The sequence below is a fragment of the Paucibacter sp. B51 genome (assembly GCF_027863535.1).
GTDB lineage: Bacteria > Pseudomonadota > Gammaproteobacteria > Burkholderiales > Burkholderiaceae_C > Paucibacter_A > Paucibacter_A aquatilis.
Map to the genome: position 1 here is coordinate 571215 of NZ_JAPIVN010000001.1, position 227031 is coordinate 798245.

The following is a 227031-nucleotide window of genomic DNA, read 5'->3' on the forward strand; positions in this document are numbered from 1 at the left end:
AGGCTTGCGTGGCACGGTAGGCAGCATGGTGCAAACGCATCAGCAGCTCGCTCTGCGCCCGCCCGGCGGATTCGGCCAGCACGGCCGCCAGGGCCTGGGCGGCGCCTGCCGCATCGCCACGCGCCAGTTGCAGCTCGGCCAGAGAGCAGCGCGCCCGCCATCCCAGGCCCAGATAGCCATGGGCATCGATGTCGGCCAAGGCCTCGTGCAGCACGGTCTCGGCTTCGTCCAATCGGCCGAGATGGAGCAGGATCTCGCCGCGGTTGCTGTCGCTGATGGCCAGCACAAAACACTCCCCCACCGCCAGGCCATGGGGCCGCGCCGCCAAGGTGTGCTGCAAGGCGCGCGAGAGCGCATCCTGGCCTTCGCGGCGCTGCTCGGGCGACTGGCTGTGGCGCAGCAGCTTGTAGTGGCTCAGGCCCACGGTGGCCAGATTGTTATGGGCGATCAGGCGCTCGGTCGGACCGGCCTGCTCGGCCACCAGAGCGGCTGCCTCGTTCATCAGGCGCTCGGCCTGCCAGGGGTCGCCCATGCGCTCCAGCACGGCACCCACGGCATTGAGCGCCAGCGCCACCAGCTTGGGCTCGGCCAACTCGCGGGCGCGCGCCAGGGTTTCGTTGACATGGGCCAGGGCCGATTCGAAGTCGCCCATCTCGGCGGCGGCAAACGCCATCCAGCGCAGCAGCTCGCACAGGGAGGCGCTGCTGCCCTGCTCGCGAAAGGCGGGCATCAGCTGCTGGGCCGCCGCCAGCATGCCGGCCATCTCGCCCCGGCGGTACATGTAGAAGCAGCGCCAGCGCCCGGCTTCCAGGTATTCGCTGAACTGGCCCTGGCTGCTGGCCACTTCCCAGGCTCGCGTGGCGGCGGCAAAACCAAGGCCCAGATCGGCCTGGGCCTGTGCGCGCGCCACCGCCAGCCAATCCGCCAGGGTCTCGCCGCCGACCGCCGCCGCGGCCGCATCCTCGTCGCTGTGCAGTACTGCTTGCATGGGCGTCTCAAATCAATGGAGGCGCAAGCGTAGCCGATCTGGGCGCGCCTGCGCCCCCTCAGGCGAGCGGTGGGGTGGCTTGGCCTTGCAGCACGCGGGCGATGAAATCGCTCTTGGCCGCACGGTAGGCCGCCTCGCCCGAGCTGGCATGGGCCCGCTTGATGGCGTTGTATTGATGCACCAGCTCGGGATCTGCCAGCAAGGCGTCGCGGAACTGCAGGAAGTCCTCGAACTCCGAGCCCGCGGCCACCACCTGCACCGCATGCTCGGGCAAGGCGGCGGGTGCAATCAGCATGCACAGCTCAGGCGTGCGCAAGGTGTCCTGCTGCTCGACATAGCCCTGGGCCTGCAAGCAGGCCACGGTGTCGGCATGGGCGGCGGCCGGCACGATCAGGCAGAGGTCGAGATCGCCCTTGGACACGGCGCCGGGCACTGCCGAGGAGCCGATGTGCTCCAGCCGCCCCTCGGGCACCCAGGCGCGCAGCGGGGCGGCTACGGCATCGAAACGCGCCGCCAGGGCGGCCTGGTAGGCATCAGCCGGAAAGAGTTCCATGGTGTGAGAAGAGGGCAAAGGTCCTCCATCTTCGCCCAGCTCGGGCCGCGCCCGGCATGGCCAGGGGCTCCGCCGATCAACGGCTGGTCGGCATCACGAACTCGGCGCCCTTGGCCACGCTGGCCGGCCAGCGCTGCATCACGCTCTTCTGCTTGGTGTAGAAGCGCACGCCCTCTTCGCCATAGGCATGCATATCGCCGAACAGGCTCTTCTTCCAGCCACCAAAGCCCTGCCAGGCCATGGGCACGGGGATGGGCACATTGATGCCCACCATGCCCACCTGAATGCGGCGCACGAACTCGCGGGCGATGTGGCCATCGCTGGTGTAGCAGGCCACGCCGTTGCCGAACTCATGGGTGTTGACCAGATCGACCGCCGCGGCGAAATCGGGCACGCGCACGCAGGCCAGCACCGGGCCGAAGATCTCCTCGCGGTAGATGCGCATCTCGGGCCGCACATGGTCGAACAGGGTGCCGCCGGTGAAGAAGCCGCCTTCCAGGCCCGGCACTGTGAGGCCGCGCCCGTCCACCACCAGCTGTGCGCCCTCTTCCACCCCGAGGGCGATGCAGCGCTCGATGCGGTCGCGCGCTTCGCGGCTGACGATGGGGCCCATTTCTGCATCGAGCTCCATGCCGTTCTTGATCTTGAGGCGGCGGGCCCGCTCGGCCACGGCCGGGATGATGCGATCGGCCACATCGCCGACCAGCACTGCCACCGAGATCGCCATGCAGCGCTCGCCGGCCGAGCCGTAGGCGGCGCCGATCAAGGCATCGACCGCCTGCTCGACATCGGCATCGGGCATCACCACCATATGGTTCTTGGCCCCGCCCAGGGCCTGCACGCGCTTGCCCTGGGCCGCGCCGTTTTGGTAGATGTACTGGGCGATGGGGGTGGAGCCGACGAAGCTGAGCGCCTTCACATCGGGGTGGTGCAGCAAGCCGTCCACGGCCAGCTTGTCCCCCTGCAGCACATTGAAGACGCCATCCGGCAGGCCGGCGCGTTGCAAGAGCTCGGCCACGAACAGGCTGGGCGAGGGGTCGCGCTCGCTGGGCTTGAGGATGAAGGTGTTGCCGGTCACCAGGGCCAGCGGCGCCATCCACATGGGCACCATGAAGGGGAAGTTGAAGGGCGTGATGCCGGCCACCACACCGAGCGGCTGGCGCAGGGTCCAGTTGTCCATGCCGGACGAGACCTGGTCGCTGAAATCGCCCTTGAGCAGCTGCGGTGCCCCGCAGGCGAACTCGACGATGTCGATGCCGCGCGCCACCTCGCCCTGGGCGTCGGTGAAGACCTTGCCATGCTCGGCCGTGATCATGGCGGCCAGCTCGTCCTTGTGCGCATGCAGCAGCTCCAGGAACTTGAACATCACCCGGGCGCGGCGCAGCGGCGGCGCATCGGCCCAGGCCGGGAAGGCGGCTTGTGCGGCGGCCACGGCGGCCTCGACATCGGCCGCGCAGGCCAGCTGCACCTGACGCGCCACCTGGCCGGTGGCCGGGTTGTAGACCGGCTGGCTGCGCGCGGCGCTGGTGACGTGCACGCGGCCGTTGATGAAGTGGCCGACATCGTCGCGGCGCTCGAAGGGCGGAACAGGGTTGTGGCTCATGGCGGGGCTCTCCAGGGGATGGCCCAGTCTAGGCAGAGCGGACCCGGCTGCCAATCCAGATTCGGCAACTTGATTGTTCGGTAAAGTGAACAATCATGAGCACCACACCGCCACCCACCGAGGCCCGCCCCGATCAGCTCTGGGGCCAGCTCCACGCCCTCAGCGTGATCGCCCAGCTGGGCAGCTTCACCAAGGCAGCGCAGCGCCTGGGCCTGTCCAAGGCCGCGGTCAGCCAGCGCATCGCCGATCTGGAGCGCCAGCTGGGCCAGAGCCTGGTGGCACGCACCACACGCTCGGTGCGCCTGAGCGAGGCCGGCCAGCGCCTGGTGGCCGAAACCGCCGCGCCGCTGGCCCAGATCACGGCCGCCCTGGGCGCCAGCCGCGACGCCGTCGGCCAGCCGCGCGGCCGCCTGCGCCTGAGCGCACCGGTGGCCCTGGGGCGGCAGCATCTGGCGCCGCTCTTGAACCGTTTTTGCCAGGCCTACCCCGAAATCCAGATCGAGCTCGATCTGTCCGACCGCCTGGTCTCTCTGGCCCAGGAAGGCTTCGACCTGGCCGTGCGCCACTGCAGCGCGCCGCCCGACAGCCACGTCGCCGTCAAGCTCTGCGACAGCCGCGCCCTGCTGCTCGCCAGCCCGGCCTATCTGCGCCAACATCCGGCGCCGCAAAGCCCCGAGGATCTGGCGGAACACGCCTGCCTGGCTTACTTGCGCCCCGGGCCGGCGCAGTGGCTGTTCGAGCGGCAGGACGACGGCGCCGAGGTGGAACGCGTGAAGGTGCAGGTGCAAGGCCCGCTGCGCGCCGGCAACAGCGAGATCCTGCGCGAGGCGGCGCTGAGCGGCCTGGGCCTGGCCCTGCTGCCTGATTTCAGCGCTGCCGAGGCCCTGGCCCGTGGTGAGCTGGTCGAGCTGCTGCCGGATTGGCGGCCGGTCGGCTTCTTCGGTGACGCCATCTACGCCCTGCGACCCTGGAGCAGCGCCACGTCGCGGCCGGTGCAGTTGCTGGTGGCGGCTTTGCGCGAGGCGCTGGCGGGTGGCTTTGCCGCTGCGCCCAAGGGAGGCGGGCAAAAAAAACGCCCACCAAGCAAGCCGGGTGAGCGTTGAAAGTCCTCGAAAGGACGTCGTTGGGACGGTTGCAAAAGGCCGTGAGCCACTCGCTTGACGCGTACTCTAGAGGGCCGACGCCCGACGCGGTATCCCCAATGGGTAGGAGTCGCTCAGGCTTGACTTGCACGGCACGCCACGGCTACCGGTTCGGCCGGACAATAGCGGCATGAGTTCAAACAAGCCGTCCCGCCCGCGTTCGTCCGCCGCCCCTGCGCGCCCGGGCTCCAGCCACCGCTCCGGTCCGGGCCCCCGGCCGGGCCCCGGCGCATCAAGCCCAGGCGCCGCCAGCCGCCCCGGCCCGCGCGGCAGCCACGCAGCCCCGGCCGCCAAGCCGCCCATGGCGAAGCCGCAAATCCAGCCGCTCAGCGAGGCCGAGCTGGATCAGTTGCAGGCGCTGCTCGACCAGGTGCCGGCGCCGCTGGAACCGCTCGATGTCAGCATGCTGGACGGTTATCTGGTCGGCGTGCTGTTGCAGCCCAAGGCCGTGCCGGCCTTTCAGTGGACCCGCCATGTGCTGGACAGCGAGGAAGGCCGCAACCCGCCCGAGCGCTTCGACAGCCGGCCCCTGCTGGCCCTGGTCAAGCGCCGCTACCAGCAACTGAACCAGGCCATCGTCGACCGCCAGTGGTTCGACCCCTGGGTGTTCGAGATGCAGGGCGAGGATGAAGACGAAGAGGCCGAGCCCTCCGAGGTGGTCTTCCCCTGGGTGGCCGGCTTCGCCCTGGCCACCGAATTGTTCCCCGAGCTGATGCGCGAGGACGCGGCCGATCTGCTGGAACCCCTGGCCGCCCTCTTCATGCACCTGGACCCGGACGACCTCGAGGACGCCGACGACTTGCTCGAGGAGATCGAGTCGCTGGAGCCGCCCAAGGATCTGGAAGAGGCGGTCGAGGGCCTGGTCAGCGCCTGCCTGATGCTGGCCGATGTCAGCCGGCCGCAAGCGAAACCTGCCGCCCCGCAGCGACCGCCGGCTCGGCGCGGCCCGCCGCCGCGCGGCCGCTACTGAAAAAGCCGACTCAGGGCTTGGGGGCCCGCGGATCGCGGGTCTGGCGCTTCATCCAGTCGCTCATCTCGCGCAGCACATGGCCTTGCGACTCGCGTGCCGCATAGCCATGAGACTCCAGCGGCAGGGTCACATAACGAACATTGCCGCCGGTGCCAGCCAGGGCCTGGTACAAGCGCTGGGTTTGCATCGGGTAAGTGCCCGGGTTGTCGTCGTTCTCGCCGTGGATCAGCAGGATGGGTTCCTTGAGCTTGTTGGCGTAATTGAACGGTGAAAGGCGCAGGTAGACGTCTTGCGCCTCCCAGTAGGTGCGGCGCTCGCTCTGGAAACCGAAGGGCGTGAGCGTGCGGTTGTAAGCGCCGCTGCGCGCAATGCCGGACTTGAACAGATCGGTGTGGGCCAGCAGATTGGCCGTCATGAAGGCGCCGTAGCTGTGGCCGCCCACCACCATCTGTGAGCGCTCGCTGACCCCCAGCTCCACCGCCTTGTCGATGATGGCCTGGGCATTGGCGGTGATCTGCTCGACAAAGCTGTCGTTGACCGTCTTCGGATCGCCGACCACGGGCATGGTGGCGTCCATCAACACCACATAGCCGTCGAGCAGCAACATCAGCGGGCTGGTGCCGCCGAAGGTGTTGAAGCGCGTGGCCGAGCCGCTGACCTGACCGGCGGTGGAGGCGTCGGTGAACTCCAGCGGGTAGGCCCAGACGAAAGTCGGGCGCGGCTCACCCTTCTTGAAATCGGGCGGCAGGTAGAGCCAGAAGCTCAGCTCCACGCCATCGGCGCGCTTGAACTTGACCAGCTCGCGCTGGATGTCGCGCAGCTGCGGCGTCGGGTCGCGGTGCTGGGTCAGGGCCTGCATCTGGCCGAAATCGGCACCGCTGCGCAGCACCAGATTGGGCGGCTCGTTAAAAGTCTCGCGGCTGCTCAGTAGGCGGCCATCGGCCAGCAAGGTGATGGGCCGCTCGTAGTGCGTGCTGCCGGACTGGAACAGGCGCTCTGTCTGGCCGGTCTTGAGGCTGAGGCGGTCGATGAAAGGCCGGTCACCGGCCGGGCTGGCGCCTTGGCCGACCAGCAGCAGGCGGTCTTCGGCATCCAGGCGCGCGACGCTGTGGCCGTTGGGCAGCACGCGGGTCAGCGGCTGGCCGGGGTCTTTGTAGCGGTCACGCTGCGAGCGATCCTGCAGGCGCTGCGGCGGCGCGCTGCCGTCCAGCGCCAGCAGGTCGACGCTGAGCCAGCGGCGGTCCCGGTCGTACTCGGCCACCAAGGCACGGGGCTTGGCCTCGACAAAGCTCAGGTTGACCAGGCGGCCGGCGGTGCGATGCACTTCGCGCGCCTCGCCATGGTAGGGCGCATCCAGGCGCATCAGGCGGTCGCGGTGGCTGACCTTGGTGTTCGGGTCGCCGCCGTCCAGGGCTTCCACCCAGTAGACGGCGCCATCGGCCAGAGGCGAGGCCCAGTAGTCACGCGGGCCGGTGATCACACCCTCGACCGGCACGCCCTGGCGAATCTTGACGGCGCCGAGGCTGCGCAGCAGCTTGCCCTGAGCGTCGCGCAACTCGACTTCGCGGCCGAAGTCATTGGCGCCGACCTGGTAGCTGAAGGGCGGCACCAGGCGCTCGACCAACAGCGTGCCCTGCGTGCCCACGGTCTGCACCTGGGCGATCAGGCCCGGCGCACCGATCTCGCGCGAGGCGCCGCTGCGCAGGTCCACCCGGCGCAGCACGGCGCTGGCCTGGTGCTGGAACAGGGCCTCGTCCTGGCGGTTCTTGAGCAAGTCCTGGCGCGTGAACTCGGGCGAGGTCTGGCCCATGGACTCCTGGATGGACGGGCCGCTGGGCACGCTGAACTGCGGTGCCGGGCCGCGCTGGTCGGGCACGGCCACGGCCACCAGCTCGTCGGCATTGAGCCAGGCCACATTGCGCTCGAACATGGGGTTCAGGCGCAGGCCGCGCAGCGGCTTGAGCGCGCCGCTGGCGACATCACCAACCCAGAGCTCGATGGCCTTGTCGGTGCGGCGGTTGAGCAGGAAGCGGCGGCCGTCCGGCGACCAGCGCAGCTGGTGGAAAGCACCACCAGCCGGCAAGCGCACCTCGCGCGCCGGCGCTTCGGGCCGGGCCAGGTCGCGCAGCTGCAGCGATTCGATCGCGGTGATCATCTGCGGGCCGCCGGCCGCAGCGTCGTAGCGGCCACCGGCCAGGCGGTGGATGGGGCGGGCCAGATCGGCAATCGTGCGGTGGCGCTGCAGCTGGGCCACGGCCAGGGTTTTCTGATCGGGCGAGAGCTGGTGGGCCGGCAGGCCCGGCGCATCGAGAACGGCGCGCATGGCCGCAGAGGGCTGCTGATAGCCCTCAGCACTCGCCGGACCGGCGGCCGCGGCTTGCGGTGCCTGTGCGAACGAGGCGGTGTTCAAGCTGCCCAGGGCCAGGGCGATGGCCAGGGGCAAAAGACGAGGAACGGGGCTGAAGCGCATGGTGAGGTGTCGCCGTTTTGAAACGAAGCAACGACTCTAGCAGCGCCCGCCCCGGCGCCGCGCCCGGCCGGCTTATTGGCTGAACAGGCGTGCGGCGTGCAGACCCAGGCCGGTGGCGACCGAGGCAAATCGGTCGCCGCGCACATGCTGGGCTTGCGGGTAGTCGGCAGCGATCTTCTCGGCCAGGAAGCGCAAGCCGGTGGAGCCGCCGGTGAAGTAGAGCGCATTGATCTGATCGGGCCGCAAGCCGGCCTGGGCCACGGCCTCGCGCCCGGCCTGGACGATGCGGCCGATGTCAGCCTCCAGGGCCTGCACCGCCACCGTTTCGCTCAGGGCGACCTCGAGCCCGCTTTCGACCAGGCCCAGGTCGATGACGGTGTCGCCCCCGCCGGAGACGGCAATCTTGGCGCCCTCGGCACGGCCGGCCAGCTCATGGCCCAGATGCTCTTCCACCACCGTCATCAGGCGCTGGTGGTGTTTGATATTGCCGTAGAAGCTGCGCATCTGGCGCAGCTCGGCCACGCGCTGCGGGCTGTAGACGGTGTTGATCAAGTGCCAGGTGGCCAGGTCAAAGTAGACGCCGCTGGGCACTTCGCGCGGCGGCGAGCCAGCGCGCTCAGGGCCGAAGCTGCGGTAGCCAAACTCACGCAGGATGCTGGCCAGCTCGATGTGGCGGTCGAAATCGGTGCCGGCGATGTGCACGCCGTGGTTGGCCAGGATGTCGTCGCGGCGGTCCAGGCGGTTCATGCGTTCGGGGCCGACGCGCACGACGGAGAAGTCGGAGGTACCGCCGCCGATGTCGGCGACCAGCACGATCTGTTCGCGGTCGATCTGGTGCTCAAAGTCGAAGGCCGCGGCGATCGGCTCGAACTGGAAATGCACCTCGTCGAAGCCGACCTTGTGGGCGGCCGCCTCCAGCGAGGCCTGTGCCGCGGCGTCACGCGCCGGTTCGCCATCGACGAAGAAGACCGGCCGGCCCAGCACCAGCTTGTTCAGCGGGCCCGGCGCGCCCGAGGCCAGGGCGGTGTTGCGCAAGCGCTTGAGGTAGCCGGCCAGGATGTCCGAGTACTTGACGCCACGGCCGCCGCCGACATCGGTGGTCTGCTCGATCAGGCCCGAGCCCAAAATGCTCTTCATCGAGCGCATCAGCCGGCCGTCCGCCCCCTCGACGTAGGCCGCCACGGCGGCGCGACCGAAGGCGCGCGGCGGGCCGTCGGCGTCATGCCGGCCTTCCACGAAGTAGAAGACCGCCGTCGGCATGGTGGTGTGCTCGCCCTCCAGCGCCACCAGGCGCATGCCACCGCCCTCCGCCGGCACGGCGATGGCCGAGTTGGAGGTGCCAAAGTCAATGGCGCAGAAAGACGGGGCGGAGGCGTGGCTCATGGAGAAGCGGCTGTGATGAGCCGAACGGCAGGGGGGCGCGGATTGTACCGGGCCGCCCTGAATCGCCCGAAGCGCGGGCGCAGGGTCAAGCCACCGCGCCGTAGAAATTGAACGCCATGGGCGGGCGGCGGCCGGCCATCAACTCGGCCAGGGCGTGACCGGAGCCGGCGCCATGGGTCCAGCCCAGGGTGCCGTGGCCGGCATTGAGCCAGAGGTTGGACGCCTTCTTGCTGCGGCCGATGTAGGGGATGTTGGTCGGTGTGCTCGGGCGCAGGCCGGTCCAGTAGTTGGTTTCGCTGAGGTCGGCCACGCCGGGGAAGAGTTCTTCGTAGCGCTTGACCAGGGCTTCGCAGCGGGTGCGCGAGGTCGGGCGATTGAGGTCGCTGTCGAAACCGCAGAGCTCGGCCGTGCCGGCGATGCGGATGCTGTCACCCAGGCGCGAAATGGCGATCTTGCGGGTGTCGTCGAGCAGGCTGACGACGCTGGCCTGCTCCGGCTTCTTGAGCTTGAGCGTGGCCGAATAGCCCTTGGCCGGGTAGATGTTGAGGAACTCGCCGAGCGGCTTGATCAACATCGGCGTGTAGGAACCCATGGCCGCGACGAAGGCGTCGGCGCGCAGTTCGCGCTTCTTGCCGCTACGCACATCAGCGATCTGCACCGCGTCGATCTGCTGGCCGCTGCGCGAAAGCTGCAGGATGTCGTGCTCGTACAGGAAGGTGGCGCCGCGCTGCTGGCAGAGCTGGGCCAGCTTTTGCGTGAAGACCTTGGCATCGCCCGACTCATCGCTGGGCGTGAAGGTGCCGCCGTGGATGTTGCGGCCGAAGGCGGCCAGGGCCGGTTCGATCTTCAGCACCTCGTCACGGCCCAGGACGCGGCGGTCCACGCCGTGGCGACGCATGATCTCGGCCCCGGCGGCGCCGGCCTCGAAGTCGGCTTGCGAAGAGAAGAAGTGCAGGATGCCTCGCTCCAGGCGCTCGTACTCGATGCCGGTCTGGCTGACCAGGGCCTTCAACGATTCGTGGCTGTAGCGGCCCAGCTGCACCAGCTGCTCGACATTGCGCTCAAACGCAGCGTTCGTGCATTGGGTCAGAAAGCTCAGGCCCCATATCCACTGCTTGGGGTCCAGGCTGGGGCGGAACAGCAGCGGCGAGTCGTCGCGCAGCAACCACTTGGCCACCTTGAAAGGTGCGCCGGCATTGGCCCAGGGTTCGCAGAAGCTGACCGAGATCTGCGCACCGTTGGCGAAGCTGGTTTCCAGCGCCGCATCGGGCTGGCGATCCACCACGGTCACCTCATGGCCCTGCTCCAGCAGGTACCAGGCGGTGCTGATGCCGATGATGCCGGCTCCCAGGACGACGACTTTCATTGCGTGTACTCCACAAGTTCAAATTCAAACGCCAAGGGGACCCAGCAGCAGTTGTAATCCCAAGGCAAACATCAGCAAAGCGATCAGTGCGTCGATGCCGCGCCAAACCAACGGCCGGCTCAAAGGCCCGGCCGCCGCGGCCGCACCGAACCCCAAAACCGTGAACCACATCACGGAAGCCAGTGAGGCCCCTGTGGCAAAGGCCCAACGCAAATCAAGCGGCTGCTGGTTGCCCAAGAGGCCCAGCAGCACGACGGTGTCCAGATAGACATGAGGGTTCAGATAGGTCATGGCCAGCGCGCTGAGCAAGGTGGCCCACAAACCCGCCGAACCGGAAGCGGCCTCCAGCGCACCCGAGCCACGCCAGGCACGCCGGGCGGCCTGTACGCCGTACCAGATGAGAAACAGGGCGCCGCCGTAGCGAAACGCATTCATCAGGCCCGCACTGGAGGCAATGGCCGCGCCGAGGCCAAAAACACCGAGGCAGATCAGCAAGAGATCCGACACAGCGCACAGGGCCACCACCGGTCCGACATGGCTTCTGAGCAAACCTTGACGCAGCACCAAGGCGTTTTGCGCGCCAATGGCCATGATCAGGCTGGCTCCGCTGAGCCAGCCTTGTGTCAGGGCGCCGAAGGCGCTGGGGCTGCTGTCCATCATGGGTGGCGGATTGTCGGCAGAGTCCGTGCAAACCAGAAGCGCAATTCATATTTGTCGGCGTACATTAGCCGTACTTATGAAAGACCTGGATTCCGCCGGACTGGACTGCCTGGCCGCCCTGGCCGATGAACGCAGCTTCGAGCGTGCCGCTCAGCGCCTGTCCATCACCCAAAGCGCCATCTCGCAGCGCTTGCGCAGTCTTGAGGCGCAGGTCGGCCAGCTGCTGGTGGTGCGCTCGCGGCCGCTGCGCCTGACCGAGCCGGGCAAGGTTTTGCTTCGCTTTGCACGCCAGCTGCAAGCGCTGCGCACCGACGTGGCGCGTGAGCTGGGCGCCCAGGTGGCGCCAAACGAGCGCATCGCCATCGCCATCAATGCCGACAGCCTGGCCACCTGGGTGCTGCCGGCGCTGGACCCGGTGGTGCAGGTCGGCCTGCGCGAAGGCTACGGCCTCGAGCTGGTGGTGGACGATCAGGATTTCACCCATGACTGGCTGCGCCAGGGCGAGGTGCTGGGCTGCGTCAGCACGGTCAGCCAGGCACTGCGCGGCTGTCTGGTGCAACCGCTGGGCGTGATGCGCTATGTGGCGGTGGCCAGCCCTGAGTTTCTGCAGCGGCAGTTGCCCGAGGGCCTGAACGAAGCCAATTTCGCCAGCACGCCCTTCCTGGTTTTCAACCGCAAGGACGACAGCCAGGTGCAGTGGGTGGCCAAGGCCTTCCAGGTGCAGTCACCGCGGCTGCAGGAACGCTATGTGCCATCCAGCGAGGCCTATGTGCGGGCGGTCTGCATGGGCTGGGGGGTGGGCGTGGCGCCGGAGTTACAGGTGCGGCCGCTCTTGCAAAGTGGCGCCCTGGTGGCGCTGCGGCCGGAGTTGAGCGTGGATGTCACGCTGTATTGGCACCAGTGGAAGCTGGTTTCAGATCTGGCACCGGCCCCCGCGCGGGTGGCGCTGCTGGACCAGATCGGTCAGGCCCTGGCGCGAGGTGCGCGCGCGGCCTTGAAATAGGTCAGAAAAGTCAGTCGCGGCCGGCGGCCGATGCGGCCAGGGCCACCGAGGCCACCATGGACTTGGATTCCAGCAAGGCCATGCGCTGCTGGCCCGGCTTCTTGCGATCCTGGATGGAATGCGCAAGGCCAAGGGCGCACACCATGACCAGCGCAACCATGCCCAGGGCCAAATACTTCATCAAAAGTGCGTTCATAGCTGTTCTTGTGGCAGTGGCGTGTGACGCAGTTGGCATCACAGCAGGACCGGCAGAATAGCCATAAACCCGCCGCGCGAACACCCATCTAAGGGGGGATGATCGGGTTTTCACCCTTTATCCCTCGATATGAAGTATGCGAAGGGAAATTTCACCTCCGCGGGAGCGTGTGGTTTTCCCAACTAGACCGCGAAGAGCACCCAGTTCGGGGATTCGTCACCGTCGCGGATCAAGCACACTGGAATCGCCCCTGCAGCATGACTGCTTCCCCTGGATGTGCGAGGTTCGATATGCGATTCACCCCAGCTTTGCGCTTCTTCCGTCGCCATTCGACGCTCCCGCAGGAGCAGGACCCCGCCGACCTGGGTACCGCCTTTGGCATGGAGGCCAGCCTGGAGGACGGCGACGCTTACCGCGCCAGCGTCAGCGAGATCGAGCTGGAGTCGCAGCGCTCCCGCGCCGCACTCGAATCCCCCCTGGCCTGGCTGTCCTCCAAGCGCAACTGAGCGTTGCGCTGGCTTCAGCGCACCAACAGCACCGGCGTCGAGCAGTGCGCCATCACCTTGGTGGCCACAGACCCCAGCACCAGATTGCCGATCGCACTGTGGCCATGTGAACCCAGGATCAGCAGATCAAAATTGCCCTTCTCGGCTGTGCTGGCGATCACGTCGGCCGCAGGGCCCACCTTGTTGAGGAACTCAGCCGGTAGCTTCTGCTTGGCAAAAAAGGTGCGCAAGGTCTTGAGCACTTTTTCACCTTCATCGGCGTAGTAGCCCTTCAACAACTCCTTGTCGAGCACCGCAGCTGCGCGCGGCGGCACGGCCGGCACGGCATGCAGCACGGTGTACTGATGGGCGCCACCCAACCACTCATCATGCGCGGCCAGATAGGCCAGCATGCGCTTGGTGTAACTGCTTCCGTCAACGGCAACGAGGATTTTCATCAGGGCTCCTTCCGGGTTCATAGGCGCGGGATTGCATCGCGTGCTCGCAGTCTGACACAGACCGTGAGAAAGATGCTGAGCCACGTCAAGCTCAGGCCGAGAACACCTCGATAAGCAGCTGGGGGTCGAACCGAGCCGGCTCGCCCTTGCGGGCATGGCCGCGGGCGTTGCAAATGACGCGTGTGGCGCCGTTCGCATGCTCAAAAAGGTAGTCGTTCTGGCAGTGCAAATGCCCGTGCAGCCACAAGCGCGCACCTGGCAACAAGGCTTCATCGTCGTTGCAGAAGCTGGCTGTGCCCGGCTGCTTGCCGTATCGCGGATCGGCGCTGCGCAAGCTGGGGGCGAAATGGGTGACCACAACCGTGGCATCCCAGGCCGCCGCCTCACTGGTGTCAGCTTCACCCAGGCTGAGCTGCTGGGCCAGCCATTCGCGGCAGCGCAAACCCTGCTCGCGAACGGCGACCGCATCGAAACTGGCACCGTTGCGGCTGGCGCCCATGACCCGCTGAAAATAACTGGCAGCCCGCATGGCGCGCTCGCGCTGCGCCGGGCCGAAGGTGTCGAAATCACTCCAGCGCGTGCTGCCAAGAAAGCGCACGCGGCGACCGGCAGCGTCAGGGCGAATGCAGGCGCTGTCGTCGAGCAGGGTGAAACCCAGCTCGGCCGACAGGGCCTGCAAGCCCAAGCGGGCTTGATCGACATCGCGGCCGTCGTACTCATGATTGCCGGGCACAAAAATCACCGGCACCGGCCAATCGCGGAAGCGACGCAGGCCGTCCCAGCGGCTGTCCACATCCCCTGCCAGGATCAGCAGATCAGCGCCGGGAGCGGGCTCAGGATCGAAGGCCTCCGTCTCCAGATGGAGATCGGACAGCAGTTGCAGGCGCATGGCGGCTGCGCCTTTTCAGCAATACGACGCCACGCTCAGTTGGCGCCGTGGCACTGCTTGTACTTGCGACCGGAACCGCAGTGGCAGGGGTCGTTGCGGCCGAGTTTGGGGCCTTCGCGGCGCAGGGTTTCGACGCGGTAGCGCTGCTCTTCGGTCAGGTCGCGCAAATCGGCCACGGTGACCACCAGCTCTTCAATCGCCTCGTCCAGGTCCTTGAGCGGGTGCTCGCGGTCCAGGGTGGCGACCACTTCCTTCTCTTCCGGCGTTTCGGCCGGCAGGTGGCGGTACAGGCGGGCCAGGGCCGTCATCACGGCATCGTCAGGCATGTCGGCCAGATCGGGGAAACACAGGGTGGCATGCTGGAAGCCAGCGACCCAGGGCATCAGGGTGCGAGAGATCAGGCTCATGCCGGCATAGGTGACGCGGGCCTGCGCGTCCTCGGCGCTTTCGCCCTCAGGCGCGGCTTCCGCCGCGGCCTCAACGCCTTCGCCTTCAGCCGGTTCTTCCAGGTCCAGCACGACCGGGTCGAACCAGCCGTCTTCCACCATGCTCTTGTTCAGCGCGGTATAGCGGCGCTCCACCAGCTCGCGGATGCGGGCCAGCCAGCTGGCATCGACCTCCTCGGGCAGCACGCCACCGTCGTAATCAAAGATATTGGGCAGCCACTCCTCGATGTCAATCATGCGGGGCTGCACCAGCACGCCGCAGAGATAGCCGTCCAGCATGGAGGCGTCGAGAGCCTGCAGCGGGGCGGGTGTGGTGGCGAGAAGTTCGTCGAGTTCGGCGAACTCGGTGTCGGTCAGATCGATGCTCATGGCCTGATTGTCGCCGCAGTGGCCTCGGGCGCAAGCACGCCCACCGCCTGCGCGCGCCGCGCCGCCTCGATCAAGCGCTCGCGCAGCCAGTTCTCGGCGCTGCGCCCTTCGCTGCGCAGATGCCAGAGCATGTCCACATGCACCCGCGACAAAGGCACGGGCAAGGGGCGCTCGATCAGCTGGCTGCGGTAGCCGGTGGCCTCGACAAAGCTGGCTGGCAGCACGGTCAGCAAGTCCGACTGCGCGACCACCCGGCCGGCAGTGAAGAACTGGTTGACCGTCAGCACGATGCGCCGGCTTCGGTTCATCGCGCTCAAGGCCTCGTCCACAAAGCCATGCGGCCGGCCGGAGAAGCTGACCAGCAGGTGGTGGGCCGCACAGTAGGCATCCAGATCCAACACCTGTTCCGCCAGCGGATGGCCGCGCCGCATCACGCAGACGTACTCGCTGTCGTACAGCCGGTGCTGGCGGATCACCGACTGGCTGCCCTGGGCACGAAGCGCCGCCAGCGCACCCGGGAAGTAGCCCACCGCCACATCGGCCTCGCCTTGATCGAGCAGCGCGCGCGGATCGCGGGTCGTCAGCGGCAGCACATGGACATTGGCCAGGGCGCGCGCCTGTTCCAGTTGCGCCACCAGGGGCGGCAGGAGCAAGGCCGCCGTAGCATCGGCCATGGCGATGCGAAAGGTGTAGTCCTCCCGCTCGGGCTCGAATTCGCCGGGCGCCAGCAAGGCCTGCAAGCGCTGCAGGATAAGGCGCACTTCGGGCCACAGGCCTTCGGCCCGCGAGGTCGGCTTCATGCCGAAGGCCTGGCGAACGAACAGGTCTTCACCCATGGCCTCGCGCAGGCGCTTGAGCGCATGGCTGACCGCCGGCTGGGTCATGGACAGGCGCTGCGCCGCCCGGGTCAGGCTTTGTTCGGCCATCACGGCATCGAAGACCCGGAGCAGATTCAGATCGAGATGGCGGAAGTTCATGGCGGCGCCCGGGGCTCCAAGATATATGACTTGTTTATATCTTCAATTCCAACAATTCATTGGCAATCGCACTAGGGTTTACCCGAAAATCACGCATCGGTTCAAAAAACCACCCAACAGGAATTGCCATGAGCATCGCGACCCAAACTTTCGGCCTCCCCGCACGTCAGAACCTGCGTCAAAACGTGCGTCATGGCGGCACCTTCACCGCCATCGGCGCCCGCGTCTGGCTGCGTCTGATCGAATCCGTCAAGGCCCGCATGGCCGCTGCCGCCGAAGCCCGTGCCCAGCGCGAGCTGCTGGCCCTGGCCGACTTCTACCAGGACAGCATGCCCACCTTCGCCGCCGAACTGCGCGCAGCCAACTGCCGCCGCTGAGCTTGAGTGGGCAGCCTCGCGCTGCCTACAGCCGTAAAAAAGCCCGCTTCTGCGGGCTTTTTGCTTTCCGAACCGGCCTTTGCTGCGCTTGCGACAAAGGCCAGGCTCCGAGAGGCATCACTCGGCGGCCAAGCGCGCTTCGATCTTGGCCTTGGTGGCGGGCAGTTCGGCCGGCAGGTGATACGCCAGCTGGGCGAACAGCTCTTCATGCAGGCCCATCTCGACCGCCCAGGCGGCCTTGTCGATGTGGGTGGTGATGTTGAACTGCTCCTGGCTGAAGTCCAGCCCTTGCCAGTTGATGTCCTGGTAGCGCGGGGTGACGCCGAACGCATGTTCCTCGCCTTGGCCCTTGCCCTCGACGCGGTCCAGCATCCACTTCAGCACGCGCATGTTTTCGCCATAGCCGGGCCAGACGAACTTGCCGTCGGCGCCCTTGCGGAACCAATTCACGCAGTAGATGGCCGGCAACTTAGCACCTGAGGCTTGCAACTTCTTGCCCATGTCCAGCCAATGCTGGAAATAGTCGCTCATGTTGTAGCCCATGAAGGGCAGCATGGCGAAGGGGTCGCGGCGCACCACGCCTTGCTGGCCGGCAGCGGCGGCGGTGGTTTCCGAGCCCATGGTGGCGGCCATGTAGACGCCCTCCACCCAATCGCGGGCTTCGGTCACCAGAGGCACGGTGGTCGAGCGGCGGCCGCCGAAGATGAAGGCATCGATGGGCACGCCGGCGGGGTTGTCCCAATCGGCATCGAGCGCCGGGTTGTTGATGGCCGACACGGTGAAACGGGCGTTGGGATGCGCGGCCTTGGCACCGGTTTCCTTGGCGATGGCCGGGGTCCAGTCCTTGCCTTGCCAATCGATCAGGTGGGCCGGCGGGGTGTCGGTCATGCCTTCCCACCAGACATCGCCCTCGTCGGTCAGGCCGACGTTGGTGAAGATCACGTTCTTGTTCAGGCTGGCCATGCAGTTGAAGTTGGTCAGCGTGTTGGTGCCCGGGGCGACACCGAAGTAACCGGCTTCAGGATTGATGGCGTACAGGCGACCGTCGGCACCGGGCTTGATCCAGGCGATGTCATCACCGATGGTGGTGACCTTCCAGCCTTCAAACGCAGCCGGCGGAATCAGCATGGAGAAGTTGGTCTTGCCACAGGCGCTGGGGAAGGCGGCGGCGAAGTGGTACTTCTTGCCTTCCGGCGAGGTCACGCCCAGGATCAGCATGTGCTCGGCCAGCCAGCCTTGATCGCGGCCCATGGTCGAAGCGATGCGCAGGGCAAAGCACTTCTTGCCCAGCAAGGCATTGCCGCCATAGCCCGAGCCGTAGGACCAGATTTCACGGGTTTCCGGGAAATGGACGATGTACTTGGTCTGGTTGCACGGCCACTTCACATCGGCTTGGCCCGGCTGCAGCGACGCGCCAACGGTGTGCACGCAGGGCACGAAAGTGCCGTCCTGGCCCAGCACGTCCAGCACGGCACGGCCCATGCGGGTCATGGTGCGCATGTTCACGGCGACGTAGGGGCTGTCGGACAGCTCAATGCCGATGTGGGCAATGGGCGAACCGATCGGGCCCATGCTGAAGGGCACGACGTAGAGCGTGCGGCCGGCCATGGCGCCCTTGAACAGAGCCTTGTCGCCGGTCTGCAGCAGGCTGCGCATCTCGGCCGGGTCCATCCAGTTGTTGGTCGGGCCGGCGTCTTCCTTCTTGGCCGAGCAGATGTAGGTGCGGTCTTCCACGCGCGCCACATCGCTGGGGTCGCTGCAGGCGAGGTAGCTGTTCGGGCGCAGGGCCGGATTGAGTTTCTTGAAGGTACCGGCGGCGACCAACTGGGCGCAGAGGCGGTCGTACTCCTCTTCAGAGCCGTCGCACCAGTACACATCCTTGGCGTGGGTCAGTGCAGCGACCTCGGCCACCCAGGCGATCAAGCGCTGGTGTTTCACAAAAGCCGGCACGTTCAGGCGCAGCCCTTCCATCACGGGTTGGTTCATAGCGTTCCCAATCAATATAAAAGCAGAATTGGGTCAAGCTCGTAAGCATGCACTCACATTTTCAGGAGCGGATGCAAGCCGGGCCTGACCCAATGCCGCTGATGACCAGCACCGGCGTGTCCGGCATTGGCTCTCTCAGGCAACGCCGGTCCTCGTGGGAAAGCGGCGGTTTGGCGTCCAAAACTCCGCCGTTTTCGGCGGGTTGGCAATTGTCACCCCAATGTAACGACACCGTAACTCTCGGAGAACCCGAGGTCATGCATTTCCTGAATAGATTCATGCCTGGGGCGAAATCCAACGGATGCCGCCGGGTCTGGCGCCAGATTTGTCACACTCCGGGGCATGAGCACCCTGACCCGCATCAACATCGCCAAGGCGCAAGCCTTGCGCACCCTCGACGGCCGAGAAACCCTGAGCGGCATCCAGAAGCGCTCGGTCGACGGGCCGGTTGCCCTCACGGCCCTGGGGCTGGCCGGCGATGAGCAAGCAGACCTCAGCGTCCACGGTGGGCTGAGCAAGGCCGTCTACGCCTACCCGCAAGAGCATTACACCTTCTGGCAAACCGTTCGCGCGCAGGCTGGCGTGGCTGAATGGGGTGCGCCGCTGCCGCCGGGCAGCCTGGGCGAAAACCTGACCCTGTCCGGCCTGTTGGAAAGCCAGGTCTGGATCGGCGATGTGTTGCGCTTCGAGCAGGTCGAACTGATCGTCACCGAGCCGCGTTTCCCTTGCTTCAAGTTCAATCCTTTGATGGGCTTCAACAAGGCCGCCAAGCTGATGAGTGAAAGCGGCTGGTGCGGCTTCTACCTGGCGGTCAAGGTAGCTGGCGAGTTATGTGCGGGTGAGACGTTTGAGTTGATTGCGGGGCCACGTGAGGTCGGGGTGACGGAGCTGTTCCGAGCGAAAAACAAGCGCTGAGAAAAGACGAGCCATAACACTCCCTCCTTGGAGGGCCGGGCAAATACCCATCGCCCCAAGGCCCACTACCCCCAAAAATGCGCCCCATTTCCACAAGGACGGGCGACAGGCCCAGGGGGGAGCAGGGAATATGGATAACAAGAATCGTCGCTGGATCTTGAAAGGCATGGCGGGCAGTTGTATTGCTCAACCTGCACTGACGGCTTGGGCTGATACCGAAGCAGTCCCTAAACAGCACCCCATCGAGGCCTTTGCCCGGCGCCCATTGATGGAGCGGATCGCGCTTTCGCCCAATGGTGAACGCCTGGCCGCCATCATCAACAACGGCAGTACCAGCACCTTGATCACGCGCGCATTTACGGGCGGGCCCGTCCAGTCCGTGCTGTCCACTGAAAACTTGGAGTTCAACTTCAAGTGGATTCGCTGGGTCAACAACGATCGCCTGGTGTTGAGCTTGCGGTTCCCGTCACAACGCATGATCAACGTGGTGCAAAGCATCCCGACGATGGAGACACGTCTGATGGCTGTCAACGCGGATGGCAGCAACCTGATCAACCTCGTCAAGGCCAAGATTGGCAGCAACGCCTTGCGTTGGGCCGCCAACCAAGACCGCGTCATCGACTGGCTGCCTGAGGACGGTAAGCACATCCTGATGCACCTTCCCAACAGCGAGCGCAGCTATACCCGGGTCATCTTCAAGATCAACGTGGACACCGGCGAACGCGTGTTCTATTCGGGCGGACGCCCAGAGGCGGTGGGCTGGATCACGGATCGACAACACCGGGCGCGTGTGGCCATGTGCATGGATGAACTGGGCGAGTATTCGATCTGGGTCTGCAACACGGATGGAAGCAACTGGCGTGTGCTCCGACAGTACGCGCCGGGGGCCAACCATGATTTGTCGGTCCTTGGCTTTGGCCTGGATCCCGAGCAACTCTATGTGCTGGCCACGCACAAAGGCCTGTCGGCCGTCCATACATTGGACCTGCGCGATCCCAAGTACCCCTTGACCCTGAAACTCGGCGACGAAGGCTATGACCTGGACGGAAGCCTGATTTATGACGCCAGAGGCGAAGCCGTCGGCATCAACACGACGCGAGAAGGAGACTCCAGCATCTACTTCTGGGACGCCAAGTACAAGGAATGGCAGAAGGCGCTGGATGAAGCCTTGCCGAATCGGTTCAACCAGATCGGCAGCGTCAGCGGCAATGGCTTGCGCTACGTGCTTCGCTCCAGCAAAACAGGACTACCGGCCACCTGGTATCTCGGTGAGGAAGGTGACAACCCCAGCATCAAGCAGCTCGCGCAGATGTACCCAGAGCTGAATCCAAGCAAGCTGGCTGTCAAACAGCCCATCAGTTACAAGGCGCGAGACGGACTGCTCATCAAGGGCTATTTGACCCCCCCCCTCGGCGCCCAAAAGGGCAAACCCCTGCCTTTGGTTCTGTTTCCACATGGCGGACCGATCTCTGATGACGGCCCGGAGTTCGACGAATGGGTCTCCTTCATGGCCGACCGTGGCTATGCCGTCTTACAGGTGAACTTCCGGGGCTCGACCGGCCAAGGGCGCGCCTTTATGGAAGCCGGCCTGCGGCGCTGGGGACTGGAGATGCAGGATGACTTGACGGATGCCGTCGCCGAATTCGTCAAAAGAGGCATCGCCGACCCCGACCGAGTGGCCATCGTCGGCGCAAGCTACGGCGGTTACGCGGCCTTGATGGGTGCGATCAAGACACCCAAACTGTTCAAAGGCGCGTTCGCATTTGCTCCAGTCACCGATCTGCTGGAATTGACCGAAGAAGAAGGTCAGGACTCCAGCAAGGAAACCATGCGGCGACAGCTGGGGCATTACAGAGACGACGCCGAACGTCTGCGCGCCACCTCACCACGTTTCCATGCCGACAAGATCCAGGTGCCGATCTACTTGATCCATGGCACCCACGATCGCCAAGCCATGTTCCGCCACAGCGTCTGGATGGCCGAAGCCCTCAAGGCCGCCGGCAAGCCCCACGAGTTTGTGACCCTGGAGAACGGCGACCACCAGCTGAGCCACTATCCCTATCGCCTGCGGCTGTTTGGCGACCTGGAGAAGTTCCTCGCCAAGACCATCGGTCCCGGCCGTAGCACCAGCTGAGCCTCAGCCCCCCAACGCCGGATAGTCCGTATACCCCTGCGCCCCGCCGCCGTACATCGTCGCGCGGTCCGGGGTTTGCAGCTCGGCGTTGAGGCGCAGGCGGCGCACCAGGTCCGGGTTGGCGATGAAGGGGCGGCCGAAGGCGACCAAGTCGGCGCGCTTGTCGGCCACGGCTTGCAGCGCCATCTCACGGGTGTAGCCGTTGTTGACCATCCAGGGGCCGGCAAAGCGTTCGCGCATGGCGGCGTAGTCAAACGGCGCGTAGTCGCGCGCGCCACCGGTCTGGCCTTCCACCACATGCAAAAAAGCCAGCTTGAGCGGGGCCAGCTGCTCGGCCACATGGTTGAACAACGCCTGGGCCTGGCTGTCGGGGCCGGCGTCATTGCTCGGTGTGACCGGGCTCAGGCGCAGGCCGGCGCGGCCGCTGCCGATGGCCTGGCTGACCGCCGTCATCACCTCGATGGTGAAGCGTGCACGGTTGGCGATGGAACCGCCGTAGTCGTCTGTGCGGTCGTTGATGCTGTCGCGCATGAACTGGTCAAGCAGATAGCCGTTGGCGCCGTGCACCTCCACCGCATCGAAGCCCGCCTCCATGGCGCAGCGGGCCGCATGCGCGAACTGGGCCACCACGCCGGCGATCTCCTCGGTGCGCAGCGCACGCGGCGCAGAGTTGGGCACAAACCCCTCTTTCGTGAAGCTCTGGCCCGCAGCCTGGCGCGCGGTCGAGGACACCGGCGCCCGGCCTTCGGGCTGGAAGCTGGTGTGGGAGATGCGCCCCACATGCCAGAGCTGGGCGGCGATCTTGCCGCCAGCGGCATGCACCGCGTCGGTCACGCGCTTCCAGCCCGCCACTTGCTCGGGCGTGTGGATGCCGGGCGTGTCGATATAACCCTGGCCTTCAGCGCAGATCTGCGTGCCCTCGCTGATGATCAACCCGGCCGTGGCGCGCTGGCGGTAGTACTCGACCACCAGCTCCCCGGGCACCAAGCCGGGTGAGCGGCTGCGCGTCAGCGGCGCCATGACGATACGGTTGGCCAGCGAAAGATCGCCGATCTGGATGGGGTCGAAAAGACTGGGCATGAGCTGCAGCAAACGAGCAAGAAAGACGCGCAGATTAACGCCCCCGCAGCACGGCCTTTGGGCTGCAAGTTCTTGCGCGCTGTGGCAAGGCTCCCTCGGCGCCGGGATGCCGGAGCTGGATAGACTCTGCCGCCATGCCTGCGTATCCCCTTGCCTATCCCCTTGCTTGTGCCCAAACCCAGCTCACGCGGCGCCGCTGGCTGGCCGCCGCCCTGGCCGGCAGCAGTGTGGCGGCCTGGGCGCAGGCGCGGCAAGTGCTGCAAGTCGGCCCGCGCCGCGCGCTGCGCAGCCTCGCCGCCGCCGCACAAGCCGCGGGCGACCACTGCCTGATCGAGGTGGACGCCGGCGAGTACCGGGCCGACGTGGCCTACTGGCCGCAGAACGGTCTGCTGCTGCGCGCCGTGGGCGGCCGGGTGCAGCTCAAGGCCGAGGGCGCCCACATCATGGGCAAAGGCATCTTCGTCACGGCCGGCCAGGATCAGCGCATCGAAGGCTTTGACTTCAGCGGCGCCCGCGTGCCCGATGGCAATGGCGCCGGCATCCGCATGGACCGCGGCTCCTTGCAGCTTCGCGACTGCCGCTTCCACGACAACCAGACAGGCCTGCTCACCAACAACGAGGCCGACGCGCGCCTGAGCCTCGAAGACTGCGAATTCGGCCCCATCCTGCCGGGCCAGCGCCACAACCACAACCTCTACGTCGGCCGCATCGCCGAGCTGCGCGTGATCGGCTGCCATCTCCACCACGGCCACTTCGGCCACCTGCTGAAAAGCCGCGCCGCATTCACCCAGCTGCTCTACAGCCGCCTCAGCGACGAGCCCAACGGCCGCGCCAGCTACGAGCTGGAGTTCCCCAACGGCGGCCGCGCCTGGGTGATGGGCAATCTCATCGTGCAAGGCGCGCAGACCGACAACCCGGCCCTGCTGACCTACGGCGCCGAGGGCCAGGTCTGGCCCGAGAACGAGCTGATCCTGGTACACAACACGTTGATCGACCGGCGAACCTCGGGTGGCAGCTATCTGCAGCTGAAAACGCAGAGCGGCCCGGCGCCGGTGCGCGTGCGCCTGCTCAACAACCTTTTCGCCGGCCCCAGCCGCATGGTGCCGGCGCGCGACTGGGAAGCCTCGGGCAATGGACACGCCGCTTGGGACGATTTCGTCAACGCGTCTGAGGGCGACTACAGCCTGAGCCCCGGCTCGCGCTGGCAGGGCCGGGCCGTGGAGGCCGGCCTGGCCCAGGCACCCAGCGGCCCGCGTCTGATCCTGCGCCCCGAGCGCCAGTTCCAGGCCCCGCACCACAGCGTGGCCCTGGCCGACGCCGCCGGCCGGAGCCTGAGCCCGGGCGCCTTTCCGCTCGATTGAGCACGCTTTCCCGGCCCCGCTGGGGCGGGCGAAAACCCCTCGCGCGGGCCGCGCACGCTACAGTTCGCCCATGCTCGCCTACCGTCACGCCTTCCATGCCGGCAACCATGCCGATGTTCTCAAGCACCTGGTTCTGACCCAGGTGCTCCGCTATATGGCGGAAAAAGAGAAGCCCTACACCCTCGTCGACACCCATGCGGGTGCCGGCGGTTACTCGATCGAAGGCAAGTACGCGCAGAAGAAGGGCGAATACGTCCACGGCGTCTCCAAGCTCTGGGATGCCAAAGACCTGCCCGAACCCCTGGCCCGCTATATGGAGCCGGTGCGCCTGTTCAACCCAGACGGCCAGCTGCGCCAATACCCAGGCTCGCCGGCCATCGCCAACCTGCTGATGCGCGACACCGACCGCCTGCGCGTCTACGAGCTGCACCCGACCGACTACCGCATCCTCGACACCTACCTCTCCACCCGGCCCAACACCCAGGTCAGCGACAAAGACGGCTTCAGCGCCATGCGCGCCGAGCTGCCGCCGCCCTCGCGCCGCGCCGTGGTGCTGATGGACCCGTCCTACGAGCTCAAGACCGATTACGGCAAGGTCGTCACCGCCCTGCGCGAAGGCCTGGAGCGCTTTGCCGAGGGCGTGTTCCTGATCTGGTACCCGCAGCTGCAGCTGCTGGAAGCGGCGCAACTGGTGCAGCGGCTCAAGGCCGCCGCCGATGCCGGCGCCAAAAAGGGCTGGCTCCATGTGCGCCTGACTGTTGAGCAGCAGGAAGACGTGCGCGGCTTCGGCATGCTGGGCAGCGGCATGTTTGTGGTCAACCCGCCCTTCACCCTGCACGACGATCTGCAGGCCTCCATGCCTTATCTCGTCGACAAGCTGGGCCAGTACGACGGCGCCAACTTCCTGCTGGAGCAGCGCACGTCCTGAACCTTTTTGCGATTCAGTAGGCCACGGTGAAGCGCTGACGGTGATGCCGCGGCGCCTCCAGCTCATCCACCAAGGCCACGGCCAAGTCGGCCACGCTGATGCGTGACTGGCCCTGCGCATCGCTGAGCAGTTCGTCGCCGCCCAGGCGGTACTGGCCGCTGCGCTCGCCCGGCTCCAGCTGCATCGGCGGCGAGACAAACGCCCAGTCCAGTTCCTGCTCGCCGCGCAGGCGGTTCAGCGCCTCGCGGGCCGCCAGGGCGCCGGCCTTCCACTCGGCCGGGAACTGCGGCGTGTCCACCAGCTGCACGCCGGGCGCCACGTAGAGGCTGCCCGCGCCGCCCACCACCAGCAGCCGCGCCACGCCGGCCAGCTTGACGCCGGCCGTGATGGCGGCCGAGCCGCGCAGGAACTCCTCGAACAGCGCCGGGTGGCCCCAGCCGGGGTTGTAGGCACTCAGCACCGCGTCCAAGCCCTGCACCGCCGCAGCCACGGCCTCGGCCTCGGTGGCATCGGCCTGATGCACCTCCAAGCCCGGCTGCGCGGCCAGCTTGGCCGGGTCGCGCAGCAGCGCTCGCACGCTGTGGCCGCGCGCCAGCAGTTCTTTCAGCAGCGCCGAGCCCACGAAACCGGTGGCGCCAATCAATGCGATCTTCATCTTCAGTCCTTCCGTCCAGATGCCCGCCACAGCGGCCGGCGTGTTGTGATGGGCTCAACTTTATGGACTTCACAATCCAACCATAAGTCCTCAGAATCGCCTTGCACTCTTTAGAAAAACTTCATGCTGGACCAACTCAAGCGCATGGCCGTGCTGGCCACGGTGGTGGAGCAAGGCAGCTTTGTCGCCGCCGCGCGCCAGCTGCAAACCACCACCTCGGCCGTCAGCCAACAGGTGCGGGCGCTGGAGCGCGACATGGGCATCACGCTCTTGCACCGCAGCACCCGCAAACTCAGCCTGACCCCGGCCGGCGAGCGCTTTCACGCCGGCTGCGCCGCCATGCTCAGCGCGGCCCGCGGCGCGCAGCAGCAGCTGATCCAGCTGCGCGACGCACCCGAAGGCGAGCTGCGCATCGCCGCCCCCGTGGGCTTTGCCCGCCAGCTGGGCCCGGCCCTGGCGCCGCTGCTGCAGGCCCATCCGGGCCTGAGCCTGCATCTGGAGGTGGAGGACGGCTTCACCGACCTGGTCGACCGGCGCATCGATCTGGCCATCCGCTTCGGCCGTCTGCCCGACAGCAGCTGGGTGGCGCAGCGCATCGGCGAAAAAAGCATCGCCCTCTACGCCGCACCGGCCTACTTGGCGCAGCGCGGCGTGCCGGCCCAGCTGTCGGACCTGGCCGACACGGGCCACGACTGGCTGGCCCTGCGCAGCGGCACCGACCAGCCCTTCGCCCTGAGCCTGCGGCGCGGCGACGAAGCCCTGCAGCTGAGCGTGCGGCCGCGCGCCAGCAGCAACAACCAGCTCAGCCTGCAGCAGCTCTGCGAAGCCGGCCTGGGCCTGGCCATGCTGGGCGGCGACGATGTCAGCGAATCGGTCCAGGCCGGCCATCTGCTGCCCCTGCTGCCGGGCCTGCAGCTGCCGCCCCTGCCCATCCATGCGCTGACGCCGCAGCGCGATGCCCAGCCAGCCAAGGTGCGCCATGCCATCGCCGCCTTGCGGGCCTTTTTGAGTGCCGCCCCACCGGGCTGACCCCGGGAAGGCCTGTCATGGTTTCGCGGTACGCTGCGCGTCTTTGATCGATTGCGTTTCATCCGCCCGCACCGCCCACCGACCATGAAGACCGCCCCACCCTTCGGCCTGAGTTCCGCCGCCCTGGCGCGCAGCATTCCTTTTGTCCTCTTCATGGGCTTGCTGGCCTTGCGGGGCGCGCTGCCAGCGGGCGGAGCGCTGGACCCGCGCTGGGTCTACGGCCTGAGCGTGGCCATCGTCGGCGGCGCCCTGTTCTGGTTCTGGAAGGACTACGGCGAGCTGGCCCGCCAGAACCGCCCCAACGCCCGCCAGACGCTCTGGAGCGTGGGCATCGGCGTGGCGGTGTTTGGCCTCTGGATCCATCTCGACGCGCCCTGGATGCAGCTGGGCGAAGCCACCGCCAGCTTTGTGCCGGTGAACGACCAGGGCCAGCTCGACTGGCCGCTGATTGTGCTGCGCTGGATCGGCGCGGCCCTGCTGGTGCCGGTGATGGAAGAGCTGTTCTGGCGCGGCTTTTTGATGCGCTGGATCGAAAGCCCGCAGTTCGAAACCGTGGACCCGCAGCGCGTCGGCCTCAAAGCCATTGCCCTGTCCACCTTTGTCTTCATGCTGGCCCACACCTTGTGGCTGGCCGCCATTGTCGCCGGCCTGGCCTATGCCTGGCTGTATGTGCGCACCGGCCGGCTCTGGTGCGCCGTGATCGCCCATGCCGTGACGAATGGCTTGCTGGGCATCTGGGTGGTCCATTCGGGGCAATGGCAGTTCTGGTGAGCATCAGCGCTGCGCCCCTCGCTCACCGCAAGACCTGACCCCACACGCCGGAACCGCCCCCCATGTCTCAAGCCGATTCGACGCACAGCAGCCAGTTCGCGCTGCTGCGCCAACGCCGCTTCGCGCCCTATTTCTGGGTGCAGTTCCTCAATGCCGGCAATGACAACCTCTTCAAGTTCCCGCTGATCATCCTGATCACCTACCAGCTGCAGCTGGCCTGGCTGCCGGCCTCGCAGGCCGGGCTGGTGGTCAATGCCCTGTTCATCCTGCCCTATGTGCTGTTCTCAGCCACCAGCGGGCAGCTGGCCGACAAGCTGGACAAGGCGCGGCTGATGCGCTGGGTCAAATCGGTGGAGATCGCCATCATGGCCCTGGCCGCCTGGGGCTATCTGGCCAGCCATGTGCCGGTGCTGCTGGCCTGCGTGCTCTTGATGGGCTTGCACTCCACCCTGTTCGGCCCGGTCAAATACGCCTACCTGCCGCAGCAGCTCAGCGAGCGCGAGCTGCTGGGCGGCAACGGCATGGTCGAGATGGGCACCTTTGTCGCCATCCTGCTGGGCCAGGTGCTGGGCGGCCTCTTGATCGCCCTGCCCGGCGTGGGCGCGCAGTACGTGGCCATCGCCTGCCTGCTGACCGCCGTGCTCGGCCGCTGGCTGGCGCACTACATCCCCGCCTCGCCGCCCACCGACCCCGGCCTCACCATCAACTGGAACCCCTTCACCGAGACCTGGCGCAACCTCAAGCTCGCGCATGAAGAGCCGGTGGTGTTCCGCTCCCTACTAGGCATTTCCTGGATGTGGTTCTTCGGCGCCGTCTATCTGAGCAACTTCCCGGCCTTTGCCAAGGAGGTGCTGCATGGCGACGCGCAAGTGGCCACCGCCTTGCTTGTGATGTTCTCGGTCGGCATCGGCATCGGCTCCTTGCTGTGCGAGCTGCTCTCGCGCCGCGCGGTCGAGATTGGCCTGGTGCCGGTCGGCGCCATCGGCATGACGGTGTTTTCGGTGGACCTGTACTTCGCCTCGCGCGGCCTGCCGGCCAAGGCGGCACTCGAGGGCCTGTCGGTCTTCTTCGCCCAGCCCGCGCACTGGCGGGTGATGGCCGATCTGGGCCTGCTGGCCTTGTTCACCGGCCTCTACAGCGTGCCCATGTACGCGCTGATCCAGCTGCGCTCGCAGCCGGCCTACCGCGCCCGCATCATCGCTGCCAACAACATCCTCAACGCCCTGTTCATGATCGCCAGCTCCCTGGGCGCCGGCCTGCTGCTCAGCGCCGCCGGCTTCAGCATCCCCGAGCTCTTCCTGACCGTAGGCCTGGCCAATCTGGCCGTCAGCCTCTACGTCTTCATCCGCGTGCCGGAGTATCTGCAGCGCTTCGTGGGATTGTTCCAGCGCGCCCCGGGCGCCCTGTGAACATCGCCGGCGACACGCCCGCTCTGCGCATCGGTGCCCTGGCCCGGCTCAGCGGAGCCACACCGCGCGCGCTGCGCCTGTACGAAGCAATGGGCCTGCTGCCCGCACCGGCACGCGAGGGCAAGTACCGGGTCTACAGCGCCGTGCATCTGAACGTGGTGCGGCTGATCCGCGAAGCCCAGGCCTTGGGCTTCAAGCTGCATGAACTCCAGGCCTTGGCGGCCGAAGTGCCGCTGACGCAGGCCCTGAACCCCGACACTGCGCTGCCGGCGCTGCGCGACAAACGCCGGCAGCTGGACCAGCAGATCCATGAGCTGCAAGCACGGGCCGGCACGCTGGACCGCTGCATTGCCGCCTTGAGTGACCCACGGCTGCCCACGGCGCTTTGCACGGAGGGGAGCACGGAGCAGCCCCAACCTTCAGCCCAGGACGCGCGATCCGGCAGCGCTTGACTCTGCCCCTAGGGGCAGACAGGACACTGGCGGCCTCGCGTTCGCGCCCAGCTGCAGTCCCTTGTCGACACCCATCCGCCGATGTCCTCCATCCACCCGCCCCGCCGCATCCTCGTCCTCAACGCCAACCCCAAACCCGCCAGCCTCAGCCAGGCCCTGGCCGAGCGCTATGCCGAGGCCGCCAGCACGGCTGGTCATGCCGTTCAGCTGGTGCATCTGCATGCGCTGCGCTTCGAGCCCGATCTGCGCGGCGGCTACGCGAACCCGCAAGGGCTGGAGCCCGATCTGCAGCAGCTGCAGCGGCAGATCCTGGAGGCCGAACACCTGGTGTTGGCCTACCCGGTCTGGTGGGGCTCGGTGCCGGCCTTGTTCAAGGGCCTGCTGGACCGACTGCTGCTGCCCGGCTTCGCCTTCCGCTACGACGGCAGCCAGAGCCTGCCCGAACAACTGTTGAAAGGCCGCAGCGCCCGCCTGCTGGTCTGCATGGACACGCCCGCCTGGTACTTCCGATGGTTCCAGGGGGCCCCGGCCCACCGCATGATGAAAAACGCCGTGCTGGGTTTTTGCGGTATCGCGCCGATTCGCATCAGCAGCTTTGCGCCCGTGATCAAGAGCACACCGGAGCAGCGGGCCCAATGGCTGGAACAGGCTGCGGACCTGGGCCGACAAGGCCGGTGAGGGCGACGCTGCAGCGTTCAATCGGATTGAAGCCTGACTTCAAGCCAGCGCGCCGATGGCGGCCTCGAAGCGCCCTACAGTTCAGCGCATACCACCACTGCACTGGAGCCCGCGCATGAGCCACATCGACAGCCAGGTCCTGGACCAAGCCTTCCGCCAAGCCCGCACCTTCAACACCTTCCGCCCGGAGCCGGTTAGCGATGCCCTGCTGCAGCAGGTGGTCGAGCTGGCCCAGTGGGGCCCCACAGCCATGAATGGCCAGCCGGTGCGCTATGTCTTCGTGCGCAGCCCCGAGGCCAAGCAGCGCCTGGCGCCGGCCCTGGCCGCCGGCAATCTGGCCAAGACCCTGGCCGCGCCCGTGACGGTGATCGTGGCCGCTGACAGCCAGTTCTTCGAACACCTGCCGACCCAGTTCCCGGCCGTGCCCGGTGCGCGCGACATGTTTGCCGGCAATGCCGCCATGGCCGCCGGCACCGCCAGCCGCGACTCGCACCTGCAAGGCGCCTACTTCATCATCGCCGCGCGCCTGCTGGGCCTGGACTGCGGCCCCATGGCCGGCTTTGACACCGCCAAGGTCAACGCCGAGTTCTTCCCCGACGGCCGTTTTCAATCGCAGTTCCTGATCAACCTGGGCTACGGCGACCCGGCCGGCAACTACCCGCGCGGCCCGCGCCTGGGCTTCGAGCAGGTGGCGCAGGTGCTCTGAAAAACGAAGAGCAGATCCGCAGCCAGGCGCCGGCTCAGTTCGCGCCGTGGCAGAGCGGGTAGGGGCGGCCGCTGCCGCAAGGGCAGAGCGCCGCACCACTGGCGGCCCGGTCTGCCATCCCGGCCATTGCTGCGGCCTCGGCCGCATCGCGCTGCGCCTGCCAGTAGCGCTGGATCTGCCGCGCCTGCTGGGCCAGGCCGGCGGCCGCCGCATCGTGCGCGGCCTCGCTGGGCGGCTGCTGCTCCAGACGCCGCCAGCCGGCCTCGCTGCCGTAGAGCAGCAAGGTGCTGAACCAGTCCGGGTGGGCCTGCAGCAGCGGCTGCCAGGCGGGCGCGGCGAGCGCAATGCCGCAGAGGTAGCCGCGGCACCAGTCATCCAGGATCACCAGAGGCCGGCCGTCCTCGCCCTCGGTGCAGCCGAACAGCGGCTGGTAGGCCGGGCGGTCGGGCTCACGCAGCGCCGCGGCCGTGGCTTGCCATTGCTTGAGCAGCAGGGCCTGCAGTCGGGCGCGCAGATCCGAATCGGCAAAGCTGGGCTGCTGCACGCCCTGCTCGGCATCCAGGACCCAGGCCATGGCCTGCTCGGGGGTGATCGGCACGGGGCCGCTGACCAGGGCGCAGATGAAGCCATCGATCATGGGCGCCTGCATGGGCTGGTCGAGGCCGGCGTCTTCGGCAAACAAGGCCTCTTCAAGCAGGGCGATGTCGTCCAGCGACCAGCCCAGCTCGACATTGAGCGCCTTGCCGACGAACACCGTGCTAAACCCCTCGAGCGCGGTCGGCCGCGAACTTGGCCTGGAAAGCGGCGAAGCCGCCCTCGCCGGGCAGGTCCAGCGCGTCGCGCGCTTCCTGCATCAGGTTCAGGTAGTAGTGCAGGTTGTGAATGCTGGTCAGCATGGGGCCCAGCATCTCGCCACAGCGGTCCAGGTGGTGCAGGTAGGCGCGGCTGAAGGTCTTGCAGGTGTAGCAGGTGCAGGTTTCGTCCACCGGCCGCTCGTCGGTCTTGTAGCGGGCGTTGCGCAGGCGCAGGTCACCGAAGCGGGTGAACAAATGGCCGTTGCGCGCATTGCGGGTGGGCATGACGCAATCGAACATGTCGATGCCGCGGCTGACGCCTTCGATCAGGTCTTCCGGCGTGCCCACACCCATCAGATAACGCGGCTTTTGCGCGGGCAGCTGGTGGCCGATATGGGCCAGCACGCGCTGCATATCGGCCTTGGGCTCGCCCACCGACAGGCCGCCGATGGCATAGCCCGGCAGATCCAGCTCGGCCAGGCCGGCCAGGGAATGGTCACGCAGGTTCTCGAACATGCCGCCCTGGACGATGCCGAAGAGCGCGTTGGGGTTCTCCAGGCGGGCGAACTCGTCCTGGCAGCGCTTGGCCCAGCGCAAGCTCATCTCCATGCTCTTGCGGGCTTCCAGCTCGGTGGTGATGTGGCCCTTGGTCTCGTAGGGCGTGCACTCGTCGAACTGCATGACGATGTCGGAATTGAGCACCGTCTGGATCTGCATCGAGATCTCGGGCGTCAGGAAGAGCTTGTCGCCGTTGACCGGCGAGGCGAACTTGACGCCCTCTTCGCTGATCTTGCGCATCTCGCCCAGGCTCCAGACCTGGAAGCCGCCGCTGTCGGTCAGGATGGGTTTGTTCCAGCTCTCGAACTGATGCAGCCCGCCGAACTGTTTCATGATGTCCAGACCCGGCCGCATCCACAGGTGGAAGGTGTTGCCGAGGATGATCTGGGCGCCCATCTCCTCGAGCGAGCGCGGCATCACGCCCTTGACGGTGCCATAGGTGCCCACCGGCATGAAGATCGGCGTTTGCACGACCCCGTGGTTGAGCGTCATCTGGCCACGGCGGGCGTGGCCTTCGGTCTTGAGGAGTTCGAACTTCAGCATGAGCGCGATTGTCGCAGCAGGCGTGGCCGCCGGGGTGGGGGCAGCGCCTCAGACACCGCCATCCCAGCGGCCCAGGGCCTGCTGGGTCGAGCCCCAGGCCAGCCAGACCGCCAGCGCCAGCGGCGGCAGCCAGCGCTCCAGGCCCTTCAGACTCAGCGCCTCGGGCGAGGCCCAGGCGTGCATGCCCTCGGGCAACAGCCAGAGCAAGGCCGCCGCGGCCAGGCCCAGGGCCAGAGGCATCAGCCAGGCCAGCAGGCGGGCCGCGGCTGAAGGCTGGAGCACCGCGCTCGCCGCAGCACGCGGCGCCGGCAAGGCAGCCGGCAAGGCGGCCAGCACCGCGGCGCTGAAACCGGCGTCTTCGCTCAGCGCCGCGGCCTCCTGGGCCAGATCGGCCGCGGCCTCGCGCAGCAGGCCGTCCAGCCAGGCCTCGTCGGCAGCGTCCAGCCGCTCGCTGGTTTGCATCGATGGCGGGGTTGGGGTCATGGCAACACCTCTTCTTCAGTCGCGTGTGGCGCCCAGGCCTGCAGATATTCCTTGAGCTTGATCTTGCCACGCAGCACATGGGTCTTGAGCGTACCCAGCGGCCAGCCCAGCAGGGCAGCCGCCTCGCTGTGCGAGAGCTCGGCCAGATAGCAATGCACGATGGCCTCCTGCTCCGGCGCGCTCAGCCGCGCCAGCGCCCGGCCCAGGTCCAGGCGCAGTGCCACCTGCTGCGGCAGCTCGGCCTGTGCATCAGCCGCAGTCTCGCCCTCCCAAGCCCCATCGTCCTCCGCCAGGCTCTCGCTGCGTTGCGCCAGCTCGCTCGCGACCAGGCGCTGCTGTTGCAAAAAGCAGTTGCAGGCGATGCGGTAGAGCCAGCTGCGAAAGCGCGCCTCGCCGCGAAAACCGGGCAGCGCGCGGTAAGCCTGCAGAAAGGCCTCCTGCGCCAGCTCATCGGCACGCGCCGCATCGCCCCGCGTCAGGCGGCGCAGCAGGGCGCGCACCATGCCCTGGTGGCGCCGCAGCAGGCAGGCAAAGGCCGCACGATCGTCATGCAGCTGCACCTGGCGCACCCAGAGGCGGTCCTGGGCGTCTTGTGCATCCTCGCGACTGAAGGCCTCGTCATCCATGCGCGGAGCCTGATCTCAAACCTTTGCCTGAGCATCCTTCTGGCCGCGCGTCTCCACCCGCCACACGATCAGCAAAGCGATGCCGATGAAGCCCGGCAGGCAGCCGATGGCCCAGAGCCAACTGCCTGGGTTCATCAGGTAGAACATCACCGCCAAGCCGAGACCGGCGGCCACATTGATCGCGCCCGCTTGCAGGCCGCCGTTTGTACGTCGCCGCTGGGCATCAAGACTCGCCTGGCCATCCCCGGAGAGCTGATTCAAGAGTTCCGGCGGCAGAGGCTGGCCCTTGTCGGCCAGCTGGCGCAGGGTCTCGTGCAGCAGCTGCTCGCGCCGCATCTTGGCCTGGATGCCCATGATGATGGCCACGATGGGAATCATCAGCGCCATGATGGGCACCAGGAAGGGAAGGACGTGACGCATATTGAGGAAGTCCATTGGCGCTGCTCCTGCAGAGGTTGGGGGAATGCTCGGGCGATCAAGAAGAGAAAACTGATCGGGACGCAGGCTTGGATGCGCGGGTGGCGGTGTTTGGATTCATCCAGCGCCAAATAGTTTGGGCATGCCAGCTCGACCGCCCCGCATTCGAGGCCTAGGTGCAATGGGCGCAGTCTGCCCCGAAGCCGCTGCGCTACTTCTCGCCACCCGACGCGACGGCCTTCAAGGCATCGGCCAGTGCCGTCAAGGCGGCGACCGTGCCCTGCAGCTGCGCGGGCAAGGCGGCCAACCAGGTGGCGTCTGGCGCCTCGCCCTGTTCCAGCCGCGCTTCACCCTCGGCCAGCATTTGAGCCAGGCGCTCAGCGCCCAAGATGGCCGCCATGCCTTTGTTGGCGTGAACCTGCAACTGGGCCGCGGGCCAATCGCGGGCTTGCAGCGCCGCCTCGATCTGCGCCGGCAACTCGGCGGCGGACCGGGAAAAGCTCGCCACGCTCTTCTGATACCTCGGCAATTTGCCCATGAAACGGTCCATGGCCAGCTGGATCTCAATGCCATCGGCCAGGGCTTGCTCCAGCAAAGGCCCGGGTACCAGCAAGGTGGGAAAGGCAAACTTTGCTGTTTCTGCAACGCCCTCTGCTGCGCTTTCAATCGAACCGTCCGAGCTGCGCCCGGTGGGCCGGCCCATCTTCTGGATCAGACGCACCAGCCGGTCCAGGTCAAAGGGCTTGCCCACATGCTCATCCATGCCCGCGGCCAGGCATTCTTCGCGGTCCGAAGCCATGGCATTGGCCGTCATGGCCACGATGGGCAGACGCAGGCCCAGCTCCTCGCGCAAGATGCGGGTGGCCGTGTAGCCATCCATGACAGGCATCTGCACATCCATCAGCAAGAGGTCCACCGCCCCCGCCTCGGCCCGCATGAAGTCCACCGCCTCCTGCCCATTCGAGGCCAGGCGGACCGTGGCGCCGGCATCCTCGAGCAGTTCACGCGCGACCTGCTGGTTGTTGAGGTTGTCCTCCACCACGAGCAGGCGGATGCCTGCCAGCGGCGCCGCACCGGCGTTTGCAGCGGCGCCCTCCCTGTCGTGCTGGCCGTCTGAGGGCGAGGCCGTGGCTGGACAGAGCGCCTCACGCAAGGCGACCGCCATCAAGGGTTTGACCAGGAAGGCCTTCAGCAACGCCTGCTCGCCCGGTGTCAGCGCCTCCAGCTGCAGCGGCGTGCCACTCATCACCAGGGGCAGCTCGGCCCAGCCGGGCCGGGCACGCAGTTGCGCCAGGCAGGCCCAAACGTCCTCACCCGGCAGCCGTGCATCCGCCAGCACCAGGTTCAGCGCCAAACCTTCGGGCGCCGCCGCCATCCAGGCCTGCGCCTCGGCCACGCTGGCTGTCGCCACCACCTGCCAGCCTTCGGCCATCAACATGCGGCTCAGCAGCTCGCGGGCACGGGCGTTGTCGTCGATCAACAAGACCAGCCCCTGGCTCGCCGGTGCCGGAGCTTGGGCGCCATCAGCCTCGCCCTGCACCACCGGCAAGTCGAGTTGAAAGCTGAAACGACTGCCTTGCCCCAGGGCGCTTTCCAGCGTGATCTGGCCGCCCATCAGCTCCAGCAGGCGCAGGCTGATGGCAAGCCCCAGGCCCGTGCCACCGAACTTGCGCGTGGTGGATGCTTCCGCCTGGCTGAAGCCCGAAAAAATCTTGGCGTGGTGCTCTGGCGCGATGCCGATGCCGGTGTCCGTCACCGTGAACTCCAGCCGCACCGCATCCTCCAGGCGCTGCATGAGCTGAACGCCGACCACCACCTCACCGCTTGAGGTGAACTTGAGCGCATTGCCGGCCAGATTGATCAGCACCTGCAACAGGCGCAAGCCATCCACGTGCAGCAAGGGCGGCAACTGCGGGTCCAGATCGAACAACAGATCCACCGGCTTGGCGCCCACATTGGCAGCCAGGATCACCGACAAGTCGCGGAAGATCTGCGTCAGGGCATGCGGCTGCGGATCCAGCGTCAGCTTGCCGGCTTCGACCTTGGAGAAATCGAGAATGTCGTTGAGCAGCCCCAAGAGCGAACGAGCCGCGCCCTCGGTCTTGCTGGCGTAGTCGCGCTGGCGCGTGCTGAGTTCGGTGCGCTGAAGCAGCTTGAGCAGGCCCAGGATCGCATTCATGGGCGTGCGGATCTCGTGGCTCATATTGGCCAGAAAGCGGCTCTTGGAGCGCGAGGCTTCCTCGGCCTCCTGGCGGGCGTGCACAAAATCGCTGATGTCATGGAAGCTGTAGACCAGGCCGATCACCTCGCCACGATCCATCTGCGGGCGGACGCGACGCTCGAACAAGCGGCCGTTCTTGAGCTTGGTGATTTCACAACCCGCTTGCGAATCCAGGCCGACCTGTTGGCTGAAGGCCGTGAAGTCGTCTTGCAGCTGCCACGGCGTACTCAGCTGCTCCATCAGGAAGGCGATGATGGCTTCGCTGTCTTGCAGCAGCACCGCCTCGGGGATCTCCCACATGGCGCTGAAGCGGCGGTTCATATTGACGATATGGCCGGCCGAATCGAGCACCAAAACGCCTTCCCAGATCGACTCCAAGGTGGCCTGCAACTGACCCGACAGCGCCGCCAACTGGGCCTCGCCGCGCTTCAGGCTGGCACCGTCCCGCACGCGCAGCACCAAGACGTCTTCAACATCACCACGCAGGCGGCGGATCGACTTGATCACCGGCAGCGCCACCCCATCGCCGCAGATGTACATGGACTCGGCGTTGTCGATATCACTGCCCCCGCCCACGCGCACATCTTCCCAGTAGAAGATATCGGCCAGGCTGCTCTCCACCTCGGTGATGGCGCGGCCGACCAGCGGGGTGGCCTCGTAGCCCAGGGTGACTTCAGCCTGCCGATTGGCCGCGATGATCTGGAGCGACTTGGGGTCCACCACCAAGAGCATCTCGGAGCTCTGGTCGCACATGACGCGATCCAGGGTGGCAGGGTCCCAGCTCATGTGGGCTTGCCCCCGTCAAAGTAGTAATTGACGCGTTTGCGCGGTGCCAGGTACTCGTACACCGCTGCCGGCAGCTGGCTGGGGCGGTAGGCCTTGCTGATGTGGACATCGCCCTCTTCGTTGAGGTCCAGCATCATGGCCTCGCTTTTCGGAACGCCCGCGTCGTAGGTGATGACGGTGGGTTTGAGCGGCCGCGCGGCGTTGACGCGAATCACCAGGCCGATCACATCATTGGACAGGCCCACGATGGTGCCCGGCGGGTACACGCCCATGAACTTGATGAAGGCCTGCAAAAAGCGCGGGTCAAAACGGCTGCGCTGCTGGGCAAACATCTGGGACAAGGCCTCATGCGGCGTCAGCGAGTGGGCGATATGGGGCGCGTTGCAGAGGTTGTCGTAGGTGTTGATCACCGCCACCAGGCGCGCCAAGGGATCGATCGCCTCAGCCACCAGCTTCTTCGGGTAGCCGCTGCCGTCATACGCCTCGTGGTGCTGATGGATGATGTTGCACAGCACATTGGACAGGCCGATCTTCTTCGCCAGGTCCAGGCCGTACTGACAGTGCAGCTCGCGCGCCTCGCGCTCGAATTTGCTCAAGGGCCCGGCCTTGCGCATGATGTTCTCGGGAATGTCATTGAGCCCGATGTCGTGGAACACCGCGGCCATGCCCACCATCTTGACCAGCTCGGCCGGCATGCTCATCTCCTTGCCCAACACCATGGCCAGCACGGCCACATTGAGCGAGTGCAGATAGACATCCTCATTGCCGGGCTTGTCGCCCATCACCTGAATGGCCAGGTCCGGCGCCGCCAGCATCTCGTCAACGATGCCGCCGATCAGCTCGGTGGTGTCACTGAGCGCCTGCTGGGGCTGGGAGTAAATGGTTTTGTTGATGCCCTTGATGACCCCGGCGGCATTGGCAAAGGCACGCTCCACCCGCTCGATCTTCTCGCGGTGTTCGGCCATCTGCCGAATGCGCTGCTGCTTGGCCGCCATCAAGGCGGCCAGCTCGGCCTGGCGGGCCAACTCCTCCGCAGTGGGGGCGGCCGGGGGCTGCTCACTCTTGGGCAAAGGCTTCACATCGCTCAGGGATGGTGCCCAGCGCACGCTGGCCAGGCCCAGGCTGCGAATGGTCTGCAGCTGATCTTCGGTCTTGATCTTGAAGTTGTTGAAGTTGAAGGGATGCTCCATCCAACCCACATCCAGGTAGACGTAAACGCCCACACGCAACTGATCAACGGAGATGCGATGTTCGTTTTCTGATGCAGACATGGCAAAGATGATTTAAGCATGTTCCCAAGGGCTTGGGGCCGCCGAAGCCTCCTTCAAGCGCTGCCCCCAGGATCACCCCCAAGTCCGGCCAGGATCGATCACGGGACAATGGCTTCATGTTCCCACGCCTCGTTTTGCGCGGGTGCCAGCTCTGGCCCAGCCTGTTGATCCTCTTCGTCCTGTTTGGGCAAATCTCCCACGCGCAGGGCCAGGAGCGCCTGAACCTGCGCCAAGCCCAGTTTTCGCATGAGCTGGCGCCGCTTGAGCAAGAGATCAGCCTGCCCGACACCTGGCGCCAACGCGGTCTGCCCGCCCGAGGGCAGGGGCGCTACCGCTTGCACTTCACGCTGGACCATGCGCCCCCGCATGGCCAGGCCTGGGCGCTGCGCGCCGAGCGCCTGAGCCGGCTGCATCGCGTGCTGCTCAACGGCGCCGTGGTGCACGAGCAAGCCGATTCGGAGGCCATGCGCCTGCATGCCTCCCCGGCCCAAACCTGGCTGGAGCTGCCCAGCGCCCTGCTGCGACCGGGGCCCAACGAACTCGTGCTGGAGCTGTACTACCAGCGTCGTGCCGGCCTCTCCGACCTTTGGATCGGCCCCGCTGCCGAGCTGGAGCCCGGCTACCAGTGGATGCGCTGGCGCGAAGCCCAGCTGCCGCAGTGGATCAATATGCTGGCTGCCGGCTTCTCGCTGCTGCTTTTGCTGGTGTGGATGGAGCGTCGCCACGAACGCAGCCTGGGCCTGTTCGCCTGGCTGTGCCTGCTCACCTCGCTGCGCAACAGCGTGTACGGCCTGAGCCTGCCGCTCGCCTGGGTGCAAGCCCTGGACCTGTTTTTCTACCTGGCCCAGGTGGCGAGCATCCAGCTTCTCGGTCGCTTTGCCCTCGCCTGGTCCGAACGCGCCCTGCCCTGGTACCGCCACAGCCTGCGCTGGACCGCCTGGCCCTTGCTGTTGGGAGGGGTGCTGGCCTCGTGGCTGGGCGCCCTGGAAACCTGGCGCAGCTGGGCCTACCCCGTGGTGCTGCTGCTGGGCCTGCCGGCCCTGGGCCTGGTGGGGCTGCGCGCCTTCCGCGTCGGCGGCTGGCGCCGACTTGCCCTGGCGGGGGCGATGTTGCTGATGATGGGGGCAGCCGTGTTCGACTATCTGGTCGGTCAGGGTCGGCTCAGCGTCATGCATGCCTACGCCATGCCCTGGATCCAGCCTCTGGCCATGATCGCCTTCGCCACTTTGCTGGCGGAGCGATTGGTGGTGGCTTTGCGCCAGAGTGAGCGCCAGCAGGCCGAACTGGAGCGCCAGGTGGCCGAGCGCACCGCCCAGCTGCAAGCCGCCCATCTGGCCAAGAGCCGGCTGCTGGACGCCGCCAGCCACGACCTGCGCCAGCCTGTCACCGCCCTGGGCCTGCTGGTGGGCATGGCGCGACTCCAGACCCAGGAACCGCGGCTGCGCCAGCTGCTCGACCAAGCCGGCGAAGGCGTGCGCGGGCTTGAGCGCCTGCTCAAAGGCCTGCTCGATCATTCGCGCCTCGATCAACAGGACCGGCCCGTGCAAACCACGCCGCTGCGATTGCAGCCCCTGCTGGATGCGGTTTTGGTGCACGCCGGCCCGCTGGCGCGCGAGCGCGGCCTGCGCCTGCGCGTGCGGCCCTGCGCCTTGTGGGTGCGTTCTGAACCGCTGCTGCTGGAGCAGGTGCTGCGCAATCTGGTCAGCAATGCCATCACGCACACAAGCCAGGGCTCGGTGATGGTGGTCGCGCGCCGGCGGGGCGCCCAGCTCTGCCTGCAGGTGCGCGACAGCGGGCCCGGCATCCCGCCCGAGGCGCAGCAGCGCATCTTTGAACCCTTTGTGCAGCTGGGCAACCCCGCGCGCAGCCGACAGCATGGCAGCGGTCTCGGCCTGGCCATCGTCGACCAGGCGCTGCGCCGCCTGGGCCATTCGCTGCAGCTGCGTTCAGCGCCGGGCCGCGGCAGCTGCTTCAGCGTGCTGCTGCCGCACTGCGAAGCGCCCAGCGAAGCCTCCGCGGCGCCAGCGCCCAGCGGCCCCAGCGAGGCCGACAAGAGCCCGGCCGTGGCGCCGCAAACCATCTGGCTGGTGGAGGACGATGTGGAGCTTCAGCAGGCCTTGTCCCAACAGCTGGAAGCCTGGGGGCACTGCGTCTGCAGCTTCGACACCGCCGAGGCCTTGTGGGCGCAATGGCCGGCGCCGCCCGACCCGGCCCCCGACTGGGTGCTGGCCGACCATCGCCTGCCCGGCATGAAGGGTGAAACGCTGCTGCAACGCATCGCCAGCCTCGGCGGGCCCAGCCGCCTGGCCCTGATGACCGCCGACCTGGACCCTGCCTCGGGCGCCATCCTGCGCAGCGCCGCATGGCCGACGTTGCAAAAGCCCTTCAGCCCGCAGGTGTTGCAAGCCTTGCTGTCGCAGACGACAACAGCGCCGGTTCTGCCGACCAAGCCGGCAACCTGAAGCCCAGCCGGGCCGCCACCACCATGGCCTCGGCGCGACGGCTCACATTGAGCTTGCGAAAGATCACGGCCAGATGGGTCTTGACGGTGGATTCCGACATCTCCAGCCGCCGCGCAATCGACTTGTTGCTGAGGCCGCGCAAGAGCAGGCCCAGCACCTCCTGCTGGCGATCCGAAAAATGCGGGGTTTCGCCCAGCTCCTCACTCTGCAGCCGAAAACTGGCCGGCAGGGCAATGCGCCCCTCCAGCGCCGCCGAGAGCTGCGACCAGAGCAGCTCGAAATGCGCCGTCTTGGGGATGAAGCCGGCCGCGCCGCCCTCCAGGCAGGCCAGCACCGTGGCCGGGCGCTCGTCCGCCGACACCACGATCACCGGCACCCATTCCAGCGCTTCGCGCAAGCGCTGCAGCGCATCGAGGCCTTGTGCATCGGGCAGCCCCAGATCGAGCAGCACCAGATCGGGCGCCCCCTGAGACTCGAGCCCGGTCAGCAAGGCGCCCAGGCTGGCGTACTGCAGGCATTGCATCTGCGGGTGCGCCTGTGACAACAGGGCCACCAGCCCCTCCCTCAGCAGGGTATGGTCATCAACCAAGGCGATGTTCATGAGCGGAAATTATGTCAGCGGCCCATGACAGGCCAGCTCGGCGCGCGCCCCGAGGCAGCTCGCCAGATGTTTCGGCAAAAACCCACACCTCGGCCAAATGGACGATGGTGTGCCCGCTGAGACGGTTCTAGCATCCGCTCCGCTGCAGGCCGCCTCGCCTCGGCGCGGGCGCATGAGCGGCCCGCACCGCCGGCGGCCCTGTCATTCCGTCTCGTTTGCAGCTGCAACCAAAGGCCCGACCCATGAAAGCTCCGCATCCCACCCTGGCCGCATTGCTGGCCGCCAGCCTGCTCTCCGCCTGCGGCGGCGGCGGTGGTTCTGATCCAGCCCCTGCACCTGCGCCCGCACCGGCGCCAGCCCCCGCACCGGCACCTGCGCCCACTCCGGTGGAAGTCAGCGGCGTGGCCTCCAAGGGCTTGCTGGCCAAGGCCATCGTGCGCGCCCACCCGGTCAAGGACGACGGCCAGGCCGACCTCGCCACCGTGCTCAAGGAAACCGAGACCGATCAAGACGGCAAGTACACGCTCAGCGTGCCCACCACGCCCGGCAAGCTCTACGTGATCCGCATCAGCGCCAAGGCCGATGGCAGCACCACGCAGAAGGATGAAATCACCGGCCAGGCCCAGGCCCTGCCCGCCAGCTTCGCCTTGCGCGCCGTGGTGGCCGCCAGCGCCAGCGTCACCAAGACCGACCTCAACATCACCCCCTTCACCGAAATGGCCACCGCCGCCGCCGAGAAGGCCAGTGGCGGCCTGACAGTGGCCAACAAGGACCAGGCGCAGTCAAATGTGGTGCAGATGCTGGGCTTCGATCCGGCCAAGGTGAAGCCCACCGACATCGCCAACGCCAGCACCGACGAAGAGAAGAAGCTGGCCGTCATGCTGACCTCGGTGGCCCAGCTGGCCAAGGACGGCGCCCTCGGCTGCGCCGACCAGACCCAGGCCGGCGAGCGCGTGCGCTGCGTGGTGCAGAAGCTGGCCGAATCCGCCAAGATCGATTCGACCAAGCCGGGCACCGTGGGCGGCGTCAATGTCGCCGACAAGCTGGTCGAAGCGGTGAACAAGGTCGTCACCACGCCCGAGCTGAACCAGGGCAAGGTCGACGACAAGATCGTCAACGTGGCCCTGGGCAACCTCAAGGGCGACGGCAAGCCGGCCCCGATCAGCAACAGTGGTGACGTGGCCGCCGCGCGCAAGCTCTTCGACGAGCTGCGCAGCTCGGCCCAGGCCCTGGTCAAGCCCGATGCGGGCGCCACCACCGGCGCACTTCAGAAGGAGGCCGAACGCTTCGGCGCCGCGCTGGACAGCGTGGAGGCCCCGGTCATGCTGGCCACCCACACCAGCTCGGCCCTGCTGGGCGGTATCCAGGGTCTGATCGACTACAAGGAAGGTCTGGGCCCCAACAACGGCGGCGGTCTGTACGGTGAGGTGCCCGGCGGTCCGGCCCAGCTCAATGCCGTGGGCTGCACCATCTACCAGGACGAGGCCCGCACGGTGGCCGCCACATCGGCCGACAACGCCCGCTTCCTGGGCTGCTCGGTGCGCTATGGCGTGACCGCCTTCAACGATGTCAACCAGGGCGGAAAGTACGTGCTGGCCCATGTGCGCCATCGCCTCTTCATCACACCCGGCAGCAATGCCGGCGAGTACAGCTACAGCGCACGCGCCCAGGCCATCGTCTGCAAGGACACCAACTTCTGCTCCACCGGCCAGGCCTTCAAGGTCTACGACCTGCAATCCCAACCGGCCGTGGATTTCAGCGGCACGGTCAAGGTGACGGTCGAAGCCCTGCGCATCAAGAGCTTTGAGATCCAGGGCGAGCTGCCGGCCAAGTTCAAGGACGAGGTGTCGGCACCCAAGAGCTCGGCCGACATCCTCTACAACCCCAACGGCAAGGCCAGCTTCAGCCTCAAGGGCAGCCGCAATGTGATCGTGCCGGCCACCGCCAAGAAGGGGGATGTGGAGACCGTCAACGTCGAGGGCAAGCTGGCCATCTACAAAGACGGCGCCGGCAGCCTGGACAGCGAGCTCTCCATCCTGACCGGCAGCCAGCTGCAGAGCGTGGTCGTCGCCGACGGCTCGCAAGCGCGCGAAATGGGCGGCTTCAATCTGCAGCTGCTGGCAGGCACGCCCAAGGCCGAGATCGAAGGTCAATTCAAAGTCTCCCAGCTGGTCAACGACAAGAGCGGCAAGACCCTCACGCCCAGCGAGGCCCTGCTCAGCGGCGCCGTGCGCAACAAGGGCGATGATGGCAAGGCCCAGGCCAGCTTCTTCGCCGGCAAGATCAGCGCCAGCCTCACCGGCTATGCCCAGTACGACGACACCCTGCCCAAATCCGCCACCAACAACTACAAGGTCAGCCTGGCCCTGGACGGCAGCCTCACGGCCGACCAGCGCCCGCAGCTCAAGCTCAATCTGGGCCTGAGCAGCTCGGCCTGGAGTGGCGCCAACGACGCCAAGCTGGACGGTCAGTACAAGGTGCTGAACAAGGACAAGGTCGAGACCCTGGTCATCAACCTGAGCGCCAGCCAGGCGGCCAGCGACGGCAAGGCCAGCTTCAAGCTCAGCGAAGCCACCTCGGGCCTGAACTTCGCCACCGACGGCAAGCAAAGCGTGCTCGACCTGAAGAAGGGCGATGTCAAGATCGGTGTGATCGACCTCGACAGCAGCCGCATCACCTTCACCAACGGCGAGTTCTGGTCGCTCAACTGAGCCTGAACCACCACCTTGGGGCCAGCCCTGGCTGCGCCCCGCCACAACGGGGGCATCATGCCCCCGTGTTCTTTTGTGCGCCCAGGAAGCAGCCACATGCCCGCTCCACTCCCCTTCATCGCTCGCTCAGCACCTCTCACCCTGAACCGCGCCTGGCGGGCCGCCTGGCTCTTGCTGGCCAGCAGTGCCGCACTTGCCCAGGGCTCGAGCGCCGGCCTGAGCCTCAGCCTCAGCAGCGAGCGCTTCAACGATGCCACCCGCCTCAGCCAGATGGGCCGCGAAGGCGCGCCCGCGCTGCAACCCCGCGCGGGTGACAACCTCGCGTACGAGGAGAACGAGATCCGCCTGGCCTGGGACCAAGGCCCCTGGCGCTTGAGCGCCCTGGGGCGCCAGAGCGCCAGCATCGTGGCCGGCGCCTCGGGCCTGCAGCTGGCCCAGGGCCTGATCGAACGCCGCAAGCCCGGCCAGGATCAGGACTACCGCGTCGACCTCAGCTACCGCGGCTTCTCGGGCCTCGGGCTGGCCCTGGCGCGGCGTTGGGGCGAAGCCAGCCTGGGCAGCCAGGGCTGGCAGGGCCAGCTGGAGCTGCAAGCCCTGCAGCTGCGCCGCCTGCGCGAGACCGAGATCCACGGCACGGCCCGTTACCAGACGTCTTCACAAAGCTATGCCTTCGATCTGCAAGGCCTGCGCGTGCAGGACACGCTGCGCTTTCCCTTCCAGCAGGATCACCCGCGCCAGGGCTGGGGCCTGCTGGCCCAGGCGGAGCTGGGCTGGTGCCAGGCCGGTGTCCAGCCCTGGTGCCTGTCCCTGCGAGGCGAGAACCTGGGCCAGCTGCGCTGGCGCCAAATGCCGCAGGAGTGGCTGCAGCTCTCCACGCAAACCCAAAGTTATGACGAAGACGGCTACCTGATCTACAAACCCATGCTCAGCGGCCGCTACAGCCAGACCGCCTACCGCCAGCAGGCGCGCCAGCGCTGGACCCTGCGGGCCCAGGGCGAGACCGGCTGGGGCCGCGCCCAGCTGCGCCTGATCCGGCTGCAGGGCTACGGCCCGCTGCTGCCCGAGCTGGGCATGGACTGGGCCGCGGCCAACGAAGGCTGGAGCCAGAGCCTGGGCTTGCAACGCTGGGGCCTGCACTGGGCCGCGCACGAGCGCCGCCTCAGCCTGCGCCTTCAGGGCACGCACTGGCAGATGGCCCTGGGTGGTGACCGGCCCGGCGCCGGTGCCCGGGCGCGCGAAGTGAGCCTGGCCTGGCATCAGCCTTTCTGAGCCGCGCGCCCGGACTGGCTGTGGGTGCTCGGGGACAATCGCGCCCATGTCCTCTCCTGCTTCGAGCTTCTCCATCGCCCAGGCCGTCCACAGCGAGCTGATCATCAAGAAGAGCCGCTTCATCGGCTGCGTCGAGCCCTGCAGCGGGCGCGAGGCGGCGCTGGCGCGGGTGCAAGAGCTTCGGGAACAGCACCCCACCGCTGTGCATGTGTGCTGGGCCCTGCTGGCCGGCGGCCAATCGGCGGCGGTGGACGATGGTGAGCCCAGCGGCACGGCCGGGCGGCCCATGCTGGAGGTGATGCGCCACCAGGATCTGGAAGGCGTGCTGGCCACCGTGGTGCGCTACTGGGGCGGCACCAAGCTCGGCGCCGGCGGCCTGGTGCGCGCCTACACCGACAGCGTGGCCCAGGCCCTGCTGCAGGCCGAGAAAGTGCCACGCGTCGCCCTGCACACCCTGCGCTGCACCGTGCCCTATGCGTTTGAGGGCCTGCTGCGCCGCGAGATCGAAGGCGCCGGCGCCGAGCTGCTGGGTGTGCAGCATGGCAGCCAGGTCGAGTTCCGTTTTGCTTTGCCTGTGCCTGCCGTGGCGCCCCTGCTGGCGCGGCTGCAGGAGTCGGGCCAGGGGCGCATCGGCTGGCTCAAGGATGAGGGGGCGGACGAGGCTTGAGCCTTGTCCTGCTCAGAACAGGCTGCCCTGCGGCGGCCCTTGGCGCAAGCGCGCCAGTAGCGCGTCGGTCTGTTCGGCCGGGCCCAGATCAAACGCCTCCGGCGCCGGCAGGCGCTCGGCCGCCAGCAAGGCCTGCGCCTCGCTGACCGAGCCGCGCAACCAAGCCTGCCAGTCCTCGGGCCGTATCGTCATCACGGCGCGCTTGTCCTGCGCGTCCGGCGGCAGGGCCGGGTCGGGCTTGTGCAGGCGATTGAGCAGCGGGTGTGCGTCGCAATTGAGCGTCAGCATCGAATAGTTGGGGATGAGTTCGCCCGTCTCGGGGTGCTGCCACTCCGACCAGATGCCGGCCAGCGCCCAGGGCAGGCCATCGGCGCGGCGCAGCGGCCACCAGATGTTGCGGCCGGTTTCCCAGTTAGGTTCCTGGTAGCTCTGCGCCGGGATCAAACAACGCCGGCCGCTGAGCCAGGCATCGCGGTACGTGGGCCGCTCGGCCACCGATTCGATCCGCGCGTTGTTCGTCAGAATCGCCCGCCCCGCCGGCCGCGGCTGCCTGGAACGCAGCGGCACCATGCCCCATTGGCCGATCACGGCCTCGCGGCCGGGTTCATCGCTCGCAGCGGTGCTGCCAGCCCGGATGAACAAGCCGCGCCCGAAGGGCCCCACAGCCGCCTGCGGGTAGGCCTCTTCGCCCGCCCCGCCGGCTTTCACGACCACACGGAAATGCCGCTCGACCTCTTCCTTGGGGCTGACGTTGTAGAGATTGCACATGATGGGGCGACTGTAGCGAAAGGGGCCAGCCACGGCGGGCCGCTGGTCGCGGGTCACAGCTCGCCGGCCCCCGCCGCGAATCAATCAAAGCGGAAGCGGAACTCCTGCATGGCTTCGACCAACTTCTTGTTCTTGCCCGTGCTGCATTGGTAAGCCTCGATGGCGCGGCGCACGGCCGGCTGCAGGCGCTCGTCGCCTTGCAGGCTCAGCACCTTCACCTGGTTCGAAGCGTCGATGCTGAAGCGCGCCGTCAGGATGAACTCGCCGCGGATGTTCAGCTCGGGGACTTCCGGGCGCGCCATCTTGTGGCAGTAGGTCTTGGCGCTCTCCGGCTTGGCCGCAGTGTCCGGCGGGGCCTCGGTCTGGCCGCCTGTCGACAGCGCCGCCGACACGCCCAGGCTGGCCACGGCCAGGCTCAAAGCCAGGGCCAGACCGCCGTGACGACGCAGGTGGGAGGCGGGTGAGGATGTGGATGAGGCAAGGCTCAGACGGTTCATCTTCTTCAACATGGCGATTCTTTCAATCAAGGGATGGGTGGATTGCCAAGCCGTGGCAAGAGGCGGTACTGCCGAAGACAGGCCCTGGGCCTTGAGCAAGGCCTGGGCATACACCGGCCAGGCCTCGGGGCGCCTGGCCAAGACCTGCGCATCGCAGGCCAGTTCCTGGTCCTGGCGCAGGCGGGGCAAGGCCAGCCAGACCAGGGGGTTGAACCATTGCAGCGCCGCCAGGGCCCAGGCCAGCGCACGCAACGCGTTGTCGTGGCGGGCGGCGTGGCCCTGCTCATGGGCCAGCACCAGCTCTCGCTCCTCGGCGCTGAAACGCTGCACAAAATCCTGCGGCAGCACCAGGCGCGGCCGCCAGCAGCCGAGCAAGGCCGGGCTGCTGCCCGCCGGCGCCCACCACAGGCCCGGGCCGGGCCGCAGCCGGCGCCGGTAGACCCGGTGCTGCACGCCAGCCCACAGGCCCAGGCCCAGCACGCCCACGGCCCAAGCCAGCAGCAAGGCAGGGGCGGCGACCGGATGGCTGGCCGCCAGCCAGGCATGCGCGATCGCCTGCCACAGGCCCCGCGCAGGCTCGCTCCAGGCCTGCAGCACCATCACCACCGCGGGCAGCTGCAGCGCCTCGGCCCCGCTGGCCTGAGCCGCCAGGCCGGGCGCAGCCGCCAGCGCCAGCGCCATCAGCGGCGGCAAGGCCCAGAGGCTGTACTGGCCCTGCGCGCCCAGCCACGCGCGCAGCGGCCGGCGCAAGAGCAGCACCCCAAGCAAGCCCAGACCGAAGCCCAGGCTCACCCGGCCCAGCAAGGCCAAGGCCGACCCGGCATCGACATCGCCCAGCACAGAGATAACGAGGCTGTTCATCGCACACCCCCTCGCCGTTTGGCCGCTGTCCGAGCGTTCGCTGGCTTGGCCTTGGCGCCGGGTGTGGGTGCGACCGTTGGCGGCTGCTGGTCCAGCAGTTCGCGCAAGGCCTGCACGTCCTCGGGGCTCAGCTGCCGCTGGGCCGAAAAATGCGCCACCAGCGGCGAAAGCCGGCCGCGGAACAGCCGGTCCAGCAAACCCAGCGACTCCTGCCCCTCCCAGGCCTGCTGCTCCAGCACGGGGCGGTAAAGGTAGCGCCGCCCGTCCCGCTCGGCACTGATCGCCCCCTTGTTGAGCAAGCGGTTCAGCAGGGTCTTCACCGTGCCCAGCTGCCACTCGCTGGCCTCACCCGGCGCTTCGGCCGCCTGGGCCGCCAGCGCAGCGGCAATGTCCTCGGCCGCCAAAGGCTGCAGATCGGGCTGCGCCCAAAGAACTTGCAAGATGCGGCTTTCCGCGTCGGAGATCGATCCCATCGTCTGGCCCCTTACCTTTTCTGTACTTCGCGGCCTCTCGACCGCAATCGACAACAAGCGTTAACGGTCGCAATGTTTACGTTTGTTGTCGTTCAAGGCAAGGGGGTGGAAACCCGGAGCCCGCGAGGCAGGCGCCTCTGATCGATCGTTTCGATTCAGCTCAAGCCAGCACTGCCTCACGGCAGGCGCGCAGGGATCTCCCGCGCTGCGGGAATGCGCTCAGGGCTTGCTCACGCGGTGCAGCAACCAGGTGGGCGTAGCTTCATTCTGGGTGCGAACTTCCGCCAGCAGGAGCAGGCTGCCGTCTGAACGATGCATGAGGTGGCGGCCCCATTGCTGCAGGCGGTCGCGGTTGCGCACATACGGGGCCAGGCCCTTCAGGCTGCGCCGCTCCAGCGTGGTCGCGTCGTAGACAGCCAAGCGGGTGTAGCACTTGCTCAAATGTCCGGTCAAAGGGCGGCAGTTTTGCCAGTGCTCTTCCAGCAAGGCGATGCTGGCGTTGTCCGGAGCAACATTCAAGGCCGCGGCCCTGTAGTCGCTATTGCCCCATGTGTCCGTGGCAGACAGCTTCATGCTTCCCGCATACACCAGATCGTCGGTCCAGTTCGGCGAGCTGCTCAAGACGGTCCCGCACGCCGTGTAGATGCGAAGCCCGTTGGGCGCGACGGCCAGGCGCCCACAGAAGCGGTGCTCGCCGTGATAGCGCGAATTGCGTGCCTTGCCGGTCCCCGCATCGCCAGACAGATCCATGCGCCAGACATCATCGGGTGACACGCCAAGATCGGCCATATACAGCCGATCCCCGCTGGGATGCAGCGCAGAGGCGGCGGTGCCATAGATCCCAAATCCACCGAGCGCTGCGTCGAAGCGGCTCGCAAGCCCGGTCTTGGTGTCCAGCCAATAGATGGGGTTGGAGTTGTTGCTGACCGAACCCATGGCCACCACCCGATCTCCGGCCAGGACCAGCGAGCCCACCGCAAGAGGCACATCAAAGCGACGCGCAGGCTCCGGGCTCTCGGCCCGCAGATCGAGAAGCGTCACAGCGGCATCATGGCCAACGGCAGCGCGAAGGCCGTCCGCGCTCAGCGACAAAGAAGTCGGCGGAACCGCCAAAGGCACCGTGCGCACCTGGCCGCTGCGCAGATCGTGCAGCCGCAGAGTCGCGGTCGGGCGGGCCGAGACGGTGACCACCGCATCCAGCGCAGCGCTGTAGGCCGCGCCGAGCACATCGTGAGTCAGTACCGTGGTCTGCGCCGGCTGCAAGGGCTCGACATCAGCTTCCGCGACCGCGAAATAACCGACATCCAGGCGCATCGGCAGATTGAAAGGCCCGCCGGGCACCTCGCGATTGCAGTTCGCGTCGTAGCAAAGAAGGACCGACAAGGTATCGGAATAGCTACCGACTGCTGGGGCCGGGAACAAAGGAAACCCAACACTGAAATCCAGGCCCTCATCGGCCGTCCGATGAGAATGACTGACGTCAGCAAAGGCCTTGTCGTAGCTGTACTTGTACCAGTAGCTTCCCCCGGTATTTCGCAGCGACAGGGCGACCTTGCTCGGCAAGCTCGATTCCGTGGCAAAGACATCGCGCTCCACGTTCAGGGCACTCGCAGACCAGGCAACGGCACTGATCTTCGCCGTCGCTTCCACCGTGCCGCTCGAACTTCCACCGCCGCCAGAACCTCCGCCCCCGCCACAGCCGAGCACAGCGCCCGAGATACACAGTGCCGCACCCGTGCTCCGCCAGCGCTGAATGCCACCCAACTTTTTCATGTCGAAGTCACCTCTTGCCTTGTCTCCTGCACGCCGATCACAGCGACGAGCTCAGCGCCAAAACCGCTGGACTGCAATCTCCCTGGCGCCAGGCTTTCAGCTGGCCCCGATGCATCCATGCGTCTCACCGTTATCACAAGGGACGCTGCAGGACTTCCATCGCGCCCGCCGCCGCGGAGTGGACCACACAGATCAGCAACTTGCCCTGCGCAGAATCCCTTGGCCCTGGGGAATCTCCCGAGTCGGCCAGTCCGGCGGCGGCTTCAGACTGGCCGGCTTTTTGCCGCCAACCCGCGAACCCCTTTTTCCATGCGATCCAGCCGCGTCCAAAAGACAACCGCCCTGCTTCTCTCCCTGACCCTGCTGTCCGGATGCATGACACGCAAGCTCTGGCGTGAGGACCAGGCGCAGCACTACAACGAATCGGTGTCTTCGGTGCTGATTGCCAAGGACCAGCAGCATGTCGTGTTCATCGGCAAGCAGTACCACTATGTGTTCCAGGAAATGCCGGGCCTGGCGGAGCTGATCCGCAGCCCGCTGGCGGCCCGCATGCTGTGGTCCCAGCACGGCAGCTGCAACTATGAACCCGACCAGACGGTGCGCTGCAGCATTGGGCTCTCCGTCGTCTTGCGCAACGCCGAGGACAAGAAGGAAGGCGAACGCATCGGCTTGAAGCCTGATGGCCAGATCAAACTGTCCTTCGTGGGCAAGCGCTATGCGCCCGTACCCGTGCCCGCCAATCAGCTGACCGCCCTGCACAACACCTACAACATCTCGGTGTGGGGCAAGCAAGTGGATGACCGCAGCGCCGAGAAGCTGCTGAAATCGCCGGTCACGGTAGCCGCCGACGGCGTCTTGCTGCTGGTGGGCGTGCCCCTGCTGGTGATCGGCAAACTCCTGGGTGGAGGCGGCTCCTGGCGTTGAGCAAGGTCTGACCCACTCAGGAGGGGCGCCGAGAAGACATTGAGGTGCATCGCGAAGATCGGTCGAGCCCTTCGATTCAAATGGCAGGTCGGGAGCCAGCAGCTTCTCGCCATTCACGCGCCAGAAGCCCGTACTGCAACAGATCGTGATGGCGCCCGCCCCAGAACGCGACTTCACGCAGGCGGCCTTCTCGGGCAAAGCCCAGGCGCTGCAGCAGGGCGACCGAGGCCACGTTGTCTTCGTGGACCTGGGCCTCCACCCGGTGAAGTTGCATGCCCTCGCCGAAACCCCAGTCGAGTGCCGCCGTCAGCGCTTCGCGCATCAGGCCCCGGCCCGCCAGCTCGGGCGCCACCTCGTAGCCCAAGCTGCATTTCTTCCAGCCACGGTTCCAAGCGAACAAGCCGCAGCTGCCGATCAGGCCGGGCTGGTCCTTCAATTGCAGACCCCAACGCACACCGGGGTTGGGCAACTGCCGCCAGCTGGCGAAGGTGGCAATCAGGCGCTTGGCCTCGTTCAAGTCCGTCAACGGGTCGGTTCCAAACCAGGCCATGTGGCGCGCATCGCTGTGGATGCGGAACAGGTCTTCGACGTCGGCCTCGGTGATTTCGCGGAGGAGGAGGCGTGGGGTTTGGAGGAGGGGGAAGTCGGGCATGTTGTATTCAACTGCGTGTGTCAGAGCCGGGGCGGCTTGCGAAACGACCGACCAACCGAGCTGCCAGGAATGCGTTTGGCGCTGTCGTCCGATTCGAGGCGCAAGCCAATGGCCGACTGGCAGCTCGGGAACGGAAAAAATGGCCTGAGTCTTCAGACTAAGCCGCGGCAAGGCCAGGCTGCGAATCGGGTGCATTTGCAGCCGCAAATATTTTGGCAACCTGGGCAATTCTCCTCCCCAAGTAATTTGCCGTAATCAAATCAATCTCGTGCAGCTCGCCATCTCTTGAGTGAGCAATCAAGCCTGATTGCGCACCAAGCCTGTTCCGACCTTCAGCATCACAATTGCCTGGAATATCCAAACTTGCCCATAACATGCCATGCTGAGATGCAAATATTTGCATGTACTGAATGGTGTTCAATTGATCGCCACTCATATTCGAGCCAATCGTGAACCCTCCAGCCACTTTATTGGACCATGCTTTATCAGCCCACAGATCGCCTGTTGCATCGGCAAAAGCCTTGAATTGCGCTGACACACAGCCCATGAATGTGGGGCTGCCGAAAATCATCGCATCCACATCCTTCAATCGCTCGATCAAGCTTGAATTTCTAAAGCGCCCCTCGACAATATCGGCGCCCACGATCTCAGCGTTGACAATATCGACCTCGGCTATGGACAAAGCTCCATCTGCAACGGCTGCGGCCAGCTGTTTCGTTGTGCCAGTTGCCGAGTGAAAAACAATCGCGACCTTTGTCATCTAATCACCTTTAAAGAACTCAAAGTATGCTTTCTGAGGGCACCAGTTTTGGTGGCCTTACTCTAAGGATGGGAGAGCATCTGCCAATGCCGCGATCATGCTCGGCCGAGTGGTTTGCACCTTGCTAATCAAAATCAGCTCGCGCTGATACCGATCATCCTCAATTGGCGTGAGGCAACAGGATTGAGCCAGTCTCTCTAGATTGGACCAATGTGGAACCAGACTCACCCCAACATCATCGGCAACCAGCATGGCTATGGTTTCGAGTGCATCCAAGTCGCACATGGGCGTGCTCGCAAGGCCATGGTCTTGGAGGAAGGCGGCTGCATGACGCCCGCCCCAGGTTTCTGGCAGATATCGCAGATATGGGCGCCGACACAAGATCTCGGCCAGCCCAGCATCGGGTCTATTTTTCGACAAAAATACCAAGGCCTCTTTCCTGAGTGAGCTTGCCTTTATGAGTTTAGGCAAGGCGAAAGGCGGGGCAGCAATAATCGCCGCATCGAGTTCGTCGCTCATCACCGCCTCGTACAGGAACTTTGACGCACCAGGAATTATTTCCAGCTTGATGCCCGGCGCGTCTTTCGCAAGTAATCGCATCGCACTTGGAAGCAGGCCTGTTAACGCGGTCGATATTGCGCCAAGCTTCAATGTTCCACTCAAGCCGGTCGGATCATTATCACCCGCCAGCAAATCAAACTCTTTGACGATACGCCTGGCCCTGGGCAGGATGCTTAAACAGGCTTGTGTCGGTTTTGCCGAATGACCGATGCGAGATAACAGATCGAATCCAAACTCCCGCTCAAGCGCATTAATTCTTTGACTAATTGCCGCTGCCGTCAGTTGCTCGACACGCGCCGCCTCGGCGATGGAGCCACGATCGATAACCACAATCAAACTTCTCAAATAGCGACTATCCATAAGTAGTTCTTTCGAAGAGCATAAGAAATATATGCTATCCCTGCAAGGTGGAAACAGCTACGCTTTGTGCCCGCTAAAGCAATCAAAAGGAGCTCGCATGTCACCACTGTTTCACCTGGCTTTTCAAGTCCACGATCTTAATGCAGCGCGCCGGTTTTACGGTCAAATACTTGGTTGCACCGAAGGCCGCAGCACAGATAGGTGGGTAGATTTCAATTTCTTCGGCCACCAATTATCGTTGCACCTCGGCGCAGCCGCAGATCAAACCAGCACATCACTCGTTGACGAGCACAATGTTCCCATACCTCATTTTGGCGTCATATTGGAAATGCCGGAATGGGAAAAATTGATGGCACAACTTGAGCAGCAAGGTGTGGTATTCGAAGTTTCACCAAGTTTGCGCTTTGCCGGCCAGGCAGGACAACAAGCAAGCGCATTTGTCCGAGACCCATCGGGCAATGCCTTGGAATTCAAGGGCTTTACAGATTTATCCGGTGTCTACGAAAAATAACACCATGCGCACCATTCCATTTTTGGCTGCGCCTGCTAGCACTTCTACCGAGGCTTGGGTGGCGGCTCTACAGGCGGCCATGCCAGAAGAAAAAATCATTGCATTCAATGAATTGAGCGAAGCCGCCAAAGCATCCTGCAAAGTCGCCATCGTCGCCAATCCAGATCCTGAGCAACTACAACAACTGCCCCAGTTGGAATGGGTGCAGAGTGTTTGGGCCGGCGTCGATCGACTCGCAGCCGATGTCGCAAAGACTGAACTCAAGGTCGTGAGGCTCGTCGACCCGCAATTGGCGCGCACGATGGCCGAAGCCGTATTAACCTGGACGCTGTATCTACACCGGGAAATCCCAAGCTATGCAAAGCAGCAAAAAGAGAAAATATGGCTTGGACGCCCGTATGTAAAAGCACAGCACAGGACTGTAAGCATATTGGGCCTGGGTGCTTTGGGCGAGGCAGCGGCCATCAGCTTATTGCAAGCTGGCTTCAATGTGTGTGCATGGAGCCGCAGCGCAAAGTCGGTTTCGGGCATTGAATGCTTTAGTGGCGAAGGCAGCTTGCCGGCCATGCTGGCCAAGACCGACATCCTTGTTTGCCTGCTGCCCTTGACGCCTCAGACCCAAGGCCTGATTAATGCAAGCTTTCTGGCACAGCTGCCGAAAGGCGCGTCTCTCATCAATTTCGCTCGCGGGGCCATCGTGAATGATGAGGATTTGCTGGGTGCGCTCAATCAAGCCCATCTATCCCATGCGATTTTGGATGTTTTCACGCTTGAACCCCTACCGAAATCGGCATGGCAATGGCAACACCCCCAGGTGACCGTTCTGCCCCATTGCAGCGCCCCCACAGACAAGGGTACTGCGTCACTCATCGTCGCTGGCAATATCGAACGCTATCGCAGAACAGGCGAATTGCCGCAAACGGTTGACATGCGCCGAGGATATTAAGTAAGAAGAGCACGTTCAGGCGGGGGCATACCCGGCTCAGATAGTGCCTTGATCAATCAGGTTTGGTCTGCAAAAGGCCCCAGGGCCAATCAGCTACGCGGCTGCATGCGCAGCTCAGACGATTCGGGTCTTGAGGCCAGACGAATCTTGGACAGCGTCCATCGAGCAAGCGCATGCGGCAACGCATGTTCCGGGAAGAGATGGATCGCATGGCGCCGGGGCCTCCTGGTCGGACTCGCCCTGGCGCGTTCGCAGCGGGGCCCGTCGGTCGTGATGCATCTCGCATCTCCTGCGCGTCTTCCCTGAGCCTCCAGGCAAAAGCCCAAAGGGTAGAGACAAGCGCCGGTCAATTCGGGGTGTCGTTCAGCGGCCGGTGGCTGGGCCAGTGGCTCCATGACGCCGATCGGAGGCTGGCTCCAATGCGCCGGTCGGTGCGATTCCGCAGTTGCCGATCAGGCCGGGCAGGCTTTCTCTTTCAACTGCAGACCCCAACGCACACCGGGGTTCGGCAACTGCCGCCAACTGGCGAAGGTGGCAATCAGCCGCTTGGACTCGCTCAAGTCCGTCAGCGGTTCGCTGCCAAACCAGGCCATGTGGCGTGGGTCGCTGTGGATGCGGAACAGGTCCTCGGCGTCGGCCTCGGTGATTTCGCGGAGGAGGAGGCGTGGGGTTCGGAGGAGGGGGGAGTCGGGCATGGTGTCTTCAGCAGATGGGGTCAGTCAAAGCCAGTCGGCGTGCGAAGCGGCAAGCTGGGCAGCTAGAGGCCGAGTGGCACCCCGGGCAAAACGGCCTGGGACTTCAAATTTACGGTCTGACCCTCGCGGCCTCGCTGGGGCGGCCAAAGCCGCCAAGGGCGCGCGTGTCTACCAACACGAGCTGCCTTGATTCTGATGGGTGACTGGTGCGCTGCGGCGCAACCATGCATTGAGAACCAAGTGCGCGGTGAGTTCGACGAGCAGGGAACTCAGTCTTGAGTGAGGAGGAGAACAAGTGCGCTCTTGCGGTGCAGGGGCGCGTGTTTGCTACTTGACGGGGGCGGCTAATGGGTGATCCTCGCAGCCTCGGAGCTTGACTGGGATTGATTGCTAGTCGGGACTAAAAAACTGAAGACTCACGCTTCACGCGATCTTCCTGCGCGCGGACTTTTTCACCAGACCGATACTCTACATGCCCAGTGTGGCCAATCTGTAGTGTCTCGCCGTATTGAGATTTCCATCTGGATGTAAGTACTTCTTCAATTTCCGCAAGAGTGTCTTGACTTTTCACGGGCAGTTTAGGTAGCGGCGGGCCATATTTGCTGCGCAAAGCAGACGTAGTTCCCGCTAGATCAGCAACATTCACTGAAACTTGATCGAGCTTGTTGTCTTTGAATGTCGCCCAGCCGTTGCGTATCGAGGGCCCATTGAAGTTGCACATGCACTCAGATGCCAGCTTGCACTTAATTCTCTCTATTAATGCGCAACCTGAGAAACCTGCTGTCCTGAGCTTGGTATTAACTTGATCAACATTCTCACCCCATTGAAGGCCGGAAAAACTAAAAGTAGTCTGCGCAACGGCCGAAGCAGACATACCTATTGCGAGCCAGACGGCAAATGCGAAGTTTGAAGATTTCAATTCTGGCAACCCTTTTGCAAGATTTCTATTGATCGCAAGTCACTACCACCTTCATCATCATATTTTTATAGAATGATGCGATGGCAAATCTCTCGACTCCCCTAAGAGCTAGGCTTGCGAGATAAATTTCGCAGTCAAATCCTAAACACTAACTTTAGACCCGCCGCTCCGCTCCCGCGCTTTACCTTTTAACTTAGCTCCGAGTTTCCATCGCATAATTACTTGTATTCTTTTTAGCTAAAATCCATAAAGAGGTAATTTTTACTTTGAATTCAAGATTTGACAGAAACTACATGAAACTGGATTTAAGCCTCCCGAACTTATAGCTTCTTCGAAAGCGCACATGCATTTATGACGCCAGCTTCTCAAGCATGGGTACTCGTAGCGCCTCTGATTCGGCTTCTAATTTGAGCGCCTTATATCCGGCCCTATGTAATTTACTCTTCAGTAGGCCTAATACCTTCTTGCCATAGCGATAGCGACTGGGGTGCGCATTGTAGGCGCTCTTGATCCTCTCGATCTCCGCAGAATACCCACCCTCGGCAGGGCGTTGTTTTTGCAGTACGTGATCAATAAACCTAGATATTGAATCAGCCTTCGCTTCTTCTGTCGCTTCTTTGATGGCTGCTTCCACTACGGCAACGTCAGCGGCTGGGCATAATTTTAGAACGTGGTCAAGCCTAACAAAGTGGCTTTCGATATCTGTGCCTGTTGTGTAAAAGAAAGTCAGGCCCGCGCCGTTAATTTTCTTTTTAAGGTCGAGTATTTCTTCTTCACTTAAATAATCCCGATCCCGATGGATTATTACTTTGATGTCAGAATTTTTCGCCCTTAAATACTTTCCGAGAATTATTGCGCCTTTTATCTGCCCCTTGCCATCGTATGAAAAAATCTCCATCTCATCGAGATTGAAACCATTTGCCGACAAGAGTATTTTTAAGTTCGCATTCTTAGCGTCTTCGGTTATTACGCAATATTTCTTGGTGGAAGGTATTTTTGAGATTTCGAGCTCTAATTTTTGTATAGTCTTTTGGGCCTCATTAACCTCTTTGAGATACGGAGTGATTATTGGGAGAAGCCCCATCTGCTCATGCAACTCTCCGTCGCCTTGCGCATCAATTGGTTTTATTGTGGTGCAGTGATCGGCATCTTTTTTAATATAGTACTTATTTGCCTCTGTGCCTGCGATAGATTTGAGCGCATAAAAGGCAGGAGAGTGCGTTGTGACAAGAATCTGTATGTCGGATGCATATATTCTGATTGTCTCCGCCAGCTCAAATGCATACTTGAGTTCAAGATTATTTTCCGGCTCCTCGAAGCCCCAAATTGTGTCGGGCTTCACGTAACCTGGAATGGAGATGTTTTTCTCCTGCTCAGCCATGTATTTTAAAATAACAGGAATATGTCTTACCTTTATTCCATCACCACGTTGCTTTAGGTGGTATGTATTTTTTCCAACTGTGGCTCCAAAGTCCAGATTTGAAAACAGCTGCTTAAAATCTGAAGGGACTTGGATAGTGCTTGGTATACCTATTTGACTGAACAGCTCGCTTGTTATGCTACTGGTCACCTTTTGGATTCCTGATATGAATCCTTGGCCTTGCGTAGCCATTAGGGCACCATGCGCTTCATTGAGAACGTCGTGAAGCTCGCCCATCAATGCATTAAAATACTCTCTTCCTTTGATGGCCGGAACGTATCGATATTTTAATTTATCGAGCCATTTTGATATATTATCACTCGAAGTGAGGCTCTTATTGGAGTGGGTGTAAATCCGATCTTCAATTATTGATCCGTCGATTTTCCACCGCTTAGTCCACTTCACAGTGTTGGCGTGCTTAAATCTTGCCGTCGGTGGATCTATGGTCAGTGATATTTTGATTTCACGCCTACTTCCCGTTCCTGAGTTGGCGTGGTAACAATAGTCTTCACTGAACCGAAAGGCTTGGCCTATGTCCGTTTGATTGTTAAAGAATAAGTTCAGGGCGCGAAGTATATTGGATTTTCCATTGTCATTTTGACCAACAAGGATGTTCAGATCCGATAGCTCTATTGAGCCGCCAGTATTTTTAATGGATCTAAAATTTTTTATATCAATAGATTTAATAATTCGCATAGCTTTATTCAACTTTAAAATATTGAATTTATGTTGCGCTTCGCATCTATTAGTTGCATTGCACATCGCAGTCGCGACTGCAATGCAGAGCACCTGAAAATTCTGCCTAAGTTTTATTGATTAGGTTTTTAGGATTATTCGCACAGTTTCAATTGCATCAGATCTATCGGTTCGACCAAATGTGCTGCATACACTGGAACTTCGCGTCTAAGCTGAAGAAATACAGGTTTGGGCGGTATGTTGCCAGTATTTTTGGCGTTAGGTCTGGCAGGTGCTCAAAATTCTGAGGTGGCTTACCTTGTCGGATGGACATCATTGACCGCCAGGATGCCTGGGACGGATGGGGCCGCTGGATTTGCACCGAGCAAGCGATCGGTGCTTCGGTCTTTAGCGGTCTTGCGCCGCGGTTCACCCCACCCACCGCCTTTAGTACTCCTTCCGCGGTCACCGGCACCCACAACTTTTGGTCAAAGCCCTCAAGGACTGCTGCAGCGACCGCCTACCTGATCGTCAACAGCACCGAGAAGGGAAGTAACAAATAGAGGCGCTTCGCCCACGGCCTTGGTGCTGTGGATGGCGTCTACTGCGTTGGCTTGGGCGTATAGCGTGAGGGGTCGAAGATCACGAGGGCCGAGTGTCAGGTCTTGATTTTCAAAGCCTCGGACCATCCAGAGTTTTCGATTGACCGCGAACCAGCGCTGTCAGTTCAAGCAAAGCGCTCCCCCACCCGCTTCGGCAACAATGCCCCCCTGACGCACCCGCCCGCCCCAGCCGACGCCATTGCCCTCCCATGACGCCCCCCCGCCCCCCTCATCTCCGTTTCTCCCTGAGCCTCCCCACCGCCGCCCTCGCCCTGCTCCTCAGCGCCTGCGCGACGACCACCCCGAGCACCCCCACGGAACCCGCCGGCCCCAAGATCGACCGGACGTATACCTCCGTGGCGCAGGACAGCCGGGCGCTGTTCATCGTTTTGCACTACACGGCGCTGGATTGGGAAAAATCGCTGAAGGTGCTGGCCACAGGCGGGCAGGTGAGCGCGCATTACCTGGTGCGGGACGAGCCGGCGGCGATTTACCAGCTGGTGGATGAGAACCGGCGGGCCTGGCACGCGGGGGCCAGCTTCTGGGCGGGGCACAGCAATCTGAATTCGGCGTCCATCGGCATCGAGATCGTCAACCCCGGCTACAAGGACACGGAGCTGGGCCGCGTCTACCCGCCCTACCCGCAGGCGCAGGTGGACGAGATCATTGCCCTGGTGCGCGACATCGCCAAGCGCCACAACATCCGGCCCGAGCGCATCATCGGCCACTCGGACATCGCACCGGGCCGCAAGCAGGACCCGGGCCCGAGCTTCCCCTGGAAGCAGCTGGCCGATGCCGGCCTGATCCCCTGGCCCGATGCGGTGCAGGTGGCGGCCAAGATTCCGCTCTACGCCGCCCTGCCGCCGGACGCGGCCTGGTTTCAGGACAAGCTGACCCGTGTTGGCTACAGCACCTCGCGCAGCGGCATCGAGGACGATCTGACCAAGGCGACGATTGCCACCTTCCAGAGCAAGTACCGCCCGCGCGACTGGAGCGGCGCCATGGACGCCGAAACCGCGGCCCTGCTCGATGTGGCCACCAGCCCGGGCGGTATGCTGCTGGCCAAGTCCATGGCAGCGCCGGCGAACGAGCCGGCCAAGCCGCTGAGCTCGCGCTTCTGAGTGCCACCGGAGACACAGCCAAGCTGAATACGAACGCAGAGCCAACAGCCGAGCAAGGCAGAGAGCGCAGAGGCCTTCGTCAAGGGGCCAAGCCTTGATGAGCCCTGCTGTACTCTGCGTCCGCTGCGGCCTCTGCGCTACTCTGCGGCCTCCGCGACCTGCTTTTTTCTTGGCCGAGCCCCTGGCCTCGGTCGCTTGCTTCATCCTGTTGATTCGCCCTGCCCCCTCGTGCTGACCTTTCTGCTCAAGCGACTCGCCACCCTGCTGCCCACGCTGCTGGGCATCACCCTGGTGGCCTTTGGCCTGATCCGGCTGGTGCCGGGCGACCCCATCGAGATCATGATGGGCGAGCGCCGCTTGGACGCTGCCACCCATGCGGAGCTGATGGCGCGCATGGGCCTGGACCAGCCCCTGCATGTGCAGTACGGCCAGTACCTGGCGCAGCTGGCGCGCGGTGACCTGGGCCAGAGCCTGGTCAGCCGCGAGCCGGTGGCCCAGGAGTTTGCGGCCCTGTTCCCGGCCACGGTGGAGCTGGCCCTGGCGGCCCTGCTGCTGGCCGTGAGCCTGGGCCTGCTGCTGGGCGTGACGGCGGGGCTCAAGCGCGGCTCGCTGCTGGACCAGGGCGTGATGGGCGTGGCCACGGTGGGCTACTCCATGCCGGTGTTCTGGTGGGGGCTGATCCTGATCATGTTCTTCTCGGTGCAGCTGGGCTGGACGCCGGTGTCGGGCCGCATCGGCATCGAGTACGACGTGCCGGTGCGCAGCGGTTTTCTGCTGATCGACAGCTGGCTCTCGGGCGAAGAGGGCGCCTTCCGCTCGGCCTGCCTGCACCTGCTGCTGCCGGCCACCGTGCTGGGCACCAGCACCATGGCGGTGGTGGCGCGCATGACGCGCTCCAGCATGCTGGAGGTGCTGCGCGAGGACTACATCCGCGCCGCCCGCGCCAAGGGCCTGAGCCCGGCGCGCGTGGTGCTGCGCCACGGTCTGCGCAATGCGCTGATCCCGGTGCTGACGGTGATCGGCATGCAGACCGGCAGCCTGCTGGCCGGGGCGGTGCTGACCGAAACCATCTTCTCCTGGCCCGGCATCGGCAAATGGCTGATCGACTCCATCGCCCGGCGCGACTACCCGGTGGTGCAGGCCGGCATCCTGATCTCGGCCCTGACCTTCATCGGCGTGAACCTGCTGGTGGATGTCTTGTACGGCGTGGTCAACCCGCGCATCCGCAATGAACGGTGACGAGATGACGCCCCCTTCGACACCGACACCGCTGCCCCCCAGCGCCCAGGAAGCAGAGCAGCTGCTTTCGCAACAGCCGCCCGGCCCGCTGCGCGAGTTCTGGCAAGGCTTTGCCGCCAATCGCGGTGCCCTGGCGGCGCTGGCTGTGTTCGCGCTGATCGCCCTGGCCGCGCTGTTCGCGCCCTGGGTGGCGCCGCACAGCCCGATCGAGCAGTACCGCGAGCACATGCTGCAGCCGCCGGTCTGGGCCGAGGGCGGCAGCGCGCGCTTCCTGCTCGGCACCGACGAGCTGGGCCGCGATATGCTCTCGCGCCTGCTGCACGGCGGGCGGGTCTCGCTGGGCATCGGCCTGGCCTCGGTGCTGCTGTCCTTGCTGCCGGGTGTGCTGCTGGGCCTCCTGGCGGCGTTTCATCAGCAATGGCTGTCGCCGGCCATCATGCGGGTGATGGACATCATGCTGGCCCTGCCGGGCCTGCTGCTGGCCATCTGCGTGATCACGGTGCTGGGCCCGGGCCTGGTGAACACGGTGATCGCCATCGCCATCGGCGCCCTGCCCGGCTACACGCGGCTGACGCGCGCCGCCGCCCTGGCCGAGATCCACAAAGACTACGTCACCGCCAGCCGCGTGGCCGGCGCCGGCCCCTTGCGCCTGATGTTCAGCGCCGTGCTGCCCAACTGCATGGCGCCGCTGATCGTCAACGCGACGCTGAGTTTTTCCTCCGCCATCCTGGAAACCGCGGGCCTGGGCTTTCTGGGCCTGGGCGTGCAGGCGCCCACGCCCGAGTGGGGCACCATGCTCAGCGCCGCGCGCGACTATATGCAGCGGGCGCCCTGGGTGGTGACGCTGCCGGGCCTGACGATTCTGTTCAGCGTGCTGAGCATCAACCTGATCGGCGACGGCCTGCGCGACGCGCTCGATCCCAAACTGAAACGGACGCGCTGAGCCATGGCCGAGGACGCATTGCTGTCGCCACCGTCATCACCCTTGCTGCGCATCGAAAACCTGCGGGTCGAGTTCGGCCGCTTCCCCGCCGTGGACGGGCTGGATTTGAGCCTGGCGCCGGGCGAGCTGCTGGGCATCGTCGGTGAATCGGGCTCGGGCAAATCGGTGGCCATGCTGGCCCTGATGGGCCTGGTGGATGCGCCCGGCCGCGTCAGCGCCGACCGGCTGGAGTTCCAGGGTCAGGACTTGCTGCGCTTGAACGCACGGGAACGCCGCCGCCTGATCGGCCGCGACATCGCCATGGTGTTCCAGGACGCGCTGTCCAGCCTGGACCCGAGCTACACCGTGGGTGCGCAGATCGCCGAGGTGCTGCAAACCCACCTAGGACTGCGCGGCGCGGCCGCAAGGCAGCGGGTGGTGGAGCTGCTGGAGCTGGTGGAGATTCCCGATGCGGCGCGCCGCGCCGAGGCCTACCCGCACCAGCTCTCGGGCGGCATGAACCAGCGCGTGATGATCGCCATGGCCATTGCCTGCGGCCCCAAGCTGCTGATCGCCGACGAGCCCACCACCGCCCTGGACGTGACCATCCAGGCCCAGATCATGGAGCTGCTGCTGCGCCTGCAGCGCGAACAGGGCATGGGCTTGCTGATGATCACCCACGACCTGGCCGTGGTGGCCGAAATGGCCCAGCGCGTGGCCGTGATGTACGCCGGCCAGGTGGTCGAGACCGGCCCGCTGCCGGCCCTGTTCGACGCGCCGCGCCACCCCTACACCGCCGCCCTGCTGGCCGCCATCCCCGAGCACAACCGCGGCGCCCGCCGCTTGGCCGCCCTGCCCGGCATCGTGCCCGGCGCGCTGGACCGCCCGGCCGGCTGCCTGCTGAGCCCGCGCTGCGCGCAGGTGCAGGGGCGCTGCCGCAGCGAACGCCCTGTTCTCACCAGCGACGGTGTCCGCTGCTTCTTCCCGCTGCCGCCTGCGGCCCGATTGGAGGCGCAGCATGAGCAATGAACAGACAAGCCCGCCGGTGCTGCTGCAAGCCGAGAACCTGAGCCGCCACTACCGCGTCAGCCAGGGCCTGTTCCAGCCCAAGGCCACGGTGCGTGCGCTCGATGGCGTCAGCTTCAGCCTTCGCCCGCGCCAAACCTTGGCTGTGGTGGGCGAATCGGGCTGCGGCAAATCGACCCTGGCGCGCCAGCTGACCCTGATCGAGCCACCCAGCGCCGGCCGCCTGCTGCTGGGCGGCGAGGCCACGGCCGGCGCCGACGGTGCGCGCCTGAAGGCGCTGCGCCAGCAGGTGCAGATGGTGTTCCAGAACCCCTTCAGCTCGCTCAACCCGCGCAAGAGCATTGCCGCCACGCTGGACGAGCCGCTCCTGATCAACACCGCGCTCAGCACAGCGGACCGGCGCGAGCGCATCGAAGCGCTGATCACCCAGGTGGGCCTGCGCCCCGAGCATCTGGCGCGTTACCCGCATATGTTCAGCGGCGGCCAGCGCCAGCGCATTGCCATCGCCCGGGCCATGATTCTGCAGCCGCGCATCGTCGTGGCGGACGAGCCGGTGTCGGCCCTGGATGTGTCCATCCAGGCGCAGATCCTCAACCTCTTCATGGACCTGCAGGAGCAATCTGGCACCAGCTACGTCTTCATCTCCCACAACCTCAGCGTGGTCGAGCATGTGGCCGACGAGGTGATGGTGATGTACCTGGGCCGCGCCGTGGAGCTGGGCGAGAAGCGCCGCATCTTTGCCCAGCCCCTGCATCCCTACACCCGCGCACTGATGAGCGCCACGCCGGCCCTGCATGCGGCCGAGCGGCGCGAGCGCGTGCTGCTCAAGGGCGAGCTTCCCAGCCCGCTGAACCCACCCAGCGGCTGCGCCTTCCACAAGCGCTGCCCGATGGCGGTGGCGCGGTGCGCGCAGGAAGCGCCGCTCTTGCGCGAGGTGGACGGGCGGCAGGTGGCGTGCCACCAGGTCTGAAGCGCGGTAAGCCCGGCCGAGAACCCAGTCTCGGCTTTCACCGACAATTTGCCTTTGTTGCGCAGCTTGCTGTTTGCGCATTCCACACCCAAGCCTCATTCACGCCATGCTGACCGACCTGATCGCCGCCTCCGCCGAAGACGCGACCGTGATTCCCCTCACCCCGGGCCACGCCAACATCTGGCCCACGCTGGAGGTCTCGGGCGTCGAGCCCACGCAATGGGCCAGCCTGCGCCTGATCCTCAAGCAGCAAGCCCTGCCCGGCGCCATGGACGCCGCCCCGGTGGCCCTGAGCCACGCCATGCAAGATTTCGAGCGCGTGGGCCCGGCCGGCGAGCAAGGCGACCCCTGGCTGGTGGCCCTGCCCGAGGAGCTGGGCACCCTGCTGGCCCAGCTCTCGGAAGACCAGTTCCCCGCCCTGGCCCGCGCCTGGCTGACGGCCGAAGCCGAGCGCCGCCCGCATTGGGAAGCCGAGGCGCTGGAGTTTCTCGTCGCGGACCTGGCTGCTTTCGCGGCAACCGCCGTGGCGCAAGGTCACCGCCTGTTCTTGTGGATCTGCCCCTGATCACTCCCTGATCGCGGCGGTGCCGGGCTTTGTTGAATGGAGCGATGACGATGAGCCACTTTGCTTTTCTCAGCCAAAACGCCTTCATGGGCTTGTCGCCCTCCCAACAAGGCAGCAGCGACACGCCCTTCGGCCTCGCCGGCATCGCCTGGGACGGCTGCGTCACCAACCGGCCCGGCGCGCGCTTCGGGCCTTCGGCCATCCGCCAGGCCAGCCAGATGCTGTGCGACGGCATCCACCCGCTGTTCGACACCACGCCCGAGGGCCAGCTCCACGACCACGGCGATCTGGCCCTGCCCAACACCAGCCTGGAGGCCATGCGCGCGGCCATGATGCCGCTGATCGCCCCGCTGATTGCGCGCCAGCACATGGTCTGGCTGGGCGGCGACCACAGCATCACCCTGCCTCTGCTGCGCGCCTACCGGGCGCAGCAGGGCCAGCCGCTGGCGGTGATCCATTTCGATGCCCACTGCGACACCTGGGTCGACCATTTCGGCGAGCCCAGCGGCCACGGCACCTGGGTCTATGAAGCAATTCAAGAGGGCCTGGTGCGGCCCGAGTGCTTCGTGCAGTTCGGCATCCGCTCGGCCGGCCAGCGCGAGGCGCGCGAGTACGTGGCCGACCAGGGCGGCCTGATCTTCAACGCCCGCGCCCTGCGCGGCCTGGACAGCCCTGCTCAGTTGGCGCCGCTGCTGCAACAGGTGCGCGAGCGCATGGCCGCCCACGGCCACCCGCCCGTTTACCTGAGCCTGGACATCGACTGCCTGGACCCCGCCTTCGCCCCCGGCACCGGCACACCCGAGCCCGGCGGCATGAGCAGCAACCAGGTCTTCAGCATCCTCGAAGAGCTGGTGCCCCAACTCAACTTCGTCGGCATGGATTGCGTGGAAGTAGCGCCGCCGTACGACCACGCCGAGCTGACCAGTTATGCGGCTGCGCAGTTTGTCTGGACGTATCTGTGCGCGCGGCTGGCACGCCGCCAGCCTTGACTCGCGGACGCGATGCTGCTGAACAAGGATTTCACCCCGGCAGAGCGCGTGCGGCTGGACGGCCTCCTTCTTGAAAAGCTGTCGCCCCAGCATGCCGACGCCGACTTCGCCGCCGTGCGCAGCAGCGCCGATCACATCCGCCATGTCTTCGGCCCCGACAACGGCTGGCCCGCCGCCTCGCTGAGCTTCGAGGAGAACCTGGCCGATCTGCAGCGCCACGCCGCCGAGTTCGAGGAAGGCCGCGCTTTCAACTACGCCCTGCTCTCAGCCGAGGGGAAAGACTACCTCGGCTGCCTCTACATCAAGCCCATCAAATCGCGCCTGGCGGTGGACGCGCGGCGCGAGCGCTTCCAGGCCCAAGCGTTTTTCTGGCTGCGCAATCCCCTGCCGGCCAACTCCCCAGCCCTCGATGCCGACACCGTGCTGCACCAACTGCAAGCCTGGCTGGCCCGCGACTGGCACTTCCGCCCCGGGGCCGTAGCCTTTCCCGGCCGGGTTCAGGGCTGGGCAGAGTGGGCGGCGATGGCCCAGCCGGGCGGCGAAGCCCGCCACGCCTGAGTTCGTGCAAGCGAGCGGCGCCGGTAGGACCCACGGGCACGCCAGCCGCTACCATGCGCGCCATCATGTACCGACTCACCATTGCTGAAAGCTTCCAGGTCCAGATCGAGGGCCAGCCGCCGCGAACCTGGTATGCGCTGGAGGGCGCCTTCGATGGCGAGCACCAACTGCCGGCCATCGGCAGCCTGCTGCTGGTGCAAACGCCCGATGGGCGCAGCGTGGCGGCGCAGCTGGCCGCCCGCTCGATCTGGGAGCGCGAGGCCTCGCTGCGCTTTCATGATCATGAGCTGGAGGAGCAGGGCTTTGCGCCGGGCTCGGTGGTGCTGTGGCGGCAGGGCTGAGCCGCTGCGGCAGCGTCGACGGACGCGTGCGCGGCATTTTTCCCTTCCGCCCAGCATGGCAGCCCGGAGCGGGGCAGATCGGTCAGAATCGCGGCCCACACCCTCAGCCACAGCCACGCCGGAGATCGACGCATGCCCGCCACCTTCCCACGCTTCACGCCCCGCACCGCCCGCCCGCTGGCATGGACGAGCCTGGCCGCGGCGGCCCTGCTGAGCGGCTGCGGCAGCTACGAGCCGCCCCAGCCTGGCGTCTACCGCGAGGTGGGTGAGAACAAGGCCGAGTACGCCTGCGGCTTGGAAACCCCGACCGCCACGCTGATGGCCGTGACCCGCTGCCGCAACATCGCCGACGCCAAGGCGCGCGGCGACCAGGCCCGCGAAGCGGCCGACTCAATCCGCACGCCGCCGCCGGACGTTCGCGGCCGCTGAGGCCGACGCAAGGGGGCAGGCGGTCTATAGTTCTCGCCAGCCTCGATTGCACAGACCGATGAACGCGCCCCTCACCTCCCCCCGTCCCCCCTCCCTTTCTTCGTGCCAGCCCAGCACCCGGGTTTCGCCAGCGCTTGCTCGGCTGAGCCTGGCCCTGGCTGCGGCCCTGCTGGCGGTGCCGGCCCTGGCGGCCAAGCCGCTGATCTTCTGCGCCGACGCCAGCCCCGAGGGCTTTGACCCCGGCCTCTGGGACAGCTCCACCACCAACAACGCCAACCGGCAGATGTTCCAGGGCCTGCTGGCCTTCAAGCGCGGCAGCACCGAGCTGGTGCCCAAGCTGGCCACGGCCTGGCAGATGTCGCCCGACGCCAAGACCCTGACGCTGACCCTGCGCCGCGGGGTGCAGTTCCAAAAGGCCCCGGGCTTCACGCCCAGCCGGGCAATGAACGCCGACGACGTGCTGTTCACCTTCGGCCGTTTTCTGAACCCCGAGCACCCGTTCAACAAGGCCTTCCCGGCCACCTTCGTCTACCCGCAGAACATGGGCCTGGCGCAGATGGTCGAGGGCCTGGACCGGGTGGACGACCACACCGTGCGCTTCCGCCTGAAGCAAGCCAATGCCAGCTTCGCCAGCAATCTGGCCATGGTCTGGGCCTCGATTCACTCGGCGGAATACGGCGCCCAGCTGCTCAAGCAAGGCCGCGCCAACCAGATCAACAACCAGCCGGTCGGCACCGGGCCCTATCGCTTCAAGTCCTACGCCAAGGACGATGTGCTGCGCATGGAGCCCCACCCCGAGTACTGGGGCAACAAGCAGGCCGGCGCGCTGGTCTTCAGCATCAGCCGCGAGGCCAATGTGCGGGTGCAAAAGCTGCTGGCCGGCGAGTGCCAGGTGGCCGCGGCCCTGCGCGATGTGGACCTGGCCGCGCTCGACGGCAAGCCCGACATCACGGTCATGAAGACCCAGGCGCTGAACATCTCCTACCTGTCCTTCAACCTGAAGAAGGCGCCCACCGACCAGCGCGAGGTGCGCGAAGCCCTGGACATCGCCATCGACCGCAATGCCATCTTCAAGGCCTTGTTCCCGCGCGGCGATGCGCTGCAGGCGGTGAGTGCGTTCCCGCCCTCCATCCCCGGCTACAACAGCAAGCTCAAGAACGAATACAACCCGGCCCGCGCCCGCGAGCTGCTGGCCAAGGCCGGCCATGCCAAGGGCCTGGAGCTGGACCTCTGGGCCCTGCCCGTGGCCCGGCCCACCAACCCCAACGGCCAGCTGATGGCCCAGCTGATCCAGCAGGACTGGGCCAAGATCGGTGTCAAAGCCAACATCAAGACCTACGAGTGGGGCGAGTACCTCAAGCGCGCCAACCAGGGCGAGCACAGCGTCTACATGAGCGGCTGGAGCGGCGAAACCGGTGACGCCGATGAATTCCTGACGCCCAATCTCAGCTGCGCCGCCAACCAGAGCGGCATCAAGTTCTGCAACAAGGAATTCGACGCCCTGATCGACGCCGCCCGCGCCACCCCCGACGCCAAAAAGCGCCAGGCCGCCTACGAGAAAGCGCAAGAGATCTTCAAGCGCGAGCGCCCCTGGATCACCATGGCCCACTCGGCCATTTACATGCCCGTGCGCCGCGACGTGAGCGGCTTCATCATGGCCCCGAACGGCAGCGTCGATTTCGAGAACGTGCAGCGCAAGTAAGCGGACAGCGGCGACGAATCAGCACAGAGTGTCCGGGTTCGTCACAGAACAGCCGACGGTTTTGCTCGTGAGGCCCAGCAGCCCGTGCCGCCACCGGGCTCATGGTTCCGGGGTCGGCCCGGGCGGGCCGACTTCCCTGCGCTGCTCGCACCTCCGGGCTGGCGCATAACTCACTCCGCTCCCTGCGTTCGCTTCGTTCAGACAGAAGCGCCAAGTCAGAACTTGAAGCGCACGAGTACGTGCGCGCCCCGAGGCGCTGTGCTGCTCGGCCCCTCACAAATCGCCCGGCATCGGCACGGGCCACAGGGCGCTTGCATCGCGATCGATCTGCCTCATCAACCGTGGAACACGCCACCTCCGAAGGTGGCTCGGCCCGCTGTTGGGCGATTTGTGCGCGGCCGAGCGCGCAGCGGAGCGGCTCAGGCGCGCGCCGAAGTTTGCTTCAAGCGCGCTTCAAGCTCTGACTCGGCGCCACTGTTTGACCACAGTGAGCGCAGCGAACGGAGGGAGATTGGCGCCGCTGAGCCGCGCAGTGAGCAGCGAGGGCAGTCGGCTCAAAGAGCCGACCCGCGAACCATGAGCCCGGCGGCGGGACGAGACACCGCAGCGAGAACGATCAAAACAGCGGAGGTCCGCAATGTGCCGATGGCTGAATGATGCGACGCTCACTTGGCGCAGGGCGAGGCCGGCAAGGCGTAGGGCCGGATCAGCTCGGCCGTGCGGCCGCGGCGGCAGAGCTCGTCCAGGGCCTTGTTGAAGCGGCGGAACTCGCGTTCGCTGATGCGTTGGCGGCTGAGGCCGAAGCTGTAGCTGAACTGCTTGGCCACGCCGGCGGCTTGCAGGCCGTTGAGGCCGTTCTCGCGCAGCAGCCACAGGGCCACGCTTTCGTTCATGAAGGCCAGGCCGTCCTCGCCGTAGCGGCCGCTGACCAGCTTGCGCAGCACAGTCAGGTTGTCGGGCTCCAGCACCAGCTGGGCGGCGTCGGCGCTGGGCAGGGTGTCGATCAGGGCGCGCAGGCTGATGGAGCTGCCCGAGGGGCCGTAGACGCCGACCTGCCGACCAGTCAGCGAGGCCGCGCCGGTGTAAGAAAAGGCCTGGCCAGCCCGTGCAAACAAGGTGTAACGCCCATCAAGCACCGGCGAAGACGCGCGAAACAGCTCGCGTCGCTCCGGCGTATCGAGCAGGGTGAACAAGCCATCGGCCTGGCCGCGTTCCGCCATGGCCAGGGCGCGTCGCCAGGGCAAGACCTCGATGCGGCAGCTCCAGCCCAGCTGGATGCAGACCTCCTGCAGCACATCGACCATGGGCCCGGCGGCCTGGCCTGCCTGCATGAAGGTGTAGGGCGGAAAGGCCTCGGTGACAAAGAAGCGAGGCGTCATGGCCCCGCTGTCCTTGCCCGCGGCCCGGGCGCCCGTGGCGGCCAGCCCGGCCAACAGCAGCGCCAGGCAGGCACGGCCTGACATGGTCATCAGCATTTGCATCGACAAGTCCTGCGTTGGGCGGGCGGGTACATGGGGGAAGCACAACTCCTGATCCTGGGCGGCGCCAGCATAGCGCGCCCAGCCCTGCGGCCCGCTGACAGCCGGGCGGACTCCCGCCTGTCAGCGCACAGCCATGGTCACGAAACGAAACAGGCCAGGCCTGGCCTCAGGCCGCCGACGGTTCACGGCGATTGCCGCGCCACCCAATCCGCCACGGCGTCCAGCACCGGCCGGCCGCGGCGGCCGGCCTGCTCGTGGTTGACAAAGGCCACCAGCACCCAGGGGCGGCCCTGGCGGTCGGGCACATAGCCGGCCAGGGCCACGGCTTCATTCAAGCTGCCGGTCTTGAGGCGGGCGCGGCCCGCGGCCGGGCTGGCCTTGAGGCGGCGGCGCAGGGTGCCGTCCACCCCGGCCAGGGGCAGGCCGCTCTGCAGCTCGGGCGCCAGCGGCAGACGGGCGGCGCGGGCCAGCACGGCAGCCAGCAGCTCGGGCCGGATGCGCTCGCGCCGCGACAGGCCGGAGCCGTTCTCCAGCACCAGGCCCTGTGCGTCCAAGCCTTGCTCGGCCAGCCACTCGCGCACCGCACGGTCCGCTGCAGCCAAGGTCTCCTCGCCGGGGCGGGCGACGGAGGCACCGAGGCGCAGATAGACCAGGCGGGTCAGCGGGTTGTCCGAGCTTTTCAGCGCGCCGCGCAGCAGCTCGCCCAGCGGACGGTCCTGATGCTGGGCCAGCAGCTGCGCGCCCGCGGGCGTGGCGGCCTCTTGCACGGCCGGACCCAGGCTGCCGCCCAGCTCTTCCCAGAGCGAGCGCAGCACCAGGGGCACGAGGGCCTGGCGGTCGACCAGGCTCATGTCCTGGCGCTGCTGACACTGGCGCGGAAAACTGCCCTCCAGGCGCAACCGCCAGCCCTGGCCCTCGGGTGCAGGCAGCAGCTGCGGGCGGCCGAAATCCAGCTCCCAGTCGGCGCAGGGGCGTTCGCTCCAGGCCAGGGCGCTGAGGTCCAGTTGCAGGCCGCGCCAGGCGGGGCTGAGGCGTCCGCGCAGGGTCTGGCTGTCGGACTCCAGGCTCAGGCCGATCAGATTGCCGTTGAGCAGCAAAGCATCGGGCACCACGTTGTAGGCCGACTCGGGGTATTCGTCGAAGGGCGGCAGCGTGGGCTCGGGCCGCGCGGGGCGGAACAGGCTGCGGTCCAGCACCAGGCCGGCCGGCACCTCGCGCACGCCCTGCTCGCGCGCCTGGCGCAGCATCAGCCAGAGGGCGCCCCAGTCCAGCTGGGCATCGGCGCCGCCGCGCAGGTAGAGCGGGCCGGCCAGGCGGCCCTCGGCATCGGGCGGGCCCTCGGTCAAAAGCTCGGTGCGGCCGCGTGTGCCGGCGCCCAGGCGGTCGAGGGCGACCACGGCAGTCAGTATCTTGATGGATGAGCTGGGCGCCATCGCCTGCTCGGCCTGCCAGCGCAGGGCGGCTGTGCGGCGGTGCATCATCTTGCCGCCGGTTCGCGCGCCTTCATCGGGCAAAGGGTAGGCCACCACGCCCAGCGCCGTGGCGGGCAGGCCGGCCTGCTCGAGCGCAGCCTGCACCGGGGCGGGCACATCAGTGGTGGCCTGGGCAGCCGGGGCGGCCTGGGCCGACGCCGCCCACAGCGCCAGCAGTGCGCTCAGCAGCCAGCCGGCCCGATGGTGGAGCTGGGCGCAGCCGCTCACGTCACTTCAGCGTGCGGACAAACTCCAGCACCTGGGCCACCATAGGCGCATTGGACTGGGGCGACTCGATGTCACCGGCCAGCACATGCTGGTTGGGGCTCTGGCTGTAGTCCACCTCGACCAGGCGCTTGCCCGGGTGGCTGAAGCGCTCAAAAGCCTGGCGCGCGGCCTGCACGTCAATGACCTGGTCGCGCGGCGAGAGCATCATCAGCAAGGGCGCCTTGACGTTCTCGAGCGCGCTGTCGCGCACCCGGGCCACCAGGGCCATCATGGGGAACAGGGCCGAGGTCGGGTACTCGTGCGTCCAGTAGCGGGCCTTGGCCGGGCTGTTGGGCGTCCAGCGGCTGGTTTCGCCGTGGATCCAGCGGGCCAGCACCCGGCCCCAGGGCCAGTTGATGACCGAGGCCCAGGCGTTCTTGGGCCCGAAATTGGGCGAGACCATGACCCAGCCGGCCACATCCTTGGCCTCGGGCCGCAAGGCCAGCCAGGCCGACAAGGTGGCGCCGGTCGAGGTGCCCATGACCAGCACACGCTCGCCGAGCTGATGGCCGATGGCCAGGGCCTCCAGCGCGTCGGCCTTCCACTCGCTGACCGTCATCTGGCCCATGGCGGCGCCGGGCCGGCCGTGGCCGGACAGGCGGGCGTAGTAGACATGGCCACCCAGCTCCTTGGCGATCAGCTCGGGCACCGGGGCCAGCTCTTGCCGCGTGGCGCTGAAGCCATGCAGATAGACCACCACCCAGGGCGCGCGCTGGCGGCCGGCCAGGCCCCAGACGATGTGCTTCTCGGCGCCCGGCGTGACGTCGCCCAGGCGCGCCTCGGCAGCGGCCAGGTGGGCGTCGAGCTGGTCCAGCTGCGAAGGCAGCGGCGCCACCGTGTCCGGCGGCAACCAGGCTTGGTCGGCGTTGCGCGGCCCCATCAGCAGCACAGCGCCCAGCAGGGCAGCGACAAAGAGGACCGGGCCTTTGGACTTCAAGCCAGCACAGCGGCCATGGCGCTGGCCGTGGCCTCAACGTTCTTGTTGTTCAGGCCAGCCACGCACATGCGGCCCGAGCGCACCAGGTAGACGCCGAACTCGTCTTTCAGGCGGTCCACCTGGGCGGCGGTCAGGCCGGTGTAGCTGAACATGCCGCGCTGGGTCAGGAAGTAGTCGAAGTTGCGGCCCGGCAGCTTGGCCGTCAGCACCTCGTACAAGGCGTTGCGCATGGCGTGGATGCGCTCACGCATCTCGGTCACTTCGCCTTCCCAGAGGCTGCGCAGCTGCGGGTCGCTGAGCACGCGGGCGACGATCTGGCCGCCGTGCAGCGGCGGGTTGGAGTAGTTGCGGCGGATCATGAACTTCATCTGACCCAGCACCAGGGCGGCCTGGGCCGCATCGGGGCAGACCACGCTGAGTGCGCCGCAGCGCTCGCCGTACAGGCTCATGCTCTTGGAGAAGCTGTTGGCGACGAAGAAGGACAGGCCGGCGTCCAGCATGGCGCGGATGGCAAAGGCGTCTTCGTCGATGCCGTCGCCATAGCCCTGGTAGGCCAGGTCCAGGAAGGGCAGCAGCTCGCGCTCTTTCAGCACCGGAATCAGCTCGTCCCACTGCATGGGGCTCAGGTCCACGCCGGTCGGGTTGTGGCAGCAGGCGTGCAGCAGCACCACGCTCTTGGCCGGCAGGGCGCGGATGGCTTCCAGCATGTCCGCAAAGCGCACACCACCGGTGGCGGCGTCGTAGTACGGGTAGGTCTTGACCTCGATGCCCGAGCCTTCGAACACCGCGCGGTGGTTGTCCCAGGTCGGGTCGGACACATAGATGGCGCTGGCCGGGAAGTAGCGCTTGATGAAATCAGCGCCGACTTTGAGGCCACCGCTGGAGCCCACGCTCTGGATGGTGACGATGCGGCCTTCGGCGCGGGCCGGGTGGCTTTCACCGAAGAGCAGGCCTTGCACGGCGTTGCGGAAATTGGCCGCGCCTTCCATCGGCAGGTAGGGGCGGGCGCCGGCGTCGGCCACCACGGCCAGCTCAGCCTTGCGGACCGAATCCAGCATGGGGATGCGGCCTTCGTCGTCGAAGTAGATGCCGATGGACAGATTGATCTTGCCCGGGCGGCTGTCCTTCTGGAACGCCTCGTTGAGGCTCAGGATGGGGTCGCCGGCGTAGGCGTCAACGTGCTTGAACATGGTGGGAGGCTCCGAGCTGAGAAGAATCTGACTCCCCGCATTATCGACCGGCTTGGCCTCAAAACCGGCACCGGGCGAGCGTCCGCAGGTGATTGTCTGCGCGGTCCACAGCCGCGCCCCCAGGGGTGCTCAGCGATAGGCCGCAACCAGACGCTGCCAGCTGCCATCGTCCCGCATGGCCTGAAATGCGTGCTCCAACTGCGCCTGGCGGGCCAGCCAAGGCGAACGGCGCGACAGCACGAGGTAGGCGGTTTCGCCCTCCAGCCGCAGGGCCAGCTTGCGCAGGTCCAGCTGCCGCTGACGCAGCAGGAGGTCGCCCTGGCGTTCGGGTACCACGGCCAGGTCCACGCGGCCCAGGGCCACCATGTCGAGCGCGACGCGGTAGTCGTTGACCTCTTGCAAGCGCAGCCCCGGCAGCGCGTCGAATGCTGCGCCATAGCGCTTGCCGCGGTGGACTGCGATCATTCGCCCTTCCAGATCCGCCAGTCGGCGCAGGGGCGGTGCATCCGGCCGGCCATAAAACACCTTGTCCTCGGCAGGCAAAAGAACCTGGGTGTAGCTCAGAAACCGCTGGCGCTCGGGGGTCAGCAAGGGCCCCAGCATGAGGTCGGCCTCGCCGTTTTCCATCATCTTGAAGGCCCGCGCCGAAGGCACCTCGATGAAACTCACGGGCCAGGCCAGACGCCTCGCCGCCTCGCGCATGAGATCAAAGTAGAGGCCTGAAGGGCCGTCGGCACCGAACACCCGATACGGCGGATCGGCACTGCCGACCACCCGCAAGGCGGACTCCTGCGCCCGCAAACCGCGCCCGCCGGCGCCGCCGAATCCCAGGCCGGCCAGGGCCAGCAGCTGGAGCAGCACGCGTCGACATGCTCGCGGTGAACCGCAAGCGCTGGCATCGCCCCATGAGCGGTCCCGCATCGACAGCCTCCTTGCTGCTCGCAGCACGCTGAAGCTGGATCTTAGACGCCGGCCCGCCACCCGCGGGCCGAACACCATTCAATTCATTCCGTCATTCACTCAGTCGCCGGCGCGCTGCAGCAGCATGGCATCGCCGTAGCTGAAGAAGCGGTAGCGCTGCGCAATCGCGTGGCGGTAGAGCGCCATCACCCGCCCATGTCCGGCCAGGGCGCTGACCAACATCATCAAGGTGCTCTTGGGCAGGTGGAAATTGGTGACCAGGCTGTCGACCACGCAGAAGTTGAAGCCCGGCGTGATGAAGATCTCGGTCTCGCGCGCCCCGGCCACCAGCGTGCCGCCTTGCGCGGCCGATTCCAGCGCGCGCAGCGTGGTCGTGCCCACGGCCACCACCCGGCCGCCGCGTGCCCGGCAGGCGGCCACGGCGGCCACCGTCTCAGCCGGCACCTCGAACCATTCGCTGTGCATCTTGTGCTCGCTCAACTGCTCGACGCGCACCGGCTGGAAGGTGCCGGCGCCCACGTGCAAGGTGACATGGGCCGAGGCGATGCCGCGCTCGCTCATGCGGGCCAGCAGGGCTTCGTCGAAATGCAGGGCGGCGGTCGGCGCGGCCACCGCGCCGGGCTCACGGGCGAACACGGTCTGGTAGCGGCGCACATCGTCGGCCTCGTCGGCATGCTCGATGTAAGGCGGCAGCGGCACATGGCCATGCTGTTCCAGCAGGGCAAAGGGGTCGCTGGGAAAGCGCAGATGGAACATGCCGCCGTCGGGGCCGCAGCGGCCCAGCACCTCGGCATCAAAGGCCTCGTTGAAGCGGATCCAGCTGCCCGGCTTGGGCGATTTGCTGGCCCGCACATGGGCCCAGACCTCCTGCGTGCCGGGCAGCACCCGTTCGATCAGCGCCTCGACCGAGCCACCGGTCGCCTTGGCGCCGTACATGCGGGCCTTGATCACCTTGGTGTTGTTGAAGACCAGCAGGTCGCCGGGGTTGAGCAGATCGGGCAGCTCGCGAAACACGCGGTCCACCGGCACATCGCTGCGGCCATCAAGCAGGCGCGAACCGCTGCGCTCGGCCGCCGGATGCTGGGCGATCAGCTCGGGCGGCAGTTCGAAATCGAAATCGCTGACGGTGTACTGGGGCGTGACGGAAGAGGAGGACGAAGAAGAAAAAGACATGGGGTTTGAGGGCCGGACAGACCCGTGCCAAAGACTGCGGAAGTCGCAGATTTTCCCATGCCCGTGGCGGCGAGCCGCAGGCGGCCTCCAGAAACAAGAAAGGCCGAGGCGCCTTGCAGCGCCTCGGCCTTCAGCTCCGTGGAGCCGGCTCAACCATCCAAGCTCAGTTGCCGCCCGATCCGGTGGCCAGCAAGGTGCCTTCGGCGCCGACGATCCAGCCGGTTCGGATGTCCACGATCTGCACCGAGAACAGCGACTTGCGCGTGCCCGAGGCCTGCGGGGTCCAGGTCTTGCCACCGTCGCGGGTCACCAGGATCGTGCCTTGCTCACCGACGATCCAGCCGTTCTTGGCATCCAGGAACTGGATGTCGAGCAGGCCGGCTTGCGAAGGCACAGGCACCAGCTGCTTGGTCCAGCTCACGCCGGCGTCGTCGGAGCGCAGCACGGTGCCAGCGGCGCCGATGGCCCAGTAGGTCTTGCCATCGGGCGAATAGACGCGGTTCAGCGTTTCGCGCAAGCCGGTGTAGCGCAAGGCCCAGGTCTTGCCGTCGTCGCTGCTCTGGGCAATGGCGCCACCGCTGCCCACCGCGGTCAAGGCCGTTCCGGCTTCGACGCGGATATCCATCAGCGTAAAACTCGGCTGGGGCAACTCGGTCCAGTTGCTGCTGCCATCACGGGTCAGCCAGAACTTGCCACCGTCGCTACGGGCCCAGCCCTTGCTCTCATCGGTGAAGCCCATGCCGGTCCACAAGGTGCTGCCCAGACCCGAAGCCCAGCTTTCGCCACCATCGGACGTCTTGTAGAGGCGACGGTCCAAGCTCAGCAAATAACCGGTCTTGGCATTCAGGAACTGCAGCCGACCGCCGTTGTAAGGGTAGTAGCTGTTGCTATTGAGATCCGAGCGCTTGAGCGTCCAGGTCTTGCCGCCATCGGTACTCTGGTACAGCTCTCCACGGGTGTTGACCATGGCACCGTTCTTGGCATCGCGGAAGGCCACCGAATGCGGCGAACCTTGGGAGCTGGAGCTGCCCTCGCGCACAAGCACCCAGGTCGCCCCTTTGTCCAGGCTGACATAGCTACCACGCTCGCTGTCGACCAGCATCAAGGCGGCGCCGGCTTCGCGGAAGGCCAGGGAGTTGAAATAGCTGTTGGACTTGAACGCAGCGGGCAAGCTCATGTCCTTCCAACTGCGGCCCAGGTCATCGCTGTATCGCAGGACCGTATCCCATTGGGCGTAGAGGCGGGCGCCTTGAGCAAAGACCGTGCGCAGTCCGTAGGTGCCGACCGGCGAGGCTTGCACCCAGCTGGCTCCGCCATCTTCGGAGCGGTACAGCACGCCACCCATCTGGCCGACCAAGGTCTTGGCGGCCCCATCCAAAGAACGCAGCTGCAAGGTGTCGGAATCATTGCCGAGGCCCGTGATGGCCAGGCGCGACCAGGTCAGACCCGCGTCATCGCTGCGCCACAGGGCTTGTCGATAAACATACTGGTACGTGACAGGATCCCAATTGCCATAATTGCGGGCCCGCACGATCACCGTCTTGTCGCCAACCGGATTGATTGACGTGCTGTAACCATAGAAGGAGCTTCCGTCGGTGTCCTTGAGTTGCAGTACATCGACCGCTGTGGCCTTGATGCTGCTGTAACGCTGCAACTTATCGCCCGCCAAGCTCAAGTAGGCGCCACCTGCCGTGCCGACCAAGGCATTGCCCGTGCTCATGCTCCAAGTTTTTCCAGCATCGGGGCTGAGGTAGATCGTCCCGTACGCGCTGTACTGCAGGCTGCCATCGGCCAGGATGGACAGCTTGCCGCTGTCATTGTCAAACTGCCAGGGAGCTGCCACCGCCGTCCAGGTGCTGCCACCGTCGCGGGTGCTGAGCAGCGTGCTGTTCGCACCACGGACCCAGCCGATCTTGTCATCGACAAAGACCACTTCTTGCAGGTCCGCGTTCACACCGCTTCGTTGACGCACCCAAGTTTGACCGCCATCGACCGTCTTGAAGATTTCACCGTAAGCGCCCACGCGCCAGCCCGTGGTGGCAGTGGCAAAGGTGATCGAGCTCAGGGCGTGGCCGGTCGGCCGCGGCGCCTGCCAGCACCAGCCGGTTTCCTGGGCGCCCGTGCACTCCAGGCCGCGCACGGCCGCCTGGTTGTTGACCGAGATGGTGGTCTTGACTTCCTTGAACTGGCCGGCCTCGTTGCTGACGCGCAGCTTCACTTCATAGTCGCCCGGCTTGGCAAACTGGTGCTTGGGCGCGGCCTCGGTGCTGACGGCCGTGCCGTCGCCGAAGTCCCAGCTGTAGGAAAGCTTGCTGACTGTGGCGGCGCTGTTGCCGAAGGCGGTGGGCTCGGCGATGTCCCCGACCGTGGGGGCGGTGATGCTCAAGGTCTCGGGCACCGGCGTGGGTGGCACCGGCGGGGGCGCCGGGGGTTCCGAACTGCCACCGCCACCGCAGGCGGTCAGCACCAGCGCCAGGCCCGGCGCCAAAGCCCAGCGCGTCACGCGCTCGGCCATGCGAGATGGTTTCATCATGGATTGTTTCCCTCGTTGAGTCGTTGTTCTTGACAAGGCTCCGCAGCGGATGGCCCGCGCGCGCACCTCGGCTCGTTACTACTTTTTACAAACGGGCGCGATGGTACGAGATGCCATGCGCACAGCGACTCCCTCTTTTGGGGGAGTCTGGCCGCCCCGGGGGTCGAAGCCAGGCGCCTGCACATGGCTTGAGCCAGGTCAACACCGCCGGCCTCCAGGCTGCCAAGATGGCATCAAGGAGATCGCCATGACGCCACGCCTCAACGCCACCCAGATTCAACAGCTGCGCGAGGAATTGCTGCGCCGGCAGCGCGAGCTGGAACGTGAACTCGACGGACAGCTGGGCACGCTGAGCCGGGTCGAACATGCGCGCGAAGCCTTGCTGCAGGACGGCGATGGCAACAGCCAGCGTGAGCCGGCGCTGGATGCCAGCCGCGAAGTCGATCTGGCGCGCAGCGACCAGACCCTGCAATCGCTGCGCGAGCTGATCGCCGCCCTGGGGGCCCTGGATCACGAGGACTTCGGTCTTTGCCAGGACTGCGGCGAGGCGATTGCGTTCGCCCGCCTCCAGGCCAGCCCCAGCAGCCGGCGCTGCCTGCAGTGCCAGGCCCAGCATGAAGGCGCGCAACCCCATCTGCACTGAAGCAGCGGATGCCCGGCTGCGCCAGGGCCACCAGCCTCGACCAGCCCCCCCCAGTGCGCGAGCAGACAGACAGGTCGCCGGAATGCCACCAAGGTCTGGAAGCACCGCTGTACCGCTCGACGTTTTGTTCGCCCCCTTCTTTTCTTTTCTCGAAACCCCGTTCATTCACAAGGACCGCAAGCATGAGCTCCACCCCCACCTCGCACACCACCACCTTCCACGCCGTTGTCTGGCTCGACCATCAGCAAGCCAAGGTTCTGCAGTTCGACGCCGAGCATGTGCAGGCCGAGAAGATCAAGGCCCACAGCCACCACACCAAGCAACACGGCAGCGCGGTGCGCAGCGAGCATGAGTTCTTTGGTGAAGTCTGCGAGGCGCTGAAGGGCATCGAGGAAGTGCTGGTGGTCGGATCGAGCACCGCACAAAGCGACTTCAAGCACTACGCCGACAAGCACCGCCCGCAGATCGCCAAGCACATCGTGGCCTACGAAACCGTGGACCACCCGACCGAAGCGCAGCTGGTGGCTAAAGCGCGCCAGTTCTTCGTCAAATATGACCGCATGGCCGGCACGCCGTCGCCGATGTAAGTTTCTCGGCGGTCTGACGACCGTAGACTGCGGCCCTTGCAGTTCTTCTTGAGCCTGGGACGTGGGTCGACAGTTGCTGCGCCCCTCGGGGCGCTTGTTCGCTTTGCCGCTGGATCGCTATGCGCCGTCGTGAATGCACGCTGGCCGGCCTGAGCGTCTATCTAGGCCTGGGCATTGCTGCCGCGCAGACGCGGCCCATGGCCGCCCTGCCCTCAGCCCCTCTGCAAGCATTCACCGAGCACCTGCCGCCCCTGAACTTCCAGGACGAAGCGGGCCAGACCGCCGGCTTCAGCAGCGAACTCCTGCGCATGATGGCCGCTCAGGCACGCCTGGAGCTGGACATCCAGGTCCAGCCCTGGCCGCGTGCCGTGCAAGCGGCCGCGGCACAAAGCAACAGCATTCTTTACTCGCTGACCCGCCTGCCCGAACGCGAGGGCAAGTACCGCTGGGTCGGCCCGATCAGCGAGCGCCGCATCATGCTCTACAGCCTGAGCAAGCGCCGCGACATTCCGGCCCTGAAGGACTTGAAAGACCTGCGCGAACTGCCCCAGCTGCGCGGGCTCAAGGTCGGCGTGGTGCGCGAATCGGCGGCCGCGCGCCAGCTACAAAGCGAGGGCCTGCGCGCCGGCGAGGAGCTGGAGCTGGCGCTCGATGACGGCAGCAATCTGCGCAAGCTGCTGGCCAGCCGCATGGACCTGATCGTGCTGCTCGACTGGGCCGCCGCATGGCACCTCAAGCAGCTGCGCCTGGACTACAGCACCCTGCGCCCTGTGTTGGAGCTGGACACCCGCCACAGCTACTGGTACGGCCTGCATCCGGACAGCGACGATCGCGTGGTGCTCGGCCTGCAGGCGGCACTCGATCAGCTGCGCCGCGACGGCCGCTACGCCCGGCTGCGCCAGCGCTACTTCAGCTGACGTCCGATTCAGACGGGCTCAGCTCGGCCAATCAAGTCGTGGTCCAGCGCAGCCAGCCGCGCAAGGCCCAGGCGACCGGCCCTGCCGCGACGGGCAGCTGCAGCAGCGCCGCCAAGGCCGGGTCCATGCTGACCCGCATCAGCTGCCGGAACAATGACCGGCTGCCGTGCGGCAAAGACAGCGTCACCACCTCCTGCAAGCAAGCGGACGCCAGGCGCTGGCCCTCGGGCGTGAAGCGCCAGTGCCGCGCCTCATAGCGCTGCTGAAAGTCCAGCCACTGCGCCGGGCTCAGGCGGACCTCGGGAATGCCCATGGCCTCGCCCACCTGGGCCCAGAAATCCAGCAGCAGGGTCTGCTCGGCCTCGCTCAGCGGCGTGCCGCCGTGGGCGGCGTTCCAGCGCAGGGGCTCCAGCATGAAGAGCGCCAGCACATAGCGGAAATCGTCGGCTTCGGCCCGCACCGGCGCATGGGCGGCGCGCAAGCGCTGCAGCGCCGCCTGGCCTTGCGGCGAGCCCAGGCCATGGCAGATCAGCTCGCGCAAGGTGTTGCGCGTACGGGCCAGGCGCGCCTGGGTGCGCGGCACCAGCTCGCTGTGGCTGTAGAACACCTGCACCAGCTCGCCCACCGCCATGGCCCGGATCAGGGCCAGATAGGTGCCGATGCGGAACATGCGGCGCCGCCGGGCGCCGTAGTACAGCGCCTGGACGGTGGCCGCCTCGGGATGGCGATCCGCGCGCAAGTCAGCGGGCCGCCGGAGCGCGGTAAATGCTGCGGCCGGCCTTGATGGTCTCGCGCACCTGGATGCTGCGCAGCTGGGCCGGCGGCACGGTCAGCGGGTTCTTGGACAGCACCACCAGATCGGCCAGCTTGCCCACCTCCAGCGAGCCCTTGCTCGCCTCCTCGAAATGCTGCCAGGCGGCCCACAAGGTGATGGACTTGAGCGCCACCTCGACCGGCAGGCGCTGGTCCGGGCCCAGGATGTCGCCGCTGCGGGTGCGGCGGTTGACCACCGCGTCGAGGATGGCGATGGCGTCGGGGAAGGCCACCGGCGCATCGTGGTGCTGGGTGAAGATCATCTGGCGGCGCAGCGCCGATTGCGCCGGCGAGATGCGGTCGCCGCGCACCGGGCCCAGGGTCTCGTCGCGGTGCCAATCGCCCCAGTAATAAGCATGCATGCCGAAGAAACTCGGCGTCACGGCCAGGCGCTTCATGGCGTCCAGCTGGTCCTCGCGCACGGTCTGGGCATGGATCATCACCGTGCGCCGGTCGGCCGCGCCGTACTTGGCCGTGGCTGCGTCGACGGCGCGCAGCATCTGGTCGGACGCCGCATCGCCATTGGTGTGCACCAGCAGCTGCCAGCCCTTGGCATAGGCTTGATCCACCGCCTGCTGGGTGGCCTCATCGCTGAGCGCGGGGTAGCCGCGGTAGTCGTCGGCCTTACCGGCCGGCGGGTGGTGATAGGGGTGGGTCAGGAAGGCCGTCTTGCCCTGGGGCGAGCCATCGAGGCTCAGCTTGACGCCGCCGATGCGGAAACCGCCTTTGTACTCGCGGCCCCAAAAGCCGCCCGGCTGGTCCATCAGGCCCGCAGTGAAGGGCAAGGTGATGTCGGGGTAGGAGACCAGGTCGATCAGCATCTTGCCGCCTTGCGACAGCGCCACCCAGGTCTTGTTGCTGGCCTCGTCCGAGCGGCCGTCCTGGCCGGTGGTGAAGCCGAACTTGGCGTACAGCTTCTGGCCCTCCAGCAGCATGGCGGCATAGTCCTGCGGCGAGGGCTGGACCAGGCCCATGCCGGCACTGAACCAAGCGGTTTCTTCCAGCACGCCGTTGGGCGTCTTGCCATCGGCCTCGCGCTGGATGTGGCCACCTTCGGGGTCCTTGCTGTCGGCGTTCAGGCCGGCCAGCTTCAATGCCTTGCTGTTGAGCACGCCCAGATGGCCGCTCTGGTGAATGATGATCACCGGAAGGTCTTGGGACACCGCGTCCAGCTCCTGGCGGGTGGGCGCCCGGCGCTCTTTCAACTGCGCCTCGTCATAGCCGAAGCCAAGGATGATCTTGTGGCTGCGCGCCACCGGGCCCTTGGCGTAGTCGCGCAGCAGGCCCTGGATGGCGGCCACGCTGCTGCCCTTGCCGTCCGGCGGCGGCAGCAGATTGGCCGAGACGGCCTGCAGGCCCGTCAGCGAGACATGGCCATGGGCATCGACAAAGCCCGGCAGCAAGGCCTGACCCTTGAGGTCCACCACCCGGGTCTTGGCGCCTTGCAGGGCGCGCACCTCGGCCTCGCTGCCCACCGCCTGGATGCGGCCGGCACGCACGGCCAGGGCCTGGGCGCTGGGCTGGCCATCATTCATGGTAACCACATCACCGTGCAGGTAGATGGTGTCGGCCGGCAGCGGCGCTGCGGCCTGCAGATTCAGGCTGAAGGCCAAAGCGCTCAAGACCAGAGCACGCGGAAGATCGACAGGACGCATGGGCAAGGCTCCCGGGGCAGCATGCCCCAACCGAGGAAGCGCCAAGAATACTTGAAGGCCGTGACCCCAGCCCGGCCCGCAGCCCGTCAAAGCACGGCGTAACGACCCGGCTTGTGGTTGACGGCGATGAAGAGGTTCATCACCACCGCCGCCAGCACCGAATAGGCCACGCGGGTCGGGTCCACCACGGTCAGCGCGCACAGCACGATCACGCAGTCGATGCCCATCTGCACCTTGCCGGCCCGCCAGCCTTTCGCATGCTGGAGGTAGAGCGACACGATGGTGGCGCCGCCCAGGCTGGCACGATGCCGGGCCAGAAACAGGCAGCCCGAGCCGAGCAGCAAGCCGCCCAGCACGGCGGCATAAGCCGGGTGCAGGCGCTCGATGGCGAAGAGCTTGGGCGACCACTCGGTCAGCGCCGACAGCCAGGCGATGGCGATGAAGGTCTTGAGTGTGAACTCGCGCCCCATGCGCTGCCAGGCAAACCAGTAAAAGGGGATGTTGATGATGAAGAACAGCTTGCCCAGGCTGATGCTGGTGGCGTAATGCAGCACAAACGCGGCGCCGGCCGTGCCGCCGGTCAGCAGGCCGACCTGGGCAAACAGGATCAGGGCCAGGGACACGAAAAGCACGCCGGTGAAGATGGCCTGGGCATCTTCAAACGCGGTGTGGGCATGGATGCTGGGATCGAAATACGGCGCGCTGGCGCGGGACGGGCCGGCGGCGGGAGCCGGCGCGGCAGGAGCGGGAACAACAACTTCTTCTTCGGAACGCATGCGCGCAGTGTGCATGAAGCGCCACAGTGAGGAAAGAGCGCCACGCCCTCCACTGGGGGGCGAGCACATTCCCTCTGCACCTTGGCGAGCTCCGGCGCTAGCATGGCCCGGACCACCCCGAGGAGTGCATCCATGCGCTGGCTGAGAGCCCTGCTTCCCGCCACCCCCACCCAGGCCGCCGAGCTGGACGAGGTCCACGCCGCCCTGATCGAGAACATTTGGCAAGGCGGGCTGTGGATCACCTTGATCGGCGTGCCGGCCTCGCTCACCCGCGCCTTCAGCACCGGCTGGCTGCCTCTCTACAGCCTGTTCCTGGCCATCGGTCTGGGCTACCTGGCGCTGCACTCGCAGCGCCATCGGCTGAGCTGGCGCCTCAAGGGCCTGATCCTCAACAGCATCTTCTGGTGCGTGGGCATGGCGGCCCTGGTGTCACTGGGCTTGCTGGGCACCGGCCTGCTCTGGCTGCTGGTCAGCTGCATGCTGATGGCCCTGATCTACCCGCCCCGGGTCGCCCTGCTCGGCGTGCTGGCCGCGGTGCTGCTGATGAGCGGGGTCGGGGCCGGCTTTTCCAGCGGCATGCTGCGCCTGTCTTTCGACCCGCAGCACTATATGGTCACGCCCAGCGCCTGGCTGGCCACCCTGCTCACCACCATGGCCGTGGTAGCCCTGGTGCTGACGGCCCTGGTCTCCTTCCGCCAGGCCCTGCTGGGCATGCTGGCCGAGCTGCAGCGGCAGCGCGATCTGATCGCCCAGCAAGCCATCCACGACCCCCTGACCGGCCTGCCCAACCTCAGCCTGGCCACCGATCGGCTGAATATGGCGCTGCACGCCGCGGCCCGCAGCCAGGCCCGCGTCGGCCTGCTCTTCATCGACCTGGACGGATTCAAAGACGCCAACGATCGCCACGGCCACGCCGCCGGCGATGCGGTGCTGAAAGAGGTGGCGCGGCGGCTGCAGCAAGCCCTGCGCGCGCGCGACACCGCGGCCCGCATCGGCGGCGATGAGTTTCTGGTGGTGCTGAGTGAGCTGAGCGACGCGCAGGCCGCCACCGCCGTGGCCGAGAAGTTGGTCCAGTCACTGGCCGCCCCCATCGACACGGCCGAGGCCCAGCTGCACATCGGCTGCAGCATCGGCATCAGCCTGTACCCCGACCATGGCGACAACAGCGGCCTGCTGCGCCGACGCGCCGACCTGGCCATGTACACCGTCAAGCGCAACGGAAAAGGCGGCTGCGCCCTGTTCGACGCAGCCTACATGGAGACCAACGCCGCGCCCCGACCCTCAGACCCGGCTCAGACCTGAGGCTTGCGCGCCCGCATGACCCACAAACACTCGGCGCCAAACAGCGCGCTGCCCGGGGCCTGGGCACGCATGGGCCGCAGGCATTCGATGTCAAACGTGGCGCCCCAGAAGCCGCGCAGCTGATCCTCGTCGTAGCCCAGCCCGCCTCCCAGGGTGCCGCGCTCGTAAACCTCGTCATCGCTGAGGCCGCTGCCGCCCTCGGGCCGGAAGCAGCACAGCGCCAGCACGCCGCCCGGGCGCAGCCAGGCCAGCAGCTGGTCCCGGTACAGCGCGCGCCGATGGGGTGGCAGGTGGTGAAAACAACCGGAATCACAGACCAGGGCGTAGTGGCCCAAGGGCCGCTGCAAATCAAAGACTGAACAGGCCGTCAAGGGCAGGCTGGGCAGGCCGGCCTCCCGGGCGCGCTGGCCCGCCCAGGCGATGGCCTCGTTGGCGTAGTCCACACCCTCGGCAGCAAAACCGGCCAGGGCCAGGTAGACCGTGTTGCGGCCGTTGCCGCAGCCCAGATCGAGGGCCGGGCCGGGCTGGATGTCTCCGGCCTCCACCCAGGCCGCCAGGCTCTCATCGGGCGCGCGCCCAAAGAAGGGCACCTGCCGGCCTTCGCGCCGGGCATAGAACGCATCCCACCATGCGCTCTGGCGCTCGCTGAGCACCTGGTCCAGACGCTCGATCTCGGCTGCAGCCGGGGGCTCAGGAAACAGAAGGTCTTTCATACCCCTAGGCTAAGCCGGCTCTGCGCCTGCAGCAGCCCGGTCAAACTCTTTCAAACTCCGTGTGAATTCAATGCTAGGCCGACGCAGGACCACGGCGCCACACCAGCAGCGGCAGGCCCAGGGCCAGGACCAGCAGGCCCACCAGGGCGCCGACCTTGACGTAGAGCACGCTGGCACCGAACAAATAGAGGCTGCTGGCCGCAAACACCAGGGGCAGCCAGGGATAGAGCGGCACGCGAAAGGGCCGCGGCGCCCGCGGCTCGCGCCGGCGCAGCACGATCAGCGCCAGGGCGCTCAAGCTCATGAACGCCCAGTAGACGGGCGAGAGGTAGTCCACCAGGGTCGAAAAGCCGTCGCGCGTCAGCGCGCCCATGCCCACCAGGGCCAGGGCCACGGCGCCGGTGGCCAACACGGCGGCGGTGGGTGTGCCGCGCTGCGGGTCCCAGCGGGCCAGCTGCAGCTCGGCCGCCAGATCGCGGGCGGCGGCGTAGGTGGTGCGCGGGCTGGCGATGAAGATGGCGTTCATCACCGACAGCGCCGTCAGACTGACCAGGGCCACCATCAGGAACTCGCCCGGCGCACCGAAGGCCGCTCGCATCAGATCGGCCGCCGGCGCCTCGCTGCGCGCCAGGCCCTCCAGGCCCAGCACCTGCAGATAGGCCCAGTTGGCCAGAAGGTAGAGGCCGGTGACCAGACCCAGACCCCAAAGCAGGGCGCGCACGATGCCGCGCTGCGGGTCGCGCATCTCGGCCGAGAGCGTGGCCGCATCACTCCAGCCGCCGTAGGCCAGGAACACAAAGACCAGGGCCATGCCCCAATCGTGGCGGATCGCCTGGCCCGGCAAGGCGGGCGCCTGCGCGGCCTGCCCCGCCAGGATCTGGCTGCCGGCACCGAGGGCCAGCGCCAGCAGGGCCACGATCACCACGGCCAGCAGCCCCAGCTGCGTGCCCAGGCCCACTCGCACGCCGCGCAGGTTCAGCACCGTCAGCAGCACGATCAGCCCGGCCGCCAGCGCCGCACTGGCGTGGTGGCCCAACCAAGGGCTGAGATCCAGCACCTGGGCCAGATAGTCGCCAAAGACAAAAGCCAGCAAGGCCATGGAGCCGGTGTGAATGACGGCAAAGCGCGACCAGGCGAACAGAAAGCCCAGGCGGTGCCCATAGGCCCGGCGCAGGAAGTGGTAATCGCCACCGGGGTCGGGGAAAGCCGCCGCCAGCTCGGCAAAACACAGGGCGCCGATGAAGGACAGCAGGCCGCCCAAGCCCCAGGCGGCCAGCAAGGCCGCGTCCCCCGACAAGGCCTGGGCCACCATGGGCGAGGTCTTGAAGATGCCCGCCCCCACCACCATGCCCACACACAAGGCCACGGCGTGGCGGACATCGAGCTGGCGCATCGGCAACGGTGCGCGCGGCTCGGGCGTGTCGACAGAGTTGGCTTGGGGGCGCGGAGTCATGAGAGGAAGGGCGGCGTCCAGGTCAAGGTTTTGCAAAGCGTGAAGGCGCGACAAGGCGGCAGGGGCCAGGCCCTGCGTATCATCGCCGCGCTGAGCCCGGCTGCCCGTCGGGTGCGACCCACCCTCCCGCGATCGAATGCGCATGATGATGAAGCCCATGAAGAACCCGTCTCGCCGGGCCCTCGTCCCGGCCCGGCTGCGCAGCCTGCTGCTGACGGCCTGTTTACTCGGCAGCAGTGCCGGTAGCTGGGCCCAGGCACCCAGCCCTGCTTTCAGCTGGCCCGGCGGCGCCCGGGCGGCGGTCAGCCTGTCCTACGACGACGCCCTGGACAGCCAGCTCGACCACGCCATCCCGGCGCTGAACGCGCTGGGCCTCAAAGCCAGCTTCTACCTGACCCTGGCCAGCCCGGTCGTCCGGCAACGCCTGCCGGAATGGCGGCGTGCCGCGGCCGCGGGCCATGAACTGGGCAACCACACCCTGTTCCACCCCTGCTCCCGCTCGGCGCCCGGCCGCGATTGGGTGGCGCCGCACCGCGATCTCGACAAGATCAGCGTGGCTCAGATGCTGGAAGAGGTGCAGCTGGCCAATGCCTACTTGCATGCCATCGACGGCCAGACCCAGCGCACCTACACCGCCCCCTGCACGGATCCACTGGCCGGCGGCAAGCCTTACCTCCCAGCCGTGGCGGGCGAGTTTCTGGCCATGAAGACGCGCGTGGGCGGGGTCGTGCCTTCGCTGGCCAAGCTGGACCTGGCCGATGTGCCCACGGCCGGGCCGGTGGGCTCGAGCGGCGCCGAGCTGATCGCCATCGTCGAACAGGCGGCCGCTCAGGGCACGCTGGCCAGCCTCACCTTCCACGGCATCGGCGGCGACCATCTGAGTGTCTCCAAGGAAGCCCACCAGGCCTTGCTCCAGCATCTGGCGGCCCACCCGGAGCGCTTCTGGGTGGACAGCTTTGTCAACATCGCCCGGCATCTGCGGGCGCAGCGCACGGGGCTCAAGCCCGAGGCGGCGGCCGGCTCCTCAAGCAGCGGGCGCTGAGAGCGCGTCTGCCGTCCAGACATACGCCTCGTCGTCGTGCATCTGGCCGGCGATGCAGTCGTTGTCTTTCAGGATGCGATCGAAAACGAAGCCGGCTTTTTGCAGCACCCGCGCCGAGGCCTGGTTGCCCACCGTCACCGTGCTGACGATGCGCCGCACGCCGCGCTCACGCAACGCGGCCGTGGTGGCTTGCACCGCCTCGCTGGCATAGCCCTGGCCCCAGGCGGGGCGCAGCAAGTAGTAGCCGAGATTGGGTGCGTTCAGCTGCGCATCGATCTCGGCATCCAGCCGACCCAGACAGCGCCCATCGGCTTTGCGCCGCAAAACCCAAATCGGCCAGGCGAACTGGCCATCGGGTGAACGTCGGCCCTCCAGCATTCGCCAATGGGCGGCCAGGGCCTCCACGCTGTCGGGCTTGTGCATGGAGATCCAGCGGTAGAGCTCGGGCTCTTGCAAGCCTTCAAACAGCTCGGCCGCATGGGTAGCACGCAGGGGCTCCAGCCACAGGCGGGGGGATTCGATGGGTGCGGCCAGGCGGGCCAGCAGGTCGTCCGAGATCATGAGGGGCCGCTCAAGCCCGATCGCGCAACTGCGCCAACAGCGCCAACGCCTCGCGCGTGGTGGCCTGCTTCGGGTCTTGCAGCTGCACCCTCAGGGCCAGGGCCTCGTGGAAGCGCGATTCCGCCTCGTCGAAGCGCCCCTGCTCCGCCAAGCTGCGGCCCCAGTGCTGCAGCACCATGGCGCGCAAGCGCGCCCAGCCGCCGGCCTCACACAAGGCCACGGTACGGGCGAAGATGGGCTCCGCCTCGGCACGTTGGCCCAGGTACTGCAAGGCGGTGGCGTAAGCACACCAGAACCAGCCCAGGGCTTCGAACAGCACGGGCGAGGCTTGGCTCGCGGCCTCGGCCAGGGCCTCATGCGCCTTCAAGAGCTGCAAGGCTTCGTCCTCCTGGCGGGCGGTGATCAAGAGGCCCGCCAGATCGGCGACCACCTCCAGCAAGGCCGCCTCATCCACGGCCCTGCCGACCTGCAGAAGCGCCAGCTGCTCGCGCAAGGCGGTGACGCTACGCGCGTGGGCCTCGGGGTCGGGGGCGGTGAAGCGGAGGAACTCGGTCATGGGCTGAAGCGGGCTCATTCCGCATCCTCGATCTGCACCCGCGGCCACCGTTGCACATACTGCTTCTGCGCCACCCGCTGGCGAAAGGTCTTGACACTGACCCGCGCCGGGTTGCGGCGAATGCGCATGGCAAACAGGTCGTCCAGGCCGTAGGGGGCGATCACGGTCAGCGTGTCGTCGGTCTCCAGGCGCACGGCCACCGCGGTCGCGAACTCGGGCCAGGAGGCGACCGCGTCCTGAAGCGAGCGCAGCGGTGCCACGGCATGGCCGAAGCAGGACTCGAACCAGAGATGCACATGGGCCTGGTTCGTCAGCTCCCAGGGCAGATCCGGACAGTCGCGCGCCAGGGCCGCCTGATGCCTCGCCTCCAAGCCCGGAGGCTCCTCGGGATCGAAATAGACCAGGTCCACATCGGCCAGACGCGAAGGCTCGGTGTGGCCATGCAGATGGTCCCAGACCCGATTGCGCAGCGCCCCGGCGCCGATGCACCACTGGCGCAGACCCAGATCACGGGCGGCATGGAGCGCCCGCATCAGCCAAGGCGAACTGCGCACGATGGCCTGCAGCTCGTCCTGGCGATCGGGGTGCCTGGCGCTCACCCGAACCGCCTCGTGGCCGAACGCGCGGCCGCGCTCTCGCAAGCATCCTGGCTGCGGCACATCGGGCTGACGATCTTGCTGATAAACTGGATATCCATACAGTAGTCGTGTCGCACGCAGAGCCTGCGGACCCCAGGGCTGGATGGCGGCCCGTGGCACCGAACGAAAACACCATTATGTTGCCGGTCATGAGCTCCGAAGAGGCTTGAACATGCAGATGCCAGCGCCCCGCACCAGCTCGACGCCCCGGCCGGGTTTCGAACTTCGCCCGCAGGGCAAAATCCCGCCCATGCCTGCTTCGGCCCCTCAGCCTCCTCGTTCCTCGCCTGCCACTGCTGCAACGGCTGCTGCATCTGCGGCCGCCCCCAAGCCCAAGTCCGCGCCGCAGAAGGCCATGGAGAAGCTGGGCCTGTTGCGCGACATCGACCTGGCCCTGCACCTGCCGCTGCGCTACGAGGACGAGACCCAGATCACGCCCATCGGCCGCACGCGCGAAGGCGACACCGTGCAATGCGAGGGCGAGGTGATCGAATGCCGCATCGAGACGCGCGGCCGGCGCGTGCTGCTGGTGCGGCTGGAAGACGAGACCGGCGATCTGCTGCTGCGCTTCATCCACTTTTACCCCTCGCACCAGAAAAGCATGGCCGTGGGCCAGCGCATCCGCGTGCGCGGCGAGCTGCGCCACGGCTTCTTCGGCCGCGAGATGGTGCACCCGACCTTCAAGGCCGTGCAGCCCGACACACCGCTGGCCGAGGCGCTGACGCCCGTCTACCCGGCCAGCGCCGGTCTGCCGCAAACGTACCTGCGCCGCGCCATCGCCTCGGGCCTGCAGCGCGCCGATCTGCGCGAGCTGCTGCCCCAGGGCACCGTACCCAGCAGCCTGCCGCCGCTGCGCGATGCGCTGAACTTTCTGCACCACCCGCCGCCGCAGGCCCGCCTGGGCACGCTGGAAGACCACAGCCACCCGGCCTGGCAGCGGCTCAAGTTCGAGGAATTGCTGGCCCAGCAGATCAGCCAGATGCAGGCCCAGCGTGAGCGCGCCCTGCTGAAGGCACCGGCCCTGCGCGCCAAGCCGGGCGGCCTGGTCGAGCGCTTGCTGGCCGTGCTGCCCTTCGGTCTGACCGGGGCGCAGCAGCGGGTCAGCGAGGAGATCGCGCAAGACCTGGCCCTGGGCCAGCCGATGCATCGCTTGCTCCAAGGCGATGTGGGCTCGGGCAAGACGGTGGTGGCGGCCCTGGCGGCGGCCGTGGCTATCGACGCCGGCTGGCAATGCGCGCTGATGGCGCCGACCGAAATCCTGGCCGAGCAGCACTTCAAGAAGTTGATCGGCTGGCTGGAGCCTCTGGGTCTGCAAGTGGCCTGGCTGACCGGCAGCGTCAAAGGCAAGGCACGCCAGAAGATGCTGGACGCGGCGGCCAACGGCGCGGCCCAGTTGGTGATCGGCACCCATGCGGTGATCGAAGACAAGGTCACATTCGCCCGCCTCGGCCTGGCCATCATCGACGAACAGCACCGCTTCGGCGTGGCGCAGCGTCTGGCTTTGCGGCGCAAGCTGGCGTCGATGGAACTGGAGCCGCACATGCTGATGATGAGCGCCACGCCCATCCCGCGCACCCTGGCCATGACCTACTTCGCCGACCTGGCGGTCAGCACGATTGACGAGTTACCCCCGGGCCGCACCCCCATCGTCACCAAGGTCTTCGCCGATGGCAAACGCCAGGACGTGATCGAGAAAATCGCCCAGGAGGTGGCCGGCGGCGCCCAGGTTTACTGGGTCTGCCCGCTGATCGAAGAGAGCGAGGCCCTGGACCTGAACAACGCGACCGAAACCCATGCGGAACTGGTCGACGCGCTGCCGGGCTTCGAGGTCGGCCTGCTGCATGGCCGCATGCCGCCGGCCGAGAAGGCCGCCGTGATGGCGCGCTTTTCCAGCGGCGAAATGAGCGTGCTGGTCGCCACCACCGTGATCGAGGTCGGCGTGGACGTGCCCAATGCCAGCCTGATGGTGATCGAGCATGCCGAGCGCTTCGGCCTCTCGCAGCTGCACCAGCTGCGCGGCCGGGTGGGCCGCGGCGCGGTCGCCAGCGTCTGCGTGCTGCTCTACACCGGCCCGCTGTCGGACACCGGCAAATCGCGCCTGCGCGCCATGGCCGAAACCAACGACGGCTTCGAGATCGCCCGCCGCGACCTGGACATCCGCGGCCCCGGCGAGTTCATGGGCGCCCGCCAGAGCGGCGCCGAGCTGCTACGCTTTGCCGACCTGCAGGAAGACTCCCTGCTGCTGCAAGCCGCCCGCCGCCTGGCGCCCCAGCTGCTGGACAAATACCCCGAGGCCGCCCAGCGCCAGGTGGCGCGCTGGCTGGGCTCGAAGGCGGAGTTTCTCAAGGCTTGATCGAGGGCGAGGCCAACGGCGCAGGGTCCACCGGCTCCGCCACCACACGCGCATAGCGCTGGAAGCTCCAGTAGGCCCAGGCCCAGTCCATCAGCACGACCAGGCGGTTGCGGAAGCCAATCAAAAAGTAAATGTGGACGAACAACCAGAACAGCCAGGCGAAGTAACCCGAGAACTGGACGAATCCCAGATCGGCCACGGCCGCCTTGCGGCCGATGGTGGCCAGGGCGCCGTAGTCGCGGTAGCGAAATGCGCCGGGCGCATCGGCCGGCAAGGGCGGCAAGACCTGAGCCTGTGACGCCTGCAGTGGATGCAGCGATTGCAGGATCTGCGCTGCCGCGTAAGCCCCCATCTGCTTGGCCGCCGGGCTGACGCCGGGCACGGGCTTGAGCGTGCGGCCATCGGACTGCCGGCTTTGGGTGGCGGCCAGGTCGCCGATGACAAAGACTTCCGGATGGCCGGGGATGTTGAGCCGGCCGTCAACGACCACACGACCTGCGCGGTCCAGCGGCACGTCCAGCATGCGGCCCAGGGGCGAGGCGGCCACACCGGCCGCCCAGACCACGGTGCGGGCGGCGATGCGCTCTGTTGCAGCCACTGCGCCCTCCCCCGTCTGCATCTCCACCCCGTCCGCATCGATGCCGACGACGCGGCAGCCGGTGCGCACCTCGACACCCAGGGCACGCAGCTGCGCCTCCGCCTTGGCCGAGAGCTCGGGCGGCAAGGCTTGCAGCACCCGCGGTGAACCCTCCAGCAGCAGCACACGGGCGCTGGCCGGGTCGATGCGGCGGAACTCGTTCTTGAGCGTGTGGCGGGCGATCTCGGCCAGGGTACCGGCCATTTCGACCCCAGTGGGGCCGGCGCCGATGACCACAAAGCTCAGGCAGGCGCGCTGCTGCGCCGGGTCGGGTGAACTCTCGGCCTGCTCGAAGGCCTTGAGCACGCGGGCGCGCAGGGCAAAAGCGTCTTGCAGCGTCTTGAGCCCCGGCGCATGGGCGGCCCACTCGTCGCGGCCGAAATAGCTGTGCGTGGCGCCGGCGGCGACGATCAGGTAGTCATAGCCCAGGCTCTGGCCATCGCTCAGCTGCACGCGGCCTTGCTGGCGATCGATGCCGCAGACCTCGACCATCAGCACGGTCACATTGCGCTGGCCGCGCAACATGTGGCGGATGGGCGCGGCAATCGAGGGCGCCGACAGGCCGGCCGTGGCCACCTGGTAGAGCAAGGGCTGAAACAGATGGTGGTTGCTGCGGTCGATCACCGTGATGTCCACCGGCGCCCCGGCCAGGGCGCGGGTGGCGGCGAGGCCGCCGAAGCCGCAACCGATGATCAAGACCCGGGGCCGCGCGGCGGGCTGACCCGTGCTGTTGCTGGTGTTCATGCGGCGATTCTGGCCGCAGCGCCGGTGCTGCGGCGGCGCCATACGCAATGCGAATGACTTGCAGCGCTGCCAGGCATGGCCGCCCGGGGCACTCGGGCGATCCGGCCATCAGCTGCTGCTGATCAATTGCAGCCGGGCGAAGGCGGTGTGGCCGGCCCGGTGTAGCCGTCGGTGAGCGTGCGCAGAAAGCACAGGATGTCGGCGATGTCCGCGTCACTCATCATCCGCCGCGGGCCGAAGGGTGCCTTGCTCTCAACATTGGCATGCAGAGCGAGCGGCAGATCGTCGTAGAGCTGCAACTGGCCGGCCACGGTCGGGTACCACTGCGCCGGGTCGGTGTCGCGGGTGGCGTAAAAGCGCAGCACCTGCTCCAGGCTGGTGAAGCTGCCGTTGTGGAAGAACACCGGGCGGTGCTCGACATTGCGCAAGCCCGGGGTTCGGAAGAAGCCACAGGTCTCGTTGCGCCCCTTGACGGCGGCATGGGGTGATTGGCACAGGCCCAGATCGAAGGCCGTCGCATCGGCCGTGCTTTGCAGCGCCCGGTTGCGCGGCACGGCCAGGGCCGCGTAAGCAAAATTGGTGAAATGGATGGGCTGATTGTTCAGGCTGAACGAGGGATGGCAGCTGGCGCAATGGCCGCGCTGGGTGTCATTGAAGGCACGCAGGCCGCGCGCTTCGGCATTGCTGAACTGCGCCCGCCCCTGCTGCACCCAATCGAACTTGGAGTCGTAGGGGTGGAAGCGTGGGTCTTCGACCTGAAAGCTCTGCAAGGCCTGGCTGGCCTGGGTGACCAGGCTGTCGTCGTCCGGGGCCGAGGCGCCGGCGACCGGCGGAAAGGCGCGGCCGAAGTCACTGGCGTAGGCGGCAGCGCGCAGTTTGCGCGCCAAGGTGGCGGCATCGCCGTTGTCCATCTCGCGCGGGTTAAACCAGGGCAGCTTGGCCTGGGCGGCCAGGTTGTCGGCGCGGCCGTCGGCCATCAGGCCGCCGCGCAGATCGGCCACCAAGGTTTGCGGCGTGCCGTTGAAGGCCGGCAAGGTCTCCAGATAGCGCAGCGAAGGCGCAGCACGGGTGCCGAACTCCGTCTCGAAGGCGCCACCCACCTGCACCGGCAGCGTGTTCGGCGGCCCGTGGAAGAAGGCCGGGTCGTGGCAGGAGGCGCAGGACATGCGGCCAGAGCCGCTGAGGTTGCGGTCGTGAAAAATCTTCTCGCCCAGCTGGGCCTGCAAGCTCAAGGGCTTGCTGGTGGAGGGCGAAGAGGCCGGCGTGCCGGGGCTGCTGGCCGCCCCGGTCGGTGAGCCTGTCGGCGAAGCTCCACCCCCGCCACCCCCGCCACCTCCGCCGCAGGCAGACAAGCCCAGCAACAAGACCAGGCTCAACGCCAGCGCGGAGCGCTGCCGAAGCCAGGAGTTGAAGGATTGAGCGGCATGCATGCTGCTGATTGTCGAGCTTAGGCCCCCCAGGGGCTGACTAGGGAATTCACCCGGGGCCAGGTGGCGCATCCCCGCGTCCAATGCCTGTCATGGCCGCTCGGCCTGCGGCAGTGCCGGCCCTTGCCGGGCCTCCGCTCCCTTTTCATCTTGACTTGCCCGCTGCGCCCACCATGACCGACCGCACGCCGAACGACCGCCAGCCCCTGGTCGAGCCCGCCCCCTGCCCTCGCCCGCAGCGGCGCCAGATCCTGCTCGGCGCCAGCCTGGCTGGCCTGCTGCAGGCCTGCGGTGGCGGCGGTGGGGGTGGCGAAGCACCGGTGCCGCCGCCCAGCCCCACGCCCGCACCTCCGGCACCCACTCCGCCTGCACCCACGCCACCGGCCCCCACCCCGCCTGCGCCCACACCCCCAGCCCCCAGCCCAGGCAGCCCGCCCTTCTGGGCCAGCTATGGCGGCAATGCCCAGCACCAGGCGCAGACGCGGATCGCCACCCAGCCCCTGCAGCGCATCGTCTGGAGCACGCCGGTGGACCTGGCCCCGCCCTACCGCGCCGGTGGTTTTCTGCTGATCCACTACGGCACGCCGGTGATTTCGGGCGGCAACACGGTGCTGGTGCCGGTGAAGACCACGAGCGCCGGTGATTTCGAGGTGCAAGCCCGCAAGGCCAGCGACGGCAGCCTGCTCTGGACCCTGAAAAGCGACTACCTGCTGCCGGCCAGCAGCTGGACGCCGTCTTGGAATATCGCCCTGGACGTCAAGGGCCGCTTGTTCGCCCCGGCGGCCGGCGGCCGGCTGCTGATCCGCGATGGCGGGGACAGCGCCAGCGGCACGGTCCAAACCCTGGCCTTCTACGGCAATGCCGCCTTCGAGGCCGACAGCGCCAACTACCGCGACAAGCTGCGCATCAACACCCCGCTGACCCTGGACGGCCAGGGCACGGTCTTCTTCGGCTTCACCGCCAAGGCCGGCGCGCCGGGTGGCCTGAAGGGCGGCATCGTGCGCCTGGCGGCTGATGGCACTTCAATCTGGAAATCGGCCGCCGAACTCAGCGGCGACGCGGCCATGTTCCAGACCGCCATGAACGCGGCGCCGGCCCTGTCGCTAGACGAGAAGACGCTCTACATCGCCGTCAACAGCGACCCGGCCATCTCCAGCATGCAGACCGGTTACCTGCTGGCCCTGGACGCCAGCACGCTGGCGCTCAAGGCCAAGCAGCGCTTGATCAACCCGGCCACCGATCTGCCGGCCCGCCTCAGCGACAGCGCCACCGCCTCGCCCACCGTGGGCCCAGATGGCGATGTCTTCTACGGCGTGCTGGAGAACACCCGCACCGATCACAACGGCCGCGGCTGGCTCTTGCACTTCAACGCCGATCTGAGCCAGCTCAAGACCCCCGGCTCCTTCGGCTGGGATGACACGCCCTCCATCGTGCCGGCCGGCGCCGTGCCCAGCTATGCCGGCGCCTCCAGCTATCTGCTGCTGGTCAAGTACAACAACTACTACGGCATCGGCAGCGGCGACGGCCAGAACAAGATGGCGGTGCTGGACCCGCAAGCCAGCCAGACCGACCCGATCAATGCAAGCGTCACGGTGATGAAGGAGGTGCTGACCATCGTCGGTCCCACCGCCGATGCCGACACGCCCGGCGGCGTGCGCGAGTGGTGCGTCAACACCGCGGTGATCGATGTCAAAGGCCAATCAGCCCTGGTCAACAACGAGGACGGCGTGCTCTACCGCTGGGACTTCGTCAACAACCGCTTCAGCGAAAGCGTCAAGCTCAACGCTGGCATCGGCCAGGCCTACACGCCCACCGTGGCCGGGCCCGATGGCTTGGTCTACAGCATCAACGGCGCGCAGCTGCACGCTGTGGGACGCTAGGAATTAGGCAAACTCGCCCGGCTCCAGCAAGCGCGCGATCAAGGCGCCCTGAAGCTCGGCCGGCAGCTGCAGGCTGACCTGCACGCCATTGCCGGCCGCCGCCTGCACCGGCTCGCCCTCGCGGCCGCGCAGGGCCTGCACGGTGATCTCGCGGTTGCCGCTGGGGTGGATGATCTCCAGCCGGTCGCCGACGGCAAAACGGTTCTTCACCTCGATCGCCGCCCAACCATCGGCCGCCACCGGCCCCACCTCGCCGACGAACTGGCTGCGCCGGGCCTTGGAGTGGCCATCGAGGTAGTTCTGCAAGTCCTGACTGCGGTGGCGCTGGTAGAAGCCGCTGGTATAGCCACGGTTGGACAAGCCATCCAGCTCGCCCAGCAGGGCCGGGTCGAAAGGCCGGCCGGCCACGGCGTCGTCGATGGCGCGACGGTAGACCTGGGCGGCGCGCGAGACGTAGTAGCGGCTCTTGGTGCGGCCCTCGATCTTGAGCGAGTCGACGCCGATCTCGACCAGGCGCTGCACATGCTCGACCGCGCGCAGGTCCTTGGAGTTCATGATGTAGGTGCCATGCTCATCCTCCTGGATGGGCATGAGCTCGCCGGGGCGCTGCGATTCTTCAATCAGGTAGGTACGGTCGGCCAGCGGGTGGCGAGCCGTGCCGCCGGCCGCGGCGAAATCTTGATCGGCCTGCTGCACGGCCTTGTGAAAGTCAAACTGAATCGGCTGCGCCTGGCCGGCCTCGTCTTCGAAGGCGGCGCCTAATTGGTAATCCCAGCGGCAGGCATTGGTGCAGGTGCCCTGGTTGGCATCGCGGTGGTTGAAGTAACCCGATAAGAGGCAGCGGCCCGAGTAGGCAATGCACAGGGCGCCGTGGACGAAGACCTCGAGCTCCATGTCCGGGCATTCCTGGCGGATCTGCGCCACCTCGTCCAGGCTCAGCTCGCGCGAGAGGATCACTCGCTTCAATCCCTGCTTCTGCCAGAACTTCACACCCGCGTAGTTGACCGTGTTGGCCTGCACGGAGAGGTGGATGGGCAGATCGGGCCAGCGCTCGCGCACCATCATGATCAGGCCGGGGTCGGCCATGATCAGGGCGTCGGGCTTCATCGCCACCACCGGCGCCATATCGGCCAGGTAGTTCTTGAGCTTGCCGTTGTGCGGCAGGATGTTGCTGGCAACCAGGAACTTCTTGCCACGCGCATGCGCCTCGGCAATGCCGATCTGCAGGTTCTCGAGCTTGAAATCGTTGTTGCGCGCGCGCAGGGAGTAGCGCGGCTGGCCCGCGTAGACCGCATCGGCGCCGAAATCAAAGGCCGCCCGCATGCGCTCCAGGTCGCCCGCGGGCAGCAGCAGTTCGGGGGCGGCAAGAGGTGGCGTCGTCATGGCGGGGCTCGGTCGGGGCGGAAGGCGGGGGCGCGGCAGTCTAGCCAGCGCCGGCCGCTCCGGCCTTGTCCCAGATCAAGCCCTCAGGCTGAGAGTTCGACGCTGGCGCTCGGCGCCACACCCAGCTCCTCATGGCTGACCAGCAGCAGCAGGCGGTCGCGGGCCTCGGCAGCCCGGGCCAGGACCTGGCGCAGATGCGCAAGCGAGGCGGCATCGAGCGCGTTGAGCGGCTCATCCAGCAGCAGCAAGGGCGTGTTCAGCGCCAGGGCCGCCGCCAGCGCGGCCTTGTGCTGCGTGCCGGTGGACAGGCTGCGCAGCGGCTGGCCCAGAAAAGGCTGCAGGCCGAAACCCTCGATGTGCTGCTGCCAGTCCGTCACGTCGGCGCGCGGATACAAGCCACTCAGAAAGCCGAAGTATTCGCTCGGGCTCAGATGCTCAAACGGCGGCGGCTCGGCGCCGACGAAGGCGACCTGGCGCCGGTAAGCCAAGGGCTGCCGCAAGAGATCGCAGCCCTGCAGCTCGGCGCTGCCGTACTGCGGCGCGAGCGCACCGGCCAGCAGCTTGAGTCGGGTGGATTTGCCCGTGCCATTGGCCCCGCGCAGCCAGACCAGGCCGGGGGCGAAGTCCTGGCTCCAGAGGTCGACCACGCGCCGCGTCTGGCCGGGGTAGGCAAAGCTCAGGGCGCGGACCTGCAGGCGGAAATCGGTGGGATGAGGAGCGTCGGGCATGGTTTCAGACAATGACTTCACTGGCCAGGGCAACCCAGATGCCCCAGGACAAAAGCCAACGGCCGGCGCGCGCCTCGGGGCTCAGGCTTTCGGGGCGCCAGAGCGCCAAGGCGGGCGCGGCAAGGGCGGCGACAAAGAAAGCAGGCGTGGCGCGCGGCCCCAGCAACCAGGGGCCCAGCGCCAGCAGCACCGCCCAGCTGAGCCAGGCCAGCAGCGCCGGCAGCAAGGCCAGGGCATAGAGGCGCAGAGACCAGGCCTGGGGTGACACAGGCAGCATGGCGCTGGCCGCCTGCAGCGGCGCGTAGCACTGCCGCGCCTGGGCTTGCAGCCGGGCGCAGAAGCCCTGGGTCAGCAAAGTGGAGAAGGCCAGCGCCCAGGCTGCATGAACCGGGAAATGCCAGGCCGCGGCGAGGCAGAGCAGCAAAGCCAGCAGCGCAGCCAGCAAGCCATGCAGCACCGGCCGCGCCGGGCCGCGCCACAGCGGCAGCCAGAGCAAGGCGGTCCAGGTCGAGACGGTCTGGCGGCCGGTGGCCTTGCCCGCCGCCGCTGCCCGCCGGGCCGGGCGCCCGGAGCGGCGGCGCCACTGCATCAGGGCCAGCGCGCCCCCGGCCGAGAGCAGCAGGGAGAAGGCAAAGCCCAACAAGGCCTGCAGCCACAAGCCCTGCATCCAGGCCGGGCTGGCCGCTCGCCATGCGGCGAAAGAAATGAGGTTGAGCAGGGCCCAGGGCAGCAGGGCCAGGGCCAGCACGCTCAGATCGGCCCGCCAGATATCCGTGCGCCGCAGCGGCAGCGCGCGCTCGAACGGCATCCAGCGCGCCGGCAACAAGGCCTCGCGCAAGCCCCAGGCCAGCAAGAGGCCGGGCAGCGCATGGCCCAGCAGCGCGGCGAGGGAGAGAGCAGCCGGCGTGTCGGCCTGCATGGCCCAGAACAGGGGCAAGGCCGGCCAGCCGATCAGGGTGCTGATGAAACTGCCCAGCACGGCGGCCACCACCGCGAGAAAGGCCGCCCAGCGTCGCAGCAGGGCGGCCAACTCGGCGCGGCTCCATTGCAGGCGCATGCGCGCCAGGCTCAGGGCCGCGGGCGGCGAGGGGCTTACTGCAGTCTTTGCACCCAATAGATCAGCACTTCCTGGCGCGGCCGCGAGACATCGGCATCGGCGTAGTAGTAGGTGGGCACGGCATTGATGGCCTCCACCGTGGCCATGCCGGAAATGACCCGTCCGAACACGGCGTAACCAGGCTGGGTCGGGCTCTTGTAGTCATTGCCCGGATTGTCTTTCACATTGATGAAGAACTGGTTGGTGGCGCTGTTGGGCTCGCTGCGCCGCGCCATGGCCAGGGTGCCGGGCAGATTGGCCAGGGTGTTGTTGCTTTCCAGCGGCACTGGCCCATAGGTCGCGCGGCGCTCGTACATGCCGCTGGTGTAGCCACCGCCCTGGATCACAAAGTCGCGCTCGACGCGGTGGAACAAGGTGTTGTTGAAATGGCCATCGGCCACATAGCGCAGGAAATTGGCCACGGTGGCCGGCGCGTACTCGGTGTAGAGCTCGAAGACGATCTCGCCGCTGCTGGTCAGCATGCAGACGGTGGCGTAGCGGCTCTGGGCCGATTTGGACAGGCCCTCGTTGCTGCAGCTGTTGGTATTGGGGCGCGGATTGGGATTGGGCACCGGCACGGGGATCGGGTCCGGGCGGTAGTGGTCGCCATCGCCGCCACCGCCACCGCAGGCGGTCAAGGTCACCAGGGTGGCCACGGCGGCCAGGCGCAAAACAAAAGAGCGCATGAGGCAAGACTCCTGAACAAGGTGTCTGCTCAACGCGCTCGGTCGCAGCGCCGCCGACGGCGCTGACAACTTCTTACCCTTGCGGGTGAAAGTCAGCTCATTTGAGCTGTGTGGCCCAGTAAAGCAGCACTTCGGTCGCCGTCATGTCGGCGCCGGTGTAGAGCTGGGGCTCGGCATTGATGGCGTCCACGGTCTCCTTGCCCGAAATGATGCGGCCGAACACGGCATAGCCGTTCTTGCCGGCCACGGTGGAGCTGTAGTCCAGACTCTTGTTGTCCACGGTGTTGAAGTAGAACTGGCTGGTGGCCGAATCGACCGCGCTGGTGCGGGCCATGGCGATGGTGTATTTCAGATTGGACAGGCCGTTCTGGTTCTCCAGAGCGATGGGCGCCAGCGCGCCGGCCTTGGCCGCGCCGCCGGAGACGAAGCCGCCGCCCTGCGCCACAAAACCCGGCACCACGCGGTGGAAGATGGTGTCCTTGTAGAAGCCGCTCTTCACATAGGCCAGGAAGTTGGCGGTGGTGATGGGCGCCTTGACGGTTTCCAACTCGACCACGATCTCGCCCTTGCTGGTCAGCATGCAGACGGTGGCGGCAGCGGTGCTGGCCTTGGAGGCGGCGATACCGGCGGCGCTGCAGGTGGTGGTCGGCGGGGTGGTGACCGGGTTCGGCTTGGGCTTGGGCGCGGGCGTATCGCCACCGTCAGAACCACCGCCGCAGGCGGTCAAGAGAGCCATCAGGCCCAGGCTGGCGGCCGTCAGGGCCGATTTGGCGGACATCAGAGTCGTGGAGGAAGACAGGGAGGTGTTCATCAGGGGCTCGCTTGCGTGATTGGGTTCAATTCAAAACAGAAAGCTGAAAGGGGGAGAGAAAACAAAAGGGACTGCCTCGAAGCGCTCGCAGTATCCGCGCCACCGCGGCGCAAAAAGCCGAAAATGGGCGACTCGCGAACAGTCGTGGGAAATTATCCCACTCTTCGCACTCGCAAAAAAACCGAGGGAGCCCGGAGCACGGGCAACCTCGGTCGATGGCCGGGCTTGCGCCTGGCGTGGCCGTCAAAGCTCGAGATTGTCGATCAGCCGGGTCGCGCCCAGCTTGGCCGCGCCCAGGGCAACCAGGGCCTGGCCCTCGCGGGCCGGGCTGAGGTCATGCTGGCAGCGCAGGGTCAGGTAGTCGGGCTGCCAGCCGGCTTCGCGCAGGCTTTGCAGGGCTTGGGCCTCCAGCGCAGCCAGATCGCGCGCGCCGGCCTGCCAGCGGGTGATCAGCTCGCGCAGGGTGCGGCTCAGGCGCAGGGCCTCGGTCTTCTCGGCCTCGCTGAGGTAGCCGTTGCGCGAGGACAGGGCCAGGCCCTCGGCGCTGCGCGTGGTCTCGCCGGCGCGGATCTCGATCGGCAGCGCCATCTGCGCCACCATGCGGCGCAGCACCATCAGCTGCTGGTAGTCCTTCTTGCCGAACAGGGCCATGCTGGGCTGGACGATGTTGAAGAGCTTGGCCACCACGGTGCAGACGCCGATGAAAAAGCCCGGGCGGAAATGGCCTTCCAGGATGTCGGCCAGCTCGGCCGGCGGGTGGACCTTGTAGCCCTGCGGCTCGGGGTAAAGCTCGCGCTCATCGGGCGCGAAGACGAGGTCGCAGCCGGCGCCCTGCAGCAGCTCGGCATCGCGCGCCAGGGTGCGGGGGTAACGGTCAAAGTCCTCGTGCGGCGCGAACTGCAGGCGGTTGACGAAGATGCTGGCCACCACCAGGGCATCGGGGCCCACGGCCGCACGGCCCTGGCGCACCAGATCGAGATGCCCGTCGTGCAGATTGCCCATGGTGGGCACGAAGGCGCGGCGCGGCTGCGCAGCCAGGACCTGGCGCAACTCGGCGATGGTGTGGATCACTTGCATGGGGTTCGGGCAAAAAGAGAAAAACGGGGCTTCAGTAGCCGTGCAGATCGTCCTGCGGGAAGGTCTGGGCCTTGACCGCGGCAACGTAGCGCAGCACCGCGTCCTGCACCGAGGCCGCGCCCTGCATGAAGTTCTTGACGAAGCGCGGGCGGCGGCCCGGGGTCACGTCCAGCATGTCGTGCAGCACCAGCACCTGGCCCGAGCAGGCCACGCCGCCGCCGATGCCGATGACCGGGATGCCCAGGCTCTGAGTCAGCTCGGCCGCCAGGGCGGAGGGCACCATCTCCAGCACCAGCATCTGTGCGCCGGCCTCGACCAGCTCGCGCGCATGCTGCTTCATCAACGCAGCGGCCGCTTCCTCGCGGCCCTGGACCTTGTAGCCACCCAGCATGGTGGCGGTCTGCGGCGTCAGGCCCAGATGGGCGCAAACCGGGATGCCGCGCTCGACCAGAAAGCGCACCACCGGCGCCGTCCAGCCGCCGCCTTCGAGCTTGACCATGTGCGCGCCGGCCTTGACCAGGGCGGCCGAACTCTTCCAGGCTTCCTGGGGCGAGCTTTGGTAGCTGTCGAAGGGCAGATCGCCAATCACCCAGGCGCTCTTGCGGCCGCGGGCGACGCAGCGGGTGTGATAGACCATCTCGTCCAGCGAGACCGGCACGGTGCTGCTCTGGCCCTGCAGCACATTGCCCAGGGAATCGCCGACCAGCAGCACGTCCACGCCGGCTTCGTCCAGCAGGGTGGCGAAAGCGGCGTCGTAGCAAGTCAGCATGGCGATCTTGTCGCCGCTGGCATGCATGTCCAGCAGGCGCTGCAAGGTCATGGGTTTGCGCTCGGTCATGGCGGCTCCTCGGGGGCTGTGGGGGCGGAGCCCGCAAAGCCAGGCCCCAATTGGCGCGCAGTGTAGCCGCCTGTATCCGGGTTTGCGCTAGGCTGGGGCTTCCAATCACCGGCACAAGCCGCGGGCTCCAGTTAGGATGGCCTGCATGACCCTGACCGAGTTGCGCTACATCGTTGCCGTGGCCCGCGAACGCCATTTCGGCCGCGCCGCCGAGGCCTGCTTCGTGTCCCAACCCACGCTCAGCGTGGCCATCAAGAAGCTCGAGGAAGAGCTGGACGTGCGCATCTTCGAGCGCGGCGCCAACGAGATCAAGGTGACGCCGCTGGGCGAAGACATCGTGCGCCAGGCCCAGTCGGTGATCGAGCAGGCCAGTGCCATCCACGAGATCGCCAAGCGCGGCAAAGACCCCCTGGCCGGCGCCCTGCGCGTGGGCCTGATCTACACCATCGCGCCCTATCTGCTGCCCGAGCTGGTGAAGAACGTCATCGAGCAGTACCCGCAGATGCCGCTGATGCTGCAAGAGAACTTCACCGTCAAGCTGCTGGAGATGCTGCGCACTGGCGAGCTGGACTGCGCCATCATGGCCGAACCCTTCCCCGACACCGGCCTGGCCGTGGCGCCGCTCTACGACGAAGACTTCATGATCGCCGTGCCGGCCAGCCACCCCTTTGCCGGGCGCGAATCGGTGTCGGCCGAAGAGCTCAAGAGCGAGACCATGCTGCTGCTCGGCGCCGGTCATTGCTTCCGCGACCATGTGCTCGAAGTCTGCCCCGAATTCGCCCGCTTCAGCAGCGACGCCGAGGGCATACGCAAGAGTTTTGAAGGCAGCTCACTCGAAACCATCAAGCACATGGTGGCCTCGGGCATGGGGGTGACCGTGGTGCCGGCGCTCAGCGTGCCCCTGCTGCCGCCCACGCATCTGCGCTTCGTGCCCTTTGCGCCGCCGGTGCCCACACGCCGCGTGGTGCTGGCCTGGCGCAAGACCTTCACCCGCTACGAGGCCATCGCTGCGCTGCGCAACGCCGTCTACGGCTGCAGCCTGGCGGGGGTGAAGCGCCTGTCATGAGCGAAGCGGCCGCGGCAGCCATCCTCTCGGAGCTGCGGCTCTACGAGCAGGAGGCCGTGCTGGCCGAACTGCGCGCCCAGCTGGAGCAGCCCGCCCTGCCGCCGGCCGAGCGCTGCGCCCTGCGGGTGGCCCTGGCCTGGCATGAGCGCGAGCGCGACACGCCCCAAGCCCTGGCCCGGGCCGAAGCCGCCGAGCAGGCCATGGCCGACACGCCCGAGCTGCCCGAGGCCACACGCGCTGCCCTGCAGCGCCGCCTGCGCCTGACCCGGCTGGACGCGCTGCGCCTCTATGCCCGCTTTGCCGAGGGCCTGTTCGAAGCCCGGGTGCTGCGCGCCGAGGCCGAGGCCGCGCAAGACCTGCTGGCCTGTGCCGACAGCGCCTGGCTGCAGTCCCTGCTGCACAGCGGCGCCGGCCAGATGGCCGCCAGCTGCGCCGCGCTGGAGCAGGCCGTGGACTGGGCCGAGCGCTGCGGCGACCGCACCCGCCAGTGGATCTTCGAATGCAGCCTGGCGCGCAGCGCCGGCCTGCAGAACCGCGAGGCCGCCGAGCTGCGCTGGGGCCAGCATTTCCCCAGCGATCTCAGCGGTCTGCATGCCAGCGCGGCGGTGCTGATCGAGCTCTACCAGGGCTACCGCGCCCTGCGTGCACGCGATCTGAAGCTGGCCGTGCGGCGTTTCTCCAGCCTGATCCAGCCGCTGCAGGACGCCGGCTATGTGCGCGAGACCATCAACACCCTGGGCAATCTGGGCAGCGCTTTCAACGACCTGAACGACCCCGAATCGGCGCTGGAGTGGATGGAGCGCGGCCTGCAGATGGCGCGCGCCTCAGGCTGGTCGGCCAGCCTCGGTGGCTGCCTGATGCAGATGGGCGAGACCCTGCGCCGCCTGGGCCGGCTGGAGCTGGCACGCAGCCTGCTCGACGAGGGCACGCAGATCTTTGCGCCGCAGCCCGATTCGCGCAATTACGCGGTCTGCCTGAGCTACCAAGGCCTGCTGGCCCTGGACCTGGGCGAAGGTCAGAAGGCGCTGGACTGTTTCAAGGCCTTGCAAGCCCACCCCGGTGGCTACCTCGACCTGCAACGCAATGCCCGGCGCGGCCATGCCCGCGCCCTGCTGCTGCTCGGCGACTGCGAGGCCGCCGAAGCCATGGCGCGCGAGGACCTGGCCGTGGCCGAGCTCAGCGGCGCCGCCGAGGCCGAGGTCGAGCTGCGCATGGTGCTGGCCCAGATCGCCCAGCAATCGCAGGGGGCGGCCGGCCAGGCCCAGGCCGTGCAGCAGCTGGAGCTGGCGCGCGAGCGGGCCAAATCCATCGCCGGCTACAAGGACAGCGCCGAGCTGCTGGAGGCGCTGGCCCTGGCCTACGCCGGCACGGGCCGCTACCGCGAGGCCTTCGAGACCAGCCAGCAGGCCGCCAGCGCGCGCGCCAGCATGCTCAGCCGCAGCTCGGCCGACCGGGTCGAGGCCTTGCAGCTGCATCACCTCAACGAGAACGCCCGCACCGAGGCCCAGCATCTGCAGCAGCTGGCCGAGGCCGAGCGCCAGCGCGCCGCCCTGATGCAGCGCAACAGCAGCACGCTGGAGAAGCTGGGCCAGATCGGCCTGGAGCTGACCCGGCATCTGGACATGGCCTCGATCTTCGCGGCGCTGAGCCGCCACATCCCGGCCCTGCTCGATGCACGCGGCTTCGAGATCTACCTGCTGGACGAGGAAGGCGAGGGCATCAATTCGGTCTTCGGCCTAGAAGACGGCCAGCCCCTGCCGCCCGACCACATCGCCCTCGACAACCCCAGTTCCAACGCCGCCCGCTGCGCGCGCGAGCGGCGCGAGCTGTCCATCCAGCTGGCCGAAGACGGCAGCGACCCCAGCCAGGTGCCCGGCACCATGCGCACGCTCAGCGCCATGTTCGCGCCCCTGCTGATCCAGGAGCGCCTGCTGGGCGTGGTGACCGTGCAATCGCCCCAGGCCCAGGCTTACGGTGAGCATGAGCGCATGATCTTCCGCTCGCTCAATGCCTTTGCCGCCATCGCCCTGGACAACGCCATCGCCTACCGCCGCCTGCAGCAGGCGCAAAGCCAGCTGGTGGCGCAGGAGAAGCTGGCCGCCCTGGGCGCCCTGGTGGCCGGCATCGCCCACGAGCTGAACACCCCGCTGGGCAACAGCCTGCTGATGGCCAGCACCCTGGACCAGCGCACCCAGGAGATCGAGCGCGCCGCCGCCAGCAAGGAGCTGCGCCGCAGCGAGCTGGAGGCCTATCTGGGTGAAACCCGCTCGGTTGCCCGGCTCATCATGCAGGGCCTGGAAACCGCGGCCGAGCTGATCACCAGCTTCAAGCAGGTGGCCGTGGACCGCACGGCCGAGCAGCGCCGCCTGTTCGACCTGGCCGTGCTCTGCGAGCAGGTCACCGCCACGCTGCAGGCCAGCATCCGCAAGCAAGGCCATAAGCTGGAGCTGGACGTGCCCGAGGGCATCCTGCTCAACAGCTTTCCCGGCCCCCTGGGCCAGGTGCTCAGCAATCTGGTCAACAACGCCATGCTGCACGGCTTCGGCGCCCGCCGCGGCGGCCTGATGCGGCTGAGCGCCCGGCTGCTGAAGGACGGCCGCGCCGAGCTGCGCTTCCGCGACGATGGCGTGGGCATCAGCCCGGCCCATGCCGGGCGCATCTTCGAGCCTTTCTTCACCACCAAGTTCGGCCAGGGCGGCAGCGGCCTGGGCCTGTCCATCAGCCACAACATCGTCAGTTCCCTGCTCGGCGGCAGCCTCAGCCTGGACCCCACGCCCGGGCCGGGCTGCTGCTTCGTCCTGTGCCTGCCCTTGCAAGCACCCGAGGCCCAGGGCCTGGCTGATGCAGATGCTGGCGATGCGGCTGCGGCGATCTGAACGGGCGATGCCGCAAGAAGCGGGTGGCCGCCCGCCGCGGCCCCCGGCACACTGAGGCCATGAACCGCCCCCACTACGACCGTGTCCGCCAGGCCCTGGAACAACTGAGCCAGGGCCCCGTGCCCTTGCAAACCCTGGCCGAGGCCGCGGGCATGAGCTTGTTTCATTTCCAGCGCCGCTTTGTCGAGCTGGCCGGCGTCACGCCCAAGGAGTTCGAGCAGGCCCTGGCCCTGGAGCGGGCCAAGGCCAGCCTGCGCGCCGCCGAGCCGGTGCTGGACGCGGCCCTGGCGGCGGGGCTCTCAGGGCCCTCGCGCCTGCACGACCTCTTTCTCAGCGTCGACGGCATGACGCCGGGCCAGTTCAAGCAGGCCGGACAGGGCTTGCAGATGCAGTGGAGCGTGGTGGACAGCCTGCTCGGCCCGGTCTGGCTGGCGGCCAGCGCGCGCGGCCTGCACCAGCTGAGCTTTTTGCAGGATGAATCCCCCGAGGCGCTGGCCGAGGCTGCGGCCCAGCAGCTGCCCCAGGCCGTCTGGCAACGCGATGACAGCGCGCTGCGACCGCTGGCCGAGGAGCTGCAGCGGCGCCTGTCCGGCCTGCAGCCCCGCCAGCCCATCGGCCTGGCGCTCAGCGGCACGCCGCTGCGGCTCAAGGTCTGGCAGGCGCTGCTGCAGATCCCCGAGGGTCAGGTCTTGAGCTACACACAGCTGGCGCGGCTGGCCGGCGCGCCGCAAGCGGTGCGGGCGGTGGCCAGCTGCGTGGCGGCCAATCCGATTGCCTGCCTGATCCCCTGCCACCGGGTGATCCGCGCCAATGCGGAGTTCGGCGAGTACCGCTGGGGCCCGCAGCGCAAGCGCGCCCTGCTGGGCCTGGAGCTGGCCCGGGCCGATGTGCGGGCCATGGCTGCCGCCGCTTCAGCCCTGGCTTGATGCCGCCACGTGGCGGCAGGCCCACGCCAGCGCCGCCCCAAGATCGCCCATGCAGCGGCGCCAGAGGAACAGCAAAGACCTCCATCCCTGGGACATGGTTCTTCGCCTTCTTCAGCCAATGGGCGCGCGCGGGTCAGGGCGAGCAAGGTTTTGCCTATCCACAGTTTAGAACTATTCAATTGGCGAGTTTGATAGAAGAAAACTAAAGTCCATCCATCCCAGCCACCCCCTCACTCAGGAGAGAAGCGCCATGTCCACCGAAAGCAAATGCCCCTTCCACCATGTCGCCGGCGGCGGCACCAGCAACCGCGACTGGTGGCCCAAGCAGGTGCGCGTCGACCTGCTGAACCAGCATTCCAGCAAGTCCAACCCGCTGGGTGAGCAGTTCAACTACGCCGAGGCCTTCCAGAAGCTGGACTACCACGCACTCAAGGCCGATCTGGTCAAGCTGATGACGGACAGCCAGGATTGGTGGCCGGCCGACTTCGGCCACTACGGCCCGCAGATGGTGCGCATGGCCTGGCACGCGGCCGGCACCTACCGCACCCTGGACGGCCGCGGCGGTGGTGGCCGTGGCCAGCAGCGCTTCGCCCCGCTGAACAGCTGGCCCGACAACGTCAACATCGACAAGACACGCCGCCTGCTCTGGCCCATCAAGCAGAAATACGGCCAGAGCATCTCCTGGGCCGACCTCTTCATCCTGGCCGGCAATGTGGCGCTGGAAAGCATGGGCTTCCGCACCTTCGGCTTTGCCGGCGGCCGCGAAGATGTGTGGGAACCGGATCAGGACGTCAACTTCGGCGCCGAGACGAAGTGGCTGGCCGACGACAAGCGCTTCCATGGTGAGCGCCAGCTCGACGCCAACCTGGCCGCCACCCACATGGGCCTGATCTATGTGAACCCGGAAGGCCCGAACGCCAGCGGCGACTACCTGGCCGCGGCCCATGACATCCGCATCACCTTCAACCGCATGGCCATGGACGACGAAGAAATCGTCGCCCTGATCGCCGGCGGCCACACCTTCGGCAAGGCCCACGGCGCCGCGCCCGAGCACCACAAAGGCCCCGAGCCCGAGGCCGCCGGCCTAGAGGCCCAGGGCCTGGGCTGGCAGAGCAATTTCGGCAGCGGCCATGGCAAGGACACGGTCTCCAGCGGCCTGGAAGTGACCTGGACCACCACGCCCGCGCAGTGGAGCAACAACTTCTTCGAAAACCTCTTCAAGTACGAGTGGGAGCTGACGCACTCGCCGGCCGGCGCCAAGCAATGGGTGGCCAAGGATGCGCCCGAGATCATTCCGGACGCACACATCCCGGGCAAGTTCCACAAGCCCACCATGCTGACCACCGACCTGACGCTGCGCTTCGACCCGGCCTTCGGTGCCATCTCCAAGCGCTTCCTCGAGAACCCGCAAGCCTTCGCTGAGGCCTTTGCCCGCGCCTGGTACAAGCTGACCCACCGCGACATGGGTCCGAAAGCCCGCTACCTCGGCCCGGAAGTGCCGAAGGAAGAACTGATCTGGCAAGACCCCCTGCCCGCTGCCACGCACCAGCCCACGGCGGCCGACATTGCCGACCTGAAGGCCAAGATCGCGGCTGCAGGCCTGTCGGTGAGCGAGCTGGTCTCGGTGGCCTGGGCCTCGGCCTCGACCTTCCGCGGCAGCGACAAGCGCGGCGGCGCCAACGGTGCCCGCCTGGCCCTGGCGCCGCAGAAAGATTGGGCCGTCAACCAGGCTGCCGTCCAGGTGCTGCCGAAGTTGGTCGAGATCCAGAAAGCCGCAGGCACCGCCTCGCTGGCCGATGTGATCGTGCTGGCCGGCGTGGTCGGCGTCGAGCAAGCGGCGCAGGCAGCCGGCGTCAACGTTGAGGTGCCCTTCGCCCCGGGCCGGGTCGATGCCCGCCAGGACCAGACCGATGTCGAATCCTTCGCCGTGCTGGAGCCGCTGGCCGATGGCTTCCGCAACTACCGACGCGGCCCGGTCGGTGCGCCGACCGAAGCGCTGCTGATCGACCGTGCCCAGCAGCTGACGCTGACTGCACCGGAGCTGACGGCGCTGATCGGTGGCCTGCGCGTGCTGGGCGCCAACTTCGACGGCAGCAAGCAGGGCGTGTTCACCGAGCGCGTCGGCGTGCTCAGCAATGACTTCTTCGTCAATCTGCTCGATATGAGCACGGCCTGGAAGGCCAGCGACGCGAGCGACGAGCGCTTCGAAGGCCGCGACCGTCAGAGCGGCGCGCTGAAGTTCAGCGCCAGCCGTGCCGACCTGGTGTTCGGCTCCAACGCGGTGCTGCGCGCTTACGCCGAGGTCTACGCCAGCGCCGATGGCCGCGAGAAGCTGGTCCGCGACTTCGTGGCGGCCTGGACCAAGGTGATGAACCTGGACCGCTTCGAGCTCGGCAGCCGCTGAAACCGGGAGTCAGACATGGACCTGAAGATGCGCCGACACTTGCGCCTGCTGGCCGGACTGGCCATCCATTGCGGCGGTGCCGCCGCGGGCCTGGGCATGCTGCTGCAATTCACGCACAACCAGCCGCATTGAACGCCGTGCCGCGAAAGCGGCATTGATGCACAGCAAGAAGGGCTCGCTTGACCGGCGAGCCCTTCGTTTTGGCAGGTGCAGACTGACAGAATGCGCGCCATGCATCTGATCCTCACCGACGATGAGTTTGCCGAGCTGGAGGCCCGCCTCCATGCGGCCGGTGCCGCTGCCTGCGTGCACGAGCGCGTGGCCCTGGCCTGGCATCTGCGCGAACGTCAGACGCGGCGCGCGCAACAGCTGGCCGAGCAGCTGCTGGCCGAACTTCAAGAGGCCCCGGTCGCCCATGCGCTGAATTCCAGCGGCACGGCGGCGGGTCTGCGTCTGCGCCTGCAGCTGCTGCAGGCCGAATGCCTGTGGCTGTTCGCCGAGCTGGACGCGGCCCAGGCGCAAGCGCGCCAGGTGGTGGAGCTGGCGCGCCAGCAGGGCGAGATGCGGCTGCTGTCCGATGCCCATCTGCTGCTGGCCCAGATCGCCGGCGACCGCTACGACCTGGCCCTGCGCTGCCGCGAGCTCGATGCCGCGGCCAGCGTGGCCGTGGGCTGCGACGACGATTTCCGGCTGGAGTTTGCCCAGCTCTGCATTGCCCATGCGGCCCTGCGCCAGGACGGCCCGGCCGCCGCCGCGCAGTGGAGCCGGCATGTGCGCGAGCGCCTGGATCGAGCCCTGCACCCGGCCCTGCATGTGATGTGCAACGAGTTCCTGAGCTTCGAGGCCTTGCAGCGCTCGGACTTCCGCACCGTCTTCCAGGTTTGCAGCCACACCGTCACCGAGCTGACCCGTGCCGGCCTGCAGCGCCAGATTGCGCTGACGCTGACGACCATGGGCGTGGCCTTCTCCAACCTCGGCGACGACGCCCAAGCCATGGAATGGATGCAGCGCAGCCTGAGCCGCGCGCGACCGACCGGCTGGCCGCTGGTGCAGGGCCTGGCTCTGTTGCAGGTGAGCACCGTGCAATGCCGGCTGGGCGAGCTGGAGGCCTCGCAGCAGTCCCTCAACGAAGGCCTGGCCCTGCTGGCACCGCTGCAAAGCTCACGCGCCTACAGCCTGGGTCTGGTGTACCTGGCCGAGCTGCAACGCGACTTGAAGCAGCCCGAAGCCGCCCTGGCCACCGCCCTGCGCCTGGAGGCGCCGGGGCCCATCCCGCGCAGCCTGGACCTGCGCCTCAATGCCATGTGCGTGGCCGCGCTCTGCCTGTCCGAGCTGGGGTGTGCCGAAGAGGCCATGGCCACGGCTGAGAAGGCCCTGGCCCTGGCCCAGCCCAGCCACTTGGCCTATCACCACTGCGAGGCCTTGCGCGTGCTGGCCACCCTGCATGAGCGCCACACCCTGCCACCACCGTCCGGCATGCAGGAGGCCAGCGCCAGCCTGCACTACCTGCTGCGGTCCCTGGCCGTGTACGCGCCCGAGGCCCAGCACAATGTGCCGCCCGCGGTGTTCGACGCCATTGCCAGCGAGTACGCGCGGCTCGGCGATGGCCTGCAGGCCTATCACTACGCCGGGCGGGCGCGCGCGGCCAGCGAAAGCGTGCACAAGCAGGACGTCAGCAAGCGTTTGATGTCCATGGAGGCGCGCTTTCAGGCCGAACGCACGGCGGCCGAGAGCGAGCATCTGCGCCAGCTGGCCGCGGCCTCGGCCGAACGCGCCGAGCTGCTCAGCCAGACCGGCGCCACGCTGGAAAAGCTCAGCCTGATCGGCCAGGAGATCACCGCCCATCTGCAGGAGCAGGCGGTCTACGCCACCCTGGACCGCAATGTCCATGGCCTGCTGACGGCCAACCATTTCGCCGTCTACCTGCTCGACGAGGCGGCTCAGGAACTGCGCCTGGCCTACGGCACCGAGAACGGCCGGCCGATCACGCCTTTTGCCATCCCCTGCGATTCGCCACAATCCCAGGCGGCACGCTGCGCCCGCGAGCGCTGCGAGCTGTTCCGCGACATCAGCCCGGACACGCCGCAGCACCTGGCCCCGGGCACGCAGCCGACCCTGAGCTCCATGTTCATGCCCCTGCTGGCCAATGACCGGGTGCTGGGCGTGATGTCCATCCAGTCCAGCCAGGCCTTCGCCTACGCCGACCGCGAGCGCCTGATCTTCCGCAGCCTGGCCGCCTACGGCTCGATCGCACTGGAAAACACGCGCAACTACCGCCGCCTGGAAAGCACCCTGGGCCATCTGCACCAGGCCCAGGCGGAAGTGCTGGAGAAGAACCAGGAGCTGGAACGCGCCTACCAATCGCTCAAGGACATCAGCCTGACCGACCCGCTGACCGGCCTGCGCAACCGCCGCTTTCTCGAGCAACACCTGGCCGCCGAGGTGGCGCAATGCCTGCGCCTGTATCAGGACTGGCGGCGCCAGCCCGAACGGCCACGCCCGACCGAGTCGGACCTGGTCTTTCTGCTGGTCGACATCGACCACTTCAAGCAGGTCAACGACGACTGGGGCCACCCGGCCGGCGATGCGGTGCTGGTGCAGATGCGCGAGCGCCTGCGCCGCGCCTGCCGCGAATCGGACTATCTGGTGCGCTGGGGCGGTGAGGAGTTCCTGGTCGTGGCGCGCGGCGTGGACGCCGAGGCCGGCCCGCAGTTCGCCGAGCGCATCCGCGCGGCCGTGGCCCAACAGCCCTTTGCCATCGCAGCCGATGCGACCCTGGCCCTGAGCTGCTCGGTCGGCTTCGCCGCCCTGCCCTTCATCCCCAGCCAGGCCGAGCGCCTGGATTGGCAGCAGGTCGTCAGCCTGGCCGACCAGGCCCTCTACATGGCCAAGCGCGCGGGCCGCAACACCTGGGTGGGCCTCAGCGCCAGCGCCGCCTGCGCCGAGCTGGCTGAGCTCGGTGAGCTGCTGAGCGCCCCGCAGGCCTGCGTGAGCCGGGGCCTGCTGCGGCAAAGCCGGTCGGGACTGCCGGCGCCTGCGGGCAATCCCGCTGCGCCGCCCGAGCCCGGCGGCCCACAATTCGCCGCTTCAATGCTCTGATCCTGAACCCGTCTTGGACTTCCGTTACGCCTTCTTTCCCATCTGGCGCCAGCAAACCGCGCTGACCACCGCCGGTGTCATGGCCGTGGCCGTGGGCCATGCCCTCGTCACCGGCGAACCGCTGCGCAAACCCGATCTGCTGCTGAACCTGGCCATGGGCCTGCTGTGCGGGCTCATCGTCAGCATTCCGGTGGCCATCTGCCGCTTCTCCGTCACGTCCGAGGGCCTGCGCAGCTTTGACAGCTGGGGCCGCTGGCGCCGCATCGCCTGGTCCGACATTGCCGCGGTGGAGCCGGCCCGCTACCTGCTGTGGCCGCATCTGCGCCTGCAGGTGGATGGCCAATCCCGCTGGTTCTGGCTGCCTCTCAATCTCAAGGACATGGCGGGACTGCGTGAGGCCGTGATTGCCCAGGCCGGCGCCCGCCACCCGCTGGCGGTGGCCCTGCCTCAAGCGGCGCAGACCGCGCGACGCGAAGGCTGAGCGAGGGCCGGCTTCTCGGCCGTCGCTTCATGCATGAGGTGCAGCAACACGGCCGCCTTCTGACGGCTCTATAGTGTCCGCAAGCCAGGGCCGCTGAAGCGCCCGGTTTCGCCCTTCCCCTTCCTCTCTGAACAGGAGTCGCCATGGCCAAGAAGTCCATCGCCAAGTCCGCTGCCGGCACCAGCATCAACATCGGCATCAGCGAGAAGGACCGTGCTGCCATTGCCGCCGGTCTGTCCAAGTTGCTGGCCGACACCTACACGCTGTACCTGACCACGCACAACTTCCACTGGAATGTGACCGGGCCGATGTTCAACACCCTGCACACCATGTTCATGGCCCAGTACACCGAGCTGTGGAACGCGGTCGACCCGATCGCCGAGCGCATCCGCTCGCTGGGCCATGTGGCGCCGGGCTCCTACGCCCAATTTGCCCAGTTGAGCAGCCTGCCCGACGCCCCGACCCAACCGCCCAAAGCCCTGGAGATGGTGCGCATCCTGGTGGAGGGCCATGAAGGCGTGGCCCGCACCGCGCGCAGCCTGTTCGCCGCCGTCGACAAAGCCAGCGACGAGCCCAGCGCCGACCTGCTGACCCAGCGACTGACGGTGCATGAACAGACGGCCTGGATGCTCAGGAGTCTGCTGGAGGACTGAGTAGACAAGAGGGCGAAGCCCGAAGGTGCGCCAGCACCGGACGGCTGTCGGCGCCGCCAAGAGACGGCCTGGATGCTCCCGAGTCTGGTGGAAGACTGAGGCCCAGGCCCAGCCAAGCGGGCGCGTGACCCTATGATCGCGCCCCTATGACGACCGCAAGCGCCGAACCCGTGGCTGCCGACCCGCGCGGCGACACCTGCCCGATCCTCAACCGGCGTATTGCCCGGCCTGCGGTCAGGAGACCGCGCTACGCGTGCCTACGCTGGCGGACTTCGCCAAGGAGTACGGGGGCACCTGCTGGCGACGGAAGGTGCCTTGTGGCGCACGATGCGCGGCCTGCTTCGCCCCGGCCATTTGACCTTGGCCTACCTGGCCGGGCAAAGGCGGCGCTACCTCACACCGCTGCGTCTGTTCCTGAGCATCTGCCTGCTTTGCGTGGGGCTGGTGCATTGGGTTCGGCCGGCCCATGAGAAACCGACCGATCAAGTGTCCTTCGTCCATGCCAAGATCGGCGTGAAGGACGGGCGCTTCGTTTGCGAAAGCCTGCCTGCCGAGCGTTGTGTCTATTGGCAGCGGCGGATCTCGGCCGACCCCGAGCTGCTGAAGGATCTGGAGCAGGCTCGCAGAAGCAACAACCAGATGACTCGCCAGGCCGTGTTCCTGGCCATGCCGCCGTCCTTGGCGCTGCTCCTGCTGCTGGTGTACTGGCCACGCAAGCAGGCTTTTGGCCTGCACATGGTCGCCTCACTTCATCTGCACAGCTTCATGCTGCCCCTGATCACGGCCCAGGTGCTGCTGGCGCGCTGGTTTCCAGGTGTGGCCTGGATCAGCGGGGGCTCACTGGCGGCCGTGGTGCTGGCCTTCAGCGCGGTGACGCTGCAGCGCATCTACCAGGGCAGGCCATGGCTGACGGGCGTGAAGCTCGCAGGTGTCTGCGTCGCCTACATCTCGGTGTTCGCGCTGTGGACGGGCCTTGCCGCGAACTGGAACCTGCAGCGGATTCTGATGTGAGCCTATTGCGCATTGCCAGGGCCTGCGCCCACCAACACGGCTGCCAAGGCACCGATCAAGGCGCCCCGAACCCCCGCCCTTGCTGACGAATGCCCTGCGCGCGCAAGGCCAAGGCCTGGCGCAGCTCGGCCAGGGTGCCCGAGCGGCCGTGCACGCCGACGATCCAGGCCGGATCCAGCTTCTGGGCCTGAATCAGGTCCAGCAGCTCCTGGCCCGTGGCGAAGGCCGGAGGCACCGGGCCGAGCTCGGGGATGTAGAACAGATCGCCCTGAAACAAGGCCCGAGACTGGCTGTCGTAGGCGACCACCATATCGCTGGCATGGCGGCTGGCCAGGGGCCAGAGCTGCACGCGGCGATCGCCCAGATCGAGCGTGTGCGGGCCCTGCAGTTCCTGTACGCGCTCGTCCCAGGCGGCCCAGGCGCTGCCCAGCTGGCGCCGCAAAGCCTGGCGCGCCTCGGGGCCGACCAGCACCTGTGGTGCATCGGCCTGATAGGCCGGCAGCCCGGCGATGTGGTCGCGGTGGGCATGGGAGAGCACCACATGGCTGACCTTGCGCCCGGGCGCCAGCTGTTCGATCAGCGCGCGAACCGCGGCCGCCTCGGCCGGACTGACCGGCGCGTCGAAGACAGCGATGCCCTGGCTGCCGATGCTGAAACTGCTGTGATACCCGCTGCTCAAGCCATCGACCCGGTAGCTGCCGCCACCGAGCGGTGTGGCACGCAGGCCCGCTGCATCGGCGGGCGCGTCGCTGTAGCCGGCCGGCAGGGCGTAGGCCGCCGGCTTGGTGTTGGGCGCCGCCACGGCCTGGACCTGCCAGACCCAGGCCGGCGCCTCGCCGCGCTGCTCGCTGATGCGGCGCGGCTGCTGCAGCCCGCCGGCCAGGGTTTCGTAGTCGCTGTACTCATAGCGCCGCCCCGCGCTGCGGGCCCAGAGCACCCGGCCACTGGCGCCGTCCAGGGCCAGCCGTGCCGGCCGACCGGCAGCGTCCGTGAAGGCCAGACTGCCGTCAGCGGCCGGCTCGCCGCGCACCGCGCTCAAGCGCTGAAGCAGCCAGGCCGGGACCAGAAACTCGTGATCGGCCCAGCGCTCGCGGGCGACCGCAGCAGGCAGGCGCGAAATGGCCAGGCCTTGCCGCCACTTCAGGAGGTCGACCGTGCTGATGCCCTCGGGCAGGCCGAGCTCGAGAAACTGAAACCGGATCGGGCCGGGGTAGACGCTGTCGGTCTCCAGCCGGTAGCGGCCCTGCGGGTCGAGCAGGAGCTGTTGCCGCAGCGGCACGCGCAACACAGCCTCCGCCGGGTTGCGGGCCTGTTCGCCCACCAGGCGTTCGGTCTGCATGTCCAGCTGCAATGCTTCGCTCACCCGGGGCAGCCGGGCTTGCTGTTCATGGGCCGGCTTCTCCTGGGCCACCACGCGGGCAGGGAAGCTGGCAGCGGCACAGGCGAGCACCAGCACCGTCAGGCTGCAGGGCCGAAGCCGTTTCAGGATGGAAGCGCGGGTGAGATTCATGGACAGAGGCACCGTGTTTCAGCCAGGGACGCCGGAGTGTGTCCAGGCCGGCGTGCCTTGCCAAAAGTCACCGGCGGTGCGTGCCCGCAATGCGCGTCCGAAGACCCTGGCCTTCAAGGGCGTCGAGCGAGCGCCAGGTACTTCGGCTCCTCATAACGAAACGCCTGCTCGCCCGCGCGCTTCAGCACCGCTTGCAGATGGGGCAGCGCCTCGGCCTCTCGCCCCTGCTCGACCAGGCATTGGCCCAGGCGCAGCTGCGGCAAGGGCTCCGCCCGGGCCGACTCAAAGCTGGCCAGCAGGGCGCTGAAGGTGTCGCCGCTGGCTTCAAAGTCCTCCAGCAGAAACTGCATGTCGGCGATGGAGAACAAGAGGGTCTGCGCCTGCGCATGGGCAGACCAGGGCTCGGGCAGCAGTTCCAGCGCCTGCTCGAACAGGTCCAGCGCGGCCTCGAACTCGCCCTCGTCGGCCTGCTCATCGGCGCGCTCGACCAGGGCGCGAACACGCGCCACGTCGGCGGGTGACAGCTCAGCCATGGCCGATCAACCCAGCACCGCGGCCATGCCCGCCAGGCCCAGGCCGAGCGCGGCCAGGGCGTCGCCGGCGATCAAGCCACCGCCGACCAGGGAGGTGCTGCTCATGTCATCGGGCAGCTGCTCTTCACCGGCCTTGGGCTTGGGCGCCAAGGTATTGATGGCGCTGGAGATCACGCCGCCAGCAGCAAACCACATCGAGGTGTGCAGATTGACAAAGCCGCCGAAGGACGATGCGTAGGGGCTGGGCAGCACCACCGCATCGAGCATGAAATCGGTGGCGAAGCCGGCCTTGCTGCCGGCCGCGAAACGCTGGTAGCCCTTGTTGGCCTTGATGATCTTGCGCAGCAGCTCGGTCGCAAAGCCGATCAGCACGCCGATCAGGATGGCTTGCGTCTGGTAGGGCTTGGGCTCGGTCAGGCTGCGCAGGGCACCGACGAATTTGTAGGTCATGGCCGAGGTCCATTGCGCGGGCGCCTGGTCAGCGCTCATCACGGTCTGGTCCAGCTGCAGCACCGGGTAGGCGGTCATGAAGAACTTGGCCACGGCCACGGCCAGCACCGAGCCCAGCAGCAGGCCGGCCACCTGGAAGCGGAACTGCAGGGTCCGGTTGGAGCCCAGGCGCCAGCCGGTGGAGCGGTCCTGCTGCATATCGCCGGCCACGCTGGCCGAGACGAACACCACCATGGCCGCCATCAGGCCCAGCATCGGGTCCTTGAGGCCGATGCTGGCCAGGATCAGCACGGTGACGACAAAGGCGCTGGAGATGGGGTTGGAATCGGTCAGGCCCAGGGAGATGCCGTTGACGATCACGAACAGATAGACCAGGGCCACGGCCAGGATCATGTAACCCAGGGGCTCGTTGAAGAACTGCACGCCGCAGACGATGGTGGCCACGGTCCAGACGCCCACCCAGGCCAGCAGGCGCGGCAGGCTGGCGCGCGGGCCGGTGCGCTGTTCCTCGGGCACGAGGATGCGCTCACCCGGCTGGCTCAGGCGGCGGGCGACACGCCAGAAGATCAGGCTCAGATCCACGATGGCCGCACCCAGGATCAGGCCCAGGGCGATCAGAAAGGCAATCTTGCGGAAGGGCTCACCCTCCTTCAGCCAACCGATGCTGACGAAATAAGGTGCCAAGGCCCAGAAGATGCCACCGCCGACGATGGCCGGAATGCCGACCCGGGCACCGACGATCAGCCCGGCGCCGAAGGTGGAAGCCGACAGCTCGATCGCGCCGAGAAAAGCCAGCTTGGCCGCGCCAATGCCGCCCATCAGGCCAGCCCCCATGCCACCGAACAGGCGCGACACCGATTGCTTGAGCAGCACCGGATCGGTCAATGCGCGCAGGATGTTGGCGACCGCCAGACCCGAGGGAAAGGTCAGCTGCATGCGCTCGACCAGGATGGGCGTGTAGAGCATGCCGATGCCGGCGGCCATCATGCCGATGCACAGCATGTAGGTGACCAGTTGCCAGGCCGGCACTTCAGGCATGCCCATCCAGGCCATGGCCTGGATCAGGGTGCTCATGGCCATCATGCCGGCCACGGACGCGGCCGTAGTCTGGATGTAGTTGGCGCCATGCTTGCCCTCGGCGCCGTAGCCGTAGGTGACCACCGAGCCCAGGATGCCGGCCAGCACCTGGCCGCCGACATAGAAGCCGATGGAGAAGTTCATGAAGGCCGCGGCGATGCCACCCAAGGGGCCCAGCAGCAACATGCCGATGGCGGACAGAAGGGCGTAGTAGCCCCAGCTGCCAACCGGCGGCAACCAGGCCCAGCGGCGGGTGTCGATGGGGACGGCCAGGGGCGGATTCAAGGGAATGGCGGACATGGGTGACAAACCAAAACGGCAACAAAAATGGGCCCACAAGGAACCGGAAGCCGGCGCACAAACGCCGGGAGTGGCGCGCAATGTAACCCCGGGTTCACAATCGGGCCATGCGTGAAGTCACCCCCTCCGGTCTGAACGCACCCGGCGCCACGCGGGTGGCCCTGGTCTGCTTCGACGGCTTCCAGGAGCTGGACGCCTTCATCCCCCTGGCCCTGCTCAACCAGCTGCGCCCCCGCGGCTGGAGCGCCGAGCTGTGTGGGCCGGGCACCATGCTCAGCTCCATGCATGGCCTGCAACAGCCGCTGCAGCGCCCGCTGGAATGGGCCAACGAGGCCGAGGCCGTGCTCTTTGTCGGCGGCCTCTACAACCGCGCCGTGGCCGAGAACTCGGCCTTGCTGGACCGGCTGCAGCTGGACCCCTTGCGCCAACAACTCGGTGCCTTGGGCTCCGGCAGCCTGCTGTTGGCGCGCCTGGGGCTGCTGGGCGACAGCCCGGCCTGTTGTGATGCCGCCACTCGGCCCTGGCTGCTGGAGGCCGGCGTGCGGGTGCTGGAACAGGAAGCCTTCCATGCCCATGGCCCGGTGGCCACCTGCAGCGGCGGCCTGGCCGCCCCCCTGCTGACCGCCTGGCTGGTGCTGAACACGGCTGGAGAAGCGGCGCTGAGAGAGGCCATCTGGCCCAGCCTGCCGCTGGGCGAGCGAGAGGCTCAGCTGACACAGTTGCTGGCCCAGGTGCGGCGCGGCTCGCAGGGCTTGTGGAGCCGGGACTGATGCGAAGACTGCAACACCTCTTGAAGGTCGGCCTCTGGTTCAGCGCCATGGCCTGGGCGGGGCCGCAGGCCGACGCCGTCCAGGCCACCGCGGCCTCGGCCCCCGCCAAGCCCGCCCTGCGCGTGGCTCACACCGAGGCCATGGCCTTCCCTTTGCTCAGCATCAGCCCGCCCAACCGGCTGAGCGGCGGCTTTCTCAAAGACCTGGGCGATCTGATCGCCGCCGAGCTGGGCACCGAGGCCCGGCATCTGCTGGTCGCGCGGCGACGCATGGAGAGCACGGTGATGGGCGGCGAGGCCGACATCGCCTGTTACTACAGCCCGCACTGGATTCCCGTGGCCGGCCCGCATTGGACCGTCCCCGTCGTGCCCCAGGTGGAGCGCGTGGTGTCGCTGGCGGCCCAGCCTTTGCCTTTCGAAAGCCTGAGCGATCTGCAGGGCAAGCGCATCGCCGTGCTGCTGGGCTACCAATTCCCGCAGCTGCAGGCCGCGTTCGAGAGTGGCCAGGTGACCCGCCTCGATGAACGCCAGGTCGAGCTGCTGTTCCGCCGCCTGCGCCTGGGCATGGCCGATGCGCTGATCACGTCCGAGGTGGAGATCGCCGGCTACTTCAAACGCTTCCCTGAGGAACGCGAGCGCTTCCACATCAGCCACCGCAGCTTCTCGATCACCGACACGCAATGCCTGGTCTCCCCCGGCTCACCCTGGCGCCTCGCCGCCATCAACGAAGCCCTGAACCGCCTGATCCAGCGCGGCACCGTGGCCCGCCTGGCCCAGCGCTATGGCATGAGCGGTGGGCGCTGAGCCGGCGCCTGCCCCTCTCCCTCTCACTCCTCACACTTCACGGCTCATGTGCGCCGAGCGACCGCTCGTGCGCGTTGGGGCGGGCTTCGCCGCCTCAGGACCTGACAATGCCGGTCCCCGCCTACGCTTCGCTTCGTTTCCAGGTCTGGAACACCGGTGCGAACTCTTTTTGACGAAGGCGAGCGAGATCCCATGAAAACCACGTCCTCTCAGCTGCGAGCTCTGATCGCGGCGCCCCTGGTGGCCCTGATGGTCACGGCCTTGGCGGCCGATCCCAACCCACTGCCCCAGGGCTGGTTCCGGGCCGGCGATGCGGTCGACTGCCGCAGCACCACCGAGCCCCGCGCAGGCGCCCCCACGCCCAAGGTGTTTCTGCTCGACTGCAAGCGCAATGCGCGCGGCTTTGTCACCGCCATGCAAAGCATCCAGGCACGGGATTACGCCGGCCAGCGCCTGCGCCTGAGTGCACAGGTCCAGGGCGAGGACCTGTCGCAATGGGGCGGCATCTGGCTGCGCGGCGATGTCGGTCAGGACATCGGCCGCGTTTTTGACAATATGGAGCTGCGCCCGCTCAAGGGCAGCTTCGGTTGGCGCGAGGTCTCGGTCGTGCTGCAGATTCCCAAAGAGGTGGATTCCCTGCATTTCGGCACCATGCTGACCGGCGGCGGGGTCTTGCGTGCCACCCAGTTCAAGCTGGAGATCGTGCCCGACAGCGTGCCCGAAACCCAAGGGCCCGAGCACGCGCTGCTGCTGCCGCGCCAGCCCCAGCATCTGTCGCCGCCGTGAGGGCCCCGTCTCCAGCGGCCGGGCCGCGCGCGCCCGCTGCCCTGGCCGCACGGGCTCTGCGTGAGGAGTTCGGCCGCCCGGCCCTCTGGCCGCAGCTGGGCCTGGGCTTGCTGGGCTTCGGTCTCAGCGCAGCCTTCTGGGCCCAGCACGCCGCCTGGTGCCTGGCCCTGAGCCTGTGGGCGGGCTGCGCGCTGAGCCAGTGCTTGTTGAAGGCGCTGAGCCTGCACGCCGATGCCCGCCTGCAGCGCCACGGCTGGGCGCTGGCCCTGCTCCTGTGCGCCCTCGCCGTTCTGTCTGGCGCAGCGGCGGGCTGGCAGCTCGATCTGCAGTTGCGCAGCCAGTTGCTGGACCTGCCCCGCTGGGCCCAGGGCGAGCCGCTGGCGCGCGCCGGCCTGCACCTGGGCTTTGTCGGCCTGCTGTTGGGCCTGCCGCTGCTGCAACGCAGCCGCCGCCTGGCCGGCGAGCAAGACCTGGAGCAGGAGCGCGACCGGGTGCGCGCCGAGCTGCAACTGCTGCAAGCCCAGATCGAGCCGCACTTTCTCTTCAACACCCTGGCCACGCTGCGCGGACTGGTGCGCCAGCAATCGAGCCTGGCCCTGCCCTTGCTGGACCGCACGACGGCTTTCCTCGAAGCGGTGCTGCCCGAGGTGCGCACTGCGGATTCCACGCTGGGCCGCGAGCTGCACATCGTGGAGCAGTACCTGGCCATCATGGCCCTGCGCCTGGGCCCGCGCCTGCGCTACCGCATCGAGGTGGCCCCCGAGCTGCATGCCTTGCCCCTGCCGCCCCTGCTGCTGCAACCCTTGGTCGAGAACGCCATCGTGCACGGCATCGAGCCCTGCGAAGGCGGTGGCGAGCTGTTGCTGCAAGCGACGCGCAGCAACACCCATCTGCGGCTGCGCGTGTACAACAGCGGCCAGGCGCTGCAAGCCCGCTCGCCCCAGGCTGGCCACGGTCTGGCCTTGGTCAATCTGCGCCAGCGCCTGCACGCTTTGTACGGGCATGCGGCCGAGTTTCAACTCCAGCCTTTGACCGATGGTCGCGAAGGCACCGAGGCCCTCTTGCAACTGCCCCTGGGCCACACCACCCCTGCAGATTCATGACGCCCACCCCCACCGCCTTGATCGCCGACGACGAACCGGTGCTGCTCGAAGAGCTGCGCTGCCTGCTGCAAGAGGCCTGGCCCGAGTTGCAGATCGTGGCCAGCGCCAGCAGCGGCAGCGAGGCGCGCCGCCTGCTGGACCACTGGCAACCCGATATCGCCTTTCTCGACATCCGCATGCCCGGCATCGATGGCCTGAGCCTGGCCCGGCTGGCCCCACCACAGACCCGGCTGGTCTTTGTCACCGCGCATGCCGAGCACGCGCTGGAAGCCTTTGAACACGCCGCGGTGGACTATCTGCGCAAGCCACTCACGCCGGCCCGACTGGCGCTGACGGTGCAGCGCTTGCAAACGCGCCTGACGCAGCGCCCGCAGGAGCCCGACGCCGGCACGGTCACGGGCACGGACACGGGCCCGCGCTTCTTGCAAGCCTGGATCGGCAACAGCCTGCGCCTGATCGAGCTGGAGCAGGTGGCCGTGTTGCGCTCCGAGCTGCGCCACACCCGGGTGCAGAGCTTCGAAGGCACCACCCTGCTGCTGCGCACGCCTCTGGGTGAGCTTCAGCAAGCGCTGGATCCCGAGCTGTTCTGGCAGGTCCATCGCGGCACGGTGGTCAACGCGCGTGCCATCGAGCGCGTCGAGCGGCGCGAGAACGGCGACCTGCAACTGCATCTGCGCGCTCCAGGCGCAGTGGTGCCGGTGAGCCGCAGCCATCGCGGCCGCTTCAAGGGCATGTAGTGCGCGAGGGCAGAGCGCCGAGGGCCCCGAATTTCAGACCCGCTCGATGCGGGCAGCAAAGCAGCCATAGCCGGCAAATCGGGCCAGCACGAAAGCCACCTCGGCACGGGCGAACTGCTGCTGCAACAGAGCTTCGGCCTCGTGGGCCTCGACCACCTGGCCATCGACGATGCGCTCTTGCGCCGAATAGGCGCGCAAGACAAAACGCGGGCCCAGATAGGGTTGCGGGCCTTGCAGCGGAAGGGCGCTCAGCGGCGCCGTCGACTCCGCCGCCGCGGCGCGCACAAACACCGGGCCGAACTCGCGGTACGGCCCGGGCAGCGCAAGCGGGCTGTGGCTGGCCAGGATCAAGGCCTCGCCCGGATGCGCGCGCCGCAGCACATCGCGGCAAGGCTCGCCGCCCTGGGCGATGTGATGTTCCACAGGCTGGCCCAGATCGTCCAGGCCCTGCTCACGCACGCGGCGCAAGAAGTCGGCAGCGATCGGTCGCACGCAGTAGCGCTGGAGGGGTGAGATACAGAAGGTCGTGGGGCTCTGGTTCATGGACTCAGTGTCTGGTTCCACGCAAGCCCTGGCCACCCGATTCTTGCGCGCTGCGGCCCCAACGAGCGCGCCTCGGCTGTGGCGTCGATGGCACGTAGGGCGGCTACCGCACAAATGCAAGCAGTGGCATCATGACCTGACCCCTAGGCAGTATCAGGAGTTCACCATGCGCTTTGCATCACAGGGCCGATCGGCCCTCGCTTGGGTTCTGGTGGGAGGGTGGCTGGCCGGTGCCGGCGCATCGGCGCATGCCGATGAATGGAGCTTCTCAGGCTTCGCCACCTTGGGGATGGGCAAGACCATCTCCGGGGTCAAGCAGGACTATTACGGCTTCAAGTGCCCCTGCTACATCGCCAACTACCCCGACGTCGGCATTTACCGCGACTCCATCTCGCTCAAGCCTGACAGCCGCGCCGGCGTGCAGCTGATCTATCGGCCGAGCGACAGCATCAGCTTCACCGGCCAGCTGACCGGCCATGCCGCCAACGACATGAAGCCCACGCTCGATTGGGCCTATGCCAGCTGGAACCTGAACGAGAGCCTGACCCTGCAGGCCGGCCGCAAGCGCCTGCCCCTGTTTGGCTACTCAGACTTTTTCCATGTCGGCTACGCCTACCCGTGGATCCGGCCGCCGGGCGATCTCTATGGCTGGCAGATCGTGGCCTACAACGGCGCCAATCTGCAGTACCGCCGCAGCATCGGCAGCATCTCCGTGTCCGCCAATGTCTGGGCCGGCAGCGAGTCGGACAAGGACAACCGCATGCTGGGCCAGATCTACTACGGCGACAAGGTCGAGGAGAAGTGGAAAGGCATCTTTGGTGGCTTCGTCGAGCTGAGCAACGACTGGGGCTCGCTGCGCTTCGTGGCCATGAGCAACAAGGTGGATCGCTTTCTTGGCACCGGTGCCGCACGCAGCGTCAACAAGGATGGGGTGAAACAGAACTTCTACGGCATCACCGCCAATGTGGACCATGGCAACTTCGTGCTGCGCAGCGAGATCAATCGCTTCGTCCGGCCTGATGCTCCGAAAGACATCTACAACGTCTACTTCCTCAGCGCCGGCTACCGCTTTGGTGACTGGCTGCCCATGCTGACCTACTCGCGCTTCAGCGAGGATTTCAAGGACGACCCCACGGCCAACGAAAAGCACAACACCTGGATCGCCACGCTGCGCTGGGACTTCCGGGCCGACAGCGCCTTGAAACTCCAGTACGACGTTTTCAAGGACAAGTCCGCGTTCCCCTTTGTGGGCAACGCCAAGGCCATTGCGATCTCGCTCGACCATGTGTTCTGAGGAGTACGGCCATGAACACGCAATCCAGCACATTCCCGCAATGCAGCGCTTTGCTGCTGATCGCCTTGGCCACCGGCCCCAGCCAGGCAGAGCCCGTGGTGGTGGTCAATCCGGCCTTGGCCAGCAAGCCCAGCACGGATGAAATCAAGGCCGTCTTCCTGGGCCAGGCCACCACCTTGCCAGGCAGCGGCGCGGTGCAGGTGGGCTTGCCCAAAGAAGGCAAGCTGCGCGAGGATTTTGTGATCGCCTATGTCGGCAAGAACGAGAAACAGTACAAGGCCATCTGGACTCAGCTGATCTTCACCGGCCGCGCCCAGGCGCCCAAGCAGTTCGAAAGCGAAGACGAGCTCAAGAAATGGGTGGCCAGCACGCCCAACGGCGTCGGCATCCTCGACAGCAGCAAGGTGGACGCCAGCGTCAAGGTGCTGCCGACCAAGTAGCCGCGGCCTGCGCGGCGATTCAGTACGCCGAGCGGCGCCTCAAGAGCCCTCGGCCGGCAGGCGCGCCAGCGCCTCCTTGGCCGAAGGCAGGTCCGGATGGAGTGTCAGCGCGCGGCGGTAGGCTGCGCGGGCTGCAGCCTTGTCGCCCAGGCTCAGCAAGACCTCGCCAAGGCTGTCCCAGGCATTGGCCGATTCGGGGGCCAGCTCGGTGTTGACCCGCATCAGCGCCAGCGCCGTCGTCTTGCGCCCGCTACCCAGTTCGCGATAGGCCTGATCGTTGAGATAGACCTCGCTGCCGGCTTCGTCGCCCGCTTCACGCAAGGCCTTGTAGGCCGCCAGGGCCGCGGCCTGCTCGCCAGCGAGCAAGAGCTCGCGCGGTGCGCGCGTGCCCTCGGCCAGGCGTGGCAGCAGCAAGGGCTGGCCAGCACGCTGTTCCAGACGCAGCTGCCATTGCCCCTGCGCATCGGCTTCAAAGCTGCGTGCCTGTTCCTGCTCGCGCTGCAGATAACGCCCTCCGGCCACGGGCACCAGCTCGCTGGCACTTTCTCCGCCGCGCGCCAGAAAGAGCTGGCGGCCTTCGCGGGTGATCTGCATGAACTGCTCCCCGTTGACACGGTAGCGGCCCGGCGCCCGCTCCAGCGCCTCGGCGCTGACCGGCACAGGCTCCAAGGCCTTGACGCCCGGCCAGCGGTACTCGAAAGCCACGGCGCGGCGCAGCTCGTCCATCAGGGCCGGCTGGTTGGCATTGATCATGATGGCCATGCCCACACCGGCGCTCGGGTGGGCCATCAGGCTGGCGCAGAAGCCTTCGTTCCAGCCGCCATGGGCGAAATAGACCTCGCCCTGCTCCTGCGGCAGGCCGAAGCCCAGGCCATAGCCACTGCCGGCGCGCGCGCTGAGCATGTCCTTGACCAGGGGCACGGGCAACAGCGCCTTCTTGTCGCCGCGCCAGGCGCCTTGCACGCCCAGCGCAAAGCGGGCCAGATCCTGCGAGGTGGTCCACAGGCCGGCGGCGGCCAGCTCGGGGTAGGTGTTGCGCTGACCGGGCACGGCGCGCCCATCGGGCAGCACACCGACGGCCGCGCGCGCCAGCAAGGGCGCAGGCAAAGGCTGGGCAAAGCGGCTCTCGCGCATGCCCAGCGGCCCCAGCACGCGGCGCTGCATCAGCTCGGCGAAGGGCCGGCCGTCGGCCTCACTCATCAAGAGCTGGGCCACGGTGTAGCCGCCGCCCGAATAGCGAAAGGCCTGACCCGGCCTCTGGTCAACGCGCACGGCGGCCGAGTTGGCCGGCGGCTTGCCCTCCAACAAGGTGGGCACATCGGGCACCGCCACCCCGGAGGCATAACCCATGAAACCATGGGCCGTCAGGCCGCCAGTGTGGCTGAGCAGATGGTCCAGCGTGACCGGCTGCTGGGCGGTCCATTCGTTGTCGGGGATGCGCCAGGCCTTGAGCCGGGCATTGACCGGCTCCTGCAGCGCCAGCTTGCCGTCGCGAACCAGAGTCAGGGCAGCCAAGGCGGCCACCGGCTTGCTGATGGAGGCGGCCTGGAACAAGGTGTCGGTCCGCACCGGCAGGCCGGCCTCGCGGTCGGCCAGGCCGAAGACGCGGGTCCAGGCCAGGCCATGCCGGTCGATCACGGTGATGCTGAGGCCGGGCACGCCGTAGTGCTTCATGCGCGCTTCCAGCGTCCAGGTCGGGTCGCCGACAAAGCTGACCGGTGGCCGCAGGCCGGCCAGCACCCGGGCGATGCGGGCCTCCTGGGCCGAATCGCTGGCCCCAGCAGAGGGTGAGGCGGCCGGTTTGGCGGCTGCCGCCGTCAGGGGCGCTGCCAGCGCGGCACAGGCCAGGGCCAGGAGGGAGCCGCGCCAGGGCTGCGCCCGCGTGGTGGACCCGCTGGCTGAGGCAGCACGGGAAGAACGGCGCAGGCGAAGTGTCGACATGATGGCGAGCCACGGCAAAGCGGCGGGGGCAACAAAGAAGTGCCGGCAGGGTAGCCAGACCGACTTGCGCCGTCCAGCCCCGGCCGGACAGGCCGCAGCCCGGGCGGTCTGAGCTGCCGCTGCGGCCGACCGGGGCTTGCGCTGCGATAATCCGCCCCTTTCCCCCTGACCCGTGCAGCCTTTGCGGCTGCGCGCCGCCGCCATGTCCGTTGTCGATCCGCAGCCCGCCTCGTCCCCTGTCCCCTCCCATATTGAGAGCGAGGTCAAGCGCCGGCGCACCTTCGCCATCATTTCCCACCCGGACGCGGGCAAGACCACGCTGACGGAAAAGCTGCTGCTGTTCTCGGGCGCGATCCAGATCGCCGGCTCGGTGAAGGCGCGCAAGGCCTCTCGCCATGCCACCTCGGACTGGATGGAGATCGAAAAGCAGCGCGGCATCTCGGTGGCCTCCTCGGTGATGCAGATGGAGTACCGCGACTGCGTCATCAATCTGCTCGACACCCCGGGCCACCAGGACTTCTCGGAAGACACCTACCGCGTGCTGACCGCCGTGGACGCGGCCCTGATGGTGATCGACGCGGCCAACGGCGTGGAGCCTCAGACCCGCCGCCTGCTGCAGGTTTGCCGCGCCCGCAACACGCCCATCCTGACCTTCGTCAACAAGATGGACCGCGAGGTGCAGGAGCCTCTGGCCCTGATGGACGAGATCGAGCGCGAGCTGGGCATGACCGTCGTGCCCTTCACCTGGCCGGTCGGCATGGGCAAGCATTTCCACGGCGTGATGGACCTGCGTGAAGAGCGCATGCGCGTGTTCTCACCCGGTGAGGACCGCGTGGCCGGTGACGAGGAAGTGCTGGAAGGCCTGCACAACCCGGCCTACGCCGAGCGCTTCGGCATGCAGTACGAGCAGGCCGAGGGCGAGATCGAGCTGGTGCAGGATGCCGCTGCGGCCTTCGATCACGAGGAGTTCCTGTCCGGCCGCCAGACGCCCATGTTCTTCGGTTCGGCCGTCAACAACTTCGGCGTGCAGGAAATCCTGGACGCCCTGGTGCAGCTGGCCCCGGCGCCGGGCGAGCGCGCCGCCATGCAGCGCGTGGTCAAGCCCGAGGAGCCCAAGTTCACCGGCGTGGTGTTCAAGATTCAGGCCAATATGGACCCGGCCCACCGCGACCGCATCGCCTTCCTGCGCGTGGCCAGCGGCCACTTCGAGCGCGGCATGCGGCTCAAGGTGGTGCGCAGCGGCAAGGAGCTGCGCCCGAACACGGTGGTGAGCTTCCTGTCACAGCGCCGCGAGTTGCTGGACGAAGCCTTTGCCGGCGACATCATCGGCATCCCCAACCACGGCGTGCTGCAGCTGGGCGACACCATCACCGAAGGCGAGGCCCTGCAGTACACCGGCCTGCCCTTCTTCGCGCCGGAAATGTTCCGCTCGGTCGAAGTGGCCGACCCGCTCAAGACCAAGCAGCTGAAAGCCGGCCTGCAACAGCTGGGCGAAGAAGGCGCAATCCAGGTCTTCCGCCCCATGGCCGGCAGCGTGCTGCTGCTGGGCGCCGTGGGCCAGCTGCAGTTCGAAGTGGTGGCCCACCGCCTCGAGCATGAATACGGCTGCAAGGCCCGCATCAGCGGCAGCCGCTTCCAGGTGGCGCGCTGGGTCACCTGCGACGACGAGAAAGAGCTCAAGCGCTTCATCGACGCCAACGACCACCGCATGGCCCTGGACGCCGTCGACGCGCCCACCGTGCTGGTCGAGTACGCCCCCGAGCTGCGCGCCATCGAAGCCAACTGGCCCAAGATCAAGTTCCACGCGCTGCGGGAGCACGCCGGCCTCGTCTTCCAGAAACGACTGGAGGGGTAAGTTGGGACAGAGCCGAGGCCCTTCGGCCTTGGCGTCGCCCAACTTACGACAGACCGTGTCCCGCGCGGGCTGGCCGGGGAGAGTCAGGACCGAGTTGGATGCATGCGCATCCAACGACGCCTGACGAACGCTTTTGCACGTCCTGCGTGCAAAGGCCGGGGAGAGCCGGGACCGAGCTTGATGCCTTCGCATCAAGCGACGCCCGGTGAACGCCGTGCACGTCTTGCGTGCAAAGGCCGGGACAAGTTGGGACAAAGCCAAAGCCCTGCGGCCTTGGCGTCGCCAAAACATCCACGCGGCTGTGCTAGCCTGAGCCGAAACATGGCACAGGCCTTCCGGCCCGAGGAGCGGTGGCGATGCAAACCCTGAACGAGATGCTGGCACTCAAGCTGCTCAGCCCCGAGCAGCATTTCGAGATCCTCAGCTGGACCACCCAGGCCAAGACGCCGGAGCGCATCCTGGAGATGCCGCCACATCTGTGGCGCTCGCTGGAACTGGCCAGCGTGCTGCTGGACGGCCAGGGCTGCGGTCTCAACCAGCGCGGCTGAACGCGGCCGCCTGCGGCGCTGCAGCAGCAGACACGATCCAGCAGGATTCTGATAGCGCGAAGCGGCGGGCGCTGCGCACACTGCGCAGACCTGTTGAACTCTCTTCACGGCACGTCCCCGCGACGCTGCCTCGCGCCACGATGAATCTCCTGCTCGTCACCGCACACCCGGACACCGGGTCTTTCAACTTCGCCATGCGCGAGCGCGCACAAACCGTGGCCCGCCGGCTGGGCCTGGGGCTGCAACACAGCGACCTGTACCAGCAAGGCTTCTCTCCGGTGCCGGGGCGGGCCGATTTCCAGACCTTTCCCGAGGATCAGCTCTTGCAGCTGGGTTCGGCCCAGCGCGAGGCCGCCCGCCTCGGCGGCTTTGCTGCCGACATCGCCGCCGAGCAGGACAAGCTGCGCTGGGCCGACGCGGTGCTGCTGCAGTTTCCACTCTGGTGGAGCGGCTATCCGGCCATGCTCAAAGGCTGGATCGAGCGGGTGCTGAGTCTGGGCTTTGCCTACGGCCCCGACCCGACCCTGGAACCGCGCGCGCTGATCATGGCCTTGACCACCGGCGGTGCCACCGATGCCGAGGACGCACGCGCGACCGAGGCCCATGTGCGCAGCCAGCTGGCCCAGCCGGTGTTCGGCTACATGGGCTGGGGCGCGCCGCGCCTGCACTTGGTCCATGGCCCGGCCCGCATGAACGAGTCCGAGCGTGTGCGGGCCTTGCAGCACTACGAGCAATGGCTGGAAGCCGAACTGCAGACCCTGCGCGCCAGCGCGCGCTGATCGGCAGATGACGTGCGCCGCTCAAGCCGGCTGCAGACTGGAAGGCACGCGCCCGAACTCGCGGCGGAAGCTGCTGCTGAAATGGCTGTGCGAGGCAAAGCCGCAATCCAACGCCAGCTCAGTCAGCTGGCCGCGTCGCTCGGGCAGTTGGGCCAGCGCGGCCCGCAGACGCAGGCGCTGCAGATGACCATGGATGCTCTGCCCGGTGTGCTGACGAAACACCCGAGCGGCATGAAAGGCCGAGGCGCCGCAGGCGCGGGCCAGCGACTCCAGGCTCAGCGGCTGCGCAAAGTCCATCGCCATGCGCTCACGCAGCGCTTCGACCAAATCTTCCTGCCGACGCTGGCTGCGGCGCGCAGGCGCCCGCTCCGCGGCGGCTGGGCGCTGCAAGCGCAGGATGAGGGCCAGCACACGCCAGCCGGCCTCGTCGCGTGCCAGGGCATCGGGCGCTGCGCCCAGGGCATGCACGGCCAGGGCCAGCGCGGGGCTGCTGGGCAGCAGGCCGCTGACCAGATCGGGAGCCCAGGCCTGCAAGAGCGGGGCCGGCAGTTGCAGGCAACGGCTGCGGCGCCGCTGTGCCGTGGGTGAGGCCAGTTCAAAGCCCTCGCCCGCGGCCAGCAAAAACACCTGGCTGGGGTCGATGACGCGCGGCCGAGCGCCGGCCAGGCGCCGCAGGTCCATGCCCTCGAGCATGAACTCGATCTGGAAGCGCGGCAGCTGTTCCTCGCGCCAGGCACTGACCCGCCCGGGGCAGTGCCATTCACTCCAGCCCAGGCGCGCCTGATCCTCGGGCATGACCTGGCCCTGGTCTTCGCTCCAATCGGGAAATCTTGCCGCCATGCTGATCTTGATGTCACCGAGCCGCCGCCCGCGGCCGGCATGCTAGCAGTACGGGGTTTGAACCTGGCGCCGCTCTGTTATGGTTTGAGCTCACGCACGATGGGCGGACAGAACCTGAGTCTGGCCTGCCCGTAACCCCACCACCCCGCCTGGGTTCCGCCACCTTCGGGCCGGATCAGGACATCGTCGCCGCACAGCCTCCACACCATGCCAAGCAATCGCATCTCCTGCCCCCAGCCCCTGCGGCGCAAGACCTGGCCCTTGCCGCTGATCCTCGGCGCCATGACTACCGCGGCTCTCACCCTGCCGGCAAAGGCCGGCCAAGGCAGCCTGGACAGCATCCGCAGCAGCGGCGAGCTGGTGATCGGCTACCGCGCCGATGCCGTGCCCTTTTCCTACGACCTGCCCGGGGGCAAGCAACCGGTCGGTTATGCCATCGAGATCTGCAAGCAGATCGCCGAGGCGATGAAGAAGGAGCTCAAGCTCAAGGAGCTGACCCTGCGCTACAAGGCGGTGGACAGCAAGCAGCGCTTCCCGGCCGTGGCCGAGGGCCAGGTGGACCTGGAATGCGCCAACACCACCAACAATCGCGAGCGCCGCGACAAGCTGGGCATGGCCTTCACCATCCCGCACTACATCGCCGGCACGCGCATGCTGGTGCGCAAGGATTCCAATATCGAACGGGTGGAAGACCTGGGCGGCAAACGCGTCATCACGACCAAGGGCACGACTTCGGCGCCGCTGATCAAGAGCAAGAGTCAAGACCTGGGCCTCAAGCTGACCCTGCTCGAGTGCGACGACGACCAGCAATGCTTCAACGCCGTGGACAAGCGCCAGGCCGATGCCTATCTGATGGACGACATCCTGCTCTACAGCTTCCGCGCCAGCGCGCCCAAGCCCGAGGATTTCGCCGTGGTCGGCAAGCTGCTGTCCATCGAGCCGCTGTCACTGATGATGAGCAAGAAGGACCCGGCGCTGAAGAAGTTTGTCGACGCCGAGATGGGCCGTCTGATCCGCGGCGGCGAGGTGGCCAAGCTCTACAAGCAGTGGTTCGAGTCGCCGATCCCGCCCAAGAACGCCAACCTCAATGTGCCGATGAACTACCTGATGCGGGATTCGCTCAAGTTCCCGACCGACCAGGTCGGGGACTGAACGAAGCCAGCGGCGGCCTCCCGGTCGCCGCTGCCTGCGGCCGAGGGCTCAGCGCTCCTGCTTGCGCATGCTGCGGCGCCACTTGAGGCCGCCGATGGCCAGCAGGCCGAGACCGAGCAAGGCCGCGCGGCCCGGTTCGGGTACCGGGGTGGTGATCACCGGCAAGGCCTGGCCGGGATCGAAGCTGAGGCTGGTGCCTTCGGCCACGCGAATGGCATCGATGGCCAGGCTGTGCGAGAAATCTGCGACACCGCCGTTCTCGGCCGCGGTAAAGAGGAAAAGGTGAAACTGCAGGTAGTAACTGCCGCACAACGGTGAGACCACACCCGCGGGGCAATCGTACCGGGTCGAATCGGCCGTGACACTGAAGTGCTGGTCCACCTCGGCGCTGCGGTTCAGGCTGTTGGTCTGCACGCCCACGGTCTGCAGATTGCGCTGCGCCGTTGTAGGCCAGTGCGCCAGTTGGTTCAGCAGAGCCTCGCCCTCCAGGTTCGGGTCGATGCCGATGTTGGCAAACAGACGCTGATAGCCACCTTCGTTGACATCACTGGGCGAGCCCAGGCCATAGGCTGCCACCACGGCGCGCGAAGGATCGACGCCGGTGGCGGCGCGGTCGCCCAGGGTCTGCAGACTGCCCGTCAGATGCAGGTCCAGCGTCACCGGGGCGGCATTGCTCAAGAACGCGGAGAAGCTGATCATGGAGTAGCCATGAGCCAGGCTGATCGTGGCGTCCGGGTCCAGCGCCTGGAACGCGCCGCTGAAGCTGCCGATGCGGCCGGCGGCCACGGAGTTGCGCGCCTCGGCCGAACGGCCGTCCAGGGTCAGTCGAGCCTGGCTGTCTTCGGCCAGCAGCCCGTCACCGTAAATGTGACGATGGAAATCGTTCTGCAACCGGCCATCGATCAGGGCCACGGCCGAGGTCTTGCTCTCCATCACATACCAGCGATTGAGCTCAGGCGTGCCGCTCGCCAGCACGCTGCTGGCGGCCAGAGCCAGGACACTGGCCACCAGCGCATGGGGGCGGAAAGAGGGGCGATTCAGTACTTCGGAAACAGTCATGGGGGAGGCAGTCAAAGAAACGAAAAATCAGTCATCCATCCGAGCAGCAATGTGAACGCAAGGCCGGCCTCAGGGCGCGACCGGCGAACGCTCGAAGCGACGGCCCAGCATGGCCGACCAGCCCCGTGCCAGCAGACCGCCGGCCCCACGCGGCTCAGGCTCGCGCAGCCCGTGCACGGGCAGCTCGGCGCCGGGCTCAAAACTCAGGGCGCAGTCCTCGGGCAGGTGCAGCGCCTCCAGGCTCAAACCCGGTGAAAAATCGGCCACGGCGCCGTTCTGTGCTTCGGCAAACAAAAACAACTCGAAGCACAGGCGGTGGCGGCCGTAAAGCGCCGGGTCCACACCGTCCTCAGGGCCAAGGCAATGGCTGTCAGCCTGCACCGACAGCTGCTGCTCGATCACCAGATCCTGCATGTGCGCGCTGGCGCGGGCACCAAAGGTCTGCAGCTGGGGCTGGCTGCTGCAGGGCCAGGCGCGCAGCTGATCCAGCAAGGCCTCGCCCTCCAGCTCATGCCCCAGACCCAGCTGGCGGAACAAGCGGGCACGCCCGGCTTGCTCGCCATCGGCCGTGGAGCCCAGGGCAAAGGCCGCCACTGCGGCCCGCGAAGGCAAGGGCAGCACCCCCGAGCGCGGACCGCTGACACGCAAAGTGCCGCTCAAATGCAGATCCAGCACGGCCGAGACCGGGCGCTTGAAATCAATGCAGAAACTGAGGCTGCTGTGGCTGTGCCCCTGGCTGAGTCTGAGACCAGGATCGGCAGCCTGCTGCGAGGAGGCATAGCAGCCAGCATGATGAGGCGCCACGGTGGCAAAGCTCAACACCGAACGACCTTCGCCAGCCACCGAAGCCTCGCTGTCCAGGGCCAGCCCGCTTTCAGAGAAATCGGCCCGATCCTGCTCGCTGAGGGCCGCGCTGTCGATCGCAGCAGCCGCCTGGGTGTGGCTGTGCTGCGGCTGCCAACGCTGCCAGGCCGCCTGAGCCGACAAAGGCATCCAACGTACACCGGCACGACGCGCCAGCTGACGCAAGGACAAGCCCGGCTGCGGCCAGGCCGACCGGGCACCCGCAGCCAGGGCTGCAGGGGCAGACATCAAAAACTGCTCGGCGGCGGACAGGGCCATGACGACAACAACTCCCGGGCTCGTTCGAAGCCGGGGCCGGGCGCCCGCCCATCGAGAGCAGGGCCTGAACAGGGCCAATCCAGAATCGAAACCGACAACAAGGACAACACGCAAGGTTCACGCCCGCGGCGAACGGCCTTCAGGCACGGTCACCGGAGCACTCCAACACACGGCACAGAAGCACCGCGAAACCGCCGGCATTCTGTGCGAGGCCCCGCACCGTTCGTGAATTACTTACGCTTTGTTTCCTCGTCATCCCTAGAACTTGGGGGGAGGGCGGCCCTGCGCCTCCCCGGTTCAAGTTCAGGGCTTGCTGCTGTAGTTGGTGGGTACCCAGATGTAGCCCTTGCCATCGGCGCGCAAGCGGCCAATGCCGGGGAAGGCCACATGGGCCACGCCGACGTAATAGCCGTTCTTGGCGGCATCGGCGTAGGCTTTCTCGCGCTGCGGGCGGGCGGCCTTGGAGTCGCTGTCGAACTGGATGGTCACCGAAGGATCCGGAAACTGCACCGCGGCCACATGCATCAGATCGCCCCAGATGGCCAGCTTCTGGCCCTTGCTCTCGGCCACGTACACCGTGTGGCCGGGCGTGTGGCCGTAGGTGGACACCGCGCGGACGCCGGGCACCAGTTCCACACCTTGGACCGAGCCCTCGAAGGGCTTGAAGCGACCGGCCTCCTGGTAGGGCTTGATCGACATCATGGCACCCTTGAAACCGCCTTGCGCGGCCTCGGGGGCCTTGGCCATATTGGCCTCGCTGAGCCAGTGGTCAGCCTCGCGCTGGTCGATGCGCACCACAGCGTTGGGAAATGCGGGCTTGCCCTCGCTGAGCAGGCCGCCGACATGGTCACCGTGCAGATGGGTGATGTAGACCTCGTCGACCTGCTCGGGCTGGTAGCCGGCGGCCTTGAGATGGCCGAGCAGCTTGCCCAGCGTGGGGCCAAACAGGCTGGCGGCGCCGGTGTCGACCAGCACCAGTTTGCTGCCGGTGTTGATCAGATAGCCATTGACCGAGGTCTCCAACGGCACGCCGAGGTAGGCATGCTGCAAGGCACGCGCCACCTGGCCCGGCTTGGCGCCGGTGAGCAGCTTGTCCATGGGTAAGTCGACGGTGCCGTCGTTCAGGGCCGTGACTTCGAAATCCCCCAGCATCATGCGGTAGTAGCCCGGCGCCTGGGTTTTGACCTGGGGCGCGGCAGCCTCGGCGCTGAGCGGGAGGGCGCCAGCCAGCAGGGCGGCGGCCAAGGCAAGACTCGTGCGGACATGTGAGGACATGGGGTGTTTCCTTGAGCTGAAGAGGACGCGAAGGGTCTGGCGGTGCCAGGTCTTGCGCAGCATAGCAAGCCGGCCCGCCCCCGTCTGACGCGGGTGACAATGCCCGAGAACGCCAGACTTCTTGACAACAGCCTGCCGTCGGACGACGCTGGCCGCGCGAACGCCAAAGACCCACACCATGTATTCCTTCGACCTGCAGATGAGCGAGATCCATGTGCTGCTGGCCTGGTGCAGCGTGGCGCTGTTTCTGGTGCGCGGCCTGGCCTTCCAGCTGGGCGGTCAGTGGGCGCTGGACAGCCGCTTGAGCGTGCTGGTCTTCGGCATCGATCTGCTGATGACCATCACCGGCCTGAGCCTCTGGGTGCTGCTGTTCATGAACCCGTTTCTGCGGGACAGCTGGCTGTTGGCCAAGCTGATCGCTCTGGTGGTCTACACGGTCTGCGCGCACTGGGCCATGGGCCAGGGCGAGTTCCGCAGCCTGGGCTATCTGCTGGCCTTGCTGGCCCTGGCCTATATGCTGGGCTGCTCGATCACGCGCAGCCCCTGGCTGGGGTTGTGAGCCTTGGCCACGGCGCCGGCCTGAGTCCATGCAATCCAGCCGCCTGCTGGCCATCCTGCTGCGCCTGCAGGCCCAGGGCCGGGTCAGCGCGCAGGCGCTGGCCGAGGCGCTGGAAGTGTCGGTGCGCACCGTCTACCGCGACATCGACGCGCTCAGCGCCGCCGGCGTGCCCGTCTATGCCGAGAAGGGCCGGCGCGGCGGTTTTGTGCTGCGCGAGGGTTACCGCACCCGGCTGACCGGCCTGGACCGGCCCGAGGCCGAAACCCTGTTCTTCGCCGGTGCGCCCTTTGCCGCCGAGCAGCTGGGCCTGGGCGCGGTGCTGGAGACCACGCGGCTCAAGCTGCTGGCCGCCCTGCCCGAGGCCATGCAGCAGGACGCCCAGCGCGTGGCCTCGCGCTTTCACCTCGACCCGGTGGCCTGGTTCCAGGGCCCGGAGGCGCAAGGCCTGCTGCCCGAGCTGGCCACGGCGGTCTGGACCGGGCGCATGCTGCAGCTGCACTACCGGCGCTGGCAGGGCGAGGTCGAGCGCCGCGTGGCACCCCTGGGCCTGGTGCTCAAGGCCGGGCTTTGGTACCTGGTGGCGGCGGCGGGCAGCCAAGTGCGCAGCTACCGCGTCAGCGCGATTCTGGCGATGACGGTGGAGGACGAACTGGCGCCGGCCCTGCCCGGCTTTGAGCTGCAGCGCTACTGGCAGCAGTTCTGCGCCGACTACGAAGCCCGCATGGCCAGTGGCCGGGCCCGCGTGCAGGTGCACCCCGCCGCGCTGCGGCGCCTGTCTGAGCTCAGTCTGGCCGTGGCCCGGGCCGTGGCCGACGCGACACCACCGGCCGCGGCCGAGGCCTGGTGGGAGTTGGAGATCCCGATCGAATCCATCCCGGCCGCCGTGGGCGAGCTGCTGCGCCTGGGCCCCCAGGTGCAAGCCCTGGAGCCACCCGAGCTGCGGCAGGCCCTGGCCGAGGCGGTGCAGCGCTTGCAGGCGATTTACCCGCCGAGGGTCAATTCTGAAAATAGCTGACACGCCTTGTCAGTTTTTGGCGCCGAGACTGAAGGTGTCGGTCGGCGCCGTCGCCCACAGCGCGCTGGCCTCCATCCATGAACTTCAGGAGACCACCATGACCCTGCCTCAAACTCAGCTCCCCAGCGCGACCCGCCACCCCGCACCGCATGAGCTGCAACGCCGACATCTGCTGCAGCTGGGCGCAAGCCTGGCAGCCGCCGGCAGCGGCGGCAGCGCGATGGCCAGCGCCAGCAGCGCCGGCCGCCCGGATCAGGGCGGCAGCCCCAAACCGCCCTCGCCCACCGGCCGCCCCGGCGATTTCGACTTCCTGCGCGGCGAATGGCGCATCCAGAACCGCCAGCTCGACAAGCACGGCGTCTGGCAGCAGTTCGAGGGCGAGGCCACGGTCTACGCCATCCTGGCCGGCATTGGCAGCGTCGAGGAGCTGCGCATCCACTCGCGCCAGTTCAGTGGCATGGGCCTGCGCCTGCTCGATGTCGAGCGCAAGCTCTGGGCCGACCACTGGGTCAATGCCAAGAGCGGCGTGCTGACACCGCCCCCGGCCTGGGGCAGCTTTGTCGACGGCGTGGGCATCTGGGACAGCCAGGAGCAGGACGGCGACTCCCTCATCATCGACCGCGGCATCTGGGACCAGATCACGCCGCAAAGCTGCCGCTGGACACAGACCCGCTCGCGCGACGGCGGGCACAGCTGGCAAGACAACTGGGTCATGCACTGGCAGCGCCGCTGAACACATCGCCTCACCCGTGCACACCGCCGGTTTCATAAGTTACTGCAAACCAATATAAAACCAGATAAACCCCAATCCAAAACCACTTGTGCGCGATGTGCGCACTGCGCAGAATCGTCCGACCCCAACAAGGAGGACGTTATGCGCATCCGCACCATCACTTTGGGCCTGCTGGCAGCCACGCTGCCGGCCCTGGCCACCGCCCACGGTTACATCAGCGCGCCCGAGTCGCGCAGCCTGCTCTGCAGCAAGGGCGGCAACAGCAATTGCGGCCCCATCCAGTACGAGCCGCAAAGCCTGGAAGGCCCCTCGGGCTACCCGTCCGGCGGGCCGGCCGATGGTCGGCTTGCCAGCGCCGGCCTGACCCAGTTCGGCAGCATGGACGAACAGACCAGCACCCGCTGGACCAAACGCGCCATCAAGGCCGGTGCCCAGACCTTCTCCTGGACTTTCACCGCCAACCATGCCACGCGCAACTGGCGCTACTACATCACCCGCGCTGACTGGAACCCCAACACCAAGCTCAGCCGGGCCTCCTTCGAGACCCAACCCTTCTGCACGGTGGACGGCGGCAACAGACAGCCGCCCAAGACCGTCAACCACACGTGCACCGTGCCGGCGCGCAGCGGCTACCAGATCATCCTGGGTGTCTGGGAGATTGCCGACACGCCCAACAGCTTCTACAACATGGTGGACGTCAGCTTCGACGGCACGCCGCCCGTCACCACCTGGAACCCCAAGGGCACCATCTACCCCTCGGTGGACCTGGCCGCCGGTGACAAGGTCGCCACCCGGGTGTTCGACACCAAGGGCGAGCGCCCCGAGTTCCAGACCCGCATCACCATCGCCAATGCCACGGATGGCCAGCGCAACACCTGGCCCTTCCTGCTGGCCAGCCGCATCAATGCCGAGCAAAGCCAGCTCAAGGCCGGCCAGAAGGCTGCCGACGGCAGCATCAGCCCGGCCTATGGCCAGAACGAGGTCTTCGTGCGCAGCGACAGCGGGCTCGACCGGGTGGAGATCCAGATCGACAAGGCGCCGCCGCCCAATGTCGACCTGCTGGTCAACGGCGTGGCCGCCGAGTACACCGCGCCGACCAGCGGGCCGCTGAACCTCAGCTTCAGCGTGACCGCCGTGGGCGAGCTGGACGTGACCGCCACCTTGTTTGACGCCGCCGGCAACAGCAAGGCCCAGGCCAGTGTCTCGCTGAACAACAGCGGCCAGACCCTGAACCTGGCGCTCAACCCCGCCACGGGCGGCGCCTACAACCTGGTGGTCAAGGGCAGCCCGAAGGCCGGTGGCAATGTGCTGCAAAAGACCTATGCCATCACCGTCAAGCCGGCCGGCAGCAGCACCTACGACTATGTGTTCCCGAACAGCCTGGCCAGCTACAAGGGCGGCACCAAGGTGCTGCAGCCCAAGAACGGCAAGGTCTACGAGTGCAAGCCCTTCCCCTACGAGGGCTGGTGCCGGCAGTGGAGCAGCAATGCCACGGCCTACGAGCCCGGTGTGGGCGCGCACTGGGCCGATGCCTGGATCGCACGCTGATCACGCCCTTCGGCGCTGAACTTCGCGCTGCCGCCTGGCGGTGCTGAAATCTGCCCCCGTCCCGCCGAAAAGCTGGGCCGGGGGCAAGTCCTTAAGGGTGGCTTCATCGGCATCGGTTCCAATGCGGGGATGACCGCCTTTGCCTCCTCCCGGACCTCTGGGTCCCCCTTTTCCCGACGCCGTTTCACGCTGGCCCTCAGCGTCGAACAGCTGCTGCTGATCTCCAGCCTGTTCTGGCTGTTCAGCGCCAACCGATTGTTCTTTGCCGCTGCACTCAAGGACCGCCTCGCCAGCGACGCCAGCAGCTGGAGCTTTGGCCTGGCCATCGGCGTGATGGTGCTGGCCCTGCATGTCTTTCTGGTCGGCCTGGTGGCCCACCGCTGGACCATCAAGCCGGTGCTCGCCGTGCTGCTGATCGGCACCGCCTGCTCCACCTTCTACATGCAGACCTACGGCGTCTACCTCGACCCGACCATGCTGCGCAACACCTTGCGCACCGACCCGGCCGAGGCCTCCGAGCTGCTGAGCCTGCGCATGGCCGGCCATGTGCTGCTCTGGGCCGGCCTGCCTTTGCTGGCGCTGTGGCGGGTAGAGATCGTGCGCCGCCGCAGCTGGCAACGTGCGCTGGGGGTGCGCCTGGGCGTGCTGCTGCTGGCCCTGGCCACGGCGGTGGCGGCCATCATGGCGGTGTTCCAGCCCTTCTCCTCGCTGATGCGCAACAACAAGGAGATCCGCTACCTGATCACCCCGGCCAACTACATCTGGTCCCTGGGCTCGGTGATCGCGCAAGACCTGAAAGGGGCGGCCAAGCCGCGCCAGCCTCTGGGCCTGGACGCGAAACCGGGCGCGCAGATGAGCGCCCGCGCCAAGCCCCTGGTGCTGGTGCTGGTGGTGGGTGAAACCGCACGCGCGGCCAACTGGGGCCTGAACGGCTATGCCCGCCAGACCACGCCGCAGCTGGCACAAGTGCCGGAACTGATCAGCCTGCCGCCGGTCGAGGCCTGCGGCACCAACACCGAGACCTCCCTGCCCTGCATGTTCGCGCCCATCGGCCGGCGCGATTACGACGAAGCCCGCATCCGCGGCAGCGAGTCTCTGCTGCACCTGCTGGCCCGCGCCGGCGTGCAAGTGCACTGGCGCGACAACCAGAGCGGCTGCAAAGGCGTCTGCGACGGCCTGCCCAATGACTTTGTCGATGACCAGAACGCCCCCGGCCTGTGCGACGGCAAGCGCTGCCTGGACGAGGGCCTGATCGCCGACCTGGACGCCCGCCTGGCGGCGGCCAAGAGCCAATCCGCCTCCACCCACCTCTGGGTCATGCATCAGCTGGGCAACCATGGTCCGTCCTATTTCCGTCGCTACCCCGAGGCCTTCGAGCGCTTCAAGCCGGCCTGCCAGAAAGACGATCTGCGCCTGTGCAGCAAGGAAGAGATCGTCAACGCCTACGACAACGCCCTGCTCTACACCGACCATCTGCTGGCCGAGCTGGTCAAGAAGCTCAAGGCCCGCTCGAACGAGGTGGACACGGCCCTGATCTACGTCTCCGACCATGGCGAATCGCTGGGCGAAAACGGTCTGTTCCTGCATGGCATCCCCTACGCCATCGCCCCCAAGCAGCAGACGCAGGTGCCCATGCTGATGTGGGCCAGCCCGGGCTTCGGTGCCAATGCCGGCCTGGACATGGCCTGCCTGCGCCAGCGCGCCAGCCAGACCGAACCCGCGCCTCGCCATGACCACCTCTTCCACACCGTGATGGGCCTGCTCGATGTGCACAGCAGCGTGTTCGCGCCGGAATGGAATCTGGCCCAGAACTGCAAGACCGGGGCGGCCCGATGAACGCCATCCTGCCCGCCGCGGCGCCAGCCTGGCGCCGGGATCTGCTCCTCACCCTGATCGCCCTGGCCTTGCTGGCCGCCTGGGAGTGGAGCGGCCTGGACCTGAGCATCTCGCGCCTCTACGGTGATGCCAACGGTTTTGCCTGGCGCGAGGCCTGGCTGACCGCCGGCCTGGGCCACCAGGGCGGCCGCAGCCTGGCCTGGCTGATCTTCATCGCCCTGATCATCGATGCGATCCGGCCCTGGATCGCCCGCCCCGACCGCTCACCCCTGCCCAGCCCGGCGCGCAGCGAGCGGCGTTTCTGGCTGCTGGTGACCCTGGCCTGCCTGATCGCCATTCCTTCGCTCAAGCAGGTCAGCCAGACCAGCTGCCCCTGGGATCTGCAAGAGTTCGGCGGCAGCGCGCCCTATGTGCCGCATTGGCTGCTGGGTGTGAAGGACGGCGGCGGCGGCCACTGCTTTCCCTCGGGCCATGCGATTGCGGCCTTTGCCTTCTTCAGCCAGTTCTTCCTCTGGCGCCAGGACCGGCCGGCCATCGCCCGGCTCTGGCTGGCCGGCGTGCTGGTCTTCGGCACGCTGTTCGGCTGGGCCCAGCTGGCGCGCGGCGCCCACTATGTAAGCCACACCATGTGGTCGGCCTGGATCTGCTGGGCGATCTGCGTGGCGGCTGCGGCCTGGCGGGCGCGCCGCGTGCAGGCCTGAGCGACGTTCAGTCCGCCAGCCGGCGGCGGATGTCGGCGCGCGCGACCTCGGCCGCGGCCAGGGCGGCGACACAGTCGGCATCCAGCCGCCCCGCCGCCACCTCGCGCTGCAGCTCGGCCAGGCAGTCGGCCTCGCTCCAACGCGGCTTGTAGGGCCGCTCGGTGGAGAGCGCGTCGTAGACATCGGCCACGGCAATGATGCGAGAGACCAGCGGAATCTCCGCCAGGCGCAGTCCCAGGGGGTAGCCCGAGCCATCGCCGCGCTCATGGTGGCCGCCCACCACCTCACGCATGACCTGGGCCGCCGGGTCGCCCTGCAGGCCCAGATCGGCCACCATGTGCTCGACCAGATCGAGGCCGATCTGCACATGGCGCTTCATGTGGGCAAATTCCTCGGCGTCCAGCCGGCCCGGCTTGAGCAGGATGCGATCAGGGATGCCGACCTTGCCGATGTCGTGCAAGGGCGCGAACAGGTGCACATACTCGACCTGCTCGTCGCTGAGGCCATGGCTGGGCGCCAGCGCCTTGGCGATCAGGCGCGCGTAAGCCGCCATGCGCTCAAGGTGGCGGCCGGTCTCGACATCGCGGATGCGGGCCAGGCCGGTGGCGATGTCCACCGCACCCACCAAGGTGTTCACCGCCGCCAGGCGCAGCAGATAGAGCTGGCTGACGATGTCGGCAAAGATGTCCAGAAAGCCCGTGACCTCGGGCCCGAAGGCATTCGCCTCCTTGGCATCGAAGAACAGAAACGCCGCCAGCTCATGGCCGCTGAAGATGGGCAGGGTGTAGCTGCTGCGGTACTGCTGACCGCGCAGCCAGGCCGTGTGGGCGCTGGGGTGGGCAAAGCTGGCCTCGATGTCCTGCACCACCCGTGTGCGGCGCTCGTTCTTCAGCTGCAGCAGCGAGGGCACGTCGGCCAGCACCGCCTCATAACGCTGCAGCGCCTCGCCATCCTCGTTGCTGCTGGCAAAGGTCTTGAGCGCATCGCTGACCGGGTCGTACAGCGCCAGCGCCATGCGGCCGATGGCTGGAAAACGCGCCTGGATGATGCTGTGCAGGCTGCTCAAACGTCCGGCCAGGCCGGACTTCTCAACTTCCAGCTGGTGCAGGGCCCAGGTGGACGGTGGCAGGTTCATATCGGGCTCTCCCGGGCCGTCTGCCTCCCAGGTCAGCGGCCGCCTGGGCTCATCCTAGCCCGGGATGGCTGCGCCTCAAACCATGGAATGGCATGGATTTGCCATCGAAACAGGCGGCAGCTCTCCTGAGCGTGGCTCTGAAAGTGCAGCCTATTGCCTGAGGATCAGGCGCCAATCTCGCCCGGGCTCCCGGTATTGAAAGGCAAGGACAGCAGGCTTTCTGCCGGCCACAGGCCGCGCAACTCTCCGGATGCCTCATCCACCAGCTGCGCAGCCAACCAACGCCAGGCCCCAGCGCTGGCGCTGAGAAGCTCACGCCGGTCGCCGCTCCACACCGCGTAGTCGCCAGCCACCACCTGATGCACCCGAAGCAGTTGGCCGGACGGCACGCGCCACAGCATCAGAGCCCCAGCGCTGCCACTGGAGAGCGCCCGCTGGCCATCGGGAGAGAAGCTGCAGGCAGCGACCGGGTTCTCATGGCCGGCCCAGGTGGCGAGGCAGCGGCCGGAAGCAACGTGCCAGAACTTGACGGTGCTGTCGTTACTTACGGAAAGCGCATGCTTGCCATCGGGCGAGAAGCTGCAGGAGGTGACCCAGTCTTCATGGCCGCCCCAGGTGGCGAGGCAGCGGCCGGAAGTAACGTGCCAGAGTTTGAGGGTCTGGTCCCAACTGGCGGAGAGCGCATGCTGGCCATCAGAGGAGAGGCTGCAGGCGGCGACCCAGCTTTCATGGCCTACCCAGGTGGCGAGGCAGCGGCCGGAAGCGACCTGCCAGAGCTTGAGGGTCTTGTCGGAGGAGGCGGAGAGCGCATGCTGGCCATCGGGTGAGAAGCTGCAGGAGGTGACCCAGTCTTCGTGGCCGCCCCAGGTGGCGAGGCAGCGGCCGGAAGCAACGTGCCAGAGCTTGAGGGTCTTGTCCCAACTAGCAGAGAGCGCGTGCTGGCCATCGGGAGAATAGCTGCAGGCAGCGACCAGCTTTTCATGGCCGGCCCAGGTGGCAAGGCAGCGGCCGGAAACGACCTGCCAGAGCTTGAGGGTGCTGTCACGACTTGCGGAGAGTGCGTGCTGGCCATCGGGGGAAAAGCTGCAGGCGGTGACCCAGTGTTCATGGCCGGCCCAGGTGGCGAGGCAGCGGCCGGAGGCGAGGTGCCAGAGTTTGAGGGTCTTGTCGTGACTGGCGGAGAGCGCCTGCTGGCCATTGGGGGAAAAACTGCAGGCGGTGACCCAGTATTCATGGCCGGCCCAGGTGGCGAGGCAGCGACCGGAGGCGACCTGCCAGAGCTTGAGGGTCTTGTCGTCACTGGCGGAGAGCGCCTGCTGGCCATCGGGGGAAAAGCTGCAGGCAGAAACCGAATATTCATGGTCGGCCCAGGTGGCGAGGCAGCGGCCGGAGGCGACCTGCCAGAGCCTCAGGGTGCTGTCGTCGCTGGCGGAGAGCGCGTGCTGGCCATCGGGGGAAAAGCTGCAGGCGGTGACCGAATCCTCATGGCCGACCCAGGTGGCGAGACAGCGGCCGGAGGCGACCTGCCAGAGCTTGAGGGTCTTGTCGGCACTGGCGGAGAGCGCGTGCTGGCCATCGGAGGAAAAGCTGCAGGCGGTGACCCATTCATCATGACCGGCCCAGGTGGCGAGGCAGCGGCCAGAGGCGACCTGCCAGAGCTTGAGGGTCTTGTCATGACTGGCGGAGAGCGCCTGCTGTCCATCGGGGGAAAAGCTGCAGGCGGTGACCGAGAGCACATGGCCGGCCCAGGTGGCAAGGCAGCGGCCGGAAGCGACGTTCCAGAGCTTGAGGGTGCTGTCAAGACTTGCGGAGAGCGCCTGCTGACCATCGGGGGAAAAGCTGCAGGCGGTGACCCAGCGTTCATGGCCGGCCCAGGTGGCGAGGCAGCGGCCGGAGGCGACCTGCCAGAGCTTGAGGGTCTTGTCGGCACTGGCGGAGAGCGCCCGCTGACCATCGGGGGAAAAGCTGCAGGCGGTGACCGAGTTCTCATGGCCGGCCCAGATGGCGAGGCAGCGGCCAGAGGCGACCTGCCAGAGCTTGAGCGTGTTGTCAGCACTTGCAGAGAGCGCGTACTGGCCATCGGGGGAAAGGCTGCAGGCTTGCGCCCGAGGGCTGGGCCCGGAGTTTCGCCAACGAGGCTGCAAGCCCGCTGGCAGGCGAGACGAAGGCGTCGCGCCTATGCCGTCGAGCGAGCCCCCCGCCTGCCAAGGCTCGGGTGCCTCGGTGTACAAAAACCAGGGGGCTTGCCCACTGGCCCCCTTCCATGTACTGGCAGCCCACTGGACCTCGCGAAACACGGCGCCGTCCAGCAAAGCCCTGTCTGCAGTCAGCCCATCAGCCCAGACCCGCCACCATTCGCAGCGGCACAGCTGTGCGTCCGAAACATCGGCACTGCTCATCACCACATCGTGCCAGACGGTCTCGCGCAGCTCGCAGCTCGCGAAGTTGGCCGAGCTCAGATTGAGTGGCTCCTGCTCACTGCGGCCGATGAAACGCCAACCGTGCAGGTCGGCGCCCTGCATGTCAAGGCCGGACAAGGTGGGCGCCGGCCAGCCTTGCGCCGTGGCATCCAAGGCGTAGCGCAGCCATTGCTCGCTGGCCAGCGCCAAGTAGGGCGCACGCCAGGCCGACAAGGTGTCGAGTTGCTCGGCGCGCCCTTCCGCTTGCAACAGCTGGGCCAGGAACTGCCGCGTTTCAGGGCTGACCAAGGGCATGGCCCAGGCTGCGCGTTGACCGAGCTGCAAGGCGCGGAACATATGCTGCGCCAGAAAGAACTCTTGCATGGAGCTGTGGGCAAAGCGGAAACCGCCCGCCTGGGCACCGCCCTCGCTGGGCTCGTCCTCGCGCACCAGAAAGGTGGCGGTGCGCAGGTCTTCGTCGAGCTTGTCGTAACCCACACCGGCGTAGAGCCGCTGGAGCTCAGGGTCGGCGGCCAACCATTCGTGAAACCAGGACTCCAGCTGCCCGGCGGGCATCAGGCGCTGGCCCTCACGCCACATCCAGGCTGCCAGCTGCGCCATCAGCAGTTGCTTGTGCTCGGCGCGCAGATGGTGTTTGCCGTTGTCGCGCGCAATCCAGCGATTGACCATCTCCTGATACAGCGTCACGCCGTAAACCGGTCGCCCTTGCGCCCGCCAATGCTCAATCTGAGGAATGAATTCGCTCACCAGGCGCAGCGTGAAGGGCCGTTCGGCCAGCTCGCCCAGGTTGTGCACGCTTTGCACCAGCGCCAGCGTGGCCTGCGGATCGATGCCCGGCAAGGCATGCTGCAAATAACCCAGGATTTGCGTTTCCCCCAAGGGCAACATCAACAAAGCGCGGTAGTCGGCGCCGGCACGGTCACCGCGCTCCTGGCCGGTGAAGTGACTGTTTTGCTCACGCAAGGTGCGGAAGTAGTGCGTGCGGCAAGAAATCAACACGCGGGTCAGCGGATGCGAGCCGTGACCAGACAGGGGCTGCAGACGCAACAGCTCCTGCGTGAACTGCTGGCCCTGGCGCTCGCTGAGATGGACCAGCGCTTCATCCAGCCCATCGAAGACCCAGAGCAACGCATGAGCCTGGCTGCGCTCGATCAACTCGGCAGCGCTCGGTTTTTCACAAGCCGCAGCCCAGCCGCGCTGGACGCATTCGTCAATCACCTGCGGCAAGGTCGGCACCGCAGCGCTGCGCAGCTGCGTGAGCTTGCGCAAATCAAAATACAGGGCCTGTGGCAGGGCCGTGGCCTGACCTTGTGCATGGGCCGCCTCGCGGCGCTCCTCGATCTCGCGCACCAGGCGCTGGCAGCAGATGGTCTTGCCCATGCCGTACTCACCGAGCAAGGCAAACAAGGGCGGCGCGTCAGGGTCCTGTGCCCAGTCAAGCAGATGCTCCAGCACGTTCACGCCGCCTTCGTCACCGCTTGATGCTGCTGCTGAAGGGGCGTCCTTGGAAAGCAAGCGCTCATCAAGCAGGGCAGGCTTGGCCAAGACCTCGGTCATCAGGTGCGGCAAGCGATCCATATCGGGCGAGAGCATGTCCCGAGCCCGCAGCAAACGCAGGGCCTCACGTCGCGGCGATGTTTCAACAATTGCTGGCGTTGAACGCTTGGCCGCCGCGCCAGCGCTCGGCGCCGCGGGCTTGTCGGCGTAGCGGTCCAGCACCTGGGTCATTTGCGCGACAAGCCCGTCTAACCAGACATCGCGCTTACTTCCCGTGCGTTGGGCATAGGCTTTCTGATCCCGGTCGTGATAGATCTGAGACTGCGCTAGCCCCTTCAGGTCAGTGTTGGCAAAGTCAATCACTTGCAAGGCCACGGGGATGGCTCGCTTGCCCGGCGCGCCAGTCGAATGCCCGGATCGAAATGCTGGCAGCTCGTGCTGGCCGATGTATCGGCTGGCCAGGAACTCGTGGCTGAGCAGCAGCACGCCCAGATGACATTGCTGCAGCGCTTGCTGAATCTGGGCATGCCAATCTTCGCCGACCAGCAGCTGGTGATCGTCCCAGGCTTCGAAGTGGTAGTAGCGGTTGTTGGCGAGGCGCCTTCCGAGGCGCTCGATGAGATCGCGTGCTTTCTCGTCGGCATGCGCATAGCTGGCGAACCAACGGACGAGCGGACGGCCGCTGCCTGGATGCAGCGCCTGCAGGCTGATGCGCGGCTCGGTGTGCAAAGGCAGCCCTTGGCGATCCTCGATCAGATTGGCAGAGACACGCGTCAGTTCATCCGTGGTGTGAGATACCTCGAGCAAGGTCTCGCCCTCAAACCAAAGAAAGCGCTTGTCGGCCCCGCCCGCACGGGCGCTGCTAACCTCGCAGCGCACACGAAAGCCAGCTTCTTCCGCCAAATCATTGAATCTCTCGCGCAGCTGACCCAGCAGCTTGTTCTGACTCTCCAACGAACGGCTCTCGGCAAAGGCCGCCGCCAACGCAGCTGAGACGGTCAATTGATGCGCTTGCTCATCGAGCGCGCCGGAAAGCGCCACAAGGCGCGCATGATCCTTGGTTCCGAGCTCCGCCTGGAGTTTATGCAGATAGGGCTGAACCTGAGAGCGGCTGAGTTTCATGACACATAACTTCAATTTGATTCGGTATGGTTTCCGAAACAATGAAGGGTGTCAATGCCATGCTGCATTCTGAAGCGACACGCAGCATGGAGAAGGGTCGTATTGACAATTTCCCAATTCCAGCTGCGTACCTAATTTCTCATCACAGCAGCAGCGTTGGATGCATCAAATCTCCGTTTGAATGCGCTGAACGGCAGATACAGGCCGAGGCGCCGCTTTCGCCTTCCTCTTGCGGAACACCAAAACATTGCCCGCCATCACGCAGGCCAGGCCCAGCAGGGCCGGCAGCGTCCAGCGGTAGCCCTCGAACAGGGCCGAGACATTCAGCGCCACCACCGGGAAGAGCACCGTGCTGTAGGCCGCCCGCTCGGGGCCGAGGCGGCCGACCAGGGTCAGGTAGGCGGTGAAGCCGATCACCGAGCCCGGGATCGCCAGATACAGCAGCGCGCTGCTGTAGCGCCAGCCCGGCTCGTAGGCAAAGGGCACACCTTGCAGCAGGCAGTAGCTGAGCAGCAGCAGGGTGCCGACCAGCATGCCCCAGGCGTTGGTCTGCGCCGGCTTCAGGCCCTGGCCCTGCAGAGCGGCCGAGAGCAGATTGCCGGTCGAGAAGCACAGCGTGCCGCCCAGCGCCCAGGCCAGGCCTTGCAAGGTGCTGACGCCGGCGCCCTGGGCGCTGCGAATCTCGGGCCAGAAGAGCAGCAGCAAGCCGACCAAGCCCAGCCCGCCGCCGGCCATCACCTGGGGCGCCAGGCGCCGGCCATGGACCAGGCGCGCCAGCAGCGCATTCCAGAGCGTGGCGCTGGAGAACACCACCGCCACCAGGCCGCTGTGGATCAGGGCGCTGGCATTCAGGAAGCAGACGAAGTTGAAGCAGAACAGGCACAGGCCCTGGCCCAGCACCCACAGGCCCGCACGGCCCCGCGGCCGCTGCAGCTGGCCGCGCCAGGCCAGCCAGGCGAACAGGATCAAGGCCGCCAGGCCGAAGCGGTAGGCGATCGACAAGGGGATGGGCACCACGCCCAGCTGCCACTTCAGGGCGATCCAGGTCGTGCCCCAGATCAGCACCACCAGGGCGTACAGCATTGCATTCACAAACACAGCTCCTCGGAATCAGGGCTGCAGCATGCCGGCCCCGCCCTGCCGGAGATTGCACAATCCTGCGCATTTTTGCGCGCCGGCTGGGCCGCGGCAGCCCGGCGGCGCTGAAAATCAGGCCATGTCCACGGCCTCCGCACTGCCCAGCCTTGCCGCCAGCGCCGCCCCAGCACCTCAGGTGTTCGCGGTGCTGAGCCAGTCGCGCGCGCAGCTGGAGCGCCAGGCGGACCTGGGCGGCGCCCTGCGCCTGGCCCAGTGGCGCAACCGTGAAGATCACACCGGCTACGAGCGCCCCGGCCACCACACCCTGTCGGTTTACCTGCACGGCGGCCAGGATGTGCGCGTGGTCGGCGAGCGCAGCCCGCAGGACGCGCCGCATGGCGAGCCGGGCACGTTTTGCATCCTGCCGGCCGAGCATGAATCGCAGTGGCAGATCGCCGGCCCGCTGCGCTTTGTGCACCTGTATCTGTCCGACAGCGCCTGGGCCCAGCGCATCGTCCGCCTGCTGGACGCCGAGCCGCGCGCCTACACCCTGGCCCCGCGCATCTTCGGCCAGGACCCGGCCCTGGCCCGCTGGGGCCGAGAGGTCAGCGCGCTCGACTGGGGCGACACCGCGCAGCGCCTGCAGGCCCACGAGCTCAGCGAAGCCGCGCTGGACCACCTGGTGCTGATGGCCGCCCAGCCCCATGCACGAGAACGCGCCCTGCACCTGGCCAAGGGCGGCCTGGCCCCGGCCGCACGCCGCCGCGTGCTGGACCAGATCGAGGCGCAATTGGCCGCCGGCCAGACCGAGGGCCTGAGCCTGGCCGAACTGGCGGCGGAAGCGAACCTGTCCGAGTTTCACTTCGCGCGCATGTTCCGCCACAGCCTGGGCTGCAGCGTGCACGGCTGGATCAGCCAGCGCCGCAGCGCCCGCGCCCTGGCCCTGCTGCGAGAACGCCCCAGCCTGAGCCTAGCGCAAGTCGCCGCCCACTGCGGCTACGCCAGCGCCAGCCACCTGAGCCGCAGCCTGAGGGCGGATCTGGGGGCGACGGCGGGGGAGTGGCGCAGGGCAGCCCCGGCAGCGTCTTCGGCCTGATGCCGGGATACACGCTGGCGCACGCGGATCGTTGAAGGAACGTCGAGGCTCGATGGCCGCGGCCCCAAGAGATTCGGCGCTTCACCCCAATTCCCCTCCTGGATGTACTCACATGAAACAACCCATCCGCAATCGGCAAGCCGGCCACTCGCCAAGCCGCCGCGCACTGGTCGTCACAAGCCTGGCCCTGATTCCTATCGGGATGGCCACGCAGGCCCGTGCAGCCACCAGAGGCGGTGGAGAGATCCACGCCAGCGTCGACGCTTATGCCAGGGCCTGCTTCCAGGGCTCTGAAGTCCGGCACTTGTCCACCGACGAAGGATCTCCATCCTTGCATCGCGTTTTCGGCATTGCTCTCGGGCAGGAAGGCCGTGGCCGCCAGGCCTTGATCTTTGTGCTGGAACGCGTCCCTGGCAGCGGAGGCCTGCGGGAACTTGCACGATCCCAGCCCTTCGATTTTTCGGACGCCAGCGGCCGAACCGACTTCGAAATCATCGAGGCCCAGTCGGAGCGACGCTTTTCGCTGCAGATCAACGCCAGGTCGGCCTGCGGCGTCCATGTCACGATCTACCGCTTCGCGCAGCATGAGAAAGGCACTTGGGTGCTGGCCGGGATGGACACCCGCCAACCCCGCTGTGGCGAGAACGGTGATCTGGAACTGGCAGCCACGAGCTCGACCAATTTCCTGACCGGAAGACGCGTCAACCAGGCCTACCGCAACGACAGGCCGACAAGATCCAGCAGCCGCCAGCTGAGCTTCCCCTCATTCCCTTTGGCCGAGTTCGAACCATTCGATAGCCGGCACCACCCTTGAGGTGCAAGCGGCGCACCGGGACACCGAATGCTGCAGCAGCCAGCAGCGTATACAGTACCCCCCGCGCCCTTGGCATCACCCTGGCAATCATGGCTCGACTGCTCTATGAGGCACTCCAGCAAACGCTCAACCTCAGCGGCACCTCGATGGCCACTGCTCAAGCCAGCAAGCCTTGCCCCCTGCGGAGTGCGCTTGAGCGCTTTGAACAGCACGGTTCGGTCGAGCCTTCTGCACACTTTCGCCCCTCTTTTGGGGCTCGCACCGAATCATCGCCAGGGGGACGATTCGTTGGAACAGCAGGGGGTCAGGTCTTGCCTTCAGGTTTTGAGCCTGGCCCAGGGGCCTCGCATGACCCTCCGGCCTAGAAGACTCAATCGTCGCCTGTACCGGAAATCAGTGTCCAGTTGAAGCGTCGGGCGAGGTCTGCGCGAAAGCCGGTACGTTTGACGCCGTTTTCATAGAAGTCGAAGGACACCGCATTTCCCGAACGAACCAAGGGGCTGGGGATGTGATTCCGCGTCGGCGCGTAGAAGCTGGAGGGTTTAGCGACCGTCAGTGTGACCTGATGGTTGAGGTAGAGGTTCCGAATATTGTTTTGGATATACATCCCCACATCGATCGGACCCAGCATCAGGGTGTTGGGTTGAATCGAGTTCACGAAGGCGAACAGGGCTCTTTGCGGTTCGGTATGCAAGACTGAAGCACCGATATCGAAGCCACCATTGATCTTGGAACGAATGAGCTCTTCAATTCGTCTATTGATCTCCTTGCCAATCCACGGGAGCCAGCCGAAAGAGTTGGTGCAACTGACTGTGTGAGTCGGCGTCGCAGAGCTGGAGGTTTTGTTGCTTGAGGTACCCGTGGTTGGATTGAAATCCAAACCAAATCGGAGGTCACCCATCTCAAGCCCCACGTTGCAGTCGAAGTTCAACAGTCCCTCCGAGCCACTGACGCCAAGCGCCGCCGAGTAGTTGATTCCGCTGATGGCGAGGTGCAAATCTCCACCAGGATTCCGAGCAAGGCTGCCTGCCAACTGTCCAGCAAGTGCGCCGGGGTACTTGAGTCGAGCTTGAAGATTGCTTTGGCTCAGGCGAATCATCGCTGCTCCGACTGCATCGTTCATGCCTGACTCAATTGACAGGTAATAGGCTTGCGCAGTGTTAACGAGCTCTCGCATCTGTTGAGATTGCTCAAGGTTCCCGTTCACCGGTGGGGTGGTGCTCCCTTGCCAATTTGCCGTGACTGAATAGCTTGTTCCGGCGACGGATGACTGATAGACATTGCCGGACGCTGCTCCTGCGCTGCTTGCAAACGCAAGCAGTCCGACAGAACAGGCCAGTTTTTGATTGAGGTTCATGGTGCTCTCCCTGTAAATGGCGCAATTGGTATTGCCGAAGATCTACTGATTCGCGGAGCCACATTCGAGTCAGATCAAATTCGCCATGATGTAACACTTTATGCTGCTCAGATAGCGAGTTACCAGCGCGTGATCGGCGCCCGAGAATAGAGGAAAAGAACACCATCCTGACCTGTAAGCGCTTACAGGTCGTTTGGGATCAAGCACGAGCAAATGCGCTTGCCACATACGAAAGGTACGGCTTCCTCTAACTGGTGATGCTTCATGCGGCCGTGGGGCCGAAATTGGCGAGATCGGCGGCGAAATCAGGACCACGGAATCAGGGCAAAGTCTTGTAGATCATGTCTTCGCCCCGACTTCATCTCCCTCCCCCGTTCCGCCCGGCTCACCAACTGGCTCACCCGAGCCACCGTCAATCCCAATTCGGCGGCCATGGCGGTCATCGTCAGACCACCCTCGGTATGCGCCCGTCGCAGCGCCTCCTCGCGGCTGGGGCCTTGGGCCAGCCACTGTGTGAGACCGAGCTTCATGGTCTTCTTCGGTCTCTGTGCCTTGGGCACCTCGCGGCTGCGTGCAGAACCCGGTTCGGCGGCATCCAGCATGCGCTGCACAAAATCGTTGTCGCCCAGGTAAATCTGCCGGTTCAGCGCTTGGTCCCACAAGCTCACGCCGTGCCCGGCCGCCACGTGGGCGGCATACAGCTTCAGCGCACGTGCCGAGGCCTTTGGAGAGTCGACATCCTGCCCGAGCATGAAGCCGTGCAAGGCTGCAGTGTCCAGCCACGACACCCGAGCAGCCTTGCCCACATGCACCCGGTAGCTGGACCAAAGCCAGGCGCCCGGCTCAGCCACCATGCCCGCCCGTACTGGGTTCAGTTCCAAGTACCGGCAAACCTCCAGCAAGTACGCGCCCTCGTCAACCAGAATGGCCTTGAATCGGCCCTGGAACACATGGCCCACCTTGCCGTGACGCCGTTTGTAGGCCTGCGAGTACACGCCATTGATGTGGCGCGTCAGCAGCGAAAAATTACCCTGCCTCGTCTGCAACACGAAGTGCTAGCGATTGCTCATCAGACAGTAAGACAGCATCACCGCATCAATTCGCCCCAGCCCCTGCGCCACCACCGCCAGCAAGCTCGCTCGATCTGCGTCATCCACAAAGATGTCTTCCCGCCTGTCTCCACGTGCAGACACGTGGTACAGAGCGCCGGGAAACTCGATGCGAAGTGGCCGAGACATGGCCTACATTCTGAGCTGACCGAGCAAGAAAGTGAGAGCGGGTGAATATTTAAGACTTGACCCCGAACTGCAGAACGGTGGAGGGTCAGGTCTTGCATTTAGATTTACCTGATTAGGCACCTACGTCCGCTGGCTCACCTGATGAGCCAATGGGATGGGAAATTGGTCACACCGAACACCGGAGCCGACCATGCCTATCAATCGAATCCAGTTTCAGCCAGGCCTCTCGCTGGCCACGTTCTTCCAGCGCTACGGCACGCTGGCACGGTGCCAGCAAGCCTTGTACGAGACGCGTTGGCCCAGGGGCTTCGTTTGTCCCAAGTGCGCCAGTACTGAGCACAGCCGCCACGAGCGCGGCACGCGCTTGCTCTTGCAATGCTGTCGTTGCCGTCGTCAAACGAGCCTCACGGCAGGCACTGTGTTCGATGCCAGCAAGCTGCCGCTGACGACCTGGTTTCTGGCCATCCACCTGCTCACGCAGAGCAAGACTGGCATGTCAGCCCTGCAACTCATGCGCGACCTTGGGGTCAGCTATCGCAGTGCTTGGCTGGTCAAACACAAGCTGATGCAGGTCATGTTTGGCCAAGAGCGAGAGCGCAAGTTGGAAACATTGGTGCAGATCGATGACGTCTTTGTCGGCGGAGAGCGCCAAGGCTGTGGCCGAGGGCGCACGGCGCCGAACAAGGTGTTGGTTGTGGCTGCCGTTCAGACAACAAGTAACGGCAAGGCTGTATTGACCCGGCTGGACGTCGTTCCCAACTGGCAGAAGTTGACCATTGCTCGATGGGCAAGCAAGGCGCTGGCTGCGGGGACGCACGTCGTCAGCGACGGCTTGTCCACGTTTGCTGCGGTCAAAGGCGCAGGCTTCACGCATGAGCCGATCATCGTCAACTCCACTGGCAAGGCCGCAGGTCAGCATCCGCGCTTCCTGGCGGTGAACACGACCTTGGGCAATCTGAAGACTTGGATGGCCTCGACCTTCAAAGGCTTCAAGCTCAGCCATTACACGCAGCGCTACTTGGCGGAGTTTCAATACCGCTTCAATCGGCGATTTGATCTGCGGGCCATATTGACCGGTCTGCTCGTCGATGCAATCCACTGCAATCCCTGGCGGGAGGTTTCACTGCGCAAAAGGATGCCAGCGGAGATTTGTGCCTAATCAGGTAGATTTAAGGCCTGACCCTCTTGCGCACTGAGTGCCATTTCGCGCGCATGTTCCGCCACAGCCTGGGCTGCAGCGTGCACGGCTGGATCAGCCTGCGCCGCAGCGCCCGCGCCCAAGCGCTGCTGCGCGAGCGCCCCGCACTGAGCTTGGCCGAAGTCGCAGCGCAGTGCGGCTATGCCAGCGCCAGTCACCTGAGCCGCAGCTTGAGGGCGGACCTGGGGGCGACGGCGGGGGAGTGGCGCAAGGCGGGTCTGTGACGTCCGGGCCGCTCGTGGGCTGGCTCAGGATGCTGAGGGGGCCATCGCCGTAGCTGGTGGTGGCCAGTCGTTTGATGGGGTCATAGCCATAGCAGAGGGTCAGGTCTTGCCTTCAGGTTTAAGGCCTGACCCTCTTGCCGTGACCCTCTTGCGCGTGCTGGTCCGCAGCTTGAGGGCGGACCTGGGGGCGACGGCCGGGGAGTGGCGCAAGGCGGGTCTGTGACGTCCGGGCCGCTCGTGGGCTGGCTCAGGATGCTGAGGGGGCCATCGCCGTAGCTGGTGGTGGCCAGTCGTTTGATGGGGTCATAGCCATAGCAGAGAGTCAGGTCTTGCCTTCAGGTTTAAGGCCTGACCCTCTTGCGGACATGCAACTAGCAGAGGGGAACTTCCCGGAACCGGAACCCTACCAGCCCATTCTGTTCGACAGCATTTTTGAATCGCTCACTAACGAACAGCTTGGTAATCATTTCTGGCACGCCGAACAGGTCATATCTCTCAATCGCTTTTGCTTCAAGACGCGGGACGAAGTTGGCCGAGTGGATGCTGACCTTGTCTTGATCAACTCCCTCCAGATTCGCGGCACCTTCAAGCCAGCGAATGCAATGCACCCCAACGTAGGCATCATCGAGGCCATCTAGTGGAAGAACCTCCAGCCCACCATTTATGCATGAGGCGAGCGCCTCTAGAGCACGGCGACTAAAGCACCGAACAGTCGAATAGAAGATTGGGAAGTCACAGGTAGGCCTACGCTTTGTCTCTGGAATCCACTCGACGCCGATCGGGCGCCAAGTCGAAGCCACTGGCGAGTAGCGAACCCTCACCAGATTTGCCCCATCTTCCTCTGTGAGTCGGCCGACCCAGCGGTAGCGATCCACTTCTTCATCAACTAGGAAGCATCGAGGGCTTCCATCACTTGGAAGGATATTGTTTGTTGAGTTCATCGACTGTCGACTTCTTCAGGTTGTCCGCAATTTTGCAGCACTCGGCCTTGACTGCATCTCCATTCGGTTGCGCTGCGACACGCTGGTTTGTGTCCCGAACATAGCTGTCGCGCTTGGTGATGTCATGCTTGTCGCCAGGAATTGCAACCTTGTTGGTTGCCTCGGTCTTTGGATCGATGCCATGACTCTTCATGACATCCCGAGCTTCTGCCGCTCGCTTATCTGTTTGAGGAACAACGTGGTGAACCTCAGTTTTTGCAGCACGACCCGTGGCCTCAGCGGCATTGCCCATCGCCCGAATCGCACCAACCCCACCCGGTATGCCAGGAAGAATTACTGCTGCAGCATCGACAGCTACGCCGAGCGCATTGCCTAACGAAGGGCTGTTGCTGAACTCTCTAACGCTGAGCACAAGGCTGGCCACATCCCAAGCCGTCTCAATCGCCCGGCCGTCCGGATCCTTGTACTTGTAAGGGTTGCCTTCAGCGTAGTGATACCGCCCGAAGCTCTTTCCAGAGCTGGCATCCGTGACGATGGGATCGACGCTAAGGAACCTTCCCGCAATCGGGTCGTAATACCGCTGCTGCATGTACACCAGATCCGTCTCCGGATCATTCACATGCCCCGTGAAGCCAATGCTGCTGGTGTTCGGCCCCGGCTTCGTGCCCGCCGCCGTGAAGCCATAAGGCTCAAACCGCGTGCGGTTCATCAGGCCACCTGAGGCATTCGTGTGCGCCACCGGGCTGCCCAGCGCATCGGTGTGCACATACTGCGTCTGATTGCCGGCGCTGGCCCACTCGGCGATCTGCTTGCCGCCCAAATAGATGTAGGCCGTGCTGCCCGCCGGCCGGGGCCCGCCGTTGCTGGTGGCCCAGAGGATCTGCCCGGCCTGACTGTAAAGCTGCAAGCGGGTGCTGCCGTCGCTGCTGGCCACGCGGAAGCGGCGGCCGTGGCCGTCGTAGGTGTAGCCGCCGCCCAGGCTGGCGCTGCTGAGGCGGTTGCCCAGATCGAACGCAAAACTCTGGCCGCCCTTGCTGCTGATGTTGCCGCGGGCGTCGTAGCCGTAGTTGGTCTGGCTGCCGTTGGTGACGATGCTGCTCAGGCGATTGCTGCCGTCGTAGTTCAGCGTGCTGCTGCGGCTGCCGACGGAGGCCGTACGCAGGTTGTCCACCGCGTCATACGTGTACGTGGCATTGCCCCAGACGCCCGGAGCGTTGGCCGTCCACAGCCGATCCAGATCGTCGTACGTCATCGCACGGCTGAACACCGCTTCCTGCTGATCGGCAATGGTAGTGACGTTGCCATTGGCGTCGTAGCTGTACTGGTCTTGCATCACCCCGGCGTCGCGGTTCACCAGGGGCAGGCCGCGCAGGTTCTGCGTCAGGCTGTGGGCAATGCCGTTGCCCAAGGTGTAGTCGGACACAGCGCCGTTGGGGTGGAACTTCACGGCCGTGGCGTAGCCGCCCACGCGGCTGGGCTCGCCCAGGGCATTGGGCAGGTAGGTGATGACGGGGCCGCCCGTGGGGTAGCTCAGGCTGCTGAGGCTGCCGTTGCCGTCGTAGCCCCAGCTGAAGGCAAAGCTCTGGCCGGCATAGCTGAAGGTTTCGTTGTCCAGCAGGCGCAGGGCGTTGTAGCTGTAGCTCCAGCTGTCACCGCTGCCGGTGCTCACGGTCTTGAGCTTGCCATCGGGCCAGTAGGCGCGCGTGACACTGGGGCTGCCATCGCCGTAGCTGGTGCTGGTCAGTTGGTTGACGGCGTCGTAGCCATGGCTGATGCGCGCAGCGGCCGGCACGCTGGCCTGGTCACAGCTGCCCAGGCCGGTGTAGCCCACGCCCGGCGCACGCCAGGCGATATTGCCGGCGGCGTCATAGTCCTGGATGGTGGCGCCGACCTCGGGCTCCACGGTCTTGCACAGGCGCTGGCCGGAGTCATAGACGTAGCTGCGCGTGACACTGGCGCCATTGCCGCTGCGGGTGATGCTGGTGGGCTTGCCAAAGGCATCGCGCGCGATGCTGACGCTCATACCCCCAGGCAGGCCGCCACCGGCCGGCACGCTGATGGCGCTGAGCTGGGCCTCAGATGGGTTGTCCAGCGCCCACAGGGTTTGTGTGCTTTGCTTGCCGCGCGGGTTGGTGTGGCGGACCTGAAAGCCACTGAGGTACTCGGTCGTGCTGCTCAGGGTACCGAGTTCACTGTCGGCATCTTGCTGCTTGAGGCGGCCGAGGGCGTCGTAGCTGCTGCGCTTGCCGGGTGAGGTGACCGCCACCGTGCTGAAATCACGCTGCGGGTAACTCTCAAAAGTCACACGACCGTCAGCGTCATACGATTTGACCGTGACCTTGCGGGTGTTGGCCTCGTCCCCCGCATCAAAGCTGCGCGTCATCACCGGCCGCCAGAACGCGTCGTAGTACGTGATGGTGCGGGCATTGCCCTTGCTGATGGTCTGGCGCCAGTGGCCGGCAGGCAGGCCGTACTCCGGTGCCCATACCTGCTCGAAACTCAGGCTGGTCACCGCCCAGCCCGAAGGCGGGCTGATGCTGGCCAAGCGGCCCATGCTGTCGTAACCATAGCCCGAGGTGTAACCGGCGGCACCGGTGACGCTGGTCACGAGACCCAGGTCATTCACCACCGCGGACTCGCTGCTGCCATCTGGGTAGCGCACGACCTGTGGCACTCCGCGCCTGTAGTTGTCAAAGTAGGTGGTGTAGTCGCGACCATCGGTGCGGCTGGCCAGCGTGCCGTCGGTGTTGTAGGTGAAGCTGTGCTGAAAGACCCCGAACTTGCTGCTGCTGCGCAGCATGGCGTTGCTGGGGAAGTAGTCGTTGTCCACCACCGTCTGGCCATTGGAGGTGATGGTGTCGATCTGGCCAAGAACCCAGAGGTTGGTGTTGTCCGCGTAGCTGGTCGTCTCGCTGCGGCTGCCGCCCGGGCCCGAACGGGTCACGGTCAATGGGCGGGCCAGTGAATCGAAACTGTCAACGCGCCAAGTAAAGGTGCTGCCTTGAAGTGAAACCGTCTTTTGTTCAGCAGGAAAGAGGCGCGTGCTCGGCGCGTCGTTCCCGAAGTTGATCATGCTCGTTCCCATCTTGGAGGGATAAGGGCCCGCATTCCAGGCGCGGTAGGACGTTGCGTCGGAACGCAAAGTAACTCCACTGGCGCTGAGGTGATCAACCTGCAACAAAAGGCCTTCGTTCCTGTCGGCACGGATGCCGTAAGTGAACCTTTTTTGCGAACCTCCCGGCTCCGTCACTTGCGTCCATCGGGATTCCGGGCAGTTTCCAGTGCATGTGGAGTAGCTCCCTGAACCCGCTGCGCTGCTGTAGCTATAGCTCCAGGTGAGGGATGCTGACCCGGGACCAGAAACCTGCTTGCTGGTCAAAGATGGGATGGCGTAATACGGCGGCGAGTTGCTGTAGATGCCGCCCGTCCCAAAGCAGCGCTTTTCTACAAAAGCACGGGCATGCTCGGTGTTGGTCACCGTGAATTGCCCAACCATGCCGCTCGGATGCGTCATGGTCAGGGTCCTGGACAAGGTATTGACCATGCCCGAGCCTTCGCAGGCCGGCGAACCGACATAGATCCCATCGGTCGAAAGGAAGAACTTCGCGCCAGAGAATGTCCAACGACTCTGATCTGGCAACACCGCATTCTGTAGATCGCCGTCCTGGTCATACAGGTAAGTCCAGGTCCTGCTCCCATCGGTCACCGTGTTGATGCGGTTTGACGTGCTATTCACATAGCTGAAGTTCAGAGTCCTCCCATCACTGGCCTGCATTCTCAGCAGTTGCCAGGGCTGGCTGGCTGAATATTCATACCGAACCGTGTTGCCGAACCGATCCTTCACCTGTGAGGGCAGAATCCACACCGCCTGACGGTTCAGGATGTACTCCACGGGTCGACCACTGCCGGCCAACTCCGCTGCAGACTCATTCGCCGCCAGATCATCACCAGGCGTTGCCCCCGGACGCTCTATCGGCAAGATCGTCCGTGACACCATCCAGTCGAATCGGTACTCCGTGCCTTCTGGAGACACGGCAATGAACCCCTCACCCGCACCTCTGGCGAGTGGAGTACAGCGAATCACCCATTTGTCTCGCGTGACCAAAGGGTAGCTATTGCCATCTGCAGGAGCGCCTGAGTATTCGGATGACCGTGCCAAAATCTCTTGATCACCGATCCCAGGCACGTACAGATGGGTTCCACGCCAATACTCACGTGGTACCCAAGCTCCTTCATTCAGTGAGCCGGTAACAAACGGAGGCGGGGCAGAAAACCTCGTGCACCGGTCGGTTCCGTTCCAGCCATTTTTGAAGCCCGAGCCTGCGGCGAAAACACCATGGACCCGGGGAATCTCCAGATCCCACCTGCCAAAATGTCCATTGGCCAGGTCCAAAGGCCCCCCGCCGGTGAACCGACGCCCCACTGCCACAGGCAAGCTGCCGTTTCCTGGCAGGGCGACATCCGTCTGTACGAACTGCAGACCGCCGTTGTAGTGGTTGACCTTGTCACCAAACAGATCCGGTCCGAGCGCCGTCACCGAACGCCCTGCACGCACAAGCTGCCCCTGCTCCTCGTAGTACGTTGCCGCTCCTGCGGAAACGCAGACTGACAGCCCAAACACGGCCACCCACAAAGCGCGCAGGCGCACCACGGCCCCACGCACAGGCGTTGATGAAAGCTCACCCATTTGATGACTCACTCCCTCGTCAAGATCCGGGCGGCCTGGTGGCTGCGCTCACGGTTCGGTCGCGGAACCTGTTGTGGTTCTCTGCTTAATGTCGCCAAACGCGCTGAATTGGAGCTGATCCAAAGCCCGCGTTTGTCCCGGGCGCCAATCTGCCCATGCCCTGCGGGTTCGTCCATCTGTAAGAACTGACAGCTTGACGTGTTGGACGACTGCTCATTTCCAGATTCACGACGCACGATGGCAAGACCTGACCCCAGGGCTTTCCCTCCCCCGCACTTCAGTGCCTGAGGTTTCTCCGGCCGCCCACTCTCACCTCATAAGCCCGCCACAGCGGTGGGCAGCCTTTCAGGCATGGGTCCATGCCGAGCCTTGTTTGTGAGTTGAGCTGCACATGCATCCGAAACTGTCGCCCCGTCTTTCTCAACGTCCTCTCGTGGCCCCGCCGCGACCGGCCCGCCTGGGCCTGTCGGCGGCGCTGTCGCCGCTATCACTGCTATTGCTTTCCGCCTGTGGCGGCGGTGGAGGCGAGAGCCCCACGCCTGCCCCAGCGCCCGCACCGATTGCGCTGTCCCTGAGCGCCGACGAGGCCAGCCTGCCCTGGAACAAGGCGTTTGTGCTCAAGCCCCTGGCCAATGACAGTGCCAGCAAGGGCAGCCTGAGCTTGGCGGCGGTGGGCACGCCCAGCCATGGCACGGTGAAGATCGTCGGCAACGAGCTGGAGTACACGCCGGTGGCCGGTTATGTGGGCCCGGACAGCTTCAGCTACACCGCCCAGGCCGAGGACGGCGGCAAGGCCAGCATCAACGTCAACCTCAAGGTGCAGGCGGCGCTGACCTTGCAAGGCTTGGTCAGCGACGGGCCGATCGCGAATGCGCAGGTCAGCGCCAGCGTGGGCGGCAAGAGCTTCAGCGCCACGGCCGATGGCAATGGCGCCTATCGCCTGACCGTGCTCAGTGACAGCGTCAGCGAGCCCATCCAGCTCAGCGCCAGCGGCGCCGGAGCGCAAAGCCATGTCAGGCTGAGCAGCAGCCTGGGCGACCTGGCCAGCCTGGCCAGGCTGGCGGACAAGGACGGGGTGCTGGGTGCGAGCCAGGCCGCCGGCACCACGATCAGCCACTACAGCACGGCGCTGCAGGTCTTGATGCGCGAGGCCAACCAGAACCAGCTGCCCACCACCCTGGCCCAGATCAAGAGCCTGAGCCGCCAGGTCTCGGGCGAGCGCCTGCAGGACATGGCCCTGGCCATCAAGCTGGTGGTGGACAAGGGCGCCGCACTGCCCGCCGGCATTGCCGACACCGCCGCCCTGGTCGGCCAGGCCTCTGGCGCCGTGAGCGCCTTCCTCAACCAGCAATCCAGCAGCAACAGCAGCGCGTATCAGGCAGCGCTGCGCGAGGTCAGCGCGGGCGAGGGCCTTGGTGCCGCAGCGCCAAGCTTTGCGCCCAGCCAGGCCTTCCGCCTGGTGCAATCGGTGCAGACGCTGAACACCTCGGGAGGCTTCGTCATCGACTTCCAGCCGGACGGCAAGGCGCGCGTACTCAACAGCCAGTTCGGTGAATCGGCCAGCTGGGTTGCCGATGCCGAGGGCGTCACGCTGACGCTGGACCAGCCCTACGGCCGCACCAGCGTCACCAGCGAGCTCGACCCCGGCACCGGCCAGCAGGTGCAAGTGCAGCTGCGCTACGAGATCACCGGCCTGCGCTTTCGCCAGCTGACCGGTGACCTCGACGGCGGCACCCAGGCGCTGAGCCTGCGCACCCGCGAGAAGGTGCTCAGCGGCCCGCAGGCGGGCCAGATCCGCAAGGAACAGTGGACGGCCTCAGGCCTGGTCAAGGCCAGCGATGCCAAACAGCTGACGCCGCTGGCTGGGGGCTTCCAAGTGGGCGAGCGCATCGCCGGCGTGCAGTCCATCGACGATGGCCATGGCGCCGACATCCTCGAGTTCACCGGCGCCGACACCGCCCGCCTGCTGCGCAGCGGCACGCAGTTCAAATGGCGCCTCAGCGAGGGCCGATTCATCCTCAGCACGCCGGTGTTCGAACGCAGCTATGCCGAGCTGGCCAATGACGACAGCCTGGGCATGAAGTATCTGATCGCCGTGGACACCCAGGACGGCGCCACGCGGCGCGCCCATGAAGTGGCGGCCGTGGGCGTGGAAGGCCAGGTCTTCAGCGACAGCCCCTGGATCTACAGCCGCTGGCAGCATGGCTTTGCGCCCGAAATTTCCTTCGAGATCGGCAGCCGCGGGGTGGGCAACCAGGTGCAGCGCAACCCGGACGGCAGCGAAACCCGCTTCCCGCTGAGCTGGAGCCTCACGGCGGACGGCGCCCTGCGCCTGCAGCGCGGCAGCACGGTGCGCGAGTGGAAGCTGCTGCAGAACCGCCAGGGCCGCATGGTCGTGCTGGAAGGAGTGGGCAGCACCGCGCGGGTGAGCGGCTGGCGCGTCAACGTCTACACCAGCAATATGGCGCCGGCCGGCCCCGGCAGCAACTTGCTGATCGGCAGCGATGGCGAGAGCTACCCGCTGCGCGTCAACCTGACGCTCAGCAGCACCGGCCAGCTGACCGGCGGCGGCTATGACTTCCACAAGCTCAAGGGCACGCAGACGCCCTGCACCTTCAGCGGCGACATCAGCTGCATCGGCGCCAGCAACAGCTTTGGCACGGCCACGCAAAGCGGCCCGCTGAACAAGAACGGCAGCAACGCCGAGGTGACGCTGAACATGGCGGCCGATTCCTACGGCTACAGCTTCAACGGCCGGGTGCAGGGCATGGTGTGGAGCGGAACCTGGACCAAGGTGGCCACGCCCAACTCCAGCCTGACCGGCTCAGGCAGCTTCAGCGTCAACCTGATCCTCGGCCCTTGACCCACTGCTCATGGGCCTCGGCCCCCCGGCGCCCTGCCCCCCTTGACGCCTGGTAGGCAGCCGCAAGACCTGACCCCCGTGCTTTCCCGCCCCCGCACTTCAGGGGCTGAGCTTTTGGCGGCTTGTGACTCTCACCTCACAAGCCTGCCAGAGCGGCGGGCAACCTTCCAGGCATGGGCCCATGCCGCAAAGCCACGCTAGATATGAAGCACCCGACCAAGCCCACACAAAGCTCGCTGAGCACAAGCTGCCCTCGACCCGCCGCGAGGCCGCTGCCGCACCGGGCTGCGGCAAGAAGGGAGCGCACAGCGGCTTGGACCGCTGGGCTGGCGGCAGCCTCGCTGCTCTGTCTGCTGTCCGCTTGCGGCGGAGGCGGAGGGAGCAGCGACAGTGCCTCGCCCACACCCGCTCCGGTCCCCTCGCCCTCGCCTGCACCCGCACCGGCACCCACGCCGGTGCCGGTCAAGACCGGCGTGTTCACGGACTCTGCCGTGCAGGGCCTGGAGGTGTGGGTCGAAGGCACCAAGGTCGGCGTCACCGATGCGCAAGGTCAGTTCAGCTACCCCGAGGGCAAGACCGTCAGCTTCAAGATCGGCGCGTTGACGCTGGGCAGCTCCAGCGCCCCCGCCGTCGTCACTCCGGCGGACCTGAGCACCGACCCGGCTGCAGTCCAGAACATCCTGGTGGCCCTGCAGTCGCTGGACAGCGATCGCAACCCCGCCAACGGCATCACCATCGCGGCCGACACTGCCGCCAAGCTGGTGAGCGCCGCCGATCTGTCCAAGCCAGGCAGCAGCTTGAGCAGCAGCCTCAGCAAAGACCTGCCGGCACTCACCCTGGTTTCCAACAGCGCCGCGCTGACCCATTTCTGGAGCCAGGCCTCGAGCCTGAACGCCAACCCGCTGGTGCTGATCGCCACCGACACCCTGACCGGTTTCTGGCAGATGCCCTGCGATGGTCAGGGCCGGCTCCGGGTGTGGGACATCCAGAAGGTCAGCGCCAATCGCGTGCAGTTCGCGCGCTCCATCGTGCGTGAGCACAGCGATGCCAACTGCAGCAGCACGAGCTTTGTCGAGCGAACCGACAGCAACAACCATCCGCGAGACTTCGCCACGGTGATGGGCGCCAGCCGCGCCGCCGACGGCACGATCACGCTCCAGGGCCTGGCCCTGAACAGCGCCGACCAGCCCGGCAGCTTCAGCGCCACCCTGTCGGCCGAGGGCCGCAGCGTCAAAGGCATCGACCCCGACGGCCACGCCTTTTCCCTCACACGCTTGAGCAGCTTTGCCTTCCCCAGCGGCGGCGGCTCCAGCGCCCCGGCTGCCCTGCCTGCCGTGGGTACCTTGTCGGTCAACGGGGGCGAGAGCTACCCGCTGCGCGTCAGCTTCAGCCTGGATGCCCAGGGCCTCATCAGCGGCGGCGCCTACGACTTTCACAAGGTCAAGGGCAGCCTGCAAACGCTCTGCACCTACGGCGCGGCCAATGCCGAGAACTGCGTGGGCGCATCCAGCCGCATCACCCAGAGCTCACAGCACGGCATGTTCACTGCGCAAGGTGCAAGCACGCCCACCCTGCTGATGACCGGTCCGGACGCCCAGGGCTACACCTTCAGCGGCATGCTGAGCGGCCTGAGCTGGACCGGCACCTGGGCCAAGGTCGCCACCGCCACATCCAGCGGCACCGGTGCGGGCAGCTTTGCCGTGCCCGTGTTGTTCGGCGACGGCAATGTGCCCGGGCAAGCGCCCGGCTCCAGCTGGAGCGGCCCGCCGGCCGACAACCCGGCCACCCTGCGCGTCTGGCTGGCCCTGGATGCCGCCGGCAAGATCGAGGTGAAGAGCAACAAAAGCCGCTACTCGACCCACTTTGACAAGACCAGCAACACCGTCTGCACGCCCAGCGAGGCCAACAAGCTCACGTGCAACGGCCGCAGCGATGTGTTCCTGATCGCCCAGGTCGGCGGCCCGCTCAGCGCTTCCGGCACCGCCACGCCAACCGCGCTGCAGCTGATCGATGGCAACGGTTCGGTCTGGACCGGCACCGTCACAGGCAAGACCTGGGCGGGCGTCTGGACCTCGGCGCCGGGTGTGCTGCCGGCACTGACGGCCAACTTCAGCGTCGAGCTGCAGTTCGAATAGACACGTCGACGTCTCGGCCCGGGGCAGGCCAAGGCGGGGGCCTAAAATTCGCGGCGCCTCGCCACTCCCGCTCCCTCATGTCTGCATCCTCCATCCTCGATTTCGCCGGCCGCCGCTGGCGCGTGCGCCGGCCCAAGCCTTTCGTGCTGGTGATCGAAAGCCTGGAGCCCGAGGCCGCGGATGCGGCGATCGCGCCCAGCGACTATCTGCACGAGATCCTGTTGCAGCCCGAATGGCGCGAGCCCTTTTTCCAGCTGGCCGATGCCACCGGCCTGGTCGTCTGCCTGAACCTGGACAGCCGGCACCCGAGCTACCGCGATGTGCGCGGCCGCTCCAGCAAGGGCCGGCTGAGCCAGGGCGAGTACTACCACCACGACGGCTGCTCGGGCCCGACCAAGCCGCGTTTTGTCGAGATCCGCTGCCCTTATCAGCCGCAAACCCGCTCCATCGCCACCGCCGTGGCGCCTCACCATGCCGTGGTGTCGGCCATGGTGCAGGCCTTGACCGAGGAGCTCAAGGCCGCGCCGGCGCTGCAGGCGCTGATGCAGGGCCGCGATCTCTCGCCGGCCGCCGTGCAGGCCATGAGCTATGAAGCGCTGGACCAGCTGCAAGGCCAGATCACCCGCACCGTGCGCCGCAAGCTCGATGCCGAGGGCGCGCGCGCCTACTTCCGCGAGGTCGACCGCCTGGCCGACGCCTACTTCGAGCCCTGGCAGCTGGGCGAGAGCCGCATCATCGCCAATGCCAACGCCGGCGTGACCATGCAGCACCGCCGCGCCTACCAAGCGCTCCATGCCGGCGGCGTGGCCAACGGCCATCTGGTCAAACGCTGGCCCAACGAAGAGCTGCCCCTGCCGGGCCAGGCCCTGGACACGGCCTTGCTGGCGTCCTTCTGCAGCGAGGAAGACGGCAGCTGTTGGCGAGGTGAGCAGGTGAATGGGTGAATCGTGAGTCGTGAATGGGCGGCGCAGCCGCGTGTGGTTCACCCGCTCACCTGTTCACTTGTTCACCCAAGGATTCACCCCTCATCCGACCAAACTTCGCCTCCTGCTCGACACGCCGGCGCACTCAGATGGCGTAATTGAGCCCCAGGCTGTACTGGCTCACGGTCGCCCGGGCTTGGCCCAAGCTGTAGCTGATGGGCTGGTCGCCCTGGTGATTGAGTTCAAAGCGAGCGCACCACTGAGGGCTGAATTGATAGCTCAAGCCAGCGCCCACCAGCAGCTGGCTCCTGCTCAGCGAGCTCTTGGACGAAGCGGCGGATGCCTCCAAGGTGTTGCGCCCGTAGCCGATGCGGCCAAAGAGGTGGGCGTGCTGGCTGACCGGCAAGATGCCCAGTACCGAGGCTTTCAAGGCACCGGCTCGGTAGTTCGCTCCATCCAGACTCCAGTTGCTCAGACGTTGCGCCTTCAGTTCGACGGCAAGGTACTCGTTGAATCGGTAGCCGAGGGTGGCACCAAAGCTGCTTGCGGTCTCAGATTGCTGGTTCAGTTCGAGCGTGCTGGACCCAAAATCTCCGCCTAGGTAAGTTGATACTTCGGCGGCTGACACTCCCCCGCAGATCATGGCCATTGCAGCCATGGCGATTGCTTTCTTCATTCGTTTTACTTCTCGATGACAAATGCCTCCCCGTGAGGCCGCCGCATGCTAGCAGCGGGTTATTACCAATCCGTCATACCCCCAAAAGGGTGTGCGCTGAGCTCAGGCCCAGATCCGATACGGCCAGAACGCCTCTTCCTCGTCGATGCGCCGGCGCAGCTCCTCGGGGCTGAAGCCGGTGACGCGGCGGGTTTCGCGGCAGAGGTGGGCCTGGTCGGTGTACCCGGCGTCCTGGGCCAAGGCGCTCCAGACCACCTCGCCGGCCTCCATCTCGCGGCGCACCTGGAAGAAAGTGGCCTCGGCCCGGCTGATGCCGCGCAGGGCGCGCAGGCTCTGGCCGCTCCATTGCTTGATGCGCCGCTCCATCTGGCGCAGGCTGGCGCCATGGCCGCCAGCGATGGCGCGCAGGGCCAGGTGTTGCATCCAGTCGCGGTAGCGGCCGCGCTCGGGGGCGGCGGTCCGCTCCTGCTGCAGCGCCCGCCAGCGCGGCAGGAAAAAGGCCTCCAGCAGCGCCATGCATTCCTGCTCGTCGCGCGCGGCCAGCATCTGGGTGTTGAGCTGGCGCCAGTCCTCGCCCGGCAGCAGCTGCTCGATCGCCACATAACGATCCAGCAAGGCGGACAAATCCAGGCCGGTCAGCGCATGCAAGGCCTCGGGTTGCAAGGCCACCATGAAGCTGCGGACACCGCCGTCCGAGCGGAAATGCACCGGCCGGCTGCGCGGGCCGCCGAGCAGGGCGCGGTGTTCGATGGGCAGCAGCGCGCCACCCTCCAGCACCTCCCAGCCACCGCCCTGCAGGGTCCAGGTCAGGCCGCACAGCGGGGTGGCGGCGAAGTGGCTCTCGCGTTGTGCCTCGCTGAGCGTGCCGCTCGCCCGCGTGGTATCCCGCCACAGGCAGGCCCGCAGGCAGCCGGACAGGGCCAGGCTGGGCACCAGCAGGCGGGCGACAGTGTCGGGGTGGCGATCGGCGGGCATGGCGGAAGTGTAGGCAGGCGCGGGACAAGCTCGCGCGGCCGAGAGCGCTGGGCCCAGACGGCGGCACCCTGCGGGGTCGATGGCGCTCTGCGCACAAGCCCATGGCCATGTCGAATTCGTTCAAGACGGGGGCCTGCCGCCTGCGCATCATGCGCGCCATGGACAAGAGCAATCAGCCCGAAACTTCCTTCGTGCCTACCCAGTCCGGCCAGGCCGCCCAGGCCACCTCCACATCAAGCGCGGCGCGGCCGCCCGGCCCCACCGGCATCGGTTTTCAGCAAATGCGCGCCATGCGCCGGGACTACCTCGGCACGGTGGGTGGCTGGCACCAGCGCTGGGGCGATGTGGTGCAGCAGCGCCTGATGGTCTACCGCGACTTCAGCTTTCTGCACCCCGAGCATGTGCGCGAGCTGCTGGTGGCCTCGCATGAGCAGCTGATCCGCTGGCCGCGCGCGACCGAGATCTTTGCCTCGGCCCATGGCCAGAGCGTGCTGGTGGCTGAAGGAAGCGCCTGGAAGCGCCAGCGCCAGATGCTGCAGCCAGGCTTTGCGCCCAAGCGGGTGGACGCCCTGCTGCCGCTGATGGTGGCGGCCGGCCAGCAGGCCCTGCAGCGCTGGCAAGGCGCCGGCCGCGAGGCCTTCGGTTTCGAAGCCGCCATGACCCAGCTGACCATGGAGGTGATTCTGCGCAGCCTGTTCTCACGCAGCGACGAGGCCCAGGGCCGCGCTGCCGCCGAGGCCGTGCATGTGCTCAGCGTGGTGGCCATGGGCGAGTTCTACTGGCCCGTCAGCAGCCCCCTGTGGGCGCCCTGGAAAGCACCCAAACGGCGTGCCCTGGCAACGCTCGATGGCTTCATCCGCCGCGAGCTGGCGCGCCGCCGCGAGGACGACATGCCGCACGACGACCTGCTGGACATGATGATCCGGGCCCGCGACCCCGAGGGCCGCGGCTTTGACGAAGGCGGCCTGCGCGACGAATGCATGACCACCTTTCTGGCCGGCCACGAAACCACGGCCGCCGCGCTCACCTGGTGGGGCTGGTGCATGGCCAGCCATCCGCAGGAGCAGCAGGCGATCGCCGAGGAGCTGGACCAGGTGCTGGCCGGGCGTGCGCCCACGGCGGCCGATCTGCCCCAGCTGCCGCGTTTGAGCCGCAGCATCAAAGAGACCTTGCGCCTCTACCCGCCCGGCGCCGCCCTGCTCACGCGCATTGCCAGCACGCCGGTGCGCGTGGCCGGCTTCGAGATCCCGCCCGGAGCCATGATCCGCCTGACCCCGGCGCTGACGCAGCGCGACCCGCGCTGGTTCCAGGAGCCCGAGGCCTTCCGCCCCGAGCGCTTCGATCCCGGCAGCGGCCACGGCGAGATCCCGCGCGGCGCCTACCTGCCCTTCGGCGCCGGCCCGCGCGTCTGCCTGGGCAGCCATTTCGCCACGACCGAGATGATGGTGATCGGCGCCCTGATCCTGCAGCACCACCGCTTGGCACCGGTGCCGGGCTTGGCGCCACCCACGCCGCGCCTGGACATCACCCTGCGGCCCAGCCAGGCCCTGCAGCTGCGGCTGGAGCGGCGCTGAATGCGAGCACCCCTGCGGCCCTGATGCCCTCGATCACTTGCGGGTCGCCAATGAACTGCTGCCGGGTCGCGCGACCTCGGCTTGATTGAACAGGCCATCCTTGCCGGGCTTGAATTCAATGCTGAAGCCGCTCAAGCCCTGCAGCTCAAAGCGATACCCGCGCACCGGCTGCAGGACGTAGCGCGGGCGGCCCGCCATCTCCGCATACAGCGCGTCGTCCTGCAAGCCAATGCTGAACTCGCGCTGGCCGTCGAACACGAAGGTGCCGGTGAGCTTCTTCAGGAATGCCGGATCTCTCAGATGCGTTTCCTTTTTTCGCTGGAACACGATGTCCTTGACGGCCGGCTCCAGCGCCATCTGCAGCGCCCCGGGCTCGCCATCGCGGTCCGTGAGGAACTGCAAACGCTGCCTGGCCAGCACCGCATCTTCCGCTGCATCGGCGGACTCACCGACAAAGCTGTCGTGGTGCCAATGCACCAGATTTGCACCATTGCCGTTCAGGCTCATGCGAAGGCCACCCGCTCGTTCGGTGATGGAGACCGTGCCGTAAGCCGGATGCTCATAATCTCCAAGGTAAGCAGACAGTGGATGGCTGGCCTGGGTACCGACCTTGCGAACGCCTGGCGCTTGGGAACTGTCCTTCTTCATTTCCGACTTTTGTGCGACTCGCGCTTGCAGAGCTCGCGCACTGCCGTCACGCACCTCCAGCTTCAACAGGCGATCGATGGCGTTGCGTGCGATGAAGTCGCGAACCGGCGAACCCTCCAAGTTGGTGAGCACCGCCAGACCGACGCCCGCCTGCGGCAGCCACATCACCATCGCGGAGAAGCCGTCGATCTTGCCGCCATGATGCAGGCGCAAATGCCCGCGATACACATCACTGAACCAGCCGGGTGTGTAGCCGCGTTCAATCACATCCGGGCTGCTTTCGGCACCGGTGCTGATGTGGGCTTGCTGCAGCGCGCTGATGCTAGCGGCGCTCAGAACTTGCCGGCCTTCAAACCGCCCCTTGTTCAGATGCAGGCGCAGCCAGGCTGCCAACTCATTCGCCGACGTGATGAGACCCCCGGCCGGATTCATGGCATCCAGCGCGCGAAACGCCACTTGCTGCGGCTCACCGTTTTTGGCAAGACGGTAGGGCTGCGAGAAATCGGCATCCTCACGGGTCTGTTCGACACTGAAGTTGCTGCGCCTCATGCCGAGCGGCTGCAGCAGGCGCTGGGTGACATGGGTTTCCCAGGACTGCCCACTCACACGCTCCGTCAGATGACCCGCGACCATGAACAGCAGGTTGTTGTACTGGAATGCCGCGCGCAAATCCTTGCTGGGCTCCAGGTACTGCAAACGATGCAGCAAGTCTTGGCGCGAGCGCTGGGCGTTGTACCAAAGCGCGTCATGCCGCGGCAGTCCGCTGCGATGGGTGACCAGGTCCAACGGGGTCAGCCGCTCGCCCGCCACCCGGTCATGCAGCTTGAACTCCGGCAGCCAGCGCTGCACCGGCTGATCCCAGGCGAGCTTGCCTTCTTCCACCAAGCCAGCCATCAGCGCCGTCGTGAACGCCTTGCTGGCGCTGCCGATGGGCATCAAGGTGTCGGCCGTCATGGGCAGGCGCCGCGCCACGTCGCGCCAGCCAAAGCCCTTGGCGTACAGGGTTTGATCGCCTTGGACGATCACGACCGCCACGCCCGGAACCTGCCAGTCCTGGCGGATTTTCTCCACGTCTTGCTCGAAGCCGGCCAAGGCACTCGGTACGGTGGTGGGTGCGGATGCTTTCGTCCCACTGGGCGCAGCGCCAATCAGGGCCAGACTCAAGGCCCATGCGAGATGCTTGCTTGCCATGGCCTACTCGCGCGAAGTGTTGGAGGTGCCGGCCGGGGCCAGCTCCGTCACCGGTGTGGAGGCCTGGCTATCGGCTGCACCGAGGTCCTGCTTCAGCTCGAAGGGCATCTTGGCCGGCCCCTGAGAAAACTCACCCTTCATCGTCCGGCCGGCTGCATCGAAACGCCCGACGAAGGTCGGGTTTCCTTTCACGTCCGCGATGCTGAAGCGCAGGTCTTGGCCTTCGATCTGAATGTCCTTGAGGGACAGGTCTTTGGCGCCCTGCTGAGGAATGGCGATGCTGCCTTGCCATTGCGCGTTGACCTGCTGCAGACGCAGCTCGACCCTGAGTTCCTTCTGGTTCGGCAGCGTCACCGCCCCTTTCCATGAACTCGTCGTTGGGAACGCAGCCTGCACGGCTGCGTCTGGGGTGGCTTGCGGCGAAGCCTGGGCCAGGATCGGCTGGGCACAAATCAGCAGGGCGCTCAGCGCCAGGGTCAATTTCAGTGGGTTCATGAGTGGCTCCGTGAAAAGAGGGCTTGAGAATGAGTCGCGGACGGATTCACAGGGGCTGACGCTCACCGTCGTCATGTACACGCCAGGCTTGGTCCGCTTCCAGCCTCAGGGCCTGAGAGCGGCGCGCAGGAAGGGTCCAGCGGTAGTTCAGTGGATGCCGCACGTCGACGGCGTAGACCTTGCCGTCAAACAAGGTTTTGATGTTCCACACCGGGGTGTGGCCGACTGCGATCGCCCGGGCCTGGAACTTGTTCAGCAGCTTTTCAACATCTTCCTGACGCAGGTCGCCTTCGAAGTAGCCGCGGTACCAGGCGACGCCTTTCGAGGTGTCACTCAGCACATCCCCCCGTGATGCGGCCTTCTTCGGATAGAACATCTGCCGGTACTGCTGACGAACCTGGGCATTGATGTCTTCCAGCGTGTAGGGCAGCTCGGCCAGGATCGGATGCAAGCCTCCGTGTGCAAACAAGACCCCGTTGATCAGCTCGACGCTGTTCTTGCTCATCAGCCATTGGCCGATGAAGGACTGGTCACCAAACAACTCGTGCTGCTGCTTGCCGAGCATGCCAGCGATGTTGAAGTACTTCTTGTGGGCCGCCTGAAAATTGCCTTGCAGGTTCTTGATCTCGTGGTTGCCGAGGATGTAGTGAACCCGGCCACCGTGCCGAGCCGCCGCTTGCTCGAGCTTGTAGATCAGCCAAAGCACTTGCGTCGTCGAGGCGCCGCGGTCGACAAAGTCACCGATCAGCACCAGATGGCCACGGCCAAACTTCCAATCCAGATTGGCGTCGATGACCTGCGCTGCGATCAGCAAATCGCGAAAGGTCTTGTAGTTCCCCTCGATGTCTGACACCGCCAACACCGGTGCCCCGTCCTGATAGTGCACGGGCGGTGAGACAAAGCCCGCTGCGGGCTCCGGCGGCTCCACATGGACGGTGAATCGGCTGTTGTCGAGCGGGAACCGCACGTCGATTGCAAAGGGCCCATGCCGCGGATGGCCTTCTTCTTCCACATGAAAGCCCTCGTCACGGCTGCCACGCAGGGTTTTCTGCGCCCAGAGATCGCCTTCCAGAAACACATGCGGGCCCTCATCGCCCACTTTGTAGGCCGTCATGTTGTCACCGAGATGGACATCGGCGCCATGCCAGATGCCGACGGCGGCCGCAAGGCTTGCTAGCGCCAAGCCCACGGCCATGAAGTGCCATATCCAGGTCCAGAGTTTTTTCATGCGGATTCCTCGTTTCTGGCTTGCTCCGCCTTTTTTGCGGGCGAGCGAAACCCCAACGGCCATGCCCGGCCGCCGATTCGTTCAGTGCAGTGGCTGAAGCAGGGTCCGAGTGATTCAAGCGGAGCGTCCTGCCGGCCAGGAGGGTGGCCTTACGCGGTCTACATCAGCCCGCGTCGCAGAACGCGCATCACCCGCCGGGTCAGTTCGGCACAGCCCAATGCCAATGCCAGCGCCACAGGCAGCAGCCACCAGCCCAGCAGTTCCGGCTCCGCCGGAGGCTGAGCGGCCCAAGCCACCACAATGGACTGGCCACCAGCCACCGACCAGACGCCTGTGGAGTCGGGCGACCAGAGCTTGGCCAGCGCCAGAAAGAGCAAGCCGGCCGCGATGGAGTAACCGAAAACACCCATAGACCAATACAGGCTGCGGCTGACACCCTGTTTGACCCGCCTCAGCACACGGAAGCCGGCCGGAGGTGGCGTGCCCTGACGCAGATGTTCGATGTACTGGGCGGCAAGTGCTTGCGGCGGGCCGAAGCCCTCCAGCAGTGCCGCCAGATCGAGCGCCTCGCCGCGCTCTTCGGCGTTGTCCACCACCTCGTGTAGATGGCCTTCGATTTCCCGGATGACTTCGTCCGCATCGACTTTGTCGAGGCTGTGGAGATGCCCGGCCAAGGCACGGACATAGGCTCGGATCGGTTGACGGGAAATCATGTCAAGTTCCTTTTCTTGGATCTGCGGCCGGAGTCGGCGTCGTCAGCAAGGCGTTGATGTCGGCCACCGACTGTTGCCAAGCGGCAGCGAGGGTCTGGAGTCGCTGTTCACCTTTGGCGGTGAGCTGGTAGTACTTGCGCGGGCGGGTGGAGCCTTCCTGAATCCAGTCGGCGCTGACCAGCTCGTCGCGTTTGAGGCGATCGAGCAGGGGATACAAGGTGCCTTCTGTGATGGCCGTGGTGGGGAACTGCTGCAGATGTCGCAGCAGCGCGAGGCCATAGACCGGCGGACCGCGCAAGGCGGCAAGGATCACCAGCTCCAGCGCACCTTTGCGGATCTGGATCTGCCATTTGTCCTGGGAGTCTTCGTTTTCCACGGCTTTACCTTGTTCAACAACATACCTTGCAGTGCAATGTATGCGGCAAAACATAACCCGTCAAGAACCTGGCGCTGAACCGGATTCAGAAGCTCGTCTGGATCTCAAGCATTGCCGTCGCGGCCTCGGTCAAGGCCCTGCAGCTGCGGCTGGAACGGCGCTGAGCCGCGCCCTCAGTGGTCCTCGGCGCTGACCGCGCAATTGCGCCCCGCCGCCTTGGCGCGGTAGAGGGCCTGGTCAGCGCGGTCGATCAGGCGCTGGTAATCGGGGTGGCCGTCGTGGCTGGCCACACCCAGGCTGACGGTCACGGACAGCTGCTGCTGGTGACCCAGGGCCACCGGCTCGGCCTGCACGGCCAGGCGGATCTTCTCGGCCACTTGCAGCGCCTGTGCGGCATTCAGCTCGACGCAGAGGATCAGGAACTCCTCGCCACCGTAGCGAAAGAGAAAGTCGCCGCTGCGGATGTTGTCCACTTGCACTTTGGCCAGCTGCTGCAGCAGGCGGTCACCGGCTTCATGGCCGTGCTGGTCGTTGACGCGCTTGAAGTGGTCGACATCGAGCAAGATGACCGAGAAGGACTGGCCGGTGTTGCGACACAGCTCCACCTCGCGCGACAGGATGGCCGAGAGAAAGCGGCGGTTGAGCAGCTGGGTCAGCGCATCGCGGCCGCCTTCGAGATGAACAAGCTGGTCGAACAAGGCATCGGTCAGGTAGCGGGTCTGCTCCAGCTCGGCCAGGCACAGCGGCAGCATCACCTGATCGATGCGGTCCAGCGATTCGATGATGCTGTTCAGCTCGCTGCTGTGCACGAACAGGGCGCTGGCCTTGTGCCGCACCCACAGGCCGAAGGAACATTGGCCGATGCGCGCCAGCTCATGGCCCAGCTGGCCCGTCATCATGGCGTGCAGAAAGCGGTTCTCCCAATCGAACAGGGCGTTGCGCTGGCGCTCGCGCTCCAGCGACATATTCATGGTCGCGGCATGGCTGCGGTAGGCCTCGTCGGTGCGCACGGCGGCGTCGTTGGCGCTGCCGTACTGGGCGCTCATCAGCTCCACGGCCAGATCGATCAGGCCATGGGCCGTCAGGGCCGCACGGGCGGCCAGGTGGCCGTCCTCGCAGCTCTGGTTCAGCAGGGCCAGCAGGCCGACCTTGATCCGGCGCGCGCCGCGCATCACCAGCTCCACCCGCACCCGGGCGTGGACGATGCCGATCTGGCGTTGGCGGGCCAGGCATTCGTCGAGACGTTCGCCATCCCACAGGCCCAGCAGCTCGATCAGCCAGCGCTGCATGGAGGCATGCAGGCGCTGCTCCACCGCTTCATGGCTGAGGAAGGCGCGCGCCTCGCCGTCCTCCAGCATGGCGGCATAGAACTGATCGGCCAAGCTGACCGCATGAGCCTGGACCACACGCCGCAGCAAGGCCTGCTCTTCTGGGGGCGTCTCCAGCAACAGGGCCTGCCACTGCGCACTCAAGGCGGCCTGGGCGGCCGACGCCGTTTCAAGGGCCGGGGTAGCGCGCGGCGCGGGCACTGGCGCGTGCTCTTGTTCTTTTCCGGACTGCATCAGACACCACTACCCATCGACGGCCAAAGACGCCGCGATGCGCTGCCCGGTGCGGGCCCCGCCCATCGCGTTCAAGTCAGCATGCGCCGCGCCCCGAGGAAACTCAAGCCGGGTTGCTCCGGAGTGTGGCTGGCGGCGGACTGGGGCATGGTCCCTGGGCGGGTGGGCCCAGGCCAGCCCTCAATCGCCGGCCGGCGGCAGCAGGGCCTGCACCAGGCGCCGGGTCAGCGGCGCCAGCAGCAGCACGGCCGGAAAGGCCAACAGCCAGGCCAGCCACCAGGCCCCGAACCAGGCGGATGCAAAGCCCGGCCCCAAGCCCTGTGCGCGCCAGCTGGCCACGCCGGACACCAGCAAGGACATCAGGCCGGAAAGGATCAAGCCGAACAGCGGGCCGGCCAGTGGATGGGCAGACCGAGCGTCAGCCTGGGGCATGCGGGGCGCCATGCTCAGGCCGCCTGCTCGGTCAGCTGCACGGCCTCTGGCGCGGCCCCCACTCGCAGCAAGCTGCGCGCGAAGTGGGCACCGAAGAGGTGGGCGGTCTTGAGGTCACCTGGCACAAAGGCGTCGGCCGCGGCGCCGTGGCCGGCCTGAGCCATCAGGCCCGACCAGGAGCCCAGGCGGTTGGCCGCCTGCTCGTAGGGCACGCCGGTGTGCTGCTCGGGCAGGATGGGGTTGCCCACCCAGAGCATGCCGTGCTGCATGCAGAAGACGATCAGCGACTGCAGGGTGGACTGCTTGTCCCCCGCCGGCAGGGAGGACACCGTGAAGCCGGCAGCCAGGCGACCGCGCAAGGCCTGCTGCCGCCACAGGCGGCCGGTGGCATCCATGAAGGACTTGAACACCCCGGACACGCCGCCGAGATAGGTGGGGGAGCCGAGGACGAGGCCGTCGAAGGCGGTCAGTGCCTCGGGCTGACGGATCAGGTCTTCGGCGCGCAGCAGCAGGCCCTGCACGCCCGGAACGCTTTCGACGCCTTGCAAGATGTGGCGGGCGATGTGCTCGGTGTGTCCGTGGGCACTGTGATAGACGATGGCCAGGCGGGGGAGTTGTTGAGACATGACGATGGGCTCCAGTGAGAAGGGCTGCTGCGGCAGAGAGGAACAGGGCTCCGCCGGCCCCGGCCGCAGAGCGGGGCACAGCGGGAGCAAAGGCATCAGGGCGTGCGCGGGCTTCTCCCTCAGCCCGACAGCTGGCGCAGCGCCAGGGCCGTGAGGTAGAGCCCGAGACCGAAGACCAGGTGGTTGAGCAGGCTGCGCAGGCAGCTCTGTAGCGGCGTGGCGGTCTTGCGGGCGAACAGGCCGCCACCCCAGGCGGGCTGCATCAGGCCCAGCGGCAGCAGCACCGTGGCCAGGCTGAAACCCAGGGCCGGGCCCAGGCTGGGCTGCTGCAGCCAGGCCAGGCCCTGCCAGGCCAGCAGGCCGGCGCCGAAAGCCAGGCCCACGGCGTAATGCAGCAGCCAGCCCAGGGCCAGCTCATGGCGCAGCGGCTGGGCACGCGCAATGGCCGCGTGCACAAAGCGGCCACTCGCCATGTGGCCGACCCAGCGGCCGATCAGGCCGAAGCTGGCGGTAGGAACGCCAAGCTGGGTCTTCAGAACCCAAAGCCAGACATCGAACAAAGCGGTGGCGCCCAGGCCCAGCAAGGCCGCGGCCAGCCAGGGCGAGAGGCTGAGAAGAGGGGGGTGGAGATCGTTGGACATGGTGTCGGGCTCCGGTTTGGCTTGACTTGAGAGGACGCTTTCAGTCACTATAGAAGTTGAAGTCAACTTCAAGTCAAGCGGAAAAATGGAAACCATGCCAGAGGCCCTGGACATTGCCGAGGTGGCCAAGCGAAGCGGCGTCGCGGCCTCGGCCCTGCGCTATTACGAGCGGCGCGGCCTGATCCGTTCGCTGGGCGCCGCCGACGGAGAAAGCCAGCGGCGCAAGTTTGCGGCCACGGTGCTGGACCAGCTCGCCCTGATCGCCCTGGGCCAGGCGGCCGGCTTTTCCCTGGACGAGATCGGCACCATGCTGACCGGCGCCGCACCAGGCAGCGCCCAGATCGACCGCGGCCTGCTGGCCGCCAAAGCCGACGAACTGGACCGCACCATCCTGCAGCTGCAGGCCATGAGCGCCGGTCTGCGCCATGCCGCCGCCTGCCCGGCGCCCAGCCATGCGCAATGCCCCTCCTTCCAGCGCCTGCTGAAAGCCGCGGCCAGCAAGGCCCTGGAACGGCGCCTCAAGCCGGCCAGGACCGGCGCGCCGCGGCGCCCTCGCTGAGCGCGCTCAGCGCGCGCCCGGGCGCGGCGCGTAGAAATGCGCAAACGCGTTCAAGGTGGCCGGGTGCAGGATGCTGCCGTGGTTCTCCTGCGGCAGGTACTCGAAGCGCTGCTTCAGCTGCGGCGTGGCGCCACCGGTCTGCTTGCGCAGGATCGCGGCCAAGGCGCGCGCATCGCGCTCCATGGCCGGGCCCTCCTTGCCCACGGCCAGGTAAACCTGCAAGGGCTCAGCGCGTGGGCCCTGCTGGCTCAGCCAGCACGGCGCCTGCTTGAGCAGGGACTCGTTGTCCCACCAGAGGCTGGGGCTCATGATGACGTAGCGGTTGAAGAGATCCGGCCGCTTGAGCAGCACCTCGGTGGCCAGCAAGCCGGCCAAGGACTGACCGATCAGCATGCGATCGGCGCTGACACGGAAGTTCTTCGCCACAAAGGGCTGGACCTCGCTGGCCAGGTGGCGAATGAAGGCCTCGGAACCGCCGGCGTTCTTGTAGGCATCGCTATAGGCATGCATCCACTTGGGCCAGACAAAGCCCGGCGAGGCCTTGAAGGTCATGTCGCGCTTGCGGTCGGTGTTGGCAATGCCCACCAGGATGGCCGGCGGTAGGCGCTCCACCCAGGGAAAGCTGGCGAACTGCACGGCGCCGGCCATGTGGGTGAAGTCTTCCTGCTGGCCGCCATCGAGCAGATAGATCACCGGGTAGCGCTGCTCCGGGTGCTCGGCATAGCCCTCGGGCAACATGATGTTGAGCACCCGCGTCTCGTTCAAAACCTGGGATGGCAGGCGGTAGGTTTGGGCAATGACGTAGGGCTGGGTGGTAGGTGCAGCCTGGGTCTCAGGCTCGGTGGGGAGCTCCGCCGGCGCGGCCGCACCGGCCGTGCCCGGTGCGAGCAAGGCCAGCGCGAGCCACCCCGCGCAGAAAGGGCCTGGGTTCCACATCGTCATTGCACTGTCTCCTTTGGCTGGGTTGGTTCCGGGCAGCTGCGGCCGGTGAGGCCGCCCCACGGTCGCAGGGGCGCCGCGGCAAAATTCCCGCGCCGCGAAGCGATGCGCCTCATGGCTTGAACGTAGAGTTCCGGCTCTCGTCTTGTTGAATGCAGCGGGCCGGATTTTGGCCCCTCGCTGCAGAGCTGCTGGAGTTTGCAATGTTGGTCGGTCTGAACGCCTCTTTCGCCCATGACCAGAATGGCATGACGCTGAACGATATGGAGGCCGCCAAACGGGTGGCGACCCGGCTCAACGAGGTCATCATCTTCCGCTCGACCGGGCCCTGGTCCAAACGCTGGCTGGAGCGCGGCTACCCGAGTAAGAACTTCCACGTCAAAGGCAAGAGCTCCGACTGGGGCCCGCATGCCGGCCTGGTGCCCTACAACGGCCTCTACAGCAAGGTCGGCTACGACCCGGAGAAAGCCTTGCGTGGCACGCAGGCCAACGACGACGGCCTGGACTCCCGCTTTGCCATCAAACGACCGCTGCTGTTGAGCCTGGCGCAGATCGAAGAGCAGCTGACCCGCGCCGAGGGCCGGCCGGCCCGCACGGCCATCGACGTTCGCACCCCAATCCCTGGCAGCCGCGACTTCCTGCTGACGGCTCGCCGCAGCGGTGACGGCAAGCCCGTGGTCTTCCGCGCCTTTGCCATCGGCCAGTCCGGCCAGTACGAAATCCGGGTCTACCCACCCGTGGGTCTGGCCAACACCAACAGCTTCATGATCCTGGATAAAGACCCGCAAGGCCTGCGCGCCGAGGTCTTCGAGGTGATGTGCTCCAACGAGATGGGTGCCGGCCAGCCCATGACGGGCGACTACGATCTGTTCGCCGTCTGCCCCAGCTGGGGCCAGTACGGCAGCCGGGCCGAAGCCGACATCATCAAGCCTGGGATCCAGCTGCAGGACGGCACCCTGCACAAGGGCGTGGCTTTCCGCGCCGGCCAGGGCATGGACAACGTCCTGGACCCCAGCCTGCACACCCAGAGCCGCGCAGGCGACTTCCATCTGCGCCGCCGTGCGGCCCTGCACAGCCTTCGCGATGGGATCTCCGCCGAAAAGTTCCAGGTCTATTTCGGCGTCAGCGATCGCGCCGAGCACGCCGATATGGGCAATCTGACGCCGCGCATCCTGCGCTGCATCAACCAGCTCAATGTGGCCATGGGCGCCGTCGGCGAACAAGCACCGATGCGCCGCGTGCACCACAACGCCGAATCCCATCGCAATCGCGCATTCGGTGCCCTGAGCGCCCGCGACATGCTCACCGTCAAGCCAGGCGAGAGCTATGGCGACGGCTTCCCCCTCACCGTCTTCCAACCCAGCAGCCTGTACAGCGGCAACGCCGCCGCCGACGAGCGCATCCAGGTGGCCCGCTACCGCGACGTCTGCACCCTGGAATCGCTGACCGAGTTCGAGGCCTACGCCGCCGCGCTCAAAGAATCGGGCTTCTATGTGCCCAAGAACTGGATCTGGGCGCGGGCAGCAGCCTGAATCAGTCGACCGGGACAGGTGGCGTAGCCCCGCTCCGACCTACGCTCAGCGTGCGCCCGTCTTGCGCCGCACCACGGCCGCCAGCGCCAGCAGGCCGCCGAACATCAGCAGCGCGCCTTTCGGCTCGGGCACCGGCTGCGCCAGCACATCGCCGTCACGCACGGCCAGGGCCGAGTACTGCTGGTCCTTGCTTTGGTAGTACTGATTGCCGTAGTAGGCGTAGAAGTACCAAGCCTGGTTCGAACGGTTCGGCACTTCGGTGCCGGACCAGAACACATAGGTCGACAGGCCGGTGAAGGGGCCAAAGTTCTTCTCTTCCCAACCCGGCTGGATGACGCAGGCATCGTTGCCAGCGGCCGTGGGCGTGCAGTAGCCCTTGTTGCCCAGGGTCACGTAATAGAGGTGACCCATTTCCGAGGCCTTGCCCCAGCCCTGGCCGGTGGCGGCCACGCCGTAGTCGGTGCTGCCGTTGTTGCTGTTGCCGTACTGGAAAGCCTTGCCGTTGACCGGCGTGACCTTGGGCAAGCGCCAGTTGTTGAAACCGTACAGCGATTGGCTGTTGAGCTGGGCGATCCAGCTCTGCGCACCATCCCAGCTCATGCGGCCATCGGGATCGAAGCTGCGCACAGCACCGAAGTCGGCCAGCCAGCTGATGTTCAGCTCGGTGTCGTAGTAGGCCTCGAAGCCGGCCTTGGCCGGATCCAGGTCTCGGCCCTGCAGCGCCGCTTGTGCGCTCGGCAACGCGGCCACGGCCAGACCCAACGCCAGGCCCAAACCGGCCAGCGATCGCTTGTTCGTCTTCATTTTCCTTGACTCCCTCTTCATGGCCTCGGCACCCCCTGGTGCGAGCCGTACTCATGGACCCTTGTTCCGTGGCGTGAGCCACAGGATCTTGTTGTCGCTGGCGGAATTGTAGAAGGCCGGCATTTGGGGTTTGTGAAGGTCGGAGCACTGCAACAGGGGGGTCGGCGCGGCCCGCCGATCGTCCAGACAGCAGTCACTGCCTGTTTTTCAAACAAATTACCGCGAATCGTCGACTGAAAATCAGACAGTCGCCACGTCCTACATGGCTGTTTGCGCAAAACGACACGCCATCCGCCGCGTTTGCGCCCCTGCCCTCGCCCCGCTTGGCCCCAAAACCATGCGCCGCACTTCCCATCCAGGAGGTGGAAGCTCCGGCTGCCTAGTGGTTTGCACCAGTCTGGGTCGCAGCGGGTCATCGCGGGCACAGCTATTGCAGAAGCCGGAGGTCGCTGCGTGCGCGAGTTCGACCGGTCCATCCAGGAGAGATGGCAGCCCAGGTCGAGCCAGGCCAGCCGCGCCACGCCAAGCGCCAGAAAGAGCACGGCGGCCAGCCAGTCTGCAGCAGGCAGCAACGAGCCGACAGAACATCAAGCAAGCCAGCAAACAAGCAAGCAAACCAACAAGCCACCCCGGAGACAAACCGATGCGCTTCACCCCACGCCCCACCGCCCGGACGAGCCCCGCCCGCCTCTCACCGCTGAGCCTGGCCTTGGCCGCGCTGTTCGCGCTGCCGCTGAGCAGCCAGGCGCAAACCAGCAGCGCAGCACCCGCCCAGCCCGCCGCCAGCGCCGAAGAGAACAGCGCCGCCAAAACAGCCACGGCCGAAGCCACGGGCGGCACCAACAAGCTCGAAGCCGTGAAGGTGACCGCCCGCCGCCGCGAGGAAAGCCTGCGCGATGTGCCGGTGGCCGTGACCGCCCTCAGCGCCACCGCACTGGAAGCGCTGAATGTGAAGAACCTCGGCGACCTGCAAGGCCAGGTGCCCAACCTGACCGTGTATGCCGCGCGCGGCAGCAACTCGACCATCACCACCTTCATCCGCGGCGTCGGCCAGGCCGACCCGCTCTGGGGCGTGGACCCGGGCGTGGGCATCTATCTGGACGATGTCTATATGGCCCGGCCGCAGGGCGCGCTGCTGGAAGTGTTCGATGTGCAGCGCATCGAAGTGCTGCGCGGCCCGCAGGGCACGCTCTACGGCAAAAACACCATCGGCGGCGCCATCAAATACGTGTCGCGCCCGCTGGGCACGGCGACCGAAGGCTCGCTGAGCTTCTCGACCGGCAACTACGGCCAGGCCAATTTCAAGGGCTCGGTCGGCGGCTCGACGGCCGACGGCCAGATCCGTGCCCGCTTCGCCGTGGCGAGCCTGAACCGCGAAGGCTATGGCAAGAACCTGACCGATGGCAGCGATGTCAGCAACCAGGACACCACAGCGGCCCGCGCCACAGTCGGCTACTACGCCAAGGACCTGCCGCTGACCGTGGTCTTCAGCGCCGACCGCGCGCTCGACGACTCGAACATGCGAGGCTTCAAGCGCCTGAATGCCAACCCGCCGGTGGAGAGCAATTACGACATCGCCACCGGCATGGCCAACAAGAACAGCACCGACACCCGCGGCCACTCGCTGACGGCGACGCTCAACCTGTCCAACGCGTGGACGGCCAAGTTCGTCCACGCCAATCGCCGCGGCCTGACCAACACTGGCATCGATTTCGACGGCCTGCCCGCCAAGACCGCCGATGTGTTGGCCCGTTATGCCGACAAGCAGACCAGCAACGAATTGCAGTTCAGCTACGACAGTGGCAGCGGGCATGCCGGTGTGCTGGGCCTCTACCAGTTCGACGGCGAGGCCGGCGGCACGGTGCTGAACAACTTCTTCAACCTGCTTTTCGGCAGCACCAACGGCACCGTCTACACCAAGGGCAAGGCCGTCTACGGAGACTGGAGCTGGCGCCTGAGCCCGAGCTTCAGCCTCAGCACCGGCCTGCGCTACACCAAGGAAAGCAAGCACGCGCGCGTGCTGAACCAGGCCTTCAAGGACGCCACCTTCAGCCAGGTGACCGGCGTGACGGCGGACTTTGACAAGACCCGCGAAGTCAGCAACACCGCGCCCAAGCTCTCGCTGGACTACAAGCTCAGCGGCACCACCAATCTTTACGCCAGCGCCTCGCGCGGCTTCAAGTCGGGCGGCTACAACGTGCGCGCCCAGGCCGTGGCAGTGCCGCGCTCGGCCGAACCCTTCAACGACGAAACCCTGGATTCGCTGGAGCTGGGCGCCAAGACCGTGCTCGACGGCGGCCGCCTGGAGATCAACAGCGCCGTCTTCCACAACAAGTACAAGAACGTGCAGCTGTCCATCTTCACGTCCTACATCGCGGCCAATGGCACGCCCAGCTTCTTCGGCGACTTCACCAACGCCGGCAAGGCCACGGTGCAGGGCGCGGAAGTGGAATTCGCCTGGCGCCCGGATGCCGCCTGGTCGCTCAGCGGCAATGTGGCCTACGTGAATGCGAAGTACGACGAGTACATCGACCGCGGTGTCAATGTGGCCAAGGACAAGAAGTTCAGCAACACGCCCAAGTTCCAGGGTGCGCTGAACATCGAGTACCGCACCGGCGTGCCCCTGGGCGGCGTGCTCAAGACCCGGCTGGGCCTGAACTACCGCACCAAGGTCTACCCGACCACCGACCTCAGCGAGGTGATCGCGCAGAACGCCTACGGTCTGATCTCGGCCGGCCTGATCTGGGAGAAGACCGAGCGCCTGAGTTTCTCGCTGCAAGGCAGCAATCTGGCCAACAAGGCCTACCGCACGGACGGCTACAACATCCCCTCGCTGACGGTGCTGAGCGGCTTCTACGGTGCGCCGCGGACCATCACGGCAGGCGTCGGCTACAAGTTCTGACAAGCACGTGATTTTTCTACTGCGCCCCGTCCGCCTCGGGCAGAGCCCTCGGCCTTCGCCAGGCAGGCCGAGTCCTCAGGACTTGGCCAGTCCGGGCTCAGCCTCGCCTGACAGCGGCTCGCTACGAAAACTCACGCACCTGTTCGCCGGTTTCACACCATGATTTGGCCACCGGGCGAGGCTGATACATTGCAGCAGCCTTGCCCTCCGACCATGCCTGCCACAGCTTCAAAAAACGCCTCCCTGATCCCCGAACTGCCCGCCGATGCTGACGGCGTGCTGCGCATGGCTGCGCAGTCCTTGTTCGATGTGCTGGCCCAGGCCACCGAGGGCATGATGGTGGTCGACCGCTCGCACCGCATCGTCTGGATCAGCGAGGGCTACAAGCGCTTTCTGCCGGCCCTGGGTTTTGGTGACGAGACGGAGTTCGTCGGCCGGCCGGTCGAGGAGGTGGTACCCAACACCTTGATCCCGCAAGTGATCGCCTCGGGCAAGCCGATGCTGATCGACCTGCTGACCAACCGGGCCGGCACCTTTCTGGTGACCCGCCTGCCGTTGCGCAACGAGGCCGGCGAGGTGATTGGCGCGCTCGGCCTGGTGCTGCTGGATCACCCCGAAACCACCATGCAGCCGCTGATCTCCAAGTTCGGCCGGCTGCAGCAGGAGCTGGACGACACCCGCCGCCAGCTGGCCGCGGAGCAGAGCAAGAACCGCCGCTCCAAGCACACCATCGCCAGCTTCATCGGCAGCAGCGCCCCGGCGCTGGAAGTCAAGCGCCAGGCCCGCCGCGCCGCGCTGACCAGCTCCACCGTGCTGCTGCTGGGCGAGACCGGCACCGGCAAGGAGCTGCTGGCCCATGCCATCCATGCCGCCTCGCGGCGCGCGCACAAGCCCCTGGTCAGCATCAATATCGCCGCCGTGCCCGACACCTTGCTGGAGGCCGAGTTCTTCGGCGTGGCCCCCGGCGCCTACACCGGCGCCGACCGCAAGGGCCGCGAGGGCAAGTTCAAGCTGGCCGACGGCGGCACGCTCTTCCTGGACGAAATCGGCGACATGCCGACCACCCTGCAAAGCAAGCTGCTGCGCGTGCTGCAGGAGCAGGAAGTGGAGCCGCTGGGCAGCAACACCGTGATCCCGGTCGATGTGCGCGTGATCGCCGCGACCAGCCGCGACCTCGGCGCCATGGTGGCCGCCGGCCAGTTCCGGGCCGACCTGTACTACCGGCTCAATGTCCTGCCGATTCGTGTGCCCGCCCTGCGTGAACGGCGGGAAGACATCGAGGCCCTGGTCGAAGCACTGGGTGAAGACATCGCCCGGCGCAGCGGCATGCCGCAAAAGCTGCTCAGCACCGGCGCCCTCGATTGGCTGCAACAGCAACGCTGGCCGGGCAATATCCGCGAACTGCGCAATGTGCTGGAACAAGCCAGCTTGATGAGCGATGAGTTGCAGCTCAACGAACACAGCTTTGCGGCGGCCATGCCGAGCCCTGTGAACGCGGACGAAGCCAATGCCTTGCCGAAGCTGCTGCCGAGCAGCTTGTCGGCCATCCAGCCCCAAGAGGCAACGCACGAGCCCGCAGCCCCAACCAGCGGCCCGGCCACTGCGGTCCGCCTCGACACCTTGCGCCCTCTGCCCGAACGCATCGAGGCCGTGGAACGCGATGCGATCGCCGAGGCCCTGCGCCTGACCGGCGGCAACCGCATGGCCACGGCCCGCCTGCTGCAGATCTCGCGCGCCTCGCTCTACGAGCGCCTGGCCCGCTGGCCGGATCTGATGGCGACCCATGCCGAAGGCAGTCCGAGCTGAGTCATCGGCCGTCTGAATTTCAGGCAACGCCTGATTTCAAGACATCGCCGAGCACCGATTGTCCGGCTTCCAAACAGTGCGCTGGGTCCCTCCCACAGAAGCGAAGTCAGGACCCGGCCCCAAACACCCCGTCAACGGGTGCCGCTAGGCCTGTCTTCTCGGGGTTTGCACCAGTTTGGTGAGGCTACAGCCCCAGCCGGCACAAGCTTTGCGTACGCTGCAAGCCAGCAAGAGCCAAGCACACGACGGTGGACAGCTTCTGCGCTGGAGCGATCCGACCAAAGCGCCGCCACCGTCCAAACGCCACCCCGACCACCACGCATGCCGACGCGCGATCGGCTCACGGAGACAAGCAGACCATGAAGCAGACTCAGCAGCAGACCTCGACGACCCGGCGGCGCAGCGCGCTCGCCCTGTGCACCCACCTCGCCGCAGGCGGCCTGCTGGGCCTGCTCGGGCTGGCACCCAGCCTCAGCCATGCCCAGGCTGGCGGTGGCAAGGAGGTCCGCGTAGCCCTGATCTACAGCAAGACCGGCCCGCTGGAGGCCTACGGCAAGCAGACCCAGACCGGCTTCATGATGGGCCTGAACTACGCCACCGGCGGCACCATGACCGTCGGCGGTAAGAAGATCGTGGTGATCGAGAAAGACGACCAGGGCAAGCCCGATGTGGGCAAAAACCTGCTGGCCACGGCCTATGGTGACGACAAGGCCGATCTGGCCGTAGGCCCCACCGCCTCGGGCGTGGCCCTGGCCATGCTGCCGGTGGCCGAGGAATACAAAAAAATCCTGTTGGTCGAGCCGGCCGTGGCCGACTCCATCACCGGCGACAAGTGGAACAAATACATCTTCCGCACCGGCCGCAATTCCTCGCAAGACGCGATCTCCAATGCCGTGGCCCTGGACAAAGCCGGCGTCACGATTGCCACGCTGGCACAGGACTACGCCTTCGGCCGCGACGGCGTGAAGGCGTTTCGCGACGCGATCAAAAAGGCCCGCATCGTCCACGAGGAATACCTGCCCACGACGACCACCGATTTCACCGCCGGTGCCCAGCGCCTGATCGACAAGCTCAAGAACGAGCCCGGCCGCAAGGTCGTCTTCATCCTTTGGGCTGGCGCCGGCAACCCCTTCAAGATCGCTGACCTGGACTTGAAGCGTTATGGCATCGAGATCGCCACCGGCGGCAACATCCTGCCGGCCATGACCGCCTACAAGCAGTTCCCCGGCATGGAGGGCGCTGCGTACTACTACTTCGGCATCCCCAAGAACCCGGTCAACGAGTGGCTGGTCGCCAACCACTACAAGCAGTTCAAGACGCCGCCCGACTTCTTCACCGCCGGCGGCATGACGGCCGCCATCGCCGTGGTGGAGGCGCTCAAGAAGACCAGCGGCGACACCAGCACCAACAAGCTGATCAAGACCATGGAAGGCATGAGTTTTGAAACGCCCAAGGGAAAAATGACCTTCCGCCCCGAGGATCATCAGGCGATGCAGGCGATGTATCACTTCAAGATCAAGGTGGATCCGGCGTTTGCGTGGGGTGTGCCGGAGTTGGTGCGCGAAATCAAGGCAGAAGAGATGAATGTGCCGATTCGGAATCAACGATGAGCTGTAAGTACGGCTGATCTGATTGGGCGAAGCCGATGAAATTGGAGCGCCGGATGCTCGGCTACTGCGCGACTCCAGGCCGTCGTTGCGGGTCCCCCCGCGAATCCTCACGTAGCGCCGCTACGTTCCGGTTCACGGGTCCTCCCGCGCCTAGTCCTGAAGCCGCTCGCTACGCCTCGGGCGCTAACGATGGGCGCTCCGAACCCGGTTGTTCCTAACGGGCCGCCATCGCAAGTCAGTACAACAAGCTTTTGGCGTCCGCCACGCCACTCACCGAGAACGATCCTTGGGCTAGGCGCTGAGGCCGGACACCAACAGTCCTGAGGACTGTTGGTGCCTGCCGAAGGACGAGGCCTCTGGCCGAGGCGGGGGGACCCACAGACCGGAACGTAGCAGCGCTACGTGAGGATCTGTGGGAGGACCCGCAACGACGTCCAAGGGCCGCGCAGTAGCCGAGCTTCCAGCGCTCTAACTCAAAAGAATTCCCGGAGCACCACCGTGCTTGAAACAAAGAACCTCTCCATCCACTTCGGCGGGCACAAGGCCGTCGATGCAGTGTCTTGCACCTTCCAGCCCGGCACCCTGACCGCCATCGTCGGCCCCAACGGCGCCGGGAAGACCACGTATTTCAACTTGATCTCCGGCCAGCTGAAAGCCAGCAGCGGCAGCGTCTGGCTGGACGGCCAGGACCTGACCAACCTGCCCGCACCGGCCCGCACCCGCCTGGGCCTGGGCCGGGCCTTTCAGCTAACCCAGCTGTTCCCGCACTTGACCGTGCTGGAGAACGTGCGCCTGGCCGTGCAAGCTCGGCGCGGCCTGGGCCTGCGCATGTTCTCGGTCTGGCTGCAGCACCGGGACCTGATCGACGAAGCCATGGCCATCGTCGAGCGCGTGCGGCTGCAAACGCGCGCCCAGGCCACGGCCGCCAGCCTGCCGCATGGCGACCAGCGCAAGCTCGAAGTGGCCCTGCTGATCGCCCTGCAACCCAAGGTCTATATGTTTGACGAACCGACCGCCGGCATGAGCGTGGACGAAGTGCCCGTGGTGCTGGACCTGATCCGCGAGCTGAAAGCCCAGGGCCAGCACACCATCCTGCTGGTCGAGCACAAGATGGACGTGGTGCGCGAGCTGGCCGACCGCATCATCGTCTTGCACAACGGCCAGCTGGTGGCCGATGGCGAACCCGCCGCCGTGATCGCCTCGCCCGTCGTGCAGAACGCCTACCTCGGCGCGGCGCTGCCCGCGGCAGAGATGGAAGGCGCCAGCGCATGAGCAATACGGCCGCAACTACTAACGCCACTTCGCTGCTGACCCTGCAGGGCGTTCACACCCACATCGGCGCGTATCACATCCTCCACGGCGTGGATCTGGAGGTGCCGGCCGGCCAGGTCACCATGCTGCTGGGCCGCAATGGCGCGGGCAAGAGCACCACCCTCCGCACCATCATGGGCTTGTGGCAAGCCAGCCAGGGCCGCATCGACTTCGACGGCCAGCGCATCAGCGCCAGCAGCCCGCGCGAGCCGGCGCAAACGCCCGAGATCGCCCAGCGCGGCATCGCCTATGTGCCCGAGAACATGGGCATCTTTGCCGACCTCAGCGTGGCCGAGAATCTGCTGCTGGCCGCGCGCGGCGCGCGCCGCCTGAGCGAGCTGGATGGGCTGCGCCTGGACTGGCTGTTCGGCCATTTCCCGGCGCTCAAGAAGTTCTGGCTCTACCCGGCCGGCAAGCTCAGCGGCGGGCAAAAGCAGATGCTGGCCATCGCCCGCGCGCTGATCGAACCGCGCCGCCTGCTGCTGATCGACGAGCCCAGCAAGGGCCTGGCGCCCGCCATCATCCTGAACCTGATCGAGGCGCTGCGTGAGCTCAAGCGCGGCGGCGAGCAAGGCCAGGCCCCCACCACCGTGCTGCTGGTCGAGCAGAACTTCATGGTGGCCCGCGCCCTGGGTGACCGGGTCGCGGTGATGGACAACGGCCGCGTGGTCCACGCCGGCGCCATGCAGGCCCTGGCCGAGGACGAGGCCCTGCAGCAGCGCCTGCTGGGCCTGAGCCTGGCGGCTCATCAGTAAAAGAAAAATGAGGACCGGCCGTATGAGCACACAAGCTGAGACCCTGAGCACCCTCCCTTCCGCGGCGGATGCCGTCGCGGAAGCCATCCCCAAGGCCCGCTTCGACCTGCGGCCGCTCTGGCTGCTGGCCGCCCTGCCCCTGCTGGCCCTGCCCCTGGTCGGCAGCGGCAGCACCTGGCTGACGCTGACCATCGCCGGCCTGGCCATGGGCCTGATCATCTTCATCATCGCTTCGGGCCTGACCCTGGTGTTCGGCCTGATGGATGTGCTGAACTTCGGCCATGGCGTCTTCATCGCCCTCGGGGCCTTCATGGCCACCACGGTGCTGGGCGCCATGAGCGGCTTCACCGAGACGCCTCACCTGGGCGCCAATCTCTTCGCTGTGGCCGTGGCCTGCAGCGCCGGCATGGCGGTGGCGGGCGCGGTGGGCCTGCTGTTCGAGCGCGTGCTGGTGCGGCCGGCCTACGGTCTGCACCTCAAGCAGATCCTCATCACCATGGGCGGCATGATCATCGGCGAGGAGCTGCTCAAGGTGGTCTGGGGCGCGCAGATGATTCCCCTGCCCCTGCCCGAGGGCTTGCGCGGCTCCCTGCTGCTGGGGGAGGCGGCGGTGGAGAAGTTCCGCATCGTCGCCGTGCTGGCCGGCCTGGCCGTGTTGCTGGCCCTGCTCTGGCTGCTCAACCGCACCAAGCTGGGCCTCTTGATCCGCGCCGGCGTGCAGGACCGCGAGATGGTCGAGAGCCTGGGCTACCGCGTGCGGCGCCTCTTTGTGGCGGTCTTCGTCGGCGGCTCGGCCTTGGCTGGCCTGGGCGGCGTGATGTGGGGTCTGTACCAGCAAGGCGTCACGCCGCAGATCGGCGCGCAGGTCAATGTGTTGATCTTCATCGTCATCATCATCGGCGGCCTGGGCTCCACCGTGGGCTGCCTGGTCGGCGCCCTGCTGGTGGGCCTGCTGGCCAACTACACCGGTTTCCTCGCGCCCAAGCTGGCCCTGTTCTCCAACATCGGCCTGATGGTGGCGGTGTTGATGTGGCGGCCGCAAGGCCTGTACCCGCTGGGTCAGCGTTGAACAGCCAGGGACCTCAAGCCATGCATTCCTCCTTCTCCCTCAAGAACCTCCTGTCCCACGACCTGCCGCGCAGCCGCTGGCTGGCCCTGCTGCTGAGCCTGAGCGTGCTGGGCCTGGCCCTGCTGCCCTTCATCTTCCCCTCGACCAAGGCGCTCAATGTCGCGGCGAAGGTGCTGGTCTTCGTCGTGCTGGTGGCCAGCTACGACCTGCTGCTGGGCTACACCGGCATCGTCAGCTTTGCCCACACCATGTTCTTCGGCATCGGCGCCTACGGTATTGCCATCGCCAGCAGCCGCATGGGCGCGGGCTGGCCAGCGCTGGCCACGGGCTGGGCGGCGGGCCTGGCCTTGTCCCTGCTGCTGAGCCTGGTGATCGGGCTCTTCAGCCTGCGCGTGAAGGCGATCTTCTTCGCCATGATCACCCTGGCGGTGGCCTCGGCCTTTCTGACCCTGGCCTCGCAGCTCTCCGACTTCACCGGCGGCGAGGACGGTCTGAACTTCAAGCTTCCCGCCGCCCTGCAGGCCTCGACCGAGTACCTGGAAGAGCCGCTGCTGGGCGTGACGATTGACGGCCGCCTGCTCAGCTACTACCTGCTGTTCTTCGCCGTGCTGGGCCTGGTGCTGCTGTTGCTGCGCATCGTCAACTCGCCCTTTGGCCGCGTGCTGCAAGCGATTCGCGAGAACGAGTTCCGGGCCGAGGCCATCGGCTACCGCACCGTCGTCTACCGCACCTTGTCGAATGTGCTGGCCGCCCTGTTCGCGAGCAGCGCCGGCGCCTTGCTGGCCATCTGGCTGCGCTACGCCGGGCCGGACACGGCCATGTCTTTCGAGATCATGCTGGACATCCTGCTCATCGTCGTCATCGGCGGCATGGGCACCATCTACGGCGCGGTGCTGGGCAGCCTGGTCTTCGTGCTGGCGCAAAACTATCTGCAAGACCTGCTGCGCCTGGGCGAAGGCGCGCTGCAGGGCGTGCCCCTGCTCTCGCAGCTGGTGTCGCCGGACCGCTGGCTGCTCTGGCTGGGCATTCTGTTCGTGCTGGCCGTGTACCACTTCCCCAGCGGCATCGTCGGGCGCCTGCGCCTGGCGGCGGCACTGCGGGCTCACCAGCAGACAGCCACATCGGCGGAGGTGTCCTCATCATGAACCCCAGCTCCCACTACCTGCGCTGCGAAGGCCGCGAGCTGCACTACACCGAATGGGGCAGCGAGCACCGCGAATGCGTGATCGCCTGGCACGGCCTGGCCCGCACCGGCCGCGATATGGACGAGCTGGCCCGCCATCTGTCCACGCATTACCGCGTCATTTGCCCGGATACCCTCGGCCGCGGCCTCTCCGAGTGGAGCCCGGCGCCGGCCACCGAGTATTGCCTGGCGTTCTATGTGCAACAGGCCACGGCCCTGGTGGACCAGCTGGGCCTGAAGGACTTCCACTGGGTCGGCACCTCCATGGGCGGCGCCATCGGCACGCTGGCGGCGGCCACGCGCTTGCGCGGCCGCATCCGCCGCCTGGTGCTCAATGACAACGGCCCGCAGCTGGCCGAGGAGGCGCTGCAGCGCATCCGCAGCTATGCCGGCCAGCCGGCGGCCTTTGCCACCGTCAGCGAGCTGGAGCAGTACTTCCGCAAGGTCTACGAACCCTATGGCTGGCTCAGCGATGCGCAGTGGCGGCAGCTGACCGAGACCTCGGTTCGCCGCCTGCCCGATGGCCGTGTCACCCCGCACTACGACCCGGCCATGGCCCTGCAGTTCACCCACCACCCGGATGACTACCTGCTCTGGGATGCCTGGGACAGCCTGGCCCTGCCGGTGCTGTGCCTGCGCGGCGAGCATTCCGACCTGCTGCTGGAAAGCACGGTGCAGGCCATGCGCGAGCGCGGCCCGGCTGCGGCCGTGGTCACCATCCCCGGCTGCGGCCATGCGCCGGCCCTCAATGTGCCGGAGCAGTTGAATCTGGTTGAGCGCTTTTTGCGCGCCGACGGGGTGGCCGCATGAACCGGCATGCGGGTATGTCCGCAGCGTGCAGCGCCCCGGCTTCATCGGCAGCTGGGCACTCTGCTGCTACGCTTGATTCGTCCCCTGAACCGGCGAACGTCTGACAATGAGCGAACTGATTCTTGAAACGCGAGGTTTGGGCAAGGACTTCAAAGGCTTCACCGCCGTGGACGGGGTGAACCTGCAAGTCGCGCGCGGCGCCATCCATGCCTTGATCGGCCCCAACGGGGCAGGCAAGACCACCTGCTTCAATCTGCTGACCAAGTTCCTGGAACCGACGCGCGGCCAGATCCTGTTCAACGGCGTGGACATCACCGGCGAACGGCCGGCCGAGATCGCCCGGCGCGGCGTGATCCGAAGCTTCCAGATCTCGGCCGTGTTCCCGCACCTGACGGTGCTGGAGAACGTGCGCATCGGCCTGCAGCGCTTCACCGGCACCAGCTTCCATTTCTGGAAGGGCCTGACGGGCCTGAAGCAGCTGGACGCGCGGGTGCTCGCCCTGCTGGAGCTGGTGGACCTGCGAGAGATGGCCAGCCTCAAGGCCGGCGACCTGCCCTACGGCCGCAAGCGCGCGCTGGAGATCGCCACCACCATGGCCATGGAGCCGGCGCTGATGCTCCTGGACGAACCGACCCAGGGCATGGGCCACGAGGATGTGGACCGTGTCACCGCCCTGATCAAACGCGTGGCCGAGGGCCGCACCGTGCTGATGGTTGAACACAATATGAAGGTCGTCAGCACCATTGCCGACCGCATCACCGTGCTGGCGCGCGGCTCGGTGCTGGCCGAGGGCGACTATGCCGAAGTCTCGCGCCACCCCGCCGTGCTGGAGGCGTATATGGGCACCGAGGCGACCGAGTTGCAGGGAGCACATTGATGACGATGTCTAGCAACTTTTCGGGCCCAGCGCCGGGCCGCCCCAAGCGGGCCCGCATCCCCTCGGGGGATCGGCCGATGGTCTCATCGGACGAGGGGCTGACATGAATGCATTGGAGATCCGCGACCTGCATGCCTGGTACGGCGAGAGCCACATCCTGCACGGCATCAACATGTCCGTGCAGCGGGGTCAGGTCTTGACCCTGCTGGGCCGCAACGGCGCCGGCCGCACCACCACCCTGCGCGCCATCATGGGCCTGGCCGGGCGGCGCCAGGGTTCGATCCGCGTGCACGGCGAGGAGACCATCGCCCTGCCCACCCACCGCATCGCCCACCTGGGCCTGGGCTACTGCCCGGAGGAGCGCGGCATTTTTGCCTCGCTGACGACCGAGGAAAACCTGCGCCTGCCGCCGCGCCTCAGCGGTGGTCGGGCCACGCCCATGACCGAGGCGCAGATCTACGAGATGTTCCCCAATCTGGCCGAGCGCCGGCACAGCCCGGGCACCCGGCTCTCGGGTGGCGAGCAGCAGATGCTGGCCGTGGCCCGCATCCTGCGCACCGGCGCCGACATCCTGCTGCTGGACGAGATCTCCGAAGGCCTGGCCCCGGTGATCGTGCAGGCCCTGGCCCGCATGATCACCACGCTCAAGGCCCAGGGATTCACCATCGTCATGGTGGAGCAGAACTTCCGCTTTGCCGCGCCGCTGGCCGATCACTTCATCGTCGTCGAGCATGGCGAGGTGGTGGCGTCCTTCCCCGCTTCCGAGCTGGCCGCACAGCAGGCCAAGCTGGACGAATTGTTGAGTGTGTGAGCTTTTGATCGATTGACCGATTCCAACGAAGGAGACCGTCCATGAACACCATCCGCATCAAGCATCTCGCCCTGGCCAGCCTGCTGGCCTGCACCGGCGCCGCCCAGGCCCAGATCTCCGGCGATGTGGTCAAGATCGGCATCATCACCGACATGTCCAGCGTCTACGCCGACATCGACGGCGCCGGCGGCGTCGAAGCGATCAAGATGGCCGTGGCCGATATGAAGGGCATGGTCGCGGGCAAGAAGATCGAGGTGATCTTCGCCGACCACCAGAACAAGGCCGATGTGGCCGCCAGCAAGGCGCGCGAGTGGATCGACACCCAAGGCCTGGACCTCCTGATCGGCGGCACCAACTCGGGCGCCAGCCTGGCCATGGCCAAGATCGCGGCCGAGAAGAAAAAGCCCTTCATCGTCATCGGCGCCGGCTCCGCCCGCCTGACCAATGAGGACTGCTCGCCCTACACCATCCACTACGCCTACGACACCGTGGCCCTGGCCAACGGCACGGGCGCGGCCGTGACCAAGGGTGGCGGCAAGAGCTGGTACTTCCTGACCGCCGACTATGCCTTCGGCGCCTCGCTGCAGGCCGACACGGCCGCGGTGGTGGCCAAGAGCGGCGGCAAGGTGGTGGGCAGCGTCAAGCACCCGCTCAATGCCAGCGATTTTTCCTCCTTCCTGCTGCAAGCCCAGGGCTCGGGCGCACAGATCCTGGGCCTGGCCAATGCCGGCGGCGACACCATCAATGCCGTCAAGGCCGCCAACGAGTTCGGCGTCACCAAGACCATGAAGCTGGCCGGTCTGCTGATGTTCATCAACGACATCCACTCGCTGGGCCTGAAGACCACCGAAGGCATGTACCTGACCGACAGCTGGTACTGGAACCAGACGCCCGAGGCGCGCGCCTGGAGCCGCCGCTTCTTCGAGAAGATGAAGCGCATGCCCTCCTCGCTGCAGGCGGCCGACTACTCGGCCACCTGGAACTACCTCAAGGCTGTGGAAGCCACCAAGACCGACGACGCCGACAAGGTGATCGCGCAGATGAAGGCCACGCCCATCAACGACTTCTTCTCCAAGGGCCAGATCCGCAAGGAAGACGGCCGCTTCGTCCACGACATGTTCCTGCTGCAGGTCAAGTCGCAGAAGGACTCCGTGGAGCCCTGGGATTACTTCAAGGTCGTGACGCGCATCCCCGGTGAGGAAGCTTTTACCAAGCTGGCCGACTCGAAGTGCCCGGCGGTGAAGAAATAAGGCACGCGAGTTGTTGAGCATGAGCGCAGACAGGCCCAGAACATGACGGACTTTTTCGGTATCCCCCTGCCCGCCCTTCTGGGCCAGCTGCTGCTGGGCCTGGTGAACGGCTCGTTCTACGCGATGCTGTCCCTGGGCCTGGCCGTGATCTTCGGCATGCTCAACATCATCAACTTCGCCCACGGCGCGCTCTACATGATGGGCGCCTTCCTGGCCTGGATGGGGCTGGAGTACCTGGGCCTCAACTACTGGGTGATGCTGCTGCTGGCACCGCTGCTCGTCGGCGTGCTGGGCATCTTGATCGAGCGCCTGCTGCTGCAGTGGCTGTACAAGCTCGACCACATCTACGGCCTGCTGCTGACCTTCGGCATCACCCTGGTGATGGAGGGCGTCTTCCGCAGCTTCTACGGCGTCTCGGGCCAGCAGTACGCGGTGCCCGAGGCCTTGCAGGGCGCCACCAACCTGGGCTTCATGGTGCTGCCCAATTACCGTGCCTGGGTGGTGGTGGCTTCCATCACCGTCTGCCTGGCGGTCTGGGCCCTGATCGAGAAAACCAGCCTGGGCGCCACCCTGCGCGCCGGCACCGAGAACCCCAAGCTGGTGCAGGCCTTTGGCATCAATGTGCCGCGCATGATCACCCTGACCTACGCCGGCGGCGTGGCCCTGGCCGCCTTTGCCGGCGTGCTGGCCGCGCCCATCCTGCAGGTGACGGCGCTGATGGGCAGCAACCTCATCATCGTCGTCTTCGCTGTGGTGGTGATCGGCGGCATGGGCTCCATCCTCGGCTCCATCCTGACCGGTCTGGGCCTGGGCCTGGTCGAGGGCCTGACCAAGGTCTTCTACCCAGAGGCGTCCAGCACCGTGGTCTTCGTCGTCATGGCCCTGGTCCTCTTGATCCGCCCCGCCGGTCTCTTCGGAAAAGAAAAATGAGCGCCACCCAGAACCGCAACCCCCTGCTCGGCTACGGCCTGCTGTTCGGCGCCATCGCCCTGCTGCCGGCCCTGGGCGTGTACCCCATCTTCGTGATGAAGGTGCTGTGCTTCGCCCTGTTCGCCTGCGCTTTCAATCTGCTGGTGGGCTTCACCGGCCTGCTGAGCTTTGGCCATGCGGCGTTTCTCGGCACGGCCGCCTACGGCGCCGGCCATGCACTCAAGGTCTGGGGCCTGCCCACACCGCTGGGCCTGCTGTTCGGCATGCTGGCGGCCGGCGGCGTGGGCCTGGTCTTCGGCCTGCTGGCGATTCGCCGCACCGGCATCTACTTTTCGATGATCACCCTGGCCCTGAGCCAGATGCTGTTCTTCTTCTTTCTGCAAGCGCCCTTCACCGGCGGCGAGGACGGTTTGCAATCGGTGCCGCGCGGCCATTTCCTGGGCATAGAACTGGCGAACGACCTGAGCCTCTACTACGTGGTGCTGGGACTCTTCATCGCCGGCTTCTGGCTGATCTACCGCACCGTGCACTCGCCCTTCGGCCAGGTGCTGACCTCGATCCGCGAGAACGAGCCGCGCGCGATTTCGCTGGGCTACGACGTCGACCGCTTCAAGCTGCTGGCCTTTGTGCTCTCGGCCATGCTGGCCGGCCTGGCCGGCGCCACCAAGACCCTGGTGCTGGGCTTCGCCACCCTGACCGACGCGGTCTGGACCACCTCGGGCCTGGTCATCCTGATGACCCTGGTCGGCGGCATGGGCACCCTGGTCGGGCCCATGCTGGGCGCGCTCATCATCATCGCGCTGGAGAACAAGATCGGCGATCTGGGCAAGGCCCTGGCCGATGTCTCGGGCATCGCCTGGTTCAACGGTCTGGGTGAGTCGGTCAGCCTGGTGACCGGCCTGATCTTCATCGTCTGCGTGCTGGCCTTCCGCCGCGGCCTGGTCGGCGAGGCCCTGGCCTGGTGGGAGCGGCGGCAGGCACCGGCCGGGCGCTGACCGAAGATCGCTCGCCCCCCCGCGAACAGGGGGCTGAGCTTCTGTGCTGCGGCGGCATCCCATCAGTGGGGCACACCGCCCCGCCACACAGGAGCTGCTTCATGTTCTTCACCACCCACCGAGTTCTCGGTTCTGATCGCGCGCTTCGCCGCGTCCGCCAGCTGGGCGGCGCGCTCACGTTGGGCCTTGCTGCTCTGGGTAGCGCCCAGGCCGGCGCGGTGCAGCTGTCCAACTGGGCGCTGTACTTCGGCCAGGTCGACCCGCGACAGGGCGGCATCGTCACCCTGCAAGACTTCGGCGATGGCAGTGGCACGCCCCCGATCGCCGCCTTCCAGGTGCAGCTGGCCGGCTTCGGTGATGGCTTGAACCCGGTCGCGGGCTGGCTGCGCGCAATCGAGGGCGGTGACTACCAGTTCGACGCGGTCGACCTTGCGGAAGCCATCGCCTGGCCTGATGGCAGCCTGACCTACTACAGCTCCATCGGCAAAGGCGCGAGCATCAGCGCGCCCACCTTGGCCGGCACGCCGGACTTTGGCATTGGCATCGGCTTCTACGGCACCGGCCTGCTGCTGCAAACGCCCAACACCGGCAACCCGGTGCCCGAGCCCGGCAGCGCCCAGCTGATCCTGCTGGCCTTGCTCGCCGCAGCGGCGGCCACCGCAGGCCTGCGCCGACGCTGAGCACCGCAGACCCCTCCGGGGGCCGGATCGGTGCCGGCTCAGTCTGCAGGCACTTGCTGTGGCAAGGCGCGCACCAGGGCGTCCACCGCATCCGCAAAGGCTGGCCGGCCTTCGCGCAGCCAGGGCAGCCAATGCGCTTGGATGGCCGGTAAGGCATGGTGCCAGCGGGCCAGGCGGTAGAGATCGGCCCGCTCGGCATAGCTCGTGTACTCGCGCCCGCCGTCCTGGCGCAGCACCTCCTGCACCGCCAGGCCGACGGTGTAGAACTGCAGGGCATGCCAGAGCTGCTGGGCGTTCGGGCGCGGCGTGGTCTTCAGGGCCTCCGCCATGCTGAGGAACAGGGGGCGCATCACCCCGACATGGCTGGCCTCGTGGTACAGCATTTCCAGCGCCGCATCGCCCTGGTAATCGCTGCGCCCGCTGGGCATGACCACATGCTCGGGTTCGTCGCTGCTGTAAGCCCCCTCGCGGGAGCCAGTCGCCCACACCAGATCGGTGCGCAGCGGCTGGCGCGTGAAGGTCTGGGTCAGCTGCCGCTCCAGCCGCGCTTGCACGGCAGCACCGAAGCGAGCGTCCAGCGCCTGGGCCTGCTCGATCCAGCGCCGGTTGCTCGCCTCATGCGCCGGCCAGATGCAGCGCCGGTAGCCGGGCGCCGCCGCATCGAGCTGCTGCGCCAGCGACTCGGGCAACCCCGCTAGACCCTGGGCCCGGACCCGACCGTCATCGGCCTGGCGCAAGGCCTGCTTGATGGCGGACAAGCCTTCGTCGAACAAGGGGTGGCGACGTTCAAACTGAGTGGCGTAGAAGGCGCGCGCCTGATTCAGCGCGTGCAGCTCCGCCTCGTCCAGCCGGCATTCGGCTTTATCGGCCGTCAGCGCCGTCTTGCGGCGCGAGGCATCGAGCAGGACGTGGTGCAGATTCATCAAGAAACTGCTGTGGTAGTCAAAGCGCAAGCGCTGGGCTGGGGCCACCGTGGCCGAGGCTGCCGGCTTCACCGAAGAAGCCAAATCGGGGCTCGGGGCCGCAGCGGCGGCGGGCTTCAACCCCACGCCGACCAGGGCTGCGGCGAGCATCAAGGCCGCGAGCCGGGGCGGGCGAGCGCGGCACAGGCCGGCCCGGGCCGGGCAAAGGCGGTCACCAGCGAGGGTCTTGGGCATACACGGCGCTCCGGGGCGGAAAAGGGGGGGGTGGCGGTTTGCACAGCATCTGCAGCGCAGCTTAACCAGCAGCCCGCACTCCGCTGGGCGCCCTGCGCACGCGCAAGGGGGCACGCGGGGAAAAGCACGAAGGGCCTGAGGGCATCACCAGTCGGATACTGCGCGCTCCTCCTGAACGCCCACACCATGTCCCGCTCTTTCGCTCGCCCGCCAAGCCGCCCGGGCCTGCTTCGTCTGCGCTATTCCCACCAGGCCCTGGCCTTGTTTCTGGTCCTGCTGGCCGCGCTGTGGCTGCTGCTGGCCCACGCCATGCCGGCGCCGCCCAAGCAGGTGGGCATTGCCACGGCCTTCAAGGGCGGGGCATACGAGCATTTCGGCCAACGCTACCAGCAGGCCTTGCAGGCCGAGCACATCCGCTCGACCCTGCTGCCCAGCCAGGGCTCGGTCGAGAACCTGCGCCTGCTGGCCGACCCCGGCTCCGGCGTGCACCTGGCTTTTGTGCAGGGCGGCGTCTCGAACGCGCAGCGCAGCCCCGGCCTGGTCTCGCTGGGCCGCATCAACCACCAGATCCTGTGGATCTTCCACCGTGCCGAGGTGCCCTTCGACACGCTGACCCAGCTCAAGCAGCGACGTCTGGCCGTGGGCCCGCAAGACAGCGGCACCCGGGTGCTGGCCGACCAGGTGCTCAAGCTGCACGGCATCTCGGCCGGCAATGCCCAGTTGCTGCCCCTGGCCGGCGAGGCGGCCGCCGAGGCCCTCCTGAGCGGCCAGGTCGACGCCATCTTCATGGCCTTTGCCGCCGACTCGCCCCTGGTGCAGCGCCTGTTGCACGATCCGCGCGTGCAGCTGCTGAGCCTGCGCCAGGCCGAGGCCATCACCCGGCACCTGAGTTTTCTGGTGCGCCTGGTGCTGCCGCAAGGCGCCATCGATCTGGAGCACAACAAGCCCATGCGCGATATCGAGCTGCTGGCCACCACCAATGCCGTGCTGGTGCGCGAGGACCTGCACCCCGATCTGGTGCAGCTGCTGACGCGCCATCTGGTGGCCGAGCATGGCCAGGCCGGCTTGTTCCAGCGCGCCGGCGAGTTCCCGCTCAGCAGCGACCCCGAGTACCCCATGGCCCCGGCGGCCCTGCGCTACTACAAGCAGGGCCCGAGCTTCTTGCAGCGCCTGCTGCCCCTGACCATGGCCGTGCAGGTGGAGCGTTTGGCGGCCCTGCTGCTGTCGGCCGCGGCGCTGTTCTTTCCCATCTTCAATTACGCGCCGCGCCTGTACCGCTGGTGGATCCGCGAGCGCCTGCACCTGCCCTACCGCCAGCTGCGGGCGCTGGAAGCGCGCCTGCAGCACCGCCTCGACGCAGACGAAACCGCCGCGCTACTGAAAGAGCTTGATGCCTTGAGCGACAAGGTCCGGCAGCTGGGCGTGCCCTCGCGCCACTCCGACCTGTTCTTCGAGCTGCAAAGCGACATCCAGCTGGTGCGCATGCGCCTGCGCGAAAGCCCGGCCGGCGACCCAGGCACGCGCGAACGGCAGGCCGAAACCCAAACGCTGGCGGTCTGAGCCCTCAGTGGCAGGGGTGGTTCTCGCCGGGCATGGCCGGGCTGGACAGCTTCAACTGGCGCTGTGCCACATCGACCGAAGACACCCGAAAGCTGAGGGTCGTGTGGATGGCCGGGTAATGCACAAACACCCGGTCCAGGTGGGCAAGCTGATCGAAGGCATCGGCATAGGCCAGGCGCACCGCGTCGCTGGCCACGACATAGCCCCACTCCGCGTCTCGGTCCGGCGTGATGCGGTTGAGCTCGGACACCCGGGCGCAGCGCGCCGGCACTTCGGGCCCGCCGCGGTGATACCAGGCCACCGCCAGAACCAGGGCCGCGCTGGCCAGCAGGATCAGGGGCAGCGCCCAGTTGCGCCAAGGCGCCGGGGATTGGGGGTCTTTTGTCGGTGTCGCTGCTGTCATGCTCATCCAAACGCCCTCTCGCGGTGCTTTCCTGCCGCTGGCCTAACGTCGCAAGTGATTGTGCCGCATGGCCTGCCGCCGCCCAGGCGGGCCAGCATCCTGCATGCGACACTGCAAGCGCATCGCCTCAGGAGCCCGCCGACATGACTCTTTTTCCGCCGCCGCAGCCGGCCTGCAGCGCCGCGCGCCCCCAGCCATGAGCGCGGGCGGCAAAGCCCACCGAGGACCGGTGGATGTGGATGACATCGACGCTTTCGATGCCCTGATCGATGCCCGCTCGCCAGCCGAGTTCGCGCTCGACCACCTGCCCGGCGCCATCAACTGCCCGGTGCTGGACGACGAGGAGCGGCGCATCGTCGGCACGCTCTACAAGCAGCAAGGCGCTTTCGAGGCGCGCCGGGTCGGCGGTGCCATGGTGGCGGCCAATCTGGCGCGGCATCTGCAATCCGACATGTTCAAGAACCAGCCCATCGGCTGGAAGCCCCTGGTCTACTGCTGGCGCGGCGGCCTGCGCAGCGGCTCCATGGTGCAGTGGCTGCGCCTGGTGGGCTGGGACGCGCAGCAGCTGGCCGGCGGCTACAAGCGCTTTCGCCAGCATGTGATGGCGCAGCTGGACCTGCTCTGCCCCCAGCTGCCCCTGCGCGTGATCTGCGGCCCCACCGGCAGCGGCAAGACCCGCCTGCTGCAGGCGCTGGCCGCCCAGGGCGCCCAGGTGCTGGACCTGGAAGCGCTGGCCTGCCACAAGGGCTCCATGCTGGGCGAGCTGCCGGGCCAGGCCCAGCCTTCACAGAAGGCCTTCGACACGGCGCTCTACACCGCCTTGCGCGGCATCGATCGAGGCCGGCCGGTTTTCATCGAGGCCGAGAGCCGCAAGATCGGCCGCCTCAGCCTGCCCAGCGGCCTGCTGGCGCGCCTGCGCGACAGCCCCTGCATCGAGCTGCAGCTCACGGCCGAAGCACGGCTGGAGTTCCTGCTGCGGGACTATGCCTACCTGGGCGAGGACGGCGCCGGCCTGGCCCGCATCCTGGACCGCCTGCGGCCCAGCCATGGCCACGAGACCGTCAATCGCTGGCAGGACTGGGCGCGCCGCGGCGAGCTTTCGCCCCTGTTCGCCGAACTCTGCCGCCTGCACTACGACCCGCATTACGCGCGCTCGCAGGCAGCGCAATTCCAGCAGTGGCCGCAGCGGCAGGCCCTGCGGGCCGAGGGCCTGGCGCCGGCGCAGCTGAGCGTGCTGGCGCAGCGCCTGCTGGCGCTTCAGTCCTGAGCACGGGGCGGCGCCGAGCGCGGCTCGCGCGCCTCCTTGGGCTCCAGCTCGGCCTGGCCCAAGCGCCGCATGGCTTCGCGCAAAAAGGCCATCTGCTCATCCACGGTGCGGCAGCTCCGGCACATCACCAGGTGCAGGCGGAACTGCGCCCGCTCGGCCGGCGCCAGCGGGCGGTCCTGCCGGTCGCTGATCAGGCGGGCCACCTCGCGGCAATCGAGCATCAGCTTGGCACTCATGGCGCCACCCCGAACCAGTTCTTGTCCAGGCATTCGCGCAAGGACATGCGCGCCCGGTACAGCATCACGCCGCAGTGGTTGCTGGTGATGCCCAGCTCGCCGCAGATGTCCTCGACTTCCTGGTCCAGGCCCTCGCGCATCATGAAGACGCGGGCGACCTTGGCCGGCAGGCGGTCGATGCAGTCCTGCAAGGTGGCGAAGAACTGCTGCTGCTCCAGCGCCCGCTCGGGCTCGCGCCAGGCGGCAGGCCGCTCCTGCCAATGGCCGCTGCTGGCGAACAAGGCGTCCAGGGCCTCGTCCATGCTTTGTTCGTCGAGCGGTTCAATATGGACCTCGCGCCCGCGCTTGCGCAGCAGGTCGATGATCTTGAACTTGAGGATGCCGGTGGCATAGGTGCGCAGCGAGCTGCGGCCTTCAAAGGCCTCGGGCTTTTCCAGAATGGCAAGAAAGGTCTCGGACACCGCGTCCTCGGCCAGGCTGTCCTGGCGCAGCTGCAGCTGGGCAAAGCGCAGCAAGGGCTGGTGCAGTTCCGCGAGTTGGGATTCCAGAGTCATGGGCAGGCCGGTGGCGAGGAATGGAGCTTGCGCTTGGTCGGCGAAAGACTGGCCCACATTACAGCGCAGAAGTCAGCGCAGAGGTCAGCGCAGAGGTCAGCGCATAGGTCAGCGCACAAGTCGGGCAGCGCCGCGGCGACAATCGCCGCCATGAGTTCCAACGCTTCGCCCACCCGTTTTCGGCTCTACCTGAACCTGATCCGCTGGGATCGCCCCGCCGGCTGGCTGCTGCTGCTCTGGCCCACCCTGGCGGCGCTGTGGATGGCGGCCGATGGCTGGCCGGGCTGGCATCTGCTGACGGTGTTCACCCTGGGCACCATCCTGATGCGCTCGGCCGGCTGCTGCGTCAACGATGTGGCCGATCGCGATTTCGACAAGCATGTCAAACGCACCGCCCAGCGCCCGGTCACCAGCGGTGCGGTCTCGGTGAAGGAAGCCCTGGCCCTGGGGGCAGGTCTTGCCCTGCTGGCCTTCGGCCTGGTGCTGACGACCAATGCGCCCACCATCCTGCTGTCCTTCGCCGCCCTGGCCGTGACCCTGGTGTACCCCTACGCCAAGCGGGTGCTCAACATGCCGCAGGCCGTGCTGGGCGTGGCCTTCAGCTTCGGCATCCCCATGGCCTTCTCGGCCGCGCTGGGCGGCACGGAGTGGAGCCTGGCCGCCGTGCAGGCCTCGGTGCCGCTGGCGGCCTGGGCCCTGCTGGTGGCCAATCTGTTCTGGGTGCTGGCCTACGACACCGAGTACGCCATGGTGGACCGCGACGACGACATCCGCATCGGCATCAAGACCTCGGCCCTGACGCTGGGCCGCTTCGACGTGGCCGGCGTGATGGCCTTCTACGCCATCTACCTGGCCGCCTGGACGGCCCTGGGCCTGCGCCTGGGCCTGGGCCGGATCTTTCTGCTGGGCATCGCCGTGGCCGCGGCCCAGGTGCTGTGGCACTACACGCTCATCAAGGACCGCAGCCGCGAGGGCTGCTTCAAGGCCTTCCGCGAGAACCACTGGCTGGGTCTGGCGGTGTTCGCCGGCACGGTGGCCGACCTGGCGCTGCGCTGAGCGGCCCCGGGGCATGAGCCCGGGGCCTGCCAGGCTGGGGCTCAGTGGCGGTGGCCGTGCTTGGCGCTGAGGCTCGGTTCCGGCGATTCGGGCCAGAAGCCCACAACCGACAGATCCTGCCAGCAGGCGGCCGCTGCCGCGTCCTCATGCCAGCCGCGGCCCGTGGCCTGACCCTTGGCCTGAGCAGCTTGCAGCGGGTCCAGGGCCTTGGCGCTGGCATCGGCCAGCTCGGCCCAGTGGCCACGCGCCACGCTGTCGCGGGCGCTGCCGGCGGCGCTGGCAAAGCGCTGGCTCAGGCGCTTGAGCTCGGCGCGGATCTGGGCGCGGCCGTCGTCCATGCCGGCCGCTTCACCGAGGCGTGAGGCCAGCAGCTCGACGTAGGAGCGCTGCAGATTGCGGCGCGCGGCCTGCGGGCTGCTGCCCTGGGCCAGCTCACCGAGGACACCGCCGCGCAGATCGGCCAGCAACTGCTCGACGCGGTAGGCGCGCTCGCCGAGCGCGCTCTCCTGGCCTTGCAGTCGCACCAGGCGCGAGCGATCGAGCAGGTGGCTGAGCATGCCGCGCTGCAGGTTCAGCAAGGCGCCGCTGGGCAGGGACGGGGTCAGGCGCTCGACCACGGCGGGCTCGAACAACCAGCTCGGGGTCTTGAACAGCTGCTCGTTGATCAGGGCCACGGCGCGCGCTTGCTGGGCCTTGCTGGCCGGCTGGCTGATGGCACCGGCTTGCGAGCCATGCTTGTTCTGGTAGTCATAACCGCCCACCAGCGCGGCCACATGGCCCAGCTCATTGCGCCACTGGCCCCAGACGGCCTTGTACAGCTCTTCCAGATCGCGGTCGCTCTCGCCGGCGCGCAAGGCCATCTTGGGCAGGTTCTTGACAATGCGCTGCAGGTTCTTGGTGCCCAGCTCGGTGGCCCTCACCGCGTCGGCATCGCCCACGGCCTCCATCACCACGCCGTAGTCGCCATCGCCCTTGGGCGACTGGAAGCGCAGCCAGGGCTTGCCATCCTGCTCACGCGCCCAGGCGTCCAGCACCGGCTTCTCGGCGGCCGGCGTGCTGGCCGTCGGGATGGGGGTGTAGCCCCATTGGGTGGCGTAGATGTCGTAGGGGCCGACCTTGGGGATCAGGAGGGCCGGATCGATCTTGTCCTCGGGCTGGACCACATAGTTCATGCGGCTGTAGTCCATGATGGAGGAGACATGGCCCATGGTGGACAGCCACTTCGCATCGCGCAGCTTCTCGAAGGGGTACTGCGAGCTGGCCTTCATATTGTGCTGAAAGCCCAGCGAGTGGCCGACCTCATGCGTCACCACATAGGCCACCAGATCGCCCATCAAGTCATCAGGCAGGGGCAGCTGCTGGGCGCGCGGATCGACGGCACCGGCCTGCGTGATGTACCAGTCACGCAGGATCTTCTGGATGTTGTGATACATCACGATGTTGGCGTTCAGGATCTCGCCGCTGCGGGGGTCGCTGAGGTGCGGGCCGTAGGCGTTCGGGATGGACGAGGGCACCCAGCGGATGATGCTGTAGCGCACGTCCTCGGGGTCGAACTCGGGGTCTTCTTCCTTGCTCGGGAAGGGCCGGGCCTGCACGGCATTCTTGAAGCCGGCGGCCTCGAAAGCCACATTCCAGGCCTCGATGCCCTTCTTGACGTAGGGCACCAGGGCGGTCGGCGTGCTCTTGTCGATGTACCAGACGATGGGCTTGACCGGCTCGCTCAGGGCCGCCGCCGGGTCCTTCTTTTCCAGGCGCCAGCGGGTGATCAGGCGCTCGCGCTCGACGCCATGGCGGTCGCTGCCGAAATCGGTGCGGCTGACATAGAAGTAGCCGATGCGATCGTCCATCAGGCGCGGCATCATGGCCGGCTCGGGCAGCTCCACCAGGCTGTAGGCCAGGTTCATGGTGGCCGAGCGGGCCGGGAAATGCGGCGGCGCCTTCATCGGGCCCATGGGCGTCTGGACCATGGCCGGGGCGCTGTAGGTGTGGACGGCGTCGATGCGCAGGCTGCCCGGGAAGGCGCGGCTGCTTTCCACAAAGCTGCGCGAGGCATCGAGCGAGGTGCCCTGGATCAGGCGGCGGGCGCTGAAATCACCGACCTCGGAGGTGAACAGGCGGCTGACCTCGATCACCGGCGCGCCATCGGCCGCGAAGCTCTCGACATTGAAGGCCAGCAGGATGGCGTCGCGCTGCGAGTCGCGCACCGCCTCGGCATTGGGCCGGTCCGAGCCCGAGACGAAGGCATGGTCCACCGCATGGAAGTAGACCTTGTTGCCCTTGAGGCTGAAGCGCACCACCTCCTGGTTGAGCGACTTGCCGACATGGTCCACATCGGAGGGCACGGCGGTGGCATTGGCCACCATCAGCAGCTGCTTGTCGAGCAGCTTCTTGGGAATCTCGAAGTACAGCTTTTGCTTGACGCTGTGCAGGGTGATCAAGCCCTTCTGGGTCTTGGCCTCCTTGGTGATCACCTTGTCGTAGGGCTTGGGCTCGAGCGCGGCCTCGGGGCCGGCCGGGGCGCCTGGCTTGGCCGCGGCTGCGGCGGCATCAGCAGCAGCCGCCGGCGTCGGGGTGGGCGCGGGTGCGTCCTGGGCCAGGGCGCTGCTGCTCAGGGCCAGGCCGGCGGCCAGGGCCAGCAGGCTGCGCGCGAAGGGAGAGTGGGTGGGGTGTGAGTGCTTCATGGTTGGGGCAGGCAGGGGTGGGGAGAGAAATCAAAGGGTGCGCCCGGTCTCGCCCGCAAGGCGCCGGCCTGTTCTGGGCGGCCACCTCGGGGTTGGGGCTGGGGGCTTGGGCTTGGAGCGGGGTGGTCTGCGGGCCGCGCCGGCGCACGGCAGCAGCCCGAGGGCTCCGCGTTAGAAGCGTTTGCGCAGGGTGAAGGTGTAGCGCAGCATGCGCGGGTCGACGCTGCCGTTGACATTGCCCGTGGGGCTCAGCGGCGGGGCGGTGTCCAGCGCATTGATCAGGCCGAAGGAAAGCCGCGTGTTGTGCAGCCAATGGCCGAGCCAGCCCTCGCGGTCGTGCAGCCCGCCGGTGCCGAAGTCGTACCAGACATTGGTGTTGAACTGCTGTGTCTTGGGGTAGTCGACCACGGGCGGGAACAGGCTGACCGGGAAGCCAGCCTGGCGGATCATGGTCACGCTGGCGCCCAGGCCACGGTAGCTCCAGCTCAGGCTGCTGACCGAGCGGGTCGGGCGCAGCCGGGCCGAAACGTAGGGGCTGGGCGTGGCAGCCGGTGTGGCCATGCTTTCCAGGCGATCGGTCTTGGTGATCTTGCTGGTCAGGATGAACTCGCCCCAGCTGGTGTTGCGCTGGAAGCGCAGCGCGTAGTCGTAGCCCGAGCTGCGGAACTTGGCGATGTTCATGGAGCTGTTGTCCACCCCGTTGATGCGGCCCACGGTGTAGCCGGCGGCGGCATCTGCGGCGCTCAGCGGCGCGCGCGTGTAGGTCTCGGGGAAGTAGAGCAGGCGCTCCTGGCGGGTCAGGCTGCCGACGCGATCGAGGATCTCCGACTGCCAGCGGTCCACCGACAGCGAGAAGCCCTTGGCCGCCTCCCAAGGGGCCTCGAACACCAGGCCGATATTGCGGTGGGTGGAGGTTTCGGGCTTGAGATTGGGGTTGCCGCCCACGGTGGTGGGCAGCACGCCGACAAAGGCCTCGTTTTTGCGGTAGGTATCGATCAAGGCGCTGCTGCCGGTGGCGGGCACGCTCTGGTTGCTGACAAAGCGCGGCCGCGTGATGTCGATCAGATAGGGCACCCGAAAGGCCTCGTTGTGCGAGGCGCGCAGGGCCAGCCAGGCCGTGGGCTTGAAGAGCAGGCCGTACTGCGGCTTGGTGGCGGCACCGAAGTCGTTGTAGTGGTCGCGCCGCATCGCACCGGTGACGGTCAAGGTGTGGGCAAAAGGCAGGCGCAGATCGGACTTGGTGGACAGCAGCGGGATCGCCACTTCCAGGTACTGCGCATCGACCTTGCGGTCCTGCTTGGGCTCGGCCGCCTCAGACCCGTTGGACAGGGTCGAGCTGTTGAAGAACTTGACCGATTCGACACGCTGCTCGGCCCCCAGGGCCAGATTGACCGGGCCGGCAGGCAGCTGCCAGATCGGGCCGTCCAGCGCCAGCGCCGTGCTGCGGGTGCGCGGCTGGTCCTGGCGCGCATCTTGGAAATACAGGGCCTCGAGCACACCCGTCGCATTGGGGCCCTTGCCCGTGCCCTGCAAGGCCAGGCTGTCGTGCAGCAGCACCGGTTTGCTGGCGCTGTTGATGGCGGCGGTCAGCTTGCTGCCGTCGAACTGGTAGACACCCTCGGGGAGCTCGGGGTTGCTGCGCGCATCAGCCAGGCTGAAGTGATAGCGCCAATCCCCGGGCAGATCGCCGCGCACACCCAGGGTGGTCGATTGCTGCGAATAGCGATAGTGGCGCGCCGGTGTGCCCTGCTCCCACAGGTACTTGTCCACCATGATGGGCACGCCAAAGGGGTTGCCCGGATAGCCGGCGGGGATGCGGGTGTTCAGACGCACCGGATCGCCGGGCGCCTCCGATTCATTGCGCGACCAGTTGTAGCTGGCATACAGCGTGGCCCAGGGGGCGAACTGGTAGTCGGCATACAGATTGGCCACCTTGCGGGTGTAGGGGTTGATCGCGTTCAGGTACTTGGCCGCGTCATAACGCTCGGTTGCGGCGGCGCCGGCGAAGTCCTTGACCGTGGCTGTGCTGCCATTGGCGCCGGCAGGAATGAAGGCCGTGGACGCCCCGATGCCCGGCAGCTGGCCGCTGACCGCGCTGACCATGCCGCCAATGGGCGCGTTGTTCCTGGTGTTGTCCGCGCCACCCCAGGGGCGGCGGTCGTCCGAGGCCAGCCACTCGCGGTCGCGCAGGGCCAGCGCGTTCTGCTGCTCGACGGACAGCATGCCGCGCGCCGAGAAGCTGCCCTTGCGGAAGGCATGGCTCAGCGCCAGGCGGTCATTGGCCGCATCGCGATCGACGGTGTTGTCACGCGCGTACTCGAGCTCGGTGCCCGAGTAGCGCTTGCGGGTGATGATGTTGACCACGCCGCCCACGGCATCGGCGCCGTAGATGGCGCTGCCGCCGCCGAGCAGCACTTCCACGCGCTCGATGGCCGACATCGGGATGCCGGTCGCCTCATAAGCCTCGGCCACGGTGCGCGAGCCGGTCTTGGGCAGGCGCATGCCATCGACCAGGATCAGGGTGTTGCCGGCGCCCAGGCCGCGCAGGTCGAAGAGCAGGCGGCCGTCCGGCGCGCCGCGCGAGCTGTTGCCGTCAAAGCTGGCCGAAGCGCCGACCGAGAGCTGCGGGATCAGATTGCGCAGCTCGGCCAGGGTGGTGACGCCGGAGCGCTCGATCTCCTGGCGCGTCAGCACCGTGACCGGATTGACGCCCTGCTCGCCGAGGATGGAGCGCAGGTGCGAACCCGTGACCTCGACGCGACCGATGGTCTCCAGGCGCCGCACCACATACTCGCCGGTGGCCACTTGCACGCCCACGGCCAGGCGGGTGTCTGCCAGTAGGCGCTGAAAGGCCTGCAAGGTGGTGAACTCGCCACTGATGCGGTTGGTGCGCACGCCGCTGAGTTCGTTCTCCTTGAAGCTGACCGAGACCCCGGCCAGGCGCGCCGCCTGCTGCACCGTCTCCAGCGCATCACCGGCGGCCAGGTCAAAGCTGTGCACGCGGGTGGCGGCTTCGGCCAGCACCGGCGCCGGGCGGCGCGGCTCAGGCGTCTCGGCGCTGTCGCCGCCGCGGCCCAGCTCGGCAGCGGCCGAGGCGGCCGACGCGCGCGGGCCCGGCGCCGGGCCACCGGCAGCCCGCAGCGTAGCGGCGTTAGGGCCGGTGTCGATGATCTGCAGGCCGCTGCCTTCCAGCAGGCGGGCCAGCGCCTCACGCGGGCTCATCACGCCGCTGACGGCCTTGCTGTTGAGGCCGCGCAGCAGCTCGGGGGCGTAGAGCAGCTGGAAGTTCAGCTGCTTGACGAAGGCCTGCAAGGCCTGCGCGGCCGGCTGGGCGGGAATCTCGATGGCCTGGGGCTTGGCGGCGGCGGCGGCGGCATCGGCGCCAGCCGCAGGCTGGGCTTGAGCCTGGGCCGGCAGCTGCAGCGCCAGGGCGGCGGACAGGGCCAGGGGACGGAGGTCAAAAGAACGGAATCGGGGCTGCAAGATCAGGGCTCCAAAAGACAAGGTGGTTCGGGCGTCGCGCACAACTGCTGTGTCGACGCGCCAACGATCACCCCCCCCCAAAGGACAAACCCTGATATCGGTTTTCCGCGCTAGCAAATGTCAAATTCGACTGATGCGCCAGCGCTGGTCCTGCAGCGTCACCTTGAGGCCGAAGCCCTGCTCCAGGCTGCGCAGGAACACGGCCACATCGCGCGTGGCAAAGGCACCCGAGATGCGCAGATCCTGCAGCGTCGGGTCGGCCAGCTCGATGGGCTCGGCGCTGTAGCGGTTGACCTCTTCCAGCGCCAGACCCAGGCTGCTGTTGTCGAAGACGATGCGGCCCTGCTGCCAGGCCAGCTTGCGTTCCAGCTCGGCCGGTGTGGCCAGCGAGAGCTGGGTCTGGCGCAGCTGGTCCAGCGCCACCTGGCCCGCACCCAGGCGCAGGGGTTGGGGATCAGGCTCACCCTCGGCCTTGGCCGCCTTGCGCAGCTCGACCACACCCTCGTAAACCGTCACCTCGACGCTGCCGTCGCGGTGGCGCTGCACCAGGAAGCGCGTGCCCACGGCCCGCACCACGGTGTGGCCGGCCACCACCTCGAAAGGCCGGCTCTTGTCCTTGGCCACCTCGAACAGACCCACGCCCCGCTCCAGCACCACGCGCCGGCGCGACTCGCCGTAGACCACGCCCAAGGACGAGGCGGCATTGAGCTCGGTGCGCGAGCCATCCGGCAGCAGCAAGACCTGCTGCTGCCCCACCGGCGTGGCGTGATTGGCGGCGAACTGGCGCTCGGGCGGCGCCTCGGCCCAGGGCTGACGCAGCATCAGCACCAGCAGCAGGCAGGCGCCCGCCAGGCCACCGACGGCCGAGGCCCAGAGCCAGGGGCGGCGGGGCCGTGCCGCGCGCGCCGGGGCCGGCTGGGCCGGTGCTTCAGGGAAGCGCGCCTGACCGGCCGCCGCCCAGATCAGCGCGTGCTCATCGAGCAGGCGGGCATGGGCCGGATCGCGCGCCAGCCAGTCCTTGAGCTGCTGTCGCTCCGCCGCGCCGAGCTCGCCGGCGTCGATGCGCACCACCCAGCGGCGCGCCTCCTCGGCCGGATCGGCCTGGCGCCCGAAGGGCAGCACCTGGCCTTCGGCCGGTGTCGGCAGGTCGGGGCTGTGGCTCATCGGCGCTGGCCCTCCCGGCGCTGCTGCTGCTGCTGAAGCTCGCCATCATGTTCGGCCATGGCCTCGTGACAGAGCTGCAAGGCACGCGTGATGTGGCGCTCCACCGTCTTGGGCGAAATGTCCAGGCGGCGCGCAATCTCGGCGTGCGAGAGATTGTCGACCTTGCGCATGCGAAACACTTCCAGGCATTTGGGCGCCATGCGCGCCATGGCCGCTTCCACGGCCGCCACGCGCTGACGTTGTTGGATCAGGGCTTCCACACTGGGCCCCGTGTCCTCAACGCGCAAGTCGTCCCATTCCCCCACAGCGTCGGTGGCGCGAGCGATGCGCTTGCGCAGCTCCGTCAAAGCCAGATTGCGCGCCACCGTGTAGAGCAAGGCCTCGCTGACCGGTGTCTGCTCGCCCAGCTCGGCGGCATAGACGCGCAAGAACGCCTCCTGCGACACCTCGGCCGCCTCATCGGCATTGCCCAGCAGGCGCTGAACATAACGTTCCAGCAACTTGCGGCGGGCGCGGTAGATGTCGAGAAGGCTCATGGGGCGGCGACTATATGCCATCCCGGATGCCGGGCCACAATGCGGCATGCACAGCTCGCCCTGGCCGCTCGACGAGGCCCTGATCCTCGCCCTTGACGTCGATTCCGAAGCCCAGGCCCAGCGTGTGCTCGCCCGTCTCGGCGGCGGGCCGCGGGCGCTGAAGATCGGTTTGCAGACCTTGTGCAGCGTCGGCCCGGCCTGGGTGGCACAACTCCGGGCGCAAGGCCACCGCCTGTTTCTCGACCTCAAGCTGCACGAGATTCCAAACTCGGTGGCGGCCGGCGTGCGCGCCGCCGGGCGCCTGGGTGCCAGCCTGGTGACCGTGCACGCTTCGGCCGGCAGCGCCGTGCTGCGCGCCGCGGTCGCCGCCGCCGAGGAGTTTCCGCAGCTCCAGGTCCTGGCCCTGACCGTGATCACCAGTCTGCGCGACACCGATTTGCCCGAGATCGGCCTGCCCGCGGCGGTGGATGCGCAGGTGCTGCGCCTGGCGCTTCTGGCGGCCGACTGTGGCTGCCATGGCATCGTCGCCTCGGCGCAGGAGCTGCCTTTGCTTCGCCCGGTTCTGCCCGCCCACCTGCTGCGCGTGACACCCGGCATCCAGCTGCCCGGCACCGCCGCCAACGACCAGGCCCGCGTCGTCAGCCCCGCCCAGGCCGCCGCCGCAGGCGCCAGCCACATCATCCTGGGCCGCAGCATCAGCCAGGCGACCGACCCGGCTGAAGCTTGGGCGCAGGCGCGGGCTGAGTTTGCTAGAGGATGGCTTGCCGCGACAGGACCCGAGGTATCGGGACCACCTCAGTCGAAGGGGTAGCGCACGCCCACCTGGGTGCGCAAGGCGTCCATCCAGGCCAGGGTGGCCAGGGTTTCGGACAGCGGCATCTGGGGGCTCTCGGTCAGGCCGGCGCGCAGGCAACGGCTGACTTCGAGGATTTCGCCTTCAAAACCGTTGATCTGGAAAGGCAGGTGCACGGTCTGTGGCGCCTGGCCGGCCAGGGTCAGGCGGGCCTCGGTGGCTTCCCAGAACTGCTGGGGCAGCTCGATCAGGCCGCGCTCGCCAAAGATGCGCAGGCCGTTGTCGGCCATGCCATCGAAGGCACAGACGAACTGCGAGCTGATGCCACCGGGGAAATGCAGGGTGGCGGCCAGGCGCTGGTCCACGCCGGTGGGCGCCAGCACCGCCTGCGCCTCCATCCGCAGCGGCTCGGGGCATGCGCCCAGCGCCTGCTGCAAGACCCAGCGCGTCATGCTGAGGTTGTAGATGCCGATGTCCAGCAGCGCGCCGCCGGCCAGGGCCGGGTCGAAGCAGCGGCTCTGGGCATCGAAAGGAATGGAGAAACAAAAGCTGGACTGGACGCCTCGCAGCGGCCCGATCAGGCCGGCCTGCAGCCATTGCTGCACTTGGGCGTAAACGGGCAGAAAGCGGGTCCAGAGCGCTTCCATCAGAAAGGCCTGGCGCGCTTGCGCCAGGGCCAGCAAGGGCCGGGCCTGGGCAAGACCCGGCACCAGCGGCTTTTCACAGAGCACGGCCTTGCCGGCCTGCAAAGCCGCGGCCACCGCCTCGCCATGCTGGGCATGGGGCGTGGCGATGTAGACGGCGTCGATGTCGGGGCTGCTGAGGGCGGCGCGCAGCTGTGCCTCGCCCGCGGCCTGCTGCAGGCGCGGCTCGGGCCGGCCCGCAGCGCGGTGGGCCGAGGCAAAGGACCGCGCCCGGGCCAGGTCACGGCCCAGGATCAGGCTCAGCTCTTGATCGGGCAGGCCCTGCAGGGCCTGAACGAAGCGCCCGGCGATATTGCCGGGGCCGACCACCGCCCAGCGCAGGGCTGGCTGCGCCTCGCTCACGGGCGGCTCAGCACCGGCGCTCAGGCGCGCGCAGCGGCTTTGCCGGCGGCCTTGCGGGCGACGGGCTTGACCGGAGCTTTTGCCGCCGCCTTCACTGCTGTCGTCTTGGCAGCGGGCTTGGCAGCGGGCTTGACGGCCTTGGGAGCGGCCTTCGGTGCAGCCTTGGCGGCCGGCTTGGCCTTGCTGGCCTTGCTGGCCTTGGCCGCCGGAGCCGCCGCCAGGATGGACTTCAGCTGCTCCTTCAGGACCTTGGCCTCGGCGCGCTTGGCGCGGGTGGCCGCGCGTTGGTAGGCTTCTTCGGCCGATTCACGCAGGGCCACGGCCTTGGCCAGGGCGGCTTGGTACTTCTCCACCGTGTAGGTGTTCTCGGTGCCGATGTAGACGCTGCGGCCGCGCGGCGCGCCGCCAAAACGCGGCAGAGACACGGCAAAGCTGCAGTCGCGGACGCGGCTGCTGGCACGTTGACGAACGATGGGGCCGGAGATACCGACCGGCAGACCACTGCCCTTGTTGCCGCTGGGGCGGCGTTGCAGGCGCGAGGGCGCCGGCATGGTGGCAATGCGGCTCAGCAAGGCCTTGGTAGCCTCTGCCAGCGCTGCGGCGGCGCCGCTGCCATCTTGCGAGTGGTCAGAGAAAAGTTTGGTGCCGCCATAACGCAGCTGCCAACCGTGCGTCGACTGGTGGTCGATACGCTGAATACATTGCGGCACTGCGAAGCGCTGGCCGCTGAAAATGACGACGTCACGAGTTTTCATGAGATTCCTCAAAACAGCTGATGAACCTCCCTACCTTTTATTCTAGGGCCTATTGTTACGCCTCTTTACACACCTAACGCGACCAACTGTCGGCATATTTCCGGCCAGTTCCGGCACAAATAGCTCCATCACCCGTAACTGAGCGCCGCAGCGGCTGAAAACAGAGTTGCGTGACCACAACATTTGAGCCGATGCGGGGCTGCCCGTGGCGGCCAACCACTGCTTTTGCATCTGCCGGCGGGTGTGACCATGGCGGGACAGGCGGCGCGGCTGCAGCTCGCTGCGCCGCACCCGGGGGTCGGCATAGAGCAAATTGGCCAGCGGGCGCGGGCCCAGGCCCTTGAGCGCACGCCATGGGCCGGCCAGGGCGCTCTGGTGCAGGCTGGAACGGGCCCAGACCAGGGGCCGGCCATCGACGCTGAGAATGACCTCGCGCACCACCGTGCAGCCGCGGCGCGGCAGGCCCAGGGCCTTGAGCTCGGCCGCCCGCAGCGGCGCAGTGCGCTGGCTCAGCACCGTCACCTCGAAACGTTCACCCAGGCGCGCCAGGCGCCGGCTCAGCGAACCCGGCGCATGCAGCCATTTGCGCAAACTGTCGCGGCTGGCTATGCCCAAGATGCGGTCCTCAGGCCCGGCGACAGGGGCCGGCGCGTGTTGGGGGTCAGGTCCTGCACCGGCTCAGCCCGCAAATTCGTCGCCCAGCTCACGGGCCCGCTGCTGCGCCGCCCGCACGGCCCGCTGGACTGCAGCGCCGACCTGGTCGGCCTGCAGGCTGCTGATGGCCGCAAAGGTGGTGCCGCCCTTGGAGGTGACCCGCTCGCGCAGCACGGTGGGCGATTCGCTCGACGCCAGGCCCAGGGCGGCGGCACCGCCGCAGGTGGCCAGGGCCAGCTCGCGGCCCTGGGCTTCGCTCAAGCCCATGTCCACCGCCGCGGCCGTCATGGCCTCGACGATGTAGAAGAAGTAGGCCGGGCCCGAGCCCGACAAGGCGGTGACGGCGTCCAGATCCGCCTCGGCCTCGACCCAGAGGCTGCGGCCGGTGGGCGCCAGCACCTGCTCGACCCGGGCGCGGTCTTCGGCCGACACGGCAGCGCGAGCGAACAGGCCGGCGATGCCCTGGCCGATCAGGGCCGGGGTGTTGGGCATGGCGCGGACGATGCGCTCACTGCCGGTCTTGGCCGCCAGGGTGTCGCTGCGGATGCCGGCCATCACCGACAGGTGCAGGGCGCCCTGAAGCAGGCCGGCCAGCGGCGCGGCCGCCTCCCCGAACAGCTGGGGCTTGACGGCCCAGACCACCAGGCTGGCCTCGGCCAGGCTGGGCTCGGCCGCCGCCAGCACATGGAGGCCGGGGAAATCCGTCTGCAGACGGGCGCGCTGCGGCTCGTAAGGCTCGACCACCCAGACCCGGTCCGGCTTGAGCCCGGCGCGCAGCAAACCGCCGATGATGGCGCTGGCCATATTGCCGCCGCCGATGAAAGCAATGGGAGAACTCATGGCGCTTGCCGCCTTGTATCGATGGAAGGGATGAAGTGTAGGCCGGGCTCGGGCCGACTCAGGCCGAGCCCCGATGGTCAAGCCGCAGGCGCCCCGCTAGGCTCTCCGGGTCGTTCGCCTCGCCCCGGCTGCATGCGCAGCCGATCCACAGTCCAAACCCCGAGGCGCGACGGAGGAGAACCCAGCCATGACCGAAACGACGATTCAACAGGAGCGGCCCGCCCCCGCCATGGAGGCCCTGCCCGCTTTCCAGGAGCTGCCGCCCGAACAGATGATCGAGCGCGCCCGCCGCAACTACCAGCAGCTGCTGCGCCGCCGCACCGTGCGCGATTACGACAGCCGGCCCGTGCCGCGCGAGGTGATCGAGCAATGCCTGCTCGCCGCCGGCACCGCGCCCTCGGGCGCCAACCAGCAGCCCTGGCATTTCGCCGTCATCAGCGACCCGACGATCAAGCACCAGATCCGCATCGAGGCCGAGGAAGAAGAGCGCACCTTCTACAACGGCCGCGCGCCCGAGGAATGGCTGCGCGCCCTGGCGCCGCTGGGCACCGATGCCAACAAGCCATTCCTGGAAGAGGCGCCGCTGCTGATCGCCATCTTTGCGCAGAAGTACGGCATCGACGCCCAGGGCGAGCGCTTCAGCCACTACTACGTGCCCGAATCGGTGGGCATCGCCACCGGTTTCTTGATCAGCGCCCTGCACGACGCCGGTCTCGCCACCCTCACCCACACGCCCAGCCCCATGGGCTTTCTGAGCAAGATCTGCGGCCGGCCGGACTCTGAGAAGCCCGTCATCCTGCTGGTCGTGGGCTACCCCAAGCCGGGCTGCCTGGTGCCGGTGCATGGTGGCATCAAGAAGCCGCTGGCGGCGATCAGCAGCTGGTTCTGATCAGGAGCCGCCGGCCAATTGCTCCAGCAGACGCCGCTCCCAGGCCGGCTGCTCGTTGACCGACACCCAGCCCGAGGCCGCGGCGCGGTAAACGTAACGCGGCCCGCTGGCTGCGTCGGCATGGCGCTGACGCAGCGGCGCCCAGCTGGCTGCCGCCTGCTCAGGCCGACCCAGGCGGGCTTGGGCGGCGCCCTGGATGATCAGGGCCAGGTCAGCCCATGGGTCCAGCGCCCGCGCAGCCTCGGCCTGGCGCAGGGCTGAAGCGGCATCGCCGCTCAACAGCGAAGCCCAGGCCTGCAGCGCCAGCACGCCGGCGTCCTTGGGGTCCAGCAACGCGGCTTCCTTGAGCTGGGCACGAGCGGGCTCCAGCCGGCCGGCGCGCAAAAGATCGCGGGCCAGATCGCGGCGCAGCTCCACCAGGCCGGTGCGCAGGCGCAAGGCCTGCTCGTAAACGGCAAAGGCCTCGTCCCAGCGCTCGGCCTGGGCCAGGGCGGCGGCCTTGCCCCAGAGGGCCTCGGGGCTGTCGCCCTGGTAGGCCAAGGCCGACTCGAACGCGGCCAGGGCCGGCGCCGCCGCGCCCAGGCGCAGCTGGTGGGCGCCCAAGGCCATGTCCACCCGCTGGCGGTCTTCGCCCGTCAAGCCCTGGGCTTGTGCACTGAGTTGGGCCGTCAGCTCGGTCAGGGGCTGGCCGCTGTGCCACAGCGCGTCCAGGACCGAGGTGAGCACGGCGCCGCTGCGCGGATAGCGGCTCTGCAGCTCGGCCGCGAGTTGGTGCACCGCCGCGGCGTCACCGGCCAGCGAGCCACCGTAGAGCGATGCCGTCAGCACCAGCTCGTCCTGCGGCGCCACGGCGCGGGCGCGCTCGAAAAAGCCGCGCGCGGCGGGCAACTCGCCCGACTCCAGCCGGTGGTGGCCGGCGTTGACCAAGGCGATGGGCAGGCTGGCACGGGTGTCGGTCTGATCGAAGAGGCGCTGCACCAGGGCCTGCAGCTCGGGGTCCATGGCCTGCAGGCGCTCACGCACGATCTCGCGCGTGTCGAAGGCATCGCGGCGTGGCGAGTCAAGGGCATTGGCGCCCTCGGCGAAATACTCCCAGACCGAGCCGCCGGCATAACGCGACAGAAACGCGTTCTTGCTGCGCTCATCGCGCAGCTTGGCGCGGCGGTAGAGCTCCTGGATCTCGCGGGCCGTGTCGGCCGTCAGCACGCCGTGGACCTGGTGGCTGAGCTCATGCAGCACGGTGTTGTAGCGCCCGAAGATGGAGCGTTCCACATCCTCGATGCCGGTCACGGTGTTGAAGCCGCCCATGCCGCGCACATCGTCCCAGAGGCGCGAGTCGTAGCCGATGCGCTGGTCCTTGAGCGCTTGCGCGCCGGGGGTTTCGGACAGGCGCATGTCCAGAGGCTTGATGAAGTGCGTGGCGCCGCCCTCGACCAACACCGGAATGAAGGCTTTCCAGGGCGCCAGCGACAGGGCCACGCGCTTTTGATGGCGCGGCGAGAGCTGGGCCCAGTTCAGCACGTAGCGCTCGATGGCGGGCACCTGGGGCATGGGCGTGGCGGCGAAGCGGGCTTCGTCGGCGGCCCGGTGCGGGTCCTGGCGCAGGCGCAGGCCTTCGATGGCCTTGGCCAGCACGGCATGGGCACGGCCATGGCCGGGGCAGCGAACCAAAGCGCTGGCGGCCAGGCGGCGCGCCGCCAGCAGCTCGCCGCGGTCAAAGGCGCGCGCGGCGCGGCGGATCAAGGTGTTGGCGGCGGCAAAAGCGGCCGGTGACTCGGCCGCCAGCTCGCTGTAGTTCTTGCGGGCATAACCATTGCCCAGGTGGTAATGCGCCTGCTCGTGCAAGGGGTCCAGGGCCACAGCACGCTCGGCGGCGGCGACGGCCTCGGCCGTGCGGCCCAGGCGGATCAAGGTCTCGGCCAGGGCCTGCTCGCCATCGGCACTGGGCTGCAGGGACAGCGCCTGCTGGTGCAGTGCGAGGGCGCCATCGTAGTTGCGCTGCTGGTAGGCCAGCTGCCCCTGGCCACGCAAGACCGCAGCCCGCTCGGCCACGCTGCGAGCCTGCGCTTGCGCCCGCTGCAAGCACACCTCGGCCCGGTCCAGCTCGCGCAGATCCAGGGCCAGGCGTGCCGCCGCCAGCAGATCGGCGGCCGTGGCGGCGCTGCCTTCCTCCAGCACCGCCGCCGTGCGCCGCCCCACCTCGGCCAGGTTCTCGCTGGCAAACAACCAGCGGTACATCAGCTCGCCCTCTTCACTGCCCAGCGCCTGCCCGGCCGCATGGCGGCGCAGCAGCGCTTGCAGCTGCGGCCGAGCCGCGCGGTAGTCCTGCTGCTGCAGCTGCTGGCGCAGACGCTGGAGGGCGGGGGCCGACATCGAAGCGCGGCCCGCCGATGGGGACCGGTCAAGCGTCGTCTTGTGAACCGAGGCTTGCGCCGGCTCAGCGCCCATGGGGGCCGCTTGGCTCGCTTGAGCGGCGGCGACAAGAACGAGAACACATGCCAGCGGCACCGGGCGCCGTAGCAGCAAGGAGGTCTTGGGTTTCATCTGCAAATCCGAAGCGGACCAGCCGGCCCGATTCGGCAGCACTGGCAAGGGCGCAAAGCATACGTGGATGCAAGGCTGCTTTGGGCGATGCTCGATCGCACCGCGGCCGCGCAGCGCCAATCAAGCCGCGGGCTTGATCTGAGGCTTGCGAAGCCGGCCCAGCCTGATTGCTTGCTGGGCCGAGTTGGGCTCAGGATTCGACCTTGTGACGGCGCGAGCGTGCGCAAACGGCCGCCAAGCCGGCCAGGGCCAGCAAGCTCAGTGCCGAAGGTTCCGGCACGGCATTGCCGCCTTGCACGGAAATGGCCATGACACCCTGCCCGGCCGGGGCACGCCCGAAATCTCCGCTGAACACATAGCTGCCCGGCCCGAACTGCCAGCTGCCTTGGCTCCAAAGCGCGCGCCCAAAGGCTTCATCGGGCGTGAAAGCCAGCTCGGAATAGTCCTCGGCCACGACATTGGTGGCGCCAAAGTAACTGCCATTGACGCGGAAACCGGTGAACTCGCCCGCCGACAGAAAGTCGGTGATGCGCAAGGTGAAGCTGGTCGAGCTGCTGTAGCTGAACTCCAGCGGCGTGAAGGCATCGTTGAGCCAGGCACCGGAGCCATCGATCACATTGAAGTTGTACCAATCGCCATTTCCGTTCAAGGCCACCGGCCCAGCCAGAACGCTTGCACTGGCGCCCAGCAGCGCAGCAGACAGAAATAGCTTGTTCACGATGTTTCGCATGTCTTCATCCTTCAGCGTGCGAGAAGCGGGGCGGCTGCACGAACTTGAACCATCCAGGCCAATGTGGCCCCAGCCCGCGTGTCGATCCGACCTAGAGGCAAGACCTGACACCATAAGCATGCATCGTAGGATACAAGTTAGGCGATGAACATATCGAATCCACCACCCCCGGTTCACGGGAGGCGCAACGCGCTCATGGCCTTTGTTCTAGGGATGTCCAGCCTTTGCTGGGCGCAATGCCCCAGCCCGGAGATGGCCGCATGGCCCGCACACGCCGAAGGTCAGAGGCACCGTCTGCAATGGCAGGCCGTGCCTGAGGCCGAAGCGTATCTGGTATGGGCCCAGTGGCGGGTTCCGGAGGCGGAGGTCGTGCACACCCTGGAGCAGACGACGAGCGAAGCGGCGCTCGACTTGCCGGGGAGCCCGGAGCCATGGCGCCTGCTGAAGTTGCAGGTGGAGTTGATCAGCCTGTGCAAGGGCGGGCAACGATCCAAGCCGACGGTGCTCAGGCAATTCCAGGGCGACAGCAAGGCCAGCTGCCCTGCCCCGCTGCTGGCCGAAGGGTCGGCGCCTGTTCGCGACAAAGCGCATGCCTTGATTCGGTGGCAGGCGCGTGACCGCGATTCCTTGGCCTTGCGCTGGTCACCGGCCGATGGCGCATCGAGCACAGCGACGACAGAGACGGTGCTGCTCGGACCTTCGCTTCGCTTGCCCCTCGATGGCGCGCCCGCAGGGCCCCTGCTGATCCAGGCCCAGCGCCTGTGCGCAAACAAGCAACGCAGCGCAGCGAGCTACTGGCTGTTGCCCTGAGCGGGCCGGCTCAGCTGCGGCGCCGGCACTTCCAGACAACGCGCACCCACGCGGCGGCCGAGCTCCAAGCCGGCGTCGTTGTCAAAGCGTGGGTGAATGCCGCCCCACAGGCGGGACATGGCCGCCTCGCTGGCCAGGGCCTGCCAGCGCGATGAAGCCTCCGGCAGGAAGTGGCTCAACACCACAGAGGCGGCGCCCGACACCGTGGCGTGGCCCGAGACATAGCCGGGAAACGGCGGCGTGACCACCCAGGGCTGAAAGTCGGGCTGCCATTCGCGCTGAATCGCGCTGACCGGCCGCTCGGTCCAGTACTGCACTTTCACGCGCCAGGCGGCCACCAAGGCATCGTGCATGGCCATGTTCAGACGCGCCAGGAGTTCGTGATGAGCTCGCAGTGGCAGGGGATTGCGCGCCAGATACTCCAGCACCACGGCGTTCCAGACGCCGGGCGGGGTGATGCTGCCGGCGTCCAGGTTCCAACGCTCGGCGGCTGCCTTCTGGGCCTCATTCAGCCGAGCGCGCGCGTCCATGACCTCGCGCATATCGCTCACCCACCGGGTCGAGCCGTAAGCCGGCGGCGGCGGTGGCTGCAAGGCGTCGGTGCCCGCGCACCAGTTCAGCCATTGAGGTGCCTGAGGCTCGGTCGGCTGTTCGGCAAACAGCGGCGGCGTCCGCGCCCACAGCCCGGGCTGCCAGGCGGGCTTGGGCAGGGGGCGGCGCCTGGCGTCGGCGCCATCATGGAGGCTGCGCTGCATCATCTGAGCACTGGCTGCGTGGCTCCATCCACGCAGACGCTCGCGTTCCGCGGGGGCCAGCGCCTGCTCCGCCTGGAGAGCAGGACCTTGCCACTGCGCCTGCGCTTCCTGAGGCAAGAGCCAGGCGGCGGTCTGCGCCAGAGTCTGTGTGGTCAGAGCATTCTGGGCCGCCGGGGTCAGGCTGGCGAGCTCCGCCTCCGCCGGCTCTCCCAGATGCAGGGCCTGCCACTGGGCCACGCGCAAGTAGCTGAAGATGCGTGCGGCACGCAGGGGATTGTGCTGCCGCATGCGCACCACGCGGGCGCTGCTGCGATGGGTCAGATCCTGGACCGACTCGCCCGTGGCCTCGGCGGCGCTCAACAGATTGCCGTCAGCACCGGTCTGGCTTGCTGCCGCGATAGGCACAGCGGGCTGGGCTTGTGCGGAGCTCGACGCACAAACGATGGCAAGGATGGCAAGGATGGCAAGGATGGCAAGGATGGCGAGTATTCGGGAGTGAGGAGGCATGGAAGCGGCAGGATAGCGACTCTTTGATCGCAGCCCGCACGCCGATGTCGCTACGGACATTGGCGGCCCGGCACACGCGGATTGGTGAACCGAATGGAGGTGCTCGCTGTACCACTGCGCCCTTGCGAATCGGTCGCCTTCACAGTGAGGGTCGTGCTCACGGTTTCGCAATAGGGCACGCTGGCGTTCACCCGGGTGCTGCGAGCCTGAGGCGTCTGCAACCTGAACTCTGGATCGCTGACAGTCCATAGATAGCTGTAGGGCCCCTGCCCGTTTGTCACCATGGCCTCTCGGGCGGTTTGACCGAGGCCACCGCTGAAGGCCAGCGACATGATCTCGACCTTGGGCGCAGCCGCCGGATTCCCCGCCGCAACGGCCACGGCCGCAGCAGCGTCCAACAAACCGGCGCCGCAGGAGCTGCAGCTTCCCGGGAAGGCCCGGACAGTACGGAGCAACAGACGCTCAAGATCCCGATCATTGAGATAGGGATTGGCCGCCAGCATCAGTGCCACCACGCCGCTCACATGGGGTGCGGCCATCGAGGTGCCTTGCATGTACTGGTAGGTTTCAGTGGCCGGCCAGTTGCTGCCGCTGTTGTAGGTCGAATAGATGCCTACGCCAGGCGCTGCGAGCGCGATGCGGTAGCCGTAATTGGAGAATGAGGCCTTGTTGCCCTGCTGGTCGGTTGCAGCTACTGCCAACACGCCTGTGCAATTGGCTGGGGTGGCATTCAGCACATCGACATTGTCGTTACCTGCTGAGGCGATGACCAGGGCACCCTGGTTGCGCGCCGTGTTGACGGCATCCTGATAAGTCTGGCCACAACTGCCAGACCCGCCTAGCGAAAGATTGAGGATTTTGGCTGGATAGGGATTCGCCGGAAGACCCCAGACCGGGGCGCCGGACGCCCAGACGATGGCATCGGCGATGTCCGAGGTGTAACCCCCGCATTTGCCCAGCACGCGCAGCGGCAGGATCTTCGCCTGAGGAGCGACACCGGCGATGCCGATGCCGTTGTCGGCAAGCGCCGCGATGGTGCCGGCCACATGGGTGCCATGCCAAGTGCTGTTGGCCGCACCGGCAAACGGCGCCGGGCATTCACCGGCGGCGCGCCAATCGCCTTGATCGCTGGCGTTGGCATCACGGCCATCGCCATCGCGCGCCCTGGACGCATCGCCAATGAAGTCATAACCAGGCAGGAGATTCGCCTGCAAATCAGAGTGGGCCGTGTAGCCGGTATCCAGAACAGCCACGGTCACGCCCTGGCCTCGGCTGCGATCCCAGGCAAAACTCACGCGGATACCAGCCAACGGATCATGGAGGGCCCACAGACTGCCGTAGTACGGATCGGCCGGCGTCCAATGCGGTCGCATGCGCAGGTCTGGTTCGGCGTATTCCACAGTCGGGTCCTCGCGGCGCAATTGGGCAGCGATTTGGGCGACGGTCGCCACATTCAGCGCGCGGTCGAGCTGCAGCACCTGGGCGCCGCGTGCCGTGCGCCGCAAAGGGCGGAGGCTGGCACCGAAGGAGGCCGCAGCATTGAGCGCAGTCCTTTCTTGCGCTGTCGGCAGCGTCGCTGCTTCGCTATTCAGCAAAGCAGGGCTCTTGTATTTGACGATCAGACGATCGGTTGCGGACCATGATTCTTCGCGCTGCTGCGCGACCGCAGCACCCAAGGTACTCAGGAGTGCAAACGCCACAC

196 protein-coding genes and 1 pseudogene (2 of these 197 running past the window's edge) are annotated in these 227031 nt (G+C 66.8%); 95 read left to right on the forward strand and 102 right to left on the reverse strand.

Features of this window, described 5'->3' with window-relative positions; genetic code table 11:
* The 3 genes from OOB33_RS02415 to OOB33_RS02425 form a co-directional block, all read right to left on the reverse strand.
* On the reverse strand, positions 1 to 988 hold the 5' portion of the coding sequence (locus OOB33_RS02415) for a tetratricopeptide repeat-containing diguanylate cyclase (protein ID WP_271007503.1). Its footprint begins 686 nt before the window's first position; 988 of the gene's 1674 nt are visible here — the first part of the coding sequence; it begins with the start codon at positions 986 to 988; the stop codon falls past the left edge of the window.
* A 58-nt stretch (positions 989 to 1046) separates the two neighbouring features.
* Positions 1047 to 1541: a GrpB family protein gene (locus tag OOB33_RS02420; RefSeq protein ID WP_271007504.1), complete on the reverse strand. Its 495-nt coding sequence runs from the start codon at positions 1539 to 1541 to the stop codon at positions 1047 to 1049.
* A 76-nt stretch (positions 1542 to 1617) separates the two neighbouring features.
* Complete coding sequence (locus OOB33_RS02425) at positions 1618 to 3144, reverse strand: CoA-acylating methylmalonate-semialdehyde dehydrogenase (protein ID WP_271007505.1); 1527 nt, start codon at positions 3142 to 3144, stop codon at positions 1618 to 1620.
* Between the two features lie 95 nt (positions 3145 to 3239).
* Here OOB33_RS02425 and OOB33_RS02430 point away from each other — a divergent pair, with 95 nt between their 5' ends.
* On the forward strand, positions 3240 to 4247 hold the full coding sequence (locus OOB33_RS02430) for a LysR family transcriptional regulator (protein WP_271007506.1): 1008 nt from the start codon (positions 3240 to 3242) through the stop codon (positions 4245 to 4247).
* A 340-nt stretch (positions 4248 to 4587) separates the two neighbouring features.
* Positions 4588 to 5256 carry a YecA/YgfB family protein gene (locus OOB33_RS02435; protein ID WP_271007507.1) on the forward strand — a complete coding sequence of 223 codons (669 nt, stop codon included), beginning with the start codon at positions 4588 to 4590 and terminating at the stop codon, positions 5254 to 5256.
* Between the two features lie 10 nt (positions 5257 to 5266).
* Here the strand turns inward: OOB33_RS02435 and OOB33_RS02440 are convergent, their stop codons facing one another.
* From OOB33_RS02440 to OOB33_RS02455, 4 genes are all read right to left on the reverse strand, one after another.
* Positions 5267 to 7726, reverse strand: a complete 2460-nt coding sequence (locus OOB33_RS02440) for a S9 family peptidase (protein WP_271007508.1) — start codon at positions 7724 to 7726, stop codon at positions 5267 to 5269.
* 72 nt (positions 7727 to 7798) lie between these two features.
* Positions 7799 to 9109: an Hsp70 family protein gene (locus tag OOB33_RS02445; protein ID WP_271007509.1), complete on the reverse strand. Its 1311-nt coding sequence runs from the start codon at positions 9107 to 9109 to the stop codon at positions 7799 to 7801.
* 85 nt (positions 9110 to 9194) lie between these two features.
* On the reverse strand, positions 9195 to 10475 hold the full coding sequence (locus OOB33_RS02450; RefSeq protein WP_271007510.1) for a D-amino acid dehydrogenase: 1281 nt from the start codon (positions 10473 to 10475) through the stop codon (positions 9195 to 9197).
* A gap of 24 nt (positions 10476 to 10499) precedes the next feature.
* On the reverse strand, positions 10500 to 11135 hold the full coding sequence (locus OOB33_RS02455; protein WP_333780309.1) for a LysE/ArgO family amino acid transporter: 636 nt from the start codon (positions 11133 to 11135) through the stop codon (positions 10500 to 10502).
* Positions 11136 to 11211: 76 nt separating this feature from the next.
* Between OOB33_RS02455 and OOB33_RS02460 the strand changes: the two genes are divergently transcribed.
* A complete protein-coding gene (locus OOB33_RS02460; protein WP_271007511.1) occupies positions 11212 to 12138 on the forward strand; it encodes a LysR family transcriptional regulator ArgP in 927 nt (308 codons plus the stop codon).
* A 10-nt stretch (positions 12139 to 12148) separates the two neighbouring features.
* Here OOB33_RS02460 and OOB33_RS02465 read toward each other — a convergent pair whose 3' ends face one another.
* Positions 12149 to 12334, reverse strand: a complete 186-nt coding sequence (locus tag OOB33_RS02465) for a hypothetical protein (RefSeq protein ID WP_133155270.1) — start codon at positions 12332 to 12334, stop codon at positions 12149 to 12151.
* Between the two features lie 290 nt (positions 12335 to 12624).
* Between OOB33_RS02465 and OOB33_RS02470 the strand changes: the two genes are divergently transcribed.
* Positions 12625 to 12840, forward strand: a complete 216-nt coding sequence (locus OOB33_RS02470) for a hypothetical protein (protein WP_171826653.1) — start codon at positions 12625 to 12627, stop codon at positions 12838 to 12840.
* A 14-nt stretch (positions 12841 to 12854) separates the two neighbouring features.
* Here OOB33_RS02470 and OOB33_RS02475 read toward each other — a convergent pair whose 3' ends face one another.
* The 4 genes from OOB33_RS02475 to OOB33_RS02490 form a co-directional block, all read right to left on the reverse strand.
* Positions 12855 to 13277 carry a universal stress protein gene (locus OOB33_RS02475; RefSeq protein WP_271007512.1) on the reverse strand — a complete coding sequence of 141 codons (423 nt, stop codon included), beginning with the start codon at positions 13275 to 13277 and terminating at the stop codon, positions 12855 to 12857.
* Between the two features lie 91 nt (positions 13278 to 13368).
* Positions 13369 to 14166 (reverse strand): metallophosphoesterase, encoded by a 798-nt coding sequence (locus OOB33_RS02480; RefSeq protein WP_271007513.1) that lies wholly within the window; start codon positions 14164 to 14166, stop codon positions 13369 to 13371.
* Between the two features lie 35 nt (positions 14167 to 14201).
* Positions 14202 to 14981: a YecA/YgfB family protein gene (locus OOB33_RS02485; protein WP_102769036.1), complete on the reverse strand. Its 780-nt coding sequence runs from the start codon at positions 14979 to 14981 to the stop codon at positions 14202 to 14204.
* Positions 14978 to 15958: a LysR family transcriptional regulator gene (locus tag OOB33_RS02490; protein ID WP_271007514.1), complete on the reverse strand. Its 981-nt coding sequence runs from the start codon at positions 15956 to 15958 to the stop codon at positions 14978 to 14980. Before OOB33_RS02490 ends, OOB33_RS02485 begins: the two co-directional genes overlap by 4 nt.
* Positions 15959 to 16086: 128 nt before the next feature.
* On the opposite strand from OOB33_RS02490, the gene OOB33_RS02495 reads away from it, so the two are divergent.
* The gene (locus tag OOB33_RS02495; RefSeq protein ID WP_102769034.1) at positions 16087 to 16335 is read left to right on the forward strand and encodes a hypothetical protein; all 249 of its coding nucleotides are present in this window, start codon (positions 16087 to 16089) and stop codon (positions 16333 to 16335) included.
* Positions 16336 to 16452: 117 nt separating this feature from the next.
* On the opposite strand, the gene OOB33_RS02500 is transcribed toward OOB33_RS02495, so the two are convergent.
* Positions 16453 to 18321, reverse strand: coding sequence for a phosphoenolpyruvate carboxykinase (GTP) (locus OOB33_RS02500; RefSeq protein ID WP_271007515.1), 1869 nt, complete (start codon positions 18319 to 18321; stop codon positions 16453 to 16455).
* A 342-nt stretch (positions 18322 to 18663) separates the two neighbouring features.
* On the opposite strand from OOB33_RS02500, the gene OOB33_RS02505 reads away from it, so the two are divergent.
* Positions 18664 to 19236: an MOSC domain-containing protein gene (locus OOB33_RS02505; protein ID WP_271007516.1), complete on the forward strand. Its 573-nt coding sequence runs from the start codon at positions 18664 to 18666 to the stop codon at positions 19234 to 19236.
* A 130-nt stretch (positions 19237 to 19366) separates the two neighbouring features.
* Positions 19367 to 21370 (forward strand): S9 family peptidase, encoded by a 2004-nt coding sequence (locus OOB33_RS02510; RefSeq protein ID WP_271007517.1) that lies wholly within the window; start codon positions 19367 to 19369, stop codon positions 21368 to 21370.
* A gap of 3 nt (positions 21371 to 21373) precedes the next feature.
* On the opposite strand, the gene OOB33_RS02515 is transcribed toward OOB33_RS02510, so the two are convergent.
* The gene (locus OOB33_RS02515) at positions 21374 to 22450 is read right to left on the reverse strand and encodes an alkene reductase (RefSeq protein ID WP_271007518.1); all 1077 of its coding nucleotides are present in this window, start codon (positions 22448 to 22450) and stop codon (positions 21374 to 21376) included.
* Positions 22451 to 22584: 134 nt separating this feature from the next.
* Here OOB33_RS02515 and OOB33_RS02520 point away from each other — a divergent pair, with 134 nt between their 5' ends.
* Together OOB33_RS02520 and OOB33_RS02525 are read left to right on the forward strand one after the other, a co-directional pair.
* Positions 22585 to 23811, forward strand: coding sequence for a hypothetical protein (locus OOB33_RS02520; protein WP_271007519.1), 1227 nt, complete (start codon positions 22585 to 22587; stop codon positions 23809 to 23811).
* A gap of 70 nt (positions 23812 to 23881) precedes the next feature.
* Positions 23882 to 24739 carry a 23S rRNA (adenine(2030)-N(6))-methyltransferase RlmJ gene (locus tag OOB33_RS02525; protein WP_271007520.1) on the forward strand — a complete coding sequence of 286 codons (858 nt, stop codon included), beginning with the start codon at positions 23882 to 23884 and terminating at the stop codon, positions 24737 to 24739.
* A 13-nt stretch (positions 24740 to 24752) separates the two neighbouring features.
* Here OOB33_RS02525 and OOB33_RS02530 read toward each other — a convergent pair whose 3' ends face one another.
* Entirely contained in the window at positions 24753 to 25394 is a 642-nt protein-coding gene (locus OOB33_RS02530; protein ID WP_271007521.1) for an NAD(P)-dependent oxidoreductase, read from the reverse strand.
* 123 nt (positions 25395 to 25517) lie between these two features.
* Between OOB33_RS02530 and OOB33_RS02535 the strand changes: the two genes are divergently transcribed.
* From OOB33_RS02535 to OOB33_RS02560, 6 genes and pseudogenes are all read left to right on the forward strand, one after another.
* Positions 25518 to 26423 (forward strand): LysR family transcriptional regulator, encoded by a 906-nt coding sequence (locus OOB33_RS02535; RefSeq protein WP_333780310.1) that lies wholly within the window; start codon positions 25518 to 25520, stop codon positions 26421 to 26423.
* An 84-nt stretch (positions 26424 to 26507) separates the two neighbouring features.
* Complete coding sequence (locus tag OOB33_RS02540; protein ID WP_102769026.1) at positions 26508 to 27194, forward strand: CAAX prenyl protease-related protein; 687 nt, start codon at positions 26508 to 26510, stop codon at positions 27192 to 27194.
* Between the two features lie 62 nt (positions 27195 to 27256).
* A pseudogene (locus OOB33_RS02545) lies at positions 27257 to 28570 on the forward strand (MFS transporter); the annotation flags it as partial.
* 29 nt (positions 28571 to 28599) lie between these two features.
* Positions 28600 to 29055 carry a MerR family transcriptional regulator gene (locus tag OOB33_RS02550; RefSeq protein WP_271007522.1) on the forward strand — a complete coding sequence of 152 codons (456 nt, stop codon included), beginning with the start codon at positions 28600 to 28602 and terminating at the stop codon, positions 29053 to 29055.
* An 81-nt stretch (positions 29056 to 29136) separates the two neighbouring features.
* Positions 29137 to 29733, forward strand: coding sequence for an NAD(P)H-dependent oxidoreductase (locus OOB33_RS02555; protein ID WP_271007523.1), 597 nt, complete (start codon positions 29137 to 29139; stop codon positions 29731 to 29733).
* A 115-nt stretch (positions 29734 to 29848) separates the two neighbouring features.
* On the forward strand, positions 29849 to 30439 hold the full coding sequence (locus tag OOB33_RS02560; protein ID WP_271007524.1) for a malonic semialdehyde reductase: 591 nt from the start codon (positions 29849 to 29851) through the stop codon (positions 30437 to 30439).
* Positions 30440 to 30473: 34 nt separating this feature from the next.
* Here OOB33_RS02560 and OOB33_RS02565 read toward each other — a convergent pair whose 3' ends face one another.
* The 7 genes from OOB33_RS02565 to OOB33_RS02595 all read right to left on the reverse strand — a co-directional run bounded on the left by OOB33_RS02565 (position 30474) and on the right by OOB33_RS02595 (position 38138).
* Positions 30474 to 31193, reverse strand: coding sequence for a UPF0149 family protein (locus tag OOB33_RS02565; protein ID WP_271007525.1), 720 nt, complete (start codon positions 31191 to 31193; stop codon positions 30474 to 30476).
* Between the two features lie 4 nt (positions 31194 to 31197).
* Positions 31198 to 32334, reverse strand: coding sequence for a tRNA guanosine(34) transglycosylase Tgt (gene tgt, locus OOB33_RS02570; RefSeq protein WP_102769021.1), 1137 nt, complete (start codon positions 32332 to 32334; stop codon positions 31198 to 31200).
* Positions 32335 to 32382: 48 nt separating this feature from the next.
* On the reverse strand, positions 32383 to 32817 hold the full coding sequence (locus OOB33_RS02575; RefSeq protein ID WP_271007526.1) for a hypothetical protein: 435 nt from the start codon (positions 32815 to 32817) through the stop codon (positions 32383 to 32385).
* On the reverse strand, positions 32814 to 33443 hold the full coding sequence (locus OOB33_RS02580; RefSeq protein ID WP_271007527.1) for an RNA polymerase sigma factor: 630 nt from the start codon (positions 33441 to 33443) through the stop codon (positions 32814 to 32816). The genes OOB33_RS02575 and OOB33_RS02580 overlap by 4 nt, the downstream gene beginning before the upstream one ends.
* 15 nt (positions 33444 to 33458) lie before the next feature.
* Positions 33459 to 33863, reverse strand: a complete 405-nt coding sequence (locus OOB33_RS02585) for a DUF6249 domain-containing protein (RefSeq protein WP_271007528.1) — start codon at positions 33861 to 33863, stop codon at positions 33459 to 33461.
* Between the two features lie 208 nt (positions 33864 to 34071).
* Positions 34072 to 36867 carry a response regulator gene (locus OOB33_RS02590; protein WP_271007529.1) on the reverse strand — a complete coding sequence of 932 codons (2796 nt, stop codon included), beginning with the start codon at positions 36865 to 36867 and terminating at the stop codon, positions 34072 to 34074.
* Positions 36864 to 38138, reverse strand: coding sequence for an HD-GYP domain-containing protein (locus OOB33_RS02595; protein ID WP_271007530.1), 1275 nt, complete (start codon positions 38136 to 38138; stop codon positions 36864 to 36866). The genes OOB33_RS02590 and OOB33_RS02595 overlap by 4 nt, the downstream gene beginning before the upstream one ends.
* A gap of 116 nt (positions 38139 to 38254) precedes the next feature.
* Between OOB33_RS02595 and OOB33_RS02600 the strand changes: the two genes are divergently transcribed.
* Positions 38255 to 40600, forward strand: coding sequence for an ATP-binding protein (locus OOB33_RS02600; RefSeq protein WP_271007531.1), 2346 nt, complete (start codon positions 38255 to 38257; stop codon positions 40598 to 40600).
* Here OOB33_RS02600 and OOB33_RS02605 read toward each other — a convergent pair.
* Positions 40524 to 41201: a response regulator gene (locus OOB33_RS02605; protein ID WP_271007532.1), complete on the reverse strand. Its 678-nt coding sequence runs from the start codon at positions 41199 to 41201 to the stop codon at positions 40524 to 40526. The two genes, OOB33_RS02600 and OOB33_RS02605, sit on opposite strands and share 77 nt — an antisense overlap.
* A gap of 242 nt (positions 41202 to 41443) precedes the next feature.
* On the opposite strand from OOB33_RS02605, the gene OOB33_RS02610 reads away from it, so the two are divergent.
* From OOB33_RS02610 to OOB33_RS02620, 3 genes are all read left to right on the forward strand, one after another.
* Positions 41444 to 43912: a hypothetical protein gene (locus tag OOB33_RS02610; protein ID WP_271007533.1), complete on the forward strand. Its 2469-nt coding sequence runs from the start codon at positions 41444 to 41446 to the stop codon at positions 43910 to 43912.
* A 96-nt stretch (positions 43913 to 44008) separates the two neighbouring features.
* Entirely contained in the window at positions 44009 to 45181 is a 1173-nt protein-coding gene (locus tag OOB33_RS02615; RefSeq protein WP_271007534.1) for a hypothetical protein, read from the forward strand.
* 46 nt (positions 45182 to 45227) lie between these two features.
* Positions 45228 to 45848 carry an IMPACT family protein gene (locus OOB33_RS02620; RefSeq protein ID WP_271007535.1) on the forward strand — a complete coding sequence of 207 codons (621 nt, stop codon included), beginning with the start codon at positions 45228 to 45230 and terminating at the stop codon, positions 45846 to 45848.
* A gap of 12 nt (positions 45849 to 45860) precedes the next feature.
* Here OOB33_RS02620 and OOB33_RS02625 read toward each other — a convergent pair whose 3' ends face one another.
* From OOB33_RS02625 to OOB33_RS02640, 4 genes are all read right to left on the reverse strand, one after another.
* Positions 45861 to 46616, reverse strand: a complete 756-nt coding sequence (locus OOB33_RS02625; RefSeq protein WP_271007536.1) for an SOS response-associated peptidase — start codon at positions 46614 to 46616, stop codon at positions 45861 to 45863.
* Between the two features lie 80 nt (positions 46617 to 46696).
* Positions 46697 to 47974, reverse strand: a complete 1278-nt coding sequence (locus tag OOB33_RS02630) for a M56 family metallopeptidase (protein WP_271007537.1) — start codon at positions 47972 to 47974, stop codon at positions 46697 to 46699.
* Positions 47971 to 48447: a BlaI/MecI/CopY family transcriptional regulator gene (locus OOB33_RS02635; protein WP_271007538.1), complete on the reverse strand. Its 477-nt coding sequence runs from the start codon at positions 48445 to 48447 to the stop codon at positions 47971 to 47973. Before OOB33_RS02635 ends, OOB33_RS02630 begins: the two co-directional genes overlap by 4 nt.
* Positions 48448 to 48666: 219 nt before the next feature.
* Positions 48667 to 50220 carry a YncE family protein gene (locus tag OOB33_RS02640; protein ID WP_271007539.1) on the reverse strand — a complete coding sequence of 518 codons (1554 nt, stop codon included), beginning with the start codon at positions 50218 to 50220 and terminating at the stop codon, positions 48667 to 48669.
* Positions 50221 to 50595: 375 nt separating this feature from the next.
* Between OOB33_RS02640 and OOB33_RS02645 the strand changes: the two genes are divergently transcribed.
* The gene (locus OOB33_RS02645) at positions 50596 to 51144 is read left to right on the forward strand and encodes a hypothetical protein (protein WP_271007540.1); all 549 of its coding nucleotides are present in this window, start codon (positions 50596 to 50598) and stop codon (positions 51142 to 51144) included.
* Between the two features lie 76 nt (positions 51145 to 51220).
* Here the strand turns inward: OOB33_RS02645 and OOB33_RS02650 are convergent, their stop codons facing one another.
* From OOB33_RS02650 to OOB33_RS02660, 3 genes are all read right to left on the reverse strand, one after another.
* Positions 51221 to 51796: a GNAT family N-acetyltransferase gene (locus OOB33_RS02650; protein WP_271007541.1), complete on the reverse strand. Its 576-nt coding sequence runs from the start codon at positions 51794 to 51796 to the stop codon at positions 51221 to 51223.
* A gap of 157 nt (positions 51797 to 51953) precedes the next feature.
* Entirely contained in the window at positions 51954 to 52556 is a 603-nt protein-coding gene (locus tag OOB33_RS02655; RefSeq protein ID WP_271007542.1) for a flavodoxin family protein, read from the reverse strand.
* 57 nt (positions 52557 to 52613) lie between these two features.
* Complete coding sequence (locus tag OOB33_RS02660) at positions 52614 to 53477, reverse strand: LysR family transcriptional regulator (RefSeq protein WP_271007543.1); 864 nt, start codon at positions 53475 to 53477, stop codon at positions 52614 to 52616.
* Between the two features lie 97 nt (positions 53478 to 53574).
* On the opposite strand from OOB33_RS02660, the gene OOB33_RS02665 reads away from it, so the two are divergent.
* Both OOB33_RS02665 and OOB33_RS02670 read left to right on the forward strand, forming a co-directional pair.
* Positions 53575 to 53988, forward strand: a complete 414-nt coding sequence (locus OOB33_RS02665; RefSeq protein ID WP_271007544.1) for a VOC family protein — start codon at positions 53575 to 53577, stop codon at positions 53986 to 53988.
* A 4-nt stretch (positions 53989 to 53992) separates the two neighbouring features.
* Positions 53993 to 54934, forward strand: a complete 942-nt coding sequence (locus OOB33_RS02670; protein ID WP_271007545.1) for a 2-hydroxyacid dehydrogenase — start codon at positions 53993 to 53995, stop codon at positions 54932 to 54934.
* 452 nt (positions 54935 to 55386) lie between these two features.
* Here the strand turns inward: OOB33_RS02670 and OOB33_RS02675 are convergent, their stop codons facing one another.
* The 3 genes from OOB33_RS02675 to OOB33_RS02685 all read right to left on the reverse strand — a co-directional run bounded on the left by OOB33_RS02675 (position 55387) and on the right by OOB33_RS02685 (position 58664).
* Complete coding sequence (locus OOB33_RS02675; RefSeq protein WP_271007546.1) at positions 55387 to 55629, reverse strand: GNAT family N-acetyltransferase; 243 nt, start codon at positions 55627 to 55629, stop codon at positions 55387 to 55389.
* 400 nt (positions 55630 to 56029) lie between these two features.
* Positions 56030 to 56548: a hypothetical protein gene (locus tag OOB33_RS02680; RefSeq protein ID WP_271007547.1), complete on the reverse strand. Its 519-nt coding sequence runs from the start codon at positions 56546 to 56548 to the stop codon at positions 56030 to 56032.
* Between the two features lie 349 nt (positions 56549 to 56897).
* Positions 56898 to 58664, reverse strand: a complete 1767-nt coding sequence (locus OOB33_RS02685) for an ATP-dependent nuclease (RefSeq protein WP_271007548.1) — start codon at positions 58662 to 58664, stop codon at positions 56898 to 56900.
* Between the two features lie 790 nt (positions 58665 to 59454).
* On the opposite strand from OOB33_RS02685, the gene OOB33_RS02690 reads away from it, so the two are divergent.
* The 11 genes from OOB33_RS02690 to OOB33_RS02740 all read left to right on the forward strand — a co-directional run bounded on the left by OOB33_RS02690 (position 59455) and on the right by OOB33_RS02740 (position 69107).
* Positions 59455 to 60366, forward strand: coding sequence for an N-acetylmuramoyl-L-alanine amidase (locus OOB33_RS02690; RefSeq protein ID WP_271007549.1), 912 nt, complete (start codon positions 59455 to 59457; stop codon positions 60364 to 60366).
* A 228-nt stretch (positions 60367 to 60594) separates the two neighbouring features.
* Positions 60595 to 61605, forward strand: a complete 1011-nt coding sequence (locus OOB33_RS02695) for an ABC transporter permease (RefSeq protein WP_271007550.1) — start codon at positions 60595 to 60597, stop codon at positions 61603 to 61605.
* 4 nt (positions 61606 to 61609) lie between these two features.
* Positions 61610 to 62548 carry an ABC transporter permease subunit gene (locus tag OOB33_RS02700; RefSeq protein WP_271007551.1) on the forward strand — a complete coding sequence of 313 codons (939 nt, stop codon included), beginning with the start codon at positions 61610 to 61612 and terminating at the stop codon, positions 62546 to 62548.
* A 3-nt stretch (positions 62549 to 62551) separates the two neighbouring features.
* A complete protein-coding gene (locus tag OOB33_RS02705; RefSeq protein ID WP_271007552.1) occupies positions 62552 to 63556 on the forward strand; it encodes an ABC transporter ATP-binding protein in 1005 nt (334 codons plus the stop codon).
* Positions 63546 to 64523, forward strand: coding sequence for a dipeptide ABC transporter ATP-binding protein (locus OOB33_RS02710; protein ID WP_271007553.1), 978 nt, complete (start codon positions 63546 to 63548; stop codon positions 64521 to 64523). Before OOB33_RS02705 ends, OOB33_RS02710 begins: the two co-directional genes overlap by 11 nt.
* A gap of 106 nt (positions 64524 to 64629) precedes the next feature.
* Positions 64630 to 65088, forward strand: a complete 459-nt coding sequence (locus tag OOB33_RS02715; RefSeq protein WP_271007554.1) for a hypothetical protein — start codon at positions 64630 to 64632, stop codon at positions 65086 to 65088.
* Positions 65089 to 65132: 44 nt separating this feature from the next.
* A complete protein-coding gene (speB, locus tag OOB33_RS02720) occupies positions 65133 to 66077 on the forward strand; it encodes an agmatinase (RefSeq protein ID WP_442952984.1) in 945 nt (314 codons plus the stop codon).
* 12 nt (positions 66078 to 66089) lie between these two features.
* The gene (locus OOB33_RS02725; RefSeq protein ID WP_271007556.1) at positions 66090 to 66635 is read left to right on the forward strand and encodes a hypothetical protein; all 546 of its coding nucleotides are present in this window, start codon (positions 66090 to 66092) and stop codon (positions 66633 to 66635) included.
* Between the two features lie 65 nt (positions 66636 to 66700).
* A complete protein-coding gene (locus OOB33_RS02730) occupies positions 66701 to 66976 on the forward strand; it encodes a hypothetical protein (protein ID WP_271007557.1) in 276 nt (91 codons plus the stop codon).
* 132 nt (positions 66977 to 67108) lie between these two features.
* Positions 67109 to 67405 (forward strand): hypothetical protein, encoded by a 297-nt coding sequence (locus OOB33_RS02735; protein ID WP_271007558.1) that lies wholly within the window; start codon positions 67109 to 67111, stop codon positions 67403 to 67405.
* 58 nt (positions 67406 to 67463) lie between these two features.
* On the forward strand, positions 67464 to 69107 hold the full coding sequence (locus OOB33_RS02740; RefSeq protein ID WP_271007559.1) for an ABC transporter substrate-binding protein: 1644 nt from the start codon (positions 67464 to 67466) through the stop codon (positions 69105 to 69107).
* Positions 69108 to 69772: 665 nt separating this feature from the next.
* Here the strand turns inward: OOB33_RS02740 and OOB33_RS02745 are convergent.
* From OOB33_RS02745 to OOB33_RS02775, 7 genes are all read right to left on the reverse strand, one after another.
* A complete protein-coding gene (locus tag OOB33_RS02745; protein ID WP_271007560.1) occupies positions 69773 to 70588 on the reverse strand; it encodes a substrate-binding periplasmic protein in 816 nt (271 codons plus the stop codon).
* Positions 70589 to 70770: 182 nt separating this feature from the next.
* Positions 70771 to 72288 carry a D-alanyl-D-alanine carboxypeptidase/D-alanyl-D-alanine endopeptidase gene (gene dacB / locus OOB33_RS02750; protein WP_271007561.1) on the reverse strand — a complete coding sequence of 506 codons (1518 nt, stop codon included), beginning with the start codon at positions 72286 to 72288 and terminating at the stop codon, positions 70771 to 70773.
* Position 72289: 1 nt separating this feature from the next.
* The gene (locus OOB33_RS02755) at positions 72290 to 73264 is read right to left on the reverse strand and encodes an alpha/beta hydrolase (protein WP_271007562.1); all 975 of its coding nucleotides are present in this window, start codon (positions 73262 to 73264) and stop codon (positions 72290 to 72292) included.
* Positions 73261 to 74454, reverse strand: coding sequence for an amino acid aminotransferase (locus OOB33_RS02760; protein WP_271007563.1), 1194 nt, complete (start codon positions 74452 to 74454; stop codon positions 73261 to 73263). The genes OOB33_RS02755 and OOB33_RS02760 overlap by 4 nt, the downstream gene beginning before the upstream one ends.
* A 129-nt stretch (positions 74455 to 74583) precedes the next feature.
* Complete coding sequence (locus OOB33_RS02765; RefSeq protein WP_271007564.1) at positions 74584 to 75315, reverse strand: substrate-binding periplasmic protein; 732 nt, start codon at positions 75313 to 75315, stop codon at positions 74584 to 74586.
* A gap of 159 nt (positions 75316 to 75474) precedes the next feature.
* On the reverse strand, positions 75475 to 76548 hold the full coding sequence (gene queA, locus OOB33_RS02770) for a tRNA preQ1(34) S-adenosylmethionine ribosyltransferase-isomerase QueA (protein ID WP_271007565.1): 1074 nt from the start codon (positions 76546 to 76548) through the stop codon (positions 75475 to 75477).
* Positions 76549 to 76711: 163 nt separating this feature from the next.
* On the reverse strand, positions 76712 to 79081 hold the full coding sequence (locus tag OOB33_RS02775; RefSeq protein ID WP_271007566.1) for a YCF48-related protein: 2370 nt from the start codon (positions 79079 to 79081) through the stop codon (positions 76712 to 76714).
* Positions 79082 to 79328: 247 nt separating this feature from the next.
* Between OOB33_RS02775 and OOB33_RS02780 the strand changes: the two genes are divergently transcribed.
* The 3 genes from OOB33_RS02780 to OOB33_RS02790 all read left to right on the forward strand — a co-directional run bounded on the left by OOB33_RS02780 (position 79329) and on the right by OOB33_RS02790 (position 81228).
* Positions 79329 to 79724 (forward strand): TraR/DksA family transcriptional regulator, encoded by a 396-nt coding sequence (locus tag OOB33_RS02780; protein WP_271007567.1) that lies wholly within the window; start codon positions 79329 to 79331, stop codon positions 79722 to 79724.
* A 182-nt stretch (positions 79725 to 79906) separates the two neighbouring features.
* Complete coding sequence (locus OOB33_RS02785; RefSeq protein ID WP_102768975.1) at positions 79907 to 80311, forward strand: hypothetical protein; 405 nt, start codon at positions 79907 to 79909, stop codon at positions 80309 to 80311.
* A gap of 119 nt (positions 80312 to 80430) precedes the next feature.
* The gene (locus tag OOB33_RS02790; RefSeq protein WP_271007568.1) at positions 80431 to 81228 is read left to right on the forward strand and encodes a substrate-binding periplasmic protein; all 798 of its coding nucleotides are present in this window, start codon (positions 80431 to 80433) and stop codon (positions 81226 to 81228) included.
* Positions 81229 to 81259: 31 nt separating this feature from the next.
* Here OOB33_RS02790 and OOB33_RS02795 read toward each other — a convergent pair whose 3' ends face one another.
* The 3 genes from OOB33_RS02795 to OOB33_RS02805 all read right to left on the reverse strand — a co-directional run bounded on the left by OOB33_RS02795 (position 81260) and on the right by OOB33_RS02805 (position 84472).
* Complete coding sequence (locus tag OOB33_RS02795; RefSeq protein WP_271007569.1) at positions 81260 to 81967, reverse strand: oxygenase MpaB family protein; 708 nt, start codon at positions 81965 to 81967, stop codon at positions 81260 to 81262.
* Position 81968: 1 nt separating this feature from the next.
* The gene (locus OOB33_RS02800) at positions 81969 to 83696 is read right to left on the reverse strand and encodes an amidohydrolase (RefSeq protein ID WP_271007570.1); all 1728 of its coding nucleotides are present in this window, start codon (positions 83694 to 83696) and stop codon (positions 81969 to 81971) included.
* An 86-nt stretch (positions 83697 to 83782) separates the two neighbouring features.
* The gene (locus OOB33_RS02805; RefSeq protein WP_271007571.1) at positions 83783 to 84472 is read right to left on the reverse strand and encodes a YitT family protein; all 690 of its coding nucleotides are present in this window, start codon (positions 84470 to 84472) and stop codon (positions 83783 to 83785) included.
* 132 nt (positions 84473 to 84604) lie between these two features.
* Here OOB33_RS02805 and OOB33_RS02810 point away from each other — a divergent pair, with 132 nt between their 5' ends.
* A complete protein-coding gene (locus OOB33_RS02810) occupies positions 84605 to 85774 on the forward strand; it encodes a GGDEF domain-containing protein (RefSeq protein ID WP_271007572.1) in 1170 nt (389 codons plus the stop codon).
* On the opposite strand, the gene OOB33_RS02815 is transcribed toward OOB33_RS02810, so the two are convergent.
* Together OOB33_RS02815 and OOB33_RS02820 are read right to left on the reverse strand one after the other, a co-directional pair.
* Positions 85765 to 86487: a class I SAM-dependent methyltransferase gene (locus tag OOB33_RS02815; protein WP_271007573.1), complete on the reverse strand. Its 723-nt coding sequence runs from the start codon at positions 86485 to 86487 to the stop codon at positions 85765 to 85767. The two genes, OOB33_RS02810 and OOB33_RS02815, sit on opposite strands and share 10 nt — an antisense overlap.
* A 73-nt stretch (positions 86488 to 86560) precedes the next feature.
* Positions 86561 to 87940, reverse strand: coding sequence for an APC family permease (locus OOB33_RS02820; protein WP_271007574.1), 1380 nt, complete (start codon positions 87938 to 87940; stop codon positions 86561 to 86563).
* A gap of 157 nt (positions 87941 to 88097) precedes the next feature.
* Between OOB33_RS02820 and OOB33_RS02825 the strand changes: the two genes are divergently transcribed.
* Positions 88098 to 88982: a polysaccharide deacetylase family protein gene (locus OOB33_RS02825; protein ID WP_271007575.1), complete on the forward strand. Its 885-nt coding sequence runs from the start codon at positions 88098 to 88100 to the stop codon at positions 88980 to 88982.
* Here the strand turns inward: OOB33_RS02825 and OOB33_RS02830 are convergent.
* Genes OOB33_RS02830 through OOB33_RS02840 form a run of 3 tightly spaced genes read right to left on the reverse strand, consistent with a single transcriptional unit; the run spans position 88965 to position 90698 of the window.
* Positions 88965 to 89543, reverse strand: a complete 579-nt coding sequence (locus OOB33_RS02830) for a GNAT family N-acetyltransferase (protein ID WP_271007576.1) — start codon at positions 89541 to 89543, stop codon at positions 88965 to 88967. The two genes, OOB33_RS02825 and OOB33_RS02830, sit on opposite strands and share 18 nt — an antisense overlap.
* A gap of 10 nt (positions 89544 to 89553) precedes the next feature.
* Positions 89554 to 90099 (reverse strand): tetratricopeptide repeat protein, encoded by a 546-nt coding sequence (locus OOB33_RS02835; protein WP_271007577.1) that lies wholly within the window; start codon positions 90097 to 90099, stop codon positions 89554 to 89556.
* A gap of 14 nt (positions 90100 to 90113) precedes the next feature.
* A complete protein-coding gene (locus tag OOB33_RS02840; protein ID WP_333780311.1) occupies positions 90114 to 90698 on the reverse strand; it encodes a nucleotidyltransferase family protein in 585 nt (194 codons plus the stop codon).
* A 394-nt stretch (positions 90699 to 91092) separates the two neighbouring features.
* On the opposite strand from OOB33_RS02840, the gene recG reads away from it, so the two are divergent.
* A complete protein-coding gene (gene recG, locus OOB33_RS02845) occupies positions 91093 to 93090 on the forward strand; it encodes an ATP-dependent DNA helicase RecG (protein WP_271007578.1) in 1998 nt (665 codons plus the stop codon).
* Here recG and OOB33_RS02850 read toward each other — a convergent pair.
* Positions 93080 to 94471 carry an NAD(P)/FAD-dependent oxidoreductase gene (locus tag OOB33_RS02850; protein ID WP_271007579.1) on the reverse strand — a complete coding sequence of 464 codons (1392 nt, stop codon included), beginning with the start codon at positions 94469 to 94471 and terminating at the stop codon, positions 93080 to 93082. The genes recG and OOB33_RS02850 overlap by 11 nt on opposite strands.
* 122 nt (positions 94472 to 94593) lie before the next feature.
* Positions 94594 to 95901, reverse strand: a complete 1308-nt coding sequence (locus OOB33_RS02855) for a cytochrome-c peroxidase (protein ID WP_271007580.1) — start codon at positions 95899 to 95901, stop codon at positions 94594 to 94596.
* Positions 95902 to 96071: 170 nt separating this feature from the next.
* Between OOB33_RS02855 and OOB33_RS02860 the strand changes: the two genes are divergently transcribed.
* Entirely contained in the window at positions 96072 to 97778 is a 1707-nt protein-coding gene (locus tag OOB33_RS02860; RefSeq protein ID WP_271007581.1) for a hypothetical protein, read from the forward strand.
* Between the two features lie 3 nt (positions 97779 to 97781).
* On the opposite strand, the gene trhP is transcribed toward OOB33_RS02860, so the two are convergent.
* From trhP to panB, 7 genes are all read right to left on the reverse strand, one after another.
* The gene (gene trhP / locus OOB33_RS02865) at positions 97782 to 99161 is read right to left on the reverse strand and encodes a prephenate-dependent tRNA uridine(34) hydroxylase TrhP (RefSeq protein ID WP_271007582.1); all 1380 of its coding nucleotides are present in this window, start codon (positions 99159 to 99161) and stop codon (positions 97782 to 97784) included.
* Between the two features lie 83 nt (positions 99162 to 99244).
* Positions 99245 to 99889 (reverse strand): ABC transporter ATP-binding protein, encoded by a 645-nt coding sequence (locus tag OOB33_RS02870; protein WP_271007583.1) that lies wholly within the window; start codon positions 99887 to 99889, stop codon positions 99245 to 99247.
* Between the two features lie 4 nt (positions 99890 to 99893).
* Positions 99894 to 100946, reverse strand: a complete 1053-nt coding sequence (locus OOB33_RS02875) for a hypothetical protein (protein ID WP_271007584.1) — start codon at positions 100944 to 100946, stop codon at positions 99894 to 99896.
* Between the two features lie 35 nt (positions 100947 to 100981).
* Complete coding sequence (locus OOB33_RS02880; protein ID WP_102768961.1) at positions 100982 to 101671, reverse strand: peptidylprolyl isomerase; 690 nt, start codon at positions 101669 to 101671, stop codon at positions 100982 to 100984.
* Between the two features lie 97 nt (positions 101672 to 101768).
* Positions 101769 to 102482 carry a peptidylprolyl isomerase gene (locus OOB33_RS02885; protein WP_243392837.1) on the reverse strand — a complete coding sequence of 238 codons (714 nt, stop codon included), beginning with the start codon at positions 102480 to 102482 and terminating at the stop codon, positions 101769 to 101771.
* Between the two features lie 243 nt (positions 102483 to 102725).
* Complete coding sequence (gene panC, locus OOB33_RS02890; protein WP_271007585.1) at positions 102726 to 103559, reverse strand: pantoate--beta-alanine ligase; 834 nt, start codon at positions 103557 to 103559, stop codon at positions 102726 to 102728.
* A 31-nt stretch (positions 103560 to 103590) separates the two neighbouring features.
* Entirely contained in the window at positions 103591 to 104397 is an 807-nt protein-coding gene (panB, locus tag OOB33_RS02895) for a 3-methyl-2-oxobutanoate hydroxymethyltransferase (RefSeq protein WP_271007586.1), read from the reverse strand.
* A gap of 145 nt (positions 104398 to 104542) precedes the next feature.
* Here panB and OOB33_RS02900 point away from each other — a divergent pair, with 145 nt between their 5' ends.
* From OOB33_RS02900 to OOB33_RS02935, 8 genes are all read left to right on the forward strand, one after another.
* Positions 104543 to 105463: a hydrogen peroxide-inducible genes activator gene (locus tag OOB33_RS02900; RefSeq protein ID WP_102769705.1), complete on the forward strand. Its 921-nt coding sequence runs from the start codon at positions 104543 to 104545 to the stop codon at positions 105461 to 105463.
* Entirely contained in the window at positions 105460 to 108339 is a 2880-nt protein-coding gene (locus tag OOB33_RS02905) for an ATP-binding protein (protein WP_271007587.1), read from the forward strand. The genes OOB33_RS02900 and OOB33_RS02905 overlap by 4 nt, the downstream gene beginning before the upstream one ends.
* A 59-nt stretch (positions 108340 to 108398) precedes the next feature.
* Positions 108399 to 109265 (forward strand): methylated-DNA--[protein]-cysteine S-methyltransferase, encoded by an 867-nt coding sequence (locus OOB33_RS02910; protein ID WP_271007588.1) that lies wholly within the window; start codon positions 108399 to 108401, stop codon positions 109263 to 109265.
* Between the two features lie 250 nt (positions 109266 to 109515).
* Positions 109516 to 111669 (forward strand): catalase/peroxidase HPI, encoded by a 2154-nt coding sequence (gene katG, locus OOB33_RS02915; protein ID WP_271007589.1) that lies wholly within the window; start codon positions 109516 to 109518, stop codon positions 111667 to 111669.
* A 231-nt stretch (positions 111670 to 111900) separates the two neighbouring features.
* On the forward strand, positions 111901 to 114768 hold the full coding sequence (locus OOB33_RS02920) for a GGDEF domain-containing protein (RefSeq protein ID WP_271007590.1): 2868 nt from the start codon (positions 111901 to 111903) through the stop codon (positions 114766 to 114768).
* A 13-nt stretch (positions 114769 to 114781) separates the two neighbouring features.
* Positions 114782 to 115249 (forward strand): hypothetical protein, encoded by a 468-nt coding sequence (locus tag OOB33_RS02925; RefSeq protein WP_171826587.1) that lies wholly within the window; start codon positions 114782 to 114784, stop codon positions 115247 to 115249.
* 143 nt (positions 115250 to 115392) lie between these two features.
* Positions 115393 to 115902: a Dps family protein gene (locus OOB33_RS02930; RefSeq protein WP_271007591.1), complete on the forward strand. Its 510-nt coding sequence runs from the start codon at positions 115393 to 115395 to the stop codon at positions 115900 to 115902.
* A gap of 315 nt (positions 115903 to 116217) precedes the next feature.
* Complete coding sequence (locus tag OOB33_RS02935) at positions 116218 to 116913, forward strand: DUF3667 domain-containing protein (protein WP_271007592.1); 696 nt, start codon at positions 116218 to 116220, stop codon at positions 116911 to 116913.
* Positions 116914 to 116968: 55 nt separating this feature from the next.
* On the opposite strand, the gene OOB33_RS02940 is transcribed toward OOB33_RS02935, so the two are convergent.
* The 3 genes from OOB33_RS02940 to OOB33_RS02950 all read right to left on the reverse strand — a co-directional run bounded on the left by OOB33_RS02940 (position 116969) and on the right by OOB33_RS02950 (position 120783).
* Positions 116969 to 118423: an MBL fold metallo-hydrolase gene (locus OOB33_RS02940; protein WP_271007593.1), complete on the reverse strand. Its 1455-nt coding sequence runs from the start codon at positions 118421 to 118423 to the stop codon at positions 116969 to 116971.
* 113 nt (positions 118424 to 118536) lie between these two features.
* Positions 118537 to 118956, reverse strand: a complete 420-nt coding sequence (locus OOB33_RS02945; protein WP_165794653.1) for a tetratricopeptide repeat protein — start codon at positions 118954 to 118956, stop codon at positions 118537 to 118539.
* 6 nt (positions 118957 to 118962) lie between these two features.
* A complete protein-coding gene (locus OOB33_RS02950) occupies positions 118963 to 120783 on the reverse strand; it encodes an OPT/YSL family transporter (RefSeq protein WP_271007594.1) in 1821 nt (606 codons plus the stop codon).
* 107 nt (positions 120784 to 120890) lie between these two features.
* Between OOB33_RS02950 and OOB33_RS02955 the strand changes: the two genes are divergently transcribed.
* From OOB33_RS02955 to OOB33_RS02975, 5 genes are all read left to right on the forward strand, one after another.
* Entirely contained in the window at positions 120891 to 121553 is a 663-nt protein-coding gene (locus OOB33_RS02955) for a DJ-1/PfpI family protein (RefSeq protein WP_271007595.1), read from the forward strand.
* Positions 121553 to 122356, forward strand: coding sequence for a substrate-binding periplasmic protein (locus OOB33_RS02960; protein ID WP_271007596.1), 804 nt, complete (start codon positions 121553 to 121555; stop codon positions 122354 to 122356). The genes OOB33_RS02955 and OOB33_RS02960 overlap by 1 nt, the downstream gene beginning before the upstream one ends.
* 192 nt (positions 122357 to 122548) lie before the next feature.
* Positions 122549 to 123142, forward strand: a complete 594-nt coding sequence (locus tag OOB33_RS02965; RefSeq protein WP_165794652.1) for a hypothetical protein — start codon at positions 122549 to 122551, stop codon at positions 123140 to 123142.
* Positions 123139 to 124245 (forward strand): sensor histidine kinase, encoded by a 1107-nt coding sequence (locus OOB33_RS02970; RefSeq protein WP_271007597.1) that lies wholly within the window; start codon positions 123139 to 123141, stop codon positions 124243 to 124245. The genes OOB33_RS02965 and OOB33_RS02970 overlap by 4 nt, the downstream gene beginning before the upstream one ends.
* A complete protein-coding gene (locus OOB33_RS02975; protein WP_271007598.1) occupies positions 124242 to 124982 on the forward strand; it encodes a LytR/AlgR family response regulator transcription factor in 741 nt (246 codons plus the stop codon). Before OOB33_RS02970 ends, OOB33_RS02975 begins: the two co-directional genes overlap by 4 nt.
* A 33-nt stretch (positions 124983 to 125015) precedes the next feature.
* Here the strand turns inward: OOB33_RS02975 and OOB33_RS02980 are convergent, their stop codons facing one another.
* Positions 125016 to 125525 (reverse strand): DUF1203 domain-containing protein, encoded by a 510-nt coding sequence (locus tag OOB33_RS02980; protein ID WP_271007599.1) that lies wholly within the window; start codon positions 125523 to 125525, stop codon positions 125016 to 125018.
* 166 nt (positions 125526 to 125691) lie between these two features.
* Here OOB33_RS02980 and OOB33_RS02985 point away from each other — a divergent pair, with 166 nt between their 5' ends.
* Both OOB33_RS02985 and OOB33_RS02990 read left to right on the forward strand, forming a co-directional pair.
* Positions 125692 to 126819 carry a hypothetical protein gene (locus OOB33_RS02985; protein ID WP_102768946.1) on the forward strand — a complete coding sequence of 376 codons (1128 nt, stop codon included), beginning with the start codon at positions 125692 to 125694 and terminating at the stop codon, positions 126817 to 126819.
* A gap of 11 nt (positions 126820 to 126830) precedes the next feature.
* Positions 126831 to 127259: a phosphate ABC transporter substrate-binding protein gene (locus OOB33_RS02990; protein WP_171826576.1), complete on the forward strand. Its 429-nt coding sequence runs from the start codon at positions 126831 to 126833 to the stop codon at positions 127257 to 127259.
* Between the two features lie 39 nt (positions 127260 to 127298).
* On the opposite strand, the gene OOB33_RS02995 is transcribed toward OOB33_RS02990, so the two are convergent.
* A complete protein-coding gene (locus tag OOB33_RS02995) occupies positions 127299 to 129200 on the reverse strand; it encodes a serine hydrolase domain-containing protein (protein ID WP_271007600.1) in 1902 nt (633 codons plus the stop codon).
* A gap of 202 nt (positions 129201 to 129402) precedes the next feature.
* Here OOB33_RS02995 and OOB33_RS03000 point away from each other — a divergent pair, with 202 nt between their 5' ends.
* From OOB33_RS03000 to OOB33_RS03010, 3 genes are all read left to right on the forward strand, one after another.
* The gene (locus OOB33_RS03000) at positions 129403 to 131055 is read left to right on the forward strand and encodes a peptide chain release factor 3 (RefSeq protein WP_102768943.1); all 1653 of its coding nucleotides are present in this window, start codon (positions 129403 to 129405) and stop codon (positions 131053 to 131055) included.
* A 356-nt stretch (positions 131056 to 131411) separates the two neighbouring features.
* Positions 131412 to 131603, forward strand: coding sequence for a hypothetical protein (locus OOB33_RS03005; RefSeq protein ID WP_102768942.1), 192 nt, complete (start codon positions 131412 to 131414; stop codon positions 131601 to 131603).
* Positions 131604 to 131743: 140 nt separating this feature from the next.
* Positions 131744 to 132382, forward strand: a complete 639-nt coding sequence (locus OOB33_RS03010) for an NAD(P)H-dependent oxidoreductase (protein WP_271007601.1) — start codon at positions 131744 to 131746, stop codon at positions 132380 to 132382.
* A 21-nt stretch (positions 132383 to 132403) separates the two neighbouring features.
* On the opposite strand, the gene OOB33_RS03015 is transcribed toward OOB33_RS03010, so the two are convergent.
* Entirely contained in the window at positions 132404 to 133222 is an 819-nt protein-coding gene (locus OOB33_RS03015; RefSeq protein ID WP_271007602.1) for a helix-turn-helix transcriptional regulator, read from the reverse strand.
* Positions 133223 to 133429: 207 nt separating this feature from the next.
* Between OOB33_RS03015 and OOB33_RS03020 the strand changes: the two genes are divergently transcribed.
* Positions 133430 to 134374, forward strand: a complete 945-nt coding sequence (locus OOB33_RS03020; RefSeq protein WP_271007603.1) for an amino acid ABC transporter substrate-binding protein — start codon at positions 133430 to 133432, stop codon at positions 134372 to 134374.
* 48 nt (positions 134375 to 134422) lie between these two features.
* On the opposite strand, the gene OOB33_RS03025 is transcribed toward OOB33_RS03020, so the two are convergent.
* The 3 genes from OOB33_RS03025 to OOB33_RS03035 form a co-directional block, all read right to left on the reverse strand.
* Complete coding sequence (locus OOB33_RS03025) at positions 134423 to 135433, reverse strand: PEP-CTERM sorting domain-containing protein (RefSeq protein ID WP_102768937.1); 1011 nt, start codon at positions 135431 to 135433, stop codon at positions 134423 to 134425.
* A 69-nt stretch (positions 135434 to 135502) separates the two neighbouring features.
* Positions 135503 to 136525: a hypothetical protein gene (locus tag OOB33_RS03030; RefSeq protein ID WP_271007604.1), complete on the reverse strand. Its 1023-nt coding sequence runs from the start codon at positions 136523 to 136525 to the stop codon at positions 135503 to 135505.
* Between the two features lie 333 nt (positions 136526 to 136858).
* The gene (locus OOB33_RS03035; protein WP_271007605.1) at positions 136859 to 137830 is read right to left on the reverse strand and encodes an MBL fold metallo-hydrolase; all 972 of its coding nucleotides are present in this window, start codon (positions 137828 to 137830) and stop codon (positions 136859 to 136861) included.
* Positions 137831 to 138008: 178 nt separating this feature from the next.
* Here OOB33_RS03035 and OOB33_RS03040 point away from each other — a divergent pair, with 178 nt between their 5' ends.
* From OOB33_RS03040 to OOB33_RS03065, 6 genes are all read left to right on the forward strand, one after another.
* Positions 138009 to 138389, forward strand: coding sequence for a SirB2 family protein (locus OOB33_RS03040; RefSeq protein ID WP_102768934.1), 381 nt, complete (start codon positions 138009 to 138011; stop codon positions 138387 to 138389).
* 28 nt (positions 138390 to 138417) lie between these two features.
* Complete coding sequence (locus OOB33_RS03045; RefSeq protein ID WP_271007606.1) at positions 138418 to 139404, forward strand: helix-turn-helix transcriptional regulator; 987 nt, start codon at positions 138418 to 138420, stop codon at positions 139402 to 139404.
* Between the two features lie 97 nt (positions 139405 to 139501).
* Positions 139502 to 140137: a hypothetical protein gene (locus tag OOB33_RS03050; protein ID WP_271007607.1), complete on the forward strand. Its 636-nt coding sequence runs from the start codon at positions 139502 to 139504 to the stop codon at positions 140135 to 140137.
* A 141-nt stretch (positions 140138 to 140278) separates the two neighbouring features.
* Entirely contained in the window at positions 140279 to 141685 is a 1407-nt protein-coding gene (gbpA, locus tag OOB33_RS03055) for an N-acetylglucosamine-binding protein GbpA (RefSeq protein ID WP_271007608.1), read from the forward strand.
* 129 nt (positions 141686 to 141814) lie between these two features.
* Positions 141815 to 143521 carry a phosphoethanolamine transferase gene (locus OOB33_RS03060; protein ID WP_271007609.1) on the forward strand — a complete coding sequence of 569 codons (1707 nt, stop codon included), beginning with the start codon at positions 141815 to 141817 and terminating at the stop codon, positions 143519 to 143521.
* Complete coding sequence (locus OOB33_RS03065) at positions 143518 to 144222, forward strand: phosphatase PAP2 family protein (RefSeq protein WP_271007610.1); 705 nt, start codon at positions 143518 to 143520, stop codon at positions 144220 to 144222. The genes OOB33_RS03060 and OOB33_RS03065 overlap by 4 nt, the downstream gene beginning before the upstream one ends.
* Before the next feature lie 7 nt (positions 144223 to 144229).
* On the opposite strand, the gene OOB33_RS03070 is transcribed toward OOB33_RS03065, so the two are convergent.
* From OOB33_RS03070 to OOB33_RS03080, 3 genes are all read right to left on the reverse strand, one after another.
* Complete coding sequence (locus tag OOB33_RS03070) at positions 144230 to 145357, reverse strand: HD-GYP domain-containing protein (protein ID WP_271007611.1); 1128 nt, start codon at positions 145355 to 145357, stop codon at positions 144230 to 144232.
* 164 nt (positions 145358 to 145521) lie between these two features.
* Positions 145522 to 150396, reverse strand: a complete 4875-nt coding sequence (locus OOB33_RS03075; RefSeq protein WP_271007612.1) for a TIR domain-containing protein — start codon at positions 150394 to 150396, stop codon at positions 145522 to 145524.
* A 165-nt stretch (positions 150397 to 150561) separates the two neighbouring features.
* Complete coding sequence (locus OOB33_RS03080; protein WP_442953034.1) at positions 150562 to 151479, reverse strand: DMT family transporter; 918 nt, start codon at positions 151477 to 151479, stop codon at positions 150562 to 150564.
* A gap of 133 nt (positions 151480 to 151612) precedes the next feature.
* Here OOB33_RS03080 and OOB33_RS03085 point away from each other — a divergent pair, with 133 nt between their 5' ends.
* Positions 151613 to 152569, forward strand: coding sequence for a helix-turn-helix transcriptional regulator (locus OOB33_RS03085; protein ID WP_271007614.1), 957 nt, complete (start codon positions 151613 to 151615; stop codon positions 152567 to 152569).
* 112 nt (positions 152570 to 152681) lie between these two features.
* Entirely contained in the window at positions 152682 to 153383 is a 702-nt protein-coding gene (locus OOB33_RS03090; RefSeq protein ID WP_271007615.1) for a hypothetical protein, read from the forward strand.
* Between the two features lie 370 nt (positions 153384 to 153753).
* Here the strand turns inward: OOB33_RS03090 and OOB33_RS03095 are convergent, their stop codons facing one another.
* Both OOB33_RS03095 and OOB33_RS03100 read right to left on the reverse strand, forming a co-directional pair.
* Positions 153754 to 154740 carry a hypothetical protein gene (locus OOB33_RS03095; RefSeq protein WP_271007616.1) on the reverse strand — a complete coding sequence of 329 codons (987 nt, stop codon included), beginning with the start codon at positions 154738 to 154740 and terminating at the stop codon, positions 153754 to 153756.
* A gap of 305 nt (positions 154741 to 155045) precedes the next feature.
* Entirely contained in the window at positions 155046 to 155789 is a 744-nt protein-coding gene (locus OOB33_RS03100; protein WP_442952985.1) for a transposase, read from the reverse strand.
* Between the two features lie 379 nt (positions 155790 to 156168).
* Here OOB33_RS03100 and OOB33_RS03105 point away from each other — a divergent pair, with 379 nt between their 5' ends.
* Together OOB33_RS03105 and OOB33_RS03110 are read left to right on the forward strand one after the other, a co-directional pair.
* Positions 156169 to 157137 (forward strand): IS1595 family transposase, encoded by a 969-nt coding sequence (locus tag OOB33_RS03105; RefSeq protein ID WP_271007618.1) that lies wholly within the window; start codon positions 156169 to 156171, stop codon positions 157135 to 157137.
* Between the two features lie 26 nt (positions 157138 to 157163).
* Entirely contained in the window at positions 157164 to 157400 is a 237-nt protein-coding gene (locus OOB33_RS03110) for a helix-turn-helix domain-containing protein (RefSeq protein ID WP_333780312.1), read from the forward strand.
* Positions 157401 to 157771: 371 nt separating this feature from the next.
* Here OOB33_RS03110 and OOB33_RS24495 read toward each other — a convergent pair whose 3' ends face one another.
* Positions 157772 to 158341, reverse strand: a complete 570-nt coding sequence (locus OOB33_RS24495) for a double-CXXCG motif protein (RefSeq protein WP_442952986.1) — start codon at positions 158339 to 158341, stop codon at positions 157772 to 157774.
* A complete protein-coding gene (locus tag OOB33_RS03120) occupies positions 158310 to 163028 on the reverse strand; it encodes an RHS repeat domain-containing protein (RefSeq protein WP_271007621.1) in 4719 nt (1572 codons plus the stop codon). The genes OOB33_RS24495 and OOB33_RS03120 overlap by 32 nt, the downstream gene beginning before the upstream one ends.
* 433 nt (positions 163029 to 163461) lie before the next feature.
* Here OOB33_RS03120 and OOB33_RS03125 point away from each other — a divergent pair, with 433 nt between their 5' ends.
* The 3 genes from OOB33_RS03125 (at position 163462) to OOB33_RS03135 (ending at position 168970) form a co-directional block, all read left to right on the forward strand.
* Positions 163462 to 165891, forward strand: a complete 2430-nt coding sequence (locus OOB33_RS03125) for an Ig-like domain-containing protein (protein WP_271007622.1) — start codon at positions 163462 to 163464, stop codon at positions 165889 to 165891.
* A gap of 455 nt (positions 165892 to 166346) precedes the next feature.
* Positions 166347 to 168026, forward strand: coding sequence for a hypothetical protein (locus OOB33_RS03130; RefSeq protein WP_271007623.1), 1680 nt, complete (start codon positions 166347 to 166349; stop codon positions 168024 to 168026).
* Between the two features lie 77 nt (positions 168027 to 168103).
* Positions 168104 to 168970 carry a hypothetical protein gene (locus OOB33_RS03135; RefSeq protein ID WP_271007624.1) on the forward strand — a complete coding sequence of 289 codons (867 nt, stop codon included), beginning with the start codon at positions 168104 to 168106 and terminating at the stop codon, positions 168968 to 168970.
* A gap of 124 nt (positions 168971 to 169094) precedes the next feature.
* On the opposite strand, the gene OOB33_RS03140 is transcribed toward OOB33_RS03135, so the two are convergent.
* Together OOB33_RS03140 and OOB33_RS03145 are read right to left on the reverse strand one after the other, a co-directional pair.
* Complete coding sequence (locus OOB33_RS03140) at positions 169095 to 169625, reverse strand: outer membrane beta-barrel protein (protein ID WP_271007625.1); 531 nt, start codon at positions 169623 to 169625, stop codon at positions 169095 to 169097.
* Positions 169626 to 169727: 102 nt separating this feature from the next.
* Positions 169728 to 170600, reverse strand: a complete 873-nt coding sequence (locus tag OOB33_RS03145; protein WP_271007626.1) for a helix-turn-helix domain-containing protein — start codon at positions 170598 to 170600, stop codon at positions 169728 to 169730.
* Positions 170601 to 170707: 107 nt separating this feature from the next.
* Between OOB33_RS03145 and OOB33_RS03150 the strand changes: the two genes are divergently transcribed.
* Positions 170708 to 172174, forward strand: coding sequence for a cytochrome P450 (locus OOB33_RS03150; RefSeq protein ID WP_271007627.1), 1467 nt, complete (start codon positions 170708 to 170710; stop codon positions 172172 to 172174).
* A 33-nt stretch (positions 172175 to 172207) separates the two neighbouring features.
* Here OOB33_RS03150 and OOB33_RS03155 read toward each other — a convergent pair whose 3' ends face one another.
* The 9 genes from OOB33_RS03155 to OOB33_RS03195 form a co-directional block, all read right to left on the reverse strand.
* Positions 172208 to 174013, reverse strand: a complete 1806-nt coding sequence (locus OOB33_RS03155; RefSeq protein WP_271007628.1) for a serine hydrolase — start codon at positions 174011 to 174013, stop codon at positions 172208 to 172210.
* 3 nt (positions 174014 to 174016) lie between these two features.
* Positions 174017 to 174493, reverse strand: coding sequence for a hypothetical protein (locus OOB33_RS03160; RefSeq protein WP_271007629.1), 477 nt, complete (start codon positions 174491 to 174493; stop codon positions 174017 to 174019).
* Between the two features lie 61 nt (positions 174494 to 174554).
* A complete protein-coding gene (locus OOB33_RS03165; RefSeq protein WP_271007630.1) occupies positions 174555 to 175736 on the reverse strand; it encodes a metallophosphoesterase in 1182 nt (393 codons plus the stop codon).
* Positions 175737 to 175894: 158 nt separating this feature from the next.
* Positions 175895 to 176449 (reverse strand): HAAS signaling domain-containing protein, encoded by a 555-nt coding sequence (locus OOB33_RS03170; protein ID WP_102768914.1) that lies wholly within the window; start codon positions 176447 to 176449, stop codon positions 175895 to 175897.
* Position 176450: 1 nt separating this feature from the next.
* The gene (locus OOB33_RS03175) at positions 176451 to 176825 is read right to left on the reverse strand and encodes a PadR family transcriptional regulator (RefSeq protein ID WP_223696618.1); all 375 of its coding nucleotides are present in this window, start codon (positions 176823 to 176825) and stop codon (positions 176451 to 176453) included.
* A 173-nt stretch (positions 176826 to 176998) separates the two neighbouring features.
* Complete coding sequence (locus OOB33_RS03180) at positions 176999 to 178354, reverse strand: GGDEF domain-containing protein (RefSeq protein ID WP_271007631.1); 1356 nt, start codon at positions 178352 to 178354, stop codon at positions 176999 to 177001.
* A 213-nt stretch (positions 178355 to 178567) separates the two neighbouring features.
* Positions 178568 to 178819, reverse strand: coding sequence for a DUF2798 domain-containing protein (locus tag OOB33_RS03185; RefSeq protein WP_271007632.1), 252 nt, complete (start codon positions 178817 to 178819; stop codon positions 178568 to 178570).
* 14 nt (positions 178820 to 178833) lie between these two features.
* Entirely contained in the window at positions 178834 to 179445 is a 612-nt protein-coding gene (locus OOB33_RS03190) for a flavodoxin family protein (RefSeq protein WP_271007633.1), read from the reverse strand.
* Positions 179446 to 179564: 119 nt separating this feature from the next.
* Complete coding sequence (locus tag OOB33_RS03195; RefSeq protein WP_271007634.1) at positions 179565 to 180086, reverse strand: DUF2938 family protein; 522 nt, start codon at positions 180084 to 180086, stop codon at positions 179565 to 179567.
* 85 nt (positions 180087 to 180171) lie between these two features.
* Between OOB33_RS03195 and OOB33_RS03200 the strand changes: the two genes are divergently transcribed.
* Positions 180172 to 180645 (forward strand): helix-turn-helix domain-containing protein, encoded by a 474-nt coding sequence (locus OOB33_RS03200; protein ID WP_271007635.1) that lies wholly within the window; start codon positions 180172 to 180174, stop codon positions 180643 to 180645.
* Positions 180646 to 180651: 6 nt separating this feature from the next.
* Here OOB33_RS03200 and OOB33_RS03205 read toward each other — a convergent pair whose 3' ends face one another.
* On the reverse strand, positions 180652 to 181587 hold the full coding sequence (locus OOB33_RS03205; RefSeq protein WP_271007636.1) for an alpha/beta hydrolase: 936 nt from the start codon (positions 181585 to 181587) through the stop codon (positions 180652 to 180654).
* A gap of 200 nt (positions 181588 to 181787) precedes the next feature.
* On the opposite strand from OOB33_RS03205, the gene OOB33_RS03210 reads away from it, so the two are divergent.
* A complete protein-coding gene (locus OOB33_RS03210) occupies positions 181788 to 183116 on the forward strand; it encodes an anthrax toxin-like adenylyl cyclase domain-containing protein (RefSeq protein WP_271007637.1) in 1329 nt (442 codons plus the stop codon).
* A 45-nt stretch (positions 183117 to 183161) separates the two neighbouring features.
* Here OOB33_RS03210 and OOB33_RS03215 read toward each other — a convergent pair whose 3' ends face one another.
* A complete protein-coding gene (locus OOB33_RS03215; protein ID WP_271007638.1) occupies positions 183162 to 183920 on the reverse strand; it encodes an Lcl domain-containing protein in 759 nt (252 codons plus the stop codon).
* Positions 183921 to 184563: 643 nt separating this feature from the next.
* Between OOB33_RS03215 and OOB33_RS03220 the strand changes: the two genes are divergently transcribed.
* The 14 genes from OOB33_RS03220 (at position 184564) to OOB33_RS03285 (ending at position 200909) form a co-directional block, all read left to right on the forward strand.
* On the forward strand, positions 184564 to 186822 hold the full coding sequence (locus OOB33_RS03220; RefSeq protein WP_271007639.1) for a TonB-dependent receptor: 2259 nt from the start codon (positions 184564 to 184566) through the stop codon (positions 186820 to 186822).
* Between the two features lie 213 nt (positions 186823 to 187035).
* Complete coding sequence (locus OOB33_RS03225) at positions 187036 to 188628, forward strand: sigma-54 interaction domain-containing protein (protein WP_271007640.1); 1593 nt, start codon at positions 187036 to 187038, stop codon at positions 188626 to 188628.
* Between the two features lie 359 nt (positions 188629 to 188987).
* Positions 188988 to 190238, forward strand: coding sequence for a substrate-binding domain-containing protein (locus OOB33_RS03230; protein ID WP_271007641.1), 1251 nt, complete (start codon positions 188988 to 188990; stop codon positions 190236 to 190238).
* Positions 190239 to 190736: 498 nt separating this feature from the next.
* On the forward strand, positions 190737 to 191510 hold the full coding sequence (locus OOB33_RS03235) for an ABC transporter ATP-binding protein (RefSeq protein WP_271007642.1): 774 nt from the start codon (positions 190737 to 190739) through the stop codon (positions 191508 to 191510).
* Positions 191507 to 192304 (forward strand): ABC transporter ATP-binding protein, encoded by a 798-nt coding sequence (locus tag OOB33_RS03240; protein WP_271007643.1) that lies wholly within the window; start codon positions 191507 to 191509, stop codon positions 192302 to 192304. The genes OOB33_RS03235 and OOB33_RS03240 overlap by 4 nt, the downstream gene beginning before the upstream one ends.
* Before the next feature lie 22 nt (positions 192305 to 192326).
* The gene (locus OOB33_RS03245; RefSeq protein ID WP_271007644.1) at positions 192327 to 193373 is read left to right on the forward strand and encodes a branched-chain amino acid ABC transporter permease; all 1047 of its coding nucleotides are present in this window, start codon (positions 192327 to 192329) and stop codon (positions 193371 to 193373) included.
* A gap of 20 nt (positions 193374 to 193393) precedes the next feature.
* Positions 193394 to 194518, forward strand: a complete 1125-nt coding sequence (locus OOB33_RS03250; RefSeq protein ID WP_271007645.1) for a branched-chain amino acid ABC transporter permease — start codon at positions 193394 to 193396, stop codon at positions 194516 to 194518.
* The gene (locus OOB33_RS03255) at positions 194515 to 195366 is read left to right on the forward strand and encodes an alpha/beta fold hydrolase (RefSeq protein ID WP_271007646.1); all 852 of its coding nucleotides are present in this window, start codon (positions 194515 to 194517) and stop codon (positions 195364 to 195366) included. Before OOB33_RS03250 ends, OOB33_RS03255 begins: the two co-directional genes overlap by 4 nt.
* Positions 195367 to 195472: 106 nt before the next feature.
* Positions 195473 to 196243 (forward strand): ABC transporter ATP-binding protein, encoded by a 771-nt coding sequence (locus OOB33_RS03260; protein WP_102768900.1) that lies wholly within the window; start codon positions 195473 to 195475, stop codon positions 196241 to 196243.
* A gap of 103 nt (positions 196244 to 196346) precedes the next feature.
* Positions 196347 to 197054: an ABC transporter ATP-binding protein gene (locus tag OOB33_RS03265; protein WP_271007647.1), complete on the forward strand. Its 708-nt coding sequence runs from the start codon at positions 196347 to 196349 to the stop codon at positions 197052 to 197054.
* 41 nt (positions 197055 to 197095) lie between these two features.
* Positions 197096 to 198304 (forward strand): ABC transporter substrate-binding protein, encoded by a 1209-nt coding sequence (locus tag OOB33_RS03270; protein ID WP_271007648.1) that lies wholly within the window; start codon positions 197096 to 197098, stop codon positions 198302 to 198304.
* Between the two features lie 42 nt (positions 198305 to 198346).
* The gene (locus OOB33_RS03275; RefSeq protein ID WP_271007649.1) at positions 198347 to 199234 is read left to right on the forward strand and encodes a branched-chain amino acid ABC transporter permease; all 888 of its coding nucleotides are present in this window, start codon (positions 198347 to 198349) and stop codon (positions 199232 to 199234) included.
* Complete coding sequence (locus OOB33_RS03280; RefSeq protein WP_271007650.1) at positions 199231 to 200229, forward strand: branched-chain amino acid ABC transporter permease; 999 nt, start codon at positions 199231 to 199233, stop codon at positions 200227 to 200229. The genes OOB33_RS03275 and OOB33_RS03280 overlap by 4 nt, the downstream gene beginning before the upstream one ends.
* Positions 200230 to 200330: 101 nt before the next feature.
* The gene (locus OOB33_RS03285) at positions 200331 to 200909 is read left to right on the forward strand and encodes a PEP-CTERM sorting domain-containing protein (protein ID WP_271007651.1); all 579 of its coding nucleotides are present in this window, start codon (positions 200331 to 200333) and stop codon (positions 200907 to 200909) included.
* Positions 200910 to 200947: 38 nt separating this feature from the next.
* On the opposite strand, the gene OOB33_RS03290 is transcribed toward OOB33_RS03285, so the two are convergent.
* A complete protein-coding gene (locus OOB33_RS03290) occupies positions 200948 to 202066 on the reverse strand; it encodes a hypothetical protein (protein WP_271007652.1) in 1119 nt (372 codons plus the stop codon).
* A gap of 186 nt (positions 202067 to 202252) precedes the next feature.
* On the opposite strand from OOB33_RS03290, the gene OOB33_RS03295 reads away from it, so the two are divergent.
* A complete protein-coding gene (locus OOB33_RS03295; RefSeq protein WP_271007653.1) occupies positions 202253 to 203626 on the forward strand; it encodes a TAXI family TRAP transporter solute-binding subunit in 1374 nt (457 codons plus the stop codon).
* A 4-nt stretch (positions 203627 to 203630) separates the two neighbouring features.
* Here the strand turns inward: OOB33_RS03295 and OOB33_RS03300 are convergent, their stop codons facing one another.
* Positions 203631 to 204035 (reverse strand): hypothetical protein, encoded by a 405-nt coding sequence (locus OOB33_RS03300; protein ID WP_271007654.1) that lies wholly within the window; start codon positions 204033 to 204035, stop codon positions 203631 to 203633.
* Positions 204036 to 204225: 190 nt separating this feature from the next.
* On the opposite strand from OOB33_RS03300, the gene mnmH reads away from it, so the two are divergent.
* Positions 204226 to 205296, forward strand: coding sequence for a tRNA 2-selenouridine(34) synthase MnmH (mnmH, locus tag OOB33_RS03305; protein WP_102768894.1), 1071 nt, complete (start codon positions 204226 to 204228; stop codon positions 205294 to 205296).
* On the opposite strand, the gene OOB33_RS03310 is transcribed toward mnmH, so the two are convergent.
* Both OOB33_RS03310 and OOB33_RS03315 read right to left on the reverse strand, forming a co-directional pair.
* A complete protein-coding gene (locus OOB33_RS03310) occupies positions 205287 to 205532 on the reverse strand; it encodes a zf-HC2 domain-containing protein (protein ID WP_102768893.1) in 246 nt (81 codons plus the stop codon). The two genes, mnmH and OOB33_RS03310, sit on opposite strands and share 10 nt — an antisense overlap.
* Complete coding sequence (locus OOB33_RS03315; protein WP_102769698.1) at positions 205529 to 206086, reverse strand: sigma-70 family RNA polymerase sigma factor; 558 nt, start codon at positions 206084 to 206086, stop codon at positions 205529 to 205531. The genes OOB33_RS03310 and OOB33_RS03315 overlap by 4 nt, the downstream gene beginning before the upstream one ends.
* A 150-nt stretch (positions 206087 to 206236) precedes the next feature.
* Between OOB33_RS03315 and ubiA the strand changes: the two genes are divergently transcribed.
* Positions 206237 to 207142, forward strand: coding sequence for a 4-hydroxybenzoate octaprenyltransferase (ubiA, locus tag OOB33_RS03320; RefSeq protein WP_271007655.1), 906 nt, complete (start codon positions 206237 to 206239; stop codon positions 207140 to 207142).
* 41 nt (positions 207143 to 207183) lie between these two features.
* On the opposite strand, the gene OOB33_RS03325 is transcribed toward ubiA, so the two are convergent.
* The 4 genes from OOB33_RS03325 to OOB33_RS03340 all read right to left on the reverse strand — a co-directional run bounded on the left by OOB33_RS03325 (position 207184) and on the right by OOB33_RS03340 (position 215006).
* Positions 207184 to 209823, reverse strand: coding sequence for a zinc-dependent metalloprotease (locus OOB33_RS03325; RefSeq protein ID WP_271007656.1), 2640 nt, complete (start codon positions 209821 to 209823; stop codon positions 207184 to 207186).
* A gap of 171 nt (positions 209824 to 209994) precedes the next feature.
* Positions 209995 to 213306, reverse strand: a complete 3312-nt coding sequence (locus OOB33_RS03330; protein ID WP_271007657.1) for a TonB-dependent receptor — start codon at positions 213304 to 213306, stop codon at positions 209995 to 209997.
* A 120-nt stretch (positions 213307 to 213426) separates the two neighbouring features.
* Positions 213427 to 214470, reverse strand: a complete 1044-nt coding sequence (locus tag OOB33_RS03335; RefSeq protein WP_271007658.1) for a FecR family protein — start codon at positions 214468 to 214470, stop codon at positions 213427 to 213429.
* Positions 214467 to 215006: an RNA polymerase sigma factor gene (locus OOB33_RS03340; RefSeq protein ID WP_165794647.1), complete on the reverse strand. Its 540-nt coding sequence runs from the start codon at positions 215004 to 215006 to the stop codon at positions 214467 to 214469. The genes OOB33_RS03335 and OOB33_RS03340 overlap by 4 nt, the downstream gene beginning before the upstream one ends.
* Before the next feature lie 46 nt (positions 215007 to 215052).
* Here OOB33_RS03340 and pyrF point away from each other — a divergent pair, with 46 nt between their 5' ends.
* On the forward strand, positions 215053 to 215817 hold the full coding sequence (pyrF, locus tag OOB33_RS03345; protein ID WP_102768887.1) for an orotidine-5'-phosphate decarboxylase: 765 nt from the start codon (positions 215053 to 215055) through the stop codon (positions 215815 to 215817).
* Here the strand turns inward: pyrF and OOB33_RS03350 are convergent.
* From OOB33_RS03350 to proC, 4 genes are all read right to left on the reverse strand, one after another.
* A complete protein-coding gene (locus OOB33_RS03350) occupies positions 215802 to 216845 on the reverse strand; it encodes a Gfo/Idh/MocA family protein (protein WP_271007659.1) in 1044 nt (347 codons plus the stop codon). The genes pyrF and OOB33_RS03350 overlap by 16 nt on opposite strands.
* 20 nt (positions 216846 to 216865) lie before the next feature.
* On the reverse strand, positions 216866 to 217600 hold the full coding sequence (locus OOB33_RS03355; protein WP_207795971.1) for a hypothetical protein: 735 nt from the start codon (positions 217598 to 217600) through the stop codon (positions 216866 to 216868).
* Positions 217601 to 217642: 42 nt separating this feature from the next.
* On the reverse strand, positions 217643 to 218215 hold the full coding sequence (locus tag OOB33_RS03360) for a chorismate--pyruvate lyase family protein (RefSeq protein ID WP_165794645.1): 573 nt from the start codon (positions 218213 to 218215) through the stop codon (positions 217643 to 217645).
* A gap of 63 nt (positions 218216 to 218278) precedes the next feature.
* A complete protein-coding gene (gene proC / locus OOB33_RS03365) occupies positions 218279 to 219094 on the reverse strand; it encodes a pyrroline-5-carboxylate reductase (protein ID WP_102768884.1) in 816 nt (271 codons plus the stop codon).
* 187 nt (positions 219095 to 219281) lie between these two features.
* Between proC and OOB33_RS03370 the strand changes: the two genes are divergently transcribed.
* Complete coding sequence (locus OOB33_RS03370) at positions 219282 to 219983, forward strand: nitroreductase family protein (protein WP_271007660.1); 702 nt, start codon at positions 219282 to 219284, stop codon at positions 219981 to 219983.
* On the opposite strand, the gene OOB33_RS03375 is transcribed toward OOB33_RS03370, so the two are convergent.
* Complete coding sequence (locus OOB33_RS03375; protein ID WP_271007661.1) at positions 219984 to 222356, reverse strand: tetratricopeptide repeat protein; 2373 nt, start codon at positions 222354 to 222356, stop codon at positions 219984 to 219986. It lies immediately after the preceding gene.
* A gap of 361 nt (positions 222357 to 222717) precedes the next feature.
* Positions 222718 to 223257 (reverse strand): PEP-CTERM sorting domain-containing protein, encoded by a 540-nt coding sequence (locus tag OOB33_RS03380; RefSeq protein ID WP_271007662.1) that lies wholly within the window; start codon positions 223255 to 223257, stop codon positions 222718 to 222720.
* Between the two features lie 252 nt (positions 223258 to 223509).
* On the opposite strand from OOB33_RS03380, the gene OOB33_RS03385 reads away from it, so the two are divergent.
* Positions 223510 to 224067: a hypothetical protein gene (locus OOB33_RS03385; RefSeq protein ID WP_271007663.1), complete on the forward strand. Its 558-nt coding sequence runs from the start codon at positions 223510 to 223512 to the stop codon at positions 224065 to 224067.
* On the opposite strand, the gene OOB33_RS03390 is transcribed toward OOB33_RS03385, so the two are convergent.
* Complete coding sequence (locus OOB33_RS03390; RefSeq protein ID WP_271007664.1) at positions 224049 to 225227, reverse strand: vanadium-dependent haloperoxidase; 1179 nt, start codon at positions 225225 to 225227, stop codon at positions 224049 to 224051. The genes OOB33_RS03385 and OOB33_RS03390 overlap by 19 nt on opposite strands.
* A gap of 152 nt (positions 225228 to 225379) precedes the next feature.
* Positions 225380 to 227031, reverse strand: partial view of a S8 family peptidase gene (locus OOB33_RS03395; RefSeq protein WP_271007665.1) — the 3' portion only. It continues 34 nt past the right edge of the window; 1652 of the gene's 1686 nt are visible here — the last part of the coding sequence; its start codon lies off the right edge, out of view; it ends in the stop codon at positions 225380 to 225382.

Excerpts from the sequence above, each read along its gene's own strand:
- OOB33_RS02420 (WP_271007504.1), bottom strand. The coding sequence starts at position 1,541 with ATGGAACTCTTTCCGGCTGATGCCTACCAGGCCGCCCTGGCGGCGCGT.
- OOB33_RS02425 (WP_271007505.1), bottom strand. The coding sequence starts at position 3,144 with ATGAGCCACAACCCTGTTCCGCCCTTCGAGCGCCGCGACGATGTCGGC.
- OOB33_RS02430 (WP_271007506.1), top strand. The coding sequence starts at position 3,240 with ATGAGCACCACACCGCCACCCACCGAGGCCCGCCCCGATCAGCTCTGG.
- OOB33_RS02435 (WP_271007507.1), top strand. The coding sequence starts at position 4,588 with ATGGCGAAGCCGCAAATCCAGCCGCTCAGCGAGGCCGAGCTGGATCAG.
- OOB33_RS02440 (WP_271007508.1), bottom strand. The coding sequence starts at position 7,726 with ATGCGCTTCAGCCCCGTTCCTCGTCTTTTGCCCCTGGCCATCGCCCTG.
- OOB33_RS02445 (WP_271007509.1), bottom strand. The coding sequence starts at position 9,109 with ATGAGCCACGCCTCCGCCCCGTCTTTCTGCGCCATTGACTTTGGCACC.
- OOB33_RS02450 (WP_271007510.1), bottom strand. The coding sequence starts at position 10,475 with ATGAAAGTCGTCGTCCTGGGAGCCGGCATCATCGGCATCAGCACCGCC.
- OOB33_RS02455 (WP_333780309.1), bottom strand. The coding sequence starts at position 11,135 with ATGATGGACAGCAGCCCCAGCGCCTTCGGCGCCCTGACACAAGGCTGG.
- OOB33_RS02460 (WP_271007511.1), top strand. The coding sequence starts at position 11,212 with ATGAAAGACCTGGATTCCGCCGGACTGGACTGCCTGGCCGCCCTGGCC.
- OOB33_RS02465 (WP_133155270.1), bottom strand. The coding sequence starts at position 12,334 with ATGAACGCACTTTTGATGAAGTATTTGGCCCTGGGCATGGTTGCGCTG.
- OOB33_RS02470 (WP_171826653.1), top strand. The coding sequence starts at position 12,625 with ATGCGATTCACCCCAGCTTTGCGCTTCTTCCGTCGCCATTCGACGCTC.
- OOB33_RS02475 (WP_271007512.1), bottom strand. The coding sequence starts at position 13,277 with ATGAAAATCCTCGTTGCCGTTGACGGAAGCAGTTACACCAAGCGCATG.
- OOB33_RS02480 (WP_271007513.1), bottom strand. The coding sequence starts at position 14,166 with ATGCGCCTGCAACTGCTGTCCGATCTCCATCTGGAGACGGAGGCCTTC.
- OOB33_RS02485 (WP_102769036.1), bottom strand. The coding sequence starts at position 14,981 with ATGAGCATCGATCTGACCGACACCGAGTTCGCCGAACTCGACGAACTT.
- OOB33_RS02490 (WP_271007514.1), bottom strand. The coding sequence starts at position 15,958 with ATGAACTTCCGCCATCTCGATCTGAATCTGCTCCGGGTCTTCGATGCC.
- OOB33_RS02495 (WP_102769034.1), top strand. The coding sequence starts at position 16,087 with ATGAGCATCGCGACCCAAACTTTCGGCCTCCCCGCACGTCAGAACCTG.
- OOB33_RS02500 (WP_271007515.1), bottom strand. The coding sequence starts at position 18,321 with ATGAACCAACCCGTGATGGAAGGGCTGCGCCTGAACGTGCCGGCTTTT.
- OOB33_RS02505 (WP_271007516.1), top strand. The coding sequence starts at position 18,664 with ATGAGCACCCTGACCCGCATCAACATCGCCAAGGCGCAAGCCTTGCGC.
- OOB33_RS02510 (WP_271007517.1), top strand. The coding sequence starts at position 19,367 with ATGGATAACAAGAATCGTCGCTGGATCTTGAAAGGCATGGCGGGCAGT.
- OOB33_RS02515 (WP_271007518.1), bottom strand. The coding sequence starts at position 22,450 with ATGCCCAGTCTTTTCGACCCCATCCAGATCGGCGATCTTTCGCTGGCC.
- OOB33_RS02520 (WP_271007519.1), top strand. The coding sequence starts at position 22,585 with ATGCCTGCGTATCCCCTTGCCTATCCCCTTGCTTGTGCCCAAACCCAG.
- OOB33_RS02525 (WP_271007520.1), top strand. The coding sequence starts at position 23,882 with ATGCTCGCCTACCGTCACGCCTTCCATGCCGGCAACCATGCCGATGTT.
- OOB33_RS02530 (WP_271007521.1), bottom strand. The coding sequence starts at position 25,394 with ATGAAGATCGCATTGATTGGCGCCACCGGTTTCGTGGGCTCGGCGCTG.
- OOB33_RS02535 (WP_333780310.1), top strand. The coding sequence starts at position 25,518 with ATGCTGGACCAACTCAAGCGCATGGCCGTGCTGGCCACGGTGGTGGAG.
- OOB33_RS02540 (WP_102769026.1), top strand. The coding sequence starts at position 26,508 with ATGAAGACCGCCCCACCCTTCGGCCTGAGTTCCGCCGCCCTGGCGCGC.
- OOB33_RS02555 (WP_271007523.1), top strand. The coding sequence starts at position 29,137 with ATGTCCTCCATCCACCCGCCCCGCCGCATCCTCGTCCTCAACGCCAAC.
- OOB33_RS02560 (WP_271007524.1), top strand. The coding sequence starts at position 29,849 with ATGAGCCACATCGACAGCCAGGTCCTGGACCAAGCCTTCCGCCAAGCC.
- tgt (WP_102769021.1), bottom strand. The coding sequence starts at position 32,334 with ATGCTGAAGTTCGAACTCCTCAAGACCGAAGGCCACGCCCGCCGTGGC.
- OOB33_RS02575 (WP_271007526.1), bottom strand. The coding sequence starts at position 32,817 with ATGACCCCAACCCCGCCATCGATGCAAACCAGCGAGCGGCTGGACGCT.
- OOB33_RS02580 (WP_271007527.1), bottom strand. The coding sequence starts at position 33,443 with ATGGATGACGAGGCCTTCAGTCGCGAGGATGCACAAGACGCCCAGGAC.
- OOB33_RS02585 (WP_271007528.1), bottom strand. The coding sequence starts at position 33,863 with ATGCGTCACGTCCTTCCCTTCCTGGTGCCCATCATGGCGCTGATGATT.
- OOB33_RS02590 (WP_271007529.1), bottom strand. The coding sequence starts at position 36,867 with ATGAGCTGGGACCCTGCCACCCTGGATCGCGTCATGTGCGACCAGAGC.
- OOB33_RS02595 (WP_271007530.1), bottom strand. The coding sequence starts at position 38,138 with ATGTCTGCATCAGAAAACGAACATCGCATCTCCGTTGATCAGTTGCGT.
- OOB33_RS02600 (WP_271007531.1), top strand. The coding sequence starts at position 38,255 with ATGTTCCCACGCCTCGTTTTGCGCGGGTGCCAGCTCTGGCCCAGCCTG.
- OOB33_RS02605 (WP_271007532.1), bottom strand. The coding sequence starts at position 41,201 with ATGAACATCGCCTTGGTTGATGACCATACCCTGCTGAGGGAGGGGCTG.
- OOB33_RS02610 (WP_271007533.1), top strand. The coding sequence starts at position 41,444 with ATGAAAGCTCCGCATCCCACCCTGGCCGCATTGCTGGCCGCCAGCCTG.
- OOB33_RS02615 (WP_271007534.1), top strand. The coding sequence starts at position 44,009 with ATGCCCGCTCCACTCCCCTTCATCGCTCGCTCAGCACCTCTCACCCTG.
- OOB33_RS02620 (WP_271007535.1), top strand. The coding sequence starts at position 45,228 with ATGTCCTCTCCTGCTTCGAGCTTCTCCATCGCCCAGGCCGTCCACAGC.
- OOB33_RS02625 (WP_271007536.1), bottom strand. The coding sequence starts at position 46,616 with ATGTGCAATCTCTACAACGTCAGCCCCAAGGAAGAGGTCGAGCGGCAT.
- OOB33_RS02630 (WP_271007537.1), bottom strand. The coding sequence starts at position 47,974 with ATGAACAGCCTCGTTATCTCTGTGCTGGGCGATGTCGATGCCGGGTCG.
- OOB33_RS02635 (WP_271007538.1), bottom strand. The coding sequence starts at position 48,447 with ATGGGATCGATCTCCGACGCGGAAAGCCGCATCTTGCAAGTTCTTTGG.
- OOB33_RS02640 (WP_271007539.1), bottom strand. The coding sequence starts at position 50,220 with ATGAAAAAGTTGGGTGGCATTCAGCGCTGGCGGAGCACGGGTGCGGCA.
- OOB33_RS02645 (WP_271007540.1), top strand. The coding sequence starts at position 50,596 with ATGACACGCAAGCTCTGGCGTGAGGACCAGGCGCAGCACTACAACGAA.
- OOB33_RS02650 (WP_271007541.1), bottom strand. The coding sequence starts at position 51,796 with ATGCCCGACTTCCCCCTCCTCCAAACCCCACGCCTCCTCCTCCGCGAA.
- OOB33_RS02655 (WP_271007542.1), bottom strand. The coding sequence starts at position 52,556 with ATGACAAAGGTCGCGATTGTTTTTCACTCGGCAACTGGCACAACGAAA.
- OOB33_RS02660 (WP_271007543.1), bottom strand. The coding sequence starts at position 53,477 with ATGGATAGTCGCTATTTGAGAAGTTTGATTGTGGTTATCGATCGTGGC.
- OOB33_RS02665 (WP_271007544.1), top strand. The coding sequence starts at position 53,575 with ATGTCACCACTGTTTCACCTGGCTTTTCAAGTCCACGATCTTAATGCA.
- OOB33_RS02670 (WP_271007545.1), top strand. The coding sequence starts at position 53,993 with ATGCGCACCATTCCATTTTTGGCTGCGCCTGCTAGCACTTCTACCGAG.
- OOB33_RS02675 (WP_271007546.1), bottom strand. The coding sequence starts at position 55,629 with ATGCCCGACTCCCCCCTCCTCCGAACCCCACGCCTCCTCCTCCGCGAA.
- OOB33_RS02685 (WP_271007548.1), bottom strand. The coding sequence starts at position 58,664 with ATGCGAATTATTAAATCTATTGATATAAAAAATTTTAGATCCATTAAA.
- OOB33_RS02690 (WP_271007549.1), top strand. The coding sequence starts at position 59,455 with ATGACGCCCCCCCGCCCCCCTCATCTCCGTTTCTCCCTGAGCCTCCCC.
- OOB33_RS02700 (WP_271007551.1), top strand. The coding sequence starts at position 61,610 with ATGACGCCCCCTTCGACACCGACACCGCTGCCCCCCAGCGCCCAGGAA.
- OOB33_RS02705 (WP_271007552.1), top strand. The coding sequence starts at position 62,552 with ATGGCCGAGGACGCATTGCTGTCGCCACCGTCATCACCCTTGCTGCGC.
- OOB33_RS02710 (WP_271007553.1), top strand. The coding sequence starts at position 63,546 with ATGAGCAATGAACAGACAAGCCCGCCGGTGCTGCTGCAAGCCGAGAAC.
- OOB33_RS02715 (WP_271007554.1), top strand. The coding sequence starts at position 64,630 with ATGCTGACCGACCTGATCGCCGCCTCCGCCGAAGACGCGACCGTGATT.
- speB (WP_442952984.1), top strand. The coding sequence starts at position 65,133 with ATGACGATGAGCCACTTTGCTTTTCTCAGCCAAAACGCCTTCATGGGC.
- OOB33_RS02725 (WP_271007556.1), top strand. The coding sequence starts at position 66,090 with ATGCTGCTGAACAAGGATTTCACCCCGGCAGAGCGCGTGCGGCTGGAC.
- OOB33_RS02730 (WP_271007557.1), top strand. The coding sequence starts at position 66,701 with ATGTACCGACTCACCATTGCTGAAAGCTTCCAGGTCCAGATCGAGGGC.
- OOB33_RS02735 (WP_271007558.1), top strand. The coding sequence starts at position 67,109 with ATGCCCGCCACCTTCCCACGCTTCACGCCCCGCACCGCCCGCCCGCTG.
- OOB33_RS02740 (WP_271007559.1), top strand. The coding sequence starts at position 67,464 with ATGAACGCGCCCCTCACCTCCCCCCGTCCCCCCTCCCTTTCTTCGTGC.
- OOB33_RS02745 (WP_271007560.1), bottom strand. The coding sequence starts at position 70,588 with ATGCAAATGCTGATGACCATGTCAGGCCGTGCCTGCCTGGCGCTGCTG.
- OOB33_RS02760 (WP_271007563.1), bottom strand. The coding sequence starts at position 74,454 with ATGTTCAAGCACGTTGACGCCTACGCCGGCGACCCCATCCTGAGCCTC.
- queA (WP_271007565.1), bottom strand. The coding sequence starts at position 76,548 with ATGTCTTTTTCTTCTTCGTCCTCCTCTTCCGTCACGCCCCAGTACACC.
- OOB33_RS02775 (WP_271007566.1), bottom strand. The coding sequence starts at position 79,081 with ATGATGAAACCATCTCGCATGGCCGAGCGCGTGACGCGCTGGGCTTTG.
- OOB33_RS02780 (WP_271007567.1), top strand. The coding sequence starts at position 79,329 with ATGACGCCACGCCTCAACGCCACCCAGATTCAACAGCTGCGCGAGGAA.
- OOB33_RS02785 (WP_102768975.1), top strand. The coding sequence starts at position 79,907 with ATGAGCTCCACCCCCACCTCGCACACCACCACCTTCCACGCCGTTGTC.
- OOB33_RS02790 (WP_271007568.1), top strand. The coding sequence starts at position 80,431 with ATGCGCCGTCGTGAATGCACGCTGGCCGGCCTGAGCGTCTATCTAGGC.
- OOB33_RS02800 (WP_271007570.1), bottom strand. The coding sequence starts at position 83,696 with ATGCGTCCTGTCGATCTTCCGCGTGCTCTGGTCTTGAGCGCTTTGGCC.
- OOB33_RS02805 (WP_271007571.1), bottom strand. The coding sequence starts at position 84,472 with ATGCGTTCCGAAGAAGAAGTTGTTGTTCCCGCTCCTGCCGCGCCGGCT.
- OOB33_RS02810 (WP_271007572.1), top strand. The coding sequence starts at position 84,605 with ATGCGCTGGCTGAGAGCCCTGCTTCCCGCCACCCCCACCCAGGCCGCC.
- OOB33_RS02815 (WP_271007573.1), bottom strand. The coding sequence starts at position 86,487 with ATGAAAGACCTTCTGTTTCCTGAGCCCCCGGCTGCAGCCGAGATCGAG.
- OOB33_RS02820 (WP_271007574.1), bottom strand. The coding sequence starts at position 87,940 with ATGACTCCGCGCCCCCAAGCCAACTCTGTCGACACGCCCGAGCCGCGC.
- OOB33_RS02825 (WP_271007575.1), top strand. The coding sequence starts at position 88,098 with ATGAAGAACCCGTCTCGCCGGGCCCTCGTCCCGGCCCGGCTGCGCAGC.
- OOB33_RS02830 (WP_271007576.1), bottom strand. The coding sequence starts at position 89,543 with ATGATCTCGGACGACCTGCTGGCCCGCCTGGCCGCACCCATCGAATCC.
- OOB33_RS02835 (WP_271007577.1), bottom strand. The coding sequence starts at position 90,099 with ATGACCGAGTTCCTCCGCTTCACCGCCCCCGACCCCGAGGCCCACGCG.
- recG (WP_271007578.1), top strand. The coding sequence starts at position 91,093 with ATGGAGAAGCTGGGCCTGTTGCGCGACATCGACCTGGCCCTGCACCTG.
- OOB33_RS02850 (WP_271007579.1), bottom strand. The coding sequence starts at position 94,471 with ATGAACACCAGCAACAGCACGGGTCAGCCCGCCGCGCGGCCCCGGGTC.
- OOB33_RS02855 (WP_271007580.1), bottom strand. The coding sequence starts at position 95,901 with ATGCATGCCGCTCAATCCTTCAACTCCTGGCTTCGGCAGCGCTCCGCG.
- OOB33_RS02860 (WP_271007581.1), top strand. The coding sequence starts at position 96,072 with ATGACCGACCGCACGCCGAACGACCGCCAGCCCCTGGTCGAGCCCGCC.
- trhP (WP_271007582.1), bottom strand. The coding sequence starts at position 99,161 with ATGACGACGCCACCTCTTGCCGCCCCCGAACTGCTGCTGCCCGCGGGC.
- OOB33_RS02870 (WP_271007583.1), bottom strand. The coding sequence starts at position 99,889 with ATGCCCGACGCTCCTCATCCCACCGATTTCCGCCTGCAGGTCCGCGCC.
- OOB33_RS02875 (WP_271007584.1), bottom strand. The coding sequence starts at position 100,946 with ATGCGCCTGCAATGGAGCCGCGCCGAGTTGGCCGCCCTGCTGCGACGC.
- OOB33_RS02880 (WP_102768961.1), bottom strand. The coding sequence starts at position 101,671 with ATGCGCTCTTTTGTTTTGCGCCTGGCCGCCGTGGCCACCCTGGTGACC.
- OOB33_RS02885 (WP_243392837.1), bottom strand. The coding sequence starts at position 102,482 with ATGAACACCTCCCTGTCTTCCTCCACGACTCTGATGTCCGCCAAATCG.
- panC (WP_271007585.1), bottom strand. The coding sequence starts at position 103,559 with ATGCAAGTGATCCACACCATCGCCGAGTTGCGCCAGGTCCTGGCTGCG.
- panB (WP_271007586.1), bottom strand. The coding sequence starts at position 104,397 with ATGACCGAGCGCAAACCCATGACCTTGCAGCGCCTGCTGGACATGCAT.
- OOB33_RS02900 (WP_102769705.1), top strand. The coding sequence starts at position 104,543 with ATGACCCTGACCGAGTTGCGCTACATCGTTGCCGTGGCCCGCGAACGC.
- OOB33_RS02905 (WP_271007587.1), top strand. The coding sequence starts at position 105,460 with ATGAGCGAAGCGGCCGCGGCAGCCATCCTCTCGGAGCTGCGGCTCTAC.
- OOB33_RS02910 (WP_271007588.1), top strand. The coding sequence starts at position 108,399 with ATGAACCGCCCCCACTACGACCGTGTCCGCCAGGCCCTGGAACAACTG.
- katG (WP_271007589.1), top strand. The coding sequence starts at position 109,516 with ATGTCCACCGAAAGCAAATGCCCCTTCCACCATGTCGCCGGCGGCGGC.
- OOB33_RS02920 (WP_271007590.1), top strand. The coding sequence starts at position 111,901 with ATGCATCTGATCCTCACCGACGATGAGTTTGCCGAGCTGGAGGCCCGC.
- OOB33_RS02930 (WP_271007591.1), top strand. The coding sequence starts at position 115,393 with ATGGCCAAGAAGTCCATCGCCAAGTCCGCTGCCGGCACCAGCATCAAC.
- OOB33_RS02940 (WP_271007593.1), bottom strand. The coding sequence starts at position 118,423 with ATGAATCTCACCCGCGCTTCCATCCTGAAACGGCTTCGGCCCTGCAGC.
- OOB33_RS02945 (WP_165794653.1), bottom strand. The coding sequence starts at position 118,956 with ATGGCTGAGCTGTCACCCGCCGACGTGGCGCGTGTTCGCGCCCTGGTC.
- OOB33_RS02950 (WP_271007594.1), bottom strand. The coding sequence starts at position 120,783 with ATGTCCGCCATTCCCTTGAATCCGCCCCTGGCCGTCCCCATCGACACC.
- OOB33_RS02955 (WP_271007595.1), top strand. The coding sequence starts at position 120,891 with ATGCGTGAAGTCACCCCCTCCGGTCTGAACGCACCCGGCGCCACGCGG.
- OOB33_RS02960 (WP_271007596.1), top strand. The coding sequence starts at position 121,553 with ATGCGAAGACTGCAACACCTCTTGAAGGTCGGCCTCTGGTTCAGCGCC.
- OOB33_RS02965 (WP_165794652.1), top strand. The coding sequence starts at position 122,549 with ATGAAAACCACGTCCTCTCAGCTGCGAGCTCTGATCGCGGCGCCCCTG.
- OOB33_RS02975 (WP_271007598.1), top strand. The coding sequence starts at position 124,242 with ATGACGCCCACCCCCACCGCCTTGATCGCCGACGACGAACCGGTGCTG.
- OOB33_RS02980 (WP_271007599.1), bottom strand. The coding sequence starts at position 125,525 with ATGAACCAGAGCCCCACGACCTTCTGTATCTCACCCCTCCAGCGCTAC.
- OOB33_RS02985 (WP_102768946.1), top strand. The coding sequence starts at position 125,692 with ATGCGCTTTGCATCACAGGGCCGATCGGCCCTCGCTTGGGTTCTGGTG.
- OOB33_RS02990 (WP_171826576.1), top strand. The coding sequence starts at position 126,831 with ATGAACACGCAATCCAGCACATTCCCGCAATGCAGCGCTTTGCTGCTG.
- OOB33_RS02995 (WP_271007600.1), bottom strand. The coding sequence starts at position 129,200 with ATGTCGACACTTCGCCTGCGCCGTTCTTCCCGTGCTGCCTCAGCCAGC.
- OOB33_RS03000 (WP_102768943.1), top strand. The coding sequence starts at position 129,403 with ATGTCCGTTGTCGATCCGCAGCCCGCCTCGTCCCCTGTCCCCTCCCAT.
- OOB33_RS03005 (WP_102768942.1), top strand. The coding sequence starts at position 131,412 with ATGCAAACCCTGAACGAGATGCTGGCACTCAAGCTGCTCAGCCCCGAG.
- OOB33_RS03010 (WP_271007601.1), top strand. The coding sequence starts at position 131,744 with ATGAATCTCCTGCTCGTCACCGCACACCCGGACACCGGGTCTTTCAAC.
- OOB33_RS03015 (WP_271007602.1), bottom strand. The coding sequence starts at position 133,222 with ATGGCGGCAAGATTTCCCGATTGGAGCGAAGACCAGGGCCAGGTCATG.
- OOB33_RS03020 (WP_271007603.1), top strand. The coding sequence starts at position 133,430 with ATGCCAAGCAATCGCATCTCCTGCCCCCAGCCCCTGCGGCGCAAGACC.
- OOB33_RS03025 (WP_102768937.1), bottom strand. The coding sequence starts at position 135,433 with ATGACTGTTTCCGAAGTACTGAATCGCCCCTCTTTCCGCCCCCATGCG.
- OOB33_RS03030 (WP_271007604.1), bottom strand. The coding sequence starts at position 136,525 with ATGTCTGCCCCTGCAGCCCTGGCTGCGGGTGCCCGGTCGGCCTGGCCG.
- OOB33_RS03035 (WP_271007605.1), bottom strand. The coding sequence starts at position 137,830 with ATGTCCTCACATGTCCGCACGAGTCTTGCCTTGGCCGCCGCCCTGCTG.
- OOB33_RS03040 (WP_102768934.1), top strand. The coding sequence starts at position 138,009 with ATGTATTCCTTCGACCTGCAGATGAGCGAGATCCATGTGCTGCTGGCC.
- OOB33_RS03045 (WP_271007606.1), top strand. The coding sequence starts at position 138,418 with ATGCAATCCAGCCGCCTGCTGGCCATCCTGCTGCGCCTGCAGGCCCAG.
- OOB33_RS03050 (WP_271007607.1), top strand. The coding sequence starts at position 139,502 with ATGACCCTGCCTCAAACTCAGCTCCCCAGCGCGACCCGCCACCCCGCA.
- gbpA (WP_271007608.1), top strand. The coding sequence starts at position 140,279 with ATGCGCATCCGCACCATCACTTTGGGCCTGCTGGCAGCCACGCTGCCG.
- OOB33_RS03060 (WP_271007609.1), top strand. The coding sequence starts at position 141,815 with ATGACCGCCTTTGCCTCCTCCCGGACCTCTGGGTCCCCCTTTTCCCGA.
- OOB33_RS03065 (WP_271007610.1), top strand. The coding sequence starts at position 143,518 with ATGAACGCCATCCTGCCCGCCGCGGCGCCAGCCTGGCGCCGGGATCTG.
- OOB33_RS03070 (WP_271007611.1), bottom strand. The coding sequence starts at position 145,357 with ATGAACCTGCCACCGTCCACCTGGGCCCTGCACCAGCTGGAAGTTGAG.
- OOB33_RS03075 (WP_271007612.1), bottom strand. The coding sequence starts at position 150,396 with ATGAAACTCAGCCGCTCTCAGGTTCAGCCCTATCTGCATAAACTCCAG.
- OOB33_RS03080 (WP_442953034.1), bottom strand. The coding sequence starts at position 151,479 with ATGCTGTACGCCCTGGTGGTGCTGATCTGGGGCACGACCTGGATCGCC.
- OOB33_RS03085 (WP_271007614.1), top strand. The coding sequence starts at position 151,613 with ATGTCCACGGCCTCCGCACTGCCCAGCCTTGCCGCCAGCGCCGCCCCA.
- OOB33_RS03090 (WP_271007615.1), top strand. The coding sequence starts at position 152,682 with ATGAAACAACCCATCCGCAATCGGCAAGCCGGCCACTCGCCAAGCCGC.
- OOB33_RS03095 (WP_271007616.1), bottom strand. The coding sequence starts at position 154,740 with ATGAACCTCAATCAAAAACTGGCCTGTTCTGTCGGACTGCTTGCGTTT.
- OOB33_RS03105 (WP_271007618.1), top strand. The coding sequence starts at position 156,169 with ATGCCTATCAATCGAATCCAGTTTCAGCCAGGCCTCTCGCTGGCCACG.
- OOB33_RS24495 (WP_442952986.1), bottom strand. The coding sequence starts at position 158,341 with ATGAACTCAACAAACAATATCCTTCCAAGTGATGGAAGCCCTCGATGC.
- OOB33_RS03120 (WP_271007621.1), bottom strand. The coding sequence starts at position 163,028 with ATGGGTGAGCTTTCATCAACGCCTGTGCGTGGGGCCGTGGTGCGCCTG.
- OOB33_RS03135 (WP_271007624.1), top strand. The coding sequence starts at position 168,104 with ATGTCTGCATCCTCCATCCTCGATTTCGCCGGCCGCCGCTGGCGCGTG.
- OOB33_RS03140 (WP_271007625.1), bottom strand. The coding sequence starts at position 169,625 with ATGAAGAAAGCAATCGCCATGGCTGCAATGGCCATGATCTGCGGGGGA.
- OOB33_RS03145 (WP_271007626.1), bottom strand. The coding sequence starts at position 170,600 with ATGCCCGCCGATCGCCACCCCGACACTGTCGCCCGCCTGCTGGTGCCC.
- OOB33_RS03150 (WP_271007627.1), top strand. The coding sequence starts at position 170,708 with ATGTCGAATTCGTTCAAGACGGGGGCCTGCCGCCTGCGCATCATGCGC.
- OOB33_RS03155 (WP_271007628.1), bottom strand. The coding sequence starts at position 174,013 with ATGGCAAGCAAGCATCTCGCATGGGCCTTGAGTCTGGCCCTGATTGGC.
- OOB33_RS03165 (WP_271007630.1), bottom strand. The coding sequence starts at position 175,736 with ATGAAAAAACTCTGGACCTGGATATGGCACTTCATGGCCGTGGGCTTG.
- OOB33_RS03170 (WP_102768914.1), bottom strand. The coding sequence starts at position 176,449 with ATGATTTCCCGTCAACCGATCCGAGCCTATGTCCGTGCCTTGGCCGGG.
- OOB33_RS03185 (WP_271007632.1), bottom strand. The coding sequence starts at position 178,819 with ATGCCCCAGGCTGACGCTCGGTCTGCCCATCCACTGGCCGGCCCGCTG.
- OOB33_RS03190 (WP_271007633.1), bottom strand. The coding sequence starts at position 179,445 with ATGTCTCAACAACTCCCCCGCCTGGCCATCGTCTATCACAGTGCCCAC.
- OOB33_RS03195 (WP_271007634.1), bottom strand. The coding sequence starts at position 180,086 with ATGTCCAACGATCTCCACCCCCCTCTTCTCAGCCTCTCGCCCTGGCTG.
- OOB33_RS03200 (WP_271007635.1), top strand. The coding sequence starts at position 180,172 with ATGGAAACCATGCCAGAGGCCCTGGACATTGCCGAGGTGGCCAAGCGA.
- OOB33_RS03205 (WP_271007636.1), bottom strand. The coding sequence starts at position 181,587 with ATGACGATGTGGAACCCAGGCCCTTTCTGCGCGGGGTGGCTCGCGCTG.
- OOB33_RS03210 (WP_271007637.1), top strand. The coding sequence starts at position 181,788 with ATGTTGGTCGGTCTGAACGCCTCTTTCGCCCATGACCAGAATGGCATG.
- OOB33_RS03215 (WP_271007638.1), bottom strand. The coding sequence starts at position 183,920 with ATGAAGACGAACAAGCGATCGCTGGCCGGTTTGGGCCTGGCGTTGGGT.
- OOB33_RS03220 (WP_271007639.1), top strand. The coding sequence starts at position 184,564 with ATGCGCTTCACCCCACGCCCCACCGCCCGGACGAGCCCCGCCCGCCTC.
- OOB33_RS03225 (WP_271007640.1), top strand. The coding sequence starts at position 187,036 with ATGCCTGCCACAGCTTCAAAAAACGCCTCCCTGATCCCCGAACTGCCC.
- OOB33_RS03230 (WP_271007641.1), top strand. The coding sequence starts at position 188,988 with ATGAAGCAGACTCAGCAGCAGACCTCGACGACCCGGCGGCGCAGCGCG.
- OOB33_RS03240 (WP_271007643.1), top strand. The coding sequence starts at position 191,507 with ATGAGCAATACGGCCGCAACTACTAACGCCACTTCGCTGCTGACCCTG.
- OOB33_RS03245 (WP_271007644.1), top strand. The coding sequence starts at position 192,327 with ATGAGCACACAAGCTGAGACCCTGAGCACCCTCCCTTCCGCGGCGGAT.
- OOB33_RS03250 (WP_271007645.1), top strand. The coding sequence starts at position 193,394 with ATGCATTCCTCCTTCTCCCTCAAGAACCTCCTGTCCCACGACCTGCCG.
- OOB33_RS03255 (WP_271007646.1), top strand. The coding sequence starts at position 194,515 with ATGAACCCCAGCTCCCACTACCTGCGCTGCGAAGGCCGCGAGCTGCAC.
- OOB33_RS03260 (WP_102768900.1), top strand. The coding sequence starts at position 195,473 with ATGAGCGAACTGATTCTTGAAACGCGAGGTTTGGGCAAGGACTTCAAA.
- OOB33_RS03265 (WP_271007647.1), top strand. The coding sequence starts at position 196,347 with ATGAATGCATTGGAGATCCGCGACCTGCATGCCTGGTACGGCGAGAGC.
- OOB33_RS03270 (WP_271007648.1), top strand. The coding sequence starts at position 197,096 with ATGAACACCATCCGCATCAAGCATCTCGCCCTGGCCAGCCTGCTGGCC.
- OOB33_RS03275 (WP_271007649.1), top strand. The coding sequence starts at position 198,347 with ATGACGGACTTTTTCGGTATCCCCCTGCCCGCCCTTCTGGGCCAGCTG.
- OOB33_RS03280 (WP_271007650.1), top strand. The coding sequence starts at position 199,231 with ATGAGCGCCACCCAGAACCGCAACCCCCTGCTCGGCTACGGCCTGCTG.
- OOB33_RS03285 (WP_271007651.1), top strand. The coding sequence starts at position 200,331 with ATGTTCTTCACCACCCACCGAGTTCTCGGTTCTGATCGCGCGCTTCGC.
- OOB33_RS03290 (WP_271007652.1), bottom strand. The coding sequence starts at position 202,066 with ATGCCCAAGACCCTCGCTGGTGACCGCCTTTGCCCGGCCCGGGCCGGC.
- OOB33_RS03295 (WP_271007653.1), top strand. The coding sequence starts at position 202,253 with ATGTCCCGCTCTTTCGCTCGCCCGCCAAGCCGCCCGGGCCTGCTTCGT.
- OOB33_RS03300 (WP_271007654.1), bottom strand. The coding sequence starts at position 204,035 with ATGAGCATGACAGCAGCGACACCGACAAAAGACCCCCAATCCCCGGCG.
- mnmH (WP_102768894.1), top strand. The coding sequence starts at position 204,226 with ATGAGCGCGGGCGGCAAAGCCCACCGAGGACCGGTGGATGTGGATGAC.
- OOB33_RS03310 (WP_102768893.1), bottom strand. The coding sequence starts at position 205,532 with ATGAGTGCCAAGCTGATGCTCGATTGCCGCGAGGTGGCCCGCCTGATC.
- OOB33_RS03315 (WP_102769698.1), bottom strand. The coding sequence starts at position 206,086 with ATGACTCTGGAATCCCAACTCGCGGAACTGCACCAGCCCTTGCTGCGC.
- ubiA (WP_271007655.1), top strand. The coding sequence starts at position 206,237 with ATGAGTTCCAACGCTTCGCCCACCCGTTTTCGGCTCTACCTGAACCTG.
- OOB33_RS03325 (WP_271007656.1), bottom strand. The coding sequence starts at position 209,823 with ATGAAGCACTCACACCCCACCCACTCTCCCTTCGCGCGCAGCCTGCTG.
- OOB33_RS03335 (WP_271007658.1), bottom strand. The coding sequence starts at position 214,470 with ATGAGCCACAGCCCCGACCTGCCGACACCGGCCGAAGGCCAGGTGCTG.
- OOB33_RS03340 (WP_165794647.1), bottom strand. The coding sequence starts at position 215,006 with ATGAGCCTTCTCGACATCTACCGCGCCCGCCGCAAGTTGCTGGAACGT.
- pyrF (WP_102768887.1), top strand. The coding sequence starts at position 215,053 with ATGCACAGCTCGCCCTGGCCGCTCGACGAGGCCCTGATCCTCGCCCTT.
- OOB33_RS03355 (WP_207795971.1), bottom strand. The coding sequence starts at position 217,600 with ATGAAAACTCGTGACGTCGTCATTTTCAGCGGCCAGCGCTTCGCAGTG.
- proC (WP_102768884.1), bottom strand. The coding sequence starts at position 219,094 with ATGAGTTCTCCCATTGCTTTCATCGGCGGCGGCAATATGGCCAGCGCC.
- OOB33_RS03370 (WP_271007660.1), top strand. The coding sequence starts at position 219,282 with ATGACCGAAACGACGATTCAACAGGAGCGGCCCGCCCCCGCCATGGAG.
- OOB33_RS03375 (WP_271007661.1), bottom strand. The coding sequence starts at position 222,356 with ATGTCGGCCCCCGCCCTCCAGCGTCTGCGCCAGCAGCTGCAGCAGCAG.
- OOB33_RS03380 (WP_271007662.1), bottom strand. The coding sequence starts at position 223,257 with ATGCGAAACATCGTGAACAAGCTATTTCTGTCTGCTGCGCTGCTGGGC.
- OOB33_RS03385 (WP_271007663.1), top strand. The coding sequence starts at position 223,510 with ATGGCCGCATGGCCCGCACACGCCGAAGGTCAGAGGCACCGTCTGCAA.